Below are 181878 nucleotides of genomic sequence, written 5' to 3' on the forward strand. Positions count from 1 at the left end.
CCAAACCACGAACTAATTTCTTCGCGTAAGTTTTTTCCGGCTTCAGCACGGATACCAAGTAGTCGATGGCGATTTGCGGATCAACGGTTTCCCCACACGTGTAGCAATCCAGAGCAGCAAAGCCGCGCTCAGGATACGTATGAATGGACAGGTGGCTTTCCGAGAGAAGAACCAGTACGGTAGCACCCTGAGGAGAAAACTGCTTCGCTTGCACACTCAGTACCGTAGCACCGCATGCCTCAGCAGCCTCAATCATTTCCTTTTTCAAAAATTCTGCGTCGTTCAACAAATCAAACTGAACTCCCCATGTGTCAACAGCAACGTGTCTTCCGAAAGTCGAATATTCCATCTTTCGGTTCCCCCTTCCTAACGAGTGTAATGTTAAACATCGCTAGGACCTGCGTCATTCACTAACGGGGGCGGTTTCCGTTGTTATCCACCCTTTAAAGTGAATCCTGGTTCCTAATCCTGTTTCCAACGAAAACAACAATACCATGCATCGGCCTAGTTTGACAATACCCTTTTTCAATAATCTATTAAGAACACTATAAATAGGCTGACGGCTATTCTACAGGATGGAGAGCAACCACTTGCTACAAGTGGGCTTTCACATGCTGTGAGTTATGTTACACTTTCAGAAATGAACCAGAATGGAGAGGATCGCAAAGGAAATGATTACTATCCGTAATGCCAAAGCAGAAGATTTGCCAGCACTGATCGCCATCGAGCACCTTTGCTTCTCACCAGATGAGGCTGCGACCCAGGAAGCATTTGAGAAGCGTATTCGATTGATTCCTGACAGCTTTTTTGTAGCGGAAGCGGATGGGGTCATTGCGGGTTTGGTCAATGGACCCGTCGTCGAATCCACCTTCATTACCGATGATCTTTTTCAAACGATTAAAGAAAACCCGGCATCTGGCGGCCATCAAACCATTTTAGGATTAGCGGTTTCTCCCGCTTTTCAAAATCGCGGCATTGCCTCCAAGCTCCTCGCACACCTGGAAGCATCCGCAAGAGAGTCCGGCCGTGAGACGATCACGCTTACTTGTAAGAAAAATTTGATTAGCTACTATGAAAGTCATGGATACCTCAACAACGGTGTTTCCAGCTCAGATCACGCTGGTGCAATTTGGTACAATATGAGCAAACCATTACAATTGCGCTAAGTGAAGCAAGAAACAACAAAAGCGGGAACCTCTTGTTAGTAGGAAACCCGCTTTTTGTTATTTACATAAAAAAGGGCGCCCAAAGCACCCTTTTTTCACTAAACTTCTAATTCATATAACCGCCGCGATAACGTTGCTAATCGAACATCAATTGCTGGAAGTTTTTCCGGGGCAGTTCTCTTTGCCCAATTACGCAAATCCAGCCATCGGTCCGTTTCTTGGCGTATGGACTCAATCTCCTGCTCGCTGCCATCCTGCTGGAACAACGCCTCCAGCTCATTGGTCATGTGCAGAGAGTTATTTTCAAAGATGGACACTTCCTCGTCTCCGGTTAGCTCCTGAATGCTCACAACCGATCCTTGATCGTAGTGATACACCATTGTGAAGCCGTCATAAATCCGGTGGACGATTCCATAGCCTCGGAACGCTTTCATTGCTTTTCTCATGGCATTTGCCAGTTGCCGATCTTGGATCAGATACGAGCTGTCGCATGAGTAGCGGCTGCCAACCCGACAAAAACTCAATTGAATTTCGCCGTTCTTGTCATTCAAGATTACGTCACGATCGCCATTGTCACACACTTTGACTTGGACTGAAATGTGTTCATTGGTGAAAAGCGAAACGAACTGGTTCAGCTCTTCTTCATTCACCGTAAAATAGGCCTTGGCGTAATTAGTTGCTAAACGCTGTGCCATAAATATCTCCTCAATTCTTTTGGTTTGCATGGGCCGAGTACGACCGAACAGTTATCCAAATCAGAGGAGATACGCTAAGTGTCAACAAAAGAACGCTGTAGAACCTGGCCTTGCCCCGCGAATCGAAAATCGATTTGGGTAATGAAGGCGGATCACCTACTTTTTGTTTTTCGCAAAAAAGCCATTTTTGACATCTTTATTATACCTCAGATGCCATCAAAAGTCTTGAGGAAAATGGCGATGAATTTTAGCAAAAAACCGGAATATCCGCAATCAGACGCAGAGAAATGAAAAGAACTCCCTGATTCATTCATATGCTTGCTGTTTCATTGAAATTCAGAGGGACTTATATCCCTGCGGTTGAGGTCATCGCTTTTTTGATCGCAGCCTGTTCTTCTTCAGACAAATGGTAGCTCGATGTCCCTTGCTCAAGCGGCTTGGCATACACACGAGATTCTTCTCGTCCAAAAATGCTGGTGATCACGACGCCGTTCCCAGCGTCATCTGTTACCGCCAACGAAAAGCTAAGATCACTGCCGACATCCCCGAAAGCATTGTAACGGATAATCGCTATTTTGCCGCATTGCGCTGCCATTCGTTGTGACAGACGATTGATGGCAAACTGCTGATCACTGTGCTGCTTTTTCATTTCCTCTACCTGATCCAGCAGTCTGTGCAAGCCTTCCTCGAGATTGGCTCCTCCCGTCCCTGTCATAATCCGGTTGATTGATTTCCTCAATCGACTAATCCGGACAGACTGCAAAATCACGATCCATAACAGGATCAGTGTCAATGCGATGACGGCTAAAAGCAGGATCGCTACATTGGGGATTTGTGATAGGAATGCTTCCAAAACTTTTCTTCCTTTCCGGCGTGTGCGTAAATATGCTGTCAAAAACCTTCTTTATTGTACAACCGCCAGGCCTCCCATTCAAACAAGTCTTTTATAAAAACAACAATTACTAATAAGCGACTTGCAACCAAAAAAAGCGACACCCTCATTTGTTGAGATGTCGCTTTTTCATTCCGTATTGGTTTGTGTCAAACTCATCGTCCTTTGGCTATCCTCCAGTCTGCCTACGCTTCCAAAAGCAACATTTCCCGACGGAGCTGTTTTAATCGCTCTGTGGACTGTTTCATTTGACTTTGGTCTTTGGCTTGCATCGCGTCATACAACGTCGCCAGTTCATAATCCAACTCCAGACGGAGCACCGGGATGCGTTCTTCCGAGTCACGTCGTTTCATCGCGGCAATTACCTGATCCATCGTTACATTGCAAAATTTTTCATAGATCACTTTTTTCTCAGCTCCTTTTAATTCCACTATTCTGATAACTTCTCCGTACTGGATTTGCTTCAGCAAGACGCACTCTTCAAAAGTGACCTTGATCATGGCATGCCCTTTTGCCCGCTCTACGAAGTGGTACAGTACGAGTGCCACCCGAGAATCATTGACAGGAATGCCTGCAATGTGCAGCTTATAGGACCCGTTTAAACGCTGCATTTTCCAGTCGGATCGGCCATCTGTGGTGTTCACGAGGAGGTGAAACTGCTCGGGAGATTCTTTCCACGTGACGCTCACCCCTGCTTCCACCAGGGCCTGCACCATCGCGTGCAATGTTTTGCGGTCAAACCAAACTGCCAAATGAAAATACTCCAACTCCATGCCGAGATTCATCTTCTACAGGCTCCTCCCGTTGACAGAATACTCAGATATCACTTTTGCCGCAAGGGAGTGAGTGGTATATCATATTATTCAGGCTTTGGTTTTGCTATTCATAAAACTCGGCATGTATTTTTTTCCTGGATGGTATGATATCATATGGAGGATTCCAAGCTCCCTTGACGGGGACGATCGCCCTTTTCTTTCCAGTGGGGGTCGATGATGCTTAAAAGAGGTGTTTGTTACATGCCAACGTTTCCAGGCTTTCGTCAAGAAGATTTTGATGTTTTTGCCATTGATGGACTGGATGCTCGGATGGACGCGATCAAAACCAATATCCGTCCCAAATTCGAAGTACTCAGCCAGCACTTTGCGCCTTTTCTCTCCGTAGCAACCGGGGATGAAATGTTTACGCACATAGCAAAACATGCACGCCGTACGGTGAACCCACCAGCTGATACGTGGGTTGCCTGGGCTAATGATAAACGCGGTTACAAAAAACACCCGCACTTTCAAATCGGCTTGTGGGGAACACATTTGTTCGTTTGGTACGCAGTAATCTACGAGTCTCCTTCCAAAGAGCTGATCAGTCATGCGTTTAACAAGCGTTTAGATGAGGTCATCGCGATGGTTCCGGAGCATTTTCACTGGTCTCCAGATCATATGCAACCAGCAAGCACGTCTCAAAAAGAGCTGGGCACGGCTGGCGTGAAAAAGTTGGTGGACAGGCTGGCACAGGTAAAAAAAGCGGAATTGCTCTGTGGAATTACTATTGACCGTCATGATCCAATCCTTGCAGACGGAGAAGCATTGGTGAGTCGTCTCGAAGAAACATTTGGCGTATTGAGCAAGCTCTATTCATTAGGAAATTCTCGTGGATAGACCGCCTCCCGCTTTCTTTAGTTAAGTTATATGCAAAAGAACAGGTCCGCTTTCATTTGAAAAACGCAGGCCTGTTCTTTTGTTTTAAGAAAAAGACTGCAATCGGTCCAACGACTTGTTCACATCGCCAAACATGCGGTCAAACAATTGTTGGACACTTGGCACATCATCAATCAATCCAATAACCTGACCAGCCCAACCAAAGCCACGCTGGCTGTCGCCCTCATAAATAAATGTGCAATTGTTCGCTCCACTGATAAGACTCTTTAACTGCTCGTAGCCTGCCCCTTCTTTTTCCAATTGAAGAATGTGATCAGATCCTGGTGTGCGAACGACTCTCGCAGGTGTTCCCAGTGTGCGCTTGATAACTGCGGTATCGTGCTCGGTTCCAGCAACCAACGCCTCTTTGTAGGCCGAATGTGCATGAACACATTCTTGCGTCGCAATAAATCGCGTCCCCATCTCTACACCTTCTGCACCAAGTGCAAGCGCTGCCAAAATTCCCCGACCATCACCGATGCCACCGCTAGCCAATACCGGAATTTTCACGGAATCTACCACACGCGGAATCAAAACAAACGTCCCGATATCATCTCGTCCCAGGTGCCCCCCGCCTTCTTGACCGACAGCCATCACAGCATCCGCACCAATCGATTCTGCTTTTTGTGCTTGGCGAGCAGACGCAACCAAGACAAGCTTTTTGATGGGATGACCATCGAGTCTGCGCAGCAGCGGCTCTGGATTGCCTCCTGTTACCGAAACAGCCGTCACTCCTTCTTCAATCGCCACATCCAGCATTTCTTCATACGGCCGACCGTGTTGACCAATTGCATAATTCACACCAAATGGTTTATCCGTCAATGCACGGACCTTGCGAATCTCCTCCCGCAGTGCATCAGCCGATGGCAACGACATAGCCGTAATTTGTCCGAGTCCCCCGGCATTTGACACAGCCGCAGCCAAGTCTGCGTAAGCCAAATAAGCCAAGCCACCTTGAACTACCGGATATGTAATTTGAAGTAGCTCCGTTACTCTCGTTTTCATCCTTATTATCACCTCGTGTAAATGACCTTCTCGGCTTACAGGCCAAACTCCTGCCACCACTCGCGGACATGAATAAAAATTCGCTTGCTTTCCCCCCCTATTTTGCTATACTCAATTTGTTTGTTTTTCCCCTTATTATTCTTGATTAGTAAAGTGAGGCGATCGTAGTGAGACAAATGAAAACTCCTTTGTTCAGCGGGTTGTTGGAGCACGCCAACCGGAACCCGATTCAATTTCACATTCCGGGCCATAAGAAGGGTATGGGTATGCATCCGGCATTTCGCGAGTTCATCGGGGACAACGCTCTTTCGATAGACCTCATCAACATTGCGCCATTGGATGACTTGCATCACCCGAAGGCAATGATTAAAGAAGCACAAGATTTGGCAGCCGAGGCATTCGGCGCTGACCATACATTTTTTTCCGTGCAAGGTACAAGCGGTGCCATCATGGCAATGATTATGGCGACCTGCAGTCCTGGTGACAAAATTATCGTACCGCGTAACGTACACAAATCGATTATGTCGGCGATTATTTTCGCTGGAGCAATCCCAATCTTTATTCACCCTGCCATGGACGAGCGTCTGGGTATTTCTCACGGGATCACAGTGAAGGCCGTACAAAAAGCATTGGAAGCTCATCCTGATGCTGCTGCCCTGTTGGTGATTAACCCAACGTACTTCGGTATTGCAGGTGACCTGCGCGAGATCGTGCGGGCTGCGCATAACTATGAAATTCCTGTCTTGGTAGACGAAGCTCATGGTGTGCATATTCATTTTCATGAGGAACTGCCGATTTCGGCCATGCAAGCAGGTGCCGACATGGCAGCGACCAGCGTACACAAGCTGGGTGGCTCTTTGACCCAAACCTCGATCTTGAATGTACGGGAAGGGCTCGTCGATGTCGATCGGGTGAAAACGGTCATGAGTATGCTCACGACGACTTCGACTTCCTACATCTTCCTCGCGTCTTTGGACATGGCGCGTCAGCATCTGGCCCTCAACGGGAAAATGCTCGCGGATCAAGCGATGGAACTGGCAGCAAAAGCACGTGATATGATTAACGAAATCCCGCGCATCTACTGCGTTGGCAAGGAAATTCTTGGAAAGCCTGCGACTTTTGCGATGGACCCAACCAAGCTCCTCATCCACGTACGCGATCTTGGAATCACTGGATGGGAAGTCGAGAACTGGCTGCGTGACAAGTACAACATTGAAGTAGAGATGAGCGATTTGTACAACATCCTCTGCTTTGTTACTGCGGGAGATACGGAAGAATCCATCCGTACGCTGGTAAATGGCTTGCGCGATCTGTCTGTTGAATTTTCGCACGTACAAGCAGAAGATAAGCCTACCATCTCATTGCCGAATATCCCTGTGCTGTCCACAACTCCTCGAGATGCATTCTATGCAGAAACAGAGACGATTCCGTTGGTGGAAGCAGCAGGTCGAGTCATCACTGAGTTCATCATGGTGTATCCTCCAGGCATCCCGATTTTCCTTCCTGGAGAGGTCATCACTGAGGAAAATATCGCGTACATTCAGGAAAACATCCGAGTCGGATTACCCGTACAAGGCCCTGAAGATGAGACACTAAAAACGATTAAAGTCGTAAAAAGACAAACCGCCATTTCTGGCTAACCGATCTGAACCGAAAAACGGCTGCCTCTTTCACGAGAGAGCAGCTTTTTTTATTTTTTATGCAAACATTTTGAGATAAGATGGAATTAGGAAAAATCAGGAAAGGTGGGTGGTGCTGCCATGCCAGACTGGTCGTATCAAACGATGTTTCGGCCACTTCTCTTTCTCATGCCACCCGAGCGGGCCCGGTCTATTACCTTGCAGTCAATCGGGACTTTGGCAAAAATTCCGGGTGGTTCGCTCATCATCGAATGGATGGGACATATGGAGCCTCCCTCCCAGCTCTCCCAAACAATTGGTCCAGTCACGTTCCCTACTCCAGTCGGGATGGGTGCCGGATTAGACCTGGATTGCATCGCCATTGAAGCGCTGTCCAAATTCGGCTTCGGGTTTCTAGAGCTGGGACCTGTGTCCAAAGAACCGATTGATTCTCTCGGCACCGTTCAACGTGACATTGCCGCGATGAATATCCACTATTCAAATCCATTGGTAAATAATGGTATATATACCCTTCAGAGGCGCCTGGAGGGAGCTACTGGCATCAAAATTCCTCTCGGAGTCAGATTGGCCTGCCAACCAAAAGCCAGCCTGAGAGAAGCCACAGAAGAGCTTCAGGAGCTAATCGACAGTTTGGAGCGTTTTTGTTCGTTTTTCACTATTGATTCGCGGGCGAATATGGGACAGCCAGAATGGAGCCATACAGCGTGGAAGGAACATTTTTCCTGTTTGCGTAACCATACGGATATGCCACTCTTGCTGGCGCTCCCCCCGAGCCTGACAGATGCGGAAGCACTCCCGATTCTTACCGCGGCAAAAGAAGCAGGACTAAACGGTCTAGTTGTCGCAGGAGGCACGATTCAGGAAGATTCACCATGCGCGAATAACTCTGTTTACATCACGGGGAGGAGTTCACACGAGCAAGCTGTCAAATTTGTCTCCTGGGCACGGGAACAGTGGTCAGATGCCCTTATCATTGGATCAGGCGGCATTCTGGAGCCACATGATGCTTTGACCCTTCTTGCCGCGGGTGCCAATTTTGTGCAATTGCACAGTGGCTTGGTCTATTCTGGCCCTGGCTTGCCAAAACGAATTAACGAAGCCATTTTACAAATACAACCAGGCACTGACCCGCCTCAAGAAAAACGATCTACTTTTTTATTTTCTTCTTGGATATGGGGAATCTTGTTGGGCGTGGGCATGATGTTCGGTGGGGCACTTGCTTGGATGGTCGCCGCAACAACCGTCGTCCTCCCCTACGACGAACGCTTCCTCGAGATGTCAGCCGACCAACTTGCGCTCTTAAATGCGCAAATCCTCTCTTTTATGTCACACGATCGGATTAGTCTGGCAGGAACGATGATATCCATAGGAATTTTGTACAGTCAACTGTCTTATCATGGCCTACGCAAAGATATTCACTGGACGCGAACCATCTTGCTTATCTCCGGTACTGTTGGATTTTCCAGCTTCTTTTTATTTATTGGATACGGGTACTTCGATTACTTGCACGCGATTTTAGCGCTCGTGTTGTTCCCCATGTTTTTGCTCGCATTACGAACACCTGCAAAGGTTCATTTGACTCGCCTACCGCCTCAGCTTCACAACGATCGGGATTGGCGAATGGCTCTATGGGGACAATTGCTCTTTGTCATCATCGGATTTGGTTTGACAGGGGCTGGTATCGTTATTTCGATCATCGGCGTCACAGGTGTCTTCGTTCCTTCTGATCTCGTCTTTCTCTGTGTGTCTGCAGATACCTTGCAGTCTTACAATGAGCGATTAATTCCGGTCATTGCTCATGACCGCGCTGGCTTTGGAGGGGCATTAGTTTCGAATGGCCTGGCTGTCTTGCTGATCAGTCTTTGGGGTATCAGGAGAGGAGAAGCGTGGATTTGGTGGACATTGTTTTTAGCAGGCATTCCAGGCTTTGTTTCCGGCATAGGCATACATTTTACTGTTGGGTATGTCGATTTTATTCATCTCTTGCCCGCTTATGTCGCCGTCATTTTCTTTCTCGTGGCACTCGTACTTTTGAAGCCGTATTTATGCCGGACATAAAAGAAAACAGACGAAAGAATTCCTTTCGTCTGTTTTTTTATAAAAGCATGACGACTATTATGCAGAATCAGTCTTCGTCTTCTTCATCATCGTCATCATCATCGCCCGGAGCGAAGGCTACCGTGTATACATATGGATCTTTATCACGCTTATCGACCCAGACAACGCGATTTCCACCGATGCGGACATTTTCCATCTCCGCATCATCATCCCACTCAATATCGCTATAGGAATCCTCTTCGAAATCATACAGCTCATAGTAGAATTCCTTGCCTTTTGTGGACAGACGATTGTCTTCATACAAAATCATATTGCGTGAAGCCTGTGGATTTTTCTGGTCACCATCCGCATAACGAAGCAACGGATTGACTCTTTGACGGTCGATGTTGTAATAGTACAAATCCCAACCGGTTTTGGAATTGCCTGTATCTTCGCTCCAAACAACGAAGCCATCGCCGATTTCTGCTTTCTCTACTTTTACGTTATCGCGGATTTCAGTCTCATCATCTTCTTCGATATCGTAGAGAACGATACTTGCGCTCTTTGATCCTTCTTCCACTACCCAGGAAGCGTAGTTTTTGTAAATATCAACACTTAATGGTTCTTTTCTTACCGTCGTAACTTCCGTATGCTTTCCAGTCGATAGATCTGTGATAATCACTTCTGATCTGCCAGCGGTATTCACCCATAACAGACGCTCTCCGTCAATCTCATACAGCTTCTCACTCGGTTCTTGATCATCATCTTCATGTGTGATCTGCTTCTGCGTATCCTTACGAATATCGTAGGAGAAGAGTGCATCTTCATGCTCGTCATACCAGACAACATAACGCGAGCTTACAACAGGGCGAACAGAATCATGCTCTGGATTACTGACGACTTTCCCTTTTTTATTTTCGACATCATAGAAAACGACCGTATTATTTTTTTTAGACTCGGTTACGTACGCCACATAACGATCATGAGCACTTGGCTCCTTTGGTTCCCCGCCTGCATTACCTATCGGAACTAATTCCTTTTCGTCCAGGTCATACAGGTGGAGTTGGAGCTTTTTGTTACTGTCTTTTTTCGCGAATAGGACGAAATCGCCATAAATTTTCGGTCCGGTCTCACCGTACAGATTGCTCGCGATCTTTTTACCAGACTTATTGCCAAGCTCACGATATTTCAAGTCATTATTGTCTGAGTAGACATAATCCTCTTGATACAAATGTACGTTTTGCTGTTCGTTGCTGTCATCGGTCAATTGCTTAATTCGACCGTTGCTGATGGAATAGGAATAGAGGTCTCCAGCCGATTGGTGCTCATACACGATTTGATTGGAGAAAATGCTAGGACGCCCTTGATCCCCTTTAGCAATGACGGCAGCCTTTTCCTCTTTTGCTTTGATGTCATAGTAATAAATGTCATCATTGCCATTACGATCATCTTCCCAAGCAACATAACCGCTGCTTACCACCGGGTTGCTTGCTTTTCCACTCGCAGATACGATTTCTGTATCCCCAGTAGAAATTTTATGTAGATAAACATCGCCGTTGTCTGTCCAAACAACATTTTTATCAGCAATCTCCAGTCCATCGACCGAAGCAGAACCACTTGTCAAACGGATTTCTTTCTCTTTTACTATGTCATACAAATAGACATCTGAGCCGCCATCACGGGAATCCATCCATACGACGTAATCTCCATCAACCTTTGGATTTGTCTTCTCAGATTCCTTGTCACCTATTTCGTTCTGGTTACCTTTAGCGAGGTTGTAGAGTGTTACTCTTTGCCCCCCCTCAACAATCCATACCGCATATTTTTTTGCTATATCATATCCTGCTGAGGATATTGATGGCTGACTACCGTCTATTTTTTCTTCATCACCAATACTGTAAGCAAGCGCTGGTGTCCCGCTCCACAGAGATGTGACCAAAAGTGCAGCGGCCAGCATTCCCTGTATCGGTTGTCGCTTCATGACACAATTCCTCCTTTTGCAACAATTCTCACACTTCTCCATTATCCTCCATACGAAAAAGGTTGTCAAAAAAAACAGGCCTCAATATAGGCCTGTTGACTATTTCTTTATTCTTTTTCCTGTCTTTCACCAGGTCGGCAGTCACAGTTGCATACCGCATAAAGCGTTTTCACTGAATTACATTCAAAATGCTCGATGATGGTTCCGCAAGTCTGACATACGATAGTTCCCATCTATGTCCCCTCCGCATTCAATTGATTCACATATCCCTACAAATGTTATGTTACATTCATCTTAATATGCTACACCATTCGGAGTCAAGATGCATTTGTTGATAATTAGTATGTCACATTAATGCGGAATATTCTCATTCAGCCAGTTCACGATTTTTTGCAAGACTTCTTCCTTTTCAGGCTCATTCAAAATTTCGTGCCGCAAGCCCGCGAATCGTTCAAACGTTTGTCTGTCTGGAAGGCCCACGGTAAACTGTTCCACTGCATCCGCATCTACCAATGTATCAGCACCAGCCTGTAAAACAAGGACAGGATGCTTGATTCGATTTCTTTCCTCCCACGCCTTTTCCATAGAACGGTTCAATTCTGTGAACCATCTGACACTTACCTTGGAATAATTGAGCGGATCGTTCTGATAAGCAGCCTGAACAGCTTCGTCACGCGATACCATGTCGGGAGTGATTCCATTCGGCATGACAAGTGTTGGCCAGACCCGATCGAGAAATTGTGCCAATTGCTCCTTCCACGCCGGTACAGTCAGTTTCAGTTTCAAGCACGGAGATGTGAGAATTAACCCCGCCAGCTCTTTGCTCCGTTCATCCGTCTGAATAAAGCGAGTCGCGATGAGCCCCCCCAGACTATGCCCCATTAACAATACAGGCTTCTCTCCTAACGTATCGGCAAGAGCGGTACTCGTCCACTCACGTACACGGGACAAATAGTCTTCGAAGGATTGAATATGCCCCCGTCTCCCTGGAGAGCGCCCCCAGCCCGGCAAATCTTCCGCATATACGTCCCAGCCCGCCTGATTGAAATAAGCCGCTACATGCTCATAGCGTCTATGATGCTCTCCCGTTCCATGGACGAGAACAATCGCTCCCCGAGAATTTTTGGCCGACCATTTATGTACACCCATTCTCCCTGTTCCTCCTACCGGCTGATTTCTTTCGATTATACTAAAAAACGGAAGGCCGTATTTTACGAAAAAAACCAAAACGAGCAGAAGATAAACTTCTGCTCGTTACCTAATACTGATTTTCTTCAAATGGAATGGATGGTAAATGTTCCTGAAAAAACTCAGCAAGCGCGACTGCCTCGTTCTCTGAATCCAGCCTGAAAATTTTTTGCAGGTATCCTGGATTCACCGCATCTTCCGAACTGAGAAGAGTCGATTGCCCTGTCTGCATACAGATCACCAACGGCTTCCCATAAAACTTGTGTGTAAAAACCATGCCAAAGTCGTAGCGTGTTCCCTCTGAAATAAAGCCAAGGAAACGTACATTAGCATTCTCCGAAACGTCGTATAAGTGGTCGTAGTGCTCCATCAGCAATCCCTCCTCAACAGTATTTTGGCCTCCGAATTTCGTGAAATATTCGGATTATTCACTAGTATAAGCGAAATATCACGTTTTTGCCACCCAAATAGCATCATTTACCAGACGCGTTGGGTTAATGACCCTGTCTTCCCCTTCTTGAATCCATCTCACTTTTTCTGCACCATGCAACGATTGCGCGACAAAGGAGAGACATTCAAAGAACAGTTCAACTACTGCTGTACTGTATCGTTCCTCCATTTTCTCCAATGCATACGTCAATCTAAAAATATCTGGTACACTTCTTCGACTGGCTTCCAATACTTCTTTGCCTTTTTCAGTCGGGTATACGTGAACCACACGCCCATCCAACTCCGACTTTTCGATCGTCACCATGCCTTTCTCCATTAATTTCTTGATATGAATGACAATCGATGAGGGATGCCAGAAGGTCCAATCTGCAATTTGCGTGACGCGTACACCTTCATAACAGTAGATGATCCAGAGAATGTTTAACTGTACAGAGGAATCCAATTCGGCTTCCTTCGCTGCCCGCTCCCAGTCTTCTTTGTTCACCACATCGATGGCGCGCATGGTGTTTAAAGCTTCGAATACGTGTCTAATTGAGGCCTCCTGCATGCGTATATTCCTCCATGATTCTTTATCGTTCATCTAACGGCATATAAATATGATATATATTTTACACTTTTCAGAAAAAACACGCAATTGTTTTCGGTCGCCAACTGCCTCATTGCCAAAGAGTGGAAGACAATGCTACACTTAACGCACAGAATACCGGTACTAGGAGTGAGTGCAGTCGTGAAACTTCAATCCGCCTACATCTATTTCGTTGATGGTTCTACCGCAGCATCTGTAAGTATTGATGACGTGAAAGCCAAGTTTACGCGATACGTTGACATGACCTCAAAAACAGGAAAGCAATTGGGCTGGAGCTATGCTGACGCCGCTTTCCCTTACACCCTAGAAGAACGCCCTGAAGGAGTCGACTCGTGGTTCCTTCTCAAAGGAAAAGATCCAAACATGTACAAAGCTATCGTTGTTGGCGTCGGGAGCAAAAATGAAAACGGTTCCGAGAAGCACTACATACAAGTGTCCCTCCCTGAATCGGCCACGCACGGCGATAAAAACAAGGCAAATGAATACTGTCGATACTTGGCACGTGATTATAAAGCAGAGCTCCACCTCTTCAACAAGCGCATTCAATACTTCCAACCTCGAAAGCCATAAACAAAAAAACGGAAAAACAGTCGAGAAATATCGACTGTTTTTTCATGTTCAGGCCTATTCCCCCTGACCTCTTTTTTTCATACGAATAACAAAAAGAGGAAAGGGGTGTGCTTATGGATGCGCAAGCATTTATTCAGTTGGTTGCTGACCACGCCAGAAAGTCTTATCTGAACCATCGTATATTCCCCTCCATTATCATAGCGCAAGCCATACTCGAGTCAGGTTGGGGTAAAAAAGTACCTGTTGACCCAGCCACTGGGACATTCTCGTACAACCTCTTTGGAATGAAAGGAACGGGACCTGCCGGCTCTGTCACCATCGAAAGCAAAGAGGTAGAAAACGGAAAGACAGTCACACGTACCTCCCAGTTCCGCGCTTACGAAAATTACCAGCAATCCATGGAAGACCATGCCCAGTTTTTACGTAAGCCCGCATACAAAAACGTGCTGGCAGCAGCTACTCCCGCACAAGCCGCACAGGCTTTAGAAGAAGCCGGCTACGCTACCGATCCTGCGTATGCAGAAAAGCTGACGCGCCTCATTCAAACGTACAACTTATCTCAGTACGATCCATTCGCCCCAGAAGAACCACAATCGTTTCCTCCCTGGAAATTGGAGCTGGGCAATCGTGCGTTACAAGAGGGCTTGCTGACCTCGCCTGAATGGCTGAAGAAGTTAGACGAACCAATGCCAGTATGGGCTGTTTTAGCGGTTGCCCTGCGACTGTTAGACAAACAGCGAGAGAACCCATAAGTGTACGAATATAAATCAAAAGCCCCATTGCCACAAGCAAATCTCGTGGATAATGGGGCTGTTTCGTATAAAAATGCAGTTGCCTCAGTCGTACGTTGCTTGAGCACGTTGATCAAATCATTTGAGACCTGGACAGCGAATAAAACCTTCCGTCCACCATCCGAATTCCCAGATCGACGCAATATTCCAATCCTTGCGTCACTCCGTACAAAATCCATTCGGAAGAACGGTGGTTGATATCAAAATCAGTATAAAGGTCAGTGCCATCATTTCGGATCTCTTTGCGGTACGTCACATCAAAAAGGCGTAGGACAAAAGGCAGTTCAGCAAACGGAATAGCAAACTTTCGCTCTATTTCTTGCTCGAACTCCTTCGTCATGCTCCACTCTGCCTGAATGGATTGCTCATCTTTCCAGGCAATGCGTATACTCGGGCCTTCTACATCTGTGGACGATCGCGGGGGATTTGTCTCCATTCGCTCCCATCGTTCCTTTCTTTCATGTACTTGCTATCACCAATCATATTGGCTTTTCCCTATATTATAGCACGGGGACATGCGAAGTGGAAACGCATCCAAGCCATAATTTTTAACGCCCAACTGTAAATGTATTTTCACCCACGGTTACATAAGAAGTAAATTTCTCGGATTTCATTTGAACTTGTACTTTATAAGTGCCGTATGCTTCGAGTTTTGTAGATACAAAAGGCTCAGAAAAATAGAAGCTGTTTGCATTTTGAGTGGAGTATTTCCATTCTTTCCCTTTAGACACTTCTTTGCCGTCCGGTCCGACCAACACGAGTTGCATACGCAAGTCTTTGGCTACAGGCGCGTCATCAACCTCTACGAACACGTTAAACGTACGAGGCACATTTTTGTCGCTGTATCCTTTGACAGGGTTGCTGAAAACGACATTTTTATTGCGGGTCTGCTGAATTCCTTCGACCACAATAATATTTACGTTTGGCTTAATCACTTGCAATTTGCCAGATTGCTGATCGTAATCAGCAAAACCACCGAGCTTGTTCACTATTGATTCTACCGATTCGGCCTTGGATGCTGGCATTTCACTCGCTACGGTTTCCGCACCGAAAAATACGCGCATCGCACCCTCTCCCAGCGCAGTAGTGCTCCCCACCCCTGCTGCTACAGTCAACGCCAACAAGGCCGATAACCATGCTTTTTTCATGTCAATAATCCTCCTGTATGTGTGCGCGGCAGCGCTTGTTTTTCCGGAATTTCTTCTCCCTAGTTTATACGTTTGGAAAAGGAAATAGTTGTGCTGCCCTGATAAGTTTTTTCAACAATATCCACATTATCCACAAGCACAAAAATCTTAGGAAGAAAGACTTATGCACAGAGATGTTAGTAACTACTCCTTACTCTTGACGAGAATACGGTTGGGAATGACACAGAAAAAAGAGCGGCTTTCCAGCCACTCTTTTTTTTGCTCCTGACACCCTGCTACTCCTGTTGCGAAAGCCATGTAAAATACCGAGAGACCAGTCGAACGGCAACCTCGATCGCATCTTCGTTCGGCTCCAATTTGGAATGGTGCAAGCCATACGGCGTTTGCACTCCCAGCCAGAACAAAAAGCCGGGAATTTCTTCCAAAAAGTAACCGAAGTCTTCTCCAGTCATGGCTTCTTTGCAGGTGATGAGAGTTACATCTTCACATTGTTCCTGTACCCATTGCATGAAGTCTGTCGTTAGCTGCTCCTCGTTGTAAACCTGGCAGTAGCCAACCCCGTAGTCAATCGTTGCCTGGCAATCAAAGCCTATTTCCACTCCCTTTACGAGAGATTCAATGCGGCTCTTGACGATTGCCATCGATTCCATCGAAAAGGTTCGGATGGTCCCTTCTAGCCTGGATTTCTCTGCGATGATGTTCTGCTTCGTCCCGCTCTCCAGCTTGCCAATCGTTACGACGGCGGAATCCAATGGGTCCATATTACGCGAAATAATCGATTGAAGCTGTGTCACAAGATGGCTCCCTGCAACCACCATGTCATTCGCCTTGTGCGGGAAGGCTGCATGCCCCCCTTTGCCTACCAAATCAATGTACAACTCAGACGTGTTGGCAAACAAGATTCCTGGCTTCGTCGCAATATGACCAACTGGATATTCTGGCGCAATATGCAGGGCAAAAATGCAGTCCGGTCGCCACCCTGCAAACTCTTCACTTTCCATCATCGGCTCAGCACCGCCAGGACCTTCTTCTGCTGGCTGGAAGAGGAACAGCAAATCATCTGCTATCGGCTGCTCGGTAAAATGCGTCAGGAGACCAAGTGCAATTGCCATATGCATATCATGCCCGCAAGCATGCATGTATCCTTCATGAAGCGAGCGAAACGGATAGGACGTTTCCTCTATGATCGGTAGGCCATCCATATCCGTCCGCCAGGCAATGAATCGTTTTGGCTTTGTTCCTGCCAGCTTGACCAATATGCCTGTCCGCCACGTTTTGATCTCGATTCGCTCTTGGGGCAGCTTTTTCAAATAGTCGAGCAAGTATTGTTGCGTCTTCACTTCAGCGAAGCCTGGCTCCGGTATTTGGTGCAGGTCTCGGCGAATTTGTGTAAACAAGGAAGTCGTCATGGCCTACGCCTCCTTTTTCGTGCCTGTTCTTGCTGTTAATTGTTCCTCAAACACAGCAAGGAAACGGTCCACATCAGCTTTTGTCAACGTCAGAGGTGGAAGCAGACGAACAATCGTTTTCTGCGTCACATCAACGAGAATTCCTTCGTCAAGCAATGCTTGCTGCAAGTGACTTACCTCCTCCGGGGTGGAAGAGAGCGGAATTCCAACCATCAAGCCTTTTCCGCGAAGGGATTGCAGCTGATCTGGAAGACGAGTTCGCAACGCTTCCAGGCCCGACCACAGGTACGCAATCACTTCTTCTACGTGAGCGATGAAGGCTGGATTAAGCAATTCGTCCAACACGACATTCCCCAGGGCAGCAGACAGTGGTGATGGTGCGAATGTCGTTCCATGATCCCCCGGTTTGAACTGGTTCATCAGCTTTGGACCAGCAATGACACCGCCGAGTGGAAGCCCTCCCCCTATGCCTTTGGCGAAAAGGATCAGGTCTGGCGTTACGCCTGCATGCTCATAAGCAAACAACTTTCCAGTTCTGCCCATTCCTGTCTGGATCTCATCCATGACAAAGAGCATACCTTCTTGTTCACAGATCGCAGCTACCTCTCGCAAGAACGCTTCCGTTAATGGCACGACACCGCCGGAACCCAAGACTGGCTCCATGAGGACCGCAGCGGGCTTTGCTTCCTGGCAAATCGCTCGCAATCCTTCCGTATCCTCCACATCCAGTTCATACACTGGAAAAGCCGGCTGAGGAAAGTCTTGATAGATGTGAGCCTGCCTCGTCAAACGCACTGCTCCGAGTGTTCGCCCGTGAAAGCTGTTCCGTAAGACAACGATGCCTTCACGACCTGCCCCCTCGTTTTTCGTCCATTTGTGAATCAGCTTGATCGCAGACTCTGTAGCCTCTGCACCAGAGTTGGTGAAAAACACTTTTCCACTAATGCTGTTCGCAACCAAACGCTCGGCCAAACGAATAGCCGGCTTGTTTAAAAATACATTGGAAATATGCAAGAAGCGCTCTCCCTGCTCACGCAGAGCCTGTACAATGCGCGGATGAGAATGCCCCAGAACGTTTACCGCGAGTCCGGTAAACAAGTCGAGATAGCTCTTCCCGTTCGTATCGTACAAGTAATTTCCTTCACCTTTTTCTATGGCAATCGGAAGTCTTTTGTAAGAGGAGACGATATATTGTTCATCAAGCGAACGCCAGTCCATGTGCACTCTCTCCCTTACAGTTGACGTAGCTCCTGCTTGATCTCTGTCTTGGAACGAGTTTTTTCATCGATTTGCTTGATCACGCGTGCAGGCGTTCCCGCAACTACTACGTATGGAGGTACATCTTCAATCACGACAGCACCCGCTGCAACCACAGCACCTTTTCCTACACGTACACCTTCCAGAATGACAGCATTTGCTCCGATGACAACATCATCCTCGACAACAACTGGCTGTGCAGATGGCGGCTCGATAACACCCGCAATAACCGATCCGGCGCCGATGTGGCAGTTTTTCCCGATGGTTCCACGTCCACCTACTACAACATTCATGTCGATCATCGTACCTTCACCGATCACTGCACCGATGTTAATGGAAGCACCCATCATGATGACCGCATTGTTACCGATTGTCACTTGGTCACGAATAATTGCGCCTGGCTCAATACGCGCTTGAATCCCTTTGGTATCCAGCAATGGAATAGCGGAGTTGCGGCGGTCGCTTTCTACAACATAATCTTCAATTTTGTCTGCGTTAGCAGCAAGCACTGGCTCAATCTCTTTCCACTCACCAAAAACAACACCAGTAGGACCAGTAATGAAGGCTTTGGAGCTCGCACCGAAGTCGATTCCCTCCAGGTTCCCTTTCACATATACCTTCACGGGTGTTTTCTTTTCGCTTTTTTGAATAAACGCGATAATTTCGTTAGCATCCATCATGTTCATAGTTACATCCTCCTCAAGATAACAGCATGGTAAATCAAAAAAAGCAATGAGTGCATTCGCTATCTCATTGCTCTTGATACTACATAAGCAAATCATAAATAGCGCTCCACAAAAAGACTTGAGGTCCCTTGTGACAGGATGTTCATTTTTCATGAGACACCCCAGCCTGTGCTACGTAGGGGCATAGCATAAGCTTCGGCGCTTTAGCCTTTCTTCCTTCTCCTGCCCCCTGGCAGATTGCGAAAAGACTTACTCTTCTTCGGCGCACCTCTATTTAGAGTACATTATTATAATTTTATTTAACTCTACCAAAATCAATGAAACGTGGCAATAAGAAAAAAGTTATTGACAACGATTCTCATTTTCATTATTTTATTACTGAGAATGATACTCATTATCTAAATGGAGGTTTTACGTTTTATGAGCATTTTGATGGTATACGCGAGCATGACAGGGAATACACAGGAAATTGCTGAAGCAATTGCAGAAGGTATTCGTTCAACTGGTGCTGAGCTGGAGATAAAAGAAGTAATGGATGCGAACGCAAAAGAACTAGAATCTTACGACGGAATCTTGCTTGGTGCCTACACATGGGGCGATGGCGAACTTCCAGACGAATGCCTGGATTTTTATGAGGAAATGGACGATATTGACCTCAGCGGGAAAAAGGTCGTTGCTTTTGGCTCTTGCGACTCCGCTTACGAGCATGTCGGTGCAGCTGTTGATATTTTGCTGAAAAAGGCGAGCGAGCGTGGTGCGGAAACTCCTCTGGAAGGTTTGAAAATCGAGCTTTCTCCTACTGCAAAAGAAGTGGAAACTTGCAAAGCATTTGGGGTATCGTTTGCTGAATTGCTCGGCTAATTGATGTTTCCCAAATAATCTGGCACATGTTATACTATCAATCCAACTTTTTAAGGAGGATTGATCTCATGACACTACATACGGACGAGATTCTCTTACGGCCTCTCCAACAACAAGACGCAGCCGAGCTCCTAGAGCTTCGGCTGCGTAATCATGACTTTCTCCAACCATTTGAACCAATCCGCCCCTCTTCCTTTCTGACCCTCCCAGGACAGCAAGAACAGATTTCACAAGCAGAGATTGATTTTGAACGCGGCACAGCCTATGCTTTCGGCGTATTCAGCCGCGAGGCCAAAAAGATGATGGGACGTGTAGCCTTATCGAATGTCGCCCGCGGCGCGTGGCAAAATGCAACGATTGGCTACTTTATGGATCAGTCTTGCAATGGCAAAGGCTATACGACATCCGCAGTAAATCTCGCCCTTCATTTTGCATTTTCTGATGCTAAACTGCACAGGGTACAAGCTGCTGTCATGCCTCGCAACCAAGCTTCCATTCGCGTCTTGGAAAAAAATCGTTTTCGCCAGGAAGGACTTTCGTTACGCTATTTGCAAATTAACGGTGTATGGGAGGACCATCTCCTCTACGCTCTTACTATTGAGGAGTGGTCTCAGTAATTTCCTCGCTCTTTTCGCTCTCACGCAGCCGCTCCAGGATGCGCCGTTTGCGGTACAACATCATCCCCGCTTCGGCGACATCCTGTACGGTTGAGCGGTTCAAATACGCCCCGAACAAAATACCTGCAATGGGCACCATTTGAAATAACTTTTTCCACCCAAAGTTTTCTGTGTACGTTACCACGACTTCACGCCATCCCTGCAATTGCGCCATTACCTCTCTCTGTGCATTTGGATCATCAAAGCGAGAGAGCTCAGCGAGTATCGCTTTTTTCCCTACGATGTCGGAGGAAGCAAACTGCAAGCATTTGACGACGAACAACCGCTCCCTCTTCTCTTCAGGTCGATAGCCATAGGCAAGAGCCATCTCTTGTAATACTTTTAGGGATGTCCCCATTAATAACGGGATATCGATCGCGAGGGTAAAAATCCCTCCGAAGCCAGTCGTCGCACCTTGTACCGTGGCAAAATTCGCTCGTGAATCCTTTAGCTCCATAGCGACATCATTCATCATCGTAAGCGGTACAGCGGCAATCTCCGCCTTGCCAATAACAGATATGCCCTGTCCCTCTAAGCGTTTACCAAACCGCTTGTAAATCGGTTCATCCTGCACCAAATAAGTACCACCTGTCTCAAGAAAAGCTGCCATTTCATCTACGGCTTTTCCCAGCTTCTCTTGAACGAATGCAGGCGTAATCCGATCCAACAGAACAAAAGGAAGTCTGCCAAGCTTTTCCCAGAACCACAAGTCGTTCTGATCCTTCTCCCAAGCCTCCACTTCACGTAATGCCGTAACTAATGTCTCCCTGGACTCCCTCAAACCCAATAACCTCCCTGGCTGCTCACTCAGATTCTCCTCGCCTCCACTGACATTGGTTGCGCAAGATGGACTTAATGTAGTCCTGCAACTCTTCCGATGAGGCGTGACGGACAAATTCTTTTTTATTTCTTACGATTCCCAGCTTCAAATGTTTCACTTCCTCTCCTTCGATCCGAAACCCGAACTTTTCCAGGATCGCCTTCTGCTCATTTGTCACAGGACTTCCTCCCCTTGTAGTCGAAAACCCCCATGCCAAAATGCAAGGGGGTCAATCGTTATTTCACTTCGACTGTAAATGTAATCGTTTCTTTTCGTTCATCAACGTCTGTTTTTTTGACTGATCTTTTTTGTCTTGTAACGAGTTGGCAAGTCTTGTTGCTAAGGATATTGGTTACTTTGATCTCGTATTTACCGGGCTGCTGCCGATCAATGTATTTGCTGATATCAAGTGATTCCAGTCCGTTACCAGTGTCGCCATCTCGATTGGAAGGCTTAATGGCAGTGATTTCTTTTCCTTCGTAGTAGATCTCGATCCGATTTTCTGAGGATATCGTAGCACTGCTATGCTCTTGTCTAGCACCGATGGCGTTCTCTCCATATTTCCACTCATACTTTGGCATATGGTAAGCGGAAGCCTTCCTGCTCTCTCTAACTTTCTTCGTTCCAGTTCGCTCTGCATACGTCGAGATGAGCTGTAAGTTTTCCAATTCAGCAAGATCGCTCTCAGATTCCACAGTCACAAGATCTCCATCTCGAAATTCCTTGCCCTCTTTTCCTCTCATGAACATCGGCGCTGATGATGGAGCCATACCTGAATCACCTGCATCACAACTTTGGGACGCTGGGATTGGTGGCGTATCCTCAATGACCTGTATGTAACCACACCATGTCTTGGCAGGGTCTCTTTTGCTGTAATAGTTTACCTTGTAACGCCCTGGCTTATAACCAGACAGTAGCAAGCCTGTATGATCCCAATTCAATTTATCACTATCGACCACGACGTTATCGACTGCCCATACTCCTGGTCCTTCCTCGTCATCAGCTTCACTACCGAATTCGATATGCTCTGCTGCTGTAGTCAGCCATATCACATGAACCGGGTTTTGATAGAGCTTCACTGTATTGTCTGATGAATACACGTTTGCTTTCTCGACCATGAGTGTAGATTTTTCGTTTGGCTGCATCAACACATCCATCGTGACGTCTCCGCTTGTGGGACCACAAGCATTTGGTGCACCTGGAATTTGTATGTGAATCGTAGTCGACGTAGAACCTCCCCATAAGGAATCCGTTTTGTTTTCCTTGGAATCTGGCTCAAAAGTGACAGAAATCGTCATACCCGCCAGCATCATCGGGATATCCACTTCAAAATGGTGCGCATTCGTCAACGTTTGTCCAGTTCCGTTCACCGACCATCGACCTGGGTATGCCGAATACAAAGAAATCTTACCTGGTGACTCCGGGGCAGTAATAGTCTGATCCGGTGCCAGTTTTTGACCACTCGCATCTGTTCCCATATATAGCTCCGCCATGCCAATCTGAACCGTCGTAGTCCAAGGCGACATGGAGGTATCATCAGGTAGAAACAGGAGTTGGTATTGACCAGTCAACAACGTACCTGTTGAAAACACAGTAGCAGGAACAGATCTCATTTCTTGGTTCGTAGACTTGTTTGTTAGCTTCCACGTACCGGGTACAGAACTGTTAAAATCAGTTGACCCCATATTTCCGAAAATGGTCGTCTGCCCGCCTGTCGCCAAAGGCTCTCCCTCTGCCTTTTCTCCCTTATAAATACGTGGGTAATTTTGTGCTTCTACCTGAAAACTCACGTGTAACGTACTGCTCTTCGCATTGGCATCAGTCACTACAAAGGTCAACGTATGAGAGCCAGCAGACAATTTCATTGCGGGAATTGTGAAGCGCGGTACCTGCCATTTGAACACTTCTTGATTTGAGCTTTGCTCCATTTGAAACTCCGTTAATTCTACACCATCCAAATATACTTGCTTTCGACTCAGGTTTGTTCCATTTCCATAAGTAGTCTGTATCACATCAATATCGAGTGGTGTCTCCGGAGGTAGAATAAACTCATCATTCTTCACCCAGTTCCAACCTTTTGAATCCAGTCCCGCAACCTGATAATCGTTAAAGATAACCATATCGTGAACAGGCTGCTTCCGGATTGGCTTAGATACTTGGCTGTTTTTTTTCATTGATGCTGTTGCCCCGGCTCCCATGGCTGGCGGTACTGACACACCTGACAACAAGGTACCAGTTGCCAAACACACAAGTAGTGCTTTTACAACCCATTTTTTCACGAACTGCCCTCCTACTTTTTCGTCTTACGTATTTGCATGGAAACAACTGATTTTATTCGACAATAACCGTGTTTTATCCTTTATGTTCTCATGCCTTTTCCTAAACTCGATATAGTTAAAAACTATCCATTTAATAATTTATATAGATTTGACTTATGTCTTTTAAATCGGTAAAAAGGAAGAAAGGGAGGGATACAGATGATTCGAACCAATCAATGGAATGCCGGGCTATACGACGCCAAAATGAATTTCGTTTCTGAATACGGCAAAGAGTTAGTGGACTGGCTGCAGCCGGCTCCTGGAGAAAGCATTCTTGACTTAGGCTGTGGAACAGGCGACCTGTGTGCTCAACTATCGCTTGCAGGAGCAAATGTGACAGGAATCGATTTTTCTGCCGCCATGATTGAGGCTGCTCGCCAAAAATATCCGCAGTTTGCCTTTGAAGTAGCCGATGCGCATACGTATCGTACACATGTCCGTTACGACGCTGTCTTTTCCAATGCCGCACTCCACTGGATGAAACGTCCTGCCGAAGTCGTTGAAACCATTTGGCTGGCTCTTGCTCCCGGCGGACGCTTTGTTGCCGAATTTGGAGGACACGGCAATTGTGGACAAATCACACAGGCATTACGAACTGTATTGGCGCGAAAAGGAATATCTGCTGATGAGCGCTCCCCTTGGTATTTTCCCAGCATTGGAGAGTACACGACTCTTTTGGAGAAGCAAGGCTTCCATGTCGTACTTGCCTCCCATTTTGATCGTCCGACAGTCATGGCTGATGGGGACCTGGGGCTTTCGCATTGGCTGAATTCTTTTTGCAGTCCTTTTTTTGCAGGACTGTCGGCAGATGAAATCCAGCAAGTCTGTAGGGAAGTCACTGACTTCCTGCGTCCTGCGCTGTTTCAAGAGGGTCACTGGGTGCTCGATTACAAGCGTATTCGCGTCCTTGCCCATAAGAAATCAGAGAATGATACTCTACATGGGGGTGCTCCACGATGACTCGTATTGCCTGTCTCCATGGACATTATTCGAATATTTCGCTCTTATCAGATGCGTTCGCAGCCTTTGAAGTTGAGCTCATTCATTTTGTTGATCCAGGTTTACTCCTGCAAAACGCGGGAACCCCTATCCATACCAAGGAACAATCGCATGCCAAATTACGTGAGCAACTAAGCTGGATGCAGAGCTGCGCGGTCGATGCAATCGTAATCACTTGTACGCAGTATGCCGCACTAGTAACACCAGAGGATGAGGCAACTGCCACTGTCCCCATCTTCACAATCGATGGCCCTTTTTTTCATGAGCTTGCACGATATACGGAGCCACAAATTCTGCTGTTCTCCAATCCCGCTACTGTCCAACCTACGATGGAGCGTCTCGTGCAACACGCCCATTCCCACAATCTACATCCGGAGATACAAGTAAACATCGTCGAAAATGCTTTTGCCCTACTCATGGAAAACCAGGAGGAAGCGTACAGAGAAGCGATTAAAGACGCTCTGTATCAGCTCCACCATACGATTCCAGACCGAGCTATTGCAGTGGCACAGCTCTCCATGGTACCTGTTGCTGATCAGTTTGCAAAGGAAAACGGCTGTACAATCTCCCATCCTTTACATAGTTTGACGTCACAAATGTCCACAACGTTACGATTACGTTCAAATCGTTGAAAAGCGTATGCGTGTAAAAAAACAGCCCCGTTTGCTTAGGTCTTTGGCCAGTGGCAACGGGGCTTTCGCTATAAACGAATTCGATTGGCTTTTACATGCCTTCGGAGTTGGTCACCAGAACCTCTTCTCCCTCATTCAAGCCGCCTTTGATTTCAATAAAATCATATCCTTCAATACCGATTTCTACGTCTTTCGGCATTGGATCTCCGGTGCTCGGATCTTTCACCATAACCGTTCCTTGACCTGGCCCCAGAATTTCAACCGCATTGCTTGGCAAGCGCAGGACATTTTGTGCTTGGGCGACGATAATATCGTTGTCTCCCGTCATCCCATGCTTAAAATCAGCCTTGTCTAGCAGTTCCACTTTTACCGCGAACCGAACTTCCTTGTCTTCTTTTTTTCCTTCTTTTGGGAGCTCTATGACTTTGCCTTTAAACGGCTCCGTACCAAACGCATACACGTAAACATCGACATTTTGTCCGATTTTAATCTCGGGAATATCGAGCTCTCCAACGGCTGCCACAAAGTAAACAGAAGTCGTGTCCATAATAATGGCTGCAGGATCTGATCCTGGCGCTTCACCTTCTTTTACACCCAGCTTGGTGATGACACCGCTGATTGGCGCTGTTACCTGGTTCTTCGCAATTTCACGCTTTTTCTGCTCCATGTTCAATAAGGACGATTTTAGTGCGAGCTCTTTTTCCAGCAGCTCCATACCTGACGCTTCCATATCCATCTTGAACAGTTGTTGCCCTACTTTGACTACATCGTCCTTTTTCACGTCTACCTTGCCAATTTTTCCGTGAGTACCCGCCAAAATTTCTATTTCATCTGGCAACTGGAATTCTTTCTGATTTCGGCTTACATATAAGAGGCCCTTATCATCCGTATACTGTACCTCACCCTTGTCCCCAACGTAGATGGCACCAGGCTTCTTGACCAAAACCTCGACATCATGAATACCGCCCGCTCCTTCTACCTTTTCGCCAATTCTGTCCACTTCCGTTACGACACCATCCACAAAGTACATGGAAGTCGGAATGAATACCTTCACTTTTTGACCTACACTGAATCTTTCAGACTCATAGGAGGTAAATTGCCCAATAATTTTCAGATAGTCGGTATTAGCCAGCTTGACTACTACCTGCTCCGGTCTTACATCTTGCCCTTCTTCCACAAGGACCTCAACCACTTTTCCTTCTTTAGTAGCCGTGATCTTGTCTTTCTTTTGTTTAATTTCACTTAGCTCTTTTTTCGCTTTTAAAATGTCCAGCTCCAGCTTTTGAATTTCCAACTGTGCATCCGAGCTGTCTATCGTGAACAAGACATCGCCTTTTTTCACAGATTGCCCTTCCTTGACTAGCACACGTTGCACCTTGCCGCTGAGCTCTGGCTTGACTTCCTCACGCGCCTTCGCTTCCACTGTCCCTGCTGAGTTGATCGTTTTCTTAACGTCACCACGTTCCACGAGCGCTGTCGGGAAGTTCGGTTTTTCTTCTGGCTTTTCTTCTGTAACCTCTTCGCCCTTGAAGTACGAATAGCCGTAATAGCTTCCCCCTCCAAGAACGGCCACGACCGTGGCGATAATGATCCATTTTTTCTTGTTCATCTTACGTTCCTCACATTTCATCACTTATTCAGATCGAATCGCTTGCAGCGCACTTAAACGAGACGCACGGATCGCCGGGAAGATTCCCGCCAACACCCCAATGATAAAGGAGAAGCCGATCGCAAAGAGTGCCAGCCAGCTCGGAATGACCGCCAATTTTGTTGGCTCAGCCTCTGGATCACCACCGCCGTAGCCCATGTTCAGACTATCCAAGAGACCGCCAGACGCACCGAAGTAATTCACGAGCTCAACCGCTCCCCACGCCATGCCAAGACCAGCTAGTCCACCAATTAATCCAATAAAACCTGATTCCATTAAGAACAGCCAGCGAATATTCAACACAGTGGCTCCGATTACTTTCATGATCCCAATCTCTTTGGTTCGCTCTAAAATCGACATGATCATCGTATTGACGATTCCAATGGTTGCAACGAGCAAGGAGATTGCTGCAATTCCTCCGAGGACCATCTGAATCACGAAGAAGAAGTTATTGATGGTTTCCAGCTCACGTGCAGGCGACCATACTTCAAAGCCATTTTCCTTCAACGCTTTGACTACACCCTCGACTTTTTCACGAGATTCTACCTTGACTGTAATTCTGTCAAATTCAAAGGTATCCTTTTTAGCTTTATCGCGTGAACGGCGCGATGCTCCCTCTTCGACTTCGTCACCTCGACTGCGCGTGACCCACTCGTTCAGCTCTTTCACAACGTTAATCGGAACATAAACCGCGGCTGATGAGTTACGTTCTTCAGACTTCTTTAATTGACCGACAACCTTCACACGCAGTTCTTTTTTCTCGTATTTCGGTTCATCGTCGATGCGATATTCGCGTGACAAGATGAGAGTCCCTGCTCTGTCTACGAGATTGAAGGCCAGTGCTTCTCCGCCCCCTATATCAGGAGGTGGCATCTGAGACATTTCATGCCGTCCAGCTCCGGCCTTTCTTCGCCGTTCCTCGCGCTTTTCCTTTTCTACGTCGCGCAATTCTCTGGATACATCGAAAGCAACCACGATCTCTTGTGGGGCCCCTGTCAGATAGCTTCCTTTTTCAATGTCATTTTTGCGATAGGCAGCCGACTCATTCACATCCACCCCAATAAGCTGTACGTAACCTTCTCGCCTACCTACCTTAAGCTTTGCTTGCTCTCGTAATTCTTTTATCGGCATAACAGCCTGAATGCCAGGAATCTTTTTTAATTCCTGCACCGCTTGCATATTCAGCTTCTTGACCTTATCCTCTGGAACATCAATCCATTCGCCATTTTCCTCGTACCAACGCAATGGCTCGACGTCCATCTCTGTCAAGTTCCCGAAGTTCTCCAAGCTTTTTACCGCACTTTCCTTAAGCCCTAAACTTAATGCCATCATCGCGACGATTGCAGCCGTCCCGATCATGACACCAACCGACGTAAGGGCTGTCCGTAGCTTCATTCGCCACAGATTCCTCCAGACGATGCGAAAAGAATCCATTACCTTCACTGTTTGTTCACCTCATACCCTCGCCTACGCTGGTCTTGTCCTTTTTTGTACAACCCGTCCGTCCTGGAGATAAATGACGCGGTCGGACTGTTCCGCTACTTCCTGCTCATGGGTAACGATGATGAACGTAGTCCCATTTTCCTTGTTCATTTCTCTCATTAATAGGAGAATCTCTTGTTCTGTCTTCGAGTCCAGGTTCCCCGTCGGCTCATCCGCCAAGATAATGCCAGGCTGATTGACGAGCGCTCTCGCGATACTGACACGCTGCTGCTGTCCACCACTGAGCTCATTGGGTCTGTGGTCGATACGACCTTCCAGCCCTACGCGGTGGAGGATTTCCGTTGCTTTTGCCCGACGTTTTTTCTTGCTTTCGCCTGCAAAAATCAAGGGAAGTTCTACGTTTTCCAACGCTGTCAGATTTGGGAGCAGATTGTATGACTGGAAGATAAAGCCCATATTTTTACGGCGAAACATGCATAGTTCGTTTTCGCTGTAGCTGGAAATCTGTGCTCCGCTAACCATGACACTCCCTTCCTCCGGCTTGGTCAAACCTGCAAGCAAGTTCAAAAGCGTAGACTTGCCTGACCCCGACGAGCCACACAAAGCCACGAATTCTCCCTTGTTGATATGAAGGTTGATATCAAACAGCACGGGAACTTTGATTTTTCCCGTTCCGTAGCTGTGATTGACCCCTGTCACCGTCAGCTCTCCTGTTGAATTGACCATAAGTTTGTCGCACCTCATTCGTTCTTTCAAAATGGAAGTTTTCGTAAACACCACATACTAAAGACGTAACATTTCGCAAAACGTAACGCTTCTTTCGGAAACAATTTACGTTTTACAAAAAAACAATCTTTTCTTCAAAAATATGTAACAGCCATGTAACCTTTTGCGGCCCAAATCGTAATACAATGTAGATGTCAACAAACCATGGAGGGTCGAAGAAGATGACTATCTATCGCTTTTTATTTGAAACAGCAACACGCAGATGGGTTGAAATCATCAAGGCACCCAGTATGTTTGAGGCAGCAAAGCAAGCCAAACAGCTTGCAACCAAGCGTTCCAAGTCCATGTCCACTACCATCAGCTTCTCTTTTCACCACGCTGCTTCTCAAGCATAATTGCACACATACATAAACCGCTTACCCGTTATGGGAGGCGGTTTTTATATTTTGGGGATATTATTGACAGCACCGATTTCTTCCTCTTTAATATAGAGAGAGGCATTACAGTGCATGACAGTATAGATCCGCTTCGATAGTGCAGCGGTATACAAAGGGAGATAATCACAATGACCATGAAGAAAGCACTCACCATTGCAGGTTCCGACACCAGCGGCGGAGCTGGTCAGCAAGCAGACCTCAAAACGTTTCAGGAGCTTGGTGTTTTCGGGATGACCGCCCTCACCGTTATCGTAGCCCAAGATCCACATAACGAATGGTTTCACGAAGTGTTTCCGATCGATGTTGCGATCCTGGAAAAACAAATCGAAACCGTACTCGCAGGAATTGGCGTAGATGCTGTAAAAACAGGGATGCTCGGAACCACTGAACTGGTTGACCTCGCTACCCGTAAAATAAAACAATACGATTTGAAAAATGTTGTCGTTGACCCTGTGATGATCTGTAAGGGTGCAGATGAAGCACTCCATCCAGAAATTGCAGTCAGCCTGCGTGAAGTCTTGCTCCCGCATGCAACAGTTGCGACTCCTAACCTGTTCGAAGCTGGTATTCTCAGCAAAATGGGCGCGCTGAAAAGTGTCGATGACATGAAGGAAGCGGCAAAACGCATTCACGACTTCGGCACCTCTTACGTCGTTGTAAAAGGCGGCAGCAAGCTTCAAAGCGGCAATGCCGTAGATGTTTTCTATGACGGAAAAACGATCGAGGTATTGGAATCAGAACGCTTTGAAACGAGCTTTACTCATGGTGCTGGTTGCACGTTTTCGGCTGCAATCTGTGCCGAATTGGCAAAAGGAAGCTCTGTACACAACGCTGTAGCGGTTGCCAAAGACTTTATTACCGAAGCGATTCGCCACTCGTTTGCTCTCAATAAATATGTAGGACCTACTAATCACGGTGCGTACCGCATGAAAAAGCACGGCGAAGCGATTTGCTAATTACGTCCTTGTAAACAAAAACTCCTGACCGTATCCGAGTCTTCCTCGGCAGGTCAGGAGTTTTCTTATTTCACGCTTGTTTTTTGAGAGCGACTTCAGGATTGATTGGAGCAGCTTTTCGTTTCATGCGAACGGAAGACACCGTAAATACGATGAGCGCAGACCAGATGAATCCAAAGCTGATGAGATGTGTTTGGGTGAAAGGCTCTCCAAACAAGAAAACAGCTGATAGGAGCGATATCGTCGGCGCCAAGTATTGAATGAAGCCCACAACGGAAAGTGGGAGTCTAGTCGTTGCTTGGGCGAACCAGTAGAGCGGCATGGCAGTAGCTACCCCCGCCAACGTCAGCAATAGAAGTTGCCACCATGCCAAGGATGTCATCGTATCCGTCCCATTGACCTGTAGCATCAGCAGATAGCCGAAAGCAATAGGGGCCACAAACAGCGTCTCCCACGCTAGTCCAATCATCGCCTCCATCCGGACGAGCTTTTTCGCCAAGCTGTAAAAAGCAAAGGTCAGGGCAAGTGATAGAGAGACCCATGGAATCTCACCGTACTGGAAGGTGATGAACATGACTCCGAAAGCCGCAAGTATAAGCGCGAGCCATTGCCCAGCATGCATTTTTTCTTTTAAGAAAATGACTCCGAGCAGTACGGTGATGAGAGGATTCATGTAATAGCCAAGACTCGTTTGCATGACTTGATCGTTATTTACTGCCCATATAAAAATGAGCCAGTTTGCGCTGATTAGCAGTGAACATATCGCTAATGCTCCGAACATTTTAAAACCAGTAACCGCTCGCCACATACTGCGCCAGCGTTTCGTTACCTGAATAATGATTGCGACAAAAATAATCGACCAGACGATTCGATGAGCGAGTATCTCCCATGCCCCCATTGCCTGAAACAGCTTCCAATAGAGCGGGAGTAACCCCCAAGCCAAATACGCCACAATTGCGTAAATAATCCCCTGTCTCATCCTTGCTCCTCCATGTGTTTCGCCTTCTCTTTCTCTATAGACAACTTTTTGAACTTCTTCTCTATGGAGTAGTGTAACGGAAATACAAAAAAACAGCTATGTATTCTCACGAAGAATAAGGTGTTCCCTACACTTTCATCCGTTACCATATTACCAATGCATGCAGCTAGCTAATTACCTTAGTAGCACAATAAAGAGTGGACAAAAATTTTATTGTACCACTTTTATACCTGTAGTACAATAGTCATTATTCTTCCGAGTTTAGTCATACGAAAGGAACTTTTACTTATGACATACTGGCGATCTATCTTTTTAGTTTTACTCGGTGCGTGCAGCTACGGTGTACTCTCGATCTTCATGAAGCATGCTTTTCAACTCGGCTTTACTCCATTTGAAATGAGCGGAAGCCAATTGATTTTTGGCGGCCTGATCATGACGGTCATGGCTATCTTTTTCTCCAAGCAACGGTTTTCGTTCAAGTATTTGTTGCTTTTGGCACCAGCCAGCCTCATGATGGCCTCAACCAGTCTTTTTTACCATCAGGCTGTTAGCCGGGTCTCTGCTTCGCTCGCCATCGTTCTCCTCTTTCAGTTTACTTGGATCGGCGTCTTGCTGGAGGCAATTATGGATCGCAAATGGCCGACCGCTGAAAAATGGGTGTCTCTGGTTATGCTTGGTGCAGGGACGGTTCTTGCAAGCGGACTTGGCGAAAGCGGCATTCAGAGTGTAGACATGGTCGGACTGATCTTCGGTCTGATGTCAGGCGCGACCTTTGCCTTGGTTATTTTTTTCAGCGGACGAATTCTCCCTGGAATGGACCCATACTTGCGAAGCGCGATTTCGATTAGCATGGCTGCCCTGATGCTCTCGATCGTTTATCCACCGACTTTCCTGGTAAATGGTCAGCTTCTTCAAGGTTTGCTTCCGCTCGGTCTTTTGGTTGCAATCTTCGGTTCGGTCATCCCGATCTTCTGTTTGGCTGTTGGTGTGCCGCGGATCGGAAATGGACTGGCTACCATTTTAAGTGCAGTCGAGCTGCCTACAGTTGTGCTCTTGTCGAGTTTCGTGCTTCAAGAGACTGTCTCTCTCCCTCAATGGGGTGGCGTATTCATGATCCTGGCTGCCATTTGTGTACCGCAAGTAAGATGGCGGAAACTATTCTCCCCTTCTCACGCCCTCGAGCAGGAAAGAATGTAGCGCCGTTTCCCATACACAGCATACTAAAAAGCGTGCAGATGAGCTGGTTCTGCACGCTTTTTTGTTCGTACACCCCTTCTTACTAGAAGGAAGTAGCTTATCTGACTCGAATCTATTTCCTAAGACTGCCACTCAAAAGGGGGAAATGTATGGAAAAGCGGCACAGGGTGCTATTCCAGCAGCTAGAGGATTATCGACAGGAGACGTTAAAAGCAATCGCTGGTTTGACGGATGAAGATGCGAACATCATTCCCGATGGTTTTTCCAACAATATCTTGTGGAATCTAGGGCACATCTATCTCGATCAGTATTTATGGATCGCTCACCTTACAAAAGAAACGATCCCAATCCCCCCTGGCTTCAACGAATGGTTCAACTTCGGGACAAAACCTGCTGACTGGGATACACCACCACCGAATCTTGAAGTGCTCGTCACGTTATTACAAGAACAACCTCAGAAGATCCAAGCTGCTTACAAGGATCGATTAGAAGAAGAATTTCCCGCAACGGAATCCGGCATGCATACGATTGCACAAGTGCTTGTCCGAACGATTTTTCACGAAGGGGTGCACCTCGCCTCCCTCAATACAATCAGGAGGTTTCTTGGCAAATGAATCAGATCATAACACCTATTTTTCGCATGTTTGACGTTGAGAAGGCAAGAGAGTTTTATGTGGAGTTTCTAGGGTTTCAGATTGATTGGGAGCATCGTTACGAGGATCACTTTCCTTTATACATGCAAATTTCCTCACCATCATGCACGCTTCATCTGTCTGAGCATCACGGGGATGCTTGTCCTGGCTCAGCGATTCGGGTACAGGTAGAGAACATTGAGCTTTTTCATCAGTCACTGTTGCGTCAAGGATACATGTACGCTCGTCCCGGTCTAGAAGAGACGCCGTGGGGAACGCTTGAAGTGAGCGTGACCGATCCTTTTGGCAATCGCCTTCATTTTTATCAGCCTGTTGATCATACGTAGACGGATACTAAGAAAGCCCAGCCGGAGTTCCTTTACAGGAGCCACCGCTGGGCTATTTCATTTTACATTTAAACATATATGGGGCGATCGATGGGACTTGAACCCACGAGTGCCGGAGCCACAATCCGGTGCGTTAACCCCTTCGCCACGACCGCCATATATAGGGTTTGCTTGGTGCGGTCGAGAGGACTTGAACCTCCACGGTGTTGCCACCACTAGAACCTGAATCTAGCGCGTCTGCCAATTCCGCCACGACCGCATATAAAAATGGTGGAGGCTGACGGGATCGAACCGCCGACCCTCTGCTTGTAAGGCAGATGCTCTCCCAGCTGAGCTAAGCCTCCCTACCCCAAACAAGTTGTTGGGGCCCCGCAAAGCAATTGCTTGACTATGCGGGATATAAGTGACCCGTAGGGGATTCGAACCCCTGTATGACAGCGTGAAAGGCTGCTGTGTTAAACCGCTTCACCAACGGGCCAGGTATGATGGCGGATGGAGTGGGATTTGAACCCACGAGACGGTTCGACACCGCCTACACGATTTCCAATCGTGCTCCTTCGGCCGCTCGGACATCCATCCATCAAGCCTGTAAGCGTTCGCTTCGGCAAGAATTAATCTATCATATTCACAACATGATTTCAAGTGATATTTTGAAAGTTTTCCCCTTGGTTGACCTCCGTGCCATTCATATCAGGCGATTATCTATCGAAACGAAAAAAGGGAGATTGCCTAAAGCAACATCACTTCCTGTTCAATATGATACAAGTAGTATCCCTTTACAAAACGGAGTGATGCCAGTTGTCAAAAAGAAAACGCCGTTCAGTAGGCTTCCCCTGTTTGTACGGAAACTGGTGTGGGCCTGGATGCTCCGGGCCGGGTGCGCCAATTGATGACGTCGACAGATGTTGCAAGAGGCATGATGATTGCTATCAAAAGCATGGCTATTTTTCTTGTCATTGCGATCAGGAGCTCGTACGCTGCCTTCGAAATAAAGTAAATAACTCAACAGAAAAAGGGAGAATGGCCGGTCTCATCTCGAATTTTTTCTCTCGAACAGGATGCTTTCCCAGCAATCCCCGCTAGTTTTTTCTGAATCATTTTCCTTGTCAGTTTTCATCCCAAAAACGGTAACAACTTGGACATGAATCAGACATAATTCCCTTGTTTTTCCTTGTATTTTTTTGGTACTCTATTGAATGTCCAAGGAGGGTACGCAGCGTGGAATTGCACATACGAACAGACGCCAGTGTGGCGCTGACGTTAAAGAGAGAAATTATTTGTCATGGTATTTCCCGTTTTTATGTCCGTCCATACGATGATGATCAAGTAGAATTTATATTCCTAGCACTATCAGAGCACCAGAAGAAGCTGCTGTCCTATTCATTACGAAATTACAGCTACTCTCTAACATATCTAGCTTAATCTTCTACGGCCATTTTTCTCCCCTTTTTTAAAGGGGAATTTTTATTGTTTTTTTTCGATGTACCCAAAAAGGCGAACATCCTCTGGGGTCAAGTTATGCAACGCATTCAAAAATTCGACTTGGAAACTGCCTGGCCCTACTCCTGCTGCTTTCTCTGCTGCCAGCTGCGCAGCAACACCGTAGCATACCAATGCTGCAGCTCCGGCGATCAGCTTGTCATTTGCAATGGCTGCAAACGCTCCCATAACAGATGTTAACAAGCAGCCAGTTCCGGTCACCTTCGTTAAGATTGGATGACCATTATGGATCGAGTATGTTGTTTCTCCATCCGAAACCACATCGACCTTGCCCGTAATCGCAACGATTGTCCCAAGCTTTCTCGCTGCTTCTTTCGCTAGGTCCGCGACATCTCCTCCCGCTTTCTTCGCATCTACCCCTTTAATTTCCCAGCGCTCCCCGATGACATTGGCAATCTCGGCAGCATTTCCTCTTATGAGGGTTAGGTCGAGTTCCTGCGCAAGATGTTGACTTGTCTCGGTTCGGTACAATGTTGCTCCCGCTCCCACTGGATCAAACAAAACAGGCACGCCATGCTGATTCGCCGATTTTCCTGCGATCAGCATCGCTTCGATCTCATGCTCGTTCAATGTCCCTATATTCAATACAAGAGCTCCGGCGATCTTTGCCATGTCTGCCACCTCTTGTTTGGCGTACGCCATGACAGGTGATGCACCAAGAGCTAACAAGCCGTTCGCTGTAAAGTTCGTGACAACTACGTTCGTCATGTTATGTACAAGAGGATTTTCCTCGCGCACTTTAATTAGCAATTGTCCGATTGTCTCCAGAATCATGATCGTTACCCCTTTCCTCTTGAACGGCGACTCGTGGAATCATCTTGTACACCTCGATGACATCCCCTAATATAGAATGCTCTTGCATGACGCCAATGATGATATACGAATGTTTTATGATGGGTAATTCGCGCATGTCAGCTACAATTTTCCACACTTTCCCATCATCATCCGTCACACTAGCACTGAAGGAGACTCTTCCCGCCCCTTCTTTCAAGATGTCCACGGCATCCACAACTCCACATATTTTCATCCGATCATCTGGATGCATGATCCGGTTTTCCTCGACCCATTTTAGCTTCATTTCTTCTACTTTTAATGTTTTCCATCGATCAAGGAACTCCCAGTCTTTGGAATGCGGAAATATATGCTTCGTTTGCTCAAGGAAGGTGTTGTACTCTCCGTGCAGTTGATCTACATAATCATCTACATCCTCAGAAATCACGCGAATCGAATCTTCCCCGCATGTACGGATGTGGTGGGCCAGGTATTTGAAGGACTCGATCATGTCAAAGTTCCCCCAACCCCAGGCCTGTTCGCCGAAAACTCCCCCCCGGGTTCGGCATTTTAGGCAGGTGAAGTAATAGTATGTAGGCATATCTGTTCCCCTATCTCCCCTATTTTGTCTCTCTTTTGGTATCGGTTGAGGAAGCGAAGCAATTTATGTTACATTCGAACCTATTTTTTGAAACTTCTCACGCAATTTGTTCACAATTTAACTTGTAGTATTTAGTGTAAGTTAAATCACAAAAGGTGGCTCCCCCCAAATTTATCGGGAAGCCACTCTTCATTATACTCCTTTTATGGCAATAAGAGGGTTACATTTTGCGACGACAGATGCAAGATTTGCACCTACAACCGAATCGATGATTTGATCCACATCTTTATAGGCTTGCGGGCATTCATCAAGGATGGAAGCGAGCGAACGATGATTCACCATGATCTCATCTTCCTGTCCCACGCGCATCGCCTGCTCGAATTGATCGATGGTCACAAGCTCCTTCGTTGCTTTGCGGGAACGAACACGCCCTGCACCATGACAGATCGAATAAAAGTTTTTGGCACCTGCGTCCGATCCGACCATAATATAGGACGATGTTCCCATAGAACCTGGGATCAAGGCTGGGTGTCCCGTTTCACGGTAAGCTTTCGGATTTTGGAAATGGCCTGCTGGCAATGCCTTCGTCGCTCCTTTGCGGTGGACGAGCATCGGTGTGTTGCGATGGAATTCTTTCAAGGCGTAATTATGCATCAAATCATACAGGACTGGCGTACGCATCTCGCTACCGAAAACGTCCCGGAACGCCTGCTCCACTGAAAATCCGATCATATGCCGATTTGTTACCGCAAAGTTCAGCGCGGAATACATCAAATTCAAATACTGTTGTCCTTCCTCGCTTTGGATCGGAGCATATACCAGGCTCGGCTCAGGATTATGAATCCCCCATTTGTACATAGCTTCCTTGAAGCTTTTCGTGTAATCCCGCCCTAGCATAGCCCCCCACGCTCGCGAACCGGAATGAATCATGATGACGACCTGACCGTCGAACAGTCCCCACGCTTTCGCAATCTCCCTGTTCTCCTCCGCGATGTCGATATGCTGGATTTCAATAAAGTGGTTACCGCCCCCCAATGTTCCCAACTGGCCCCACGCACGACTCCAGGATTTTTGCGGTATTTGCTCCAGGAAGGAATGGTCGAATTCAAATGTGTACTTTTCGACATGCGAGAAAGAACGACGTAAAGTGTCAGGCGCTTCTTCTGTATCCGGAATGTAGTTGCCAGGCAGTCCTTGTAAGCCATGCTTCACCACTTCCTCCAAGCGAATATCTGTAAAATGCGTATTTCCCCGTTCGTTTGTCGGGACGTACGCTTCGATCGCTTCGATCAATGCACGTTTTAGGCTCTTGTCTTTAAGGTCGTCTCGATGCAACGGAGTCAGATGCACACGCATGCCACATCCAATGTCTGATCCAACGATGGAGGGCGAGACAAATCCATCGGCAAGATTCCAAACCGCTGTCGTCCCAATACAGGTCCCAACACCCACATGTGCATCAGGGGTGTACGAAAAATAAACATTTCGCGGAATACGCAAATTATTGTCTGCCATTTGATATACGCGTTCACCGAAGCTCGCAAATACTTCGTCATTTGCAAAAACGTGCACATCTCCATGCTCCAGTTTCACTTCACGATGGTTGTTTCCATGCAAAATTGTTTTCATCATCCATTTCTCCTGTCTCTCACAGCCTGCGCTGTTTTTCATACTCTTATTTTCCATCTGCGCATGTGGTTTGAACATGGTAAAAGTATTACGAACCTCTTTTTATCATTGACTTCTCTTCAGCCTCTTCGTAATATGAGGACTAATTTGGAAATAAATGACGAATGAATAAGGATGAATGTAATGGCACGCGAAAGCTTTGACAAAGAGCTGCAATTGCTCCGTCTCCTGTTTTTGACCGCTGGTGCCTACAATCGGCAGCAGTTAGCCGAGCGGCTCGGAATCTCCGTTCATACCCTTGATAAAACGATAAAAAAGCTGAAGGACATCCAATCGACCTTTTATCAGCATGTCGGCGATGAGGAGAAAAAAGAGTATTACGCACAGCTTCGTTACAACTATTTTGAGGTGACGGACAATTTCTTGATGTTTTTGTACCATGCAAAATCATTGAAGGATTCGGAGGTAGAGCGACTGTCTCACATCTTGGAAAAGCTCAGACACCAGCCTCTCTCCATTAAAGATTTGCTGGATACGTTTGTGGATACAGAACCCGATGAAAAAACGATTCGCCAGGATATGAAATACCTGGAGGAAGTTGGCGTGATAAAAAATGTGAGTGAGGTCAGACCGTACGTTTATCAGTTCGACGGTGAGCTACTGGACTCGTTGACGGACGACGAGCTATTGGACCTGTATGATTTCACCGACTTCATGGCTAATACACAGCTACCGGCCGTCCCTGGTTATCTCTTGCAAGAAAAAGTGAAGCGTTATCTCAAATATCGCTTGAAGCTAACCGATGCATCTGCGTTTTTATACAAGTATCATTTCGTCTCACGTATTCTCGATGAATATCAAGCTTTGCTTCTCACAGAAGCCATTCGTCAGCGAAAAATCGTTGAATTTCACTACTACACGCCCAAACGCCGAAAGTTTTATGATTCCCAAAATACGAATCCGGCTTTCCAACGGGATACATCCGGGCGCCATCAAAAAGTGATTCCACTCCGGGTTATTTTTGATCATCAATACGGCAGATGGTACTTGCTGGCACAAGGATGTGGCAATGGTCCGCTCCGCAAATACCGTGTGGAGGGTATGACCAAGCTCGTAACAGGCAAATCCGTTACGCCGGAAATCTTCTCTTCCTTGCAAGCGAGTGCGGATGAGCGCATTACCCATAGTTGGCTGATTGATACCGGAAAACTCGTAACCGTACGCCTTCGCTTTTTCCAGCCTCGGGACACGCCTCATTCCTTTATCAAAGAGCGAGTGGAGGCACAGGGGCAATGGGGGATTGTGACAGAAGAATCACGGGAAAGCTTTGTGTACGAAATAAACGTGAACAGCACGATGGAAATTACACCGTGGATACGCAGCTTCGGTTCAAGCGTCGAAGTTCTTGAACCGCTGTTTCTTCGCAAACAATTCCAAAAAGAATGGGAGGAGCTGCTCGCCTACTATGAATCTGTTTGATAAGATACATAATTACCAGCTAGTGACACGTCTCGATGAAGCAGGTGTTTATCCGGTAACCTCACACGAAAAAGCTTGGCTGGCCCTGATGCTGGCAAATCCGTCTGCGGCAGAAATTTTCGAGCCCGCTACACTCGCTAAGCTCCACCGTTTGACACAAATACCAGAAAGTGAATCGACCGAACAAGAACGATTCGTGGAAAAGGCGCAAACGCAGGCCAAGCAGCTCTGGAGTCCGCTCGTGCGCCCCCTGCGGCGAATTATTCTCGGCAAAAATCACATAAAAATAACCGCAGCCACGAACAAAGGCCCGGTTTTTCGCAATCAACGAGGAGTTCCCTACAAGCTGGAATATTCACTTGCCAAGAAGGCCTGGTACCTGATCTGGCTGAACATGTCTTCCAATCGCCTGATCACGACTCCGCTACATCTCATTCGCTCCGTCGATGAGCTTTACATAGAAGATGTATGGTATGAAAGTTTTTTACCGACTATTTCGGAGCAGATCCAACAGCGCAAGCAGATGGCAAAAATTATGATCATCCGTCGTTACAACGCTGAGCTCCAGCGCATATTGTACGCCTTTTCCTGCTTTGACAAAGAGGTCGCTTTTGATTCAGAATCGCTGGTATATACGATCACCCTGCACTATCTATCCGACGAGCAGGAGTTTATTTTATCCCGCATTCGTTTTCTCGGCCTTCGTGTAAAAGTAGTAGAAAACGATCAACTCAAACAGCGCATGGCAGAGTCGGCAACGAACGCCTTGGCAAGATATACCGAAACTCCACTTTGATTGTCCCAAAAAATCAGGAAATCATACCCTATTCGATTTCCTGCATTTCCCTTATCATAGTTCAGGTGAGCTAGTAGCTAATCCAAGTCAGAGGTAGAAATGATGAAAACAACATGTAAAAAAGCGTCTCTCATATGTGGACTATGGTTTAGTCTGTCATGGCCGTTTATTACGGAGCCGGCGCAAGCAGCAAGTGTCATCCAGGCAAAAGTGGTCGCAACCTCTCTGAACGTTCGCAGTGAACCAGCCCCCAATGCATCTGTTGTCGCGACCGTGCCGTATGGAGTGGTCGTGACGATTACCGATGAAGCATACGGTTGGGCAAAAATTAGATACAATCAAAAGGTAGGCTGGGTTGCGGGGTATTACTTGCAAAAAGGAGCGGTATCGAGTACGGGTTCAGCAACTTCACCAGCCAATACAGCCACTGTCAAAAGCAAGCAAGGCACGGTTATGGCCGATTCGCTCCGAATGCGAAAAGGACCAAGCACGAGCCATGAGATTATCCTTTCGCTGCCCAGAGGAACCCGTGTAGATATTTTGAAAAAGCAAGGAGACTGGATCCAAGCGAGAACTTCCAATGGACAAACAGGCTGGGTGTCTGCGACGTATATTGGCGATGCCAAGGCCAACGCTCCGGTGTCCAAAAGCTCCAAAACGCCAGGCTTAAAAGGAAAAGTCATCGTGATTGACCCGGGACATGGTGGTTCTGATATCGGGACACAAGGAACGAAGTGGAATAGCATGGAAAAAACGTTGAATTATAAAACGTCCATGCTGCTCGCCAGCAAACTGCGCCAACGGGGTGCGCAAGTCTTCATGACGAGGACAAGTGACACACAAAAGCCTTCGCTAGCGCAGCGTGTCGCTTTTAGCGAATCAAAGAGGGCGGATGCCTTCCTTAGCATCCATTACAATTCTTCTGTGAAGCCAAATAGCGGTACCCTCACGTTTTATTATTCGCAAGACAAGGATGAGCCGTTAGCTCGAGCGATTGAGTCTCGCTTGGCAGGGGGCATCGGTTTAAGAAGCAACGGCATTTCTTTTGGCAATTATCACGTCCTCCGCGAAAACGATGATCCGTCCGTCTTAATTGAGCTTGGCTTTCTATCGAATCCAAAGGATGAAGGCATCGTCCGTACATCGTCCTATCAGGACAAAGCTGCACAGGCGATTACGGAAGCTCTAGCAGATTACTTCGGTCGATAATCGTACGGCTGGACGTTGTAGGAGAACAGCTTCCGCTCGAATTTCCCTTTGGCACCAATGATCTGATACCAGGTCTCTCCGATCAACAAGTCGGTTGCGAAATCTTTCTCCAGCAGATTGGTGATTGTCTCCATGACTGCTTTTTCATTGTCTTTTTGGATTTTCAACGACAAGGCCAGGACGAAATACGCCTGGTCTTCTTCCATTTCCAGCAAATGCAGACGGGCTGTACCACGGCGTTTGGCGTTGAAACCATCAATCACATTCGACAGACCCTTTTTTGCCTGCACTTTATACTTTGTCGCTTCCCTCCAAGAGGAAATAACCGCATCGTACAACGAAAACGTCAGGATGAAATGGCTGGCGTAATCCTTCGGCTCAAAAGGCTCCGGTCCCATTTGCTTCTCATCCGCTGGTATGACAACGAATGCTTTGTAGTTGCTAAAAAACGGATCGCTCATGGCAGGTCCTTTCCATCGATAGTATCTGTGTTGGTTAGTATCCACTAGGAAAGCAGGATATTATGTACAAAAACGGTCATAAACGTTCAAAAGGCCAAGTCGACATGAAAACCGACTTGGCCTTTTGCTTGCTTTTGTATAGGCATGTTTTTCAACTAAATATCTACACATTACCGGTGGGTCATCGAGACGCTTCCATGCCCGTGCTCCTCTTCCATGACATCCATTCCTGCACCATGATTAACGGTCCAGGTGATGACTTGGCTAGAAATGACAACGGCCAAAATGGTATACATCATCTCTTTCATCGGTACAAACCAGAACGACATGCAAAGCACAATGACGTCCAGTAAAAGAAAGACCGTACCAATGGACAATCCCGTGTACTTACTGATCAACAGAGAGAAAATATCGTCTCCACCTGTCGCAGCTCCATAGCGCAGAACCAATCCGGTACCCAGCCCGGTCAATACACCGGACAGGACAGACGCCAGCGGCATCATTCTGCTCATATCCATGACAATCGGTGAAAATCGTTCAAACAAATCGTAAAACATGGTAAAAGCAAGTGATGCAAAGATCGTGTCCCAAATGAACTGGCGGCCTCTTACTAACCAGGCAACCAAAAACAATGGAATATCCAGTAAAAGCATCACCATCGCTGGCGACAAGTCAAAGGCGTATTTCGCCAATAACCCCAAGCCAACAAACCCACCTTCAGACAAATGGTTCTGAAAGTTAATGTGATAATACGCAAAAGCAAGTAAACAAGCTCCAAACAAAATCATACTGTAACGCTTAGATAACTGCAGCGCTCTCCTCATCATGGTTTCCTCGCATTTTTGTCGGTTTAGGCACAGACGACCAACCGACTACCGAGGAACATCGAAAGTATAAGTCGCTACTCATACAAAGGGCCTCGCTTTCGTAGTAGATTAGTCGTCTTCAGTGACGATCGACTACTACGAAGCTAGATGTAGGAGAGGTCAAAACGTTTCCAGATCGTCCTATGGGGACGCATGGTATCCTGATCCCTTCCATGGCTTTTCTTGTATTATATCATAAAAAAGGTGAAAAGACGACTCGAAACCGTCTTTTCACCGCGTTAAAATTGGAAAGCTTGTCCTTTTAGCTCTACAGGAATCCCTGCTGTGACAAGAAAAACTTGATCGGCAACCGCTGCCACGCGTTGATTCATCAAGCCCGCCAAATCACGGAACATACGTCCCAACGGATGTTGCGGGACGAGTCCGTCGCCTACTTCGTTTGTCACCAGCAAGACCGTACCTGGGTAGTCTTTTAACTTGTTTACCAGTACATCAACCTGCTGGAGCACTTGCTCAAACGTCTGCTCCTCTCCATCATGCAGCAACCAATTAGACACCCAAAGAATCAAGCAATCAATCAGAATCACTGTCTGTTGTTCTTGTATGTCCACTTGCGCTGCGAGCTTCTCGAGCCACTCTGTCAATGCGTACGGCTCCTCGATCGTTTGCCAAGGAAAGTTGGACTGCAAGCGGCGGTCTCGGTGGTGCAAGATCCGCTCTTCCATTTCCTCATCAGTGCTTTGTGCAGTCGCGATGTAAACACCCGAGGAGCCCAAATGTGCCGCGTATTTTTCGGCAAACGTGCTTTTTCCACTGCGTGCCCCACCTGTAATGAGTACGATCATGCTTCTGTCTCCTTACACAACCTCTTATACTTGCGATTGCAAAATAATTTGCGGCAAATGATGAACAGGATGTTCCATGACAATCGGTCTGGTTCCGTATACAGCCTCGATTCTGTCACTTTGCAAGATGTCTTTGGGTGCGCCGACGCTTATCTGCTTTCCTTTATGCAGCATCAAAATACGATCGCAGTATAAGGAAGCCAGATTCAGATCGTGCAGCACAGCAACGACTGTCACCTGCGTGGTCTTTTGCCATTTTCGCACAATGTCCATGAGTTGAATCTGGTACCCGATATCGAGGTAAGTCGTGGGTTCATCGAGCAACAGTACCTGGGGTCTTTGGATTAATGCCTTCCCCAAAGCTACGCGCTGCTTTTCCCCACCACTCAACTGATCCAGTGTGCGCTCTTCCAAATGTTCAAGACCGAGCATCTGCACGATTTCATTAATGAGCGATGCGACATCCTGCTTCTCTTCCCCCAGCCAATTTTGGTAAGGAAAGCGCCCCATCTCCAACACCTCTCGGACACGAAAGCCGACTGGCGGCAGACCCTCTTGCTCCAAAACAGCCAGTATTTTGGCAAGCTCTTTTCGTGGATAGGAATGAAGCTTTTTCTCTTGAAGCAAAATGTCTCCTGCATCTGGCTTGATGACACCTGAAATGATTTTTAGCAGAGTGGATTTACCGCTTCCATTGGGCCCGATGATGCCAAAAAATTCTCCCTTGTCCACGCAAAAATCGATGCCGTGCAAAACTGGCGTATCCTGATACGATTTTTGCAAGTTGCGCACATTGATCATCGCTTACGTTACCTCTTCCTAAAGCGTTTATTTTGCTTCAATAAATAGGCGAAAAACGGTGCTCCCAAAAATGCTGTCACGACGCCGAGCGGGATTTCCGTTGGACTTAACAGCATTCTGGCAAGCGTGTCGGCCCACAATACGTAAATACCACCGAAGATCGCAGCCATGGGCAGTAAAATACGATGGTCAGGACCAACCAGCAATCGGACGAGATGCGGTACCACCAGGCCAACGAATCCGATAATTCCCGCGATAGAAACTGCCGCTGCGGTCAGGAAAGTCGAGACGACCAGAACCACGAGCTTCGTTCGATCCACATGGACGCCGAGATGCGCTGCCTGCCGCTCCCCTAACGCAAATAGGTTCAAGGAACGCGCATAGCTCACAAGCACCATTCCACCTATGACCAAGTACGGAATCAAGACAGATGTAAAGGCCCAGCCGCGAAATGACAGGCTGCCCATAAGCCAGAACACGATCTCATTCACCGTCTGGTCAGATAGCGACACCATAAAGGAAACGAGCGAGCCGAGAAAAGCCTGCACCACGACACCAGACAAAATCAAGGTCTCGGTTTGCAGCTTTCCTTGCGTTTTCGCGAGTCCAAGTACGATCCATAAACTGAGCAGTCCTGTAAGAAAAGCGACGACAGGCGTGCTCCATGCACCCAAAAAGCTGATTTGCAAACCAAAAAGGATCAAGAAGGCTGCTCCGACAGCAGAACCGGATGCCACGCCCATCGTAAACGGATCAGCGAGCGGATTGCGCAAAACGCCCTGAAAGCCCGCTCCTGCAAGTGACAAGCAGGCCCCAATTAAGACAGCCAATACAACGCGTGGAAAACGAACCTTCATGACAATTTGCTCAGAAGACTCTGGCCACGTTACGCTGATCCACTCAGACAAGCCCGGGATTTGATGAAGCAGGATGAGCCATACTTGCGAAATGGGGAGTTGGGCCGCCCCCATCGAGATGCTGATAACTATTGATGCCAGAAGAACGAAACAGCTTACTCCTCCCCATATGAACAATCGTTTCTTCATTTTATTTCACCAGGTCAGGGTAAATCGTCTTGGCTACTTCGATCAACCCTTGTGTAATACGTGGACCAGGACGGGACAAAATATTTTGGTCCATGCCAAAGATTTGTTTTTCACGGATCGCCTTCATTTTATCCCAGCCATTGCGATTCGCGATCAGATCCTCCAGCTTGACGCCAGACTTTTCATCGGTAATTCCGCTTGCATACAAAATGACATCCGGGTCGTTTTGCAAAATCTTTTCTTCACTGATCGGATTCCATCCTTCGGTGTCGGAAGCAATGTTTGTCGCCCCAGCCAGCGTGATGAGTTCGTCCATGAATTCGCCTTTTCCGACTGTCCAGCCCGGGGAAAATTCCAGGTATACCTTTTTCTTCTCTTCCGGTTTTACATTTTTCACTGCTTCTTGAACGTACGCGATGTCTTTCTTCATTTGCGCGACGACTTTTTCGGCTTGTTCCTGTGTATTCGTGATAACTCCCATCGCCAAAACATTGTTAAGGATATCATCCATCTTTGTCGGATGGCTAATATAGACTGGCATCCCGAGAGATTTGAGCTTGTCAGCCACTGGCTTCTCCATCGAAATTCCACCAACGATCATATCCGGCGTTTGAGCGAGAATAGCTTCTTCGTTTGGTTTGACGACCCCGCCAACTTTTGGCTTTGCCTTCGCCGCATCTGGATAATCATCATAGTCTGAGACAGCTACGATCCGATCTTCCAAGCCTAGTGCGAACAAAATCTCAGTCTCGGCAGGTGATGTTGAGACAATTCGCTCAGGAGCTTTTGCAAAGGTTACTTCTTTTCCTGCCGCATCCGTGACTGTCAATGGATACGTTGTTTGTTTTGCAGACTGCTCGGCCGCATTCTCTTGCGGTGCTGGCTGCGGTGCGTTTGTTTGTCCTCCTGGTGCTGGCTGGCTGTTATCGTTACCCGCACAACCTGCAAGGCTCGCCGCAACTAGCAGGGGGATCATGAATCGCAATGAACGTTTCATATGTAGAACTTCCTTTCTGCATGTCAAATCGACTGTTATTTCCAATAAAAAAGCGACCCTTGCTTCCATTCGGAAATCAAAAGGGTCGGCACCTTTGGGCAAACAGACAGGATGGTCTGCTTCCTGAAATAGGCCGATCCTTTCCGCGAAGGCAACAGGCACGAAAACAAACAGGCAGGTCTCCTGGCTTACGGCTGAGGAACGAGCCGATTTACAGTGGCGGGACCGCGTCGGATTTTCACCGACTTCCCTTTTCACCCGATCTTTTTGTTAGAAAGACGAGGCACCTATTTGCTGTTACGTTTGAAATTGTCACAGTTCATGACTCATCCTACATCATAGCATTCCTTGGATGAAAAAAGAATGACAAACACATAAGGCAGTACTTTCTTGCCTGCTAAAAATGAAAAATGCCTGAACAAAAGGTTCAGGCAAATGTAAAGCTTTTGGCAGGCTATTACCCTCGTTTGTGCAAATAATCCAGAATGCCCATGGAGCATACTTGCAAATCGAGCTTGAGTACCTCGAAAACTTCGTGGTCCTCATTAATGCCTTGTGACTGTAGATGATCCGAGACTCGTTCAACTAACTTACGAGACAGCTCGTCATAAGTTTGACCAGCAGCAAGCGTTGATTCTCCTTCCGCCACAAATACTGGGAGCCACTCACGAATTTGGCGGTACACGTCGTCTACCTGCTCTGACATCCCAAAATGACCAAAGTAAATCCGACTCAACTTGCTCGCTTCAAAACGGCTTAAAGACGCTAACATGGCATCCGGGTCAAACTGATTCGGCGAAGTAGATGGCAGCACGAGGTGAATACCATCCTTTTTAAGCTGTGGATAGAGTACACCTGCGGTATCACCTGTGAACATGCCGCGGCTTACGGGATCGTAGATGCTGAAGTGATGATTGGCGTGACCTGGGGAATCCAGAAACTCCAATGTGCAATTCCCTCCGATCTTGAGTGTATCTCCGTCCCCGCGAATCAAAATCCGCTCCTCGAAAACTGCCTCAATCGGATCAAACAATCGATCAAAATCATCATGATACACGGCTCTCGCGCCTGCGATCAGTCGGCTCGGATCTATGAGATGACGTGCACCTTTCGGGTGGACAACGACCTTTGCATTCGGACAATCCTTCAGAAACAGTCCTACTCCTCCTGCATGATCCAGGTGAATGTGCGTCACGATGATGTATTTTACTTGTTCCGGCGTATAACCGAGCTTGGCGAGACCAGCCTTGATGTATGGGACAGAGGGGCTTGGCCCTGTTTCTACCAATGTAAGCTCCTCTTCCGCAATCACATACGTCCCCGTACGTTCCGCCCAGCCCATATCGAAACCGTCTATTAAATGGATGCGTTCCCCTAAGTCGATTGGCTGTGATGATTGCATGTAAATACTCCTCCTTTTCAAAAAGTCTCGAGATGCCATTTTGTTGTAGGAATATTTACACTTTACCATCTATTTTGGACGCATTGGAGATAAACAACACAAAATCTTCATATTTTTATCGTATGATGAGGGCAGCAAAAACAATTCCATTATCTGGAGGGGTGCAAAATGGGTCAGCTTTTTTCTGAGTTACGACCTGAGCATGAGAAGTTTATCAAGAAGCAACGGATGTTCTTTGTTGCCTCTGCTCCTATGGACAAAGATGGTCACGTGAATCTTTCACCGAAAGGATACGATTCTTTTCGCATAATATCCCCTAATGAGGTCGCCTATTTGGACCTGACTGGAAGTGGAAACGAAACCAGTGCACATCTACAGGAAAATGGCAGGATTACGATCATGTTCTGTGCATTTGAAGGCCCCCCTCTCATCATGCGCCTATTCGGCAAAGGAACGGTTATTCTTCCAGATACACCTCGGTGGGATGAGCTCGTAAATGATTTCCCGCTTCTGCCTGGTGCTCGTCAAATCATTACCGTAAACATACAGGAAGTAAAGACTTCTTGCGGCTGGGCTATCCCCTTCTATTCCTATTCAAAAGAACGCGAAACCCTTCAGAAATGGACTTTGGCTAAAGACGAGCAGGAGCTGCTTGATTATCAAAAGGAATACAACGTAGTAAGCATGGATGGATTGCCAACACCCTTGGGACAAAAGCTTTTTCCCGCAGCAGGTGGGGATAACTAAGCGTAAAACGCAAAGAAGCTGCCTTGCTCGCAGCTTCTTTTTTTGAAACCTCACTTGCTGGTATAAATGGCCACTGCATCGCGGAGAAACTCGGCAACACCTGGCTGCTCCTTGTCATAGTAAGCGGTAAAGCGCGGGTCATCAACATACATCTGGGCCACCCCTGCGTGCGCTTCCTTACTGTAGCTGTCCCAATAAAAGCTCAGCCATTGACGGTGCAGATCAGCCGCTTTTTGCGACAATTCATGAGCAGGATCACCTGTCGAAAAAGCCTGCGCCAACGTTTCATGCAGCTCTGCGTTCAATTTCTCCAGCGCGGCATACTGTTCTTCTGTCATGCCTTTGACCTTCTGATTCGATTTTTCGATTTGGTCATTTCCGTATTTTGCTCGAATTTCTGCCCCGTACTTATCTTCATTCTCATCAATCATTTTTTGCTTGAAGCCTTCAAATTTTTGTTTGTCACTCATCGTTTTGGTCCCCTCTCTTTGTGCTAATGTCAAATCGACATTGGCGATTAACGCATCCAATTGCGCTCGCCTTTCCAGGAGCTTCTCGCGGTGCTCCCGCAGTGCCCGTTCAGCATCAAAGGTTGGTGAATCCAGGATCTCCTTGATCTCCTCCAAGCTCACACCCAGCTCGCGGTAAAAAAGGATTTGCTGCAATCGATCAACCTCTTGCTGTCCGTAAATGCGATACCCTGACGAATTGATTCTCGCCGGCTTGAGAAGATCAATTTCATCGTAGTATCGGAGCGTCCGGGTGCTGACACCCGCCAGGAGTCCTAGCTTTTGCACTGTATATTCCATGTTCATTCCTCCTGACAAAATGATCGTACACATTTACGGACCGTCAATGTCAAACACATTTTCACAAAAAAAATTGGCGTTACTTCATTTTCATAATTTGTTAAAATATAGAGAAAGCCATACAAGGAGGGACTGCGATGCTCTATATCATCGGCTTCATTGTAGCCTTACTCGGTGCCGGGTGGGGGTTAACAGGGTTGCTTAGTCTCAAAGCGAGAGACAAACATGCCATCACCCATTACAGTGACGATGCTTATAACCAGCAAACCTTGTTCCAGATGCACAACAACCCTACCCAAGGAATGTAAACATTGAAAAAGGCTGCCCGCAACATGCGCATGGGCAGCCTTTCATATTTTTTACAGGGCTTGGAATGTATCAGTCAATACTGGCACGATTTGCTTCTTACGGGAGACAACGCCCTTCAGAACAGCTTTGTTGTCCACCAATGTTACTTGGTACGCTTTTTCTACTGCTTGCGTTGCGCTGCCGAGAGCGATGGCAACAGAATCGTTATTCAAGATATCGGTTACAACGAACACGAACAAGTCCAAACCTTTTTCAGCGATGTTTGCATTCATAGCCGCTTCCAATTCGCCTTGGCGTGCAAGTACATCATTTACATCCACTGCATTTACTTGTGCGATTTCTACCTTCGCATTGCCCATTTGGAACTCTTTTGCATCCAATGTGAGCAGTTGTGCGATTGTTTTGTCGCTCAGGTCTGCCCCCGCTTTGAGCATGTCCAGACCGTATGCTTCCAGATTGACACCTGCGATTTCAGCCAGCTCATGCGCAGCAGCTACATCTTGCTCCGTGCAAGTTGGAGATTTCAACAGCAGCGTATCCGAAATGATAGCAGAAAGCATTAAGCCCGCCATCTCTTTTGGAATGTCTACGCCGTTTTCTTTGTACATTTTCTTCAAAATAGTAGTCGTGCATCCAACCGGCTCGGCACGGAAGTAGAGCGGATTGCTCGTCTCAAAGTTCGCAACACGGTGATGGTCGATCACTTCTACCACTTGCACTTGTTCAATGTCATTCGCGCTTTGTTGGCGCTCGTTGTGGTCTACAAGGATGACTTCATTTACTTCATTCGCCACTGTTTCTACGAGGCGCGGCTCTTTTACTTGGAAGTAATTCAGCACAAATGCTGTTTCGCTGCTGATTACACCCAGGCGTACAGGCTCTACATTCGCGCCCAGTTTTGTTTTCAAGTCAGCGTACACAAGTGCTGAACAAATGGAATCTGTGTCTGGATTTTTATGACCGAAGATTAATTTTTTTTCCATCATCCATACTCCTTAATCGTAATTTGGCGTCAAAATTATACCATAACTTAGAGGATATGCCCAAGATACATTATAGGTTCAAACTCGATCGTTGGAAATAAGGTTTTGAAGATCATTCGGAAAAAAATGGGAGGGGAAGTGAAATGAGAGTGGCTGCTTTGTATGACATTCACGGGAATGTACCTGCCCTACATGCAACATTGGCAGAACTCGAAGTTGTGAAGCCTGATCTTATTGTCATCGGAGGAGATATCGTCTCAGGCCCGATGCCCGTCTAAACACTTGAAATGCTCTTCCAACTGGATACACCTGTGCAATTCATCCGTGGTAATGGCGATCGTGAAGTCTCACTTTTGACGGCGAGGCTCTGGCCTTAGAGATGTGCTATTCTGCCACGCCATTCCCACCAATGATGAAGATATTTTCACTCCCCTTACATCGGATGCAGTCGTTGCCACTTACTTTGAGGGGACACAGCAACGAACGGTCATCTGTGGCCATACACATGTCCAATTTGAACGTCATCTTGGCGATCCGCGTATTCTCAATGCTGGGAGTGTGGGCATGCCGTTTGCAGACAAACCAGGGGCATACTGGTTACTTCTTGATGGTGACCGCTATGAGCATCGCTTTACACCCTATGACAACGTAGAGGCTGCTGCAAAACAAATCGCTTCCACGAACTATCCGCAAGCTCAGCAATTTGCCGAAGAGAATGTCCGAAAAATACCTACAGCTCAAGAAGCGATGGAATTTTTAGAAGCCATCGCACAAAAAAACCGACCCTCTAATTCGTAAAGGGTCGGCTGAGAAAGATAGCGGAATCGATTAATCGTCCCAGTCTACATCCAGTACAGCGCCTGTCGTAGCGGAAATCTCCAGATCTACTTCCTGTCCTTTGGCCGTTTTCACTTCCACTTCATACACATAGTAGTTATCGTCTTCATCCAGCTTGATGGATTTGATGTTGCCGCTCACTTTAGCCAAAGCGATTTTTTTCGCTTGCTCTACACTAATTTTCACTTGTTGTTTGTTCCACTGATCGTCGTTGTCGTCGTCATGATCATCGTCGTCATCGTGGTCAACTGTTTGCCACACATCCCCAGTCATTGCATCGAGGTACACGTCAATCTCTTGATGCTTGTTTTTGATCTCTGCTTTGTATACGAGGAAACCGTCCTCTTCATCCAGCTTCCATTCGGTAATGATACCAGACTGTGTATCCCGAACTTTTTTCAGTGCTTTTTCAGGCGTGATGCGCACGAGCTTCGCCCAGTTGTGTTTCACATCATCGTCGATTTGCAGGTACACGGTAGAAGTGTTCTTTTGCGGTACGCTGTAATATTGGTTGCTATGTGCAAAGGCTGTTACGCTGAGACTCCCTACAATCAGTGCTCCTACCATGGTCATGACTACTTTTTTCATATGATCTCGCTCCTTTTTTTCACTGGTTTTGTTTGATCTCCTTTATCATAAAAAGGACAGATGAAGGGAAAAAAAGAGAGAGATTAGAAATTGATGAGAAAATAGAGGAGACCTTTCACAGAATTCATGATTGCCGGTGAGCCTCAGCGATTAACGAAAAGAGCGAGTGCTTTCTACTGGCAAAAATGATCCATTCCGGCTGTAAATCGACGCAAATGCAACATCCGCGCTTTTGCGTGCTTCCCGCTTTTATCCGTATAATGAAAGCAATCGAGAGGACAACAGCCGACTCGATGACATACGAAAGAGAGCGTGAATGGCAGTGTAATACATATCGTTTCTAACTACTTTCTATTTTTTCTTACATGAGAAGGAGAAACGATTTTTCCGTGGAATCACCACTTTTGAAAAACATCTTTTTTTGAATCTATTTTCTCGTCACCATGCAAACGGTCGTCATGTCCGTTATGACCTTGGAAGTGAAAAACCCAGCACGGATCCAATTGGCAACACAAGCAACCCAAGCTATCTCTTATGTCTATACGGAATCCGGCAATCGAAAATAAACAAAAGCACTCTACTAATCTTGTAGAGTGCTTCTTATATGTTTACGATTAACCACTCTGGTGAAAAAGCAGGGACAGCAGGATACGAAAAATGGAAGTACGTCCTTACGATGCACAATGGGAAACATTGTTTAAAGACGAGGCGCTGTTGTTATGTAAAAGGGAAAGAATCTCTGAATGAGCAGTCGTAAATTTCTATTTTCCGAGATTGTTCTTGATGGCTTCCAATCCCGCGATTTCTCCCAGAAAGAACGTATCACCCGCGAGTGTATCCATCGTGTAAACATGGTTGTTTTTCACTGCTTTGATGTTTTTCCAGACAGGATGATCCTTCCAGATATGAATCAACCCTTCCGGCTCCTCTGCTTTTGCCGAACGGCGGTTCTCAGCAATAAAGATATGATCGGGAGCAAGCTCACTCAACGCCTCGATTCCGATACGTCCCCCGATCTTGCCATCCTCGGGCAATCCTGCTATCGGTGTTAGTCCCACTTCCTCATAGTAAATCGGGAAATTTTTGGGATGCATTACTGTAAAATCCTTACCATTGGAAACGAGGAATAGCACCGTTTCTCCTTTATGCTTGTCTGCTGCTACTTTTGCTTCGTTCTTCAGCTTATCAAAATCGGCCAAAACTTGCTTCGCCTTTTCTTCTTTCCCAATAACTTCAGCTATTTTCATGAGGCGGGTGGGTGCATCCACTGAGAAATCAATGACGATGGAATCAGCCATTTTGTTGAATTCCTCAAATCTGGAGCCTTTTCCGGTGCTTGTCATGACAATAACCTCTGGGTCCATCTCCAACAAAGTCTCCAAATTCGTTTTTCCACCCAGATCCTTCACCGTTTTACCCTCGGCATACTTCGCAAAAATTCGTGACTTACTTTTCGTCGACTCAAAACCTTCCGATACAATCGGAGCAAAATCTAGCACGAGGAAGTAATCTGTTCCCATGATATCGACAGAGGCGACACGCTCCGGCTTTTTCTCCAGTGTGACTTCTCCCATCGCATGCTTGATGGTTCGAGGAAAGACAGGCTCCCCTGTCCCTTTTGTATCGGGTTGTGATGCTCCTGCCTCAACCGTTTGCGTTTTATTGGTAGCGTTTGTATCTGTAGTCGCCTGTCCTGCTCCGCACCCCGCCACGACAGCTGTGGCTAAGATTACGGACAGAATGCCTGATAATTTCTTTTTCATATCGATTGAACTCCTTTTTCCTTCTCCTGATTTCAAACGTGTCTTACCCTTTTGTCCGGATTAACAAATACAGAAAATAAGGCCCCCCAATGAGGGAAATAACAATACCCGCTGGTACTTCTGTAGCCGGCATGATGCTTCGCCCTAACGTATCCCCGGCCAATACGAGCAATGAACCGACGAGCGCTGTAATGGGCAGCATGTATTGATGCTGGGGTCCGACCAATCTGCGCGCGATATGCGGGCCAAGCAAGCCAATGAAGCCTATGCCTCCGCCTGTCGCTACACTCGACGCAGCCAATCCAACCGCACCCGCCATCAAGGCCAGTCGCTCCCGTTGAAGAGATACGCCCAGACTTGCTGCAATCTGTTCGTTCATACTGAGCAGGTTCAGTACATTTGCCTTCCGATACACGTACGGCAGCAGGACCACCATCCACGGCAAAAGTGCCAGTACGAACTTCCAATTGGAACCCCACAACGATCCCATTTGCCAAGTGACGACAAACTCGAGGTTTCGCGGATTCAACTGAAGTGTCAAAATAATGCTGATGGCGCTAAGTCCCGCCCCTACTGCAATCCCTGTAAGCAAGAGACGGGTAGGAGATATGCCGTGCCCCTTCTTGTATGCAAGCATATAGATGATGGTTGCTGTGGCAGTGGCACCGATGAGTGCGAGGAACGGCATCAAAAAAGGCGGAGCCATGTTCGTCGCTGGATAAAGAGAGACGAACAACAATACGGCCAGTCCAGCACCTGAACTGATTCCAAGAATGCCGGGGTCAGACAGACCATTGCGAGAGATTCCTTGCAGAATCGCTCCCGATACAGCAAGCCCAGCCCCAACCATGACCGCAATTACCATCCGAGGAAGCCGTAGCTCAAACAGCACGAGATTCTGCTTTTTCGAGCCCTCTCCTAGTAACGTCTGCAATACCTCGAAAGGTCCAATACTGTACGGTCCCGTGTTCAAGCTCAGGACAAAACCGACAAGCAAAAGTACCGCGAAAAGAAGAATCAGTCGGACACTACGGCTTTTTCTTTTTTCGGAAAATAGATCGATGTCCACTACCACTCCCTCCTTTCCTTACGTGCCAGGTACAGGAAGAAAGGAACGCCGATAACGGCGATAATGGCGCCAAGCGGTGTCTCGTAGGGCATCGCTATCATTTTGGCTCCAATGTCCGCAAAAACAACCAAAACGCCTCCCATGACTGCCGAGCAAGGAATAATCCAGCGGTAATCAACCCCGACCAGAAAACGGACGATATGTGGGACGACGAGACCGACAAACCCAACACCACCAACCGTGGAGACTGAAGCACCTGCCAGCACCATGACGACAACCGCCGCCACCCCCTTCACCAGCCTGGTCTTTTGTCCGAGTCCCGCTGCGATCTCTTCTCCCAGACTCAAAATGGTAATGGAGCGAGAAAGGATCATGGCCACAATGATTCCTCCCACAATCCAGGGCATCATGACCGACACTTGGAACCACTCCGCTGTAGAGATTCCCCCTGCTGACCAAAATGCCAGATCGTAGTTGATCTGAAAGAGGAGGGAGATCGCCTGACTAATCCCTGATAGGATTGAGCTGACGATCGCCCCCGCCAACGCGAGCCGTAAAGGTGTCAAACCGTTTTTGGAAAAATAGGCCAGTCCATAAACAAGCCCTACCCCCAGACCCGCTCCCATAAAAGAAAAGAGAATGATAGACTCAAAAGGGAGTCCTGGTGCAAAAGCAAAAACGAGTACGAGCACGAATCCAGCTCCTGCATTAATGCCCATCAAGCCCGTATCGGCAATCGGATTTTTCGTAACCCCTTGCATGATGGCTCCCGCTACGGCAAAAGCAGCTCCTACCAGCGCTCCTGCCAAGGCACGTGGCATTCGCAGTGTTTGAATAATGACATGATGCTCGTTGCTAGAATCATAGTGAAAAATCGAGTTCCAAACAGTGGCAAACGAGATATTAGCCACTCCCGTGATAATGGATGAACCTAGCCCGAAAAGGATGGCGCAAATCCCGGCAACAATCAACACCGTCGCCATCCACGGTCTTGTTCGAAGCGAAGCATTTTTAGTGATCGGCTGCGACTGTGACATTTCCCTTCTTATCCTCCAGAGCAACGTTCGAATGAATCACGGTCAGCTTGTCGTTTGCAGCCGTTCTCGCTCGAGCTTCCGGGATCATCTCCGGAAAGCCAAGCTGAAGCATTCCTACGAGTTTTTCCTCCGCACGTACCCCTACCGCTTGTAAAAATCCTGCTTGATACGTGAACGGTTCCGTTTTCCAAACGACGCCCAATCCCCGCTCCCACGCCGCTAGTTGAAAGTTTTGAATCAACGTGCAGGCTGCCGCATAGTCCTCTTCCCGTTCTCTTTGCCGAGAGTCTTCGTTGACGATAACCAAAAGATATGCCGGGACGCGTAAAAGCAATTCTGGATCTCTTTTTTTCATGGCGTTTTGAAGAATGGCATCGACGACAACCCGCTTCCCTTCTTCCATATAAAGGACGAATCGCCAAGGCTCGCGCAGTCCGTGGTTAGGTGCCCAGACAGCTACATCCAGCAACTCACGAATCAATTCCAGTGGAATCGGGTCCGGCTTGAATTTCTTAATGGTTCTGCGGTCACGGATCGCTTGTGCAATCGGATACAATGATGACTCCATCTCGTTCCCTCCAACAATAGTGATACTCATTCTCAATTATTATCACAAACTTGTGGCCGCAAGAAAATTGAAGAACCTGATTCCTTTTTTGTACATTCCTGTGACTCTGCAAAATGTGTGAGCGCCTCTGATATGGCCTGCTCATGGCCGAGGGCGGAATAATGCAGCCATGGATATACCCCAGCTCGATGTACATTCCCTTTCAAACGATGCTTGCGTACATCCGTCCGAATTTTCCTTTCGTCGAAAAGCAGAATATGATCAGCCTGAAATTCATGAAGCTCATCCAGGCTCGCGATATCCAGAAAGGCAAAATGATCGGTTCCCACTGGCGGTCTCACCTGTAGGTCACCGTATAAAATATCAGAAATTTTCCGCCTTCTCGCACCAAATATACGGGCTCCACCATCCCAAGCCCTCACTGCCATAACGGTTTCATTCCCAATTTTTTCTCGAATACGCTCGCGGGCTGCAACTGCTTTCAAATCATAATAATAGAGCCAACTCGTCGCCACTTCTGCAATTCCCAGCATGGTAGCTACTTGCTGCAAATGATCCCGCCAGGTCGTTGTTTTAAAGGGAATGAGCTGTGTCGGTGCAATGGCTGCCAATTGTTCAAGCCAAGGTGCAACCTGATCTGTACCCACGATCAAATCCGGCTCCATCTGGCGCAGACGGTACAAGTCAAATTCCAGCGTGGCTGCGTCCATCTGGGAGTACGGCCTCTTTTGCCGATGCTTTTCCCAAACGGGGATCAGATGTTGGATCGAGATCCCCAATGCGAGCAGATCACCGATAATTGCTGGATGGAGAACGGCTATTTTCTTATGCAACGATTTCTTGTAGCGATAAGGGGGAACGCCAACGATCTTTTTAAACATGCGACTGAAATAGTACACATCCCGATAGCCAACTTCATTAGCTACCTCAGGAATTATCACGTCCTCCGCCACCAGAAGCTGACAGGCCTTCTCCATTCGTTTCCGATTGATGAATTGCAAGGGAGTAAGCGAGGTGTACTCCTTAAACTGCTGATAGAAAAGGGTCGGCGTCATCCCTGAGTAGCGAGCCATCTCCTCGATCTGAAAAGTCTCCTCACAATGCTGCTCCATATGTTCAGCGATCCCTTGAAGAAGTTGCTGACGATCTGTTTTTTTCTCTTGCTGCGTGATTCCAGCCATAATAGCTTGCCATAGCTTCCAAAAAAGAATTTGCATAGTTGCCTGATCGAAGTGATCTTTTCGCCATGCCAGATGCAATTGTTCGATGTGATGGTGAATCAAGGAGATGGTTTCGACATGGTGCTTCCCCTGGATCGGTAGCATCACTTCGTTTATGAGCCAGCCATCCCTTTCTTTTCTGGCATGAGCAGCAAAAAGCGCCACGTAACAAACATAGATGTTCTCCGTAATGGGCAAAAGGGCGAGCCCTTCCTGCATATCTTCTAGAGATATGACCATGAAATCTCCCTGATTAAGCATCCCTCCTGTCTTATCCGACCGAAACGACGCCCTGCCCTCTATTACCAAAATGATTATTTGTTCACTTCTATCTCTCGCTTCTGCAAGCTTCCATTCTTTTGAAATGGACAAAACTTGCACATCATTTACAGTGATGACATTCGGATCACTATATGTGTCTGTTTTTCCCATAACGAACTCCTCTTACATCATGATGTAGCAATCTATTGATAACAATTCTCATCAATTGTACGAAAGACTTGACAAAACTGCAATTCACTTGATTGTGAACAAGCAAAAAACGCCTAACGATCATCCAGATGACCGCTCGACGTTTTTCTCTTTCCACGTAAGCTATTCACATGACTCAACTGAATGAACGCCCTTTTCATCCACTCTGTTTAGTGTCCAACCATCCAAGGGCGTTTGCCCCCACGGCTGTGAGTATGCCCACGCTGTGCCTGACTACCGTGGTTATGGCTGCACCCTGCTCCTTCATGGGAATGCGAATGCTTCCGTACCACTTTTGGTTCCACGCCACGCTCGATACGTTGTCGCAGCGCTTGCGGTGTCATGATCAATCCTGGTGCAGAAAACATACGCTTTGATAGCTGCTGGCAATCGGGGCAAGCAACGCTATCTGTCAGCTCGCTTATCTTCAGCCACTGTACAAATGGACCACATTCCTCGCACATGTAATCGTATCTCGGCATCGTATTTGGCTCCCTCTTTCGCGGTCTTTTTCTTGGCTACTTCGGTAAAATATCTCGGTCAAAAATGCTTGTCGGGATTGATAAGGTGCAGCATGCGTTCGGAATATCGACGATCCCCGCAATTCTTCCCTCCACCGGTGCCGTTCCCAGCAGCATGTACGCCTGCTCCCCTGTGAAGCCCATCGCTGTTTTCAAATACTCGATGGCATTCAGGCATGCATTGCGGTAAGCGACATGCGCATCCATGTACAACTGCTGCCCTGTCGTCTCATGGACAGAAATTCCTTCGAAAACGAGGTATTCCGTATAGCGGGGCTCTACTGGACCCGGCTTGAATACTGGGTTGTTCACGATGTTATACTTCGCCATCCCGCCCTTGATGACGTCGACCTGAAGATCCAGCCAACCAGCCATTTCAATTCCGCCGCAGAAGGTCACTTCTCCGTCTCCTTGTGAAAAATGCAAATCGCCCATGGACAGTTTCGCTCCCTTTACATAAACCGGGAAGTAAATGCGAGTGCCTTTGGACAAGTTTTTAATATCGCAGTTTCCGCCATGTTCGCGAGGGGGGACCGTTCGAGCCGCTTCTCTGGCAATCCGGTCAAACTCGGCTCCTGTTAGACTGCCCAACACGGCACTGTGCGGGGTCGGCAAATTCGCGAGTGGAGGCATTCGCTCAGGATTTGTCGCTACGAGGTCGCTTTCTCTTCGATTCCAGCGATCCAATAGTTGGTGGGAAGGTGCGGTACCTATCAAGCCCGGATGAAGAATGCCAGCAAATTTGACACCTGGCAAATGGCGAGAGGTCGTGTAAATGCCGTGGAAGTCCCAGATCGACTTGGCCGCTTGTGAATAATGATCGACGAGGAAGCTCCCTCCGTTTTCCTTGGCGAAAATCCCGTTAAAGCCCCATTCCGATTGGGGGAGTGCCCCGATATCGAGAATATCGACAACCAAGAGGTCGCCTGGTTCTGCTCCATTCACCCAGACAGGTCCACTGAGCACATGGACGCGATTGAGATTGACATCGCGAATGTCGGAAGGGTCATCGTTGTTAGCGATCTGCCCGTCCGTCCAGTCCTTACATTCCATGCGGAAAACAGCTCCTGGATTCACGGAAACGGTTGCAGGAATGTCTGGGTGCCATCTGTTGTGACCAGGTGTATCCTGCTCCTCCATCGGTTTGTTCAAGTCAACTCGAAATAAAACTTCTGGCATGCTGCTTCCCCCTCACTTGTTCAAAATGGCGTATGCCGTACATTCACAAAAAGAAGCAATTGACATGCCAATGCTTGCTGGTCCCGATAAAAATTTGATGATATCGATTCTTTTGGCTATTTTCTCCTGTATACTTATTAGAAAGAGCTTGTCGCAAAACAGGTCATGCAGTTAATCTGCCCTTGACCGGAAAAGCCCCTCATCTCTTGTATCGCTTTCGTCATTGTGTGTCGTTTGTTTCACGCTTCCTTGTCGGACACCTGTCCCACGATCGAACAAACAAACTATAACCAAGAAAGGGTGCGAGAACGATTTTTGAAGCCGGCACGCTGCTCTCGTCTTTCGATTCTTCCTCCGTTATCGAGCGTTCCCATCATCGCGCGATCTCTCATGCTGTCTTTCATTCTCTCTATCAGCATTTACAGGCCTCTGCGAATCTTTCACCCTACGAATTTTCTCTGATCAGGGATGCGCTAATCCATTTGCTACAAAATGGCTCTTTGCCACTTTTCCCGCTATCCTTTTCCACTACGCGACGTTCTTCTGCACTCCAAACTGATCATGTGATTCCAACTCTCGTGCATGCATCCCATTCTGTTCCCAATTGGAAGAGTCTTCTTTTCGCATGGGCGGAAAACAGCCAAGAATGCCTAATCGCCGTAAGCGACGATCGTGTTGTGCTGTTTGCTAACAAACGGGCAAAAGAACGATTTTCGTTAGTTGAAGGCCTTGTCCTGGAGGCGGATTGGGAACAAGAACGCTTAACCAATTGGTACCTCGAGGATCTCGATCTGGGGGAAAAGACGTGGTATCGCCTCTTTTTTATTCGCCCATGTACGTCAACTTTGTCAAAGAATACTAGCAGCTATTCGTTTCCAGAGATTCATACGAGTAGTCCCCTCTATCAAGCCCAACTACATACAGCGCGTATCGCTGCACAATCTCTATCGAATACGTTATTGCTCGGAGAAACAGGCTGTGGTAAAGAAGTCCTGGCACGTGCCATCCACTCCTCCAGTTCACGAAAAGACGGTCCATTTCTTGCAGTCAATATCGCAGCACTTCCGCGTGAACTGATCGCCAGTGAGCTATTTGGATATACAGAAGGAGCTTTTACGGGAGCAAAAAAAGGAGGACAACCGGGAAAATTTGAAGCAGCAAATGGAGGAACGCTCTTTCTCGATGAAATCGGGGAAATGAGTATGGAGCTACAAGTACTTTTGCTTCGCGTCCTCGAAGAACGCAAAGTAACGAGATTGGGCTCTCACGAAGAAAAGTCATTGGACATTCGGATTATCGCTGCCACCAATCGTTCCATTGAGGAAGAAGTACGAAATGGGCAGTTTCGTGCAGACCTTTACTACAGACTCAATGTCCTGCAAATACGCATCCCTCCCCTGCGCGAACGCAAGGAAGATATTGCAACCTTGGCTGACGAATTCCTCCAGCAGCTTCATACCCAATACGCTGGTGGTCCGACAGGCATTTGTGAATCTGCCCTGGCAATCTTGCAGCAGCATTCATGGCCCGGAAATATTCGTGAGCTGCGCAATATCGTGGAGCGAGCTTTTTTACATGCGTTCGGTGATTCGTGGGTTACCTCTCACCATCTTCCGAGCGAATGGCAGCAGCAGTATGGACTGCAAGAAGCATCCGGTGAACCTTTGCCATTATTGCGCGAATTAGAGAGACAGACGATCCAGCAAGCCATCACTCAAGCTCCGTCCATCAGCGCTGCTGCCAAAAAGCTAGGAATTGCGCGAAGCACCCTGTACCGAAAAATGGAAGAGTTAGGAATCGGATAAGCAAATCGGGGGATGAGCGTAAGCAGCTTGTCCCCCGAAGCAGTTTACCGATTCCCTATTCGTCAGCGAGTGCTCGCCTTATCGTCATTCTTGCTTCCTCAGCCAATTCCTCGTCATTATGATCAATAGCTTGCATCCAAAGTAGCATCGGAATGTACACCGCCATCATCCTGGCCAATATTTTTGTCTCTTCATCCACTTCTCCATACGCTTGAAAAAATGACTGGCGGGCTTGTGGCGGTAAAAAACTGTAGGCCACATTTAAATCCGCTCCCGGGTGACCCACATTGAGATCTCCCCAGTCAATGATGCCTGATATATGCCCAGCTTCATCTACCAGCATATTTTTCACATGCAAGTCTCCATGCAGAAGCACTTCACACGGATTTATTCGGTCGATCACGACTTGCCCTAAGTAATTCGCAATCGCATCCCGATCCTCTTTAGAAATATGTACAGTTAAGCTAGACAAGAATGTCCGCATCTTTTCTTTTCTCTGTGCAATGTCCAGCAGGTTCCTGTGATCATGTTCGATCCCGTTCTCGCGGGCACGCTCGGGCGGAAACGCGTGCAAACTTTTTAAAAACGTCGCAAGTGCCACTGCCGATGAAATACGCTGCTCGTCGGTCAAGCCTTTCGGAAACGTTCCCGGAACATACGTGTACCCCAAAAAAGGGAATGGATAGTCTTCGTTTGGTTCCCCATAAAAAATTGGCTTCGGATACGGTATCGTCAGGAATGCCGCGAGCATCGGCAGCAGCACTCCTTCCTTTTTGATCAATTCAACAGCGACATTCCGCCTGGGAAAACGAAAAACATATTCGTCCCCCACTCGAAAAACCACGTTATCCCAACCACAGCCGATCAGCTTGATGGGCATAGAAGATAGCTGCGGAAACTGACGGAAAATGAGTGCGCGTGCCAATGGCTCAGATACTTCCCAGTCAGCATCCCATGGATTCGAGTTGGTCATTATTTTCGTTCCCTCCCATTTGTCGTTTCATCTGCCATGATGATGCTTGCAGCTACGATTGCGTAGCACGGATCTGATAGACACATTTCTTTCCGCCGATTGCTACACATTCCGTCCGTTCTACGCTCGTCTGGAGTAACGCTCGGTAACAATCAAGCTCTCTTGCACAGATCATCTGATACCGATCCGCTACTTTAAAATAGGGGCAATTGTACTGCGTGATCACATATTCCTCATCACTGACCTGTTCCCATCTCGCCATAAATCCGTTGTCATCTTGGATGCGTGCCATCTCTGCCACCTTTGCAGATAGCGCTTTTCCTTCCATTTGTCCCTCGTATTTCTGGATAATCTTCTCTTGCTGTCTTGCGAAAAATTGATCCACTCGGTCTACCCCGTCTGCCAGCACGATATGCTCTATCAAGTCCACGGCCAGTTGCCCGTAATCATTCGGAAATTGTTCGTTACCTTGCTGTGTCAACGAGTAGTAGTGCATCGGTCTTCCTGCTTTTTGACGGCCTACTCTACACACAACAAAACCGTCTTTTTCCAAGTAGATCATTTGCCTGCTGACAGCTACCTTTGTGAGCTCCAGCCTGTTTTGCAAATCCTTTGTGCTGAGCTCCCCTTCCCTTTTCAGCAACAATAGAATGTATTCACGTGTTGATAGATGTCTATATCTCTCCATTTTCTCTTCGCCCCTTTATTGGAAAAGAACGATACGCTCACAGTATATGTCCTTTGTATAACTAATTCAACAAACATGTTTATAAAGTGACATTCTTTGTCCATCGTGAGACCTTCGTAACTGTAATTTATTAAACATTTTAGTTGAGTATATATAAAATAGTGCCTATACTGTGATTGTAGTGCAAGGTGCTTTTTTCCAAGAAGGATAGGTGAAACGAATGAAACCTGTATTCTCCCTTCTCCGTGAACGACAAGTTGAAGTGACTTATCAGGAGTCTTTGGCGGCACATACTACCTGGAAAATTGGCGGACCTGCGGATTTACTGATTACGCCGAGCAGTAAATCCCAGCTGATCATGGTCCTACAAATACTGAATGAACATCACGTCCCATGGATGGTGCTGGGAAAGGGCTCCAACCTTTTAGTCACAGACAAGGGTTATCGTGGCGCAGTCATTACATTAAACAAGGCTTTGGACTATGCCCGAATCGTAGGCAATCAGATTTACGCAGGGGCCGCCTACTCCTTGATCAAGCTTGCAGCATTAGCAAACAAGCACAGGCTCAGTGGCTTGGAGTTCGCAGGCGGAATACCCGGGTCTGTCGGCGGTGCTGTGTATATGAATGCAGGCGCGAACGGATCAGATATATCGGACATTTTCCATTCAGCAGAAGTGATCACGCAAACGGGAGCCATTCGCTCCTTGCGTGCTGTAGATTTGGATTTTTCTTATCGCTACTCTTCCTTGCAAGAGACTGATGTCATTATCACGGAAGCCGTTTTGGAGCTGACTCCGTGCGACAGCGAAAGCATCAAGCTTCAGTGGAACATGTATAAAGAAAAACGTTTAAAAACACAGCCACTGCCGTTTGACTGTGCGGGCAGTGTATTCAAAAATCCCCCAGGCCATTTTGCCGCAAAGCTCATTGAAGATGCAGGCCTAAAGGGCATGCGGTACGGAGGCGCGGAAGTATCGAGCAAACATGCCAATTTTATTATGAATACCGGTACTGCCACCGCACTTGATGTATCGACACTCATGAAACAGATTCAGGAAAAGGTTCACAGCCAATCAGGGATTCTCCTTGTACCTGAGGTTGTGATCGTTGGTGAACAGTAAGCATAAAAAGGGAGGTCTTACGATGATTCAAATTAGCGAAGCTGCCGTCACTCGCATTCAACATATGCTCGAACAAGAAAGCTCTTCTCTCTTCATTCGTTTTGGGGTGAAGGACGGAGGGTGCTCCGGAATGACCTACGGACTCGGTTTTGATGATACATATCAAGAAGGCGACACCACAATTGAGATGGATGGTGTGAAGCTGGTCGTCAATCCGGAAAGCTATCCGTATGTCGATGGCGTCGAAATCGATTACAAAGAGACTGGAATGATGGGTGGATTTACGATCCAAAACCCGAATGCAATCGCAACCTGCGGCTGTGGAAGTAGCTTCCGTACAGCCCTACATCGAGGGAAAAGAGAAAAGTGTGAGTAAATCATGATTCCAATCAACACCAAAAAGCCGATTCTCTCTTAGAGAAAATCGGCTTTTTGCCTATACTCATCACTCCTCCCGCTTCGTCTCGATCGATAATCCTTCGACATGCTTGCGACTCATCATTTTACGCTTCTTCCGGTTCTCTTTTGTCTCGAAAACGATGTCCATGTCATAATCGGCCGGATACAGTTCTTTGCCCTCAATATGCAAGGCGAGGCGCTTTCTGTTGATTTTATATTTCTGATTTTGAATCATGACGCCAACGATACCTTTGGAGTCCTCCGCAGCAAACACAATGCCGGTTCTCCCCAGATAGGAAATGAATACACAATCACCAACAGCAAATGGTTTGTCTCGCTCAGGCGTGGCTGGTGTATCTGCTGCTTTTTCGGAGATCCCCTGTGAAGGTTGCTCACGCCTCTCCGCTTCTCCTTCTACTGCCACTTCCACTTCTTCCGACTTTTCTATTACCCGTGTCTCCACGTATTGAGGAGCCTCATTCTCTTCCTGCTCGACGGCTTGGTATTGTTCCAGCCTTTCTGCAGTGGAAGTCGTAGTTGTGAATCCATTCCGAGTAATTTCCCGTGAACGCTGAATCATCTCAGACGGGATACCCAGCTTCAGTGCGATCAGAAATGCGTAGCTCTGGCCAGCTTCTCCGATTCGCAAACGATACAGTGGCTGCAAGGTCTCCTCGTCGAATTCCATTCGTGCATTTTGGAACCCGGCAGTTGCGGAGGCAAAATTTTTGATTTCGTTGAAATGTGTATTCACAATCACCGTCGCGCCTCTTCGGTGCAGCTCCTCCAAAATTGCAATCGACAGGGCGACACCTTCTCCTGGATCTGTACCGGTAGCCATCTCATCAATCAGAACAAGGGTCGAGGCATCAGTGATTTGTAAGATTTCCAGGACATTATGAATATGCGCGGAAAACGTGCTTAACGCTTGCTCGATGCTTTGACCATCCCCAATATCTACCGCGATGCTGCGGAAAATAGCAAAGCGACTGCCTTCCTGTACAGGTACGAGCAAACCCGACTGCACCATCATGGTTAAAAGCCCGATGGTTTTCAACGTCAATGTTTTCCCGCCTGTATTGGGCCCTGTAATAATAAGCGATTTGTATTCTCGACCAATCTTCATATGCAGCGGCACCATTTTCGGACCGAGTAGCGGATGCCGTGCTTCTTTGACATCGATGATCCCTTTTTCGTTTAGTTCGACATTCGCACCTCCGATTGCCAATGCGTACTTCGCTTTCGCGAAAAGGAAGTCATACATCCCAACAGTCTCGACATTCACGGTGAGTTCATGCGTATATTCTTCTGCGAACGCGGATAATTGCATCAGTACTTTGGTTACTTCGCGTTCTTCCTCTGCCTTGAGTGCTGTGAGTTCATACTGTACGGTGCTGATCTCCGTCGGTTCCATATAGACGGTTTGACCGCTCGCCGATTCATCTAAAACACTACCAGCCACTTGCTTGCGATGCTCTTTTTTGATAGGGATGACATAACGTCCATTGCGTGTACTAATGACATTTTCTTGCATGATCGAACGATATTTGTTCATGATGGAATCCAGTTGTCTTTTCAGGCGCTCTTCAAATACGATAATCCGTTTACGCACCTTCAACAGGTCTTTGCTGGCGGAATCGACAACTTGCCCATGACGAATGCATTGTTCAATTTCGTTCTTCAATTTTGTGGCGTCGTACATCGATGCTGCATAGCTGCTTACGCGTGGCGCCAATTGTGCTTTTGTCGCCATGTACTTCATGAGCTGTGCGCAACTCGTAAGGAACAGGTACAGATTTGTAAAATCGTTTACCCCAAATACATATCCCGTCCCCAAGAGAGAAAGGATCTTCTCCATCCCTTCCAGCGCAGGAATCGGTACACTAGCTCCATTTTGCAGGATGTTCTTGGCTTCTGCTGTTTCGTCCAACTTGCTTCGCACTACTTTGACAGAGTCCAGCGGCATCATTTGTTCTACATGCTTTTTCCCTGCGTACGATAAAGCGTATTCCATTACCTTTTCTTTGATTTTGTCGTATTCGAGACGCTGTAATGCTTTTTCATTCATGACTGATTTCTCCTTTTTTATGAAAAATAAAAAAGGGCGAAGAATGAACAAATGTCATTCTCCGCCCTTTTTTTGGGATACCTAAACAAAACGCAACCAAATAAAAAACCGCGCTGAACACAGCACGGATTTTGGGCGCAATGATAGGGTTTTCACCTAAGGCATTGTATGATATCCGTTGTTCTTAACTAATTCCAAGGCCGATTATCACCCAGCACAAAAAAACTTTGCTTCATGGCAAAATTTTCGAATGATGAATCAAGACCTTTCATATGGAATTGCTTTAGTTAAGAACGACCGCCGACATCAACATCTCTCCCTAGATATGGTTCTCTCCACTATAGCGCATGTGATCCTCTGCCGTCAATCCGCTTCGAATTTGTACACCTTCACGCCATACCCATCAAAAATATCGTCAAGCTGTTTTCTTACCACATCCCAGTCCCCGCCTGCTAAACCGCAGCCAATCCCGTATGGAATGGCAATGGTCAGATTTTCTTTTTTCGCGAGGGAGAGAACTTCTTCCAACCCTTTTTGCAGCATGTCATATTTCGTGTACACTCCTTTTTTTCCATAACCGAGCTGTGCGAAAAGGTTGGCCATGTACTTCCCTTCCCCAACCTGGCAAAGCTGTACTTGTCCAAGGAGGTCTCCCCGTGCATCCGCATACTGCTCGCAATGCCGTTTGTATTCTGTATAAACGCTTGGGTATTTGGCTCTTATTTGCTTGGCAAGCCCTGCTCCCATCACACCCATGCAGTTGACCTGCTGCACGATGATATTTTCCGTAGCTTCCAAAATGTTGCCTGACACGACTTGTACCCATTCACTCATGGCATTCACTCCCTTCCTTATACTACATGCAGGGCTTTCTTTTTACGCCTTAAGAAACGCAGACAAACAAAATAAAGCAAAGATGCAGCTACACCCAGGACATAAAACTTGAGAAGCAGCTTAAAGGTATGCGTAACGATTAAGAAAAGCATCATGGTTGCAATGATTCCAGCCACGATGTACAGTAGCGTTTCTAGTAGGAAAAGGAGACTTCCCTTGTTCCATGGTAATCGCTTCATGACCCAATCAATGGCGAGAGATTGCGGAATCCCTAACAAAAACACCGTCGGGAACGTAAACATCGCAACGAGAAGAACTGAGGATCGATCCTGAAAATACAGAAGTGCAATCCCAAATGTAAATAAAAAACTGGCCAGTATCCCCGCAATAAACCTTTCAGCCATGCTCGACAATCACTCCTTGCTCCCTACACCTGCTCACGAATAAACAGGTCTGGATAGTTCAGAACCAACCCACTTGTATCGACCGTGATATTCTCCACGAATGTTCCTGCCCGGTATTGATAGACAGAAGAGCCCCCATTGCTTTCGAGCAATGTATATTGCTGTTGCACTTGTCTGTACGTCAGCTCATGGGCTGAGAAATAGGCTACTTGGATAGACTGTGGCTCCCCTGGAGAATACGACAAACGGCGGATCGGCAGTGTATTCGTGAAAGGCGTACAAGAAATATCGATATCGATACAGCCAAAGAGCTCGGGAATGGGCTCACCCACCTCGTTCGTCCAATTTCCCTTGCCATCCGATGAGAGATGCAAAGCTCCTTCTTCACCCATGATTGCTAGTGAAACCTCTCGCGTGACCCAATTTGAATCAAGGACAATTTCATATTGTATTCTTGTTAGGGTGGCGTCATCCAGCCTCCTGATCACCATGCTATTTACGTGAATTCGGTTCGAGCCCTCCCGTATTCTCAAGTGCTCATATCCGACACCTGTCGTTGGTTTCCAGATAACATTCGCTGGTAACATGCAAACCCCTCCGATCATTTGTTCCCCTTTTCTCCATCCTATCATTTCTTGGATGAAAATGGTAGGGTCCTGTATGATCGGCTTACTCAACGCATACCTGGGTCATCCACGGAATAGGATTATAGTACCGGAAAATAATGGAAAGGGGACGTTTGATGGATAATCCCTCCTTCTCCTTAACACAACCTGACATGCTGTCCATTATTCGCAATGGTCTCCCACGAACGCACTCTCCCCTCAATATCATCATCATCGGGGCGGGGATTGCTGGTCTTGTTTCTGCCTCCTTGCTAAAAGCAGCGGGACACAACGTAACGATTTTGGAAGCTGCGGACAGGATAGGCGGCAGAGTTTACACATTGCGCTCTCCTTTTACCCACGGCCATTATCTAGAAGCTGGCGCCATGCGTATTCCTCACACGCACGAACTTACCCTGGCATACGTGAAGAAATTCTCCCTTCCCCTTCATCCATTTATCAACAACTCTCCGAACGACATCATCTCAATAAATGGCATCAAAACAAGGCGTTGGATCTATCAACGCGATCCCGGCATCCTCCGCTTCCCTGTAGCGCCACATGAAAAAGGCCGTACTTTCCATGAATTAGCCGGGCAAGCCATTCGTCCTGTCATTGACTTCATCAAACTCAATCCTGCGACGAACTGGCCCATCATTGTTCAAAAATATGATCGTTTTTCCATGGATCAATTTTTGCGCTTCAATCCTGTTGGCCCTTCCTTATCCGCCCCCGCTATCGATATGATCAAGGTCATGACTGGCTTCGAGGGATTCCCTGAGCTCGCCTTTCCCGAAATTTTACGAGACTTCATCCTGTTCGATCCTTCTACACGTTTTTACGAAATAGCAGGGGGATTTGACCAGCTACCACAGGCATTTCTCCCCATATTACAGGACAATATATACTTCCGGCATAAAATGACGCGAATCGTCCAGACGGGAAATCAAATTACCATTTCTGGCGTACGTACCGACACAGACGAACTGTTCCAGATGACCGGTGACATTGCGATTATTACCATCCCTTTTACCGTTTTGCAGTTTGTTCAGGTTGAACCGTACGATCTGTTTTCCTATCAAAAATGGAAAGCCATTCGTCAACTCCACTATGTTTCCTCATCCAAAATAGGCATCCAGTTTTCTCAGCGCTTCTGGGAAGCACAGGGAATAAGGCACGGACAAACCGTAACGGATACGCCTATTCGCCTCTCCTACTTTCCCAACCACGGGTTTGATCAGCCTGGGGGTGTCGTATTGGTCAGTTACACATGGGAGGATGATGACCTTCCGTGGCTCAGCATGTCGAAAGAAGAACAAGTGATGCAAGCCGTAAAGCATCTGGCTAGCATTCATGGGGAGCAGGTGTACACTACCTTCGTTACGGGGATCACACATAATTGGGCATTGCAGCCTCATGCTGCTGGTGCCTTTGCCTTGTTCAAGCCGTTGCAGGAGACGGAATTAACTCCCTACATTGGTGCGCCGGAAGGAAGAATTTATTTTGCGGGGGAGCACACCTCGAATGAACATCACGGCTGGATTCAAGGGGCGATTGAATCTGCTTTGCGAGTGGCTGTAGAGGTGGGGAGAAAATGAGCGGGGGTCTGTACGATGAAAGATTCCGTACAATCCCCCGCCTCTTATCGACTACGATTCTTTTACGAATTCAACTCATATTCTTTTCGAAGCAGCGCCAGCTTCACAAGATCAATGTACATCCCATTTTCAAATTCCGTTTCTCGATGGATTCCTTCCACTTGAAAGCCAAATTTTTGGAGCAAATGGATGGAGGCCGTATTTCGGGTATCTGCGTCTGCTTCTATTCTGTTTAGATGCATATCCGTAAACCCGTACGCGATAATGGGCCGCAATGCTTCCGACATGATCCCCTTATTCCACCACAAAAAATTCAGATCATATCCAATCTCCGCTTTGTTATGTACAGCATGATAATTTTTGTAGCCGCAGCTACCAAGAAATTTTCCAGTGGAACGATCCGTGACCGCCCATCTGAGTCCCTGTTTTTGTTCAAACAAGTCTCGATACCATCGAAGTTCATTTTCAGCATCTGCTATCGATTGAAACCTCGCGATCCCTACATATCTCGCCACATCTTCATGTGACAACACTTCAAAAATATCTTCTATGTCTTGTTGATCAGGCCGTCGAAGAATCAATCTGTCTGTTTCGATGAGTGGGAATTGATTGAACATAGTCGGATTCCTCACGATAAGAACCTCCTCGCAAACGTAGGATGGGAGATGTTTGATGCCTGCTCCCTTTCATCATCTTGTGAATGATATGGTTTATGATCAAAAGAAGCAATATCTCGAATTGCTGAACTTGCTTGTGCGTTGCTCCTCCTCTTTCCGAGGACCAGAACGATCGCAGCAGTCTGTCTACAGTATCTTACGAAAGTGATATTCCATCTCTCCAGCCAGTGCTGCCAGAGTATCACCTGTTTCGCGGAAATCATGAGTATAAATCGTTTCAAACGGCCCAAAATCTGCTTGCTTATAAAATTCAAAGCAAGGGAAGCCATCATGCGCTCCTTCGATCTGTACAAAACCATCCCTTTTCGCCGTTACCGATAATAAGTAGTCAACTGGAGGCGCATGGTCATTCAGGGGATTGCTCGCACTTGCGCTCATTTCAAAGCTCACTTCTTCATCCGATTTCCATACCATGTTCCTGCACAGAATACCCTCAGTACTCGCTTTTCCATTTCGCAAATGAATCGAGCCATCTGGATTCGTGATCTTCTCTGTTGTGATTCCCGTGTTCTGATAAGTAAACATTTCTTTTTTCATAAAGTCTACGACAACCTCTTGCTCGACTCTGGACCGCATGGCGTTAACAGCATACGGGGTAAATTCACGTGAATCGCCTTCGAATTGAATGATTTTTCCTGTTTGCGGATCAGTCCTCGGTTCCGTCCATGACAAGGGGATAAATACACTCGCTCTGATTTTGATCAAGTTCACCATACCTTGGCACCTCCATGTGTGATTGTTCTTCTAAGACAAATATGTCATGTTTTGCTGAGGAACGAACTCCATGCAGATAGCTTCAAATTCTTTGCAATCAGCCAAATTGGACAGATTCATGGGGGCTTGTATCCTTTCTACGCCCATCTTCGGATTCACCAATAAATAATAAGCCATGAGTAACGCTTTTCTACAATGATCCTGATTTGGTTCACGCACGAGTAGCTCACAGATGATAGCTGTTCTCTTATCCTCGTCATATTGTAAGGCGAGATGGTAGTCCCAAAATGGTATGGAGCTTTTACTCCCAGCAGAACAAACAATAGGGAAACGCGCATGTACAAATTGATTGATGATCTCATGTACATCATCCGTGCTTACCTTCTTCATTTCGTTGTCAACGCAGCTTATTCCTTGATGAATGACCTGATGATATGACACATTCAATAGATGCTCCCGAAATTTCTCTATTAATTCCCCACGCAAAAAAATAGGACCTATCATGATAAAGTATCCCCTCATTTTCTTAATCGCGTTACAATGACCGCCATGTTATGATTTTAAAATACGAGAATTATCCAAGGATTACCACATAAGAATTCACATAAAATCGCATGAGTAAGGTGGGATGATGATGTTGCAAGAGAATGCCAATCTTTACGCTCCAGACAGATCTATTTTTCTCGTTACGGGGATTATGGCTTCTGGAAAATCAACAGTAGCCCAGTTACTTGCTGAAAAGCTGACTCGGGGCGTTCATCTGCGTGGTGATTCGTTCCGACGAATGATTGTAAATGGCAGAGAAGAATATATGCCTGAACCGTCAGAAGAAGCCATTCGTCAATTACGGTTGCGCTACAAAATAGCAGCCTCTACGGCAGACACTTTTTTTGAAGAAGGATTTAATGTCGTTGTACAGGATGTTGTGATCGGCCCCTTTTTGGGTGAATTTGTTGAAATGATTCGGAATCGTCCGTTTTATGTTGTCGTACTCACGCCTAATGAAAAAACGATTGAAGAGAGAGAAGCTTCCCGTTCCAAAACAGGGTATGGGGCTTGGACGATTCCCCACCTCAATAAAATCTTGCAGACCGAAACGCCAAAGCTCGGCATGTGGATCGATTCTTCCGAGCAGACACCTCAGGAAACTGTCGAGGAAATCTTGCGGCTTGCTTATCGAAAGCCCCCTCGTGTCACTCCGTTGCCTTGAAGTTGGTTGATCTTTCTCTCATCATAAAAAAAACTGAGTTCGGTGAAATCCCGAACTCAGGCAACCAGATCGTCTAACTTCTTACACTGCGTACATGGTTGGCCAGAAGTACTCTACGCCTTCCGCGTACAAGAACGCTTGGAACTTTTTCAGCTCATCAGGAGTATTTCGGACAGCGCGTGGAGTCAGGCCATATTGTAAGCAATACGCTGTCAAATAACCAACTACTTCACCGACGTTCCACTCTACTGGGTGGAGACGGAAGCATCCATTTGTAATATGGGTAACCCCAAGATTTTTGCCCGCTGGCAGCAGGTTATTTACACGCACAGGGATTAAGCTGCCCAACGGAATTTGGAACGGATAGGTAGACACATCGACGTAATTGCGGTTTGCAGTGCTTGGATGCAGGTCGATTCGGTAGCTGCCGACCCCAACGGAATCATGGAAGGCTTCTGCTTTGCCTGTATTGCGGACAAATGCACTCACATGTTGCTCCAATACGGTGAATTCGGCTTTGATCCGGCGGGATTCGCGAATATACGGATACATCGCCAGTCCATCCTCTGTTCCCACTACATCCTTGCGCAGGCGCAGTCCTGGATACCCTTGTCCACCATCTGGGCGAGGAGCCTCTGTTTGCATCCAATACAGAAGGGAGAGACTCAGTTGTTTACCACCGTAGAGGTGACGCTGACGCTCTTCCTCTGGCACATCAATGATCGAGCCCAGCCAGTAATCATTTTGCGGCCAGTTTACGAGCGATACGCCACTCTTGTACAAACCGGTTTGGAAGTTTTTCGGGTCAGCAACCTGACGATACGTGAAGAGCGGGAAATATTTAGTACCTGGGAATAGCTCATATCGTACTGATTCAGCAGTATTTCGTGGATTGGAGCCTGTCCAGCTGAGCAGCTTGTCCGGCCAGAAATCTGCTTTGTAGTTTCGCCAGAAGTCATACGTTTCCGGCTTGGCAATCGTATGATCTTCTCCCTCCAAATAGTCCATGGCAAAGACATACGTAAACGCCTGAATATCATTTGGCTGCGGCGGCCCGACAACAGCATTTGGCTCTCCTGTTTGATCGACTGATTCAGCGCCAAGTACGTATTCTACGCCGGCTTGCGGGAGTACATCTCCACATTCTGTCGCATCCAAGAAATAAGGTGCTACCAGTTCATGAAAATCATGATGCTTCCGATCTTCAACTGTGATCGACAGTACGTTATCGCCAGCCATGCGAACGGCATGCAGCTTGTGATTCGTCAGAATAGTAAGTCTACCACTATTAATATAAGGAGCAAGCATCTGATAAAAAACAGCGAGCGCTACTTTTGGTTCGTGGCATAGGCGACTTACGGAACCGTTACCAGGGTCAAGATTTGGGATGACACGTGCTTCTGCCGTCATTGGATAATGGTTACGGTAATAGTCACGCACGCTGTCACGGAATGTGCGATAGCTTCGCGTGCAACCAAACTGTTCAATCCATGGATGCTCATCTGGCGGTACCGCTTGGCTCGTAAATTGACCGCCAATCCAGTCGGTTTCTTCCGTCATAATGACTGATTTTCCTGATTTTGCTGCTGCCAGTGCTGCTGCGCAGCCACCAGTACCTCCCCCAATGATTACCACATCAGCATGAAGTTCTCTCATTCTTCTTCCCTCCACATTTTCCGCTTTTTGTTTGTTTCTGCCAATTAATACGCAAGAAATGACAATACGTTACAATTTTCGCAAAAAAAACTAAATTTTTTATCCATTAGCATCTACTTGTGCAAACCTTGACTCTCTGCATCAGTGCCTCAAATTTACTTAAGAGTTGCTGCCCCTTTTCATCCCCTTCCTGCTGTCTCTAGCCAAGCCAGCATTCCACATCTCCCCCCTGAAATACATATTTTTGGGTGAGATTATCTTTGCAAAGCTCCTTAAAAACAAGAACACACGTTCTTGTTTAAATATATACGAACACAACACGAACAGTCAAGAAATCATTTCCTTTTCTTTCTATTATTTGTAAAACACTAAGCCATAGAGAGCATTCAGAAGTGAATGTAAGCACAAAAAATCCCTCCAGCTAGACTATCTCCAGCATGAAGGGATTTTTGAATCGTCTTTATTTAAACAAATTAATCGTGGTAATAATGATCGGCATCGCGAACACATCAATCAGGAAGGCACCTACGATTGGAACGACCAGGTATGCTTTTCGCGAAGGACCAAATCTTCCCGTTACTGCCGCCATATTCGCCATTGCGTTTGGAGTAGCCCCCAGACCATGTCCTGTAAAGCCTGCCACCATGACTGCGGCGTCGTAGTTTTTGCCAAGCAAACGGAACAGGACGAAAATGCCAAACAAAACGATGAATACTACTTGAACAAAGACGATCACGAGCATTGGAAGCGCAAGATCGGCAACTTCCCACAGCTTGATGCTCATCAGTGCCATGGACAGGAAAATTCCTAGCGTAACGTCACTGATCAGGTTAATACTCTTCATGTCGATTGCCTTTGGACTGAGCTTATCTACGATGTTACGAACAATCACCGCTACAAACATCGCTCCCACATAACCTGGCAAAACAAATCCGGTTGCAGTCGAGAACAACTCTCCCAAATACGTTCCCAATGCCATACAGAATGTAATCAACAGGACTTGGATGAAGAAGGTATTCGAGTGAATCGGTTGTCCTTTTTCTTCTACTGTCTCTACTACTTCTTCGGTTTCCGTCGGCTTCAGATCGTATTTGGCAACTAAATATTTCACAGTCGGTCCGCCAACCAAGCCCCCTGCTACAAGGCCAAAAGTAGCTGCTGCGATCCCAATCGCCAACGCAGATTGAATGCCCATATCCTCAAGCGTTTGTCCAAAAGCGCCAGCAGCTCCATGTCCACCTTCCATGGAAACAGCCCCTGCCATCATTCCGATCAATGGATGAATGCCGAACACGGAAGCCAAAGACACACCGATTACGTTTTGTGCCAAAGCCAGAAATCCACAGGCGATCCAGTAAATAACGAGCAGCTTACCACCAAGCTTGATCAGCTTAAAGCTCGCTCCCAATCCAACAGTAGTAAAGAACGTGAGCATGAACAAGCTTTGCAAGGAAGTATCCAATGTAATTTGTAAAATTCCGGTCGCTTTCAAAGCCGTTGCAATGATAGCGAACAACAAGCCCCCAACAACTGGTGCCGGGATACAAAACTTTTGCAAGAAACTAGCCTTTTTTACGAGGAATGTACCTAATACGAGAAGTGCTACTGCGAGAAAAATCGTCGTTACTTGATTAAGTGCTAACGTCATAGTTGTCTCCCCTTAGTTGTTCTCTAGTAATCCCATGATGGCTTCATTCGTCAAGTAAGCACCTAACTTTACTGTTCTGCCGTTTTCATCTAAGATCGGGTTCACTTCACAAATATCAAAAGAAAGCGTTTTCTTATGAGCGGCAACGATACGTATCAAAGTGCGGACAACCATTGGTGTTAAGCCAAAAGGAGATGGAGCACTTACTCCCGGTGCAAAAGCTGCGTTTAAAACGTCCGTACATAGCGTTAGCATGACATGATCGTGTTTTTCGATGAATTCGCTTACAGATAAAGTAATTTCATCCATTCGTGCGTCTGTCATCTCTTCTTCATACACATAACGGACACCGAGCTCATCTGCTTTATCAAATAGCTCCTGCGTATTTCCGAAACGCTGAATCCCTAACACAAAATAGCTACTGTTTTTGTCATGTTCTAGTATTTGCCGAAACATCGTCCCCGATGAAGGCTGAACTTCATAGGATCGCAAATCGAAATGAGCGTCAATATTGATAATGCCCAGAGAAGCCTCTTTTCCAATATGCTTTCGGACACCGACGTAATGTCCATACAATGTCTCATGGCCTCCACCTAAAATAATGGGCGTCATGGCTTTGGAAAAGATGGCAGAGACGGCATTACCCAACTCTTCCTGGGCAGCTTCTAGCTCTTCGTTTGGACAAGCAACATTCCCCACATCAACAATCCGTTTTCCTTCCTCCACCTTCCAAGGAAGGCTTGCAAGCGCTTGCCGAATTGTGTTTGGAGCTTTGCCTGCACCTAATCGTCCTTGATTACGCCTCACTCCCTCTTCACATTCAAACCCAATGATAGCGACTGTGCGATCCTTGGCAACTTGCAATGTATCCAAGTCCGTTATTTCTACAATCTGATGATAGCGAAAACTGCTTCGTCTCTCCGTATGGTCAGTCCGGCCGGTCCACAAATCTGCTGATATACTCTTTGGCAAGCTATTCATCCTTTCTGAACCTTTTGTTTATTGATTATATAATGACAAACTTATTATTTCTAATATATAATTTAAATAAATTGATAGCTTCAAGCTATAAATAGAGGCAGGCGATCCAGTTGGACATCAAACATTTGCACTATTTTGTGACAGTTTGCGATCAGTTGAGCTACTCCAAAGCCGCACAAAAACTGCATATTTCACAGCCTTCCTTAAGTAACGCGATCAAAAATCTGGAGCAAGAAGTCGGCTCTCCACTGCTCGAGAGAAACACAAGAAAAATGGAATTAACGGATGCTGGTAAAATTTTGTATCAGAAATCGTTGCTGCTTCTTTTCCAAATGAACATGTTGAAAAAAGAGATGGAAGAAGTAAAGCTGACTGGCAGCGGAGATCTCATCATTGGCATCATTGAGTCCGTGAAGCACTGGATTCCAAAAGTCATTCGCGGATATCAGGGGCGTTTTCCCTCTATTAACATCAAGCTAATCGAGGTGCTGAGCGGGAAAGCTGTCAAAGAATCACTGCGGAAGTATCATACGCATTTACTCATAACCAACCAATTTATCGATGAAGAAGATATCGAATCATTTCCCCTGTATGATGAGCGGTTAATGCTGGTGCTACACAAAGATCATCCATTGGCGGAAAAGGATTCGGTTCGGTTGAAAGATTTGACTAGTGAGCCATTCATCATTAGTACAGAGGGATTTCAGACGAGGGAGGATATTTTAACCGCCTTTTCGTTTGAACAAGTCCACCCCCAAATCAAATTTGAGATTGAGCGATTTGAAACTGCGTTAACGCTAGTGAGGGAGAATCTGGGGGTAACGATTATTCCGGAGAACTATTTGTCTGGATCAACAGATGCTTCGCTTGTTCGGAAAACGATTGATTCGCCTGCGTTGGAACGGACGGTTTATTTGGCGTATATGAAAAGTCGTTATTTGGCCCCGGCGGTGCAGGCTTTTTTAGAGGAGGTTCGGGGGAAGTTTCCTTCCAAAACATAGCCAAAACCCTCTACATCACATAGAGGGTTTTGGGTTCCTACTTCTGAGGAATCGTCACCGTTAACTCTTCTTCCGTATTCTTCTGATAATCTTTTTTCTGGTATAGGAGTTCGGTTTCACTCTTCCATTCGAGTGGGAAGTAGTCCGTGTGATCATCGGCTTGAAGCAGCTTTTTCTGCTTCATGGTAGCCAAATCATACAGCCACATGTCTTCTGTCTCTTCGTCTTCCATCCCGTATTTTTCTTTAGCAACTCTCCCACTTAATAAAGAAAAAGCTGCCCATTTCGAATCTGGTGAGAAACGGAATTGGTAAATATACGAGAAAGGCTCACTCATTTTATCGGTTGCTACCTGATAGATTTGTCCGCCGCGATGTCTGCTCGTTCCTGTATCCAATAAGAGATACGCAGAATCGGGAGACCATGTAAAGAAATAGCGGTCGATGACAGCCTCTTTTATTGGGGAGGGAGAATCGTTGCCAACCTTCCAAATGTATGCCTGACCATCTTCAGTAGTTCCCTTATAATAGGCGACTGCTTGAAAGTTCGGCGACCATTTGGCGTGAAATGTATCTTCGCTTGTATACAGCTTCTGCTCGATCTTGTCCATTTGCTGCCATGTTTCCGGACTCACCTGTATACTTTCAGCCTCCAAGGTTGGCTGTGGATAAGTAGCGGGATCAAAAAGATGATAGAAATACTTCAAGCCATCTTCTCCAAGTACTTTTACATGGTGAGTCGAAGGTTCATAGTAGCGGGCATTTCCGCGATCCCCGTCCTTGTCGGGTAGGTAAAATGTGTATTCATCCTCTTTCCACGCCCCCTGATAGGTTCCCCCTTTCACTTTTTCTATTTCACGGATTTTATTGAGTACTTGATAAGGAGACAGAGGTTCTTTTTGTTGTTCTTCCACTGGTTGGTTGGTAGGTGCTGTTGTGTTTGGACTAGAGGCTGGAATCGGTTCAGGTGTTGGTTCTTTCCCTGTTTCTTGATTTGGTGTAACGGATGGAGTAGGGCTTGGTTTTGCTATGGTCTCTGTTGTTTTTCCGGTGTTCTCCGATGTGATCGGTTTGGTCGTTTCCTGTTGACATCCAGCTATCAAAGCGACCATGCAGAGCATCGACATATTTTGTTCGAAGCTTTTCTCAATGGTTAAGCGCCTCCAAGGATGGTAAGAAGTTGAAATAATACATTCCAATTATACCAATTTTTATAGGCATAGAATAAATCCATTACACAATTCTCTCATCTTTATATATAATTGGGAAAGTCTTGAAAACATTCAAAAGCAGGTGATCCTTTGGTTCAAGTAGGCGATGCTCCCTCTACCTTTTTTGTGTTCCTCCCGCTCCTTCTCATCTTATTTTTAAACGTGATTAATATTGTCATCAGTATTTGGGCATACCGTGATGCGAGGAGACGTGGGAATAGCAAGGAGTTCTCCATCATTGTGCTTATTGCGTTATTGTTTTTTCCGATTATTGGGTTGATTGTTTATTTAGTGATTCGGAAAGATAAGTATTGAAAAGTAAGGAATTCTATTTTCCTTACTTTTTTGTTTTCTAGGAAAGCCAAACCTGTCGCAACCATTCGGTTAGGAGCTATGCTTTTCGATAAAAAAAGCAGTCAAATCCACCGATTGAGATGTCAGAATAGCACCTGATCATTTCTGTTAGTATCACCTTTGCCTCCAGTCTGGATAATGGTGCGCCCATGTATAGGTGGCAGCCCTTTCCAAATGATAACTGCTTATTGCTATTAGGTCGCTGGATATCGAATTGATCTTCCTGTGCAAAGGTATTTTCATCACGATTGGCATAACCGAGCCATACAAGCTAATGGCAAATAATCCGCCCCAAGCATGAAAGCGACCGCAGCAACTTCAGGAGTTCCAATGGAATGTACCTTTTCATCTAACCTAAGCATCCATTTGCGAAATACCGGATTCTGATCAAAAAGGTCTTTCCCCCTCTGATCGTACTGAGACCCCTGTCCAGAAAACAGAAACACAACAGGCTTTTCCATGTATGGTGCCCCCCTTTTATATATGAAAGGTTTTTATAAAGAAAACTCCCCACAGCCTGGTCATTTGACCGCTTGTGGGGAATTCATAAGCGATTTGTCATGGGTGGTTCTATCTCCTGAAGTTCATCCTTTACTACAGCAACATTCCACTCAGTCTTTTTCGGGTAGGTGATCGAACACACATAGTCGCCAAGGATAAAAGATGCAGTACGGTATTGGGGAAAGTTATCAAAAAGACTATAAACAACCCCATCCTTTGCCACCACTTGGCTTATTTCATAGATATGAAAAGAAGTTGTTAGGGCTGTCTTCAAAATTTTGGATAACGCTTCCTTGACTGTCCAGAAAAGAGTGAGAGTCGTTTCATAGGAATAAGGCAAGCATGAAAATAAATTGCCCTCTTTCACTGTCATTTGCGTCTCCAGAACTTTATTTCTATCAACGCTAATTCTCTCAACATCAATTCCCATCGGTAGCTCTTCCGAAAAAGCAATGGCTGCGGCAAGATCGTCACAGTGGGTGATACTCACTTGGACATTGGTTGTATTCGGTAGGTTCACGACAGGGTGATGAAAAATGCCCTGTTCAATACATATTCGCTCTAAGCTGTCTTCTCCAGTCAAAACCGAAACGGCTCTTTTGGCGACATATCTCCCTGTCAGGTAGCTTTTTACTCTCCGCTCAAACTCCAGATGAAAATAGTACTCGAATTCTTTTGGATGCAGGAATTTTACCATTTTAAAAAAATCAGCGGGAGCAGAAAAGCAGCCCAAGCACAAACTTGCACGAAACTCTCTATCCGTGCCTTTTACAACGAATTCTTTCGTAGAGATCTGTGGAAATACATGCAATCCAATCTCCGCCTTCCGTTCTCCTACTATGCCAATGGGCAGAGCTTCCCCAGTTCGTGGGTCAATAAAAATACACACTACTGTTTCTCCGTATGTCCTCCCTACATTCCTTTAACGTGCCGAAATATCGATTAAAATTCCCTAAGGGATTTTCCTTTCGATAAAAAGCTTATATAGCTAGCTCTTTAAATTTATGCAGAATGTTACGACTACTGCATTTATTGCATAATACAAGAAAATTGGATATATTTAGTATAATAACACGTTTTTTGGAAATCATAAAGCACTCCAGACTTTCGAATCCACTTCATAATGAAAGGATTGCTCACCTTGAAATGGTATGCCATCTTTGTAGATTCTGGTAAAGAAGAAGTCGTTCAAAAGTACCTCAAACTCTATTTTAATGAAGAGTCTTTAAAATCCCTTGTGCCGAAGAGATTGGTTCCTGAGAAAAAATCAGGCATTGTGTATAATGTCCTGAAGAATATTTTTCCTGGATATGTACTTATTAAAACTGAAATGACTAACGATACGTTCCATAAAATTAAAAAAATTCCTATAAGTTTTCGTTTGGTCAATAACCGTAGTTACTATTCGCAAGATGAGGGCGTTTATTATTCGAGCATTGACGAAAAAGAAATCATCCCGATACTCCAACTCATGGGCAACGGTGAGGTTGTCGATTATTCAAAAGTATATCTGGAAAATTCAAAGGTGATCGTAGAATCTGGTCCCCTAAAAGGACTGGAAGGCATTATCAAAAAAGTGGACAAGCACAAAAAGAGGGCTAAAATATTTCTATCCTTTATGGGAGTAGAGAAGACAATTGATGTGGGAATTGAAATCCTCTCAAAACCTTCGTAAATGGGGAGCGTCGTGTACGCGCCCCCTTTTTATTTTCTTCATACAAGCACGCATTCCATCGTAAAATCATAGGCTCATGGTAAGTAACATTCGAATAGGAAAGGAATTTGTCTACATGGTTTTCTCGGACGAAGACAACATGTTTACTAGTCAGGCTGCCATTTTCCTTGCGGCCATGAGCTATCAGACTTATCTATTATATTTTAATGAGGAGCTTATCTTACCCAAAGGCTTTCAACTCCGATACACGATTCGAGCTTCAGCTGACGTAGAGAATCCAACTGAACATATCTATGGTTTTGTGGCAGAATCAAAAGATGAAATCATCATTGCCTTCAGAGGGTACGCAGCCTATCCGGCAGACCTTTTGGCAGCCTATGACATCTTACAAATTCCCTATCCTTTTGTTACAGAGGCAGGGAAAACCTCACGTGGATTTACATGCCTGTATCAGTCAACACGAGATCGATTATTCAGAAAAATAAATCAGTTTTCCGCATCAAAAAAGCTGTTTATTACTGGCCACAACTACGGTGGCGCACTGGCTGTACTGGCAGCTTTAGATATTGCGGTAAACACGCAGTTTAGACACCCAATCGTTTATACCTATGGCAGTCCGCGTATTGGTGACCCCCACTTCGCTTCTCGCTTCAATAAAGTCGTTCCAAATAGCCTGCGCATTGTCAATGTTCACGACTCTTTCCCTACCTTCCCCGATCAAAAGTATCCGCCTCCTTTTACCCAGGAAGGCATCTACTATCAACATGTAAAAAACAAGTTTCCTCTCTCGTTTCAACTGAATAATACGCCTCGCAACGATAGTATCGCCTGCTATTTCCAAAGCCTCACTCAGTTTGACCCTGATTACGCCCAAACGCTCTGTGTGGAAAATCCGGGGTTTTGTCCCGATACCGATACGTGTATTCCGTTTCAAGGCAAATGCTAGCTTTTACAGCCTTGAAACCGAGAAAGGGAGACACATGAATGATCGATCGTATTTATAACAGTGAAGATGCGATTTTACTTGCGGCCATGGTCCATCAGGCCTATCAGCTTTTTGAAACAGATTCACTTGTCTTGCCACAAGGGTATCGTCAACGCTCGGCGATTCGAGCATTGGCTGGTGTTGAGACGCCGGAGCCCGAGGTATTTGGTTTTGTAGCCGAGTCACCCGACAGTATCGTTGTTGCTTTTCGGGGAACACGCACGTTTAACGACAATGAGTCAGATCAAGATTTGTATCAAGTCCCCTATCGATTTGTCAGAAAGGCAGGAAAAACCCACCGTGGGTTTACTTGCATTTACCAATCCGCGCGAGATGAATTGATTCGGGAGCTGAGCAAGCTCCCTAGATCGAAAAGACTATTTGTTGCGGGGCACAGTTTAGGGGGAGGCTTGGCCGCACTTGCCGGTTTGGATATTGCCGTGAATACGAAGTTTCCGCGACCTTTTGTGTATACGTATGGGAGCCCACGTGTCGGAGATCCTGTCTTTGCTTCGCGGTTTAATGAGACTGTAAAGAACAGTGTTCGGATCGTGAATGTTCATGATATTATTCCGACGTTGCCGTCCAAAGCGTATCCCCCTCCGTTTACGAAGAAAGGATTGTACTACCAGCATGTCGATCGGAAGCATTTGTTGGATTTTCAGTTGAATAGCTTAGCTGTAAGGAATCATGAAATTGTTTGTTATTTTACGTTTCTGGCGCAGGAGGAGCCTGGGTTTACGGAGAGGTTGTGTACGGAGAATGAGGGGTTTTGTCCGGATACAGGGATGTGTGTGCCGTTTTTAGGGGGATGTTGATTCCATTGAATCACTCTCTTTTTTTATGCCCTCTTTATCACGGCGTGAGAGGTAATCTACAAAAAACTTATTGATAATAGTTATCAACAGGATTATAATGGTTATAATTTCCAAATATTTACTTTCGCTCGTGATTGAGAAAAAAGGAGGCATTACCATAATGAAAAAAGCCATTTTAGCAGCGACGTTAGGAATTGCACTACTTTCGGGTGGATCTTTACCAGGATTGGAAGTCTCAAAAGCTAGCGCAGCAGCTACAGCTTTAGACATGCAAGAGGTTACGAAATACTATTCTCTGAGTTCATACGAAGTGACGCAAAAAGAATCTTTTTCGCTTAAAAAGGGAGAAGAACTGACGATATTTGTAAACAATTCAGGATTCCCGATCTCTTATACAGTCTTTGATGCAGATAATCAAGTGATTGGTACATACCAAGCTAATTCACCTTACGGACGGGTCTTTCAAGCAGATAAAGATGGCAATATTTCTGTACAATTTCAAGCTGGAGCGAATTCTTCCTATATGAAAAAAATGAATTTTACAGCTAAATTCGCTATTTCCAAGTTTTATTAAGCGTTAAGAGAAAGGGGCTGTTTCAAAAGTCGATTTTCCGACTAAACGACAGTCCCCTTTGATTCATTAACGATTCAATAAACAGTGTTGTGGACGCCAATGAACCAGGCGCAATAAAAAAAGAAAGCCCCTTGTCTACCAAGGGGAATAAAGTTATTGGTAACGATCTGAAAGAAGCAGTCTATAAGTACAAAACAATCATACGCGGATGTTCATAAAATTAAGATTTACAGAATCGCAATGGGGCAACCAATTTTCCCCTTTCCTTGCTCCTTATTTCTTTAATTCTTCTGGAATTTCAGGTTTCCCCACGAAACCAAAGGATGCGGTAGATACCGCCAGTACCGCAACAAATGAAGCAATTGCTGAAACATGCTTCGCTACGAACATCATCGCTTTATTTTTCATCTTTTCCACCTCCTTTCAGTGGAATGAGCGTCAGTGCTTGCACAAAAAAGGTCTTAACCAGTGTCTCGCTTTCTATGAAAAATAATAAACTGACGATGATAATGGAGATGATCTTGAGGAGCAAAGTCTGATTCTGTTTGAATAGTCGTGATTGCATTTCCATTTCTTGCGGTGCAAAAAGTGCTACTAGGACTAATGTGATGATAATAATCGGGGTGACAAAATCATTAGGAAGGGTAATGAGAGGGATGAATACAGCTCCCGCTATACTTGTCATGGTGCAGTAGACGGACGATGAGTAGTGAAATCCTCCTGAAAATTGGCGTAGTACTAAAAATCCGGCCAATGTGAGTAATGTTCCTTGAAACGTCCCTATCATAAGTGAAATGGTAAGGCTAATTGTAATGATGAGCAGCATGTTGATGATAAGGATCAACCCAAACTTCATGGTGGGGACTGACTTCGTTTCATGTGGATTGATCGACTTTAGTTGTATGGCTATTCTTTCAGCAAGAGTTTCAATCATATTCCCCATCCCTTTTTATAGCCAGCCATGCCAGTATCGTGATTCCGATTGCCATCCCAAAGAAGATCCAGACTAAGGAAGCAATTCCATATGTGCTTGCTAATTTAAACAAGACCGTTATCAATACTCCTGTTACAATGATCAGTGACAAAATCACCATGTTGATTCTATGGTAAATAAAGAAAGGCGCTCCATCTCTGACAAATGTAAATTGCAGTCTACATTTCCGAAGTCCATAGCATAATGCAAAGGTAAGGAATGCGGAGATTGTCTGGAATATGAACCCTGTGTTGATGGTTCGATCCTCTAACGATTCAATCGTCTCTAAGGTTCCTATGACGGTCAGGAAGAACACTTCCACCATCTGAATCCCCAAGTATATTCCAGCTGTTATAATAGTCATTAAGGCAGCATGTCCCCAATTAACGTTCCATACCAGGATTAATGCCCCAAAGATGATGACGACTTGAGCTATGGTTGCATAGTCTCCATATGGCGTAAATTGTCGCAGCCCAAACGAGAAAAGCATTAATACCAGACTCACAAAGAGAATCCGGTTGATATGCACCAAAAAGCCAAACCTAAATAGTGTAGTCATAAGAGCAAATATTGCGAGGTATTCCAACGTTGAAAATAGGACAAACAGCATGTAACTTTTTCACCTCAATTACTTATTGGGGGTTATATTCTACTAGAAACGACAGATCCCTTCTTTTATTTACCAGATTTGACAATTTAGATACCATAGACATTCCGAAAATACGTTTCCAAGACCCACAACATTATCATGCAGCCCTTCTTCTTATTCAAGGTGTCAATCCTTAAGTAGTAAGTGAAAGATTAGGACATCCAACCATCCGATTGGCTCAATACTCTTACTCCTTCCAAATTCGTGTACCTAAAACAAAAACCGCCCGGTTATTTACCTGGGCGGCTTATTCATCGTGCGTACACTTAGGATAGAGCGGTTTTTGATTTATTTGCAAAAACCGTCAAAAGTGTCAGATTTGTAAACCCTTCGCGTTGAAAAGGTTAATTTGGCATTGGGTAACCCCCACCAAAGCACAAGGACTCTACTAAGACTCGAACGCTGTTCTTTCCGGAAAATTTCCGCCTTCTCTAATTAGACAAACTGCCAACCGCTGCGCCGCTCTGTCAAAATAAAACTTAGATGGAATACTTAGGTCGGGTATTCCTTCTAGCTCGGAAAATTTTCTGGTTAATTTGTTTAATTCAATTTTACCCATTATATTTTCATTTGGTCCAAATTTGTATACAACAGTTTCATCATTTTCAAATTCTTTTAGTAACAAAACATATGAAGCCAATATTACTCCTCCTCTGGTGGATACCATGGACGCCCAGAATCTACCGTTCTGTCGTGAGCAGTTCTGTAATCCGTCTTAAATATTCCTTCAAATTTAGATTCAAAAATTTCATGATTCAATAAGTCGATGTCATTCGGTTTGTATGTCCCTTTTTGAAGCCTATCCCAAGCTTGAGCAATTTCATAATCAGCTTCAAAACGTCCTACACCATGCTCCTTGATGTGTTCTTTGAAGAATACATGCTCTTTTATCCTTTGTACCCTATGTTCTACCATCCCAGTATTTTTTGCAATAGCCTGAACATCAACATTTGACGTTCTAAAGGATTCGTACATTTCATCTGCTTTGTCTAAACGTCTTAGATATTCATCGACAGAGAGTTCTCTACCACCTGTCTGAACTTTCGCCGGCACCTTCTTTCCTTTTCTTGCAGCATCCACTATTTGTTTTATGTTTTTACTTCTTCCGAGCGTAAGTGCACTCAAGGCAAGTCCACCGATTGCAATTCCATCCGCGAGATTGATTTTATCATCCCGCAACGTATCCAAGTCTTCTTGCATTGGCTCTATATAGCCTTCCCTCACAAACACTCCAACACCCTTAGGTAAATCCTCTGCCGCCTTCTGTAAACCTTTTGGCAAATCATTTGCAGCTTTCTCCAAAGCCCCTGGCAGCTCACTTGCCGCTTTTTGCATCGCAGCAGGAACGTCTCCCAGCATCGAGATTCCTTTGACGAAATTATCCCACATGCTTGGCTTTTCCTGCGGCTTTTCGCAAGCTGGTCCTTGTCCAACCCCAGCAGCAGACGGCCCGCTGTCTGTTGACGACTGATTTCCTATCGTCACACCACCCAAATCCTGCCCGTCATCTTCAATCTTGATCTGCCCACAATAGAAACACATATTCGTTGATTTATTTAGCAATGCCGGATGGCCGCCGACCATTTTGTCCGCTTTCCCATCTATCCATGGCATTGTGGTCAAAGGGGTGCACGGCATTGGTCTAAGTACACCATTGTTGGCTGCCGTGGCAGAAGCGACTGTGGGATTTTGTAAGCTGTTGCACTTTCCAAAGGGCATGATATTTACGTTGGGAACAAAATCCATGATGTTCATTTGCGGCTTTCCTTTTACAAAAACACCATGGCTGAACGGCATTTTCAACCGACTCTGTTTACTTCCGCTGCTGCAAGATAAAATGGCTCCCACAACCACGTAGCTGTTGCGTTCAGCGCTTGACTGCTGGATATTGATACCTTCAATATTGGGCATACAGTCTCCTCCTCTCTGTAAAGGTTTCCATACAGATGGAAGATGCTCTTGTTGATCGATACGCCTGATATCCAATCTATATATAAAAAGGAAAAAATGCCCACGTTTTGATGTATCGGATATAGAAAGGTCACGAGCAATAGGTATAAAGTTACAAATACACCTCTGTGTTCGAAAAACCGCCTTATTCAGTGCGGGATCTGCCCCGCTCGACATACCTGCAACATGAATTACAATAAACGAATATTGCCATGCGAGGACGGACCTCCATCTAGAGGAGATGGTACTAATACAAACTAGCAAGTAAACTCAAAAAGTCGATGAGGCATTATGAACGCCCATCGACTTTTTTTGAATAAGATATTAAACTAAGAAAAATCAAGCGGTGATAATAGGGGGAAATATGGACTATACATATGAATCTTTACTGACCGATTTAAAAATTGGACGTGAAATAGAGTTTGAATATAAAGCATCAAGATACTCCATTACTCGAACGAATGGATGTTGGAACTTTACCACATTCAATCAAGAAGATTATCTACAGATAAAGAACCTTAATGATATCGGTTTAGTAAAAGTTGAGGATTGTTTACTAAAAGATCTATTTGATTTAGGAAAATATCAAGACTTAACTATTTTTTAATGTAATTTATTGAATTTGTCTGCTCAACACCCGATTAATGGGTGTTTTTTATTGAAGTTTATGCACATTCTTCTCATATCTAACAAGTAACCCAGTAGACGCAACTATGCATACACATAAAGAAGTCCCTCTTTATTCATTGTCTACTATGTACGTCAAGCTATCTTGAACTATTTTATCTTAGGTGAAAAATATAAATAGTACTTGAACGATCCTTTTAATGCACATTGCACAGAGGATTGAGACTAAAAAAGCCCTCCCCCGTTGTAGTGCAGATCACTTTAAAGAAAGGCTATCATTTTACTGTGTTGTTTTTTACACATTTTGTTCCTTTTACGAACTTCCTCATCTTATCACCAATGGGGACGATTTCTAACAAGACACAACATCTGTTTCCACTACCTGCTCCAAACCTTGGCTACGTTGTTTAATAAAGACGTTCATGCGAAGATCATTTCAGAACGGCTTGGACATGCAAATATCTTAACGACAATGAACGTATATGGTCATGCACTACGCTCTGCTGATCAAGAAGCAACGAAGCATTTTGATTCTCTTTTTGATTCCCGAGTGAAACAAGGCTGATTGATTCCAATAATCCGTCAACAACTATGTTTTTGGACTAGTTGACCAGAATGAATCAGGCGAAAGAAATTAAAAAAAACCCTTGATTTGAAAGGTTTTTCCTCGTTCGCATCCGAGTGAATTATTGAGAATACAAGTCAGTTATATCCCCAAATCGTCCCCTGCCGACCGCTCTTATTAGCGTGGCAGGTAGTCGAGGGTCACTCGTCTCCATTGATTCCACTTGGGTCAGATCATGTTTAAGTCCTCCAACTGCCTGATGTCAAAGAAGCCAGTTCAACAGTTATCCTTCCAAAGAAACAGCTTCAATCAACTGTATGATAAGCTGCGAAAGTCCCCTTTTTTCGGAAGGGGACTTTTCGCTTGATTTTAGAGGGTACAAATATGTCTTCCCCCTCATAAAACGCGTTAGGAGCGATTCTAGAAGGTCAAATTTTTTCTGCCCAATCCGTGAAATTCAGAATGGGGGTTTCTACACTGCGATCGGCCTATTTTCTCTTCACCAGCCGAAATCTGTCGGTTAAAGCTTTTGATGGAAATTCCCTGCTTATTTGACAGTTATTTTGATAGTTTTGAACAATACTCCATTCTAGTGATATTGATACAGATAGTCCTTTCCCCTAGACAATCCTGCCACCAATTTATACTGAAAGGAGTTTTTATCATAATCGAGGTATGCTAGCCTCCTTTAATGCAAACCAATGGTCCGGAGGTGTTTCCAAGTACCTCTCTTGGCCCAAGCCGATTTCGATGAGCCCGATCTCCTGCTGTTCTACCATAGCTTCACCAAACTTTTCCTGTGATAAGCTGACTCCCTGCAAACTGAATAGTACAGAGGTTAAACCGATATTTGGGCTGCTGATTACTCTAGTCGATTGCGTAACCTCATAGGTATAAAATCAATGTCCCAAGTCCTTCCTAAACTTGACAATATAGAAGGTTAGGGGTTCTTAACCTTTCGGTTCTCTATCTAATTTGGCTAATTTATTTAGGAGGAATGTACTCTTTTTTTTCAAGTATGTTCTCTAATTCTGTTAGTTCAATTCCAGACGCGGTGTCTGCTTCAACCCCTACAAGGTTGTGATTATTATTCTTAGCTTTTGATCTCTTCTCCATGTTGACTGATACGGGGTATACTTTTCCATCACTGTTAAGTGTAAAATGACCTTGTTTTAAGCCGACAAGACGATAGGCATTTTCAACTATCGGACCTTGATACTTTTTTAAAAATAGTATTTGATCTTTCCCTTCTTCTACTAGTGGATCCTCAAGAATATCTGATTGTAATAACGTAATCGAGTCACCTTCGGATACTCCATCAATGCCTCTATACAATTTGTTTATTTCTATCTTGGTTGTGTAAAATTTTAGATCATCATAAACAATTTCTTCTGTATCAGCAGCTACTGAACCAGAAATTACTAACGGTGAAGAAGCGGATAGCTGTTCCAAATCTTCGTAGTATTCTACTAATTGCGCAGAAGAGACACGGTTATCATTAAAATAATTATACCCTACATACCCAGATCCAATTAATGCCAAAAAACTAACAAATAGGATCGTTTTTTTCACATTCTCCACCCCTTATTAATAAATATTGTGTATACCTTGAACATCACCATCATTTGGAGTTAATACATGATTATGAGTAGTATGCATAACTTCATCTGGACAATCATAATGATCTAATCCATGTGTATGCCCTAATTCGTGTAGCACAGTATTTTCATAGCAGGAATACCTATAGCTATGTCCATTTACAGGGCTATTGTCGTGATACCACTCATTCAACCTTATTTCTTTAGGGTCTCTATTATAATATGCTCTCCCTACCCAACCTGTATCACCGTAATCATCACTTTTAATGATTAAATTTGCTTTTGATTCATTCGATGTTTTAGAGATTACAAATGGGGAAGATTCAATGTTTTCCCACGAATCAGATGCATCTTTGATTTCATCCCTATAATCGTAAAAACCATTTTTTGAATAGTAGTAATCGATGTAAATTGTTCCACTGTTTGACCTTGGCCACTCATCATAATTAAAATAGGTATCGTAATGAAGTCGGTGTGATGCTGCTAATCCAGTTGAGGAAAATATCGAAATCGCTGCAAGAAATGTCATTAAAGATATCTTAGCTGCTTTTTTCAAAACGAAAATCCTCCTTTTTTGTAAAATAATGCATTATTTTTATATATACCATAAAAAGGTAATTCATTGAATATAATAAAGATAAAATATTGATATTTATTTAGATACTGACATAATTTTGTGATATTAATAACTCTAGTTGAATAAAGATTGTCAAAAATGTTAACAAGCAACAACCTAGGGAGATTTTTTTGTCAGAGTGGATGGACGAGGACATAAGAAAAACCCTTGATTTTGGTCATCCCCCTGTCAAGTAGACTGCCTAAAAACCCATAATTACGCGGCGATCGCTTTCCGATACTCAATCGGGGAACGGTCGCCTAGTTTTTTTGAAAACGACTCTGATTATAAAAGGCAATGTATTTTTCAACAGCTTCATTTAATTCCTCAAGTGATTTTGCCGAGCATCGATACATCAATTCTATTTTTAGATGAGAAAAGAATGACTCGATACAGGCATTGTCTAAGCAATTTCCCCGTCTCGAATGACTTCCTAGTACTCCGTACTCATCCAGACGTTTATTATAGTGTCTGGAAGTGTATTGAAAACCTTGGTCCGAATGTAGGACGGAACCGTTCATTTCTCTCCCCTTACAAAGACTATCTACGGTGCTCATCACGAGTGACAAATCGTTTTGGGAAGAGACATGCCAAGCAACGATTTCGTTATTAAACAGATCCTGCACAGCAGATAGATAAAAAAATCGTTCTCCGACTCGTAGATAGGTGATGTCGGTTACCAGCTTCTTTAGAGGTGCTTCTGCTTTAAACTGTCTTTCCAGACGATCCGGGTTTACAACTGATGCCCGTCTGCCGAAGAATCGCCTTTTTTTACGAATTACTGAGCGGATGCCTAATTCCTTCATCAATCGATAGACACGTTTGTGATTGATTTGTAATCCTTCTTTGGGAAGAGCAACTGTCATTCGTAGTAACCATAATAAGGATGCAAGCGGTGGATACTTAGGATATGTTCTTTTAGGTTGACTTCCTTTTCGCTACGTCGAACAGATGCCTCTCTGGACTTTCTCCATTTGTAATATCCCGCACGGGATACTTTTGCAAAACTGAGCAGCCATGATAATCGATATTTGGTTTGCATTTGTTCAATAATTGAGAACCTTACTTTCTTCGAAGTCACTCCCCGTTTAGATTTGGATATCGCTTTTTTAGATATTCATTCTCCGCTTTTATGTAGGCTAACTCTTCCTCAACGCTTGTGAATTTGGCTTTTGGACGCCCTTTTCGCCATGCCTGATTTGATCGAGAAGCTGTTAGTGCCACCCCATTACGAACCTTATTAACCCAGTCCAACACCTGTCTTTTTTCTGGAATGCCTAATCTTCTGGCGACTTCTCTAGAAGATACTCCGGACTCGTAAAGACGTACGGCTTCCATTTTTTCCTCTTCCGTATAAACTCTAAATGTTTGTCCTTTTTTAGCCATAAAAAAATCCCCTCTGGTCAATTGTGTCTTACCCAATTGTAACAGTGGGGTTTTAAACACAGTCAACCATGAGGGGATATTACCATTTCTCAAGGGTTTGAACGTTCATATTATGGTGATCCGGACTGGGTTCGAACCAGCGACCCCCACCCTGTCAAGATGGTGCTCTCCCAACTGAGCTACCGGATCATGTGATATGTGTGTGATCGTTTAATGGTGGGCCCTGTAGGACTCGAACCTACGACCAATCGGTTATGAGCCGACCGCTCTGACCAACTGAGCTAAGGGCCCGAATCGTATCGGACGTCGATCACATTTATTACTATACAGCATTGTAAAATGGATTTCAAGAGGAAATGAATAATTTCTTGTAAAAATTTTCACTCGTACCAAAAGAACACTAAGAAACCCAGTGAAATCAGGCTTGTTTTACCCTTGCAAAAAGCCATTCCCCACCGCTGCTGCCCACATCCCCCCTACAAAACATGGGGATTACCTACATGATGGCATCACATCATGCATGACTGCATCAAGCATATGAGCAACACCGGCGAAGAATTGGCTCCTGCTAAGCTGAAAGCGATCCAATAAAGTTACAACAACAAACAAGATAATTAGGTAACGATCGAAACAAACTCCCTCATCCCAAACCTAACCTACCCCGCCTGCTCCGTCCCTTTCCCTTTCTCCTCGACAAGCAGCTCCGTTTCCTGTTGCTTCAACGCCTCACTTCGTGCCAACTCCGCCTCCTGCTCATCTCTCATCCGATGCGCCATGCGGCTAGACGCATTGGCTGCCACACTCGCCACGAGGTCGTCCAAAAACGTGTGAACACGTCCCTCTGCCGACTTGGTATCCAGCCTTTTAATCACCCCAACCTTGTGCTTATCCAAATGACCAAAGGTGGTCACCGCGATACTTCCATATCCAAATACGGAGCCTAGCGCCAATGTTTCGTCGCATCCGAAAAGTCCTTCATCTGACGCGATGATGGATTGGAGCGGCTCGGACAAGAGACCCTTCTCTGCTAACGTATCCAACTCAACGCCAACCAGGATGGCGTGCTGCATTTCCCTTTTTTCCAAGACTGCTTTCACGCTCTCGATGCACTGCGCCATTGTGAGATCTGGATGGTAGGGCGACTGCATGAGATAGACGATCTCTGCGATATCTTCCACCGTCACTCCGCGTTCTGCCAAACGTGCGAGAGCAGCGTTTCTGACTTCGATGCTGTGTACTTGCTTCTTCATATAAGAGACAACCCCTTCCACAAATCGAGTGAAGTCGTTTCCTACCATAGTATCACACGCTGACCAAATTGCGACAATCTTTCGCCCACAGCCTGACCCTGCACCCAAACTCTTGGGCATGCCCGCTCGCTCCTGTATAATAATGAACAGGAATATCCCAATAAGGAGGACACCGCAGTGGCCCTTGAGGAAATCATCTTGGAAAGCCGGCATTTGGGGACGCCGGAAAAGCTGATTGTCTACACACCCCAACGCTACTCGCCACTCTACTCGTATCCAGTCCTCTACGTACAAGATGGAGAAGATTACCTGGCAATGGGTAGAATGGCTTCTTTGCTGGATCAATTGAATGGGGACAAAGAATTGCCTGATATCATCGCTGTCTTTCTCCCAGTTGAGAAAAGCAAACGGAACGAACGTTATCATCCGGATGGCAAGGAGCATATGGCCTACCGTCGCTTCCTCGCCGAAGAAGTTGTAAGCTATGTCGATACGCATTACTCCACTCATCCTTTGGGAAACGCTCGAACACTTCTTGGCGAATCTTTGGGCGGCGTTGTCTCTCTGTTCACTGCTCTTCACTATCCACATACGTTTGGACAAGTTGCCTGCCAGTCGATTGCCATGGACGCAAAGTTAAATCGTCTGGTTGCTGACGCTGACTTTTCCGTACCGCAAACCATTTATTTGGAGATCGGAACGGAGGAAACGGCAGTAAGCACGGGCCGAGGCACATTGAATCTTCTAGCGGCCAATGACGAACTACGCGAGATTTTGGGCACGAAAAAAGCCACCCTCGTTTATGAAACGTTTGAGGGTGACCATACGTGGGGCCACTGGCAGCGTAATCTACCGCGTATGCTAAAGACGCTTTACGGGTAAACTTACCGTGGCTGTTCTTCTTGTGGACCTTCATCCTTGATAGTCGATACGAGTGCCTCTTCGAATTCTCCTTTTCGTATCGCAGTCAAGATCGTGAAGGTCAGCACAGACAGTAGAAGCAGGACGAGAAAAATGAATGTGATCATCATAGCCGTATGCATGCAGTGCGGCACCTCCTTGCACTACACAGTCTTTCCTTTCGCACAAGGAATATACGGACCCACGCTTAACATTACACAAATGAAGAATTTTCTGTTAAAATAAGATCTTGTAGAGCATGATAGATAGTAAGGAGGAGTGGTTCTGATGATGTACAGTATCGTAATTTTCCCATCTAGCAAGGTGCAAGAAGTAGCCAACTCTTACCGGAAACGTTATGACCCGGGCTATGCTTTGGTTCCTCCGTATATCCGTTTGAAGGAAGCCTTTGAGCTGGACGAAGCCAAGCTGCCTGAGCTGGTGAGCCATCTGGAGCAGGTTGCCTCCTCTACCGACAGCTTTTCGGCCCATTTCCATCGGGTATCTTCTTTCCACCCTACCAACAACGTGATCTATTTGGCTGTGCAAAACAAAGAACCATTCAACGAGCTACATCAAAAGATCGCCAATCAGTGTGTGAATGAAAAAGAAACCTACGCATACGTACCGCATCTGACCATCGGGCGTGACCTGTCCGACGATGAGCTGCGGGATGTAACCGGCCAACTGAGCATGGCAAAAATTGACTTGAACAGCGAGATTGATCGCTTCCACTTGATTTATCAGCTCGAGGATGGCATCTGGAGCGTTTACCAGACTTTCCTTCTCAAAAAATAAACAGCTTTTCCTCAATCACCAACCCTCCCTGCGTATCCAACGTAGGGAGGGATATTTTCTAACAAAGGACGAATAGCGATGAACCTGCAAACCTACCAGATCCAAAGAGCCACCACTGAACAAGAATTGGCGGATGCCCTGTCGGTGCGCCGAGTCGTTTTCATCGAGGAACAGGAAGTACCGGAAGAGTTGGAAATCGATGAGCATGACACCTTGGATGGTGGAACGATTCATTTTGTGGCCTACTGCGATGGAAAGCCAGTGGGCGCAAGCCGTATCCGTACGTACTCACCTGGCGTGGGAAAAATTGAGCGGGTCGCAGTTGCCAAAACAGAACGCGGTACTGGACTGGGCCGCCAAATCATGCTTGCGATGGAAGAACTGGCCAAACAGCACGGATATGACAGCCTGAAGCTGAACGCACAGACGCACGCCCAACGTTTTTATGAAAAGCTCGGCTATGAACCTTTTGGCGACTTATTCGACGATGCGGGTATCGAGCATATTGCGATGGTCAAATCCATTCACGAATAACAGAAGCCGCGTGCAATTCCATTCCCTCAGACGGAATAACAACCTCGTTTTCGCGTTGATCATTATGCGAAGCGAGGTTGTTTTCCATTGGCACCAGAGAAAAGAATTATTTCACCAGCGGTTTCCGGATGGACTCAATTACGCGATCTAAAGAGTCAGCACCGTAGCCCTCTGCTACTTTCTGTGTGGCCAATGCTAGCAACGGCTTCAACCAATCAACGGGGATTCCCTGTTCCTGGCTGGCATGGATGATGTGTTCAAGTCCGAGTTTGTTCGTATTCATGTTAGACACATCGGTTGTGAAGTTTCCTTCATCACGGGCACTTGCGGCAACCGGATCGGATAAGAGCGGGGCAATCACGTGATTTACCCAGTTGGTTGCGTATGGAAGAAACTCTGTTCCTGTTATGTTTGCCGTACTTAATAGGGCATGTGCATGCATGGAGCCATACCAAGCCCCATACATCATGGTGAGCAGCGACAAATCATAGATCAACGGAACACCATAGTCTTCACCGAGATAGGCAGCGTTCCCTCCCAACAGTTGTAATGTCGGTTCATAGGCTTCAAATAAAGCCTTCGACCCGCCGTAGAAAATGAGTGTTTCTGGCAGTCCAATCATTTGAGGGACAGCCATGATCGCTCCATCGAGATATTGCCCACCGCGCTCGCTTACCCATTTGGCTGTCTTGCGTGCATCCTCCGGGGTTCCGGTGGTCAGATTGACGATGACACGCCCTGTTAGTTCACTTTCCGAGGGCTCCAGTAGCTCTTGCATGACTTTGTAGGTCGATAAGCAAACAACGACCAAGCTGCTTGCCGCGATTGCCTCTGTTACACTGCCCGCCAGCACTGCCCCCTTCTCGACTAAACCTTTGGCTCTATCTGCTGAACGATTCCAGACAGTCGTTGGATGACCACCTTTTAGAAAAGCATCCGCGAGTGCTACTCCCATATTGCCAAGGCCAATAACCGTTACAGACGCAGGAATTGTTGTTGATTTCATAGGTCGACACTCCATTCATTTTATTTTTGCAAGCGAGATGATCCGGCGCTACATGCAAGGTCAACCGCTCTTGATTGCGATTCTAAAGCTTTACACTAGTGTGAATGTCAATACAAAAATCAATGCTTCTTGACACTTCTCACCCGGTGGAATAACATGGAACCAGAAACATACGATACCGTATCTTTTGGGGTGAACCATGCAATATGTACGTGAAGATTGGATTCGGGCAGGGCTCGATATGTTGGCTGAAGCGGGCATTGACGCTGTCCGTGTGGAGCCTCTCGCCAGAAAACTGAAGATCAGCAAGGGGAGCTTTTATCATCACTTTCCAGATCGTCAAGCGCTACTGGACTCCATGATCGATTATTGGGAGGAACATGCGACCGAACGGATCATTCGAGCGCCACACTCGGACAACATGTCGTTGGAACAGTTGTTGTCGGGCGTCTTTAGCAGCGAGCGAAAAATCGAAGCCGCTATCTACAACTGGGCGAAACAGCATCCTGCCCTTTCCAAGCGTCTCGTGGAAATCGAGCAGCGCAGGATCGGCTTCGTTGCCTCTTTGTATGAGAAAAAAGGGCTGGCTCCCACTGATGCAAAGGCACGCGCTCAGCTCGCATACCTCCTCTATATTGGTTGGCTCGTGCGCAGGGAGCTGGAAGTGCCTTTTGATATGTCCGCACCGTTGCATCATTTTATGACTTGGATTTGATTACCCCCTACCTACCTGCCTGACAGATTGTCTTGCGCAGGGATTTTTCCACCCAAAACATACGGATGCGTATCTTCCACAAAAACCTTACGAATCAATAGGAGGCATTCTCATGATGCATGTTTTCCCCATCTCATCTGCTATCTTCTTAGTCATCGTGTCCTTGCTGCATTTTTATTGGGCCTTTGGAGGAAAATGGGGGACCGATTCTGTCATTCCCACAACCGCTGATGATTCACGTCGGACTTTTTCCCCTGGGATAGGCGGAACGATCATCGTTGCCTGCTTGCTCGCATGTGCCGCTTACATGTTGCTCGCCCAGAGCGGTTATCTCTCTCCCGTAATAGCCCCTGCTCTAATTCAATGGGGATGCATTGTCTGTGCCGCTGTATTTGTCCTGCGGGCTGTAGGAGACTTCAACTACATTGGCTATTTTAAAAAAGTAAAAAATACGAAGTTTGCCCGGCAAGATACGGCATTGTTCACTCCTCTATGTTTGTGGTTAGGGATATCCTTTCTGCTTGCATTGTTTTAAGTTCACAAAAAACCCTCTTCCCATAAAAGAGAAGAGGTTCGTTTCCATTACGTATGGATGAATTACGCCTTCCGCTTCGCCGCAATCGCACGTAGCTGTTTAACAGCATCCATCGCTGCGGTATGGGAGCCGAGCATCGCATGAAACGGCTCCTCTCCACGCCAGCCGTGGAAATCAGAACCGCCCGTTACAACAAGTCCGTATTGTGCTGCCCACTTGCTGTAGCGCATTTTTTGTACCTCATCGTTGTCCGGGTGGTTGACTTCAATCCCGTCCAATCCGAATACAATTAACTCCTGGACCAGCTCATCATCGTCATACAGACCCGGATGAGCCAACACCGCCACTCCGCCAGCCTCTTTGATCAGCGTGATTGCTTCCTGCGGGGTAATGCGAGGAGGATTGACATAAGCCGCTCCTCCTTTGCCCAAGTACTTATCGAAGGCCTCCGCGATCGTTGAAACGACGCCCAGCTCTATCAGTTCTTCAGCAATATGCGGTCGCCCGATATTTTTGTCCGTACCCTGCTTGCGGCGGTATACCTTTTCCAATGAAATGTCGATGCCGAGCTCCTGCAGTCGTGCTATCAGCAGTTGGTTACGCTCATGCCTTGTCTCTCGCAAACGAAAGAGACGCTCTTCAAAAGCTGGGTCTTCATACGGGACAAAATAGCCGAGAACGTGAATATCCTGCCCCTTCCCTACGGAGCTTACTTCGACTCCCGGAATGATTTCCACGTCGAGTGCACGGGCAGCCTCCATTGCTTCTGGAATCCCTGCTACCGTGTCGTGATCCGTGATCGCCAGTGCAGCAAGTCCTGCCTCCTTCGCCAAACGTACGTTTTCCGCTGGCTCGCAGGTACCGTCTGACGCTTTTGTATGTGTATGCAAATCTGCCATAAGTTGCATCCTCGTCCACTCCTTCTTTTCTTTTTCTACAAGTCTGAATTGGTATTGCCGTACATAGTATTGGAGTAAGCTTGATTTCTCAATGGTTGAACCGAGGAGGATGTCCATGCGGTTAAAAAACAAGACCCTTACCGGTGTCGTTCAGCCACTCTCTTATGTTGACAAAATGCTGCGACAACAAGGCTTTCATCGATCAGGCGGGGACAGCATGCCCACGTACGATGTCGTCATGTACGATTCCGCCAGCAGCAGCGCGTATTTTTTGCGCATCCCTACGAACTACACCAACACAACAACCGGAAAAGGGGAACTGAATGTCAAACTGGGTCATCCGTATTTGGAAGCTAAGTTCTATATGAACACCACGTCCGAAGAAGTTTTTTTCATTCCCAAGGCCGTCCGCGAAGCTGCAGAGCATAAGCTAGCAGAAATCGCCGATTACCTTTCTGTTCCCTCTGCTCCATCCTGAACGGTTCTCCACAACCACCGATTATGTTCAAACCGGTATGCCACCCTCTTTGTTTTCTGAAGCCCGACCAAGTACCCCATAAACGCCGTTCGAAACAGAACGTAGCTCGAAGCATTCTCTATGGAAATGTGTAAACGCTCACATAGGAGAGTGAACGCTTCTTCTGGTGTTCTCTCCTCTACCAAAATGTCACAGATCACCGAGAAAATCCGCTCATGCCAAGCAATATTTTTATTCACGGCATCATGAGAGGTGGTGGTATATGCTCCGTGCCCAGGCAAGTATCCCTTGAAGTTGGTTGCAAGCAGTTTATGTAGACTGAGTAGGGTCTCATGCGCATCCACAAGAAACGGCAGCTTGTGCTTTTCCAAAACCTCTTCGCCTAAATAACTGTCGGCAGCGAAGCAAATCTCGTCACAGACGACGCCAACCTGTTGCCAGCTATGCCCCGGCAGAGAAAGGATAAAGAAAGGTACCCCAGCAATTTCGATCCCTTCATCCAGTGGAAGGAGGTGGTCCACCCGAGAAGGTTGCGCCAGCAAAAACTTATTTTTGAGATCCTCAAGTGGTTCTGCACCCATATTCAAGTAAATGGGCTCAAGTATCGGATTCCGAATGATCGCCTCTTCCAGCGGTGGCGCATAAACCCTTGCTTCGGGCCAGCATCCGAGCAAGTAGGCGTTGCCACCGAAATGGTCGGCATGAGAGTGTGTTTGAATAATTGCACACAAGGGCTGGGCGATAGCGTCCAGTCCTTTCTTGATTTTTTTTGCGTTCTGGGTATCTAGACCAGAATCAATCAGGATCGCTCCATGCTCACCAATGACAAGTCCTATGTTAACATGACCAGAAAAATAGCCAACACGCTCCGTTATCATTTGAAATGCTTGTCCAGACAAAACAGTCCCTCATTTCATCCTTTTCCTATTTATTTTCTCCAAAATATCGCCTTCCCCTTCCCTATTCCTATATCTCGTGTTCGTAATTACATAGAGCCGCGACGAGCGATCATCCATTTGACGCGAAAAAAGCGGGCCAATGATCGTATACGGTGGCAGAGGTTGTCCGAGTCCACTGAACATATGCGTAGTCGCCGCCACGGCAACGATTGTCAGCAAAGAGAAAATCATTCTCTCCATCCCGATCGTTTGAATCGAGGAGAGTACGATCAACCCATCTATTAGAAAAATCAGCAAGGCAACACGCAGCTTGTATCGTCTGGCAAGAAATTGCGCGAGCAGGTCTGTCCCACCCGTATTCGTCTCGTAGGCAAGCATCAAGCCGATACCCATTCCGATTAATACGCCGCCAGTAACTGCGGAAAAGGATGTTGACCATAGGTTCCAACCACGCATATCCGAGAGAATGTCTATGAAGAAAGCAGAAATCAGCATGCCGTGAAAACTGTGAAAAAACAATCGGCGATCATAAAAAAAGACGATGACATACACAGGGATACTTACCAAGATCATCACGAGACCCGGCGGCATTTGCATGTAATACGTCGCCAACAAACCGATCCCGATCATGCCCCCGTCCATCAGGCGGTGCGGCACCAAAAAGAGATTGACTCCTATGCCCAGAAGCACGCTTCCCGTGAGAATCGCTACACCTTTTTGCAGCCAGTACACGTCGCTCCCCTCCTTGAACCGTGCTCGTTTAGTTTATGATCGGAAAGCAGCAGGTATGTCCAAGCATTGCCTAAGAATGCGCTCGTTCAAATCGGAACGTTTTGACTGTTCGGTTGACCTATTGGTATACTTACGAGTAACAAGAAAACCTGTAGCTTGGCTCATGAAAAGCTTATCCATTGCAGGTTTTAGATCGAATATTTATCCGTTTTTGGTCGTACATGTAAAATACCATTATCGTATCGGAGGTGAATTCTCCACCTTTCGCACTGCGGGAGGCGGAGGTGTGCTTGGAGAGTCCGATAGGGGAGATTACGCTGAATCTGCTGCTCGTGGTATTTTTGGTTCTTCTGAACGGCTTCTTTGTCGCAGCAGAATTCTCGTTGGTAAAAGTTCGCCAAACTCGTCTGACCCAGCTCGTCAGTGAAGGCAATAACAAAAGTGCCCGCTACGCGCAAAAAGTCACCCGAGAGCTCGACGCCTACCTGTCCGCCTGCCAGCTCGGAATAACGCTGGCTTCGCTGGGATTAGGCTGGGTCGGTGAACCCGCCGTCGCCCATTACGTCGCGCCCGTCATGGCATTTTTTCATTTCCCATCTTATTTGGTCGGTCCGACCTCACTTGCGATTGCCTTTGCTATCATCACATTTTTACATATCGTCTTCGGAGAGCTTGCGCCCAAGTCCTTGGCGATCCAAAAAGCGGAGGCCACTTCCCTATGGACTGCTGCACCGCTCATGTTTTTTTACAAGCTGAGCTATCCACTCATCTGGTTTTTAAACGGAGCAGCCAATTTATTGATCAGACGTCTTGGAGTAGAGCCTGCCACCGAAAACGAATCTGCTCATACAGAAGAAGAAATCCGCCTTCTCATGAACCAGAGTCATAAAAGTGGTCATATTGACCAGACCGAAATGGCTCTCGTCGACAATGTCTTCGTGTTTTCCGAACGTCTTGCCCGGGAAATCATGATCCCACGGATTGAGATGATTTGCCTCTACGACGACAATACGTTTGACGAAAACCTCGAAATCATGAGAGAGTCTCGCCATTCACGCTTTCCTGTCGCCCATGAGGATAAGGACAGGCTGATTGGCTTTGTACACACGTCAGATTTTTACCTCTCTGCGCTAACGACAGGGAAAGCAGAGTTAACTGATTTTCTCCGTCCATTATTGACGGTGCCGGAGTCCATGGAAATTAGCCACGTCTTGCGCTTAATGCAAAAGCGCCGTTCCCAGCTCGCCATCGTGATTGACGAATACGGAGGTACAGCAGGGTTGTTAACGATGGAGGACATTTTGGAGGAAATCGTCGGTGATATTCAGGACGAGTTCGATGAAAATGAGCGCCCTGAAATTGAAGAAAGCTCCAGCAATACACTCTCGGTTTCCGGCAAAACTCTCTTGACAGAACTGAATGATTACATATCGATTGAAGTCGTTTCCGACGAAGTCGACACCATTGCCGGATGGCTCTACAGCCAGTTAAATGAAGAGGTCGCGAAAGGCAAAACCGTCGCATTCCAAGGCTATCTTTTTGCGATCAGTGAACTGGAAAACCATCGCATTACACGGGTGAGCATCACGTATTTGGGAGCAGAAGATTCGTCTGCTCTTCCTGAGGACATCGTGTCGCTGCACTCCTAATCGAAAAGAACAACCATAATGGCAAGTGTCCCCTGCCGACAGGGGGCACTTCTTGTTTCCGAGGTGTCATGATGAACTACGCTTTACTAGACAACAAACCCATCCTGTTGCTACCTGAGAACTACAATCGCATACCGTTTTGGCGCATGGCTGCCCGGCAGGACAAGGTGCGCTGTCCAGCCTGTGCATCGGCGCTTCGTCTTCATGCTGGCATTAGCTTTGAGCCGCATTTCTTCCACCCTGAAGGAGCAGAGTGCCCGCTTCTGACGGATAATGGTCCTGCTCCTCTCGATTCGCTGCTAGCGATCAATGAGACGGCTGCCACTGCCTTTCAGGCTGTCTTGGCTGCTACGGTCGAAAAGGATCACAGCGACGATCACACGAAAGAATCACTCGCTTTCTCAACCGAGGAGCACAACGAGGTATCCATAAACGAAGAAAATCCAGCCACCATCGGCTCCTTTCGCCTTCCGAAAAAGAGAACGATTGGCACGAGCACGACGCCTCCCCCGCCAGCTCCAAAGCCACCGATTTTCCGCAAACGCTTGATGCCTAAGAAGACCATCTCTCACATGGCTGAGCAAATGCGTGATCAATCGATGCACCCGGGACAACAGCAAGCGGTGCACGCTACCGAGGGGCCTTTTCTGATCCTCGCGGGAGCCGGAAGTGGCAAGACGCGCGTCATGACTGCACGCACGACTCACTTGATCTCAGAGTTGGGCGTCAAGCCGAATCAAATCATGGTCGTGACCTTTACGACCAAAGCCGCCGATGAAATTCGTCAGCGCATTGCCCGGCAATTGCCCGCTGGACAAGCACGTGAGCTGATCGCTGGTACGTTCCACAGTATCTTTTACCGAATGCTCCTGCATCACCAGCCAGAACGGTGGGATCAGCAGCGCCTCTTGAAAAAGGATTGGCAAAAATGGCGGTTGATGCGCGAGACCGGCGCACTGCTCGGTCATGATGATCTTGCCACGTTAAAAGAAACAGAGATCACCGAAGCACTCGGCATTGTCAGCCGTTGGAAAAACGAATACATCCTCCCCCATGAGGTCGCGTATCGGGAAGCGACGAACGATGCAGAAAAACGGGCGATCCAGCTTTATCCTCTTTATGAGGCCACGAAGAACAAGCATCAATGGTTTGACTTTGACGACATGCTCATTGGCTGCTACGAAATGCTGCGCGATGATCCAGGACTCCTGCGCCGTTATCAGGAACGCATCACCTATGTGATGGTCGATGAGTTTCAGGATATCAATCGCATTCAGTATGAGACGGTCAAGCTGCTCGCCGCTCCACAGAACAATTTGTGTGTCATCGGGGATGACGACCAGTCTATTTACGGCTTTCGGGGCAGTGATCCGCAGTACATCTTGGGCTTCACCAAAGACTTTCCGCAGGCGTCGACATTTACACTCGAGGTCAACTACCGTTCCCATTCCTCGATTGTCAGTCTTGGCTACTCGCTGATCGGTCACAATCGGGAGCGTTGGGCAAAGGAATGTCAGTCCTTTCATCGCGAGGAAGGCGATACGTATTTATTCGAGCCGGAAGACGAAGAAGAACAAGCTTCCCGGATCGTCGATGAAATTAACCATCGTCGCGAGCAAGGAGCCATATTGGGTGAATGCGCGATCTTGTACCGGACCAATGAATCTGCACGCCCCATATTGGAGCGCCTGAGCGAAGCAGGGATTCCTTTTCATTACACGCAAGAGGAGGATTCCTTTTACCAACGCCAGACGGTTCGCTGGACACTGAATTATTTGCGGCTCGCGTTAAACCCGGATGACAGCGATGCGCTAAAAGAAATATTGTCGACCCTCTACATCTCAGCCGAAATGTGGAATGCCTTGCGCAGTCAAGCAATCATTGAGGACAAGCCGATTCTGCACGTTCTTCCGCATTTGACACAGCTCAAACCGTATCAGCGCAAGCACATGCAGCTAATCAATGAGATTCTCACCGCGTGCAAGGATGTTCCACCTGCTCAAGCGTTAGAGCTCATCTATGAGGATGGCAAACTCCGTGACTATCTAAAAAAACGTGCGAAAGACCGGGAAGATGGCCGGGAACGTTGGAGCGATGAGCTTCAGCAAATACTGGCAGCTTCCAAGCGCCATGCGACAATTAGCGATTTTTTGGCTTATATCGATCAAATGGCGCGACAAGAAAAAGAGTGGCGCACGATGCGACCACTCCCGGACGAAGCTGTTCATGTTTTAAGCATCCATCGGGCAAAAGGTCTCGAATACGACCACGTCTTCTTGCCCGATCTGGTAGAAGGTGCCCTTCCTCATGAGTACACATTGGATGAGCTGCGAAAAGGCGGCTCCGGTGCGCTTGAAGAAGAACGCCGTCTCTTATACGTCGCGATTACCCGGGCCCGTCACAGCTTGTGTATCGGTATCCCCCGGGAGCGATTCGGACGAAAGACCCGCACCTCCCGCTTCATCGCCGAGATGGGCAGGTAAGTAGTGGAAGCCGCCGCCCATATAAATCAAGAACTCTTCCATGTTCGTAATCAATGGAAACATGAAAAAACAGGCCCCCTTTCACGCATTTTGGGTATAGTATGCGAGAAAGCGGGGCCTGTTATTCTTTTTCGGGAAAATTACTTCTGGTTAGCCGCCCATAATGCTGTAGCCAGCATCGACGTGCAGAATTTCACCTGTGATTCCCCGGGAGAGATTGCTGAACAAGAAGAGAGCGGTGTCGCCTACTTCCGATTGGTCAATCGTGCGGCGCAATGGCGCTTTTTCCTCAATTTCCTTCAGTACGGTGTTGAAATTGCGGATTCCTTTTGCAGCAAGCGTACGGATTGGACCAGCGGAGATCGCATTGATACGAATGTTCTCTTTGCCCAGGTCGTTTGCCAAGTAACGAACAGAAGCATCAAGCGCTGCTTTGGCTACACCCATTACGTTGTAGTTTTGAATCACGCGCTCACCGCCAAGGTAAGTCAAGGTCACGATGCTTCCGCCCTCGGTCATCAACGGACGAGCAGCACGAGCAACTGCTACCAGGGAGAATGCGCTAATGTCTTGTGCCAGCGCGTATCCTTCGCGGGATGTGTTGACATACTCGCCTTCGAGCTCTTCGGTTTTCGCAAACGCGATGCAATGCGCTAGGCCATGAATAACGCCCACTTTTTCTTGGATCACAGCAAAAGCCGCTTCGACGTCCTCATCCTTCGTGACATCGCAATTCACCAACAGCGACTCTACTCCCAATTTTTCCGTGAGTGCCGCCACGTTTTCACGCAAACGCTCCCCTTGGTACGTAAAAATCAGATTCGCTCCAGCATTATGTAAGGATTGCGCAATTCCCCAGGCAATGCTGCGGTGGTTTGCTACGCCCATGATGACGATGTTCTTTCCTTGCAACAATGTATTCATTATGTATCTGCCCCTTTCCCAACTTATTCCCCTGCATTATAACCGATCTTGTCCATGGATACGAGGGGATAAACGAGAGGGGCAGTACAAAAACATTTAATCGGTACTTCCGGCCTGATCGGTTAGCACAGGTAGAGCGTCAGAGGAAGCCCACGATTCCTGCAATGGATTCAACGATGTCCCCATGACCGGGAATTCAGTCAGTGACTGCAAGAGATCATCTGTTTGCATTTGCTCCTGATGGTTCATACTGTCAGTCCACACTCCTTCCTCCAGACTAGACTGGCTAGGAATGAGACCTTTTATGCATGCAAGTGGTTCGCGTGCAAATAGGCAGACAAAATCAGATACACCGCCATGGCACCAACAAAATAAACACCGTACTGTGCCTTTTTGGTTTGGCCGATATAAGGGACGAGATGGCTGGCCGACACATACAAGAATATACCCGTCGTCATGGCCAACATAATGCCAGACCAATTCGGTGGAAACATTTGCTCGGCAAAACCAAAGCTGAGAGCTCCTGCAATCGTCGCGATTCCAAGCGATGTCGCCCCCCAAAATGCCTTCTTTCTCGAATTGGTCGCTGCCAGTAAAAAAGAGGCAATGGTCACACCATCCGGAATTTTATGCAGCAGCATAGCCACCAACACGGATACCGCTACTTCTGAATCCATCCGCAGGCTAGCGACTAATGAGACCCCTTCGACAAATGCATGCAATAAAAAGCCCGTCATGACCCCAATGATTCCCGTGGAGCCAAGTTCTCCGCTCGATTTGCTGATTAGTTCCAGAGCAAAAAGCGTCACAAAGCCAACGAGCACAAATGGCATCAACCACAAGCTCTTGTCAGAAAAGACATGTGGCATCAAATCTAGCAGCGTAATCGCCAGCAGTAGCCCAGCCCCTGCACTGATCATCGCGAACAATGCCTCGGATGACCAGGCACGCAGACATAACAGCAGTCCCCCGATACTGCTCGCCAAGGCAGCAGTCAAAAGGACAATCCAGAAAACAGATTGCATCATCCGGTCCTCTCCTCACCCAACGAGCAAAAACATGCTTACTCCTTCCATATGTACGCGCCTGTCCCGGTCATTATGAGCAGACAACCAAATTTGACAAATTACGACGACCTGTCCGAATCGGACGAAAGATCACTAGTTTTTAGAACCTTTGTCGATTCTCTCTTACCCGGAAAATTTTGGTGCTATAATGAGTCCACCGGGAATACCGAGAGGAAAAAAAGGAGTGATTCGGGATGGATGTACAAGTTTGGATGGCTTCAAAAGAGGTAGCTGATCGCCTTGATGTGCATGTTCGTACACTGCGTAACTGGCTGGACTTGTTCGTACCTGCTCAGGAACGTCTGAAAAATCCGCAGGGTCACTATTTGATCAGCGAAGCAGGGTTTGAACTGCTCAAGGAAGTAAAGGAAAGAAAAGACAACGGTAACAGCTCGTTAAAGGATATTCAGCGCCAACTGATAGAGGAAGGTCGCCTGTCCGAGGAAATGCTCCTGGAAGAAGAACTAACAAGCGCGGAAGAAACCGCCGTTACGATCAGCGCCACAAACAAGCTGGGAACGGGCATGCGAGAAGTAGAATTGACGGTCCACGAGACACTCGTCCAATTTCAGCAGGAGCTCACACAGCTCTCCTCTATGAATCATATGCAAACGACCATTTTACAAAAGATTGCGGATATTGAAGAAATGCAAGAATCCCTTCGCTTGGAAATGCGTCGCGTTACTTTTGAACTGGATCTCATGCAGCAGCGCTTGACTCGTCGCAAGGAGCGCTATGCCCGCTACGAGCCTCGCTGGTCACTCAACCCTTTCCGCTGGTTTACACGTTCCGATCGCGCAGCCGAGCAATAATCCTATTATTTTGATAAGGAAAAAAGTGACAATTGAGAGAAGTACCTCAACAACGGTAGTCTCCCATGTTCTACTGTGATAAAATGGAACTACATGAACTGACTGAAAAGCAGGACTATTTACATTCCATAAAAAAAGGACTGGGGCTTTCGTTGTGAGAAAATTGCATATTACTTCGGTAAAGCCGGGCGATGTTATCGCCAAGAGCGTGTTCCAAGAAAATGGGAATGTTCTGTTGGGGATCGGGGTACAACTAACCTCCCGTTACATTGAACGGCTTGTTCAATTGGGAATTGATACCCTTTACATTCAAGACAAGCACACAGAAGATATCATGCCCGAAGATGTAATCCGCGATGAGACGCGTAAAGAAGCCGTGGATGCCGTGTACAAAACGATGACCACCCTCATGGATCAGCCGCAGATCAAGCGCCGTACGTCTGCACCTGATTTCGGGAGCAGTTTTCAAAAGGTGTTTCGGGAAATCTTTCAAGATTTGAGCAGTCGCAAAGATATCTTGGTCAACCTGTCCAGTCTTCACGTGTTGGATGGTTACCTTTTTCACCACGCTGTCAATGTCGCCGTTCTATCTGGTGTGGTAGGGATGGCCAAAGGCTACAACCAGCAGCAGATGATGGAGTTGGGGATTGGTGCGCTTTTGTTCGACATCGGCATGACACAGGTTCCTAAGGAGCTCTGGACCATGCGTACCGAGCTAAGCGCAGAAGAACGACAACGTGTACAATATCATACGGAAGAAGGCTTCCATATTTTGCGGAATCAACATAACATCTCGGTCGTCTCCGCACACTGTGCGCTACAGCACCACGAGAGATACAACGGAACAGGATATCCCCGTCAGCTCTGTGAGAAAAACATTCACGAGTATGCGCGCATCGTTGCAATTGCTGATGTTTACGATGCCTTAGTTTCCCCGCGTCCATTTCGGAAAAGCTATTCGCCGAGTGATGCTACCGAGTACTTATTCGCTACAGGAAACACCTATTTCGACCTCGACCTGCTCAAGCTATTCCTGCAGCACGTCGCCATTTATCCAATTGCTTCCACTGTATTGCTAAGTACAGGGCATACGGGGGTCGTTTCCAAGGTGAATCCATTGGCAGTGAATCGACCGACGATCCGTATTCTTACCAATGAAGATGGCTCTGAAGTAGCGAGCACCTATGAAATCGATCTCTACGATAAAGAATGGATGAGCGTGACGATCGTCAAAACCTTATAGGCATAAGATCAAGCTGAGATTCATTATTCATCTCAGTTTTTTCATGCGTGGGTACGTGTTGTTTTCGTACGTTGCAAATATCCCGCAACTAACACGAGAGCGGCCAATCCAATTTTGATCGCATATTCGAGCCAAAGCCTCCCTGCGATCCACTCATGTACCGCATCTTCCATGAGAATCATATTCGCCGCTGTCACAGCCAGGACACCTGAACCAACATAAACAAGCCATACAAAGCGCTCCATCGCTTTTAGAATGAGCTGACTGCCAAAAATCATGAGAGGCACACTGATTACCAGGCCCAACACGATGAGGACGATATCTCCTTTGGCAGCCCCTGCAATAGCGAGTACGTTATCCAATCCCATCATCACATCTGCTACGACAATCGTCTTGACCGCTTGAACTAAGTCTTCACTCGAGCTGATCGCTTCCTCTCGCTCGTCCTCGCGTAACAGATTGTAGCTGATCCATAGCAGGATAACTCCGCCGATCATGTACAGATACGGGATTTTCAGCAAATAAACAGCAAGAATCGTAGCAATCACGCGTACGATGATAGCAAGAAACGTCCCCCACAATATGGCTCGTTTTCGTTGTTCGATAGGAAGCTTCCGACAAGCGATGGCAATAACCACGGCATTATCTCCACTTAATACGAGGTTGATGGTAATGATGAGTAGCAGTGACGAAAAAAAAGCAGATTCAAACAAAGGATGCACCCTCCCTGAACTTTTTGAGCCCTACTCGCCACCCTTGTATGGTGCCCCCGATTTTTTGTATGATGGTAACGAGGAGGGTTGTCGAAATGTCGAAACAATTCGTTATAGAAGCGATCATGTTGGCTATCTACGGGGAGTTGATGGTCCCATCGCAACCAGTAGAATATCTGATACCCGCGTCGACAATCTATGAATTGGACGAATTTATCCAGAGTCCTGAACCTATCATGCCCTACTCTGCTGATGATCAGTATGTCCGGCGGATTATGAAAGAAATGAGCCAATTTTTTGCCGATCCATTCAATCGCAAGCGAATGGAAAAAGGACTGATAGCCCCATGGTCCAAGGTTCCCTTTTCTTTTCCGAACGGTGTGACCCTGACAGTCGTAAAAGTGGAGGACAACGCCATGTGGGGGGAGATATTTGATCCCGTAGAGACACAGCTATTGTTGACGGCCATGAAATTTGAGGCCCCACTTCTCACAGACCAGCCTGATTATCAGGATCGGATATTGGAATATATCGTGCCTGTTCAATTTTACGATGTGGATGATTTTGATTTCGCTCTCGAGCAAGGAATCTCATTGAACGACCTACGTGAACCATAAGCAAGAAAACAGACCGACGAGCCTGACGCTTGTCGGTCTGTTCTTTTTCGTCCAACATCAAGCGTTGGTGTCTTTGCCTGTCACAAAAAAACGTCCTGAGTAGGTTTGTCCATGGTACAATATGGGTAAAGACATGGAAAGCGGTTCGGGGAGGAATTGTGCACATGGAAATGACGAAAAGAAGCAACGGTTCGGATTGGGAGGCAGAAGCAACTGTTGACCAACAGATTTTGTTTAAAATGGGGAATGAATATTACGGACTATCTATTTCACTCGTACGTGAGATCATCAAGCCGCTGCCCATTACACGTTTTCCAAAATCTCCACCTTATGTCGAAGGAGTTATTGATCTGCGTGGACGGATCTTACCGATAATCAACTTGCGGAAAATGTTTGATTTGGAACCTTTGGAGGAAACGGATGATACTCGCTTTGTCGATTTGCAGATGGATGGGTTGAACATCGGGATTATCGTGGATGCGGTCTCTGAGGTCATGAATATTCCGCAGAACTTGATCGAGCCTGCCCCACCCATTATCGCTGGTGTAGAGGGCAAGTATTTGCAAGGCATTGCCCGTTTGAACGACAAGCTGATCATGCTACTCGATGTGGATGAAATTTTTGGACAGTGGAAAAAGAAGTAAGGGAAAGTGTAAAGCCCAGTGCGATGATGCACTGGGCTACTCTCTTCCTCCGCTTGCTAAATACGCATAGTTCACCCATACCATCTCTTCGATTCCCAAAATTTCTTTGAACAGGTCAACCGAGTCGTACAACAATGAAGCTCCTGTGTCGTCATCGACGTTCGTCAACAACTGCAAATCGAAAAGGGAACGCAACTGCTGAATCTGCTTCGGACCCACGATCCGACTAAATGACTGCGGCTTGATACGTGTGATCCCTTTACCTACCTCGCGCCGATACAACTCCGAACGCACTACCCTCTCCAGTATGTCTTCATACTTTTGCCGAACGTCCTCGCTGTCTACGATTCCTTCCTGCAGGTCAATCTCTGGATAAAGCCTACCAAACTCGACTTCCGCCATTTCTACATCGAGCGAGTAGCTGATAGTCGCTGACGCAACCTCGAAGCCTGCATCGAACAAGCGAAAGCCCCAGCCGTTGTCCTCAGCGTCATGAAACCAGAGGAGAGGTACGAATTGCTTGGACAGTCTCAGCAAAAAATCAAGCGTCGTACAGGTTTCCAGCCACTCATCCTGCAGGAAAAATGCATTCCAGTCGCTGTTGACGTTTCTGTGGAAGTGTGGCTGCTCTGTCTTGGATAAGGCAATCAGTACTTTCGGTTCGTATTTGCGTGGATAAAGAATGCCGGTCGTGAACTCACCCATCCGTTTTCCACCGCTTTCTGGAAGGCTTCCCTGATCCTTTCTTCTTAGTCTATTCAGGCAACGCTTGTTTTTTGCTGTGATCTTTATCAAACGTGCTCGTGTGGATCATCGTATGTACCGCTCCCTCCGGTAACAGCTCGGAACGATACAAATGGAAATGCCGTGCCTTCCATTGTGGCGGCTCCTGCGCTAAATAACGTTCATTCCAATCTAGGAGGGCCAACTCATCACCGTTGCGATGCGGACCGCGCGCCAGCGTAATATGCGGCCGATACCGTTTCCGATCGTAGGACAAGCCTTCGTGCAATTCGAACCGTCTACCCAACAATAAATGGAGCTGGTTGAGAGGAGAAAGTTGGCCACGCAGTCCCAGCCAGAGCACACGTGGATGCAGGGCATTCGGAAAAACCCCGAAGCTACCAACACGCAGGGTAAAAGGCTGGATGATCGCGCTGACGATATCCATATCCTCACAGATTGCGGGTACGAGTGACTCATCCACCTCTCCAAGAAAATGCAGAGTCAAATGCAAATTAGCGAGAGACTGCCACCTGTCCGCCTTCACATCTTGCTTCAACCGTTTTTGAACATCGGCAATATAAGCGGCAGCCTCAGTTGGAATATCCAATGCTATGAATAAGCGCATTTCTGTCCTCCTTCGAAAAAAATAGCCCTCCTGTGACGGAGAGCCATTTATCTTTCATGCCGCGTTAGGCAGCCATCATCTTTCCGGTTACGATTCCCAAAACACTCCTGACGTATTCCGCAAGACGGTTCGATCCAGGCTGGTAGGTAAAGCGCAAGGTCAGCTCGCTATGACCGACATGACCAGCGGGAGGGATATTCCAGAAGTACTCTGCTTCCCCGTATAAATACTCTTCAATGCGCTGCTTCTTTCCTTCGATATCGATACTCGGATCATGCGTCAAGGAAAACTTCATCATGACAGAAAACGAATCTGTCCAAACGTGATCGCGCTTATGTAATTTCCCATGGATAACTACTAAACCGGCGTCTCCCCACAGATTGTACTCGAGCAAAGCCTGAAACTGAGGATGTACCTGCAGCTCCAGGGCCGGAAGCCCTCCTTCGATCGTAAGTGTATGACGTTGTGCCAGTTGCTCAATCTCCCCTTGAAAACGGTGGGCGCATTCAGAAACAGCTTGGAACAAATTGGGTTCAACAGCGTACATCGTCGTCACCTCTCCCAATGGATTGTCTGTCTTACCTAATTCGAATTCCCTCTTGTCATATCCTTTGTTGAAAAATGACTTATTTACCCATATTTCATCGAAGACCAAAAAATTCCCGGGAGAATCTTTTTTCACAATCTCTCAACAATTACAGGTATGGGACAGACATTCCTGGAAACGCTTTCGCAAACACCTGCGCGAGATGCTTCTGTACATCTTCATCCAGCTCCAAATGATAGAGGCGACCACTTTCATAGCGCAATAGTGGATAGGCGCCTACCTGCAAGGGTGATGCGTCCTGCGTCTGGACATACTCCGGCAAGGTCATCAAAAAGCGCGAGAAAGGATTCGCTTCATCCTCTGACATATGAACGACCTCGAACAAATGCGAGAGGCTTGGCGTCAACACGATCATCGCGTAATCGCCCGCTTCCGCAGCCCATACGGTAAAGGACGTATCCCGGACCTCGCTGCGGGCGTGCCTGCGCATGACCCATACTGCTTGCTGCACAGTACTCATCAATAAATGCTGCGCTCCTTCTTCACCATGGACATCTCTCATCTGCTTGTAACGCAATACGAAGGCCATCCCCGATTCTGTAAACACAGATGCAGGCAAGCTCATCGCTGGGATGCTTTCGGTCTCTTCCTCACGCACCTGTACCTCTTCTGGAAGTGTATCGGGTGTTCCCTCATATAGCGCTTGAATCATCTCACGTGTACGAGCCACTTCCCCTGGGGAAAAAGAAATCGACTCGGAATAGATATGGGTTAGCTCACGATCCGTATAAGCCAAGTAGTGCAAAGAAGTATAAGGCTGCTCAATCAATCTCAAGGCCATGCTTCGCTCTTCAGCACGCGCTATATCGAACGTCAAGGGAAAACCAAGTGGATTCAGCGGGTCCGACAGTGTCCAAATGACAGCGAGCAGCTTATTTTGATACGTCTTGAACTCGAGCGAAACGGCATCTCTCGTCTGCTCGCTGAAAGCATCCACCGATTCGAATACCAAATACAGCTCCACCTCACCTGTACCGCTAAGACGGACAAAGTAAGGAAGCCCCTCTTCTTCTGCCAGCTTGTACAAATCGTGATAAACTACGGGATCGAGTACCTCTCCCTGCGTTGAATCGTCAGGAGAACACTGGCTGTCATCAGGAGTTAGCGGAGGAAAAAAGTCGTCGTTCATCCGTTATTCCTCCTGTTTTCCCCAAGCTTTTAGCAATGCCCAATTGTCCATTTGTTTTAAGAGAGTCCGATCTGTCGCGTCAATGTGTACAGGGGTAATCGCAATATAGCCATGCTTGAGCAAATCATAGTCCAGCGGCTCCGCTAGTGGCATGACTTGAGGATACTCGCGTGCCAAATAATAGCCTTCTGCTTCTTCGCTATATTTGTCTTCATAGTGGTTCATGGACAAGGTAGCCGGAACCATTCCTTTCACTTCAGCCAGCGGTACATGCGGGATATTAATATTCCAAAATACCTCTGACGCCAGTTCTCCTTTGACCGCACGATCACTGAATTCTTTTACGATCGGACGAATCATCTCCACAACATCGCCGTAGTTGTCTTGATCGAACCAGTTATCATAGGAAAGGGCAACTCCAGGAACACCCAAAATTACCGCCTCCCTGGCACCGCTGCACGTACCGGAGTAATAAATATCACGTCCGAGATTCGTCCCGACGTTAATCCCCGAGAATACGATATCCGGCTTTTTCCCATGTTCAAACAGGAGATGGTAAGCCGCTTTTACACAGTCTGCAGGGTTGCCATTGATCGCCCACGCTTTCACAGGCATTCCGTAAAAATCACGCTGTTCAGGCGCGAGTGCACTGCGATAAGTGATTCCGTGTCCGACCCCGCTTTTCTCTTCAACCGGTGCCACGATATAGACTTCCGCTCCCTCCAAAGTGAGCAAAGCTTCTACCAATCGTTTGATACCAAGAGCATCGATCCCATCATCATTCGTAACCAAAATCCGCAAAATAGGGTCTCCTCCTTCATCCATAGCGTTGCCACTCGCTGAGACGTTATTTTTCTTATTGTACTGTAGAAAACGAGGCTGCGCCACGCTTCCACCTAAAACAAAAGGACCCCAATCATATTGGGGCCCCGGCTATTCACCTACAATATCTTTCCAGCGTTCGCGCCAAACAATCCCTTCACGAATCCACTCTTCTACTTGACGCTGCTTTTCCTCCGAGATTCCGATCAGGCATGCGATACGGGCAATTTCTTTTGTCTCCGACGGTGATAGCTTCCGATCGATCAATGCCATGTGGTAGAGCTTGCGCATCATAACGAGCTTTTCAGCCTGCGTCATGGCTACCAGATCTTCCACGATGACCTCCGGACGCTTCGGATAGTCCATATCATCCATTAAAATTTGTCGTTCTTTCAATGTAAAATGCTCCGAATTCACGATTTCATGAATACGATCCATTTCTTTATTTCCTATATAACCGTCGGCGTGTCCGACGCAGATCATCAAGCGAATGGACGCAAACAAAATGTGTTTGTCCTTTTCGATTTTGGTATACACCGGCATGGTTCCTCCTCAAAAAACTTTATAAGCATAATAAATATCTACATATGATAATACGATGAAAAACGAAAGCGGTTTCACATAATTATGTGACAAATTTATGCTATTCCCTCACAAAAATGCGTCTGAAATCAATCCAGCCATAGGCATCCAGACTTACACCGGATAAACGCGGATGTGCAAGCATTTCTACCCGATTCGAATACAGCGGGACAAACGTACTGCAAGCCGCAAGAGTTTGCATGATGCTGTCCACGCATGCTTGTCGGTCTTGTGCCGTTTGGACGCATGACATGCGGTTCATCCAATGCGCGATCTCTTTCTTTCCATGCGGATCTAAATGATGAGAAATACTCAACGCACCTGCGTATAGAAATTCTCGTAAAGACAGCTCTGCCCTTTCATCTACATTCGCACTATCCACAACCAAATCTGCGTCTCGTAATAACGAAGGCAAGGCAAGCTCCTCCGGGGATGCGTACCTGATCTCTATGGCAATTCCGTATTCCTCGCACGTTTTCTGAATCCACTGGGCATCTTCTATATGATCGGAATCTGGATACGTATAGAGCGACAGTGCCTCTCCCAGATACCCGCTCTCTTTGAATATACGAACCAGCTCCTGTGAATCCGGCACCTCTCTTTTTCCTTGGAACAAATCCGTATTACCCCAGATGACTGCATGCTCCCTCGTTCCCTGTAGCTCTTGTCTCAAGGCTTGTCCACAAAGGATAGCAACCAGGAGACTTCGAAACTCGCTATGTGACAGCGGGCCATTTTTTGCTCCATTCAAACTGACGTATTGAAAACATTCTTCCAATCTGCCAACGTCACTCCATGCCAGAAAGCTCGTATCACGATGATCATCCAACGCCGTTACGGATAACAAGCCCTCATCTGCCTGTGCTTCTGCTGCCATTCCAGGAACGCACCAGATTTCGATTCGGTCCAAGAACGGCCTTCCCCCAAAATAAGGCGTGAACGCTTCTAGCACGATCATGGAATCGTCGTTGCGGACTACTCGAAACGGCCCCGTTCCTACTGGCATTTTAGCAAATTGCTCCCCCATCTCCAGAACGTAATCACAGGGGACAATTGACATATATTCCTTGCTCAGTGCCTGTAAAAACAATTCATCCGGCCTATGCAAAGAGATCGTCAATACGTAGTCATCTTTGACGGTAATCGATTCAATTGAAGCGGCTAGCCAGCGATGTTTAAAGGAATGCTCCATCAAACGAAGTAAAGAAAAGCGCACATCATCAGCAACAAGTGGGCGGCCATGATGAAATAAGACACCTTTCCGCAAGTAAAAAGTCCACTGCTTTCCTTCTTCACTCGCCTCCCAATAAAAAGCGATAGCGGGTTCAATCCGTCTCATGACTGGATCAAACCGGACCAGAGAATCAAATAGCTGCTTGACCATATGTGACTCGGAGCGCAGGAGAATATGAATCGGATCAAGCCCTGCAAATGGTCGACTGTAAAACAAACGCAAGGTATCGACTCTGCCCTTACTTCCCTTTTCCCGCTTCACACGATGTCCAAACTGACTATTCATCCATCGTGAAAATTTTTCACCCAAAACAGGCAAATTTCTCCCATATTCCTCGATCATATCCCGTGCAGCACGAATCTCCCCTTTTTGCACGAGTTCCTTGGCTACGCTCATAATCAGGTCTTCGGGCACAAGCAAGCACGTCAATACAGATCGATTTCCTCGCCCTCTCCCCGGCTGCCAGACTATCCATCCCTGGCTTTGCATTTTTTTCAAGGTCAAGGTCGCATTCCGCAATGTACAAAACAAAAGGGAAGCAACTTCAGCTAACGATATGTCAAGCGGATGCCCTATCGCTTCAGTAGGTCGACCCGCACATAAGCGCATGTATTGTTCAACGAGTTGCATCTTGCCACCACCAATTTCCTCATAAAACATGAAAAAGCTATACGCCTAATCGTACGCTTTTTCTCCGGTCTTTGCCACCTTACAATTCTAAAAACACCAACTAACCGGAAAAAGCCGAAAGAAAGGATTTTCTTATGTCACACATCCCTCATGCACTCCGTCGAGTCTTTGCTGCGTATCCGACACTCCTCTGGGTCCGTTTGTTCGGAGAAACGCTTACCTCTTTATCCAGCGCCATGATCGCCCCGTTTCTCGTCTTGTACTTGAGCGAGAACATCGGCGGCTCTGTCACTATGACCATGCTCGTCATTGGTTTGCAGCCCTTCTCCGAGATTTTGCTGACGCTATTTGCCGGTGGCATCACGGACCGTTATCGCCGAAAATCGATCATGCTACTCGCCTTGTTTCTGCAAGGCTTCGCCATGCTGGGAATGGCTTGGGCAGACTCAATACTGGGCTTTGCGATCCTGTATATCATCAACGGTGCTGGGCGCTCCTTGTTTATCCCTGTCAGCCGTGCACATCTCGCTGATACGATTTCCTCCACACAAATGGCTGGTGCTTTTGCCCTTCTCAATACTTCCAGCAGTATCGGGGCCGCATTGGGACCTTTAGTCGGTGTCATCATTTATAAGTACGATCCTGCTATGGCATTTTTATTTACTGCGATCTCGCTATTGATCTATGCTTTTGCCGTCTGGTGGAAAATACCGCAAACCCCACTGCCAGAAGCTCCCGTCGAAGAAGCAGCAGACGTACGTTCACGCGGCTCCTGGCATGTTTATCGACCAGCCCTTGCCATTATGATGCTGTCTTTGCCGATCAGTCTGTTTTACGCGCAAACCGAAACGAACCTCCAGCTTCATCTGAAATACACGCTGCCAGACTATTTGCAAACACTCGCCTTGCTCATTGCGGTAAAAGGGGGCATGTTGCTTCTGTTCGAGTATTTGCTCGTCAAATGGACCCAGCACTTGCCAGCCCGCCTGTTGATTAGTGGCTCGTACATTTGTTTTCTCATCGTATCCTTGGGCTACGCCTTTATTGACAACGTACCTGTCCTTCTCGCTTTGCAAGTGTTACTCGTCATCGGAGAGAGTATTGGTCTGACGCAATTGATGGCCTTCGTCACACGGATATCACCTGTCACAATGCGCGGGCGGTACTTCGCGATCACAGGAACACACTGGGATATTTCCCGCATGTGCGGACCGTACTTGGGCAGCCTTGTCTTGCTGCACTATGGCGGCACGCTGCTTTTCACCATTGTCGCAGGCATTCTCTTAATCGGTGCCGGATTCATATACGTGTATCTTTCCAACAACGAAAAAGCCTCCCCGCTTGAACAGGAAGGCTGATTCGACCCAATTAGGTTAACAAAAAGCGATCTTCACTGAAGCTTTCTCCACCGCGGGCTGTTTCGAATGCTCGAAGCAGATCCTGCGGTTTCATCGTCCGTTTTTTCTCATCCGGAATGTCGAGGATGATTCCCCCATCGTGGAGCATCAACAGACGATTCCCCATGTTCAACGCTTGTTCCATATTATGCGTGACCATGATCGTTGTCAGTTTATAGCGCTCCACGATTTTTTCCGTTAAATCTACAATCAACTGCGCCCGTTTCGGGTCAAGCGCTGCTGTATGCTCATCGAGGAGCAAAATCTTCGGCTCTGTGAAGGTAGCCATCAACAGACTAAGCGCTTGACGCTGTCCTCCTGAGAGAAAACCAACTTTGGTCTTCAAACGGTTCTCCAGCCCTTGATCCAACTGCTTGAGCTGCTCGCGGAACAGCTCTCTCTTCTGGTTATTCACCCCAAATCCAAGTGTACGGCGTTTCCCCCGCCCCAAAGCGATTGCCAGATTTTCCTCAATCGTCATGTTCGGCGCTGTACCTGCCATTGGGTCCTGAAACACACGGCCGATCAGACCTGCGCGTTGGTGCTCCGCCAAGCGCGTGACATCTTTGCCGTCAATTGTAATGCTACCGTTATCTGGCGTCAGTCCACCGGAGATCATGTTCATCATCGTCGATTTACCGGCACCATTACTACCGATAACGGTGATGAACTCTCCTTTCTTTACCTGCAGATTGACGTTTCGAAGCGCGATCTTTTCATTCACAGTTCCTGCGTTGAATACTTTGTTGACGTTTGTAATTTTAAGCATCGCTGCTTCCTCCCCTTGCCGTGCGTCCCGCTTGCTTTTTCCAAATGCCTTTTGCCACAGTTGGAACTGTCAGGGCAAAGATAACAATCAGGGCAGTAATCAGCTTCATGTCAGAAGGATTAAGCCCTGCATCCAGAGCCAGTGCAATGACCAAGCGGTACACAATCGAGCCGAGAATGACAGCAAGCGTCACTCGGAAAATCGAAGAACTGCCAAACAAAACTTCCCCGACAATAACGGAAGCGAGACCGATGACGATCATCCCGATCCCCATTCCTACATCCGCAAAGCCTTGATATTGGGCTACCCACGCACCAGCTAAAGCTACCAAGCCATTGGAGAGAGCCAAACCGATGATCGTAGTCGAATCCGTGTTTACCCCAAAGCTGCGGATCATCTTCGAGTTGTCACCTGTCGCCCGCAAATCCAGACCCATATCCGTATGCAGGAACCAGTCAATGATGAGCTTCAACACCATGACCCCTACGATAAAGACGATTGCTACACCAGACAGCAAGGTAACTCCACCTACGGCCAGGTTTGGAATGCCCATATCCTTCACATAAGTGAACAGGGTATCCTCCCGCAAAAGAGGCAGATTCGCTTTCCCCATGACACGCAAATTGATTGAGTACAAAGCGATCATCGTCAAGATCCCCGCCAAAAGTGCGTTAATCTTTCCTTTGGTATGCAAGACGCCCGTAAAAGCTCCTGCCAGACCACCTACGATGAAAGCCAGCAGAGTAGCCAAAAACGGATTGGTTCCATCGATAATGAACTTGGCTGCGATTGCGCCTCCCAAGGCAAAACTACCATCTACGGTCAAGTCAGGAACGTTCAGGACTCGGAAGGTCAGATATACACCGAGAGCCAAGATACCAAATAGTAAACCTTGCTCAATGGCTCCCATTACTGCCAGTTGATTCATAGAAGAAATCCTCCAATTACTGCATTTATTACTCGATCACTTGTCCAGCACGGTCGAGCATGGCTTGCGGAATCGTCACACCCATTTTTTCCGCTGCTTTCTTATTCAATACGAGCTTCATGTCTGCTTGCACTTCTACAGCCATATCAGCTGGCTTCGCTTCACCCTTCAGGATTTTTGCTGCCATATCGGCAGTTTGCTCGCCCAGCTTCGTGTAGTCGATCCCGTAAGTGGCAATCGCTCCGCTCTTCACAGAGTTTTCTTCCCCTGCGATGACCGGAATTTTTTGTGCTTCCGCTACACCGATAACAGCTGCAATCGAAGATACAACCATGTTGTCAGTCGGTACGTAGAAAGCATCTACTTTGCCCACCATGGACTCAGCGGCTTGCTTCACTTCTGTCGCGCTCGTAATTGCTGCTTCTTTGATTTCTAAACCAAGCTTGCCCGCTACAGCTTTTGCCGCATCTACCTGTACCTTGGAGTTGACTTCACCAGAACTATAAATGATTCCAACAGATTTCGCATCAGCTTTCATTTCTTTAATCAGCTTCAATTGCTCTTCGACAGGGTTCATATCCGATGTACCGGTTACGTTGGCTCCCGGCTTGTCCATCGCAGCTACGAGACCAGCTTCTACCGGGTCTGTTACCGCAGTAAACAGGATCGGAATCTCTTTACTGGTTTGTGCAGCAGCTTGTGCCGTTGGAGTCGCAATGGCCAACACCAAATCTACTTTGTCAGCCTCGAATTTTTGGGCAATCTGAATGGCTGTATCCATGCTCGCTTGAGCGGATTGCACATCGATTTTTACTTGCTTGTCTTTTTCGTAGCCGTTTTTAGCCAGTTGGCTGATAAAGCCCTCTCTTGCTGCATCCAAAGCAGGGTGTTCAACGAATTGGGCAATGCCAATTGTCAACTGCTTGGTTTCAGACGGAGCAGGTGCCGTCGTAGTTGCAGGAGCTGGTGTAGAATTGTTTGCAGGGGTAGTGCTTTGCTGTCCACAAGCGGTAACAGACAAAAGCAATAAAGGAAATAAAAAACTCTGAAAAATTTTAATACTCTTCTTTTGTTTGAACATTTAGTGAATTCCCCCTCGTGAATTTTTTTCTACAATTTTAACATGGATAAAACGGTTTTAAAAGAATAAAAAGAGAGCATGACGCTCTCTTTTTACTTGATGATTTCTTTCGCCTGTTGTTTGAGTGCCTCAGAAATAGTGAGCCCAAACTTTGCAGCAGCTGTTTCATTAATATACAAATCAGCTTGTTTCGAAATCTCTACAGGAGTATCAGCAACAGTTTGCCCTTTTAAGATACGGGCAGCCATATCGCCTGTTTGTTTACCGATTTGGTAGTAATCAATCCCGTAAGTAGCAACCGCTCCACGTTTCACTGTATCGGTATCAGAAGCAAATACAGGGATTTTGTTTTCCTCTGCTGCTCCGAGTACCGCTTCAAAGGAGGATACGACGGTGTTGTCAATTGGGATAATAATGGCATCTGCTTTACTAGCGAGCCCTTGAGCTGCCAGCTGCACTTCGGATAACTGTGAAATGCCTGCCTTGATGATTTCTACGCCTTCTTTTTGCGCTGCGTCTTCCAATTCCTTGACCTGTACCTCTGAATTAATTTCGGAGGTCGTATAGATCACGCCCAGCTTTTTCAGCTCAGGCAGGAAGGTTTTCACCAGCTTTAATTGTTGTTCCATCGATACTTTATCGGACGTCCCGGTGACATTTTTGTCTGGCTTCTCCAGACTGCCAACCAGTTGAGCCGAGATCGGGTCTGTTACGGAACTGAAAACAACAGGTTTGTCAGCAATCGCCTTGGCTGCAGCCTGAGCGGATGGCGTCGCAATCGCTACGACAATATCCTTTTTATCTCCGGCATACTTCTGTGCGATCGAGACGGTATTGTTCATGTCACCATGGGCGTTCTGGGAGTCTACCTCCAAGTTCTTGCCCTCTTCGTAGCCAGCATCCTTCAGACCATCCAAAATTCCTTTATGAATAGCATCCAGCGCAGGGTGCTCCACGAATTGTGTCAGCCCCAGCTTCACTGTTTGCCCTTGGCCTGTCGTTGCTGCTGTCTCTGTTTTCCCACCTGTTTCGTTGCCACATGCTGCCAAAGAAAACGCCAGCAATGCGGTCAGTACCATACTGACTGCTCGTCTCATCTGTACTTCCTCCTCTAGTCTCTACTCTCAGCTGCTCTAATCACCCTAAGCAATTAGGCTCATTGCCATCTATGCAACTTGTGTCCCATTATAGCAATTATATGACGCATTGAGAAGCCCCCTTTCCTCACTTACTGGGAACTGATTTCTTCCTCTGCTTTGCCGATTTTCTTTGCATATACCCTGGTGATTCTGTAATGGTCGACTTCTCCCACGACAAATTCGTACATCCCCTCTTTTACTCGATCCCCCACGCGCGGCGGATGATCGATTTGCATGTAAATCCAGCCTGCTAGCGTATCGACATCGCTCGACTCCAATTCGATGTCCAGATAATCGCCCACTTCTTCCAGTAGCATACGCCCGTCTAGTGACAGCATTCCGTCACTGCGCTCCACCTCCGGGCGCTCGTCGTCGAACTCGTCTTGAATGTCACCAACAATTTCTTCCATTATATCCTCGAGGGTCACCAGCCCGGCAGTGCCCCCATACTCGTCAATGATAATCGCCATTTGTCCTCGCTGTTTTTGCAGCATGGTCAACAACCGGCTGATCGAGATCGTCTCCGGTACAGTCAAAATAGAACGCATGAAGGTCTGAAGGTCATGGCTCTCTCCTTCTAATAGCCCAGTCAGCATATCTTTAATGTGCAGGCTGCCTACTACATGATCCTTGTCACCATCCACTACTGGGTAGCGGGTAAACCGCCCGTTTTGGACATGCTTGACGTTTTCGTCAAAGGGATCGCGCAGGTTCAAGACAACCATATCCGTACGCGGAACCATGATTTCTCTTGCCATCGTCTCCGAGAAATCAAAAATATTATCGACCAGCATCAGTTCGGTTTGATCAATCAAGCCGCTTTTATGACTTTCATTGACAAGAATGCGAATCTCTTCTTCTGTATGTGCTTCCTGATGCGGCTCCAAGGATATATGAAAAAGCGCAAGAAAACGGCTCGCGGACCAGTTCAGCATTTGAATAAAGGGATACATGATTTTGTAAAAGAGCTGGATCGGCTTCGCTACTGCCAATACTACCTTTTCGGAGTATTGAATAGCCAATGTCTTCGGAGCCAGCTCCCCCAGAACGATATGCAAAAACGTAATCACCGAAAAAGCGATAATAAAGGAAATACTGGTAACAACCGTTTCATTTAAATGGAAATAACGAAAAACTGGATGCAAGAGATGCGCGATGGCAGGCTCCCCTAGCCAACCGAGCCCTAATGAAGCGAGCGTAATCCCGAGTTGGCACGCGGAGAGATAGGCATCCAAATTGTGCAGGACCCTCTCGACGTCAACAGCGCGCTTGTTTCCTTCCGCTGCAAGCTGGGCAATGCGCGATTCCCTAACTTTTACGATCGCGAATTCAGTCGCAACAAAGAACCCGTTCAGGAGTACGAGGATCATGACCAAGATCAAATTAAACAAGCTTCCCCAAATTGCCATGCTCCCCGCCGTCCTTTCCGTCCATGCTTTGGGATATTGTTTCCCATCCTCGCTAAAATGTTACCTGTTCGTTTTTCTTTCTTTTTGAGATTGTGATACCATAGTGCTGATTCCTATGCCTTTTGTAATGAGGTGAGTCTATTGTCGTACCGTCCAGACCTGCCCTTGATCGTTCAAAGCGATCGGACGATATTGTTGGAAACACAGCATCCTTTATTTCCCGAGGCCAGACAAGCTATCAGCGGTTTTACCGAGCTAATCAAGAACCCAGAATACATCCATACCTATCGAATCACTCCTTTATCGCTTTGGAATGCGGCTGCATCTGGTCTTACATCCCAAGAGGTAACAGACGTGCTTGGCAATTACAGCAAGTACGGTGTCCCACCTACCATCGTCAAAGAAATCGAAGATACGATGCGAAAATATGGCTTGTTTCGTTTGGAACGCATTGGTGATCAACTCGTATTAATGAGTAATGACCCACTTCTTTTAGCAGAGGTGACCAGCTATAAATCAATCGCTGCTCTTTTTGAGAATGAATTCGTCATCAAAAGCTATGCGCGGGGTCTGATCAAACAAGAGCTGATGAAGCTCGGGTTTCCTGTTCAAGATTTGGCAGGCTATACAGAAGGCGAATCCTGTGCAGTCAGCTTGCGGGAAACGACATCCCGAGGCAGGGCATTCTCCTTGCGCTCTTATCAAAAAGAAGCTATCGATGCCTTCTATTCTGGTGGAGCTGTGACCGGGGGAAGCGGCGTACTCGTCCTGCCCTGTGGTGCTGGAAAAACAGTCATTGGACTTGGTGCCATTTGCCAATTGCAAACAGCCACACTCATTTTGACCACGAATACGACATCGGTTCGTCAATGGATTGCAGAGCTCTTGGACAAAACGGGACTTGATCCAAATATGGTCGGCGAATACACTGGTGACAACAAAGAAGTCAAGCCGATAACTGTGGCGACTTATCAAATTCTTACATACCGCCCCACCGCCGAAGATGATTTTCCTCATCTGAAACTCTTTTCAGAGCGCGACTGGGGGCTTATTATTTACGATGAGGTGCATTTGTTGCCCGCACCCATCTTTCGTGTCACTTCTGGGATTCAAGCCACTCGCAGACTTGGGCTGACTGCTACTCTTGTTCGGGAAGACGGACGGGAGGAAGATGTATTCACGCTAATTGGTCCAAAAAAGTTCGAGGTTCCGTGGAAAGTCATGGAAGAGCAAGGCTGGATCGCAGAGGCGCATTGCAGAGAAATTCGACTCCCCTTTGAGCCGAAGTGGCGGGAGGCTTATGCACATGCAACCGCTCGTCAAAAGTTTCGCATTGCGGCGGAAAATCCAAAAAAACTGGAGGTCGTCCGCGAGCTATTGGAGAGGCACGCCCACGATCGTGTTTTGATCATCGGGCAATATATCGATCAGCTAGAGCAGATGGCAACAGCCCTCCAACTGCCACTCATTACAGGAAAAGTACCGGACAAAGAACGTGAGCTTTTATACACGCAGTTTAAAAAAGGGGAAATCACACGCCTGATCGTATCCAAGGTAGCCAATTTTGCGGTTGATTTGCCGGATGCCAACGTCGCGATCCAAATTTCCGGGACGTATGGTTCCAGGCAAGAAGAGGCACAGCGCCTTGGACGTATCTTACGGCCAAAAACAGACGACAACACCGCCCATTTTTATACATTAGTAACACGAGACACGAGAGAGCAGGAGTTTTCGCTCCATCGCCAGCTTTTTCTGGTCGAACAAGGCTATCCATACGATATTATAGAAATCGAAACGCTGGTCTGAAACGTTTACGAGTAACCAGCGTCTCATAGAGGGAAGGGAGGCCAAAGATTCAATGCAATCCGACGCCGAAATCATTCAGCGGATTCTTCAAGGCGACATCGAAGCGTATCGCGACCTCATCCAGCGATATCAGCATATGATCTACGTTTTCATTTACAAAATGGTAAACAATCGCTCTGATGCAGAGGATCTCACTCAGGAAGTATTTGTTAAAGCGTATGAAAAATTGTCCACATTCCGCGGGGACAGCCAGTTTTCTTCTTGGTTACATACGCTTGCACGAAATAAGAGCATCGACTTCTTGCGTCGCCGAAAGTATCATGACTCGGATGAACAACTGGCCTATGTGCCGTCCAATACACGGGACGAATCTCCTCAGGAATCGCTCATGACAAAAGAGCAACGCCGAGAAATTCAGGAGGCCTTTGCCTTACTGTCGGATTCTTATCGAGAAGTGATTGTCCTTCGCTGTACGCACGAATATCCGTTTGAAAAAATAGCTACACTCCTCGGCATCGCCGAATCTACAGCTCGCGTCCGTTACTTGCGTGCTCGTCAGGAACTCGCAAAATTGTTATCCCGCAAGGAAGGGGGGCTCGTACATGAACTGCCAGGCATTTAGAAAAGCATGGCTAGATGACACAGATAGCGATTCACACTCACACATTGAAACCTGTGACGAATGCATCGCTTGGATAGAAACGCAAATGACAACAGAAGAGGAGGTGCAGTTCTTGAAGGAGGTTCCACTACCTCAAGCGAACCTGGAAGACAGAATCATGCAAGCAATCTACCAGACCGCAGGAAAAGGTGTACCCCCTCACGCCGCTTCTGTATCTTCAGAGCAACAAACGAGCACAGTGATTTCAAAGCCAAACAAGCGTTGGATCAAAGGCTTCCCTTCATACGCCTGGGTTAGTGCAGCGGCTGTCTTGCTCGCAGTTGGTTTCGTCGGATACCAACAACTGGAACCGAATAGTATTCAAATGGCTGCTGTACAAGAAAACGGAATGAAAGACACCAGGAACACTATTGCCTACGACGAAGCGGAATCAAAATCGGAACCGCAAGCTCCAGCACCTGCTATCGCTTCCCTACCAGCAGCCGCTGATAGTGCGACGATGAAAAAAGCAGAAAGCAATCCAGAGTCCGCGGCTACACAATCGCAGGTCGCTCCGACAGCACCTACAAAAGAGACACCTCCTGCATCACCTCCCCAATCGAACAATGCGATTGCGATGGTGAAACCAGAGGAAAAAGTAGCAACACCAGAGCCACGTACGATCAATAAAGACGGGCAAAACAGCGTGGCATCCCGTGGACTGCAAGGAAACACTACTGATCAAGCGGCAAAAGCGAAATCGGAAGTTCCTGCCGAGTCAGTAAAAAGTGGTGACCATATAGCCGCTAAGGAAGCCAATAGCACTGCTGCTGAGAATCCTACGACCTTTGGGATCGCTTCCCAATTGGAACCAAACACTGCTGATGGCGGTACGACTGAGAATGCATTAGTGGGTCCAACGTTGCCGACGGCAGCGAAGCACCCCATTACGCTCTCTTCCTTCTCGGATTTGAACACCGCTGTACAAGCATCAGATATGCCCGTGCCTGCCCTCTCGCAAGCACCGAATGGGTTCTCGATGAGTACGGTATCGGTCCAATATGAATCCGAAACCAGTCAGAAGGTGACTCGCTTAACTGCAGATTACAAGCGGAACAACGACTGGATTCGCGTAGATGTTGTGCGAAATACAGAAGGCAAGCGCAGCCTCTCAATCCCAGGTACTTTCTCCGCTACTCAGTTGTTCGCGGTCAACGGAGAACAAGCCATCGCTGTTTCTTTTGATCAAACCGATTCAAAAGCATCAACAGCACAGCACGCGGCTCATTTTAACGCTCAATCCGACAACCAGTCGTTGTATGTAGTCATGACGGCACATGGAGTCACTTTAAATGAATTAATGGATGCTGCCAAACATATCACATGGAATCCGTAAAAAGATCCCTACGATTAGAAAAGACACGACTTGATTTTCAGGATCGTGTCTTTTTTCTGTTCTGTCTTTTGATCAAATCCAATTTACGATATATTGAAGGAAGATAATTCTGAGGAGCTAACTAATGGACAAATTTCACATCTGCTTCGGCCTATCTGCCTACGGTACACTTCGATCCGTCTTCCGCAAACAGAATCTACTACAAACGGAAAGCATCATCTGTATCGAGGATGATTTTTCAGTTGGACCGCTACATCAACTGGAGACCGCAACCGGGATGAATAAAAGGATTGAATGGATTCATTCTTTTTTCAAACGAGTTGAAGCAATCTCTCCCGAAGACCTGACAACAGTAAAGGCATACCTGCTACGAAATCTATCCTTTCCAGCTCAGATTCCGGACGGCAGTAACGTAATTCTGTGGCATGGTCAGAACACATCTGACAGCATAGGGATTCATTATATTGTCTCCATGCTTCAGGATAAAAGCCTCTCATTCGAAACAATTGACATAACGGCATTTAGTGTGAATTACGATTACAAACTAAGAAACAGAGACGGCAACGAGGTATCTTATGTATTGAAAAGCGTAGGTGCCCTCCCTCCTAATTTCGTGATGGATGCTTATCAGGTGAAAAAGAATATGCCTGCGCCTCTCGTGCAAAGCCACATCCACGAATGGGAAAAGTGGTCGCAATCTGATAGTACGCTGCGCGTTTACAAACAAGGTGAGGTACTGGAAGTATCGGAGGATTTTTATGATGCCTCGATCTTGGAATATGCATCTAAAGAGTTCCAAAAGGCTGTACGTGTGATCGGTACCGTCATGGGGGAAAGCGATCAATGTATTGGTGATATGTATTTGACATACCGAGTTCATGAGCTGATCAAGCAGGGGCTCCTACAGTACCAAGGAGAGTTGATGCCTCTACGCCGGTTAGAGATTCGATTGAAGTAAAAAAACGCTGTCCTCTTTCGCAAAGTGACAGCGTTTTTTCCTACTTTTAATGCTTTTGATTTTTCTCCTGATTCCACTGCTTGATCTGCTCGATGATTTCCCGAATTTGATTGCGTGCTTCCAGATGCTCAGGCTCGCTTCCCCAATGCTGAATCAGCGGCGGCATCGCTTTTGCCATCGTCGTGTACAAGCACCATACCTTTACCATTTCTACGCGCTCAGGTGTCGCTTCTCCTGTCAACAGCTCTGTAAATTTATGAACTAGATCCTCCAGTTCAGGGACCAACGCTTCTTTTTTCTCGTCCATGTCAGTTACCTCACTTTCGGGAACTTTTCTATTTGTATCCTTGGTTTATTTTACGAAAAAATCACCATGTGGAAAAGGAAGATTTTTCAGGTGGGATCGGTTACGCTTAAGCTATCAAAATGATCGAGGTGAAGACTTATCAAAGACATTAATATTCGATTAGTTCCAACAACCAGAGATAACTGGCAGGATGCACTACGCTTGCAGGTGCAGGATGAGCAGCAGCGGTTTGTCCCCTCTATTGCCGTTTCGTTGGCGAAGGTTCATATCCGTCCTGACGGTGACAACTGCGCCTATGAACCATTCTGTTTGTATGACGCTGATGAAATGGTTGGGTTTGTCATGATTGCTTATGACGCCTCCACAGATTGGTGTTACTGGTTCAATGGTTTTTTGATTGATCACCAGTACCAAGGCAAAGGATATGGCAGAGCGGCACTCGCAGCGATCGTGGATACGGTACGGAACCGTTTCCCGCAAAGCCGATTTGTCAACCTGACCGTATGCCCGGACAATGCAGGTGCAAGACATTTATACAGTCAAACCGGTTTTGAAGAAACTGGCGACGTATACGATGGAGAGATTGTCTACAGACTCACGTTATGATAAGCATCAACAAAAACCGCCATAATTTGGCGGCTTTCCTGCATTTAGCTATTTCGTTTCTGGTACCATGAATTGCAAAAGTCCAAAAGCCACACCTGCCGTCAATAGCGCACTCCAGATAATAATACCCACCGACATCCACAGCATGAGCTTTTTCGTAGGGGCTCCCAGCGAGATGCCGATAGCAGCTCCCAGTGGGGCTCCTGTTAAAAGCGGCGAAGCGAGACCGAGGCCAACCACTCCGTATTTATCCCATATCTGCCACATGCGCCCCTGGCGCTTGCTCCGTTTCTCTACACGCTTTAAAAGCCAATTGCGCAAGGAACCTCCCACGAAAATAACAGCACCTGCGCTGATAATCGCACCCACCGCACTACATATTCCGATCAGAACCGGTGGTAGCTGCAACATAAAACCTACAGGGATCGCTGCCCACAGCTCAAACATACCAGATAGTGTCACCGAGCCTGCTTTCCATAATACATCCATTCTGTTCGCCTTTCCCCTCTCGCTGTCTTTTTTCATTCGTCATGGTTAAGACGAGCAGACTTGCCATTAAGTAACGGAATTTGCCAAATTAGGATGTGACATCCCTACGGATAAAGGTCGCGTATGCAATGATCAGTGCTGCGATCGCCCATACACTCAGTACCGTCAACGAGAACGGCAACGTCATCCCCTTAATCGGAGGCAGTGTTCCATTGAGATAATCCGTAAGCTGCAAATTTACCACGAACAAGTATTTGGCCGATTCCCAGGAGGATGCCATCTGCGTCAGGATCGTTCCGCTAATTAACGCCGCCATCATAATTCCCATCCCCGCAGCCGCACTCCGAACCAAAACAGAGACCATAAGTGTTACCGTTGCAACCACGACGCAAACGAACCAGCCTAGTCCGTATTGCATCAGCAAAAATTGCCACTGTGGCAGCATGAAAGCGCCAGATGTCTCGAGCTCTCCTCCCGATACTTCAAAGCCCGTCAAAATGGGCAGGTCCCATCCTGAATAGCCAAACACGACCCCAGAGAGCAAGTAAGCAAGAATCAATGTCGTGAGAACCGTAAGAGAGGTAAACAGCAGCAGGGTGATGTATTTGCTGGTCAGTACCTTCCAACGCCGTACGGGTCGCGTTAATAGTAGTTTGACCGTCCCCTCACTAAACTCAGAAGATACGAGGTCAACCGCGAGTACGACGATGATCATCGGCAAAAACATCGAAATGGCTTGATCCATAAAGCCACGAGCAAATGTAGGTCCCCCCGGTGCCATCGGGTTAATGTCGTGATCCAAATAATATTGCTGCTGTGCAATCCTGACCTTGATAAAATCCCGCCACTCTTCAGGAAGACGGCTTGATGCCAACCTGTTTTGCATATCGACGATTTGTTGGGTTAATAGCGGGCGCCAGTCAGTCGTCCCCATTCGTTCTTGTGCAGTGACAACCGAGCGGTACTGCGCGTATGTAAAAATCGGGATCAGAATCGCCAAGATCAGCACGACGACGAGAAAACGGCGCCGACGCAGCAATTTTATGGTTTCATTCTGTACGAGCCCCACCATGCTCTGCTCCATGACTTCCCCCTCCTCCCGTCAATGTAAGGAACAGGTCTTCCAGTGTAACCGTCTTTGTCGCAATCCCCATCACAGGAATGCCACCATTGACCAGCGCTTGGTTCGCCTCGCTCACTTTTTCTATATCCATGCGTGATTTCAGACGCTCTTCACTAATCACCCACACTTCTGTCACTGCTGGCAGTTTTCGCAGGACTTCCTCGGCCTTTTGTATATGGGAAGACGGGATTGTCCAATCGACCTGATCAGCAAACTGCTCCATCAGTTCTTTGACTAATCCAACCGAAATGACCTTCCCTTGGCTGATAATCGCCACCCGGTCGCACATCATCTCGATTTCACTGAGAAGATGACTCGAAATGAAGACAGCGAGCCCTTCCTCCTCGGCAAGCTTGCGAATAAACTGGCGCAATTCACGAATCCCCGCCGGGTCCAAACCGTTCGTCGGTTCATCCAGGATCAATATTTTCGGACGGTGCAAAAGTGCCTGCGCGATCCCCAGACGCTGCCTCATTCCGAGTGAGTACGTTTTCACCTTATCATCAATCGCCCGCTCCAAATCAACGAAGCGGACGATTTCCTCAATACGTTCAGGCGTAATGCCGCCGCTCATTCTCGCAAACTGTTCCAGATTCTCTCTGCCCGTCAAAAACTTGTACAGCTCCGGATTTTCGACGATACAACCAACCTGCGCAATCGCTTGCGGAAACTGTTCCTGAAGGGAGATGCCTCCGATGCGAATATCTCCCCCATCGGCTTTTGCCAATCCAACGAGCATGCGGATCGTAGTAGTTTTGCCTGCGCCATTTGGCCCGAGAAATCCAAATACCTCTCCGGCGAAAACGTCAAACGTAATATCATGAATGATCGGCTTTTTGCCAATCGCTTTTTGCAATCCTTTTACTGAGAGGACCGTTTCGGCCAATGTGCGCCCTCCTATCTGAGTCTCCCCTCGTCAACTGACGATGGCGTTCTGTTTATGGTACACTGTCATAAGATGTCCATCCACATTATACCATGACCATACACTTTAAAACGAATAGGAGGATACCCGATGCGCACATCCGGCCAATTTCTTTGGCGCACGGCAGGTCTCTTGTCTTTACTCTCCTTTCTCTTATTTGCGACAGGGTTTGTCCTCGCGATGAATCCGCAGCAGTTGGCACCATCCACAGCAACCCCACCTACCAAAAAAGAGCAGCCACCCTCACCTTTACCAGAAAAGGGTGTCCATAAAGTAGTCGCACTAGGAGATTCCCTCACGCGCGGTGCCGGAGACGCAAACGGTCAAGGCTATGTCGGACTCGTTCGCCAAGCATTGGAGAAAAAATCGGGCCAGTCGATTACTTTTACAAACCTCGCGATTAATGGACAGGAATCATCTGAGTTGCTCAAGCAAATGTCCCAGGAGCAAGTAAAGAAGCTGCTTTCAGAGGCCGATCTGATTCTTTTTACCATCGGCGGAAATGACTTGTTCAGGCAGACAGGCGGGCTGTATACCATTGAAAAAGAAAAAGTGACCACAGCTCTTAATCAGCTTGCGGTCAACTATGAAGAGATTCTCAAGCAGGTTCGTACCGTCAACAAGACGGCGACGATCGTTTACACATCCCTGTACAATCCTTTTGGCAATACCGAAGCAGCCGTCGACACCATCGGGCCCGTACTCGACTGGAACAATCAGGCGTCCCAAATCGCCTCCCGGTACCCGCAAGTTTTCGTGGTGCCGACCTACGACTTGTTCTTGCGCAAGGAACAAAACTACTTGTATACAGACCATTTCCACCCGAATGCCGATGGCTATAAGCGGATGGCGGATCGTATCTTGCAAGCGTTAGAGTGATTCAGCCCTCGCCTCATTCAAGGACTTGCCACGGGTTGCCTCAAAGGCCCGAGCACCCGCCCATTGGAAGGCACTGCTCATCATCGAGGTAGCTGCTACCACCAGGAACAAGGTTGTACCTCCATAATGTGCCAACAGCAATCCACCCATCCACGGACCGATGAACTGGCCGAGGTTGCTGAAGCTTTTCGCACCGTAATAGCTGCCGCGCATATTCTCTGGTGCCATTCGGTCGATCAGGACATCCCCTGCGGTAAACGTAAGGATTTCTCCAATCGTGAAAAATACCATCGCCACAATGAAAATCAGCCACGAATTGGCAAAGGCATAACCCACATCACCAACCGCATACATGACGTTTCCCACCAATATTGCGGTGAGAGGCGTCTTTTTTTCTGCCCAAGTCGTCAACGGAAGCTGCATCACAACAACGACAATGGCATTGACGGTCATCAGGATGGCAAACAGTTCTGTTCCGTTCACGACTGTCATTTCTGCGAATTTGGCCAGCGTAGAAGACATCTGCGAGTAGCCAATCGCTCCTAAAACACCGGCGAGCATGTATAAGCGAAACGCCTTGTCATTGACCACTACGCTGAATGCACGGCTAAATGTAACGACTTCTTTCTTTTGGCCTTCAATTTGTTTGATGCCGAACTTGTTCAATAATCCTTGCAAGCTAACCACATAGATCAGATAAATCAGCGCAGTCATCAGGAAAGGCAGGGCTACAGAGCTTTTCGCCAGCACTACCCCGGCAATAGGCCCAACCGCTACCCCTACGTTAATTGCCATGTAGCGAATACCGAACACCCGAAGCCGTTTCTCTTGCGGCGTTACATCTGCCATCAGTGCCTGTGAAACGGGTTCGTAGAAGGAGCGACAGAGTCCCCCTGCTATATTGAGCAAAAGCAGAATCCACGGGTCTTTACTAAGCGCAAACCCGACGAACACGAGCGTCCATACATACAACGCCCCTAGCATGACTCGCCTGCGCCCGATCCTGTCTGACCATGCCCCCGCAATAAAGCCTCCGATTGTACCCGCGAGTGGTCCTGCTCCAATCGTCAAACCGATCATTGCCAAGCTCATATCTGTTTGATTAGACAAGTATAAAAACAAAAACGGCATGCTCATCGAGCTGGCGGCCCGGACGAACACGGTCCCGACGACTAATGACCAGACGATCGGGTGAAACTCCTGTAAACGCATCTTGATCCAGCTCATTTTCTCTCTCCTCACCACTGTTATGCTTTCCCATCGCTGCCAGAACAGATGCTCTGTGATGTTCCCATTGTAGAGAGGCAATGGTCGTTCGTCAATGAGCATTCAAAATTTTTTGATTATGAAACATTTCTATGAGAGTAATCAAAATTTCGATAGGGTTGGACACAGAAGCCTTAGACAACACAAAAGACCGCCAGAAAACGCTGACGGTCTTTGCCTATCCTTTTTACAAAGTAACTTCAATACGATCAACCATTTCTCCCTGCTCGTTCCATTTCACCGCACGGTAAACGCTATCGTGGTAAAACGTGAACCAAGCACCTTGCTTGATCCCGTTGTTGATCCATTCTTCTTTTGCAAAGATGGATGTCATCGGATAGTCGTCGTAGGCCATCACCCATAATGGATTTTGATGGGCGTGTGTAGGCATGATGTCCGCCAGATGCAAAAGCAGGTGCCCCTCTGTCTCCATTCGGACAATAGCATGTCCCTGACTGTGACCGCCTGTATGATGAAGCGTGATTCCTGGCACTACTTCGTGCGAAGCTCCGTACGTCTTTACCTGATTCTCAATCGGACGCCAGTTCTCTTCCCAATATGTATTCTTCGAGCGAATATTCGGCTCTCTCATCTCTGCCCATTCCTGCTCCTGCACGTAGATGACAGCCTGTGAAAACGTAGAGACCAGTTGTCCATCACGAACAGAGACAAGTCCGTTGGCATGATCGTAGTGCATATGTGTCATGATGACGATATCAATATCGGCAGGAGACAACCCTTTTGCTGCGAGGGAGTCCACCACTTGAGACTCTTCCTCCAAGCCAAAATTGCGCTTCTGTTTTTCCGTTAGCCGATCATTTCCCATACCCGATTCAATCAAGATGCGCTTGCCATGAGCCTGTACCAGGATTGGGTCAGCACGCAAAGGGATTTGATTGAGATCATTTGCTGGGTATCTTTTGCTCCAGAGCGGCTTGGGCACGACTCCAAACATTGCGCCCCCGTCCAGCTTCGTGAGTCCACCTCTCAGCCAAGACAATTGAAACTGACCTACCTGCCATTCGTTCCCTACCATGATCCTGCCGCCTCCTCGATTGCTCGGAATGATGATTGAAGTTCGAAAGCGAAAAGCACCCCGTTCAGGGTGCCTTACAGCTTTTCTGCTACACTTACAGTTCTAGTCGCCGGGGCGATTTCTAACAGGAGATCACTCGATACAGCCTGCACAGTGACATCTGAATCACTTCGTCTATGATGAAGCACGAGTTGCGCTACCTTTTCATTCTCTCGGTATACGCTGATTAATGTCTGTAATGGATTGGCACTCCCGCCTGCGATCAACTTAAACCCCGGGGCTATCGTAAACGTCCATCCCTCCACCTCTACTAGCGGTGCTAACGAGTACAGGAAGTAGCGTTTCCCTAAGAGAATGCCATTATGGTTCATCAAGGCGAGAGCCCCCAATCAAATGAATTTGAACAGTATAACTTCATTTTGCAAAAATTAGCGGAGGTTGAAAAGCGATTCGACAAAACTTCTAAAAAGACGACATACTTTTCTTAATCATATCCGATCACCGTTGTTTTCGAAATAGAGAATCTTTCATCCCTTAAATCGCTCTTCCTACGGTCGCCCCCTCCAAAATGGCGCGCTTGGCATCGAGCTCTCCCGCTTCTTTAGCACCGCCTATGAGGTGCACAGGTAGCCGATCCAGCAATGCGTGGTATAGCGAATTGTTGGAGGTCGCTCCAGCCGCTACAATGACCGTATCAGCAGGAATCATGCGTTCCTCCCCATCCTGAATGAAATACACCCCTTCTTCAGCAATTCGGCTGTATTCAATTTGTGTCAGCATCTCTACGCCCCGTCGCTTCAGGTTGGAGAGAACTGCCCAACGCGTCGTTTTGCCCAAGCCCGATCCGACATGCTTTCCTCGCCGCAGCATGCTGATTTTTCGTTTTCGCTGTTGCAGTTGCTGTACAGCTCTTCCATCGAGAATCCGATACTCCTGCAAGTACTTCGCTGCCTTCGGTGAAATCGTTTCGTCGTGCATCAGTAAATGGGACAAATCACATGCGATTCCTCCCGCACCGACGATGACTACTTGTCTACCAACCTTGGCGCGCTTTTCAAATACCGCATCGTACCCCTTCACATGTTCGAGCTCCACACCTGGAATCTCTGGACGCCGTGGAATGACACCCGTTGCTACCACAACTTCTGCAAAGCCTTCTTCGATTAGGGCTTCTGCCTCTGCCAGTGTTCCCAGCCTTATTTCGACACCAAGACGCGCAAGCTCTGTCTGATAATAGCGAAGCGTTTCATTAAATTCCTCTTTACCCGGCACCTGTCTGGCGTAGTTTAATTGTCCACCGATCTGTTTTTTGGCCTCTATGATGATCACCTGATGCCCTCGCTCTGCCAGCACACGAGCCGCCTCCAAGCCAGCAGGCCCCGCACCGATTACAGCTACCTTCTTGCGGTTTTCCGCCGGAACCAACTGCCACTCTGCTTCTCTGCCCACGAGAGGATTGACCAGACAGGAGGCTACCTTCCCCTCAAAAATATGATCGAGACAGGCTTGATTGCAAGCAATGCACGTGTTTACTTCATCAAAGCGTCCTTCTTTACTTTTTTGAACGATATACGGGTCCGCTAAAAACGGACGGGCCATCGAAACCATATCACTGCATTCCTCATACAAAATCTTTTCAGCCTGACGCACGTCGCTGATTCGATTGCTGGCGATAACCGGGATGTTCACGACCTGCTTGACTTGCTGCGCCACCCATACATATGCTCCACGCGGCACCATCATGCCAATCGTCGGTACTTGTGATTCATGCCAGCCAATTCCGACATTGAGAGCATCAGCTCCTGCCTCCTCCAGCATTTTGGCAAATTGCAATGTCTCTTCCATCGTCGTACTATCTGGCATCAAGTCCAATCCCGACATCCGGTAGATGATCGGATAATCCGGTCCGACTGCTTGGCGGACACGGTTAGCCACCTCAATACCAAAACGGGCTCTGCGTAAAAAGTTCCCACCCCACTCATCTTCTCGCTTATTGGTCACAGGGGACAAAAATTGATTGATCAAGTATCCTTCCGAACCCATAATTTCTACGGCGTCAAAACCAGCTTTTTTAGCACGGACGGCACCATCAGCAAAGCATTGGATCGTTGCTTCGATCTCCTCTGCATTTAACTCTCTCGGCTTCCAACGGTTAATCGGCGCCTGCAATGGTGATGGTGCTACCGGGTCTAATCCTGTTGCTTCCTTGTAGGCATAACGCCCAGCATGGAACAGCTGCAACGCAATTCTCCCATTGGCTTGATGAACCTCTTTCGTGATCAGGCGCAATTTCTCGATATCCTCGTCTTTGTATACATTGCAATACTCGTCGCCCATGCCGCCTTCTGGATGTACGGCAGCCCCTCCTGTCACGATCAGACCTGCCTCTCCATTGGCACGCTCTGCGTAAAAGGTAGCAAGCCGCGCTACACCATTCTGAAGCTTTTCAAATCCAACGTGCATGGACCCCATCATAATCCGATTTGGCAACGTCATCGAACCAATTTGAATCGGTTCCCATACTTTTGAAAGTTCCACGTTAAACGCCCCCCTCAACGAGTGAATGCTCATTCATTTTCATTATCTATACGATTCTCTCTCTTCTCCTCATATTCCTCCTTCCTCATTCATTCATGCAAAAAGCTCAGGGCATTACGCCTGAGCTTCCTTATTTCTTATGTACAGCCTATGTTTTTATGTGCCGAGTTTTACGAGCATTCCTAAATCTGCAGAAAATCTTGCGATGGTTTCTGTAAATACGATATCCTCAGCTTCTGTTCGCGGCATCTGCACAACAAAATGATAATCCAGCACGACATTGGCTTCTGCCTGCTTGCCATGCTCCACAAAGCGGCGCTTTTCTGTCAGCGAGCACTCAGCTACCAAGCTTTTTGCTTGTGTCCATAAGTGTTGAATCTCTTCATCTTGCAAGCTATAAGGATAGTCAATTTCCACCTCAATTTCACAACTGTCCTCTTCCGCAAGCGAAAACAGATGGATGGTCGCCGTTGGTTGCTTCTCATCTTCCGCCTCGGAAAACGTGATCAGAACCTCTTGCCCTTCCGATTCTTCCAACAACGAATGATCGGAGCGCAAGACGATATCCGAAATCATTCCATGCGTATGTAACTGTTGATTTAGTTTTTCCACCATAAATTGTAGCACGTACATTTTTCCTCCTGTTTCACGATTTCCTCTCGTTGCAGTATAGCACGAGTTTTACAAATGCGAAAAACCCCTTCACGAGGAAGGGGTCGGTGTATTGTTCATATTTTTTTGATTCATGAATTCGGACAGCCACGCACGACGTACTTCTTTGTTTGGACAGTAACCTAAAATGTAGCTTTCTCCGCGCATATATTTTTCCTTAATCCACTCTTTATGCTTGCGGAAAAAGGCATGCTGGAAATCAATCGGCATCTGCTGATATTCTTCCAAAGCTGAAGGGTTCTGGAGGAAAAAATCTTCATCATACACAAACTCTTCGTTTTGTTGGCGGCTGATCAGGTACACAAAAGCAATCACCAGGAACAGGTTCACCAAGAAAATCGTCATAGAAATCCCTCCAGTCAGTAATAATTATCTGATTAATCTGTCTTATCAGCATATTATTATTGTACCACGAAATTGGTGTTTTCTAAACCTTTTCCATAAACGAATTTTTAAAAATTTTTGATGAATCGACAAATAAAAACACCCGCTCGTGATGAACGGGTGTTTTTCGTACTCGTTAGGAGTTTGTGTTCGGACTATCTGTCGTTGCAGGACCAGCATCCTGACTGGACGGCGGGATGATATCCGGCGGTGGAGTAGAGTTGTTGCCGTTGTTACCTGCTGGTACAGTCCCAGGAGATTGTGTTGCATCAGTCGCAGGCGTCTGCGCTCCCTGACCTTGATCTGTCGACTGGCCTTGCCCTTCTGGGTTTACGACATCAGGTGGCGGCATTGCGCCTTCATTTGCCGTACCGTCTTGATTGTCTGTTGGATTCGTCGGCTCTTGTTCTTTCGGAGCCTCCGTTTTTTGTTTCGTTGGTGTTGACGCAGCTGATTCTGTCGTTTTCTTCTTGACGCTCTTCTTGTTGCTTGTCGCTACCGCTTCACCGGCACCGAGTATCGGCGAATTATTGAGCGCTACGACGCTCTCACTCAATCCCATCTCTGATTGCAAGGAATCGCGAACAGACTCGAGCTTTTCTTTTTCGAGATAGGTGTATCCTCCCTGCCAATATGCCCCATTATCCAATGCAGTGACCGTAGAGGAATTAAATCCTTTGAAATCGTAGGCCAAGCCTTTGATCTGATCCTTGGAAAGATCGGTATGTATATTCTTGGCGCCTACGTCCATTACGTTAAAGATCTTCGTCAATCCTTCAAGAGAAGCCGCTTTGTCCACAACAGCCTTGATGACCTCTTGTTGGCGACGGTTACGGTCGAAGTCACTGGAGTAGTACTTCGTTCCACGGTTGTCATGACGATGTCGTACATAACCAAGTGCTTGTTCACCATTCAATTTTTGAAGTCCTGGCTGGAGATTGATGTGTGTATCGTCAGTTGGATCATCGTATACCAGTCTGCGATCCACATTGACTTCCACACCACCTAATTCGTCAATGACAGCTTTGAAACCATCGAAGTCAATCGCTACAAAATGCTCAATCGGAATACCCAGTATTTCATTCAACGTTTTCTTCGTTAAGGAAATACCATCTTCGGTAACCGTCTTGTTGTTGCGCTCTGCTTGTCTGCGTTCTGCTTCACCATTGGCATAGACAGAATTGATCTTATGGTAGTCGCGATAACCTGGAATCTTGACGCGTGTGTCCCGTGGAATGGATACCATGGTAACTTTCTTCGTCTTTGGATTGGCAACTGCCACGATCATTACGTCTGTATTCATGGAACCTGTTTCAGGACGGGTATCAGAACCAAGCAAGACGAACGACATTGGCTTATCCGAGTAGTATACAGGATCGACATTTTGGGATACTGGCGAAGTAAATCCGCTGTTTGCAGGGCTCGTTACTTCCGTCAGAGTGTCTTCAATTTTCCAATAAATTGCTCCAGCCACACCGCCAACCAGCAGCAAGGTGATCAATGTGAGGGATACCACGAGTTTACGTATTTTTCGATTACGGCTCGGCTGTTTCTTTCGAGAAGCTGAAGCGCGTGTTTTCACAACAGTATCTGGCATATGAATCAGTCTCCTTGTTCGCGCACGCTTTTTGACAAAGTAAAGGGAGGCACGATTTTGAATTGTGCCACTCGACAATATGCACCACTATTTTCTTCAGTTGGCAATACTCTGATTCAGGTATTGTACCATATCGTTGTCTGCATTTGTAGAAAAATGTTCCTTTAAACGAAAAGTCCCCCATCTTTTTGTCGATAAGGGGACTTTAGTTGCATATATAACTTTTGGCTTATTGCAAGCCACGTGGCGCCTGACTAAACCCTTGTACAGGACCTTCAGGACGCTTGTTTTTGGAGCGATGTGAATCTCCGCCCTGCCGAACATGGCTCTCTTGTTTTCCGTTTACATCATTCGATTTCTTTTCCATGACATACACTCCTCCTCTGTACCAACTAACGGGTAGTGTACGTCAAGCTATGTATTTTCATTCTCTGTCGAGGATCTGTCTTTCTTTTGCGGCATAGTAATCTTTTCGTGCCAAAAGGGTATCGATATCATATCGGCCATTTCCCTTTGTTCTCATCTCTGCCAGAGCAACCCCGAAAGCTGCTTGTTCTGTAAGGGACAGCGCTTTGTTTTGCGCATAAATGATACCCGCGGCAAACGCATCTCCTGCTGACTCTCGAATCGGCATAGCCGGGGCAGCAAGCCATTTTTTCTCATGTGCGGTGCAAAGCCACAGCCCTGCTTCCCCACAAATGACCATGACCTGATGGATACCTTCTGTCACCAATTTTTTCGCGCATATTTCCACATCATTATAGGAATGAAGCGATTGGCCACCCAACACTTCCAGTTCATCAATGCTCGCGACAAGTATATGAACACCTTCAAGTAACCCTTTCCATTTTTCTGCTTTTTTCACAGAGACAGGGTCTACGATGATCTTTTTGTCGAGTCTTCTGGCTTCCGCCAAAAATGCCCGCATAACCTCGACGGGAAGATTGGCATCCAGAAACAAGCCTGCGGCCTGCGGCAAGCGCTTGAGACCTTGCTGGACAATCTCCGCTGGCCACTCTTCATTTAGTTCCATATCTGCAACAGCCGTGTACAATTCACCGTCACGATCACGAATAGCCAAATAGCGCCCAGTCGATTTCCCTGCGATTCGCAGCATACCATGGGTAGCCACTCCACTATTTGCTGTGACCTGTCTTAACCACTCGCCATCTGCATCTTCTCCTACCAGAGCAAACAGCTGCACTTCTTCTCCTAGCCATCCGAGATTTTCCGCCACGTTTCGAGCTACACCGCCTGCTGCTTGATGTACTTCACCCGGATTACTTGTTCCAGGCAACAGTCTGGCAGAAGTGATTCCCTGCACGTCAACATTGGCTCCTCCCACGCATAGCCAGTATTCTGTTATACCTTCCAGCATTCCAGCATTCCCCCTAGCCTTCTGCTCATGGTCTAGTCCATTGTGCTCCTCTCTTTTTTCGACAGCATCTCCCCATTTACCTACCTTTTTAAAAACTTCCTGACAGATCAAATTCTTTATTTCGGACCACTATATTCCGGTTATTCATGGATGACGTCCTGTAGAATCCGTGCTACATTGAGAAAAATGAAAAAAGTAAGTTACGAAAGAAAGGTTGGGGATGAACTGACATGAGTGCCTCATCGACACCCATTCACTCTACACCCGCAGGGACTGCGGCACCGACTGTCTATCGCATGCTCTTTGCCATTAGCATTGCACATCTGTTAAACGACAGCTTGCAAGCGGTCATCCCTGCATTACTTCCTATTGTAGAGAAGAATCTGGCATTAACGTTTACACAAGTTGGAATGATTTTACTCGTCATGAATCTTACTTCATCTGTTTTGCAACCATTCGTCGGTTACTTCTCGGATCGTAAATCGATCCCTTTATTGCCACCACTGGCTTTGATCGTATCGGGATTGGGGATGCTGGCACTCGCTTTCTCGGGCAATTACTATTTCGTTCTCCTAGCAGTCGCCTGTGTTGGAATTGGCTCAGCCATTTTCCACCCAGAAGCCTCACGCTTCGCTCACTTGGCATCCGGTCCTCGCAGAGGGCTGGGGCAATCCATTTTTCAAGTAGGTGGAAATGCTGGGCAAGCACTCGCTCCCTTGATGACTATCCTGGTCTTTGCGAACCTGGGACAGACTGGGGCTGCCTGGTTTCTGCTGCCCGCGCTGTTAGCTAGCGGCATCTTGCTCTATGTTGCTCTCTGGTATCGTGGACAACAGCGTTTGAAAAAGGCTACTACCGCACCAGTCACGTATACGAATCGGAACAAGCGGCTGATTGCCCTCGGCCTCCTGATTGTTATCGTCAGTGTGCGTTCCTGGATGAATGCTGGCTACCAAAGCTTTTACCAGTTTTATTTGATGTATGTGAAAGATATGGATTACGCCAATGCACAGCTCGTCATTTTTGGTTTTCTTTTCGCAGGAGCGATTGGGACATTTTTTGGCGGACCGCTGTCTGACCGATTCGGAAAAAGGAACTTGCTCATCATTTCCACACTCGGTTCACTTCCACTGACATTGCTGACGCCTTACGTCTCAGGCTTTTGGGCCTTTCCATTGCTGGTGATTAGTGGCTTTATCATGCTTTCCAGCTTCTCCGTCACGGTTGTATACGCACAGGAGCTACTGCCTGGTAAAATCGGTACCGTATCCGGGCTGATTATCGGGCTTGCGTTCGGAATGGGAGGCATGGGCGCTCTCGTATTCGGCTATCTCGCCGATCTCTACAGTTTGAGCTTTGTCATTCTGTTATGTTCGTTCCTCCCGTTGATTGGGTTTATGGGCTTTTTCCTGCCGAAAGACAAGACACTCCGCGAATGGGCTCACTAATCTATACCAAAGAAAAGTCAAAACAAAAACCCGAGGACACAAATCCTCGGGTTTTTGTTAATGCTAGGGATCTAAACCAATACACCTGTTGGTGCGCCCAGCACTTGGGCAATGACTGGCGGATACACCTCAGGCGTACCATACAGTCTCCAAGTACCATCCTCACCTTGACCGAACAAGCCGTGGATCATCCAATCTGCTGCCAGCATAGCACCCAAATCAGCGCCAATAGACAGCTTGATTGTCTCGCCATTCACACGTTTTGCCGTACAACCAGATGAAGTGATTTCTTGCACGAGTATGGATTCTTCCGTGATATCTTTGATCGCCATCGGGTTGCTGTAAAGATTTTGAGTCGCTTCCTTTTCCAGCACACCACGCAGGCGATAGGATTCCGGCAATGTTTCCTTCAACTCGGCGAACAATGGCTGCATGACAGGATAAAGCGCGTATGGTCCCTGCTTATCCAGCCACTTGAAGAACGCCGTCAAAACAGACATCAAATTTGTTGCCAACGTTTTGGTCGTTGCGTCCGTGCGCGTGAAAATGTCGTGGACGAGGAAGTATACCAGGTCCTCTCTGCGCAGCTGCTCCCATGTGAAAGATGGGCCAAACGCTCCTCTGACGAATGAACGGAAGTTGTTCATGACCTCATCGTACTTTTTGACGGTTGCTTCTGATTTGCCCTCGGTCATCTCTTGCACGAAACGACTGATGTCCGCAAGTCTGTCAGGATGTACGGTGTACACACTCTCCGGCAACCCCTCGATCAACGGACGGCGTAGCAGGTTATGCACATGCAGGCTGTCATTTGACAACGAGAGGCGCGGACGTAGCATGTCCATACGGATAAAGCGAGCCAAGCCTTGTCCGATTTTATGATCCTGTTCCATTTGCTCCATCAGCTTATGGAGTTTTTCATGCAACTCCTCGTTTTCTGTAGCCGCAACCAAGAGCGGAGCCAAATCATCGAGCTGTTCATGGGAAGTAACCAGCCATTTTTCAGCAAAATAGGTTTGGACTGCCCACTGCAACACTTTTGGTGGCATAGTAGGCTGACTCGTGATGAACAGAGTTCCTTTGGACAAACGAGAACCTGTTGAAGTAAGAACGCGAATCTCCTCTTCGTTCTCAAATGCAAGCAGCAGCAAAAGCTCTGCCACTTCGTCCAACTGCGGTGGATACCCTTCCAGAACCAGGCTGTCATCCTGCAAAATCACTTCTGCCTGTACTTCGTATAACTCCAGCAAGGCATCCTTTAAATTCGGGAACAAATGCTCTTCCTTGCGTGTCGCATATACCCATATCTCACGAGCACCATCTCGTTTTTTCAGCTCAAATGCAGGGTTCGACTCGATTACTTTCAGCAGCTGCTTACGATCTGGCAAAGCATAGGTACGACGCAGAAGCGATTCTTGCTTCGGTGCTTCCGACTCGCTTGCCGCTTCCCCGAATTGAACGATGAAGTGATACAGCTCTGTCGTATAGCTTCTCTTGCTCGTATCTGCCTTCGCCGCTTCTACTTCTGGATGCTGGTGTAACCACTCGAGCAGGCTTTCCTTGACATGTGGCTGCAAGATGATGCTGCCAGAGAAGAGCATATCACGCAGACCTAGATTCAGCAGGCGCCCTACGATCAATTGTCCAGGGACAACATTCAACGTATTGGCACGAAGCAGATAGTGTTTTTCTTCCGATATCGGTTGTTGAACCGTGATGACATCACGATCCACTTCCACGATTTCATAAACATTCAGGTGTAGTCCAGCAAACGCACGGCGAAGATCAGGCTCCATCCGACGTCCATGCTGTTTGATATAGTTCTCAAGCAGCGTGCTTCCACCTGTTTTGACGTCCAATACACACCAGTTGAAGAAATGGGCTGCCCACTCAGGACGTGCGACGCTCTCTTGGGTCAAACCTACTTCTTCGGCAAAACGATTCCGCGCTTCTTGAATCGTCTCGCTGGTTACATTTGCGCCGACAAAATGGTTCAGTCTTTCGACCCAGCCAGCGTATTCTTTTTGCAGCTTTTGCTCATGGCGGCTACGCAGCTCCGTAATAGGAGTGACAACCCCACAGCATTTTTTGTATTTTTTTCCGCTCCCACAAGGGCACAGTTCGTTTCTTCCTACCGACATAGAGGGTTTGGATCTCCTTTCCATCCCACGCGGCATGCGCGGGGAATCATGCACAATCCCCCTATTTTACCGCATTATTCGTCATGTGTTCAAGTGTTCTCGCGCTTTGGTTCATGTGCGATACCCACATCCGTGTTGTTGCTTTCCCATTGAACAATAAATTGTTCCAGTCGATTCATCAACCTGACGATGCGCTGCTTCTCGCCCATGCATGCTGAAATAGCAGAGAGTTGGTTCGTGGCAAAAAGCTCCACCACTTCCTTCTCCATGTCTTGAAGGCGAATCCGATAGCCCGCGATAACATCGCGCAGGATGGCAAATCTCTGCTCTAACCGGATCGTAGCCTCAAGTTTACTCATTGTTCACTGGTCGCTAGCACCTGTTGAATGCCAAGTACGATCTGCTCATGCTTATGTTTCTCTTTCATTAGCACTTCTATAGCTTGCATATTGCTTTGTTGAAAATGAGCGACAACTTCTTGGGACATTTCTTGATTTCTTGTCTCCAAGCGGTTGATAGCTTCTTGCATCAGTTTTTGTACTTCCTCGAGAACTTGCTGGTTGGTAATGGTAGACATAGTAGCATCCTCCTTGGTAAATAGTAGTTCTTGTTGTTCTTCCACCTGGTGTAAGGGATTCGCTGGTTCTTCCGATGCAATTTCTTCTGAGACGGACTCGCTGTTTCCTATCGATACAGAAGGGGCAGCCACTGCAACCTCGAGGGCCGCCTGCTCTTCCTTGGAATCTTCGCTACGAGCAATGATGTACATGGTATCACCGTCAATGCGGAAGCGGTCATCTTGCGCAGGGAGAAAAGCAGCATCTGCAGCAATTCCAACTTCCTGCTCCAGAAAATGGACTAATGTGCGAGCAGCTACCTGCGTAATGCCATTGTCGCGGCAAAACGCATACACTTGGTCATTGCCCAAAGTCCACTCTGCCAAAAACCATCTGCTGTCGCCTTGATATTGCACAAAGCGAGGATCGCGTTCCAATTGCAACATACGAAGAATCTGATTCCAGCCAAACTGCGTTTGACGACGCAGCTCTGCGACAATTTGCTCAAGCTTTTTGGGTGTTTGGCTATCGCGCAAATAGCGATGAGCCAAGTCGTACACTTGATGCGGCTGGTGAGTGACCTCTACGATCGCCTCAGAGCTTCCAACCCGCACTGGAGACTGCTCCATGTTCAACACTTTTTCCAGTATTGTCTCGCAGTCCAGATCCAAAAAAGCATTCAGCTCATTCGCTTCCATCCGGGAGCAGATCTCCGTACGTGGAAGGGAGCGCTCACCGGGCCGGAATACCTTTTTTACAATACTTGGTAGGGTATAAGTTGGCCGTTTCATTGCACTTTCTCCTTCTCGTGATCGGCATTGTTTGCCAAATCAAATGGGAATCAAGAAGATATTCTACAAAAAGAAAAAAAATCCTACCTGCCTTGAAGTGTTTATGAATTCCGATAATGATGAAAGGGAAAACCCGACATGGCTTCTACACCATATCGGGTTTTGGTTATGGGGTAGCTTTCCATTCCAGCCAGATTTCTTCCACTGCACCCGTAGCAGCATTGATCTGCAAAGACTTGGCATCTGCTGTCGGTAAATAGGCCAACTGCGGCAGTTTCGCTGCATGCGTACCTACCTTCGGATACCAGTATGCCAAGCGCAGATTTGCTTCTTTGACATACGCGTCCTTTGCTTTCTCATCCTTGATAATACCGTCTTTCCTGATGGTAGCAGGCATGGACGGCAGCTCATTTACTTGAGCAAGGACTACATTGCCCTTCTTTGCGTCCACTTCCATGTAAAACAGTGGCCTCTTGGTTGGGATACCATCAATCTCAGGATGAAAAGCAAAACTACTGATCGGTCGCACCAGATTTTGATCCGCCCAGCCAGGCAGATTTTCTACCAGACGCGTCTCTTTTACGGAGAAAGATTGTTCTTTGGACAATAAGTATTTTTCCACAAATTGTACGGCGATGTCTTTTGCCTCATCATGTGTGAGCGGCTTCTCAAGCTCCTTTTCTACGGGACCGTCCAGCTTGAATTCAATGGGTGATTTTGTTTTACGGTCGAGCGTAATCCACGCGCTTTGATACGAGCTTGCATTCCATTCATGGCGATCGATGTCACTGTTTTTGTACTTCTTGTCTTCTTTTACATTTTTGTACGTGCGTTGATTCAGCTTCAGGCCAAAATCCTTCTCGAGCATCTGCTCCATTTTTTTCATATCTCGCCAGACTCCCATGTCTGCTGTTCCTTTGATTTTCATCGTCTCATTCTCTGTTTTATACACAGACGGAACTTCTTCGCCAGTCAGAGCATCTATCGTTGGCAATTGGTCAGGCACGTAAACGAGCTTGCCAGCTGACTCATCGTAGACCAATTCCAAGGATACCTTGTCTTGCCACTCCTTCATTGCCTTTTCAAGCGCTACAGTCTTGCTTGGGTCCGCTACTTCTTCTGCGGTAGGAAGCTTTAGCTTTTCTTGCTGAAAATGGACAACCTGACCCTTTGCGTCAACCATGACCCGTGCTGTCTCTTTGTCCACCCATGTGTTGTTCAACTGTGGGTAGACACTGACAACCGCCAGATGATCCAGCTCAGATGCACGATCGTAAGAAAGCATCGCTCGCGGGGAAATAACATGGTCAACTGCTATGTAATTCCGAACAAAGTCCACAGCCTTTTGATAGGCTTCCTTTTGATTGATTTTAGTTGTTTTGTCCCGATTCACATCATGCAGGACAAAACTGGTCATATCTCCCTCTGCATTTGTGGAGATAGTGAGCGTCGTATTCGTGGTAATGATACTCTTTCGATCCGAGAGATTAATGACATACCCCGATTTGCTTGTCCCTCCGTATGAGTCCACATGAAGGCCCTTCATGAGAGGCACATAGTCCTCTTTCAATTCTGTTAACAAGTGAGCGATGTCTCCTGGCAACTGAATAGGCTCCAAACTTGATTTGCCATCATACGCATAAGAAGACAACGGATGCAGAAGTGCCACTGGTGTCGTGACCATGCTGACTGCCAACACAAACATGGCAGCTCTGTTTCGCTTTTTCACAGGAATACCTCCTCATTACAAGACATTACTGTTAAGACGAGCTTCCTGCAAAATCGTTTCTGATTTATCTAAAAAAAGCCAACTGCTCGTTTTGCTTAGCAGTTGGCTTTTTGGTCCATTAATACCCGCGCCAGACTTTACGTCTAAGCACGCCAGCGTACGCCCATTCCTCTTCTTCTGTCATGTCCGCTAGTGTTTGGCTCAAAGCGTTCATTTTGCTGTCGATCTGATCCAGGTAATGGAACATGACAGCTGTAGGCGTTTTTCCAGATACAGCACTGCCCCAGCCGTTTTCTACCTCTCCATGATGACTCAAAATGCAATGCTTCAAGTGCAGAACCTCCGCGTCCCCTAAAGAAATATCTAGCTTGCGGCAAATACCGCTTACCATCTCGACTCCCATGACCAAGTGACCAATTAACTGACCTGGCGTGGTGTAGTCAGGGGCGATGGGATCAGACAGCTCGTACAGTTTTCCAATATCGTGTAGGATACAAGTCGCAATCAATACATCCCTGTCTACTTGTGGATACAGGGGCAAGAGGCTCTGTGCCGCCGTCAACAGAGAGACAATATGCTCGAGCAAACCATGATAATAGTTGTGGTGCATGCGAACGCCAGCCGGATAATGGCGAAGACGATCCTGAATCTCCTCTGTTGCCAGCGCTTCTTGAATAATGGCCTTGAGCGTGGCACTCTGCAGGCTGTCGACTGCATGGGTAAGCTTTGTCCACAGTTCCTCTACTGGAACTGGCGAGATCGGAATAAGTGACTCCATCTGAACTTCGTCGGATGCACCAGCCGGTCTGATTCGTTGAATCACCAGTTGCTTTTTCCCACGATACACTTGGACAGCAGCGTCGATCTTCACGACAGCCTTGACGTTAATCCATTCCTTCATTTCTGCATTGACATCCCACAGCTTTGCACTGATGGTGCCGGAGCGATCTCCCAACTCCAAGTTCAAGTATTCACTCTGGTTACTCGCTACGCCTGCTTCCTTGTTTTTAATCAAGCAAAAAGCGACAACACGCTCTCCCTCTTGATAATCCAATAAATATTTCATCTATTTGTCCCATCCTAGCTTATTTTTTTCGGAACAGGGTTTCTTCCAGCTTTTTCACTATTTTCTTGCCGACCAGATCATCCGCTGATCGAACCACCTTCGTAATGACAGCCAAGAGGTCTTCTTCGCCATTCCAATGCTCACGTACAATCGATTCATCGATATCCACCAAAATCTTGCGCAATGCATAAACAGCCAAAATGACGTCGTCCACAAGTCCGAATCCACCGACTAATACCTCCGGAATAAAATCAACCGGGGTAATGAAGTAGGCAACCGCTACACCCGCTAACGCTTTTGATTGAACACCTACGCGCTTGTCCAGCATAAGGCGGGCCAAGAGAACGAACAAATCTGGTGCAAGCAGTATAAAGTTGGCTACAGAATCATTGACTCCCTTGTCTCGTATGAACGCTTCGATTTTCTCACGCAATTTATCATAAAATCGCTGATGCTTTTCCGGTAATACTACAGGAACCAGTTCGGTCGGCTTCTGAACCACAGGCAGTAGATTTTCGTTGCGGTTTTCTTCACTCATTCTGATCCCTCCGTAGTTGTTTTTTTACATTCGCCTTGTGCCTGAAATACGACCAGGCTGCGATCAATGCGAGCAAAGCGATAAAAAAAATCGCGAGGTTACGAGCAATCAAATCAAACAGCTCATCCCAACGTTCTCCTAATTGCCAGCCAAGCGTCACAAAAAGCAAGCTCCAAAACAACCCACCCAAATAGGTATAGAGCATGAAAGTCGGAAATGGCAATCGCGTAATCCCGGCGAAATAGGCCGTAAACTGACGAACACCAGGGATGAAATAGCCTAGCGGAAGCGCCCATTTACCGACGCGATTAAACCACTCTTCCGTTTTTTTGTAAACCGTATAGCCCATTCCCAGTCGTTTCCCATATCGTTCGAGAAAAGTGTAGCCTAATGTTCTGCCGATCCAGTATGCCACCGTCATCGCTGTAACGGAACCGAGAAAGCAGACGAAAAAAGTAGGCCAATATTCCAATTTTCCCGTTGAGACAAGAAATCCAGAAAAAACGAGCAGCGTTTCTTCAGGCAAGGGCATCCCCAAAATTCCTAGAAAGAACAATCCAAACAAGGCGCCATACCCATATTGAGCAATATAGTCACCGAAGGTTCCCATTACATCTTCCACGAATGTCACCACTTTTCCAGCAAGCTGCCCTCTTCCATTATGCCAAAAGAAAGGCGCATTCACAAATCAGAGCTCGTATGGCAACTATTAATTTTTGCCAACTTGGAGATACTCTACAACATCAATTGAAAACGAATCCAGCTTCACCATTCGCCTTACCCTTAGGGGATATTACAGACAAATGACTTGGGACAAACGAGGGATAGCACGGATGTGGAAAAAAACATATCGAAAGCTAAAATTCGAATACTACAAGGTGCTGAGAATGAAAGGGGCTCCAGCTTTTGTCGCCCGCGGATTTTCGCTCGGAATCTTCATCGAGTTCATTACCCTGCCTACTTTTGGCCTCGCGTTTTTATTGCTTTTCCCGCTTTGCAAGCTGTTTCGTGCCAGTTTGCCCGCTGGTTTGGTTGCGTTTGTCATCGGAAAGCTCATCTTACCGCTTTTCATCCTTTTTAATTACAATATTGGATACGTGTTGATCGGCAAACCGTTACAAGGGCATTTGATCCATCACGAGTCCGGGATGCAATGGCTTGTCTGGGTGAAAGAAAAAGGACTTGTCTATTTTACCGGGAGTGCCATCATGGGACTGATTGTCGCGTTCATGAGCTACTTTCTCGTTTTAACTGGCCTTCAATTGTATCGCCGCAAGAAATTACGGCGCTCATTGCCTGAGGAAAGCCCTACTCCTTAGTCGCTCGAACGAAAAAGACCGGTCCGACAATCGAATGTCAGTCCGGTCTTTTTTGCTCGCAATGTTATGCAAAGTAGCCTTGATCGTGCAGGTGCTCCATGATTTCGGCAACAGTTTTGTCTTCTTTCAAGAGCTCTACGGTTACTTCCACTTGCTCTGGGGACAAACCGTTCGCTCCGAGGCTTTCCTTGATCAACACGTCGTTAGGGCGACGGAAGTACGTTTGCAACGTACGCTTCACACGTCCTTCCAGACTTGTTCTCAGCATCAATTCAGTCGTAGACATCTGTTCCACCTCTTTCCTAGAAAGATTTGCGTAACCCCTATTATCTTATAAAACCGTGGAATAATCAACCTTTCTGCGAAATAGCTTCCTTGCATAGTTGATCCCGGTTTTGGTCATGGGCTGAACGGAGATGTTCATCGATCGATACACCATCATACATCAGTTGGGAAAACTGCTCTGTAAGTACATCTTCCCCTACATTATTGGCGATCCCCTCGAAAACAACTGCACGTGCATCCAACAAATACTGGCGATCACGTGCAATTCGATGCAGAATTTCCTCGCGTCCTTTTGCAGGTACTCCGTGTCCAGGAATGACTTCTTCCACCTCTCCTAGAAGGACCAACCGCTCGATTTTTTCCAGACTCTCCAAATAAGCACTGCTGTCATCGATAAACGGGAACTCTAAATTGGATAGCATGTCACCGACAACAAGCAGCTTCTGCTCCCGGAACAAGGTCGCCATCTGATCAGGTGTATGTCCTGGTACAGGCAGGAAAAAGACCTCCTGCCAATCTTGTGCATCCTCCACAAATTTCGTGAACTTCGGCATTCCTACTTCATACGATCTGACCACGTAATACGAGCCATCAAACCGCTTTGCCTTGTTCAGCTTACCCTCGATCCGTCCATCGGTGAGGATTTCCTTTTGTGCAATGATTGTGGCATCCGGAAATTTGCCGACCCCGACAACATGATCCCAATCTCCGTGAGTCAGGACGAGAATGAGCTCTCTTCCATTCCTCTCCCTTTGCACATAGTCAGCAATCGCCTCTATCTCATGTGGAAAATAGGCCGGATCAAACAAGTAGAGACGTTGCTCTGTTGATACGACTGCACTGGTCGTTTGCCACAGACAACTTGTAAACAGCTTGTAGGATTGTGGCATATCTATATGCCTGGCATGATGTTGCGCTTATGCTCAGAGATTCGATGCAGGTAATCGATGCGTTCTTTGGCCTCCGGTCGAGTTTCGCCTGTAATCAGCAAACGATCCAGGTCCTCATAGGTGAAGCCCATCTCCTGTTCATCCGTCTGCCCTTCCCACAAATCGGCAGAAGGCGGCTTCGTAATGATCTCTCCAGGCACCCCGAGCTCAGCAGCGAGAATTCGCATCTCATGCTTCGTCAGGCTTGCTACTGGATTAAAGTCGGCAAGACCGTCTCCGCCTTTTGTCATATAGCCAACATGAATCTCGCTCCGGTTGCACGTATCCGCTACCAGGTATCCTTTTTGGTTCGCGATGGCGTACAACACTGTCATGCGCAAACGAGCCTTTGTATTTCCTTTTGTTTTGTCATCAAGCCCAAGTACACTCTCGATAGCAGGAACCAAAGCGTCGTAGGCAGGCCCTACATCAACCGTGTGCAAATTGAATCCAATCGCTTCAGCAAGTCGCTTGGAATCTGTTTCATGAACGGTTTGCGAGTAAGCAGGCAACCAAACGCCAATGACACGTTCAGAGCCTAATGCACGAACACACAGCGCTGCCGTAACGGCACTGTCAATCCCACCAGAAATACCGACGACTGCACCGCCGAGACCATTTCCGTCAATTTGCTCACAAATAAAGGCAACACGTTTTTCCACGTCTTCTTTTACATGAATCTGGTAGTTCGCCAGATGTTCTTGAAACTTGTCCACGCTACCTACCCCCAGGGTTGATTATTTCTTCCTCATCCTACCATGCCGTTTTCGGTGTGGCAATTGGCGCAGAACGGGACTACACTATATACTATAAAGAGTTCTTGACTAACGAGGAGAAGGAGAGAGTCGATGATTATCCTCAAGACACCTGAAGAAATTGAACTCATGCATGCAGCAGGCAAAATTTTGGCTGCTTGTCATCGTGAGATTGCCAAGATGATTCGTCCAGGCATTTCTACCTGGGAGATTGATCAATTCGTAGAAGAATTTTTGGCTGAAAATGGCGCGACCCCTGAGCAAAAAGGGTTTCATGGATATCCCTATGCCACATGCGGTTCAGTAAATGATGTTATCTGCCATGGCTTCCCAAAAAAAGAGCCTTTGCGTGATGGCGATATCGTCACTATCGACATGGTTGTTCGCAAAAACGGCTGGCTGGCTGACTCCGCTTGGTCTTATGAAGTGGGAACAGTGTCCCCAGAAGCGAAAAGACTGCTGGAAGTCACTGAAAAATCGCTGTATCTCGGTATTGAGCAAGCTGTCGTAGGCAATCGGATCGGTGACATTTCCCACGCCATCCAAACGTATGCACAAGCACAAGGCTATTCTGTCGTGCGTGATTTTACCGGACATGGTATTGGTCAGGAAATGCATGAGGAGCCGTTCGTTCCTCACTTTGGCCCTCCTGGCAGAGGTCAACGCCTCAAAGAAGGCATGGTCATTACCATTGAGCCCATGCTGAACATCGGGACGTACCATGCTACGGTCGATGAAGATGGTTGGACAGCACGTACTCGCGATGGGAAGCTGTCCGCTCAATTCGAGCACACCCTCGCTATTACCGCGAATGGACCTGTAATCTTAACAAAACAATAAGGATGTACGTAAAGCCCTTGCATTGTCAGGGCTTTTTCTTTTTCTCCCAATGTGCTCGGTCGCACATCCAAGCGTTGACATCCCTTCTTCTGCTCCGTATGATGCAAGTACGTTTTGTTACTACCCAGTAACAATCTTATCCGACCAGCAACCGCTAAGTACAAGGAGGGTTTCATCCCATGTCCGATACAATCTCCTCGAAGCAACTACGAGATATCCCATTGTCCGTTCTCGATTTAGCACCTATAACCGAGGGTAGCAACGCCGCTGAATCGTATAAAAACAGTCTCAATCTAGCGCAGCAGGTGGAAAAATGGGGCTTTACTCGTTATTGGCTTGCCGAACACCACGCAATGCCCAGCGTAGCCAGCTCTGCCACCTCTGTTCTCATCGGTTACATTGCCGGCGGCACCAGCAAAATCCGTGTTGGCTCAGGCGGCATTATGCTGCCCAATCATGCTCCACTCGTGATCGCCGAGCAATTCGGGACACTGGAGTCTCTCTATCCAGGCCGGATCGACTTAGGTTTGGGACGCGCACCCGGAGCGGACCAACGAACAGCACGTGCGCTACGCCGCGATTTGCGGGTTGGTGGAGAGGATTTCCCGGAGTTATTGGAGGAGCTGCGTGAATATCTTCGTCCACGAACAAGCGAGTCGTCATCAGCCATCCGCGCTATTCCTGGCGAAGGTCTGAACATCCCGATCTGGCTGCTCGGTTCCAGCGATTTCTCAGCGCGACTGGCGGGTATGCTCGGATTGCCTTTTGCATTTGCTGGACATTTTTCGCCTAACTTTACATTGCCTGCGTTGCAGACGTATCGTCATTGTTTCCGTCCATCGGAAGTGCTGGATCAGCCATATGCCATGGTTGGCGTCAACGTGATGGCAGCCGATACAGATGAGCTCGCAAATCGACTGGCCACCTCCCATTACCAGGCATTCTTAAATCTCGTCCGCGGCGATCTCAAGCCAATCCAACCACCTGTGGACAATATGGATGAGCTATGGAGCGAATTCGAAAAACTGTCTGTCCAAGCACAGCTGCGTTCTTCCATCATCGGCAGCCCTGCTACCGTGAAAAGCAAACTGCAAGAGTTGCTCGATGCTACAGGCGCAGATGAGCTCATGATTACGACGCAAATGTACCACCATGCTGATCGTGTTCGCTCTTTTGAAATTGTCGCTGACGTCTGGAAATCCTAAATGGGGGATGGTATATGACGGAAGCAAAACGTCCTCGCGTGCCTCGTGAAAAAGCACAAGAGATCATCTTGAACGCTGCAGAAGAATTGTTTTATCAAGAAGGAATCCATGCCGTCAGTGTAGATGCCATCGTCGAGCGTGCCGGAATGAATAAAATGAGCGTCTATCGGCAGTTTTCCTCGAAAACGGATCTGATTCTCGCCTACATGACCCGAAAGCAAAACGTATTTTGGCAAGAGTGGGAAGAGAGCATCGCCAAGCATCCCAATCGGCCACGAGAGCAAATCATTCAGTTTTTTGCTGATCTGGCTGAGCGAGCGACCAACGAGGAATTTCGCGGCTGTTGCTTTATCAATGTAGCTGTCGAGTTTCCTGATCCGGTTCATCCTGTTCGCGAGTTGGTTTGCTCTCATCAGAAACGCATCCGCGACGCTTTTTTGGACCGCACGACTGCCCTTGGCGCTGCAAATCCATGCGAGCTGGCCTATACGCTTATCTTGTTGATGGAAGGTGCTTACGCGGACAGCCAGACATACGGAACCGATAGTGCAGCGATCCGCATGGTTCCTGCCATCGTAGAAAAGGTTTTGGATCAAGCGCTTCACAATTAAAAAAGTGGCTCCCTGCCTTCTTCGGGCAGTTGCCACTTCCTCTTTTTGTCGCGCATAGAGCTGTTTTAGCGCTGAGCACTGGTTGCATACTTGTCTTGTTTCGTCGTCATCGCTTCTAATTCTTTGACGTCTTGTTCCAAGTCATGGATGTCTTCTTCAATCAGTTTTTTCAGATGTTGCTTTTCCCGCAGGATTTTGCGGGTTTGCTCCAAACGCTGATTCAAATCGAACACGCCGAGATACACTGCTTTTCCCTCCCTATGTAGGTTTTCCACCTTACATGTTATGCAGCGATCTCCAGAAGTTGCTGACCAATTTTTTTGTGGGATCAAAATAGGTAAAAGTGAAAAGAGACTTCCCGTGAGCGTAAAGCCCTGGAAGTCTCTTCTTTACTTTACAGTCCCTTGTATTTGCCCAATTCTTCACGCAGGCGATACACTTCCTGTACCAAAGCACGCTTCTCCAGACGGTCAATCTCCTGATCCAAATCGTTCATACGTGCATGTCCACTATATGGTACATCATGCATCGGGAAACCGTCTGAAGCGTATGACCATTGCGGTTCCTTTGGCATGATCATCGCCATTAGCAAGTAAAGCAAAATCGGTACTCCTGTAAAAACAGTGAGAACGACAACTCCTACACGCACCAGCGTAGAGTCAATGCGCAAAAATTGCGCAATCCCACCACAAACTCCAAATAACCGTTTATCATGAGAACGGTATAGTCGTCTTTCCATCATTGCATTCCACCCTCTCTACAGTATCCGCTTGCCTTGTATCTACAGGATACCCGATAGGCGAATCCGGTAAAATGGTCCGTAGAGGGATTTGTCCTCCGTCGCTGGACGGAGATCAATCACTTGGCAGGCGGCTCATAAACGGGGCGGGGACGATCAAACTGTTCGCCCAGAGTCGCATACGTATGGCCTGCTAATCTGCTAACGGGTGCAAACGCTGTAGCATCAATCCGTCCTGCATGATACAGCTCATCTGCTACATGTACATGCACCACTTCCCCGATAATCAAATCCGATGTGGTCGGACTACCTAATTCCACAATCTGATGCAGCTTGCACTCAAAATGGATGCGGGATGCACGTAGTCTCGGCACCTTGACGAGAACAGATGGGGCAACTTCCAGCCCCACTGCCTCTACTTCACTGATCTCTGGCGGATAATCAGCAGAAGTCTGATTGACTGCATCCACATTGTGTACGTCCACCATATTCACCACGAATTCTCCCGTTTGCATGATGTTTCGTGCCGTATCCTTTGGGACACTCCCCGGCTTGCGCATGACGGCAACTGAAACCATCATCGGTTCAATGCTGGCGACATTAAAATAGCTGAAAGGAGCGGCATTGACGATCGCCCCCTCCCCTAAGGAGGTGACCCAAGCGATCGGCCGCGGGACGATGCAACCGATCAAGAGCTTGTATTTTTCCTGCCGTTCAATCTCGTGAATAGCGATTTCCATTGCGTTTTTGCACCTCTTCCTATTCCTGCGGTGGCAACCAGCTTGACATGTATGCCTCATCCTCGATTTCCAACGCTTGCTTTGTAACGTGAAGCGGGTGGAATGTGTCCAGCATAACAGCAAGCTCCTGCGTTTCTTTTTTCCCAATGCTCGCCTCTACCTTGCCTGGATGCGGCCCGTGAGGAATCCCCATTGGATGCAGAGTGATCGAACCCTCGTAAATACCTTTTCTGCTCATAAAATTGCCATCAACGTAGTATAACACCTCGTCACTTTCTACATTACTGTGGTAGTAAGGCGCAGGGATTGCTTGCGGATGATAGTCATACATCCGCGGAACGAACGAGCAGATGACAAAGTTTTGACCGGCAAAGGTTTGATGGACAGGTGGTGGTTGATGAATGCGTCCAGTAATCGGTTCAAAATCATGAACACACAGTGCATACGGATACAAATAACCGTCCCAGCCCACAACATCGAACGGATGGAAGTCAAAGAAGTAGCTGTAGACCACAGATTGGCGTTTGACGCGCACTTCGAAGTCTCCGCTTTCCACATGTGTCACCAATTTTTCCGGCAAACGAATATCACGTTCACAAAACGGCGAATGTTCCAACAATTGACCATGCTCGTTGCGATAACGCTTCGGTGGCACGATCTCATTCTGTGACTCGATGACGAGGAAACGACTCTGCACAGAAGGTACTATCCGATAGGTCGTGCCGATCGGAATAACGAGGTAGTCGCCCGGCTTGTAAGTGAGTGTACCGAAAATCGTTTGCAGCTCTCCCTCACCTTGATGGACAAAGACAACTTCATCCCCATCCGCATTGCGATAAAAGTAATCCATCGGCTCTGTCGGTGCGCATACTGCCATGACGACATCGTTATTCCCCAGCATGTAGCGACGTCCGAAAATCGGGTCCCCACCCGGCTGAACATCAAACGTTTTAAAATGCTGATGCTTTAAATCAACCTGCTCCACATATTCCAAGCGGACGTCTGCGTATTTGCGCGTCTCCCTCACTTGGGTTGGTGGATTGTGGTGATACAGAATGGATTGAATTCCGGAAAACCCTTTGGTTCCCATCACTTGCTCGCGGTACAGTCCCCCATCCGGCTTGTAAAATGTTGTATGCCGCTTTTGTGGAACTTCCCCCATTCGTTGATAAAAAGCCATACGTTCCTTCCTCCTTTTTTCATCCTTATTCACAAATCGTATTGCGAAGCACACCGAGGCGTTCCACCTCTAGCTCCACTACATCACCTGGCGCAAGCCAAGCATACTGCTCTGTCCCGAGCTCCAAAATGCAGCCAGTCCCTACCGTTCCCGATCCGATAACATCTCCGGGATACAAGGAGCAATCCTCTGAGGCGCGGGCAATCATTTCAGCGAATGTATAGTGAATGTCTTTGAAGTTTCCTTTTGAATACTCCCTACCATTGATTCGTGCCACCATCTCCAGATCGTAGCGGCTGCCCTTTTCGCCTGTGATGCGTACATCCGCCAGCTCCTCCGGTGTAACCAGCCACGGTCCCATGGACGTTGCGAAATCTTTGCCTTTGGCTGGCCCTAAGCCGACCTTGACCTCTTCCCGTTGTATATCCCGAGCGCTCCAGTCGTTTAAGATACAATATCCTGCGATGTGCTCTTCCGCTCGTTCTACTGGAATGTTTACTCCTGCTTTTCCTATCACGCAGGCAATCTCCAGCTCATAGTCCAGCCACTCGGTTGCTTTGGGTCTGCGAATATTCGCTTGTGTCCCTGTAAAAGCTGCTGCATTCGAAAAATAAAAGACGGGGAAGTGATACCATTCGGGCACCATCGAAAGTCCGCGTTTCGCTCGTGCTGTCTTCACATGGGCCTCGAAGGCATAAAAGTCACGAAAGCTGACGGGACGTGGGAGTGGCGAACCTAGCTCGACTTGCTCTAAATCCCAACCATCCTGTGCCTCGTATGCTTTTTGGAGAACGGGTAACCAGTTCGCCCACTCCTCGAGTAAACCAAGCACTGTACTCGGCGCCTCCGGGCAAGCATGTGCAATATCTTTGACTTTTCCTTCGTGCAAGAGCCCCGCTCGCCAAGCATCCCTTTCCCTTTCTCGATAGGAAACCAGCTTCATGAAACCCTCTCCTTCTCTTGGGCAATAAGAAAACCCAGCTCACCCCCAAGGCAATTCCGGTGCATGACAAAAATAAAAAGGGAAGCCCTTTTTGTCAAAACGATCCGAAACAGGCATCAGGCGCAAGCTGGGTCTCGTCTGCTACTGAAAAAAATCTTTGCGGGATTTTCCCCCGCAGACAGCCAGCTATTCTCTGTTGTGTTTCCAATGTTTGTAACGAATTTCTTCTATCATATCGAAAACGCTTACAGCTTTCCAGAGGGAAATGACGAAATTTTTCGCCTAGGTCATTTCCTTGCACGGATAATCGGGAAAAAATTGTTGGACGAGCTGCTCCATATCACTTGGCAGCGGCTCCTCCCAGTTCATCGCAAGACCGCTACGCGGATGGACAAAGGATAGCCCCCATGCATGCAAAGCTTGTCTGCCGATATGCTCCCGTTCTCCCCCGTACAGATCATCTCCTGCAAGTGGGTGCCCTTCACTGCTCATATGTACGCGAATCTGATGCGTGCGCCCTGTCTCCAACTTCACCTCGACAAAACTCATTCCTTCCCCTCGGGCAAGCACACGATAATGGGTAACAGCTGTCTGCCCATCCGGCCTTACCTGTCTGGTGATAAACGAATTTTCCGCCAGTCCAATCGGCGCATCAATCGTACCTTCGTCTGACTCCACGAGCCCTTGAACGATAGCTCGATAGGTCCGCTGCAACGTCCTGATCTGCTGCATGCGGCTGAATTGTTCATGCGCCCATTGATTCTTGGCTACGATCATCAAGCCTGATGTATCTTTATCCAAACGGTTCACCGCTCGGAACTTTCTGTGCTCACCACGCTTTTTCCAATAAGCGATCATCCCGTTGGCCAAAGTCCCACTGGGATGATTTCCTGTCGGATGAACGACCAATCCCGCTGGCTTGGCGATGACCATCAAATCCTCGTCCTCATAACGGATGGAGAGCGGCATGTCCTCTGGGGCAACGGTCTCTTCCGCCTCTTCTTCAACCATGACTGCTATTTTATCGCCGGCATTCAATTTTTCGTTCACGAATACGAGGACGCCATTCCGTGTAATGGAGCCTTTAAATTTGGCACGAATGAGCAAACGACGCGATACACCATACCGCTTTTGCAGTACTTCTCGCACGGTTTGCCCTGCATCTGCCTCATCTACCGTAAAGCTTATTAATTCTTCTAGCATGTTGTCTCTCCTTTAAGTCTTCCCTTCCCCTCAGTATAACAAAAAACGATCATGGCTGTTTGGCCATGACCGTCCAGAATGCTATCAGATGTTGTCTTTCACTTCGATGACAAATGCATGACCTGCATCACCTTGCGTCCACTGACCGCGAACATCGAACAAATACCAGCCTGGCTGTTCGGGTGCTTTCCACTGATTGCCGTTTTCTACTGCTTGCTCAACTTCATTCATACCGTTCCATTGGGTTACCTTGAGTGTATTTGCAGTTGGCTGCTGGGCAAAAGTGACGGTCAGCGTAGCCCCAGGCTTTACTTGCAGGGGCGCAGGCTTTTGCTCTGCGACGAGTTCCGGTGGTGCCGCCGTATCCTTGCAAATCGCCTCGCTATTATAGCTCCAGCAGGAAGATGCAGGCACCGTCGCAGCAGTTTTTCCGCTCCATTCAATGACTGGCTGTGGTGGTTCCGCAAGCTGCGAAGTCCCTTGCGCGGACGATCCGTTCCCACACCCTGTCAGTAATAGTGTCGCTATCAGAAATAGTTGACCAAGCCATCCTACCTTTTTCATCCAATCACCTCAAACCTATGACGCTAGAAAAAGGGGATTCGTTTCATACAACTTGGCTCAGTCGATCATTGCCCTATGATTGCCAAACACGAGCAGGAATCGAAAAAGTAGTAGAGACCTCTTTTACATAGTCATCAAGTTGTTCTGCCGGATTTTCGATTGGCTTGCCATGGCATACTTCCAAATAGCGTGGTCGCAATTGGCGGACGATCAAACTGCTTTTGAGTGCTTCAGCCATATCCGCCGTAAACATCGGCATGGGACGATGCAATCTGCCGCGTTTGGAAGTAAACAAGTCTCCCGCTAAAAGAACTCCATCCTTTTCGTGATAATACACCACATGCCCCGGAGAATGACCAGGTGTCAGATAAGGTTGCAATTCGCCAATGGGAGCTATATTCCCTTCGGCATCCTCTGGCAAAGACTGAGCCAGGCCAGGCTGGACGTTTACTTCCAGCTTTTTACGACGAGGATACAGCTCTTTCCCTTCCATATAAGGAATCTCGATTCGATGGGCAAAGACTGGTACAGATTCTGCCGCCGCCATTTTTTTAACGGCCCCCACATGATCCGAATGACCATGCGTCAGCAAAATTCGTTTGAGTGGTCCTGCATTCAACTGTTTGATAAAAGCCATAATCCGGTTCGTCATAAATGGCATCCCTGCATCAACGAGCGTAACGCCATCTTCCTCCCTGACAATCCAGACCCGCAAAGGAATCAACAACCATGCTTTGATACACCAAATGTTCGCCGAGATTTGCTCCACTCTGATCATTCTCTCGTCACTCCCTGTTCATTATTTTTTGACTTCCTGCGAGAAAAACATCTACAGCTAAAGCGAATGTAGGTGCCAGCCTTTCTATCAAGCTGTCCAATGGTTCTTCGGAATGTGTATACGTACCGACGATGCCATGCAACGTGTAGAAGTAAATCCGTGCATGAGCCAGTGCTTTTTCTTCCTCTATGTCACTTGGCAAGCAACGTCTTACAGCCTCCCTCAATAAACCAAACAATTGATTCCGCAGCGTTTGCAAGTCTTTTTCCGGCTCCTCTACATCGATCCGAGAGGCTTTGATCATGAAGAATAAGGTATACATCGTTCGATTGCGCAAGCAAAAGTGAATGAACTGACTGCTGATTTCACGCAGGTTCTCTTCTGGTGTTCGTCCGTGTTTGGACAGTGTTTCTTCCATCTGTAGAGCCAAGCTTTGCAAAGGTTCCTTGGATAGATGATGAAGCAGAGCTTCTTTGTCCTTGAAATAAATATAGAGGGTTGTATGGGAACAGCCGGCTGCTTTGGCGATTTCCCTGATGGATACCGTATCAAAGCCTCGGGTTGCGAAAAGGTCTGCTGCCGCCGTCAAAATCGCCCGTTTCGTTTCTTCTGAGCGTATTTCTTGTTTGCTTGCCATGCGAGATATTCAGCTCCTTGCTTCTCGAAAAATTTATAACCAGTGGTTAGTAACCGTTGGTTATAATATAACCATTGGTTACTAAATGCGTCAAGACTATTTTTTCCACTTGCTGCAAATAAAAAAACTCCCTTTTCGTCACTTGGACAAAAAGGGAGCTTACTTATGAAAATTGCTTACTTCGCAGCTTGTGCAGCAGCAATCGCCGCTTCGTAGTTTGGATGCTCACCAGCCGCAGCCACATACTCAGCGTGTACAACCTTGTCGTTTGCATCGATTACGAATACAGCGCGAGCCAAGAGACGGAATTCTTTGATCGCTACGCCGTAAGCTGTACCAAAGCTCAGGTCTTTGTGGTCAGATACTGTTTTCACTTTGTCGATGCCAGCAGCACCGCACCAGCGGTTTTGCGCGAATGGCAGGTCAACGGAAACAGTCAGCACAGTAACGCCGTCCAATTTCGCAGCCTCTTCGTTGAAACGGCGAGTTTGTGCATCGCACACGCCAGTGTCAATAGAAGGGATTACGGAGATGATGCGAACCGTGCCTTTGGAATCTTCCAAAGTTACAGGGGACAGATCGCCACCTACTACAGTAAAGTTAGGAGCAGTATCTCCTACTTTGATTTCAGGACCGAGCAGTGTTACAGGACCACCTTTGAATACAAATGCGCCTTGACGCTCAACAGCAGTTGTCATGATTTCTTCCTCCTCACCAAATCTTTCAGTATGTACCTCAATTATCATACCCTATCATTCACTTTTTTTCACTATGCCAATAGTAGAAATTACAGATTCACTTGCACTTTCCCGCTTTGCTTGGCTTGTACCTCGGCGATTCGCTTCACTTCATGCTCATATTCCCAATCCGTTTTCGCATTCAGCTCATGACAGCGCATCAGCGCGTGATAGAGGGCAAAAGCGAAGGTAACCTGCTTCATTTCGTACCGCGTTCCATGTGCTTTCGGCAACGCCGTGTTGATAATCTCAATTTGATAGGTAGCTTTTTCACGCTTGTCTCTGACTGGCACGATATACCCCATACGCTTTAAGACATGACCGTAATCGAATTCTCCTTCATCGTCAAAATCGATGGTGTCGTCCGATGTTGCCAAATACTCCAGCAAGGTCCCCATATCCAACGTTTCGAAGCAAGCAGGCTTTGGCATGGACAAAACTGAGCCATCATTGTTTACAAAATAAATATAGTCGCGATAATGAAAGATCAGTTCATCTTCTGGAACTTCTTCGGGAAACATCCATTGATTTTGCGGTATCAGGTAACGCCAGATTTGGGCAGGTTCACAATGGAGTAATTCCATGGCAGGGCTCCCTCCTTTTCCCTACCAGTTTTGGCAAAACCAGCACTGGCTATTCAGACAGCTCCTGCATGTAGCGTCGCCAATTCCCATGCGGAATGTGCACGCCTGTTTGCTTGACCAGGTCTTGATCCAAATAACGATAAACGTAGACGTTCACGACCTGACCTGTTCCCTCCATCGTCGCTGGCACGATGATCCGTTCGTATTCATTGCGCGGATCACCCTGGCCATAGTACGTCTCCAGCTTGTCCAGTCCAGCTAGTGCTTGCTCGTACACGTCAGGGGCAAACATGACGATCTCCCCCACGACCTTCTGCTCGCCTTTCAGCAATCCCGGATAGCCTGCCGGCAAGTGATAGATCTCGCCTTGAATCGTCGCAGGTGTTGCCTCATGCTCATATGGTTTTACGTAATTCCTATGATTTCCAAAGCCCGCCAAAAGTGTGCCATACACAAATACAGGCAGCTTGTCGTTCTGCTTGTTCACGCTCATCTATCCTCCTGTGATCGAAAAAAGTGTGTCTTGTGTCGAGAAAATTTTGTATATTTGTTCTATATATAATTTTAATGCGTCTTTTTTTCCGAGACGTAAGGGGGAGAGAATAATGAAAAAGAGAAAAATCAATCGCCTACTGGTAGCAAACCGCGGTGAGATCGCCATTCGGATCTTTCGTGCAGCAACGGAACTCGGCATACGTACGGTAGCCGTATACTCCGAGCAGGACAATGTTTCTATCCATCGCTTCAAGGCTGACGAGTCTTACTTGGTCGGTGCGGGAAAAGGGCCTATTGAGGCTTACCTCGATATCGAAAGTATCATCGAAATTGCCAAGCGCAACGATATCGATGCCATTCACCCAGGCTATGGATTTCTTGCTGAAAATGCTGATTTTGCAAAGCGTTGCCAAGAGGAAGGCATCATTTTCATTGGACCATCCCCTGAGCTGATCGACAAATTCGGGGACAAGGTAGAAGCACGTCGTCTTGCGATTGAAGCGGAAATCCCAGTGATTCCAGGCACTCCGGAGCCGATCGAAACACTCCAAGAGGCGCTTCTTTTTGCCAAAGAATACGGCTACCCCATCATTATTAAAGGCGTATCTGGCGGCGGAGGGCGTGGCATGCGTATCGTCCGCAGTCAGGAGGAATTGCAAGATTCGTTAGATCGTGCACGTTCCGAGGCCCGCTCTTCCTTCGGCAATGCCAAGGTGTATTTGGAGCGATACTTGGAGCAGCCCAAACACATCGAGGTCCAAATTCTCGGTGACAACCAAGGAAACATCGTCCATCTGTATGAGCGCGATTGCTCCGTTCAACGGCGCCATCAAAAAGTGGTCGAAGTAGCACCGAGCCTATCGTTGGACGACAAACTGCGTGAAGATATTTGCCAGGCTGCTCTCACTCTCATGAAAAAAGCCGGTTATTCGAACGCTGGAACAGTCGAGTTTTTGTTGACGCCGGACAAGCGTTTTTACTTTATAGAAGTCAATCCACGTATTCAAGTAGAGCATACCATCACGGAGCTTATCACTGGAATCGACATTGTTCAGTCGCAGATTCGCGTAGCCGAGGGTCATGCGCTCTCCGATGAGGAGATTGGCATTCGAGCGCAAAGTGATATCCAGATGAGTGGTTTTGCCATCCAGTGCCGTGTCACGACAGAAGACGCTGAAAACAACTTCCTGCCAGATGCCGGTCGCTTGTCCGCCTGGCGTTCCGGTGGCGGCTTCGGTGTAAGGCTGGACGGTGGCAATGGTTATCCAGGCGCGATCATTACCCCGTTTTATGACTCGCTTCTGGTCAAGATTTCTACGTATGGCGCGAGCTTTGATCAAGCCGCTCGCAAAATGCTGCGCACATTGCGTGAGTTCCGTATCCGTGGCGTGAAAACGAACCTGCCGTTTTTGGAAAATGTCGTGACACATCCTGATTTTTTGAGTGGCAACTACGATACATCGTTTATTGACACCAAGCCAGAGCTGTTCATCTTCCCTGGCCGTCAGGACCGTGGTACCAAATTACTATCTTATATCGGAGACACGATTGTCAACGGATATCCTGGTCTTCAGAAATCGGAGAAAAAGCCGCACTTCGACTCGCCTCGCATCCCGCGGACACCATTTACCCAGCCATATCCGGACGGTACGAAGCAAATTTTGGATAAAGAAGGTGCCGACGGTCTGGTACGCTGGATTCAGGCGCAGAAGCAGGTGCTTGTCACAGACACGACATTCCGCGATGCCCACCAGTCTTTGTTTGCGACGCGTGTGCGCACGTACGATCTCGCCTCCGTTGCAGAAGCGACAGGCAAGCTCGGTTCCGGGCTCTTCTCGTTGGAGATGTGGGGCGGTGCCACTTTTGACACGACGATGCGCTTTTTGCAGGAATCTCCCTGGGAACGGCTGCAAATCCTTCGCCAACGCATACCGAATGTTCTGTTCCAAATGCTCTTGCGCGGAGCAAATGGCGTAGGCTACACCAATTACCCGGATAATGTGATTCATGCCTTTGTCAAAGCCTCTGCGGAAAACGGCATCGATGTCTTTCGGATCTTTGACAGCCTGAACTGGCTTCCCGGAATGCAAACAGCGATTGAAGCCGTACGTGAATCTGGCAAGGTCGCCGAAGCAGCGATTTGCTACACCGGAGATATTCTGGACCCGACCAAGACCAAATACAGCTTGGCCTACTATGTCAATCTGGCTAAGGAATTGGAAAAAGCAGGTGCCCATATTCTCGCGATCAAGGATATGGCAGGTCTTTTGAAGCCGTATGCTGCTTATTCCCTCGTCTCTACTTTAAAACAAGAAATCAGCATTCCGATCCATCTGCATACGCACGATACATCAGGAAATGCTGGCGCCATGCTTCTGAAAGCGATCGAAGCAGGCGTGGATATCGTCGATGCTTGCGTCAGCTCCATGTCTGGACTCACTTCCCAGCCAAGCTTGAACGGGTTGATCGCGAGCTTGGCCCATACGGAGCGTGAGACTGGCTTATCTCTTGAATCGTTCAACAAGCTGTCTGATTACTGGGAGGATGTACGTCCGTACTACCAAGGCTTTGAAAGCGGCATGAAAGCGAGTAACACCGAGGTGTACGTTCATGAAATGCCTGGAGGCCAATACACCAATCTGGAGCAGCAAGCCAAAGCGGTTGGACTGGAAGGTCGTTGGGACGAAGTGAAGCACATGTATGCTGTCGTCAATCAGATGTGTGGCGACATCGTAAAAGTGACGCCGTCATCCAAGGTCGTCGGTGATATGGCCCTGTTCATGGTCCAAAACAATTTGAATGAGGAAAACATTTGGGAGAAAGGCACACGCCTCGACTTTCCGGATTCCGTCATTCAATTTTTCCAAGGGTATCTCGGCCAACCGCCGGGAGGGTTCCCGAAGAAGTTGCAGGAGCTCGTGCTAAAAGGTCGCGATGCCTTTACGGCACGTCCTGGCGAATTGCTCGCGCCCATTGACTTTGCGCAAGTTGCTTCTGAGTTGGAAGCCAAAATCGGACGTGAACCCAGTCATTTAGACGTCCTGTCGTATATCATGTATCCGCAAGTCTATTTGCAATTTGAACAACGCCTGAAGGAATACGGTGATCTGTCGGTATTGAATACGGGAACGTTTTTCTACGGATTGCGACCGGGTGAGGAAACTGCCATCACGATCGAGCGTGGTAAAACATTGATTATCAAGCTGGTCGCAGTCGGCGAGCTTCATCCAGATGGCCGACGCATCATCTATTTTGAACTAAACGGACAGCCACGTGAAATCTTCATCCGTGACCAATCCGCAAAAGTCTCTGAACTGATCCGCCGAAAAGCAGAAGCGCAAAACCCTGCCCACCTCGGTGCCTCCATGCCAGGAAAAGTGCTCAAGGTGCTTGTAGCAGAAGGTGACAAGGTGCGAAAAGGCGAGCATCTTCTGGTGAGTGAAGCGATGAAAATGGAAACGACGATTCAAGCCCCGCTCGACGGAAAAATTAAAGCCGTCTACGTGAAAGCAGGCGAAGCTATTCAAACTGGCGATCTGCTCATTGAAATGGAGTAGGCATCGTCTATAATAGGAGATAGTAAATTGTTCCTGGGGATTCATTCCATTTACATTTGAGGAGGTGACCGACATGAAAACGAATCGAGTCAGCCATGTTCCATTTACGCAGCGGGTAGGCCGCTATCATTCCCATATGCTTCAGGCAAAACTAAGCACCCCAGTCAATCCGATTCTCAGTTTTAATTTGCAGCCGTACTATACTCGTCAGCAGCAATGGACAACGGAGCTTTCCGATTCCTTATCGCGTCTGTACCGGTTTTCCTCAGATTTGGAGAAGAGTGCTCGGGAATTCATTGCCGCCGGGAAAGACAGCGAGGCTGGACCTGACATTGAGGGATTACATGAGCGAACACAGTCATTAATAAGTAAATACAATCGCCTGAAGCTATTTCTTGCGGAAAAAGCAGATACCTTGACGACACAAAAGCTGGATGCATTCGCTCAAGTGGCAAAAGACGCAGAGGAAAAACTCCAAACGTTTGGAATCAAGCTGTTACCAGATGGACAACTGGAAATGGACGATGAGAAATGGTTGGAGGCCGTACAGACCAGCTATATGGACTATACAAATACAATGGAGCGTGTAGCCCAAGCATTCCGAGCAGGTACATTGGGATTGCAAAGCAAGCCCCTTGGCTCCTTTTCACGTTACTACGAGGAAGCGATGGCCCTCCATCCTTATATCGCCTCCTCCAGCTCGAGCCTTCATTATCAGCATGTTGCGAAAACAGGCTTGTATGTAAACGAACTCTGGTAATGCCATACGTTTACTACCGAAAAACAGGTATGCCCCTTTTATGGAGCATACCTGTTTAGTGCTTGTCTTCCTTTTTACTTTCTATCCATAAGGTCTTCCAAATCTTGTTCTTCTGCTCTGGCAATTATCGTATTGGAATAAACAGTAGGTTCATCGGATTTGGTAAACATCCCCTGAACTTTATCCACGATTTGCGGAACAGAATCCAAAATCCGGTCGTAGAGATGGGTCGTATTTTCAAGCGGGATCGAACGAATTCCTTGTTTGCCTACGACCAAAAAAGCTACAGGCGTGATGGAGACACCGCCCCCACTCCCCCCGCCAAACGGGTGACCCGTATGTTCATGTTGCTGATGGTGTTGGTGGCCATTATGATGCTGATCGTATTGGAACTCACTACCCCCGGCCGCGAAACCAAATCCTACCTTGGAGATCGGAAGAATGACACTACCGTCAGGTGTTTCAACAGGATCACCAATGATTGTATTCACGTCCACCATTTGCTTAAGATTTTCCATCGCTGTTCTCATGAGGCCTTGAATCGGGTGGTCTGCCATATTTGTCGCTCCTCCTTCCTATCTGTGTCATGTTTTATCATTCCCCCAACAAATCCGAAGCATGTACCCTGCACAAGGGAATAAATATGCATGCTCTTACATTTGTGATTAGGCACGCGTAGGCGCAGCTTGCCATTTTCGCTGTTTACTTTTTCGAATCTGCAGAAAGACTTTTAGCGCGTAGAAAACGAACTGACCCAATTTAAAATGCAACACCGCTTGAACTTTCGTATGTAGAAGTGCTTGGTTCCAGACAGGCTGTACACTCATGGCAGGCATCGTCTGTAAAGAGATGGAGTGGGAGAGAATCCCGACAATCAAGCTTTTCACTCCCCAGATTAGTCCTGTCAGTGCTCCTGTTTCCGCTGCCTGACCTGTGCCCAACAACGTATGCCATTCTAATTTCGAACAGCGAATTTGTTTGAACAGGTCTTTTAGCAAAGGCAGCAAGTCACGTACTCTTTCTAACACGTCACGATAATTGCGATACCATAATTTCACTTGTCTCCGCGTAAAATCTTTGACCTTTTCCCGAAGCTTGCTTCCATGCTGGATCGTTTCCAGCTTTGCAACAAGCTCTGGCCCAGCTTCTGTCATTTTCAAGAGGAGAATGGGAATTTCGTATTTCCTGCGAATGATACCCCAAGCTGCAATCGTAATCTCCAATTGATCATTATCGCCCTCGCGACTGTATAAACACGTCAACTGTATTGGCGTGATTACTAGTAAGACAAATAAACCAAGCAATCCTAGCAACACCCATACCATGAAAAAATCCCACCCCTTCCACGTTAGTATGAGTGGAAAGAGCAGGAAATATGTTCAGCATTTTTATTAATCTAGCACGTATACTTTAACGCCTTTTTGCAAGCCGTGATTTTCAGCTTCGTTCAACGTCGGAAGATACAGATCCACATGGCGTTGCTTTACCGCACCACCGATATCAGCTGCCACTGCATAGCCGTAGCCATCGATGTACAAGTGCGTACCAAGCGGGATGACATTTGGATCAACCGCTACAACACCTTCGCGTAATGGATACTCCAGATACGACAGAATCTTGTCGTTCGTGTAGCTGTAAGCAGTCGTCTGTACCGTTAATTCCTGGCGAAAAGGTGTCCCGTTCGCGAGGGCTTTTGTCATTCTCGGCTTATCCGGAAGCAAGTGAAGAGCCGCGTATGTGGCAGCTTCGGCCCTCGTCATGTACTTGTCCGGCTTTAATGTACCGTCCTCATAAGCACTCATTAACCCGTTTTGCATGGCGTAAACAAGTGGGCGCTGCTCTTTCTCTTTCACGTTGTTCCCATCTGGGTATTGGTTCAATGTCTGGATCGTCGTAGACCACTTCAAGTTATTGACTACTCCGCTGTCCCCCATCGTTCTTACCAGAATAGAGGCAAGCTCTGCTCTTTTTACTGGGGCATCCGGATGTAAGTATAGGTGATTTCCTTGCTTCTGCCCATGGACAATTCCCAGTCGATAGGCCGTCTCTGCGTAGGACGACAGCCAACTGTTTGCCGGTACGTCCGCAAAGGATGATTGCTTGTTGCCAAGAGGTTCAATTCCTTTGGCATTCACAAACATCGTGAGCAGTTCGCCCAATGTTACGTTGTCATCAGGTCGAAAATATTCGTTTTGTCCAATTACGTCGGCTATGTATAGTTGATTGATTTCTTGTTCTGCCCAATGGCCGCTAATGTCTACATAAGGTGTTTCATTCATGTGAGTTGTTTCTGCCTCGACAACTGGTGTACCTATGAGTAAAAAGGCTGCCAGCGAGGCAAGGATCATCCGTTTCTTCATCATCAACCTCCATGGGGAAATATGCGAATCCTTTCGTATCATTTTATCGAACTATTTTGCAAAAACAATGAACAATAGTTTCCAGTCAAAAGGAAAGCCCTCGAACAGCATCATGACGAAAACTGTTTCAAGGGCTGCATGAACAATGATTATATGGCAAAAATGTGTTTGCCGATCTTCTTCACTTGTGTACGAGACCAAATCCAATCGGAGGTCGCCGTAACAGGGTTAAAGTAGTAAAGAGAATTGTTTGTTGGGTCCCATCCTCGTACAGCATCCCAAGCTGCCTGGTAAGCAGTCTTGTTAGGAGTCATCCAGAATTGTCCATCATCTACTGCGGTAAACGCTAATGGCTCAAAGATGACACCGGCAAGTGTATTGGGAAAGTTTTTGGACTGGACACGGTTCAACGCGACGGCAGCCACAGCCACTTGGCCCTCATAAGGTTCTCCACGTGCTTCGGAATAAACCAACTGCGCCAGCATCTGCATTTCCGCTTTATTTACCGACACTTTCTTTAGAACGCGCCATGTATTTGGACCAGTGATACCGTCAATCTGTAATCCGTATGCTTTTTGAAACTGTCTGACGGCCTTTGTTGTATTCACACCGTAAATGCCATCCAAATTGCCATTGTAATAGCCCAGCATCTGCAAACGATACTGCAAATCCCATACATCCCCGGTCACACTACCTCGTTGAATCTGTGTGGCTGCCAGGGAGTCGGCCGGGATAATAAACGCTACAGCCATAAAGGCAGCAAGCAAGGTTGTTACTGCTTTCTTGCTCCACCACATAAATTGTTCCCTCCTTTACCCAACTCATTCTACAAGTTGGCGAAAGTAGGTTCAATTCAAGTATTTTGGAACAAATGGCAACATGTACCTGTCATTATCCTTTTGGTCGAAACAAGACTGCCGTGATAAATCCGAAGACGATAGCAGCCGAAATCCCCGCACTCGTTACTTCAAAAATGCCGGTAATAATGCCAATAACTCCATGCTTCTCGGCCTCCGCCATTGCCCCGTGCACCAGTGCATTTCCAAAGCTCGTGATGGGTACTGTCGCTCCTGCTCCGGCAAAATTAACCAGTGGCTCGTACAGACCAAGTCCGTCTAGCACTGCTCCACTGACAACAAGAGAAGACATCGTATGGGCAGGTGTGAGCTTGACGACATCCATGAGAAATTGACCGATTAAGCAAATCGTTCCTCCTACGAGAAACGCCCACAAAAACATCATGGTATCACTCTCCAAGTTGCTCCGACTCAACAGCCACGGCATGGGCGATGCAAGGAATGCTTTCTCCCTGCTGGAAGGTCAACGGGGATAAGAGGGCTCCCGTGGCAACCAGCAAGATCCGCTTCCATTCTCCTTGCTTCATCCGCCGAAGTAGGTGCCCGTACGTCACTGTAGCGATACAGCCACATCCGCTACCACCTGACCACACATTTGGATTTTCTCCATAAATGAGCTTCCCGCAATCGACATAACGCTCTAGTGGAATGCGCATGTGATGCTTGGGCAACAGATCAGATAAAATGGCATGGCCCGTTCGTCCTAAATCCCCTGTTACAATCAAATCGTAATGATCGTGAGGGAGCTGAAAGTCACGGAAATGCGACTCAATCGTGGATAACGCGGCTGGCGCCATCGCTGCTCCCATATTGAATGGATCTGTCAATCCCATATCGACTACATGCCCGATGGTGGCTCCCGTAATCCGTAATCCCTTACCCTGACTGGCTACAACAGCAGCCCCTGCTCCCGTCACGGTCCATTGTGCCGTTGGGGGCTTCTGTGAACCGTACTCCGTTGGATAACGATATTGCTTTTCCGCAGCCCCATTGTGACTGGAGGTAGCAGCCAAGACGTATTCAGCAGCTTGACTATTCACCATGAGAGCAGCCAAAGCCAAGCCTTCCATCGCTGTTGAGCACGCTCCGAAAATCCCCAGAAACGGAATCGAAAGCGTCCGGGCCGAAAAGCTGGCAGATATGATCTGGTTCATTAAATCCCCGGCAAGCATAAAGTTTATTTGTTCTTTCGTAAGCCCCGCTTTCTCCACCGCTTTCGAGCACGCTTCTTCCAGAAGGACTTTCTCCGCCTTTTCCCAACTGTCTTGTCCAATCATCAAGTCACCGTGCAAGATATCAAAGTCGTCGGCTAACGGTCCCTTAGCCTCAAAAGGCCCACCAATCGCAGCGTGCCCGAGAATGACAGGTTTTAAAGGAAAGACCCAAGACTGATGACCTTGGCGCATCCGTCAGCCTCCCATCGTAAACAATGTTTTGATCAAGCCAACGACGAAGGCCGCCGCCACTCCAAACACAATCACTGACCCCGCGAGCTTGAACATGTTACCGCCGACCCCCAGTACAAATCCTTCGCTGCGGTGCTCAATGGCTGCAGAAGCAATCGAGTTGGCAAAGCCCGTAACCGGCACACTCGTTCCTGCCCCAGCCCATTGGGCAATCCGGTCATATAGTCCTAAACCGGTCAAAAGAGCCGAAAGAATGATCAAGACAGCTGCTGTAGGATTCCCAGCGGTTTTCTCCGTAAAATCGAAGTAATGAATGAACATTTCTTGTATCCCTTGTCCGATCATACAAATGCCGCCACCCACTAAAAATGCCCGGGTAAAATTGCGCAAAAGCGGTCGTGGTGGCTCGTGTGTCTTTGCCAATTGCTGATATTCTTGCTGGACGGGGGTCAGCTTCTTCTTTTTTTGATCTGCCATGCCGCTCACTCCTTTTTACCGTATCATGAATGGTTTTACTTGATCGATAATCTGTTGTAGCTGTTCCGAATCGGTTTGGTAGGTACGCTTCATTTGTTCATTCTTTGTACTGAGTGCATACAGCTCCAGATCCGCCTGACATTTTTTCAATGTAGCAAAAGCCAGCTTCATCGCTTGGGCACCAGGAACCATCAGTTTATCGTCATACAGGTCGAGATAGAGCTCTCCACCTTTGTCTACTTGGCCGAGGAAAACATTTTCCAAAGCCACTCCCGCTTTTTGCAGCTCCGTGCGCACCCATCTGCGATTCAGACCTGCTGTTGCCAGGGGCTCATCCATGATCACCCCATCCATAATGACCACTTGATTCTCTTCCGAAGGAGCAACTGTCAATTCAAGGTGTTTGGGGGTTACTGGCTGACTCTCTGATTTTAAAAGGACACTGACTTCCCCGCTTGTTTCCATTAATGCAAACTCTACATCGGCTACTCGGAACACGTTTTTGATTCGTAATTGCTCCATCAAGTCTTCCGCGGTCAAGCGTTCCTTTTTCAGATTGTCTTCCAAAATCTTGCCTTCCTTGATAAGAACCGTTGTTTTCCCTTCAAATAAGTCGCGGAGAACCTTGCTCTTGAGTGAAAGCCACTCCATTAAATAAGGGAAAAGCGCAAAAATCCCCATGGCGATCAAACTATGGTAGACCGGCCCATCCATTTCGGTTGCCATAAAAGCCGCAATTGAACCGATGCTGATGCCGACGATATATTCAATGTATGTAAGTTGCTTAATTTGCCTTTTCCCAATGATCTTTGTCAATAGAAATAAGTAAGCAACAGCGCCTATTGAGCGCAAAAGGATGGATAACCAATCAGGCATAAGCCACCTCCATCACCTGAGGTGATTTTTATAGATAGTAAAACCAAGAGAGAGGAAGTCCCTCTCCCTTTCCCTATACTTCCACTAGAATCCCTTAAACTGTGGTTCTTCCTTTTCCAGCTCCGTTACACGCTGCTGGAGGTTGTCTACGATGGATTGCGTTTGCTCTGCTGCTTGCGAATACAATTGCTTTGCTTTCTTGTTTTGCGTGCTAAGAGCAAACGTTTCAAAATCTGCTTGTGCACCTTTCAAGCTGGCAAGCGTTTGTTTTACTTGTGCTCCTACTGTCATATCCACTCACCTCCTAACACATATAGAATCCGCGTCCACCCATTATTTATGCAGTGATCTTCTCCATTTTCATTTGTAAATAATTACCTTTTATTAGAAAAACAAAAAGAGAGACACCATAGGTGCCTCCCTTCATCCAGCTTATGAGATTAGCCACGTCCAGCCAGTTGTTGCTCAGCAAAGGAGACAAGACGTTTTGTAATCTCTCCTCCAACTGAACCGTTTTGACGGGAAGTGGTGTCTGGTCCAAGCTGAACACCGAATTCGGATGCGATTTCGTATTTCAGTTGGTCCAGAGCTTGGTTTGCTTGAGGAACCACCAGATTGTTACTGGATCTGTTGTTGTTCGCCATTTGTATCACCTCCTCGTCGTTTGTAAGTTTAATATGTGTGAAGTTTTGCTTGTTCATTCGTTCTTTTTTTCTTCCAATTTTAGTCTGTTAATTGGAGCAGAGCATGGGCTATTCGATGAGCTGCTTCTGGTCGCCCCAGCTTGTCCAAACCTCTTACAAAAGCATCCTTTTTTTCAGGCTGACGCCATGACCTGATGATTTCTTTGATTTCTACTGGCGTTTCAGCCAAGATCGCCGCTTGTTGCTCGAGTAAAAAGGAGCAATTATGCTTTTCTTGTCCAGGCAATGGGTGGAATAAAATGAGCGGTGTCTTAAGAGCGAGTGACTCCGCGCATGAAATGCCACCTGGCTTCGTTATATAGACGTCAGCTGCTCCAATCCACTGCCACATTTGCGGCTCAAATCCTTTCAATAGAAAACGATGCTCAGTGCTCTCCGTACCTATTAAGCCCGCCAGACGTCTGTACAGGCTTGTATTCTTCCCTGTGACGACTACGATCTGCAATGGTTGCTCTTCCAACAGCAACTCTCGTACGACCTGCTCCATTCCACCATAACCGCCTTCTCCCCCACCAATCAGCACGGTGAATTGATCCGGCACGAGTCCAAGCTGTTTTTTCAAAGCCGCTTTGTCGGTATGCAGCGCTGTAGTAAAAGCAGGCCGAACTGGAATGCCATAAACGTGAATTTTCTCAGGGGCAATTCCATAGCGTTCGATTAGCATTTGCGCAATTTGCTCGTGTGCCACCATGTACGCATCAATTTCTGGATGAACCCAAAACCGATTGATATGAAAGTCCGTAGGTACACAAACGAGCCGGAAAGGCTTGGACACCCTTCTCTTCGCTTCTGCCAATGCGGACAAGCAGTATGCATGCGTGGCGATGACGACATCTGGCTTCTCTTCTTGCAACAGTTGATTGGTTAATCGATCGGATAGCCACCATCCCAGTACTTTGGTCAATGCACTGCCCAGCATTTCTTCTTGTTCATAGATGCGTTGCCACACGGGTTGACCGTAGCGCAGTATATTGCGATAAAAAAAATGAGAGAGCACACGTAAGCCTGGACTGGCGGTTTTCAGTCCTCCCACCACTCGCGCCGATCGTGCACCCTCCATTTCCAGTAAAACTTCTTGCAGAGCTTCAGCAGCCATCCGATGACCACTCCCTGCCCATTCCTCTGTCACTAACAGAAACCGCTTTGCCATTAGTAGGACTCTCCTAGAGGCTGCTTGCCCTCAGCATATCGATTAAGTAAAAATTCCTTGGACATATAAACACGCTTTAAGGGCATTTCATGATTCCATGATTGCAATCGTCGCTTTCCATTGGGATGCACGATTCTAAGCATGAGACGCAAGTACCATCGCTTGTATCGAAAAAACCAAGTCATGGGCACATCAGAAATGGAAAATCCTAGGGGTGTTACCCCTTTATGTAGCATGGTCGTTCCCACTATCCCTTTTATTTGGTCTTTATTTTCCATGGAATTCAGGAACGTGGCTAGCTTCGGCAGTGATTGGAGGATATGTCTTCGCAAAAGAAGTGCCACGCGCAGTTCATCCTTCATTCCTTTGCACAGTGTCGCAAAGTAATAATTGTGTATATGTAGCTTTAAGATCAAATCCCCGTCATGAATGATGCAGTTATCGGTAGTAACGAGTGGCTCTCCCCGATAGCGTAAAACAACAACGCGAAATATATTGTTCCCTTTCTCAATATAGGTAAGTCTGGTGCAACGCTGGTAGATTTCATCCCAGTATCCCCATAGCATCAAGAGGCTTGTATTCATTTCGAAATAGTTCCTTTCCCGCTATGTTTTCATTCAGCTGGAAGTGACCACTTCCATTCCGCAAAACGGTCATGACCTTTGTTGTAGTATGCCCAACAATGTACAATCCTCATCACCTTTTCACGTCCTTTTCATCCGCCCCCAAAACATAACTACTACGGCAGCCAATACAGGCAACCACATATGATTGAGAAGCAATGGATTCACCCACTTCCAGACATACGGATCCTGAAGGCACATATCAACTGCTGTAAAGGTAAGAATTCCGCCACCTATAATGACCATACTGGGAAAACGATTCATCACGCGGGCGATCCACACACTTCCCCACATTAATAATGGAATGCTCATTGCTAATCCCAGCAAAACTAACCATAAATCGCCATGTGCTGCTCCACCAACTGCCAAAACATTGTCCAAACTCATGACAAAATCTGCTACTATGATGGTCCTGACTGCCTGACCAATTGTCTGATTATGCGATACGTCTGCGAGCTCTTCATTCTCACCCAGCATCAGCTTACACGCTATCCATAGCAATAATAATCCCCCGATTGCCTTCACGAGAGGAATATCCAACATCCAGGTAGTCATTCCCGTTAGCACAATTCGCAAGAGGATTGCACCCAATGTCCCATATAAAATCGCCCGTTTTCTCTCATTTCTTGGGAGTCCGCGGCAGGCCATACCTATGACCACAGCATTGTCGCTGCTTAATACCAGATCGATCATAAAGATGTGTACAAGACCCAGCCAAAAATACTCGCCCATCCCTGCCTCCCTGGTCCAATAAAGTTCGTCCATTCTACTTTATGCGACTGGAATCGGACTCATGATTGAATATTTTTCCGAAAAAAGGCGGTTTTCAGCGGATTTTGTAGATAAAAACTTCCGAAAAAAATACATTTTATTGCGAAATCAGGCTAATTATACCTTGTCTAAATTAGGCATTTTCCCTTACGATTTTAATGGGGTGGATAAGAGATGGTGGAGACTGTGACGCTAAACCTTTATGAGATTTCAAGGAAGATTTTAGACTTAACACCAAGTATCACCACAATATGGCTGCAAGAAATTGTTCGCAGCATGGAAATTCCCGTAACCATTCCTCGCGATTTTGCAGAAAAACGAACAGTGCTCTTGGCTCGCTATCTGGTTGAGGATGTAGATCATGACATGCAGACTTGGGCATTAGATATGGGAGAGTGGCTTCGTTCTCAGGAATTCCCTTTCTCCTCCATTTTGCGCACGTATCAATTGTACCGGAATGTATTCTGGCGGGTTCTCCAACCGGAATTGCAAAGATGGTCCCTCTCCTCACAAGAAATGCATTATTTGGAAAGCCAACTGGGCAAGGCCATGGATGAAAGTGTCTTCTGGGCTGTTTATCATTTTGAACAAATGATTAATAAAGAACTGGTCCAGAAGGAAGAAACGATCTCCTATTTGCATAACGACAAATTGACCATGCTCGGTAAAATAGCCGCCAATATGGCTCATGAGCTGCGCAATCCGTTGTGCGCCATTGAAGGGTTCCTGAAGCTGATCGGCGAGTCTACACAGGAACAGGCCCAGCTTCAGACGTATATCCAAGTCGTCATGCATGAATTTGAGAATTTACATCGGCAACTGACCGGATTCCTCAGCTTTTCCAAAAAACCAATTCTCGACGAAATTTTTAAAATCGTTCAAGTAGAAGAACTGCTTGAAGAAGTAGAAATGCTGATTACACCGCGCCTCGTGGGAGAAAACATACGTTTTGAAAAACAAATCCACCCCTGCTCACTCGCATGCTATGAAGAAGGCTTGAAGCAAGTTGTCGTCAATCTATTAAACAATGCCATTGACGCCGTACAAAATCGTACAGACAAGTATATTCATGTCATTTCCACTTCTTCAGATGGATGGCTCTATTTGAGTGTGGAAAACAACGGCGAAAGGATTCCAACCGAAATCGTGGAAAATCTTTTCCAACCATTCTTTACGACTAAACAAAATGGGACAGGTATTGGCTTGTCCATCTGCAAAAATATTATTGAAAAACATCAAGGCACGATCCATTGTGATTCCAATGAAAAACGTACACGCTTTATCGTTTCTCTGCCTATTGCGAATGTCCAGGAAGTTGGTCCTCGCATGGAAGCGCTCTAGGGTCGCTCTCTTTTGTATCACGCAAAAAAGCCCCCTGACAAGGCAGGAGGCAAGGCAAGAGATCCGTTACCAATTATTTCATCGGTAAGCGACCTTAGTTTTACTGTACACGAAAACATATGTTTCTACCATAGAAAACGTCAGACAGCTTTCGACAAAAAATTATACCTGTATTGAACAAAGGCTTATCTGCTCAAGTATGGGATAAGCCTTCATACTTTTTCCTCAAGTAAAAATAGGCCTGCTTTCCTAGATACAAAAAAACAGAGAACCTATTGGCTCTCTGCTTTATGTATGGAGCGGGTGATGGGAATCGAACCCACGCGACCAGCTTGGAAGGCTGGAGTTCTACCATTGAACTACACCCGCATGAAAATAAATGCTGGTGCCGAGGACCGGACTTGAACCGGTACGGGAGAAACTCCCGACAGATTTTAAGTCTGTTGCGTCTGCCCATTCCGCCACCCCGGCAAACCTGTAAAACGTGGGCAAATCATGGTCGGGAAGACAGGATTCGAACCTGCGACCCCTTGGTCCCAAGCCAAGTACTCTACCAAGCTGAGCTACTTCCCGACATTATTTCTTCTTCACTTTTGTAGTAAAGAAGCGTGCCCTGAGAGATTCGAACTCCCGACCTTTTGATTCGTAGTCAAACGCTCTATCCAGCTGAGCTAAGGGCACATGTTATGGAGCGGACGAAGGGTCTCGAACCCTCGACCTTCGCCTTGGCAAGGCGACGCTCTACCAATTGAGCTACGTCCGCATTGTAAGAAGAAATTGATTGGTGCGGTCGAGAGGACTTGAACCTCCACGGTGTTGCCACCACTAGAACCTGAATCTAGCGCGTCTGCCAATTCCGCCACGACCGCATTTTCCCATCCAAGTAGCCAGAGCTGTTAATAAGCCGACTTTCACTTTTCGGGTTTATAAAAACTGGTGAGCCATGAAGGACTCGAACCTTCGACCCTCTGATTAAAAGTCAGATGCTCTACCAACTGAGCTAATGGCTCATGAAAAATGGTGGGGAGAGACGGATTCGAACCGCCGAACCCGGAGGGAGCAGATTTACAGT

General features: G+C 47.1%; 198 protein-coding genes, 15 tRNA genes, 2 pseudogenes and 2 riboswitches (2 of these 217 cut by a window edge). Of the genes and pseudogenes, 64 read left to right on the forward strand and 151 right to left on the reverse strand.

What is annotated here, in order from left to right:
• Nucleotides 1-349: the 5' portion of an adenosylmethionine decarboxylase gene (gene speD / locus AB432_RS20085; RefSeq protein WP_048033792.1), read on the reverse strand. The gene continues 53 nt to the left of window position 1, outside the view; only the first 349 of its 402 coding nucleotides appear in the window; the start codon lies at nt 347-349; its stop codon lies beyond the left edge, outside the window.
• 322 nt (nt 350-671) lie between these two features.
• Here speD and AB432_RS20090 point away from each other — a divergent pair, with 322 nt between their 5' ends.
• A complete protein-coding gene (locus tag AB432_RS20090; RefSeq protein ID WP_048033793.1) occupies nt 672-1166 on the forward strand; it encodes a GNAT family N-acetyltransferase in 495 nt (164 codons plus the stop codon).
• 98 nt (nt 1167-1264) lie between these two features.
• Here AB432_RS20090 and AB432_RS20095 read toward each other — a convergent pair whose 3' ends face one another.
• From AB432_RS20095 to AB432_RS20110, 3 genes are all read right to left on the reverse strand, one after another.
• Complete coding sequence (locus AB432_RS20095) at nt 1265-1861, reverse strand: hypothetical protein (protein WP_048033794.1); 597 nt, start codon at nt 1859-1861, stop codon at nt 1265-1267.
• 346 nt (nt 1862-2207) lie between these two features.
• The gene (locus AB432_RS20105; protein ID WP_048033796.1) at nt 2208-2714 is read right to left on the reverse strand and encodes a DUF4446 family protein; all 507 of its coding nucleotides are present in this window, start codon (nt 2712-2714) and stop codon (nt 2208-2210) included.
• Nucleotides 2715-2938: 224 nt separating this feature from the next.
• Complete coding sequence (locus tag AB432_RS20110) at nt 2939-3538, reverse strand: hypothetical protein (protein ID WP_048033797.1); 600 nt, start codon at nt 3536-3538, stop codon at nt 2939-2941.
• A 231-nt stretch (nt 3539-3769) separates the two neighbouring features.
• Here AB432_RS20110 and AB432_RS20115 point away from each other — a divergent pair, with 231 nt between their 5' ends.
• Nucleotides 3770-4405: a YktB family protein gene (locus AB432_RS20115; RefSeq protein ID WP_048033798.1), complete on the forward strand. Its 636-nt coding sequence runs from the start codon at nt 3770-3772 to the stop codon at nt 4403-4405.
• A gap of 84 nt (nt 4406-4489) precedes the next feature.
• On the opposite strand, the gene AB432_RS20120 is transcribed toward AB432_RS20115, so the two are convergent.
• Nucleotides 4490-5449, reverse strand: coding sequence for an NAD(P)H-dependent flavin oxidoreductase (locus tag AB432_RS20120; RefSeq protein ID WP_048033799.1), 960 nt, complete (start codon nt 5447-5449; stop codon nt 4490-4492).
• Nucleotides 5450-5616: 167 nt separating this feature from the next.
• Between AB432_RS20120 and AB432_RS20125 the strand changes: the two genes are divergently transcribed.
• Together AB432_RS20125 and AB432_RS20130 are read left to right on the forward strand one after the other, a co-directional pair.
• Nucleotides 5617-7089: an aminotransferase class I/II-fold pyridoxal phosphate-dependent enzyme gene (locus tag AB432_RS20125; protein WP_048033800.1), complete on the forward strand. Its 1473-nt coding sequence runs from the start codon at nt 5617-5619 to the stop codon at nt 7087-7089.
• Nucleotides 7090-7209: 120 nt separating this feature from the next.
• Nucleotides 7210-9147: a beta/alpha barrel domain-containing protein gene (locus AB432_RS20130; RefSeq protein WP_048033801.1), complete on the forward strand. Its 1938-nt coding sequence runs from the start codon at nt 7210-7212 to the stop codon at nt 9145-9147.
• Between the two features lie 67 nt (nt 9148-9214).
• Here AB432_RS20130 and AB432_RS20135 read toward each other — a convergent pair whose 3' ends face one another.
• The 5 genes from AB432_RS20135 to AB432_RS20155 form a co-directional block, all read right to left on the reverse strand.
• Complete coding sequence (locus AB432_RS20135; protein WP_048033802.1) at nt 9215-11107, reverse strand: TolB family protein; 1893 nt, start codon at nt 11105-11107, stop codon at nt 9215-9217.
• Nucleotides 11108-11214: 107 nt separating this feature from the next.
• Complete coding sequence (locus AB432_RS20140; protein ID WP_007723214.1) at nt 11215-11340, reverse strand: GapA-binding peptide SR1P; 126 nt, start codon at nt 11338-11340, stop codon at nt 11215-11217.
• A 118-nt stretch (nt 11341-11458) separates the two neighbouring features.
• Nucleotides 11459-12256 (reverse strand): alpha/beta hydrolase, encoded by a 798-nt coding sequence (locus AB432_RS20145; RefSeq protein ID WP_048033803.1) that lies wholly within the window; start codon nt 12254-12256, stop codon nt 11459-11461.
• A gap of 109 nt (nt 12257-12365) precedes the next feature.
• Entirely contained in the window at nt 12366-12665 is a 300-nt protein-coding gene (locus tag AB432_RS20150) for a DUF3055 domain-containing protein (RefSeq protein WP_015892160.1), read from the reverse strand.
• 78 nt (nt 12666-12743) lie between these two features.
• Nucleotides 12744-13292 (reverse strand): MarR family winged helix-turn-helix transcriptional regulator, encoded by a 549-nt coding sequence (locus AB432_RS20155; protein ID WP_048033804.1) that lies wholly within the window; start codon nt 13290-13292, stop codon nt 12744-12746.
• Between the two features lie 180 nt (nt 13293-13472).
• On the opposite strand from AB432_RS20155, the gene AB432_RS20160 reads away from it, so the two are divergent.
• Both AB432_RS20160 and AB432_RS20165 read left to right on the forward strand, forming a co-directional pair.
• The gene (locus AB432_RS20160) at nt 13473-13901 is read left to right on the forward strand and encodes a DUF1885 family protein (protein ID WP_048033805.1); all 429 of its coding nucleotides are present in this window, start codon (nt 13473-13475) and stop codon (nt 13899-13901) included.
• 113 nt (nt 13902-14014) lie between these two features.
• A complete protein-coding gene (locus AB432_RS20165; RefSeq protein WP_048033806.1) occupies nt 14015-14653 on the forward strand; it encodes a glycoside hydrolase family 73 protein in 639 nt (212 codons plus the stop codon).
• Between the two features lie 112 nt (nt 14654-14765).
• Here the strand turns inward: AB432_RS20165 and AB432_RS20170 are convergent, their stop codons facing one another.
• The 5 genes from AB432_RS20170 to dapD form a co-directional block, all read right to left on the reverse strand.
• Complete coding sequence (locus AB432_RS20170; protein WP_007723202.1) at nt 14766-15128, reverse strand: DUF4912 domain-containing protein; 363 nt, start codon at nt 15126-15128, stop codon at nt 14766-14768.
• Between the two features lie 112 nt (nt 15129-15240).
• Complete coding sequence (locus AB432_RS20175; RefSeq protein WP_048033807.1) at nt 15241-15840, reverse strand: hypothetical protein; 600 nt, start codon at nt 15838-15840, stop codon at nt 15241-15243.
• 275 nt (nt 15841-16115) lie between these two features.
• A complete protein-coding gene (locus AB432_RS20180; RefSeq protein WP_048033808.1) occupies nt 16116-17249 on the reverse strand; it encodes an N-acetyldiaminopimelate deacetylase in 1134 nt (377 codons plus the stop codon).
• Between the two features lie 3 nt (nt 17250-17252).
• Nucleotides 17253-18467, reverse strand: a complete 1215-nt coding sequence (locus AB432_RS20185; RefSeq protein ID WP_048033809.1) for an aspartate aminotransferase family protein — start codon at nt 18465-18467, stop codon at nt 17253-17255.
• Between the two features lie 14 nt (nt 18468-18481).
• Nucleotides 18482-19192, reverse strand: coding sequence for a 2,3,4,5-tetrahydropyridine-2,6-dicarboxylate N-acetyltransferase (dapD, locus tag AB432_RS20190; RefSeq protein WP_007723196.1), 711 nt, complete (start codon nt 19190-19192; stop codon nt 18482-18484).
• Nucleotides 19193-19283: 91 nt separating this feature from the next.
• A riboswitch (Lysine riboswitch) is annotated at nt 19284-19473 on the reverse strand.
• Between the two features lie 139 nt (nt 19474-19612).
• Here dapD and AB432_RS20195 point away from each other — a divergent pair.
• Together AB432_RS20195 and AB432_RS20200 are read left to right on the forward strand one after the other, a co-directional pair.
• Entirely contained in the window at nt 19613-20053 is a 441-nt protein-coding gene (locus tag AB432_RS20195; protein WP_048033810.1) for a flavodoxin, read from the forward strand.
• Nucleotides 20054-20121: 68 nt separating this feature from the next.
• The gene (locus AB432_RS20200; protein ID WP_048033811.1) at nt 20122-20670 is read left to right on the forward strand and encodes a GNAT family N-acetyltransferase; all 549 of its coding nucleotides are present in this window, start codon (nt 20122-20124) and stop codon (nt 20668-20670) included.
• Here AB432_RS20200 and AB432_RS20205 read toward each other — a convergent pair.
• From AB432_RS20205 to AB432_RS20215, 3 genes are read right to left on the reverse strand one after another with little or no spacing between them, the layout of a single operon-like run.
• The gene (locus tag AB432_RS20205) at nt 20648-21490 is read right to left on the reverse strand and encodes an EcsC family protein (protein ID WP_173628933.1); all 843 of its coding nucleotides are present in this window, start codon (nt 21488-21490) and stop codon (nt 20648-20650) included. The genes AB432_RS20200 and AB432_RS20205 overlap by 23 nt on opposite strands.
• A gap of 22 nt (nt 21491-21512) precedes the next feature.
• On the reverse strand, nt 21513-21707 hold the full coding sequence (locus AB432_RS20210) for a hypothetical protein (RefSeq protein ID WP_235617508.1): 195 nt from the start codon (nt 21705-21707) through the stop codon (nt 21513-21515).
• A gap of 58 nt (nt 21708-21765) precedes the next feature.
• Nucleotides 21766-23808, reverse strand: a complete 2043-nt coding sequence (locus AB432_RS20215; protein WP_048033813.1) for a hypothetical protein — start codon at nt 23806-23808, stop codon at nt 21766-21768.
• A 198-nt stretch (nt 23809-24006) separates the two neighbouring features.
• Between AB432_RS20215 and AB432_RS20220 the strand changes: the two genes are divergently transcribed.
• Both AB432_RS20220 and AB432_RS20225 read left to right on the forward strand, forming a co-directional pair.
• Nucleotides 24007-24807: a class I SAM-dependent methyltransferase gene (locus AB432_RS20220; protein WP_048033814.1), complete on the forward strand. Its 801-nt coding sequence runs from the start codon at nt 24007-24009 to the stop codon at nt 24805-24807.
• A complete protein-coding gene (locus AB432_RS20225) occupies nt 24804-25478 on the forward strand; it encodes a hypothetical protein (protein WP_048033815.1) in 675 nt (224 codons plus the stop codon). The genes AB432_RS20220 and AB432_RS20225 overlap by 4 nt, the downstream gene beginning before the upstream one ends.
• Nucleotides 25479-25569: 91 nt before the next feature.
• Here the strand turns inward: AB432_RS20225 and AB432_RS20230 are convergent, their stop codons facing one another.
• From AB432_RS20230 to AB432_RS20240, 3 genes are read right to left on the reverse strand one after another with little or no spacing between them, the layout of a single operon-like run.
• Nucleotides 25570-27087: an efflux RND transporter periplasmic adaptor subunit gene (locus AB432_RS20230; protein WP_048033816.1), complete on the reverse strand. Its 1518-nt coding sequence runs from the start codon at nt 27085-27087 to the stop codon at nt 25570-25572.
• A 24-nt stretch (nt 27088-27111) separates the two neighbouring features.
• Nucleotides 27112-28569: an ABC transporter permease gene (locus AB432_RS20235; protein ID WP_048033817.1), complete on the reverse strand. Its 1458-nt coding sequence runs from the start codon at nt 28567-28569 to the stop codon at nt 27112-27114.
• Between the two features lie 24 nt (nt 28570-28593).
• Nucleotides 28594-29295, reverse strand: coding sequence for an ABC transporter ATP-binding protein (locus AB432_RS20240; RefSeq protein ID WP_048033818.1), 702 nt, complete (start codon nt 29293-29295; stop codon nt 28594-28596).
• A gap of 221 nt (nt 29296-29516) precedes the next feature.
• Between AB432_RS20240 and AB432_RS30855 the strand changes: the two genes are divergently transcribed.
• Both AB432_RS30855 and pdxK read left to right on the forward strand, forming a co-directional pair.
• A complete protein-coding gene (locus AB432_RS30855; RefSeq protein ID WP_007723176.1) occupies nt 29517-29690 on the forward strand; it encodes a hypothetical protein in 174 nt (57 codons plus the stop codon).
• Between the two features lie 170 nt (nt 29691-29860).
• Nucleotides 29861-30688: a pyridoxine/pyridoxal/pyridoxamine kinase gene (pdxK, locus tag AB432_RS20245; protein WP_048033819.1), complete on the forward strand. Its 828-nt coding sequence runs from the start codon at nt 29861-29863 to the stop codon at nt 30686-30688.
• A gap of 70 nt (nt 30689-30758) precedes the next feature.
• Here pdxK and rarD read toward each other — a convergent pair whose 3' ends face one another.
• On the reverse strand, nt 30759-31667 hold the full coding sequence (gene rarD / locus AB432_RS20250; RefSeq protein WP_048033820.1) for an EamA family transporter RarD: 909 nt from the start codon (nt 31665-31667) through the stop codon (nt 30759-30761).
• A 288-nt stretch (nt 31668-31955) separates the two neighbouring features.
• Here rarD and AB432_RS20255 point away from each other — a divergent pair, with 288 nt between their 5' ends.
• From AB432_RS20255 to AB432_RS20265, 3 genes are all read left to right on the forward strand, one after another.
• The gene (locus AB432_RS20255) at nt 31956-32864 is read left to right on the forward strand and encodes an EamA family transporter (RefSeq protein WP_048033821.1); all 909 of its coding nucleotides are present in this window, start codon (nt 31956-31958) and stop codon (nt 32862-32864) included.
• 149 nt (nt 32865-33013) lie between these two features.
• The gene (locus AB432_RS20260; RefSeq protein WP_048033822.1) at nt 33014-33478 is read left to right on the forward strand and encodes a DinB family protein; all 465 of its coding nucleotides are present in this window, start codon (nt 33014-33016) and stop codon (nt 33476-33478) included.
• Entirely contained in the window at nt 33475-33843 is a 369-nt protein-coding gene (locus AB432_RS20265) for a glyoxalase superfamily protein (RefSeq protein WP_048033823.1), read from the forward strand. Before AB432_RS20260 ends, AB432_RS20265 begins: the two co-directional genes overlap by 4 nt.
• A 79-nt stretch (nt 33844-33922) precedes the next feature.
• Here the strand turns inward: AB432_RS20265 and AB432_RS20270 are convergent.
• From AB432_RS20270 to AB432_RS20290, 5 genes are all read right to left on the reverse strand, one after another.
• Nucleotides 33923-33998: transfer RNA gene (locus tag AB432_RS20270), tRNA-His, on the reverse strand.
• 17 nt (nt 33999-34015) lie between these two features.
• A tRNA-Leu gene (locus tag AB432_RS20275) sits at nt 34016-34102 on the reverse strand.
• Nucleotides 34103-34111: 9 nt separating this feature from the next.
• A tRNA-Val gene (locus AB432_RS20280) sits at nt 34112-34187 on the reverse strand.
• 60 nt (nt 34188-34247) lie between these two features.
• Nucleotides 34248-34321 (reverse strand) — tRNA-Glu (locus tag AB432_RS20285).
• Between the two features lie 8 nt (nt 34322-34329).
• Nucleotides 34330-34422: transfer RNA gene (locus AB432_RS20290), tRNA-Ser, on the reverse strand.
• A 274-nt stretch (nt 34423-34696) separates the two neighbouring features.
• Here AB432_RS20290 and AB432_RS31425 point away from each other — a divergent pair.
• Nucleotides 34697-34840, forward strand: coding sequence for a hypothetical protein (locus AB432_RS31425; RefSeq protein ID WP_327375588.1), 144 nt, complete (start codon nt 34697-34699; stop codon nt 34838-34840).
• A 467-nt stretch (nt 34841-35307) separates the two neighbouring features.
• Here AB432_RS31425 and thiM read toward each other — a convergent pair whose 3' ends face one another.
• The 3 genes from thiM to AB432_RS20315 all read right to left on the reverse strand — a co-directional run bounded on the left by thiM (nt 35308) and on the right by AB432_RS20315 (nt 38344).
• Nucleotides 35308-36117, reverse strand: a complete 810-nt coding sequence (thiM, locus tag AB432_RS20305; protein WP_048033825.1) for a hydroxyethylthiazole kinase — start codon at nt 36115-36117, stop codon at nt 35308-35310.
• A complete protein-coding gene (locus AB432_RS20310) occupies nt 36083-36625 on the reverse strand; it encodes a hypothetical protein (protein ID WP_235617509.1) in 543 nt (180 codons plus the stop codon). Before AB432_RS20310 ends, thiM begins: the two co-directional genes overlap by 35 nt.
• A 282-nt stretch (nt 36626-36907) precedes the next feature.
• Nucleotides 36908-38344: an RtcB family protein gene (locus AB432_RS20315; protein ID WP_048035893.1), complete on the reverse strand. Its 1437-nt coding sequence runs from the start codon at nt 38342-38344 to the stop codon at nt 36908-36910.
• 183 nt (nt 38345-38527) lie between these two features.
• On the opposite strand from AB432_RS20315, the gene AB432_RS20320 reads away from it, so the two are divergent.
• The 3 genes from AB432_RS20320 to AB432_RS20330 all read left to right on the forward strand — a co-directional run bounded on the left by AB432_RS20320 (nt 38528) and on the right by AB432_RS20330 (nt 41828).
• A complete protein-coding gene (locus AB432_RS20320; protein ID WP_048033827.1) occupies nt 38528-39823 on the forward strand; it encodes a helix-turn-helix transcriptional regulator in 1296 nt (431 codons plus the stop codon).
• Nucleotides 39810-40619 (forward strand): WYL domain-containing protein, encoded by an 810-nt coding sequence (locus AB432_RS20325; protein ID WP_048033828.1) that lies wholly within the window; start codon nt 39810-39812, stop codon nt 40617-40619. The genes AB432_RS20320 and AB432_RS20325 overlap by 14 nt, the downstream gene beginning before the upstream one ends.
• A 102-nt stretch (nt 40620-40721) precedes the next feature.
• The gene (locus tag AB432_RS20330; protein WP_048033829.1) at nt 40722-41828 is read left to right on the forward strand and encodes an N-acetylmuramoyl-L-alanine amidase family protein; all 1107 of its coding nucleotides are present in this window, start codon (nt 40722-40724) and stop codon (nt 41826-41828) included.
• On the opposite strand, the gene AB432_RS20335 is transcribed toward AB432_RS20330, so the two are convergent.
• The 7 genes from AB432_RS20335 to AB432_RS20365 form a co-directional block, all read right to left on the reverse strand.
• Nucleotides 41813-42334 carry a hypothetical protein gene (locus tag AB432_RS20335; protein WP_235617510.1) on the reverse strand — a complete coding sequence of 174 codons (522 nt, stop codon included), beginning with the start codon at nt 42332-42334 and terminating at the stop codon, nt 41813-41815. The two genes, AB432_RS20330 and AB432_RS20335, sit on opposite strands and share 16 nt — an antisense overlap.
• Nucleotides 42335-42459: 125 nt before the next feature.
• The gene (locus tag AB432_RS20340; RefSeq protein ID WP_048033831.1) at nt 42460-43116 is read right to left on the reverse strand and encodes a YitT family protein; all 657 of its coding nucleotides are present in this window, start codon (nt 43114-43116) and stop codon (nt 42460-42462) included.
• Nucleotides 43117-43394: 278 nt separating this feature from the next.
• Nucleotides 43395-43961, reverse strand: coding sequence for a bifunctional adenosylcobinamide kinase/adenosylcobinamide-phosphate guanylyltransferase (gene cobU / locus AB432_RS20345; RefSeq protein ID WP_048033832.1), 567 nt, complete (start codon nt 43959-43961; stop codon nt 43395-43397).
• A gap of 24 nt (nt 43962-43985) precedes the next feature.
• On the reverse strand, nt 43986-44762 hold the full coding sequence (locus AB432_RS20350; RefSeq protein ID WP_048033833.1) for a heme ABC transporter ATP-binding protein: 777 nt from the start codon (nt 44760-44762) through the stop codon (nt 43986-43988).
• A gap of 8 nt (nt 44763-44770) precedes the next feature.
• Nucleotides 44771-45808, reverse strand: a complete 1038-nt coding sequence (locus AB432_RS20355; RefSeq protein ID WP_048033834.1) for a FecCD family ABC transporter permease — start codon at nt 45806-45808, stop codon at nt 44771-44773.
• Between the two features lies 1 nt (nt 45809).
• A complete protein-coding gene (locus AB432_RS20360; protein ID WP_048035894.1) occupies nt 45810-46805 on the reverse strand; it encodes an ABC transporter substrate-binding protein in 996 nt (331 codons plus the stop codon).
• Nucleotides 46806-46960: 155 nt separating this feature from the next.
• Nucleotides 46961-47111: riboswitch (cobalamin riboswitch) on the reverse strand.
• A 151-nt stretch (nt 47112-47262) separates the two neighbouring features.
• The gene (locus AB432_RS20365) at nt 47263-48207 is read right to left on the reverse strand and encodes an MBL fold metallo-hydrolase (protein WP_048033835.1); all 945 of its coding nucleotides are present in this window, start codon (nt 48205-48207) and stop codon (nt 47263-47265) included.
• Nucleotides 48208-48375: 168 nt separating this feature from the next.
• On the opposite strand from AB432_RS20365, the gene AB432_RS20370 reads away from it, so the two are divergent.
• Nucleotides 48376-48954, forward strand: coding sequence for a pyridoxamine 5'-phosphate oxidase family protein (locus tag AB432_RS20370; protein ID WP_048033836.1), 579 nt, complete (start codon nt 48376-48378; stop codon nt 48952-48954).
• A gap of 50 nt (nt 48955-49004) precedes the next feature.
• Here the strand turns inward: AB432_RS20370 and AB432_RS20375 are convergent, their stop codons facing one another.
• A complete protein-coding gene (locus AB432_RS20375) occupies nt 49005-49763 on the reverse strand; it encodes a MerR family transcriptional regulator (protein ID WP_048033837.1) in 759 nt (252 codons plus the stop codon).
• 137 nt (nt 49764-49900) lie between these two features.
• Here AB432_RS20375 and AB432_RS30860 point away from each other — a divergent pair, with 137 nt between their 5' ends.
• Entirely contained in the window at nt 49901-50071 is a 171-nt protein-coding gene (locus AB432_RS30860; protein WP_173628942.1) for a hypothetical protein, read from the forward strand.
• A gap of 51 nt (nt 50072-50122) precedes the next feature.
• Here the strand turns inward: AB432_RS30860 and AB432_RS20380 are convergent, their stop codons facing one another.
• The gene (locus AB432_RS20380; protein WP_048033838.1) at nt 50123-51055 is read right to left on the reverse strand and encodes a manganese-dependent inorganic pyrophosphatase; all 933 of its coding nucleotides are present in this window, start codon (nt 51053-51055) and stop codon (nt 50123-50125) included.
• Between the two features lie 143 nt (nt 51056-51198).
• Between AB432_RS20380 and AB432_RS31340 the strand changes: the two genes are divergently transcribed.
• Both AB432_RS31340 and AB432_RS31150 read left to right on the forward strand, forming a co-directional pair.
• On the forward strand, nt 51199-51333 hold the full coding sequence (locus AB432_RS31340; RefSeq protein WP_268811841.1) for a metallophosphoesterase: 135 nt from the start codon (nt 51199-51201) through the stop codon (nt 51331-51333).
• A gap of 103 nt (nt 51334-51436) precedes the next feature.
• Nucleotides 51437-51853, forward strand: coding sequence for a metallophosphoesterase family protein (locus AB432_RS31150; RefSeq protein ID WP_235617511.1), 417 nt, complete (start codon nt 51437-51439; stop codon nt 51851-51853).
• 30 nt (nt 51854-51883) lie between these two features.
• Here the strand turns inward: AB432_RS31150 and AB432_RS20390 are convergent, their stop codons facing one another.
• Nucleotides 51884-52480, reverse strand: coding sequence for a PepSY domain-containing protein (locus AB432_RS20390; RefSeq protein ID WP_048033839.1), 597 nt, complete (start codon nt 52478-52480; stop codon nt 51884-51886).
• A gap of 443 nt (nt 52481-52923) precedes the next feature.
• Between AB432_RS20390 and AB432_RS31345 the strand changes: the two genes are divergently transcribed.
• Complete coding sequence (locus AB432_RS31345) at nt 52924-53046, forward strand: hypothetical protein (protein ID WP_268811842.1); 123 nt, start codon at nt 52924-52926, stop codon at nt 53044-53046.
• A gap of 195 nt (nt 53047-53241) precedes the next feature.
• Here the strand turns inward: AB432_RS31345 and AB432_RS20395 are convergent, their stop codons facing one another.
• From AB432_RS20395 to fmdA, 7 genes are all read right to left on the reverse strand, one after another.
• Complete coding sequence (locus tag AB432_RS20395) at nt 53242-54243, reverse strand: ABC transporter substrate-binding protein (protein ID WP_048033840.1); 1002 nt, start codon at nt 54241-54243, stop codon at nt 53242-53244.
• 43 nt (nt 54244-54286) lie between these two features.
• Nucleotides 54287-55312 carry a FecCD family ABC transporter permease gene (locus AB432_RS20400; RefSeq protein ID WP_048033841.1) on the reverse strand — a complete coding sequence of 342 codons (1026 nt, stop codon included), beginning with the start codon at nt 55310-55312 and terminating at the stop codon, nt 54287-54289.
• Nucleotides 55312-56349 carry a FecCD family ABC transporter permease gene (locus AB432_RS20405; protein WP_048033842.1) on the reverse strand — a complete coding sequence of 346 codons (1038 nt, stop codon included), beginning with the start codon at nt 56347-56349 and terminating at the stop codon, nt 55312-55314. The genes AB432_RS20400 and AB432_RS20405 overlap by 1 nt, the downstream gene beginning before the upstream one ends.
• A complete protein-coding gene (locus AB432_RS20410; protein ID WP_048033843.1) occupies nt 56324-56917 on the reverse strand; it encodes a nitroreductase family protein in 594 nt (197 codons plus the stop codon). Before AB432_RS20410 ends, AB432_RS20405 begins: the two co-directional genes overlap by 26 nt.
• A 32-nt stretch (nt 56918-56949) precedes the next feature.
• Nucleotides 56950-58569: an AraC family transcriptional regulator gene (locus AB432_RS20415; RefSeq protein ID WP_048033844.1), complete on the reverse strand. Its 1620-nt coding sequence runs from the start codon at nt 58567-58569 to the stop codon at nt 56950-56952.
• Between the two features lie 209 nt (nt 58570-58778).
• Nucleotides 58779-59090: an FmdB family zinc ribbon protein gene (locus AB432_RS20420; RefSeq protein WP_048033845.1), complete on the reverse strand. Its 312-nt coding sequence runs from the start codon at nt 59088-59090 to the stop codon at nt 58779-58781.
• A gap of 36 nt (nt 59091-59126) precedes the next feature.
• Nucleotides 59127-60308 carry a formamidase gene (gene fmdA / locus AB432_RS20425; RefSeq protein ID WP_048033846.1) on the reverse strand — a complete coding sequence of 394 codons (1182 nt, stop codon included), beginning with the start codon at nt 60306-60308 and terminating at the stop codon, nt 59127-59129.
• 563 nt (nt 60309-60871) lie between these two features.
• Here fmdA and AB432_RS20430 point away from each other — a divergent pair.
• Nucleotides 60872-62113: a sigma-54 interaction domain-containing protein gene (locus AB432_RS20430; protein ID WP_235617512.1), complete on the forward strand. Its 1242-nt coding sequence runs from the start codon at nt 60872-60874 to the stop codon at nt 62111-62113.
• 55 nt (nt 62114-62168) lie between these two features.
• On the opposite strand, the gene AB432_RS20435 is transcribed toward AB432_RS20430, so the two are convergent.
• Together AB432_RS20435 and AB432_RS20440 are read right to left on the reverse strand one after the other, a co-directional pair.
• Entirely contained in the window at nt 62169-63086 is a 918-nt protein-coding gene (locus AB432_RS20435; protein WP_048033848.1) for a phosphotransferase, read from the reverse strand.
• 52 nt (nt 63087-63138) lie between these two features.
• Nucleotides 63139-63774, reverse strand: a complete 636-nt coding sequence (locus tag AB432_RS20440; RefSeq protein WP_048033849.1) for a helix-turn-helix transcriptional regulator — start codon at nt 63772-63774, stop codon at nt 63139-63141.
• 220 nt (nt 63775-63994) lie between these two features.
• On the opposite strand from AB432_RS20440, the gene murB reads away from it, so the two are divergent.
• Both murB and AB432_RS20450 read left to right on the forward strand, forming a co-directional pair.
• Nucleotides 63995-64897, forward strand: coding sequence for a UDP-N-acetylmuramate dehydrogenase (murB, locus tag AB432_RS20445; RefSeq protein ID WP_048033850.1), 903 nt, complete (start codon nt 63995-63997; stop codon nt 64895-64897).
• A 22-nt stretch (nt 64898-64919) separates the two neighbouring features.
• A complete protein-coding gene (locus AB432_RS20450) occupies nt 64920-65273 on the forward strand; it encodes a HesB/IscA family protein (protein WP_048033851.1) in 354 nt (117 codons plus the stop codon).
• Nucleotides 65274-65342: 69 nt separating this feature from the next.
• On the opposite strand, the gene AB432_RS20455 is transcribed toward AB432_RS20450, so the two are convergent.
• From AB432_RS20455 to AB432_RS20470, 4 genes are all read right to left on the reverse strand, one after another.
• Entirely contained in the window at nt 65343-67364 is a 2022-nt protein-coding gene (locus AB432_RS20455; protein ID WP_048033852.1) for an endonuclease MutS2, read from the reverse strand.
• Nucleotides 67365-67727: 363 nt separating this feature from the next.
• A complete protein-coding gene (locus AB432_RS20460) occupies nt 67728-68198 on the reverse strand; it encodes a macro domain-containing protein (RefSeq protein ID WP_048033853.1) in 471 nt (156 codons plus the stop codon).
• Between the two features lie 17 nt (nt 68199-68215).
• A complete protein-coding gene (locus AB432_RS20465; protein WP_048033854.1) occupies nt 68216-68602 on the reverse strand; it encodes a hypothetical protein in 387 nt (128 codons plus the stop codon).
• 23 nt (nt 68603-68625) lie between these two features.
• Entirely contained in the window at nt 68626-69189 is a 564-nt protein-coding gene (locus AB432_RS20470) for a putative glycolipid-binding domain-containing protein (protein WP_048033855.1), read from the reverse strand.
• Between the two features lie 155 nt (nt 69190-69344).
• Here AB432_RS20470 and AB432_RS20475 point away from each other — a divergent pair, with 155 nt between their 5' ends.
• Nucleotides 69345-70805, forward strand: coding sequence for a flavin monoamine oxidase family protein (locus AB432_RS20475; protein ID WP_048033856.1), 1461 nt, complete (start codon nt 69345-69347; stop codon nt 70803-70805).
• A 62-nt stretch (nt 70806-70867) separates the two neighbouring features.
• Here AB432_RS20475 and AB432_RS20480 read toward each other — a convergent pair whose 3' ends face one another.
• The 3 genes from AB432_RS20480 to AB432_RS20490 all read right to left on the reverse strand — a co-directional run bounded on the left by AB432_RS20480 (nt 70868) and on the right by AB432_RS20490 (nt 72700).
• Entirely contained in the window at nt 70868-71437 is a 570-nt protein-coding gene (locus tag AB432_RS20480; protein WP_048033857.1) for a GNAT family N-acetyltransferase, read from the reverse strand.
• 171 nt (nt 71438-71608) lie between these two features.
• Nucleotides 71609-72196, reverse strand: a complete 588-nt coding sequence (locus AB432_RS20485; protein WP_048033858.1) for a DUF3238 domain-containing protein — start codon at nt 72194-72196, stop codon at nt 71609-71611.
• Nucleotides 72197-72226: 30 nt separating this feature from the next.
• Nucleotides 72227-72700, reverse strand: coding sequence for a hypothetical protein (locus AB432_RS20490; protein ID WP_048033859.1), 474 nt, complete (start codon nt 72698-72700; stop codon nt 72227-72229).
• A gap of 124 nt (nt 72701-72824) precedes the next feature.
• Here AB432_RS20490 and AB432_RS20495 point away from each other — a divergent pair, with 124 nt between their 5' ends.
• The gene (locus AB432_RS20495; RefSeq protein WP_327375604.1) at nt 72825-73406 is read left to right on the forward strand and encodes an AAA family ATPase; all 582 of its coding nucleotides are present in this window, start codon (nt 72825-72827) and stop codon (nt 73404-73406) included.
• A gap of 81 nt (nt 73407-73487) precedes the next feature.
• Here the strand turns inward: AB432_RS20495 and AB432_RS20500 are convergent, their stop codons facing one another.
• The 3 genes from AB432_RS20500 to hutG all read right to left on the reverse strand — a co-directional run bounded on the left by AB432_RS20500 (nt 73488) and on the right by hutG (nt 77691).
• Nucleotides 73488-75062 carry an FAD-dependent oxidoreductase gene (locus tag AB432_RS20500; RefSeq protein WP_048033861.1) on the reverse strand — a complete coding sequence of 525 codons (1575 nt, stop codon included), beginning with the start codon at nt 75060-75062 and terminating at the stop codon, nt 73488-73490.
• 460 nt (nt 75063-75522) lie between these two features.
• Nucleotides 75523-76710 (reverse strand): sodium/glutamate symporter, encoded by a 1188-nt coding sequence (gene gltS / locus AB432_RS20505; protein WP_048033862.1) that lies wholly within the window; start codon nt 76708-76710, stop codon nt 75523-75525.
• Between the two features lie 12 nt (nt 76711-76722).
• On the reverse strand, nt 76723-77691 hold the full coding sequence (hutG, locus tag AB432_RS20510; protein ID WP_048033863.1) for a formimidoylglutamase: 969 nt from the start codon (nt 77689-77691) through the stop codon (nt 76723-76725).
• A gap of 110 nt (nt 77692-77801) precedes the next feature.
• Here hutG and AB432_RS20515 point away from each other — a divergent pair, with 110 nt between their 5' ends.
• Complete coding sequence (locus tag AB432_RS20515) at nt 77802-78692, forward strand: LysR family transcriptional regulator (protein ID WP_048033864.1); 891 nt, start codon at nt 77802-77804, stop codon at nt 78690-78692.
• A gap of 37 nt (nt 78693-78729) precedes the next feature.
• Here AB432_RS20515 and AB432_RS20520 read toward each other — a convergent pair whose 3' ends face one another.
• Nucleotides 78730-79803, reverse strand: a complete 1074-nt coding sequence (locus AB432_RS20520; RefSeq protein WP_235617513.1) for a hypothetical protein — start codon at nt 79801-79803, stop codon at nt 78730-78732.
• Nucleotides 79804-79992: 189 nt separating this feature from the next.
• Here AB432_RS20520 and AB432_RS20525 point away from each other — a divergent pair, with 189 nt between their 5' ends.
• The gene (locus AB432_RS20525) at nt 79993-80217 is read left to right on the forward strand and encodes a PLDc N-terminal domain-containing protein (protein WP_048033865.1); all 225 of its coding nucleotides are present in this window, start codon (nt 79993-79995) and stop codon (nt 80215-80217) included.
• Between the two features lie 76 nt (nt 80218-80293).
• Here AB432_RS20525 and AB432_RS31430 read toward each other — a convergent pair whose 3' ends face one another.
• The 3 genes from AB432_RS31430 to AB432_RS20540 all read right to left on the reverse strand — a co-directional run bounded on the left by AB432_RS31430 (nt 80294) and on the right by AB432_RS20540 (nt 81454).
• Nucleotides 80294-80464, reverse strand: coding sequence for a hypothetical protein (locus AB432_RS31430; protein ID WP_327378065.1), 171 nt, complete (start codon nt 80462-80464; stop codon nt 80294-80296).
• Nucleotides 80465-80498: 34 nt separating this feature from the next.
• Nucleotides 80499-80717 carry an acyltransferase domain-containing protein gene (locus AB432_RS20535; protein ID WP_048033866.1) on the reverse strand — a complete coding sequence of 73 codons (219 nt, stop codon included), beginning with the start codon at nt 80715-80717 and terminating at the stop codon, nt 80499-80501.
• Between the two features lie 83 nt (nt 80718-80800).
• Nucleotides 80801-81454 (reverse strand): 4'-phosphopantetheinyl transferase superfamily protein, encoded by a 654-nt coding sequence (locus AB432_RS20540; RefSeq protein WP_235617514.1) that lies wholly within the window; start codon nt 81452-81454, stop codon nt 80801-80803.
• Between the two features lie 444 nt (nt 81455-81898).
• Here AB432_RS20540 and loaP point away from each other — a divergent pair, with 444 nt between their 5' ends.
• From loaP to AB432_RS20560, 4 genes are all read left to right on the forward strand, one after another.
• Nucleotides 81899-82432 carry an antiterminator LoaP gene (gene loaP / locus AB432_RS20545; protein ID WP_048033867.1) on the forward strand — a complete coding sequence of 178 codons (534 nt, stop codon included), beginning with the start codon at nt 81899-81901 and terminating at the stop codon, nt 82430-82432.
• A 115-nt stretch (nt 82433-82547) separates the two neighbouring features.
• Nucleotides 82548-83378 carry a lipase family protein gene (locus tag AB432_RS20550; RefSeq protein ID WP_048033868.1) on the forward strand — a complete coding sequence of 277 codons (831 nt, stop codon included), beginning with the start codon at nt 82548-82550 and terminating at the stop codon, nt 83376-83378.
• Between the two features lie 38 nt (nt 83379-83416).
• A complete protein-coding gene (locus AB432_RS20555; RefSeq protein WP_048033869.1) occupies nt 83417-84235 on the forward strand; it encodes a lipase family protein in 819 nt (272 codons plus the stop codon).
• 160 nt (nt 84236-84395) lie between these two features.
• Nucleotides 84396-84809: a hypothetical protein gene (locus AB432_RS20560; RefSeq protein WP_048033870.1), complete on the forward strand. Its 414-nt coding sequence runs from the start codon at nt 84396-84398 to the stop codon at nt 84807-84809.
• Between the two features lie 273 nt (nt 84810-85082).
• On the opposite strand, the gene AB432_RS20565 is transcribed toward AB432_RS20560, so the two are convergent.
• The 5 genes and pseudogenes from AB432_RS20565 to AB432_RS20595 form a co-directional block, all read right to left on the reverse strand.
• Nucleotides 85083-85217 carry a cyclic lactone autoinducer peptide gene (locus tag AB432_RS20565; protein WP_015892250.1) on the reverse strand — a complete coding sequence of 45 codons (135 nt, stop codon included), beginning with the start codon at nt 85215-85217 and terminating at the stop codon, nt 85083-85085.
• Entirely contained in the window at nt 85207-85743 is a 537-nt protein-coding gene (locus AB432_RS20570; protein WP_048033871.1) for an accessory gene regulator ArgB-like protein, read from the reverse strand. The genes AB432_RS20565 and AB432_RS20570 overlap by 11 nt, the downstream gene beginning before the upstream one ends.
• Nucleotides 85736-86341, reverse strand: coding sequence for a hypothetical protein (locus AB432_RS20575; RefSeq protein WP_235617515.1), 606 nt, complete (start codon nt 86339-86341; stop codon nt 85736-85738). Before AB432_RS20575 ends, AB432_RS20570 begins: the two co-directional genes overlap by 8 nt.
• 478 nt (nt 86342-86819) lie before the next feature.
• Nucleotides 86820-87071, reverse strand: a complete 252-nt coding sequence (locus AB432_RS20585; RefSeq protein WP_048033873.1) for a hypothetical protein — start codon at nt 87069-87071, stop codon at nt 86820-86822.
• Between the two features lie 854 nt (nt 87072-87925).
• A pseudogene (locus AB432_RS20595) lies at nt 87926-88342 on the reverse strand (DUF4280 domain-containing protein); the annotation flags it as partial.
• A 403-nt stretch (nt 88343-88745) separates the two neighbouring features.
• Here AB432_RS20595 and AB432_RS20600 point away from each other — a divergent pair.
• Nucleotides 88746-88988 carry a hypothetical protein gene (locus AB432_RS20600; protein ID WP_048033875.1) on the forward strand — a complete coding sequence of 81 codons (243 nt, stop codon included), beginning with the start codon at nt 88746-88748 and terminating at the stop codon, nt 88986-88988.
• Between the two features lie 414 nt (nt 88989-89402).
• Complete coding sequence (locus AB432_RS30565; protein ID WP_162630262.1) at nt 89403-89573, forward strand: hypothetical protein; 171 nt, start codon at nt 89403-89405, stop codon at nt 89571-89573.
• Nucleotides 89574-90557: 984 nt separating this feature from the next.
• On the opposite strand, the gene AB432_RS20610 is transcribed toward AB432_RS30565, so the two are convergent.
• The 6 genes and pseudogenes from AB432_RS20610 to AB432_RS20635 all read right to left on the reverse strand — a co-directional run bounded on the left by AB432_RS20610 (nt 90558) and on the right by AB432_RS20635 (nt 94423).
• Nucleotides 90558-91145 carry a hypothetical protein gene (locus AB432_RS20610; RefSeq protein ID WP_048033876.1) on the reverse strand — a complete coding sequence of 196 codons (588 nt, stop codon included), beginning with the start codon at nt 91143-91145 and terminating at the stop codon, nt 90558-90560.
• A gap of 15 nt (nt 91146-91160) precedes the next feature.
• Nucleotides 91161-91727, reverse strand: coding sequence for a zinc metalloprotease (locus tag AB432_RS20615; protein WP_048033877.1), 567 nt, complete (start codon nt 91725-91727; stop codon nt 91161-91163).
• Between the two features lie 276 nt (nt 91728-92003).
• Nucleotides 92004-93173, reverse strand: a pseudogene (locus tag AB432_RS20620) (IS3 family transposase).
• Between the two features lie 113 nt (nt 93174-93286).
• A tRNA-Val gene (locus tag AB432_RS20625) sits at nt 93287-93362 on the reverse strand.
• A gap of 25 nt (nt 93363-93387) precedes the next feature.
• Nucleotides 93388-93464 (reverse strand) — tRNA-Ile (locus AB432_RS20630).
• Between the two features lie 365 nt (nt 93465-93829).
• Nucleotides 93830-94423, reverse strand: a complete 594-nt coding sequence (locus tag AB432_RS20635; protein WP_048035898.1) for a phosphatidylglycerophosphatase A family protein — start codon at nt 94421-94423, stop codon at nt 93830-93832.
• A gap of 177 nt (nt 94424-94600) precedes the next feature.
• Here AB432_RS20635 and AB432_RS20640 point away from each other — a divergent pair, with 177 nt between their 5' ends.
• Complete coding sequence (locus AB432_RS20640) at nt 94601-95305, forward strand: alpha/beta hydrolase (protein ID WP_048033879.1); 705 nt, start codon at nt 94601-94603, stop codon at nt 95303-95305.
• Nucleotides 95306-95307: 2 nt separating this feature from the next.
• Here AB432_RS20640 and AB432_RS30865 read toward each other — a convergent pair whose 3' ends face one another.
• Complete coding sequence (locus AB432_RS30865) at nt 95308-95466, reverse strand: hypothetical protein (RefSeq protein ID WP_015892263.1); 159 nt, start codon at nt 95464-95466, stop codon at nt 95308-95310.
• 145 nt (nt 95467-95611) lie between these two features.
• On the opposite strand from AB432_RS30865, the gene AB432_RS20645 reads away from it, so the two are divergent.
• On the forward strand, nt 95612-96121 hold the full coding sequence (locus AB432_RS20645) for a YjcG family protein (protein ID WP_048033880.1): 510 nt from the start codon (nt 95612-95614) through the stop codon (nt 96119-96121).
• Between the two features lie 78 nt (nt 96122-96199).
• Nucleotides 96200-96655 carry a GNAT family N-acetyltransferase gene (locus AB432_RS20650; protein WP_048033881.1) on the forward strand — a complete coding sequence of 152 codons (456 nt, stop codon included), beginning with the start codon at nt 96200-96202 and terminating at the stop codon, nt 96653-96655.
• Nucleotides 96656-96761: 106 nt separating this feature from the next.
• Here the strand turns inward: AB432_RS20650 and AB432_RS20655 are convergent, their stop codons facing one another.
• Nucleotides 96762-97661 carry an NAD(P)-dependent oxidoreductase gene (locus AB432_RS20655; RefSeq protein WP_048033882.1) on the reverse strand — a complete coding sequence of 300 codons (900 nt, stop codon included), beginning with the start codon at nt 97659-97661 and terminating at the stop codon, nt 96762-96764.
• A 199-nt stretch (nt 97662-97860) separates the two neighbouring features.
• On the opposite strand from AB432_RS20655, the gene AB432_RS20660 reads away from it, so the two are divergent.
• Together AB432_RS20660 and AB432_RS20665 are read left to right on the forward strand one after the other, a co-directional pair.
• Entirely contained in the window at nt 97861-98376 is a 516-nt protein-coding gene (locus tag AB432_RS20660) for a TetR/AcrR family transcriptional regulator (RefSeq protein WP_048033883.1), read from the forward strand.
• A 112-nt stretch (nt 98377-98488) separates the two neighbouring features.
• The gene (locus tag AB432_RS20665; RefSeq protein ID WP_048033884.1) at nt 98489-98911 is read left to right on the forward strand and encodes a DUF3995 domain-containing protein; all 423 of its coding nucleotides are present in this window, start codon (nt 98489-98491) and stop codon (nt 98909-98911) included.
• Nucleotides 98912-98973: 62 nt separating this feature from the next.
• Here the strand turns inward: AB432_RS20665 and AB432_RS20670 are convergent, their stop codons facing one another.
• Nucleotides 98974-99819 (reverse strand): PHP domain-containing protein, encoded by an 846-nt coding sequence (locus AB432_RS20670; RefSeq protein ID WP_048033885.1) that lies wholly within the window; start codon nt 99817-99819, stop codon nt 98974-98976.
• Between the two features lie 106 nt (nt 99820-99925).
• On the opposite strand from AB432_RS20670, the gene AB432_RS20675 reads away from it, so the two are divergent.
• Nucleotides 99926-100288, forward strand: a complete 363-nt coding sequence (locus AB432_RS20675) for a hypothetical protein (RefSeq protein ID WP_048033886.1) — start codon at nt 99926-99928, stop codon at nt 100286-100288.
• On the opposite strand, the gene AB432_RS20680 is transcribed toward AB432_RS20675, so the two are convergent.
• Together AB432_RS20680 and AB432_RS20685 are read right to left on the reverse strand one after the other, a co-directional pair.
• The gene (locus AB432_RS20680; RefSeq protein WP_048033887.1) at nt 100258-101187 is read right to left on the reverse strand and encodes an MBL fold metallo-hydrolase; all 930 of its coding nucleotides are present in this window, start codon (nt 101185-101187) and stop codon (nt 100258-100260) included. The two genes, AB432_RS20675 and AB432_RS20680, sit on opposite strands and share 31 nt — an antisense overlap.
• Nucleotides 101188-101196: 9 nt before the next feature.
• A complete protein-coding gene (locus AB432_RS20685) occupies nt 101197-101919 on the reverse strand; it encodes a YitT family protein (RefSeq protein WP_048033888.1) in 723 nt (240 codons plus the stop codon).
• Between the two features lie 284 nt (nt 101920-102203).
• On the opposite strand from AB432_RS20685, the gene AB432_RS20690 reads away from it, so the two are divergent.
• Nucleotides 102204-103568 (forward strand): hemolysin family protein, encoded by a 1365-nt coding sequence (locus tag AB432_RS20690; RefSeq protein WP_048033889.1) that lies wholly within the window; start codon nt 102204-102206, stop codon nt 103566-103568.
• Nucleotides 103569-103639: 71 nt separating this feature from the next.
• The gene (locus AB432_RS20695; RefSeq protein WP_048035899.1) at nt 103640-106051 is read left to right on the forward strand and encodes a UvrD-helicase domain-containing protein; all 2412 of its coding nucleotides are present in this window, start codon (nt 103640-103642) and stop codon (nt 106049-106051) included.
• Nucleotides 106052-106201: 150 nt separating this feature from the next.
• On the opposite strand, the gene fabI is transcribed toward AB432_RS20695, so the two are convergent.
• The 3 genes from fabI to AB432_RS20705 form a co-directional block, all read right to left on the reverse strand.
• Nucleotides 106202-106975 (reverse strand): enoyl-ACP reductase FabI, encoded by a 774-nt coding sequence (gene fabI / locus AB432_RS20700; RefSeq protein WP_048033890.1) that lies wholly within the window; start codon nt 106973-106975, stop codon nt 106202-106204.
• A 96-nt stretch (nt 106976-107071) separates the two neighbouring features.
• On the reverse strand, nt 107072-107239 hold the full coding sequence (locus AB432_RS30570; RefSeq protein ID WP_157966779.1) for a hypothetical protein: 168 nt from the start codon (nt 107237-107239) through the stop codon (nt 107072-107074).
• Between the two features lie 38 nt (nt 107240-107277).
• Nucleotides 107278-108003 carry a ZIP family metal transporter gene (locus AB432_RS20705; RefSeq protein ID WP_048033891.1) on the reverse strand — a complete coding sequence of 242 codons (726 nt, stop codon included), beginning with the start codon at nt 108001-108003 and terminating at the stop codon, nt 107278-107280.
• Nucleotides 108004-108236: 233 nt separating this feature from the next.
• Between AB432_RS20705 and AB432_RS20710 the strand changes: the two genes are divergently transcribed.
• Complete coding sequence (locus AB432_RS20710) at nt 108237-108854, forward strand: MerR family transcriptional regulator (protein WP_048033892.1); 618 nt, start codon at nt 108237-108239, stop codon at nt 108852-108854.
• A gap of 154 nt (nt 108855-109008) precedes the next feature.
• Complete coding sequence (locus AB432_RS20715; RefSeq protein ID WP_048033893.1) at nt 109009-110097, forward strand: HD-GYP domain-containing protein; 1089 nt, start codon at nt 109009-109011, stop codon at nt 110095-110097.
• A gap of 41 nt (nt 110098-110138) precedes the next feature.
• Here AB432_RS20715 and AB432_RS20720 read toward each other — a convergent pair whose 3' ends face one another.
• Nucleotides 110139-110819 (reverse strand): TerC family protein, encoded by a 681-nt coding sequence (locus AB432_RS20720; RefSeq protein WP_048033894.1) that lies wholly within the window; start codon nt 110817-110819, stop codon nt 110139-110141.
• Between the two features lie 86 nt (nt 110820-110905).
• Between AB432_RS20720 and AB432_RS20725 the strand changes: the two genes are divergently transcribed.
• Both AB432_RS20725 and AB432_RS20730 read left to right on the forward strand, forming a co-directional pair.
• On the forward strand, nt 110906-111427 hold the full coding sequence (locus tag AB432_RS20725; RefSeq protein WP_015892281.1) for a hypothetical protein: 522 nt from the start codon (nt 110906-110908) through the stop codon (nt 111425-111427).
• A 164-nt stretch (nt 111428-111591) separates the two neighbouring features.
• Nucleotides 111592-112071 (forward strand): chemotaxis protein CheW, encoded by a 480-nt coding sequence (locus AB432_RS20730; RefSeq protein ID WP_048033895.1) that lies wholly within the window; start codon nt 111592-111594, stop codon nt 112069-112071.
• A gap of 36 nt (nt 112072-112107) precedes the next feature.
• On the opposite strand, the gene AB432_RS20735 is transcribed toward AB432_RS20730, so the two are convergent.
• From AB432_RS20735 to AB432_RS20765, 7 genes are all read right to left on the reverse strand, one after another.
• Entirely contained in the window at nt 112108-112776 is a 669-nt protein-coding gene (locus AB432_RS20735; protein WP_048033896.1) for a hypothetical protein, read from the reverse strand.
• A 49-nt stretch (nt 112777-112825) separates the two neighbouring features.
• Nucleotides 112826-113422, reverse strand: a complete 597-nt coding sequence (gene thpR, locus AB432_RS20740; RefSeq protein WP_048033897.1) for an RNA 2',3'-cyclic phosphodiesterase — start codon at nt 113420-113422, stop codon at nt 112826-112828.
• Between the two features lie 64 nt (nt 113423-113486).
• Complete coding sequence (locus tag AB432_RS20745; protein WP_235617516.1) at nt 113487-114104, reverse strand: hypothetical protein; 618 nt, start codon at nt 114102-114104, stop codon at nt 113487-113489.
• A 13-nt stretch (nt 114105-114117) separates the two neighbouring features.
• Nucleotides 114118-115158 (reverse strand): hypothetical protein, encoded by a 1041-nt coding sequence (locus tag AB432_RS20750; protein ID WP_048033898.1) that lies wholly within the window; start codon nt 115156-115158, stop codon nt 114118-114120.
• 3 nt (nt 115159-115161) lie between these two features.
• A complete protein-coding gene (surE, locus tag AB432_RS20755) occupies nt 115162-115983 on the reverse strand; it encodes a 5'/3'-nucleotidase SurE (protein ID WP_201265944.1) in 822 nt (273 codons plus the stop codon).
• A 108-nt stretch (nt 115984-116091) separates the two neighbouring features.
• Entirely contained in the window at nt 116092-116523 is a 432-nt protein-coding gene (locus AB432_RS20760) for a tellurite resistance TerB family protein (protein WP_048033900.1), read from the reverse strand.
• Nucleotides 116524-116623: 100 nt separating this feature from the next.
• Entirely contained in the window at nt 116624-118426 is a 1803-nt protein-coding gene (locus AB432_RS20765) for an SgrR family transcriptional regulator (RefSeq protein WP_048035901.1), read from the reverse strand.
• 134 nt (nt 118427-118560) lie between these two features.
• Between AB432_RS20765 and AB432_RS20770 the strand changes: the two genes are divergently transcribed.
• Nucleotides 118561-119784 carry an MDR family MFS transporter gene (locus AB432_RS20770; RefSeq protein WP_048033901.1) on the forward strand — a complete coding sequence of 408 codons (1224 nt, stop codon included), beginning with the start codon at nt 118561-118563 and terminating at the stop codon, nt 119782-119784.
• A gap of 10 nt (nt 119785-119794) precedes the next feature.
• Here the strand turns inward: AB432_RS20770 and AB432_RS20775 are convergent, their stop codons facing one another.
• From AB432_RS20775 to AB432_RS20795, 5 genes are all read right to left on the reverse strand, one after another.
• On the reverse strand, nt 119795-120592 hold the full coding sequence (locus tag AB432_RS20775) for an ABC transporter ATP-binding protein (protein WP_048033902.1): 798 nt from the start codon (nt 120590-120592) through the stop codon (nt 119795-119797).
• Nucleotides 120585-121520 carry an ABC transporter permease gene (locus tag AB432_RS20780; RefSeq protein WP_007716970.1) on the reverse strand — a complete coding sequence of 312 codons (936 nt, stop codon included), beginning with the start codon at nt 121518-121520 and terminating at the stop codon, nt 120585-120587. Before AB432_RS20780 ends, AB432_RS20775 begins: the two co-directional genes overlap by 8 nt.
• 28 nt (nt 121521-121548) lie before the next feature.
• A complete protein-coding gene (locus tag AB432_RS20785) occupies nt 121549-122601 on the reverse strand; it encodes an ABC transporter substrate-binding protein (protein ID WP_048033903.1) in 1053 nt (350 codons plus the stop codon).
• A 92-nt stretch (nt 122602-122693) separates the two neighbouring features.
• Nucleotides 122694-123698: an ABC transporter substrate-binding protein gene (locus AB432_RS20790; RefSeq protein ID WP_048033904.1), complete on the reverse strand. Its 1005-nt coding sequence runs from the start codon at nt 123696-123698 to the stop codon at nt 122694-122696.
• Between the two features lie 131 nt (nt 123699-123829).
• Nucleotides 123830-125149, reverse strand: coding sequence for a hemolysin family protein (locus AB432_RS20795; protein WP_048033905.1), 1320 nt, complete (start codon nt 125147-125149; stop codon nt 123830-123832).
• Nucleotides 125150-125281: 132 nt separating this feature from the next.
• Here AB432_RS20795 and AB432_RS20800 point away from each other — a divergent pair, with 132 nt between their 5' ends.
• The 4 genes from AB432_RS20800 (at nt 125282) to AB432_RS20815 (ending at nt 129910) form a co-directional block, all read left to right on the forward strand.
• A complete protein-coding gene (locus tag AB432_RS20800; protein ID WP_082195966.1) occupies nt 125282-126955 on the forward strand; it encodes a DNA repair helicase XPB in 1674 nt (557 codons plus the stop codon).
• Nucleotides 126956-127007: 52 nt separating this feature from the next.
• A complete protein-coding gene (locus AB432_RS20805) occupies nt 127008-127577 on the forward strand; it encodes an RNA polymerase sigma factor (RefSeq protein ID WP_007716978.1) in 570 nt (189 codons plus the stop codon).
• Nucleotides 127558-128952, forward strand: a complete 1395-nt coding sequence (locus AB432_RS20810) for a hypothetical protein (RefSeq protein ID WP_048033907.1) — start codon at nt 127558-127560, stop codon at nt 128950-128952. The genes AB432_RS20805 and AB432_RS20810 overlap by 20 nt, the downstream gene beginning before the upstream one ends.
• Nucleotides 128953-129076: 124 nt before the next feature.
• Nucleotides 129077-129910, forward strand: a complete 834-nt coding sequence (locus AB432_RS20815) for a DUF1835 domain-containing protein (RefSeq protein WP_048033908.1) — start codon at nt 129077-129079, stop codon at nt 129908-129910.
• 46 nt (nt 129911-129956) lie between these two features.
• On the opposite strand, the gene AB432_RS20820 is transcribed toward AB432_RS20815, so the two are convergent.
• Nucleotides 129957-130217, reverse strand: coding sequence for a DUF2573 family protein (locus AB432_RS20820; RefSeq protein ID WP_048033909.1), 261 nt, complete (start codon nt 130215-130217; stop codon nt 129957-129959).
• 147 nt (nt 130218-130364) lie between these two features.
• On the opposite strand from AB432_RS20820, the gene AB432_RS20825 reads away from it, so the two are divergent.
• Complete coding sequence (locus AB432_RS20825) at nt 130365-130823, forward strand: GNAT family N-acetyltransferase (protein WP_048033910.1); 459 nt, start codon at nt 130365-130367, stop codon at nt 130821-130823.
• Between the two features lie 48 nt (nt 130824-130871).
• Here the strand turns inward: AB432_RS20825 and AB432_RS20830 are convergent, their stop codons facing one another.
• The 3 genes from AB432_RS20830 to AB432_RS20840 form a co-directional block, all read right to left on the reverse strand.
• The gene (locus AB432_RS20830) at nt 130872-131312 is read right to left on the reverse strand and encodes a small multi-drug export protein (RefSeq protein WP_048033911.1); all 441 of its coding nucleotides are present in this window, start codon (nt 131310-131312) and stop codon (nt 130872-130874) included.
• 88 nt (nt 131313-131400) lie between these two features.
• Nucleotides 131401-132396 carry an ABC transporter permease gene (locus tag AB432_RS20835; protein ID WP_048033912.1) on the reverse strand — a complete coding sequence of 332 codons (996 nt, stop codon included), beginning with the start codon at nt 132394-132396 and terminating at the stop codon, nt 131401-131403.
• The gene (locus AB432_RS20840) at nt 132362-133321 is read right to left on the reverse strand and encodes an ABC transporter ATP-binding protein (protein WP_048033913.1); all 960 of its coding nucleotides are present in this window, start codon (nt 133319-133321) and stop codon (nt 132362-132364) included. Before AB432_RS20840 ends, AB432_RS20835 begins: the two co-directional genes overlap by 35 nt.
• Nucleotides 133322-133450: 129 nt before the next feature.
• On the opposite strand from AB432_RS20840, the gene AB432_RS20845 reads away from it, so the two are divergent.
• Nucleotides 133451-134239, forward strand: coding sequence for a GDSL-type esterase/lipase family protein (locus AB432_RS20845; protein WP_048033914.1), 789 nt, complete (start codon nt 133451-133453; stop codon nt 134237-134239).
• Here AB432_RS20845 and AB432_RS20850 read toward each other — a convergent pair.
• The 9 genes from AB432_RS20850 to AB432_RS20885 all read right to left on the reverse strand — a co-directional run bounded on the left by AB432_RS20850 (nt 134231) and on the right by AB432_RS20885 (nt 143110).
• A complete protein-coding gene (locus tag AB432_RS20850) occupies nt 134231-135466 on the reverse strand; it encodes an MDR family MFS transporter (protein ID WP_048033915.1) in 1236 nt (411 codons plus the stop codon). The genes AB432_RS20845 and AB432_RS20850 overlap by 9 nt on opposite strands.
• A 226-nt stretch (nt 135467-135692) precedes the next feature.
• On the reverse strand, nt 135693-136541 hold the full coding sequence (locus tag AB432_RS20855; protein ID WP_048033916.1) for a YtnP family quorum-quenching lactonase: 849 nt from the start codon (nt 136539-136541) through the stop codon (nt 135693-135695).
• Between the two features lie 74 nt (nt 136542-136615).
• Nucleotides 136616-136912, reverse strand: a complete 297-nt coding sequence (locus AB432_RS20860; protein WP_016742437.1) for a hypothetical protein — start codon at nt 136910-136912, stop codon at nt 136616-136618.
• Between the two features lie 163 nt (nt 136913-137075).
• The gene (locus AB432_RS20865; RefSeq protein ID WP_048033917.1) at nt 137076-139079 is read right to left on the reverse strand and encodes an oxidoreductase; all 2004 of its coding nucleotides are present in this window, start codon (nt 139077-139079) and stop codon (nt 137076-137078) included.
• Between the two features lie 156 nt (nt 139080-139235).
• Nucleotides 139236-139706, reverse strand: coding sequence for a hypothetical protein (locus tag AB432_RS20870; protein ID WP_048035902.1), 471 nt, complete (start codon nt 139704-139706; stop codon nt 139236-139238).
• Between the two features lie 75 nt (nt 139707-139781).
• Nucleotides 139782-140096, reverse strand: a complete 315-nt coding sequence (locus AB432_RS20875) for a hypothetical protein (protein ID WP_007717017.1) — start codon at nt 140094-140096, stop codon at nt 139782-139784.
• A 175-nt stretch (nt 140097-140271) separates the two neighbouring features.
• Nucleotides 140272-141732 carry an LCP family protein gene (locus AB432_RS20880; RefSeq protein WP_048033918.1) on the reverse strand — a complete coding sequence of 487 codons (1461 nt, stop codon included), beginning with the start codon at nt 141730-141732 and terminating at the stop codon, nt 140272-140274.
• Nucleotides 141733-141961: 229 nt separating this feature from the next.
• The gene (locus AB432_RS30870; protein WP_007717021.1) at nt 141962-142099 is read right to left on the reverse strand and encodes a hypothetical protein; all 138 of its coding nucleotides are present in this window, start codon (nt 142097-142099) and stop codon (nt 141962-141964) included.
• A 57-nt stretch (nt 142100-142156) separates the two neighbouring features.
• Nucleotides 142157-143110 (reverse strand): carbohydrate kinase family protein, encoded by a 954-nt coding sequence (locus tag AB432_RS20885; protein WP_048033919.1) that lies wholly within the window; start codon nt 143108-143110, stop codon nt 142157-142159.
• Nucleotides 143111-143340: 230 nt separating this feature from the next.
• Between AB432_RS20885 and AB432_RS20890 the strand changes: the two genes are divergently transcribed.
• Nucleotides 143341-144558, forward strand: coding sequence for an MFS transporter (locus tag AB432_RS20890; protein ID WP_048033920.1), 1218 nt, complete (start codon nt 143341-143343; stop codon nt 144556-144558).
• A 71-nt stretch (nt 144559-144629) separates the two neighbouring features.
• On the opposite strand, the gene AB432_RS20895 is transcribed toward AB432_RS20890, so the two are convergent.
• The 7 genes from AB432_RS20895 to AB432_RS20925 all read right to left on the reverse strand — a co-directional run bounded on the left by AB432_RS20895 (nt 144630) and on the right by AB432_RS20925 (nt 152002).
• Nucleotides 144630-146699, reverse strand: coding sequence for a YecA family protein (locus AB432_RS20895; RefSeq protein ID WP_048033921.1), 2070 nt, complete (start codon nt 146697-146699; stop codon nt 144630-144632).
• An 89-nt stretch (nt 146700-146788) separates the two neighbouring features.
• The gene (locus AB432_RS20900; RefSeq protein WP_048033922.1) at nt 146789-147058 is read right to left on the reverse strand and encodes a hypothetical protein; all 270 of its coding nucleotides are present in this window, start codon (nt 147056-147058) and stop codon (nt 146789-146791) included.
• The gene (locus AB432_RS20905; RefSeq protein ID WP_048033923.1) at nt 147055-148047 is read right to left on the reverse strand and encodes a hypothetical protein; all 993 of its coding nucleotides are present in this window, start codon (nt 148045-148047) and stop codon (nt 147055-147057) included. Before AB432_RS20905 ends, AB432_RS20900 begins: the two co-directional genes overlap by 4 nt.
• A 166-nt stretch (nt 148048-148213) precedes the next feature.
• On the reverse strand, nt 148214-149776 hold the full coding sequence (locus tag AB432_RS20910) for a YcdB/YcdC domain-containing protein (RefSeq protein ID WP_048033924.1): 1563 nt from the start codon (nt 149774-149776) through the stop codon (nt 148214-148216).
• Between the two features lie 118 nt (nt 149777-149894).
• Nucleotides 149895-150842 (reverse strand): 3'-5' exoribonuclease YhaM family protein, encoded by a 948-nt coding sequence (locus tag AB432_RS20915; RefSeq protein ID WP_048033925.1) that lies wholly within the window; start codon nt 150840-150842, stop codon nt 149895-149897.
• Between the two features lie 19 nt (nt 150843-150861).
• Nucleotides 150862-151380 (reverse strand): YkvA family protein, encoded by a 519-nt coding sequence (locus tag AB432_RS20920; RefSeq protein WP_048033926.1) that lies wholly within the window; start codon nt 151378-151380, stop codon nt 150862-150864.
• Nucleotides 151373-152002 carry a DedA family protein gene (locus tag AB432_RS20925; RefSeq protein WP_048035903.1) on the reverse strand — a complete coding sequence of 210 codons (630 nt, stop codon included), beginning with the start codon at nt 152000-152002 and terminating at the stop codon, nt 151373-151375. The genes AB432_RS20920 and AB432_RS20925 overlap by 8 nt, the downstream gene beginning before the upstream one ends.
• 211 nt (nt 152003-152213) lie before the next feature.
• Here AB432_RS20925 and AB432_RS20930 point away from each other — a divergent pair, with 211 nt between their 5' ends.
• Nucleotides 152214-152699 (forward strand): DUF2062 domain-containing protein, encoded by a 486-nt coding sequence (locus tag AB432_RS20930; protein WP_048033927.1) that lies wholly within the window; start codon nt 152214-152216, stop codon nt 152697-152699.
• Nucleotides 152700-152763: 64 nt separating this feature from the next.
• Here AB432_RS20930 and AB432_RS20935 read toward each other — a convergent pair whose 3' ends face one another.
• The 3 genes from AB432_RS20935 to nadE all read right to left on the reverse strand — a co-directional run bounded on the left by AB432_RS20935 (nt 152764) and on the right by nadE (nt 154629).
• A complete protein-coding gene (locus AB432_RS20935) occupies nt 152764-152985 on the reverse strand; it encodes a hypothetical protein (protein WP_048033928.1) in 222 nt (73 codons plus the stop codon).
• A 64-nt stretch (nt 152986-153049) separates the two neighbouring features.
• On the reverse strand, nt 153050-153874 hold the full coding sequence (locus AB432_RS20940) for an MBL fold metallo-hydrolase (RefSeq protein ID WP_048033929.1): 825 nt from the start codon (nt 153872-153874) through the stop codon (nt 153050-153052).
• 2 nt (nt 153875-153876) lie between these two features.
• Nucleotides 153877-154629: an NAD(+) synthase gene (gene nadE / locus AB432_RS20945; RefSeq protein WP_048033930.1), complete on the reverse strand. Its 753-nt coding sequence runs from the start codon at nt 154627-154629 to the stop codon at nt 153877-153879.
• A gap of 132 nt (nt 154630-154761) precedes the next feature.
• Here nadE and map point away from each other — a divergent pair, with 132 nt between their 5' ends.
• From map to AB432_RS20960, 3 genes are all read left to right on the forward strand, one after another.
• A complete protein-coding gene (gene map / locus AB432_RS20950; RefSeq protein ID WP_048033931.1) occupies nt 154762-155508 on the forward strand; it encodes a type I methionyl aminopeptidase in 747 nt (248 codons plus the stop codon).
• A 179-nt stretch (nt 155509-155687) separates the two neighbouring features.
• Nucleotides 155688-156713, forward strand: a complete 1026-nt coding sequence (locus AB432_RS20955; protein WP_048033932.1) for an LLM class flavin-dependent oxidoreductase — start codon at nt 155688-155690, stop codon at nt 156711-156713.
• A 14-nt stretch (nt 156714-156727) separates the two neighbouring features.
• Complete coding sequence (locus tag AB432_RS20960; RefSeq protein WP_048033933.1) at nt 156728-157324, forward strand: TetR/AcrR family transcriptional regulator; 597 nt, start codon at nt 156728-156730, stop codon at nt 157322-157324.
• 65 nt (nt 157325-157389) lie between these two features.
• Here the strand turns inward: AB432_RS20960 and AB432_RS20965 are convergent, their stop codons facing one another.
• The 12 genes from AB432_RS20965 to AB432_RS21020 form a co-directional block, all read right to left on the reverse strand.
• A complete protein-coding gene (locus AB432_RS20965) occupies nt 157390-157569 on the reverse strand; it encodes a hypothetical protein (protein ID WP_048033934.1) in 180 nt (59 codons plus the stop codon).
• A 149-nt stretch (nt 157570-157718) separates the two neighbouring features.
• A complete protein-coding gene (locus AB432_RS20970) occupies nt 157719-158066 on the reverse strand; it encodes a PspC domain-containing protein (protein ID WP_082195967.1) in 348 nt (115 codons plus the stop codon).
• A gap of 116 nt (nt 158067-158182) precedes the next feature.
• Nucleotides 158183-158803 carry a flavin reductase family protein gene (locus AB432_RS20975; protein WP_048033935.1) on the reverse strand — a complete coding sequence of 207 codons (621 nt, stop codon included), beginning with the start codon at nt 158801-158803 and terminating at the stop codon, nt 158183-158185.
• A gap of 19 nt (nt 158804-158822) precedes the next feature.
• The gene (locus AB432_RS20980) at nt 158823-159983 is read right to left on the reverse strand and encodes a homogentisate 1,2-dioxygenase (RefSeq protein ID WP_048033936.1); all 1161 of its coding nucleotides are present in this window, start codon (nt 159981-159983) and stop codon (nt 158823-158825) included.
• Nucleotides 159984-160008: 25 nt separating this feature from the next.
• Nucleotides 160009-160926, reverse strand: coding sequence for a fumarylacetoacetate hydrolase family protein (locus AB432_RS20985; protein ID WP_048033937.1), 918 nt, complete (start codon nt 160924-160926; stop codon nt 160009-160011).
• Nucleotides 160927-161208: 282 nt separating this feature from the next.
• Nucleotides 161209-162129, reverse strand: coding sequence for an RluA family pseudouridine synthase (locus AB432_RS20990; RefSeq protein ID WP_048033938.1), 921 nt, complete (start codon nt 162127-162129; stop codon nt 161209-161211).
• Nucleotides 162130-162213: 84 nt separating this feature from the next.
• Nucleotides 162214-162693 carry a hypothetical protein gene (locus AB432_RS20995; protein WP_048033939.1) on the reverse strand — a complete coding sequence of 160 codons (480 nt, stop codon included), beginning with the start codon at nt 162691-162693 and terminating at the stop codon, nt 162214-162216.
• 73 nt (nt 162694-162766) lie between these two features.
• Complete coding sequence (locus AB432_RS21000) at nt 162767-163471, reverse strand: MBL fold metallo-hydrolase (RefSeq protein WP_048033940.1); 705 nt, start codon at nt 163469-163471, stop codon at nt 162767-162769.
• A 7-nt stretch (nt 163472-163478) separates the two neighbouring features.
• Nucleotides 163479-164108, reverse strand: coding sequence for a TetR/AcrR family transcriptional regulator (locus AB432_RS21005; RefSeq protein ID WP_048033941.1), 630 nt, complete (start codon nt 164106-164108; stop codon nt 163479-163481).
• A gap of 176 nt (nt 164109-164284) precedes the next feature.
• Nucleotides 164285-164806 carry a thiol peroxidase gene (tpx, locus tag AB432_RS21010; protein ID WP_048033942.1) on the reverse strand — a complete coding sequence of 174 codons (522 nt, stop codon included), beginning with the start codon at nt 164804-164806 and terminating at the stop codon, nt 164285-164287.
• Nucleotides 164807-164895: 89 nt separating this feature from the next.
• A complete protein-coding gene (locus AB432_RS21015) occupies nt 164896-165429 on the reverse strand; it encodes a hypothetical protein (RefSeq protein WP_048033943.1) in 534 nt (177 codons plus the stop codon).
• Between the two features lie 49 nt (nt 165430-165478).
• Nucleotides 165479-165922 (reverse strand): gamma-glutamylcyclotransferase family protein, encoded by a 444-nt coding sequence (locus AB432_RS21020; RefSeq protein ID WP_048033944.1) that lies wholly within the window; start codon nt 165920-165922, stop codon nt 165479-165481.
• A gap of 112 nt (nt 165923-166034) precedes the next feature.
• Between AB432_RS21020 and pyc the strand changes: the two genes are divergently transcribed.
• A complete protein-coding gene (pyc, locus tag AB432_RS21025) occupies nt 166035-169481 on the forward strand; it encodes a pyruvate carboxylase (RefSeq protein ID WP_048033945.1) in 3447 nt (1148 codons plus the stop codon).
• Between the two features lie 73 nt (nt 169482-169554).
• Nucleotides 169555-170241, forward strand: coding sequence for a hypothetical protein (locus AB432_RS21030; RefSeq protein WP_048033946.1), 687 nt, complete (start codon nt 169555-169557; stop codon nt 170239-170241).
• A 74-nt stretch (nt 170242-170315) separates the two neighbouring features.
• Here AB432_RS21030 and ytfJ read toward each other — a convergent pair whose 3' ends face one another.
• The 13 genes from ytfJ to AB432_RS21095 form a co-directional block, all read right to left on the reverse strand.
• Nucleotides 170316-170798: a GerW family sporulation protein gene (ytfJ, locus tag AB432_RS21035; RefSeq protein WP_048033947.1), complete on the reverse strand. Its 483-nt coding sequence runs from the start codon at nt 170796-170798 to the stop codon at nt 170316-170318.
• A 108-nt stretch (nt 170799-170906) separates the two neighbouring features.
• Entirely contained in the window at nt 170907-171566 is a 660-nt protein-coding gene (locus AB432_RS21040) for a DUF2953 domain-containing protein (RefSeq protein ID WP_048033948.1), read from the reverse strand.
• A 66-nt stretch (nt 171567-171632) separates the two neighbouring features.
• The gene (locus AB432_RS21045; protein WP_235617517.1) at nt 171633-172604 is read right to left on the reverse strand and encodes an S-layer homology domain-containing protein; all 972 of its coding nucleotides are present in this window, start codon (nt 172602-172604) and stop codon (nt 171633-171635) included.
• Nucleotides 172605-172750: 146 nt separating this feature from the next.
• Nucleotides 172751-173398: a spore cortex-lytic enzyme gene (gene sleB / locus AB432_RS21050; protein WP_048033950.1), complete on the reverse strand. Its 648-nt coding sequence runs from the start codon at nt 173396-173398 to the stop codon at nt 172751-172753.
• 94 nt (nt 173399-173492) lie between these two features.
• Complete coding sequence (gene spoVAE / locus AB432_RS21055) at nt 173493-173843, reverse strand: stage V sporulation protein AE (protein ID WP_048033951.1); 351 nt, start codon at nt 173841-173843, stop codon at nt 173493-173495.
• 4 nt (nt 173844-173847) lie between these two features.
• A complete protein-coding gene (gene spoVAD, locus AB432_RS21060) occupies nt 173848-174864 on the reverse strand; it encodes a stage V sporulation protein AD (protein ID WP_048033952.1) in 1017 nt (338 codons plus the stop codon).
• Nucleotides 174865-174867: 3 nt separating this feature from the next.
• On the reverse strand, nt 174868-175341 hold the full coding sequence (gene spoVAC / locus AB432_RS21065) for a stage V sporulation protein AC (protein ID WP_048033953.1): 474 nt from the start codon (nt 175339-175341) through the stop codon (nt 174868-174870).
• 15 nt (nt 175342-175356) lie between these two features.
• Nucleotides 175357-176217 carry a DUF421 domain-containing protein gene (locus AB432_RS21070; protein ID WP_048033954.1) on the reverse strand — a complete coding sequence of 287 codons (861 nt, stop codon included), beginning with the start codon at nt 176215-176217 and terminating at the stop codon, nt 175357-175359.
• An 84-nt stretch (nt 176218-176301) separates the two neighbouring features.
• On the reverse strand, nt 176302-176508 hold the full coding sequence (locus tag AB432_RS21075; protein ID WP_007717150.1) for a DUF1657 domain-containing protein: 207 nt from the start codon (nt 176506-176508) through the stop codon (nt 176302-176304).
• Between the two features lie 149 nt (nt 176509-176657).
• Entirely contained in the window at nt 176658-176861 is a 204-nt protein-coding gene (locus AB432_RS21080; protein ID WP_007717155.1) for an alpha/beta-type small acid-soluble spore protein, read from the reverse strand.
• A 79-nt stretch (nt 176862-176940) separates the two neighbouring features.
• Nucleotides 176941-178071 carry an MGDG synthase family glycosyltransferase gene (locus AB432_RS21085; protein WP_048033955.1) on the reverse strand — a complete coding sequence of 377 codons (1131 nt, stop codon included), beginning with the start codon at nt 178069-178071 and terminating at the stop codon, nt 176941-176943.
• A complete protein-coding gene (locus AB432_RS21090) occupies nt 178071-178655 on the reverse strand; it encodes a YkoP family protein (protein WP_048033956.1) in 585 nt (194 codons plus the stop codon). Before AB432_RS21090 ends, AB432_RS21085 begins: the two co-directional genes overlap by 1 nt.
• A gap of 120 nt (nt 178656-178775) precedes the next feature.
• Nucleotides 178776-179426, reverse strand: coding sequence for a TerC family protein (locus tag AB432_RS21095; RefSeq protein WP_048033957.1), 651 nt, complete (start codon nt 179424-179426; stop codon nt 178776-178778).
• A 213-nt stretch (nt 179427-179639) separates the two neighbouring features.
• Here AB432_RS21095 and AB432_RS21100 point away from each other — a divergent pair, with 213 nt between their 5' ends.
• Nucleotides 179640-180806, forward strand: coding sequence for a sensor histidine kinase (locus AB432_RS21100; protein WP_048033958.1), 1167 nt, complete (start codon nt 179640-179642; stop codon nt 180804-180806).
• Between the two features lie 295 nt (nt 180807-181101).
• On the opposite strand, the gene AB432_RS21105 is transcribed toward AB432_RS21100, so the two are convergent.
• The 8 genes from AB432_RS21105 to AB432_RS21140 all read right to left on the reverse strand — a co-directional run.
• Nucleotides 181102-181175, reverse strand: a tRNA-Gly gene (locus AB432_RS21105).
• A gap of 14 nt (nt 181176-181189) precedes the next feature.
• Nucleotides 181190-181277 (reverse strand) — tRNA-Leu (locus AB432_RS21110).
• 25 nt (nt 181278-181302) lie between these two features.
• Nucleotides 181303-181379 (reverse strand) — tRNA-Pro (locus AB432_RS21115).
• Nucleotides 181380-181413: 34 nt separating this feature from the next.
• A tRNA-Arg gene (locus AB432_RS21120) sits at nt 181414-181487 on the reverse strand.
• Nucleotides 181488-181493: 6 nt separating this feature from the next.
• Nucleotides 181494-181569 (reverse strand) — tRNA-Gly (locus tag AB432_RS21125).
• A gap of 19 nt (nt 181570-181588) precedes the next feature.
• Nucleotides 181589-181675 (reverse strand) — tRNA-Leu (locus AB432_RS21130).
• 65 nt (nt 181676-181740) lie between these two features.
• Nucleotides 181741-181816 (reverse strand) — tRNA-Lys (locus AB432_RS21135).
• Nucleotides 181817-181824: 8 nt separating this feature from the next.
• Nucleotides 181825-181878 (reverse strand) — tRNA-Tyr (locus AB432_RS21140) (it continues 31 nt past the right edge of the window).

The sequence above is a fragment of the Brevibacillus brevis genome, assembly GCF_001039275.2.
In the GTDB taxonomy this organism is placed as follows: domain Bacteria; phylum Bacillota; class Bacilli; order Brevibacillales; family Brevibacillaceae; genus Brevibacillus; species Brevibacillus brevis_C.

Coding starts and splice junctions, on each gene's coding strand:
- AB432_RS20090 (WP_048033793.1), top strand. CDS start 672: ATGATTACTATCCGTAATGCCAAAGCAGAAGATTTGCCAGCACTGATC.
- AB432_RS20095 (WP_048033794.1), bottom strand. CDS start 1,861: ATGGCACAGCGTTTAGCAACTAATTACGCCAAGGCCTATTTTACGGTG.
- AB432_RS20110 (WP_048033797.1), bottom strand. CDS start 3,538: ATGAATCTCGGCATGGAGTTGGAGTATTTTCATTTGGCAGTTTGGTTT.
- AB432_RS20115 (WP_048033798.1), top strand. CDS start 3,770: ATGCCAACGTTTCCAGGCTTTCGTCAAGAAGATTTTGATGTTTTTGCC.
- AB432_RS20120 (WP_048033799.1), bottom strand. CDS start 5,449: ATGAAAACGAGAGTAACGGAGCTACTTCAAATTACATATCCGGTAGTT.
- AB432_RS20130 (WP_048033801.1), top strand. CDS start 7,210: ATGCCAGACTGGTCGTATCAAACGATGTTTCGGCCACTTCTCTTTCTC.
- AB432_RS20135 (WP_048033802.1), bottom strand. CDS start 11,107: ATGAAGCGACAACCGATACAGGGAATGCTGGCCGCTGCACTTTTGGTC.
- AB432_RS20140 (WP_007723214.1), bottom strand. CDS start 11,340: ATGGGAACTATCGTATGTCAGACTTGCGGAACCATCATCGAGCATTTT.
- AB432_RS20145 (WP_048033803.1), bottom strand. CDS start 12,256: ATGGGTGTACATAAATGGTCGGCCAAAAATTCTCGGGGAGCGATTGTT.
- AB432_RS20150 (WP_015892160.1), bottom strand. CDS start 12,665: ATGGAGCACTACGACCACTTATACGACGTTTCGGAGAATGCTAATGTA.
- AB432_RS20155 (WP_048033804.1), bottom strand. CDS start 13,292: ATGCAGGAGGCCTCAATTAGACACGTATTCGAAGCTTTAAACACCATG.
- AB432_RS20165 (WP_048033806.1), top strand. CDS start 14,015: ATGGATGCGCAAGCATTTATTCAGTTGGTTGCTGACCACGCCAGAAAG.
- AB432_RS20170 (WP_007723202.1), bottom strand. CDS start 15,128: ATGGAGACAAATCCCCCGCGATCGTCCACAGATGTAGAAGGCCCGAGT.
- AB432_RS20175 (WP_048033807.1), bottom strand. CDS start 15,840: ATGAAAAAAGCATGGTTATCGGCCTTGTTGGCGTTGACTGTAGCAGCA.
- AB432_RS20180 (WP_048033808.1), bottom strand. CDS start 17,249: ATGACGACTTCCTTGTTTACACAAATTCGCCGAGACCTGCACCAAATA.
- AB432_RS20185 (WP_048033809.1), bottom strand. CDS start 18,467: ATGGACTGGCGTTCGCTTGATGAACAATATATCGTCTCCTCTTACAAA.
- dapD (WP_007723196.1), bottom strand. CDS start 19,192: ATGAACATGATGGATGCTAACGAAATTATCGCGTTTATTCAAAAAAGC.
- AB432_RS20195 (WP_048033810.1), top strand. CDS start 19,613: ATGAGCATTTTGATGGTATACGCGAGCATGACAGGGAATACACAGGAA.
- AB432_RS20200 (WP_048033811.1), top strand. CDS start 20,122: ATGACACTACATACGGACGAGATTCTCTTACGGCCTCTCCAACAACAA.
- AB432_RS20220 (WP_048033814.1), top strand. CDS start 24,007: ATGATTCGAACCAATCAATGGAATGCCGGGCTATACGACGCCAAAATG.
- AB432_RS20225 (WP_048033815.1), top strand. CDS start 24,804: ATGACTCGTATTGCCTGTCTCCATGGACATTATTCGAATATTTCGCTC.
- AB432_RS20230 (WP_048033816.1), bottom strand. CDS start 27,087: ATGAACAAGAAAAAATGGATCATTATCGCCACGGTCGTGGCCGTTCTT.
- AB432_RS20240 (WP_048033818.1), bottom strand. CDS start 29,295: ATGGTCAATTCAACAGGAGAGCTGACGGTGACAGGGGTCAATCACAGC.
- AB432_RS30855 (WP_007723176.1), top strand. CDS start 29,517: ATGACTATCTATCGCTTTTTATTTGAAACAGCAACACGCAGATGGGTT.
- pdxK (WP_048033819.1), top strand. CDS start 29,861: ATGACCATGAAGAAAGCACTCACCATTGCAGGTTCCGACACCAGCGGC.
- rarD (WP_048033820.1), bottom strand. CDS start 31,667: ATGAGACAGGGGATTATTTACGCAATTGTGGCGTATTTGGCTTGGGGG.
- AB432_RS20255 (WP_048033821.1), top strand. CDS start 31,956: ATGACATACTGGCGATCTATCTTTTTAGTTTTACTCGGTGCGTGCAGC.
- AB432_RS20260 (WP_048033822.1), top strand. CDS start 33,014: ATGGAAAAGCGGCACAGGGTGCTATTCCAGCAGCTAGAGGATTATCGA.
- AB432_RS20265 (WP_048033823.1), top strand. CDS start 33,475: ATGAATCAGATCATAACACCTATTTTTCGCATGTTTGACGTTGAGAAG.
- thiM (WP_048033825.1), bottom strand. CDS start 36,117: ATGATTCTGGAGACAATCGGACAATTGCTAATTAAAGTGCGCGAGGAA.
- AB432_RS20310 (WP_235617509.1), bottom strand. CDS start 36,625: ATGATCGAGTCCTTCAAATACCTGGCCCACCACATCCGTACATGCGGG.
- AB432_RS20315 (WP_048035893.1), bottom strand. CDS start 38,344: ATGAAAACAATTTTGCATGGAAACAACCATCGTGAAGTGAAACTGGAG.
- AB432_RS20320 (WP_048033827.1), top strand. CDS start 38,528: ATGGCACGCGAAAGCTTTGACAAAGAGCTGCAATTGCTCCGTCTCCTG.
- AB432_RS20325 (WP_048033828.1), top strand. CDS start 39,810: ATGAATCTGTTTGATAAGATACATAATTACCAGCTAGTGACACGTCTC.
- AB432_RS20330 (WP_048033829.1), top strand. CDS start 40,722: ATGAAAACAACATGTAAAAAAGCGTCTCTCATATGTGGACTATGGTTT.
- AB432_RS20340 (WP_048033831.1), bottom strand. CDS start 43,116: ATGATGAGGAGAGCGCTGCAGTTATCTAAGCGTTACAGTATGATTTTG.
- cobU (WP_048033832.1), bottom strand. CDS start 43,961: ATGATCGTACTCATTACAGGTGGGGCACGCAGTGGAAAAAGCACGTTT.
- AB432_RS20350 (WP_048033833.1), bottom strand. CDS start 44,762: ATGATCAATGTGCGCAACTTGCAAAAATCGTATCAGGATACGCCAGTT.
- AB432_RS20355 (WP_048033834.1), bottom strand. CDS start 45,808: ATGAAGAAACGATTGTTCATATGGGGAGGAGTAAGCTGTTTCGTTCTT.
- AB432_RS20360 (WP_048035894.1), bottom strand. CDS start 46,805: ATGAAACGTTCATTGCGATTCATGATCCCCCTGCTAGTTGCGGCGAGC.
- AB432_RS20365 (WP_048033835.1), bottom strand. CDS start 48,207: ATGCAATCATCACAGCCAATCGACTTAGGGGAACGCATCCATTTAATA.
- AB432_RS20370 (WP_048033836.1), top strand. CDS start 48,376: ATGGGTCAGCTTTTTTCTGAGTTACGACCTGAGCATGAGAAGTTTATC.
- AB432_RS20375 (WP_048033837.1), bottom strand. CDS start 49,763: ATGGAATATACAGTGCAAAAGCTAGGACTCCTGGCGGGTGTCAGCACC.
- AB432_RS30860 (WP_173628942.1), top strand. CDS start 49,901: ATGCTCTATATCATCGGCTTCATTGTAGCCTTACTCGGTGCCGGGTGG.
- AB432_RS20380 (WP_048033838.1), bottom strand. CDS start 51,055: ATGGAAAAAAAATTAATCTTCGGTCATAAAAATCCAGACACAGATTCC.
- AB432_RS31340 (WP_268811841.1), top strand. CDS start 51,199: ATGAGAGTGGCTGCTTTGTATGACATTCACGGGAATGTACCTGCCCTA.
- AB432_RS20390 (WP_048033839.1), bottom strand. CDS start 52,480: ATGAAAAAAGTAGTCATGACCATGGTAGGAGCACTGATTGTAGGGAGT.
- AB432_RS31345 (WP_268811842.1), top strand. CDS start 52,924: ATGCAAACGGTCGTCATGTCCGTTATGACCTTGGAAGTGAAAAACCCA.
- AB432_RS20395 (WP_048033840.1), bottom strand. CDS start 54,243: ATGAAAAAGAAATTATCAGGCATTCTGTCCGTAATCTTAGCCACAGCT.
- AB432_RS20405 (WP_048033842.1), bottom strand. CDS start 56,349: ATGTCACAGTCGCAGCCGATCACTAAAAATGCTTCGCTTCGAACAAGA.
- AB432_RS20410 (WP_048033843.1), bottom strand. CDS start 56,917: ATGGAGTCATCATTGTATCCGATTGCACAAGCGATCCGTGACCGCAGA.
- AB432_RS20415 (WP_048033844.1), bottom strand. CDS start 58,569: ATGGGAAAAACAGACACATATAGTGATCCGAATGTCATCACTGTAAAT.
- AB432_RS20420 (WP_048033845.1), bottom strand. CDS start 59,090: ATGCCGAGATACGATTACATGTGCGAGGAATGTGGTCCATTTGTACAG.
- fmdA (WP_048033846.1), bottom strand. CDS start 60,308: ATGCCAGAAGTTTTATTTCGAGTTGACTTGAACAAACCGATGGAGGAG.
- AB432_RS20435 (WP_048033848.1), bottom strand. CDS start 63,086: ATGACCAACTCGAATCCATGGGATGCTGACTGGGAAGTATCTGAGCCA.
- AB432_RS20440 (WP_048033849.1), bottom strand. CDS start 63,774: ATGGAGAGATATAGACATCTATCAACACGTGAATACATTCTATTGTTG.
- murB (WP_048033850.1), top strand. CDS start 63,995: ATGAAACCTGTATTCTCCCTTCTCCGTGAACGACAAGTTGAAGTGACT.
- AB432_RS20450 (WP_048033851.1), top strand. CDS start 64,920: ATGATTCAAATTAGCGAAGCTGCCGTCACTCGCATTCAACATATGCTC.
- AB432_RS20455 (WP_048033852.1), bottom strand. CDS start 67,364: ATGAATGAAAAAGCATTACAGCGTCTCGAATACGACAAAATCAAAGAA.
- AB432_RS20460 (WP_048033853.1), bottom strand. CDS start 68,198: ATGAGTGAATGGGTACAAGTCGTGTCAGGCAACATTTTGGAAGCTACG.
- AB432_RS20465 (WP_048033854.1), bottom strand. CDS start 68,602: ATGGCTGAAAGGTTTATTGCGGGGATACTGGCCAGTTTTTTATTTACA.
- AB432_RS20470 (WP_048033855.1), bottom strand. CDS start 69,189: ATGTTACCAGCGAATGTTATCTGGAAACCAACGACAGGTGTCGGATAT.
- AB432_RS20475 (WP_048033856.1), top strand. CDS start 69,345: ATGGATAATCCCTCCTTCTCCTTAACACAACCTGACATGCTGTCCATT.
- AB432_RS20485 (WP_048033858.1), bottom strand. CDS start 72,196: ATGGTGAACTTGATCAAAATCAGAGCGAGTGTATTTATCCCCTTGTCA.
- AB432_RS20490 (WP_048033859.1), bottom strand. CDS start 72,700: ATGATAGGTCCTATTTTTTTGCGTGGGGAATTAATAGAGAAATTTCGG.
- AB432_RS20495 (WP_327375604.1), top strand. CDS start 72,825: ATGATGATGTTGCAAGAGAATGCCAATCTTTACGCTCCAGACAGATCT.
- AB432_RS20500 (WP_048033861.1), bottom strand. CDS start 75,062: ATGAGAGAACTTCATGCTGATGTGGTAATCATTGGGGGAGGTACTGGT.
- gltS (WP_048033862.1), bottom strand. CDS start 76,710: ATGACGTTAGCACTTAATCAAGTAACGACGATTTTTCTCGCAGTAGCA.
- hutG (WP_048033863.1), bottom strand. CDS start 77,691: ATGAATAGCTTGCCAAAGAGTATATCAGCAGATTTGTGGACCGGCCGG.
- AB432_RS20520 (WP_235617513.1), bottom strand. CDS start 79,803: ATGGTCGCTTTGATAGCTGGATGTCAACAGGAAACGACCAAACCGATC.
- AB432_RS20535 (WP_048033866.1), bottom strand. CDS start 80,717: ATGGAAAAGCCTGTTGTGTTTCTGTTTTCTGGACAGGGGTCTCAGTAC.
- AB432_RS20540 (WP_235617514.1), bottom strand. CDS start 81,454: ATGGTAAAATTCCTGCATCCAAAAGAATTCGAGTACTATTTTCATCTG.
- AB432_RS20550 (WP_048033868.1), top strand. CDS start 82,548: ATGGTTTTCTCGGACGAAGACAACATGTTTACTAGTCAGGCTGCCATT.
- AB432_RS20555 (WP_048033869.1), top strand. CDS start 83,417: ATGATCGATCGTATTTATAACAGTGAAGATGCGATTTTACTTGCGGCC.
- AB432_RS20560 (WP_048033870.1), top strand. CDS start 84,396: ATGAAAAAAGCCATTTTAGCAGCGACGTTAGGAATTGCACTACTTTCG.
- AB432_RS20565 (WP_015892250.1), bottom strand. CDS start 85,217: ATGAAAAATAAAGCGATGATGTTCGTAGCGAAGCATGTTTCAGCAATT.
- AB432_RS20570 (WP_048033871.1), bottom strand. CDS start 85,743: ATGATTGAAACTCTTGCTGAAAGAATAGCCATACAACTAAAGTCGATC.
- AB432_RS20575 (WP_235617515.1), bottom strand. CDS start 86,341: ATGACTACACTATTTAGGTTTGGCTTTTTGGTGCATATCAACCGGATT.
- AB432_RS20600 (WP_048033875.1), top strand. CDS start 88,746: ATGGACTATACATATGAATCTTTACTGACCGATTTAAAAATTGGACGT.
- AB432_RS20635 (WP_048035898.1), bottom strand. CDS start 94,423: ATGAAGAAGCAAGTACACAGCATCGAAGTCAGAAACGCTGCTCTCGCA.
- AB432_RS30865 (WP_015892263.1), bottom strand. CDS start 95,466: ATGCATACGGCTATGATGATCACATTCATTTTTCTCGTCCTGCTTCTA.
- AB432_RS20645 (WP_048033880.1), top strand. CDS start 95,612: ATGATGTACAGTATCGTAATTTTCCCATCTAGCAAGGTGCAAGAAGTA.
- AB432_RS20650 (WP_048033881.1), top strand. CDS start 96,200: ATGAACCTGCAAACCTACCAGATCCAAAGAGCCACCACTGAACAAGAA.
- AB432_RS20655 (WP_048033882.1), bottom strand. CDS start 97,661: ATGAAATCAACAACAATTCCTGCGTCTGTAACGGTTATTGGCCTTGGC.
- AB432_RS20660 (WP_048033883.1), top strand. CDS start 97,861: ATGCAATATGTACGTGAAGATTGGATTCGGGCAGGGCTCGATATGTTG.
- AB432_RS20665 (WP_048033884.1), top strand. CDS start 98,489: ATGATGCATGTTTTCCCCATCTCATCTGCTATCTTCTTAGTCATCGTG.
- AB432_RS20670 (WP_048033885.1), bottom strand. CDS start 99,819: ATGCAACTTATGGCAGATTTGCATACACATACAAAAGCGTCAGACGGT.
- AB432_RS20675 (WP_048033886.1), top strand. CDS start 99,926: ATGCGGTTAAAAAACAAGACCCTTACCGGTGTCGTTCAGCCACTCTCT.
- AB432_RS20695 (WP_048035899.1), top strand. CDS start 103,640: ATGAACTACGCTTTACTAGACAACAAACCCATCCTGTTGCTACCTGAG.
- fabI (WP_048033890.1), bottom strand. CDS start 106,975: ATGAATACATTGTTGCAAGGAAAGAACATCGTCATCATGGGCGTAGCA.
- AB432_RS20705 (WP_048033891.1), bottom strand. CDS start 108,003: ATGATGCAATCTGTTTTCTGGATTGTCCTTTTGACTGCTGCCTTGGCG.
- AB432_RS20710 (WP_048033892.1), top strand. CDS start 108,237: ATGGATGTACAAGTTTGGATGGCTTCAAAAGAGGTAGCTGATCGCCTT.
- AB432_RS20725 (WP_015892281.1), top strand. CDS start 110,906: ATGTCGAAACAATTCGTTATAGAAGCGATCATGTTGGCTATCTACGGG.
- AB432_RS20730 (WP_048033895.1), top strand. CDS start 111,592: ATGGAAATGACGAAAAGAAGCAACGGTTCGGATTGGGAGGCAGAAGCA.
- AB432_RS20735 (WP_048033896.1), bottom strand. CDS start 112,776: ATGGGTGAGTTCACGACCGGCATTCTTTATCCACGCAAATACGAACCG.
- thpR (WP_048033897.1), bottom strand. CDS start 113,422: ATGCGCTTATTCATAGCATTGGATATTCCAACTGAGGCTGCCGCTTAT.
- AB432_RS20750 (WP_048033898.1), bottom strand. CDS start 115,158: ATGAACGACGACTTTTTTCCTCCGCTAACTCCTGATGACAGCCAGTGT.
- surE (WP_201265944.1), bottom strand. CDS start 115,983: ATGGATGAAGGAGGAGACCCTATTTTGCGGATTTTGGTTACGAATGAT.
- AB432_RS20760 (WP_048033900.1), bottom strand. CDS start 116,523: ATGCCGGTGTATACCAAAATCGAAAAGGACAAACACATTTTGTTTGCG.
- AB432_RS20765 (WP_048035901.1), bottom strand. CDS start 118,426: ATGCAACTCGTTGAACAATACATGCGCTTATGTGCGGGTCGACCTACT.
- AB432_RS20770 (WP_048033901.1), top strand. CDS start 118,561: ATGTCACACATCCCTCATGCACTCCGTCGAGTCTTTGCTGCGTATCCG.
- AB432_RS20775 (WP_048033902.1), bottom strand. CDS start 120,592: ATGCTTAAAATTACAAACGTCAACAAAGTATTCAACGCAGGAACTGTG.
- AB432_RS20780 (WP_007716970.1), bottom strand. CDS start 121,520: ATGAATCAACTGGCAGTAATGGGAGCCATTGAGCAAGGTTTACTATTT.
- AB432_RS20785 (WP_048033903.1), bottom strand. CDS start 122,601: ATGTTCAAACAAAAGAAGAGTATTAAAATTTTTCAGAGTTTTTTATTT.
- AB432_RS20790 (WP_048033904.1), bottom strand. CDS start 123,698: ATGAGACGAGCAGTCAGTATGGTACTGACCGCATTGCTGGCGTTTTCT.
- AB432_RS20795 (WP_048033905.1), bottom strand. CDS start 125,149: ATGGCAATTTGGGGAAGCTTGTTTAATTTGATCTTGGTCATGATCCTC.
- AB432_RS20805 (WP_007716978.1), top strand. CDS start 127,008: ATGCAATCCGACGCCGAAATCATTCAGCGGATTCTTCAAGGCGACATC.
- AB432_RS20810 (WP_048033907.1), top strand. CDS start 127,558: ATGAACTGCCAGGCATTTAGAAAAGCATGGCTAGATGACACAGATAGC.
- AB432_RS20815 (WP_048033908.1), top strand. CDS start 129,077: ATGGACAAATTTCACATCTGCTTCGGCCTATCTGCCTACGGTACACTT.
- AB432_RS20820 (WP_048033909.1), bottom strand. CDS start 130,217: ATGGACGAGAAAAAAGAAGCGTTGGTCCCTGAACTGGAGGATCTAGTT.
- AB432_RS20830 (WP_048033911.1), bottom strand. CDS start 131,312: ATGGATGTATTATGGAAAGCAGGCTCGGTGACACTATCTGGTATGTTT.
- AB432_RS20835 (WP_048033912.1), bottom strand. CDS start 132,396: ATGGAGCAGAGCATGGTGGGGCTCGTACAGAATGAAACCATAAAATTG.
- AB432_RS20845 (WP_048033914.1), top strand. CDS start 133,451: ATGCGCACATCCGGCCAATTTCTTTGGCGCACGGCAGGTCTCTTGTCT.
- AB432_RS20850 (WP_048033915.1), bottom strand. CDS start 135,466: ATGAGCTGGATCAAGATGCGTTTACAGGAGTTTCACCCGATCGTCTGG.
- AB432_RS20855 (WP_048033916.1), bottom strand. CDS start 136,541: ATGGTAGGGAACGAATGGCAGGTAGGTCAGTTTCAATTGTCTTGGCTG.
- AB432_RS20860 (WP_016742437.1), bottom strand. CDS start 136,912: ATGAACCATAATGGCATTCTCTTAGGGAAACGCTACTTCCTGTACTCG.
- AB432_RS20875 (WP_007717017.1), bottom strand. CDS start 140,096: ATGACGATTTTCTTGGTGAACCTGTTCCTGGTGATTGCTTTTGTGTAC.
- AB432_RS20880 (WP_048033918.1), bottom strand. CDS start 141,732: ATGCCAGATACTGTTGTGAAAACACGCGCTTCAGCTTCTCGAAAGAAA.
- AB432_RS30870 (WP_007717021.1), bottom strand. CDS start 142,099: ATGGAAAAGAAATCGAATGATGTAAACGGAAAACAAGAGAGCCATGTT.
- AB432_RS20885 (WP_048033919.1), bottom strand. CDS start 143,110: ATGCTGGAAGGTATAACAGAATACTGGCTATGCGTGGGAGGAGCCAAT.
- AB432_RS20890 (WP_048033920.1), top strand. CDS start 143,341: ATGAGTGCCTCATCGACACCCATTCACTCTACACCCGCAGGGACTGCG.
- AB432_RS20895 (WP_048033921.1), bottom strand. CDS start 146,699: ATGTCGGTAGGAAGAAACGAACTGTGCCCTTGTGGGAGCGGAAAAAAA.
- AB432_RS20900 (WP_048033922.1), bottom strand. CDS start 147,058: ATGAGTAAACTTGAGGCTACGATCCGGTTAGAGCAGAGATTTGCCATC.
- AB432_RS20905 (WP_048033923.1), bottom strand. CDS start 148,047: ATGAAACGGCCAACTTATACCCTACCAAGTATTGTAAAAAAGGTATTC.
- AB432_RS20915 (WP_048033925.1), bottom strand. CDS start 150,842: ATGAAATATTTATTGGATTATCAAGAGGGAGAGCGTGTTGTCGCTTTT.
- AB432_RS20920 (WP_048033926.1), bottom strand. CDS start 151,380: ATGAGTGAAGAAAACCGCAACGAAAATCTACTGCCTGTGGTTCAGAAG.
- AB432_RS20930 (WP_048033927.1), top strand. CDS start 152,214: ATGTGGAAAAAAACATATCGAAAGCTAAAATTCGAATACTACAAGGTG.
- AB432_RS20935 (WP_048033928.1), bottom strand. CDS start 152,985: ATGTCTACGACTGAATTGATGCTGAGAACAAGTCTGGAAGGACGTGTG.
- AB432_RS20940 (WP_048033929.1), bottom strand. CDS start 153,874: ATGCCACAATCCTACAAGCTGTTTACAAGTTGTCTGTGGCAAACGACC.
- map (WP_048033931.1), top strand. CDS start 154,762: ATGATTATCCTCAAGACACCTGAAGAAATTGAACTCATGCATGCAGCA.
- AB432_RS20955 (WP_048033932.1), top strand. CDS start 155,688: ATGTCCGATACAATCTCCTCGAAGCAACTACGAGATATCCCATTGTCC.
- AB432_RS20960 (WP_048033933.1), top strand. CDS start 156,728: ATGACGGAAGCAAAACGTCCTCGCGTGCCTCGTGAAAAAGCACAAGAG.
- AB432_RS20970 (WP_082195967.1), bottom strand. CDS start 158,066: ATGATGGAAAGACGACTATACCGTTCTCATGATAAACGGTTATTTGGA.
- AB432_RS20975 (WP_048033935.1), bottom strand. CDS start 158,803: ATGGAAATCGCTATTCACGAGATTGAACGGCAGGAAAAATACAAGCTC.
- AB432_RS20980 (WP_048033936.1), bottom strand. CDS start 159,983: ATGGCTTTTTATCAACGAATGGGGGAAGTTCCACAAAAGCGGCATACA.
- AB432_RS20985 (WP_048033937.1), bottom strand. CDS start 160,926: ATGAAGCTGGTTTCCTATCGAGAAAGGGAAAGGGATGCTTGGCGAGCG.
- AB432_RS20990 (WP_048033938.1), bottom strand. CDS start 162,129: ATGCTAGAAGAATTAATAAGCTTTACGGTAGATGAGGCAGATGCAGGG.
- AB432_RS20995 (WP_048033939.1), bottom strand. CDS start 162,693: ATGAAAAAGGTAGGATGGCTTGGTCAACTATTTCTGATAGCGACACTA.
- AB432_RS21000 (WP_048033940.1), bottom strand. CDS start 163,471: ATGATCAGAGTGGAGCAAATCTCGGCGAACATTTGGTGTATCAAAGCA.
- AB432_RS21005 (WP_048033941.1), bottom strand. CDS start 164,108: ATGGCAAGCAAACAAGAAATACGCTCAGAAGAAACGAAACGGGCGATT.
- tpx (WP_048033942.1), bottom strand. CDS start 164,806: ATGACAACTGCTGTTGAGCGTCAAGGCGCATTTGTATTCAAAGGTGGT.
- AB432_RS21015 (WP_048033943.1), bottom strand. CDS start 165,429: ATGGAATTACTCCATTGTGAACCTGCCCAAATCTGGCGTTACCTGATA.
- AB432_RS21020 (WP_048033944.1), bottom strand. CDS start 165,922: ATGAGCGTGAACAAGCAGAACGACAAGCTGCCTGTATTTGTGTATGGC.
- pyc (WP_048033945.1), top strand. CDS start 166,035: ATGAAAAAGAGAAAAATCAATCGCCTACTGGTAGCAAACCGCGGTGAG.
- AB432_RS21030 (WP_048033946.1), top strand. CDS start 169,555: ATGAAAACGAATCGAGTCAGCCATGTTCCATTTACGCAGCGGGTAGGC.
- ytfJ (WP_048033947.1), bottom strand. CDS start 170,798: ATGGCAGACCACCCGATTCAAGGCCTCATGAGAACAGCGATGGAAAAT.
- AB432_RS21040 (WP_048033948.1), bottom strand. CDS start 171,566: ATGGTATGGGTGTTGCTAGGATTGCTTGGTTTATTTGTCTTACTAGTA.
- AB432_RS21045 (WP_235617517.1), bottom strand. CDS start 172,604: ATGATGAAGAAACGGATGATCCTTGCCTCGCTGGCAGCCTTTTTACTC.
- sleB (WP_048033950.1), bottom strand. CDS start 173,398: ATGTGGTGGAGCAAGAAAGCAGTAACAACCTTGCTTGCTGCCTTTATG.
- spoVAE (WP_048033951.1), bottom strand. CDS start 173,843: ATGATGTTTTTGTGGGCGTTTCTCGTAGGAGGAACGATTTGCTTAATC.
- spoVAD (WP_048033952.1), bottom strand. CDS start 174,864: ATGCGCCAAGGTCATCAGTCTTGGGTCTTTCCTTTAAAACCTGTCATT.
- spoVAC (WP_048033953.1), bottom strand. CDS start 175,341: ATGGCAGATCAAAAAAAGAAGAAGCTGACCCCCGTCCAGCAAGAATAT.
- AB432_RS21070 (WP_048033954.1), bottom strand. CDS start 176,217: ATGCCTGATTGGTTATCCATCCTTTTGCGCTCAATAGGCGCTGTTGCT.
- AB432_RS21075 (WP_007717150.1), bottom strand. CDS start 176,508: ATGACAGTAGGAGCACAAGTAAAACAAACGCTTGCCAGCTTGAAAGGT.
- AB432_RS21080 (WP_007717155.1), bottom strand. CDS start 176,861: ATGGCGAACAACAACAGATCCAGTAACAATCTGGTGGTTCCTCAAGCA.
- AB432_RS21085 (WP_048033955.1), bottom strand. CDS start 178,071: ATGGCAAAGCGGTTTCTGTTAGTGACAGAGGAATGGGCAGGGAGTGGT.
- AB432_RS21090 (WP_048033956.1), bottom strand. CDS start 178,655: ATGAATACAAGCCTCTTGATGCTATGGGGATACTGGGATGAAATCTAC.
- AB432_RS21095 (WP_048033957.1), bottom strand. CDS start 179,426: ATGGGCGAGTATTTTTGGCTGGGTCTTGTACACATCTTTATGATCGAT.
- AB432_RS21100 (WP_048033958.1), top strand. CDS start 179,640: ATGGTGGAGACTGTGACGCTAAACCTTTATGAGATTTCAAGGAAGATT.